Origin of the sequence: Paenarthrobacter sp. TAF1 (assembly GCF_052113825.1) — a bacterium.
GTDB lineage: Bacteria > Actinomycetota > Actinomycetes > Actinomycetales > Micrococcaceae > Arthrobacter > Arthrobacter nicotinovorans.
Genome location: NZ_JBFRDO010000005.1, coordinates 55,389 through 286,074, shown reverse-complemented (window position 1 = coordinate 286,074; position 230,686 = coordinate 55,389). Strand labels below are relative to the sequence as shown.

The window sequence follows — 230,686 nt, the reverse complement described above, 5'->3', positions numbered from 1 at the left end:
GTGCGCCGCTTACCTCCCGTCTACGACTCAGTGATGTCCTGGTATTGGGCGTTCATGGCCTTAAGGCCCACCCTATGCGCATCGTTCTCTCCTCGCTGGGCATCGCAATTGGCATCGCTGCGATGGTAGCTGTTATCGGCATCTCCTCATCAAGCCAAGCCTTGGTTCAACGCGAACTGGCTTCTTTGGGCACGAACCTTTTGACAGTGACAAGCGGCGAGGACGCCTTTGGCAAAGAGACCTCACTTCCAAGTAACTCGGTAGCGGCCGTCCGCCGTATCGAGGGCGTCGACTCTGCGAGTTCGACGTCGACGATAAAGAACGTCCCCCTTCTGCGCAATGCAGAGGTACCGAAGAGCCACTCCGGCGGATTCACGGTAGTTGCCGCGGACGTCAACCTACTCGAAGCTACGAGTGCTACCTTGCTGAGCGGTACGTGGTTGAATTCAGCGACCATCGAGCTTCCGGCCGTAGTTTTGGGGTTCGATACCGCACAACGTCTGGGCCTCAACGCGCCGGGGGCGTTGGTTGATGTTGGCGGCAACACCTTTTCCGTCGTCGGAATCCTGAATCGTTCACCGCTGGCTCCTGAACTGGACATGTCAGCGCTGATCGGCGAGCCTGTTGCCGCATCGATGTTCGGCTATGACGGCGCCCCTACCACCATCTACCAACGTTCCGCCGATTCCGAAGTCAATCGCATTCGTCAATTGGTCCCCGCCACCATCAACCCTGAAGCACCAAATGAAGTGCTGGTCAGCCGACCGTCGGATGCGCTCGCGGCGAAGAACACCGTCGATCTAGCTTTCACGGGGCTGCTCGTAGGCGTCGGTTCAATCGCACTGTTGGTCGGGGGCATCGGGGTGGCTAACACTATGGTCATCTCCGTACTGGAACGACGCCGTGAGATCGGCCTTCGACGCGCCCTTGGTGCAACCCGCCGGCACATCAAAGCACAATTCCTCGTTGAAGCCATGCTGCTCGCCGCCTACGGCGGGATTGCGGGCGTCACTCTCGGGTGGTTCATTACCGCGATCGTTTCCCGCAGCAACGGATGGCTCACCGACATACCTGGTGAAGTGCTCGTGGCTGGAGTTGGCGCCACGGTGGCCATAGGCGCCGTGGCAGGTGTTGTCCCCGCAGTTCGGGCCGCGAGAACACCGCCTACTGCCGCGTTGAACAGTTGACGGGCACCGGTACGGCCGTCGACGGCTCCCCCTGCCACAGGAAGCAGGGGGAGCACATTCCCTCTTCAGTGAAAATTCCCAGTGACCTCGTAGATTCCCCACAGGCAACGAGTGTTATAGGGATGTGACCTGAATCACTTATGTTCGCCGATCAATTGCACTAGTTTGAGTCTTAATCAGGAACACCTGAGTAATCGCATCAAAGGCAGTTCGCACCTTTCGATCGAGGAGACAACGAATGTTTGATCTTTCCCCAGCGGCGCCCCGAGCCGCCAAGCTAACAGCGCTTGGCATTGGGGTCGCCCTTTTGGCCACAGCTTGTGGCGGGTCTTCGACGCCGACACAGACTGGGTCTTCCTCCGCTTCCGCGGCGGCAGGCATCTCCTGCCCGGCACCGAGCGGCGGAGCGGGAGCCGGCAACAGCCAGGCTGCCACCAACACGGGACCTGTACCCCCCTCGACCACTACAACGTCCACACCGCTCAAGATTGGTTCGCTCCTGCCGACAACGGGGTCGCTGGCGTTCCTCGGCCCACCCGAAATCGCTGGTGTGAACCTTGGTATCAAGGAAGTCAATGATGCCGGCGGCGTCCTTGGCGCTCCGGTTTCCGTAGTTCACCGTGATTCCGGCGACACCAAGACCGACATCGCGACGCAGTCCACCACTGCACTGCTGGGCCAGGGGGTCAGCGCGGTTATCGGTGCGGCGTCTTCGGGTGTTTCCAAGACTGTCATCAACCAGATCACGGGTGCCGGCGTCATCCAGTTCTCGCCCGCGAACACCTCGCCCGACTTCACCACCTGGGATGACAAGGGTCTGTACTGGCGTACTGCACCGTCAGACGTCCTGCAGGGCAAGGTCCTTGGTAACTACATGGCTACCTGTGGCGCCCAGACCGTTGGCATGATCGTTCTCAACGACGCTTACGGCACCGGCCTTCAGAAGAACGTCAAGGAGGCCTTCGAGGCGGCCGGCGGCAAGGTTGTAGCTGAGGAACTCTTCAACGAAGGCGACTCGCAGTTCAGCAGCCAGGTTGACAAGGTCCTGGCCGCAAAGCCGGATGCCATTGCCCTGATCACCTTTGACCAGGCCAAGAGCATCGTCCCCCTGATCACCGGCAAGGGCATCAAGCCCACGCAGCTGTTCATGGTCGACGGCAACACCTCGGACTACAGCAAGGACTTCCAGGCAGGCACCTTGAAGGGTGCACAGGGAACGATTCCCGGTACGTTCGCCAAGGACGACTTCAAGAAGAAGCTCCTGGCCATCGATCCCGCGCTGAAGGACTACAGCTACGCAGGTGAATCCTACGACGCCGTGAACCTGATCGCGCTGGCTTCCGAAGCCGCAAAGAGCACCAAGGGCACGGATATCGCAGCCAAGCTGAAGGAAGTCTCCGAAGGTGGCGAGAAGTGCACCAGCTACCCCGCCTGCGTCACTCTGCTCCGCGAGGGCAAGGACATCGACTATGACGGCCAGTCGGGTCCGGTGACGTTCTCCGACGCCGGTGACCCCACCGAGGCGTACATCGGTATCTACGAGTACCAGGACGACAACACCTACAAGCCGGTCCGTGAGGAGTTCGGCAAGCTCTAAGCCGAACACCGACAGACCACGGTCTGCAACAGGCCCCCTTCCACAYCAGGAAGGGGGCCTGTTCCGCGTCAACCCGGATTTGCTGCGTCAACCGGGATAGGGTTCGAAACCGTCAAGCACTCTTTCCACCATCCGGACGCCCTGTTGTTCAAAGTCCCGATCTCCCACGTGGTGTGCCCAGACCACTGTTCCGACCGCCTGGTTGAGGTTCTCCAGCCGCCACGACTGCCATTCCTCTTCTGTGTCCACAAGCCTGCCCAAACCCTCATGGAAGGGCGCTGACAGCCCGGGTTGCTCCAGGAACTGCTGATGGCCGAGACGAACCAGGTCATGGACCCAAGGGCGCAGCTCGGCTCGCCCGAAGTCGATGACGCGTATGGTCCCGGCATCGTGGAGCCAGTTCCGGGGCTGATAGTCGCCATGGGTGGTCACCACCTCGACGGGAAGATGTTCGACGGCGGCAATCGCCGAAGCCAGGGCGCGCAGCACGGGCCGCGCCAATAGCCCGTGCGCCTTGTCCAGCATCGAGCTGGTTCTGATGCTGAGTGACCGCAGATAGCTGCCCGACGTTCCTGCCGGCTGATGCAAAAGGCGCAGGAGTTCCCCGGCCTGCCGATAGGTCTGCGCATCGTCCTCTGCCGGCGTACCTGCCACCACCGCCCCCGGAAGGTAGCGCGTGACCAGGAGACCGGCGCCAGGGGCGGCGTGGAGCATGACAGGGACGTTGCCATCGAGCCCGGGTAATCCACGGGAGTAGGCTGCAATCTCGCGGCGGATATGGTGGCTGGTCTCACTCGCCTTGATGATGACCTGGTCTCCGTAGGCGGTTTCCAACTGCAGCACGGTGGTGTCCTGGAGTGGCCAGGAATGATCCCGCACCACCCGGTAGTGGCCCAGCCAGGACTCCAGCAAGGCGCGCTGTTCTTCAGTGAGGCCTTCAGTCATCCGTCCAGCATGCCAGCAACAACAAAGCGGGGTCACTTCCGGCCCGTTGGGAGACCCAACATGGGCAGGAAGTGACCCCGCTTTGCTTTTCGCTAGACCTCGTCAGCCAAGGTTCCCAAGTAGAGCTGGATGACTTTGGGGTCCTTCATGAGCTCCCGGCCGGTGCCTGTGTAGGCGTCCTTGCCCTGGTCCAGGACGTAGCCGCGGTCGCAGATCTGGAGACAGCGGCGGGCGTTCTGCTCCACCATGATCACGGACACTCCGGCCCGGTTGATTTCGTGGACCCGAAGGAAGGTCTCGTCCTGTTTGACGGGGGAGAGGCCAGCCGATGGCTCGTCCAGGAGCAGCACTGCGGGATCCATCATCAGTGCCCGGCCCATGGCCACCATCTGGCGTTCACCTCCGGAAAGTGACCCTGCACGCTGGGCGCGCCGCTTGGCCAGCTCCGGGAAGAGGCTGGTGACGAAGTCAAAGCGTTCGGCGAACACCTTGGGCCGCTGGAACATACCCATCTGAAGGTTTTCCTCGATGGTCAGCGTGGCAAAAACGTTGTTGGTCTGCGGTACGAAACCAACGCCCTGGGTGACCAGCTTGTTGGCCTTCAACCCGGTGAGGTCCTGTCCTCGCACCACAACGGTGCCCGAGTGGACCTTGACCAAACCGAACATGGCTTTCAGCAGCGTGGACTTGCCGGCGCCGTTGGGGCCAATGATGCCGATGAGTTCACCTTTGCGGGCTTCGATGCTGCAGCCGTTCAGGATGTTGACGCCCGGGATGTAACCTGCAACGAGGTTGGTGACCTTCACCACTGAATCGCCTGTGGGGGCCGGAGCCGGAGCCGGCATGGCGCTGGTGCTGCTCATTTCCCCTCCTCATTCCTGGGTTCAACATGATTGGGTTCAACCTGTTTCGGTTCAGCGTGGCTGGGTTCAGCGTGTTTCGGTTCAACGATCCTGGGTTCGACGATGTCCGACAGAATGCCGGCGTCTTCCGTGCCGACCACCGACTCGTCGTCGGCCTCCAGCTCGGCCTCGAGTTCCTTGATGCCTTCAGCGTCGCCAAGATCGACGTCGTGGTGGGCGCCAAGGTAGGCATCGATGACGGCAGGGTTCTTCATCACTTCGCCAGGAGGTCCCTCGGCCACTACCTTGCCTTCGGCCATGACCACCACCCAGTCAGCGATGTGGCGGACCATGTTCATGTCGTGCTCGACGAAGAGAACGGTCATGCCCTCGGCCTTAAGGTTCTTGATGTGGTCCAGCAGCGACTGCGTCAGTGCCGGGTTCACGCCTGCCATCGGCTCATCGAGCATCACCAGTTTGGGCTTGACCATCAAGGAGCGGGCCATCTCCAGGAGCTTGCGCTGGCCGCCGGAAAGCGACGCAGCATAATCGTCCTTCTTGGCATCCAGCTTGAACTTCTCCAGCAGGATGTTGGCCTGGGCGGTGATCTCCTTTTCACGGCCGCCCCACATGCCCTTGAACAGAGCCCTGGAGAGCCGCTCGCCCGGTTGGTCTGCTGCCCCCAGACGCATGTTTTCCATAACCGTCAGCTTGCCCATGACCTTGGTGAGCTGGAAGGTCCGGACCATGCCCATGCGTGCCACTTTGTAGGAGGAAACACCGGCAAGGCTGTTGCCTTCGAACTGCCACTTCCCGGAGTTGGGAGTGTCAAAGCCCGTCAGCAGGTTGAACAGGGTGGTTTTGCCCGCACCGTTGGGTCCGATCAATGCGGTGATCTTGTGGCGGGGAATTTCGAGGTACTCGACATCCACAGCATTGATGCCGCCAAAGGAGCGGGTCACGTCCTCTGCCACCACGATCGGATCGCGTTTCTTGCAACCGGGTGTGTTTTCCCCAACTGCGATCGGGCGCGAATCTGTCATGTAATCAATATTTTCGCTGTTGCCGATATTGCTGTCGTTGGTCTCACTCATGCGAAAGCAAGCTCCTTCTTATTGCCGAACACGCCTTGTGGGCGGAAGATCATCAGGAGCATCAGCGCCACGCCCACAAGGATGTAGCGCAGCTGGCCCGCCTGGACCGTTGTCAGCCAGGTGACCGCCCCTGATTCGATGAGGCCATAGAGCAGGCTCTGGGTCAGGGAGAGGACAACCCAGAAGATCATTGCTCCGATAACGGGCCCCAGTACGGTGGCCATGCCGCCGAGCAGGAGGCATGTCCAGAGGAAGAACGTCAGTTCTGTTCCGTAGTTGGACGGCTGGACAGCACCGCGGGGGAGCGTGAAGATCATGCCAGCCAGGGCGCCAAGGACACCACCGATGACGAGTGCCTGCATCTTGTAGGCGTAAACGTTCTTGCCCAGGGACCTGACAGCGTTCTCATCCTCACGAATGCCCTTCAGGACGCGGCCCCACGGGCTGCGCATCAGCAGCCACACCAGGACACAGCAGACGATAACCAGGCCCCAGCCCACGACGCGGATGAAGAAATCGCGGTTGTTCATACCCATGTAGGACCCTTCGGGGAAGGGATTCATGGCGTAGAACGTGTTCTCGAAGGCAGCCAGGCCGTTGGCGGAACCGGTGACTTTGGTGAGCTGGTTGGTGGTGACCACGTAGCGGACAATTTCCGCGGCTGCGATGGTGACGATTGCCAGGTAGTCGGCTCGAAGCCGCAGCGTTGGGATACCCAGAATGAAGGCGAAGATGACCGAACAAATGACCGAAACGAGCAGGGCTACAAAGAACGGGGCATCGAAGGTGAGAGTGGAGATGGCGAAACCGTAGGCGCCGACAGCCATGAAGCCTGCCTGGCCGAAGTTCAGGAGGCCCGAGTAGCCGAAGTGCACGGCAAGGCCCAAAGCGGCAAGCGCGTAGGCCGCCGTCGTCGGGCTGAACAATTCACCAAGGGCGCTGGAGAAAATAAATCCGAAATCCATGGCCCGCTCCTAACCCACACGCTCACGCCGGCCGAGGATACCCTGCGGTCGGAACAGAAGAACAACGATCATGATGAAAAGGGCACCGACGTATTTGAGGTCGGCGGGAAGGCCGAAGACTGTTGTCAGTTCCACGAAGATGCCTACGACGATCGAACCGATCAGCGCACCGAATACTGTGCCCAATCCACCGAGCGTCACGCCCGCAAAGATGAGCAGCAGGATCTGCGAACCCATATCGAAGGTGACACCCGGGCGGTAGTAGGCCCAGAGGATGCCGCCCAGGGAGGCCAGGACGCCGCCGACGATCCACACGATCCGGATGACGGAGTCGACGTCGATGCCGGAGGCTGCTGCCAGCGCCGGGTTGTCGGCGACCGCGCGGGTCGCCTTGCCCAGCCGGGTCTTCAACAGAATGAACCCGATCAAGGCGATCACCACGGCACTGATGAGCAACGACCACAGGTTGTTGGGGGAGATGGACACGGGGCCGATCTGGATCTCAGCGCTCTGTGCTCCCGGCAGCTGCTGTGTAGCACCGCCAAAGAAGAACTGGATGACGTACCGGATGGCAAGGGCGAGGCCGATGCTGACGATCATCATGGGGACCAGTCCGGAACCGCGCCGCCTCAGGGGACGCCAAAGTCCTGCGTCCTGGACGTAGCCGAAGAGCCCACCGCCTACGAGGGCCAGCAGGATCGCCAGCCAGAAGGGGAGGCCGAAGCCGTTGAACATGAAGACGAGGACTGCGCCGAGGGTCACCATCTCGCCGTGGGCGAAGTTGGTGAGGCCGGTGGTTCCGAAGATCAGCGAAAGTCCCACTGCAGCCAATGCGAGGAGGAGGCCGAAGCTCAAACCCGCCACCAGGCGGTTCAAGAGGTTCTGGCCGAAGTCCTGTTGCTGGACCACGATGCCTTTGCCGAAGGCGAAGATCACCGACAAGTTGGATGTCTGGCTGAAGGTGACATCCCTGGGGTTGTCCTGGCCATCGGCGAGCTTGATGCCATCGGGCAAGGTCGAGGTATCGAGCTCAACGGTATAGGTGCCTTGGACTGGTACGCCGATGCTCCACGCACCGTTGGCTCCGGAGGTGGCTTCACCTTCGAATCCGTTGCCCGAGGCTTTGATCTTGACGCCGGGTATGGGGGCCCGGGCGTCATCGCGGAGGAACCCGCTGATGTTGTTTTGGAAATTGGTGGGTGATGGCGAAGGCGAGGGGGTGGTTGCCTGTGCCGAAGGGGCGGCGATCAACAGAGTTGCGATCAGGGCTGCGAACAGTGCCCCCACGACTCTCTGCAGTCCCTTGGACCGTCTCTTGGACGGGTCGCGCAGTGTGCTTCTCAAAATGGAAACCTCCACAGTGGGGGTGGTCCCGACTGCGCCATTGCAGCCGGTGCGAACGGGTCATGGGGCTTGTGAACAGTTCTTGCCTAGCTGCCTCGATTGTGATCTAAGTCACCCATGTGTGGCCTATGTTACCGCTCGACGGACCGAATGAATGCCCAGTTCGGGGGTGCGAAGATCGCGATCAGATAACAACTGTGAAGCTATAGGCAACTATTAATGCAGGATTCCTAAACAAAAAATTTGTTGTGTGGCAGTGTCACTTAAGTTTCGCGGGCCGAAACGCGTCCCGGATTCGTCCCCTGCCGTGTCACGGTTGCGTTTCGTCTCGGTGAGCAGGGGAACTTTCCCTGCCGCGCACGCGTGGTAATTGGTACCGTGAACTATCACTTAGCCCTTTTTCAGGAGGACACCCGTAATGGCACTTGGCGGAAACCCAGTCTTCAACGGAAAGAATTTCCGTGGAGCAAAGCAGGCCCCGCCTGTACCGCAAAATCCGTACGGCCAGCAGTTTAACCAGGCTGGCCGGGCGCCCGGACAGGTCATGGACGGCCAGGCCGCATGGTCAGCCCAGCAGCAGGGCATGACCAACGAACAACTGCAGCAGATGTACAACCAGCCGGCGGCAGGCCCCGCTGACACCGGCCGCATGACTTATGACGATGTCATCATGAAGACCGTTGCCTGCCTGGTGGTCCTCGTGATCGGCGCAGCCGTGACGCTGTTTGTGGCACCTGGCCTGTCCAGCCTGCTGATGATCGTTGGCGCCTTGGGCGGATTCGTCCTGGCCCTGGTCAACACCTTCAAGAAGCAGCCTTCACCGGCCCTGATCCTGGCCTATGCCGGCCTCGAGGGCCTGTTCCTCGGTGGCCTGACCCGGATCCTCGATGGCATGTACCCGGGCGTCGGCCTGCAGGCCGTCATCGGTACCCTTGCAGTCTTCGGTGTGACACTCGTGCTGTTCAAGAGCGGCAAGGTTCGCGCTACGCCGAAGATGGTGCGCTTCTTCATGATCGCGACCATCGGCTATGCGGTCTTCGCGCTGATCAACCTGGTCATGATGTGGACGGGTGCCGTGCAGGAGCCCTTCGGCCTTCGCACCAGCATCACCATTGCCGGCATCCCGCTGGGTGTCTTCATCGGTATCCTGGCCATCGGCCTGGCAGCGTTCTCGCTCATCATGGACTTCACCAGCATCGAAGAAGGCGTCCGCGCCGGTGCCCCGGAGCGTTACTCCTGGGTTGCAGCATTCGGCCTGACAGTCACGCTGGTCTGGCTCTACGTCGAGATCATTCGACTGCTCGCCATCCTGCGAGGCGACGACTAGCTACAAAGCAAAAAGCCCCGAAGATTCGTCTTCGGGGCTTTTTCGTGTCTTCGAGGGGCGAGGTTTCGGGGGAAAGGGTGCGTCAAAGGGGTGGGATCCAACCCCTCGCGTCAGCTCAGGCGTTCGAACACCACAGCCATGCCCTGGCCGCCACCCACGCAGAGTGTTGCCAGCCCCAGTGTCCCGTCCCGTTCCTTCAACCCGTTCAGCAGCGTGCTGGTCATGCGTGCGCCAGTCATGCCGAATGGATGGCCCAGGGCGATGGCGCCGCCGTGAACGTTGAGTTTTGCAGGATCGATGTCCAACTCCCTGGCACTTGCCACCACCTGCACGGCGAAGGCCTCGTTAAGCTCCACGAGATCGATGTCGTCCATGGTCAGGCCAGCGAGGGAAAGTGCCCGCCGGGTGGACTCCACCGGCCCCATGCCCATCAGTTCGGGTGAGAGTGCGCTGACGCCTGTTGATACCACCCGCGCCAAGGGTTCCAGGCCGAGTTCGCGTGCCCGGGTATCGCTCATGACCACCACGGCCGCCGCGCCGTCGTTGAGGGGACAGGCATTACCTGCCGTCACAGTGCCCCCTGGGCGGAACACGGGCTGCAGTGCCGACACCGCCTCCAGTGTCACCCCCGGCCGGGGAGAGTCGTCACGGTCAACCACCACTCCGTCCTTACGCGTGAAGGGTGTGATGTCCCGGGCGTAGAACCCGGAGGCAATTGCCGCCTCGGCACGGTTCTGGCTCAGGACGCCCCATTCGTCCTGCTCGGCGCGGCTGATGCCGTAGCTCGTGGCGACGTTCTCCGCGGTCTGGCCCATGGAGATGTAGATGTCCGGCAAGCGGCCGCCAAAACGGGGGTCCGTCCACGGGATGTTGGAAGCGGCGCGGGCTGCGGTGCGCTGGGCGGCTGCTTCGAAGCGCGGATTGTGGTCGGCGGTGTCGGTTTCGCCGGCGCCCACCCAGTTCCGGTAGCGGGAAACGCTCTCCACCCCGGCGGAAACCACCGCGTGGGCCTCCCCGGATTTGATGGCATGGAAGGCCATCCTCAGGGTTTGGAGGCTCGATGCGCAGAAGCGGTTGATGGTGGCTGCCGGAACCTGGTCCAATCCGGCCAGCACCGCCACGACGCGGGCCATGTTCGAGCCTGCTTCGCCGCTGGGCTCCGCGCAGCCCAGGAGGATGTCGTCCAGGCCGCGCCCGTCCTCCGAGCCCGGGTCGAAGCCAGGAACCTTGGCCAGTGCCGCCTGCACCATGGCAGTGGCGAGGTCGTCGGGTCGTTCATCCTTCAAGGACCCTTTGAAGGCGCGCCCGATCGGGCTTCTGGCAGTGGAAACAATGACAGCCTCAGTCATGGCCCCAGCTTACGCCCGGCACCGCTGTGCTTACCGGGCGCAGGCCGGGCGCGTCAGACCAGGCGGAAGGCGCCTGCAGCGGGGGTGACAGTGAAGATGTCCGGTGCGGTGAAGCCCGCCTCCGCAAAGGAACGCACGACGGCGTCCCTCACCTGCTGTTCCTGGCCCACCGGCGTCAGGGCGATGGCAGAACCACCGAAACCGCCGCCGGTCATTCGCGCACCGATTGCGCCGCTGGCACGGGAGGTATCCACGGCCAGATCGAGCTCCGGGCAGGAGATCTCGAAGTCGTCGCGCATGGACACGTGGCTGGCGTCCAGCAGGGCTCCAATGCTCGCAGGTCCCCGGGTGCCAAGTATCTCGACGGTTTGGAGAACGCGGTCGTTTTCGGTGACCACGTGACGCACCCGCCGAAGTGTGGTCTCATCCAACAGCCCGGAAGCTTCCTCCAAATCCTCGACGCCGACGTCGCGCAGTGCTTTAACGCCGAGGATTTCGGCTCCCAGCTCGCAGGACGCGCGGCGCGAGGCATATCCGCCGTCGGCGTGTGAGTGTGAGACCTTGGTGTCGATAACCAGCAGGACCAGGCCCGAGGCCTCGGCGTCGAACGGGACCAACTCAACGTGTTGGTCGCGGCAATCGAGGAAGACAGCGTGTCCTTTGGCGCCACGCAGGGATGCCGACTGGTCCATGATTCCCGTGGGAGCCCCGACAAAGATGTTTTCGGCGCGCTGGGTGGCCAGGACAAGCTCCTCCGCCGCAAAGCCGGCACCCGTGAGTTCGTTGAGTGCGGAGATGACGGCGCACTCGATGGCGTGGGAGGAAGACAGCCCGGCGCCCGAGGGGACATCGGAATCGAGCAGCAGGTCAGAGCCGGGTACGGTGATGCCGCGCTCCTGCAAAGCCCAGGCGACTCCCAGGGGATAACGGGACCAGCCTTCGCCCGAGCCGGGTTCCAGCTCCACGAGACTGGCTTCCACCATCCCGTGGCCGCCGAACGTGGACAGCATGCGCACCGTCGAATCGTCGCGGACGCGCAGGGCCACCTTCGCCGTCCTGTCGATGGCGAAGGGAAGCACAAAGCCTTCGTTGTAATCGGTATGTTCGCCGATCAGGTTGACGCGTCCCGGTGCCTGCCACACGCCGTCGGGAGCTGCTCCGAACGTTTCCTGGAAACGGGCGGTGAGGACGCTGGCGTCCGTGGTGGTGGTCATGCTCGGATGCCTTCCATGGTTTTGTCGGTGGCCGGTGCAGCGGCGACGTTGCGGAGCCGCTCGGCCACGGCTTCGGGGGTGGTGTCGTTGATGAACGCTCCCATGGCCGCTTCCGATCCGGCCAGGTACTTGAGCTTATCGGCCGCGCGCCGGGGGGAGGTGAGCTGCAGGTGCAGTTGCCCCGCCGGACGAAGCGAGGGATCCAGCGGGGCCTGGTGCCACGCGGAGATGTACGGCATGGGAGTGGGGTACAGGGCGTCGAGGCGCTTGAGCAGGTCCAGGTAGACGTGCGAGAGCTCGTCCCGCTCGGCCCCTGTGAGCGCCGCAAGGTCAGGCACGCTGCGGTGGGGCACCAGGTGGATTTCCAAGGGCCAGCGCGCAGCGAAGGGAACATAGGCGCTGAAGTGCTCGGCCTCCAGGACCATGCGGCTGCCGTCTTCACGTTCCGCCTTCAGGAGCGAGGCCCCGAGCGTTTCCTTCGCGTCGACGTCGTCGTAATACTTGCGGGCTACGGCGCCGAGTTGGGCGGCCCGCGGCGTCACGTACGGGTAGGCGTAGATCTGGCCGTGCGGGTGGTGCAGGGTGACGCCGATGTCGGCGCCGCGGTTCTCGAAGGGGAAGACCTGCTTGATGCCGGGCAGGGCGCTCAGCGCCTCGGTCCGCTGTGCCCACGCTTCGATCACTGTCCGGGCGCGGGTCTCGCCCAACCCTGCGAAGGAGCCAGTATGCTGCGGCGTGAAAGCCACGACCTCACAGCGGCCAAAAGCGGGACCTGTGATGCCGTGGGCGTTCTGTCCCGCTGCAGGCAGCGGAGGGATGTCGCCCAGGGCCGGTCCCAGGGACGGGAAGCGGTTTTCAAACACCACGACGTCGTAGTCCGGCGCCGGAATCTCCGAGGGGTTTGCGGCAGTGGTGGGGCAGATGGGGCACTGATCGGCCGGAGGGAGATGCGTCCGCGTTTGCCGGTGGGCTGCCACAGCCACCCAGTCTCCTGACAATGCGTCGTACCTGACTTCGCCGGGCTCCCCCCGTGCGGGGAGCCGGCGATGGTCAACCAGTGATTCCGGTGACCGTTCCGGCGTTCCGGGGTCGTCAAAGTAGATCAGCTCCCGGCTGTCCGCCAGGCGGGTTGTGGTGATGCGGCTCATGACTTCATTGTTCCACAAATGACCAAAAGCGCATAGTTTCTAACAAAAGCAAACATTGCCGGGTCCGGTCCGACCTCCCGGATGCAGTACGGTAATGCCATGCCTGCCTCTTCGATGCCAGCCGACAGCGCCCACCACCCCGAATCCCGCCGTTTCGCCACGGGTCGGCAGTTCGAGCTGCGACGGGACAACGCCGTTGCTGTCGTGACGGAACTGGCTGCGGGACTGCGGCTGTACTCCCGCGGCGGCGTCCAGCTGACCGAGAGCTACGGCGACGCTGAAATCTCTCCAGGGGCCACCGGCATCACCCTTGCGCCGTGGGCCAACCGGGTTGAAGACGGAATCTGGTACCTCGACGGCAAGAAGCAGCAGCTCGACATCACGGAAGTTTCACGCAACAACGCCAGCCACGGACTATTGCGCAACACCGGATATGCGCTGGTGGATGAGTCCGAATTCTCCGTCACCCTGGAAGCCACTGTTTTTCCCCAGCACGGCTACCCGTTTCTGGTGCTTCACCGGGTGCGCTACGAACTCGACGACGCCCTGGACCTCCGTGTTTCCCAGACCTTGATCAACCAAGCGCAGAGCCCGGCTCCTTTTGTCCTTGGCGCCCACCCTTACTTGCGCTTGGGCGACACTGCCCCCGAAGACCTCATCCTTACCGTCAACGCCCGGACCCGGCTTGTGGCGGATGAGCGCCTGATCCCGCGCAGCACGGCCCCGGCGGACGGGCCGTACGACTTTTCATCAGGCATCCCGGTTGGCCCGTCATTGGTGGACGTCGCGTTAACGGACCTGGAGTTCGACGGCGGCGCGGCCCGCCATACGCTCACCGCACCTGATGGCCGCAGTGTAAGCCTGGAGCAGGACACGAACTGCCAGTATGTCCATGTCTTCATCACTGACACCTTTCCTGGACGTTCCAGGGCAGTGGCCATCGAACCGATGACTGGCCCGGCGAACGCCTTCAACAGTGGTGACGGCCTCCGCTGGTTGGCGCCGGGGGAGGCGTTCACCATGAACTGGGGCATTACTGCATCCCTTTAGTCCGCGGCGCTGCCTGCGGGTCGGTTTCCCATACGGAGCGGGCTACGGAATTATGGGTTCATGACGCCAACACCGGACGCCAAGCCCCGTTCTGACCGCCAAATCGCCGAGGACATCCCCTATGGGGTGCGCATTGCTGCAGCCTGGTCGTGGCGGGCAGGTCTGATACTGCTCATGATCGGTGCTCTGGTGTGGCTCCTGGGGAAGGTCAGCTTCCTCATCATCCCCGTCATGGTGGCAGCGCTGCTGGCCGGTCTGCTCTATCCGGTGGTGGCCTGGTTGCGGAGCCGCAAACTTCCCAATGGCGCTGCCGTCGCTATTACCGTAGTCGGGTTCATCGGCGTCATTGCCGGCGCCCTGGCTCTTGTGGGCCGGCAGTTGGTGTCCGGCTTCGGCGCACTGTGGCAGGAAGCCCTCGCCGGAATCCAGCAGATCCAGACCTGGCTGGCCGACGGCCCCCTCCATCTCACCGCCGACCAGATCGACCAGTACATCGCCGATGGTGCCAACGCCCTGCAGAACAACAGCAGCAGCATCCTCAGCGGTGCCTTGTCCTTTGGCAGTACCGCAGGACACTTCGCGGCCGGCCTGGTGCTGGCGCTGTTCATCCTGATCTTCTTCCTGCTGGAGGGAAGCCGGATCTGGGCCTTCCTGGTACGCCTTCTGCCTAAAACGGCGCGGAGGGCAACTGACGGTGCAGGCCGGCGGGGTTGGACCTCGATGGTCAGCTACGTCCGTATCCAGATGTTTGTTGCCTTCGTGGACGCCGTAGGCATTGGTGTCGGTGCTGCGATCATCCAGGTCCCCTTGGCACTGCCCCTCGCCGTCCTTGTTTTCATCGGCTCGTTCATCCCTGTTGTGGGCGCGCTGGTCACCGGTGCCATCGCGGTGCTGCTGGCCCTCGTCGCCAATGGGCCCGTCAATGCCCTGATCATGCTGGCCATCGTCCTGCTGGTGCAGCAGCTTGAGAGTCACATCCTGCAGCCGCTGGTCATGGGCAAGGCTGTTGCCCTGCACCCGGTGGCCGTCATCCTCTCGGTGGCTGCAGGCTCTTATCTGGCAGGCATCCCGGGAGCCCTGTTCGCAGTTCCCCTGCTCGCCGTAGTAAACACGGCAGTTCGCTACATTGCCGGCCGGACGTGGGAACATGATGAAGGATTGGGTGGCGCCGGACTCCAACCGGCGGCCGCTTCCGCGGGTTCCGGCGACGCCAACTTCAAGGAAGTGCACCTTCCAAAGTCCGAATCCCGTCTCGCCAGGGGCGGCGCCGGCACGACCAAGGCTCCGGGGAGCACCTCTGCTGAGGGCCCCGAGGCCGACACCAACAAAGGAGAATAGTCAGTGAATACCCTCGATACCCTGCCCGTCACCCTGGACGATGTCCTCAAGGCGCAGGAGCTGCTCGAGGGCATTATTACCAAGACTCCGGTGGAGTCGTCCCGGGCGCTGGGCCACCTTGTGGGCGGAAATGTCTTCTTCAAGTGTGAGAACCTGCAGCGCGCCGGCTCGTTCAAAGTCCGTGGTGCCTATGTACGCATGGCCCGCCTCACTGCCGACGAAAAGAAGCGCGGTGTAGTGGCGGCCTCCGCCGGCAACCACGCCCAAGGTGTCGCAGTGGCCGCCAAGAGCCTGGGCATCAACGCCCGGATCTACATGCCGCTGGGCGTCGCCCTCCCCAAACTCGCCGCCACGCGCAGCCACGGGGCAGAGGTCATCCTTCACGGCCACAATGTGGACGAGGCACTGGCCGAAGCGCAACGCTACGCCAACGAAACCGGTGCCGTGTTCGTGCACCCCTTTGACAACGTGGATGTCGTAGCGGGTCAAGGCACCATCGGTCTGGAGATCCTGGAACAGATCCCCAATGTGGACACCATCCTTATGGGCGTCGGCGGCGGTGGACTGCTGGCCGGCGTGGCTGTGGCCATCAAAGCCCGCGCCAAGGAGCTTGGCCGTGAGATCAGGGTCATTGGCGTGCAGGCAGAAAACGCCGCGGCGTACCCGCCCTCCCTGGCTGCCGATGCCCTGGTGCCGCTCAAGAAGGTATCCACGATGGCTGACGGCATCGCAGTGGGACGACCGGGACAGCTGCCGTTCAGCATCATCCGCGAGCTTGTGGACGACGTTGTCACCGTCAGCGAAGACTCATTGGCCCGTGCGCTCATTTTCCTGCTGGAACGCGCAAAGATGGTCGTTGAGCCCGCCGGCGCGGTGGGAGTAGCCGCACTGATGGACGGCAAGATCGAAAACCCAGGGAACACCGCCGTCGTGCTTTCCGGCGGCAACATCGATCCCATGCTGATGCTGAAGGTCATCCAGCGCGGTTTGTCGGCTGCAGGCCGCTTCATGACGGTCCGTATGATGCTCGATGACCGTCCCGGCTCATTGGCTACGATCGCCCGGATCATCGCAGAGAACGATGCCAACGTGACCGGCCTGGACCACACGCGCCTGGGCGGTTCCATCAGCATGGGCGATGTCTCCATCACCATCAACCTGGAAACGAAGGGCCACGAACACGGCGAACAGGTCCTTGGCGCCTTGCGGGCCGAGGGCTTCCAGCCGATCGTGGTGCACTGACGGGAGGAGCGCCCATGGTGCTTGGAACGCCTGAAGGATCAAGAGCCGAAGCCGAGGAATCGCTGGCCGGACGGGCGAAGGGCGGCCTGCTCTTCATGGGCGGGTTCGTGGTCCTGCTCTACGTCATCGAGATTCTCAATACGCTGATGCGGCACGCCCTGAACGCCACTTTCGGACTCCGCCCCCGCTCCATGGACGGTGTCCTGGACATCCTCACCTTTCCTTTGCTTCACGCAAACTTCAACCACCTGATCTCGAACACCTTGCCGCTGATCATCTTCGGTTTCCTGGTGTTCCTGTCCGGCATCCGCGTGTTCATCACCGCCCTGGCGTTCAGTTGGCTGGGCTCGGGGCTGACTGTGTGGCTCATCGGCGGGGGAGGGGTGACGGTTGGGGCCTCCGGGTTGGTGTTCGGCTTCTTCGCGTTCCTGCTGGTCCGGGGTTTCTTCAACCGGAGCTGGTGGCAGATCCTGCTGTCCGTGGTGCTGTTCATGGCCTACGGCAGCATCCTCTTCGGGGTGTTGCCTACGGTGATGGGCTACATCTCCTGGCAGGCCCACCTGGGTGGCGCCATCGGTGGCATCATCGCGGCCCTCTTGCTACGGCCCAAGCCCGCCATCACCCCCTGACCCAACGGGGACAGTAAGTCCCAAAGCTGGGCCGGGCACAAAAAACGCCGGCCCCCTCCACGAAGGAGGGGGCCGGCGTCGTGCTTGTGGTGCCCGGGCTGATACCTAGGCGACGTACGGCTTGGCGGAGACGATCTCTACCGCGATTTCCTTGCCGTTGGGAGCGACGTAGCTGAGGCTGTCGCCTTCCTTGTGGCCGATGATGGCTGCACCGAGGGGCGACTTCTCGCTGAAGACATCCAGATCGGAATCTCCGGCGATTTCGCGCGAGCCCAGCAGGAACGTCTCTTCGTCACCGGCGATGCGGGCAACAACCAGCATGCCGGGCTCGACGATTCCGTCGTCGGCCGGGGCCTCGCCCACATGCGCATCGCGCAGAAGGGCGGTCAGCTGGCGGATACGGGCTTCGATCTTGCCCTGCTCCTCCTTGGCTGCGTGGTAGCCGCCGTTTTCCTTGAGGTCGCCTTCCTGGCGGGCAGCTTCGATCTTCTGGACGATTTCCGCCCGGCCAGCGCCGGAAAGGTGGTCCAGCTCAGCCTTCAAGCGGTCGAAAGCTTCCTGGGTAAGCCAAGCCGCAGTGGCGCTGTTGGTGGTAGACACGGATTTCTCCTCTAGATCTGACAATGCAAAAGACCCCGCCGAGGTGGCCACTCGTAAAACTCAGTAACCAACTTAACGGGGTGAAGGTTTCATCCATTGTAGTAAATCCTCTGGACGAACCCAAACCGGTTGAGCCGTAGGTCACACGTTTGTTATTTGCCGCTGTCCACAATCCAGCAGTTATCCACGACGCCGGAGACGGACGGGGACTCGGTCCTCAGGGTGGTCCGCTGGACAGTGGTCCTCCCGCCGTCGGGGTCGTCCTGGGGCTCGTTGGCGCCGATCTCGACCACCTTCCAACCCACTACTGCGAACTTCGAGTCCAGGGCCTTGATGGCGCATTTCGCGGTGGCGCGAGGGGACTTGGTGACTTGGTAATCGACCTCGGCCTGGGTGTCGTCCACCGTGCTGTAGCCAATGTCCTTGAACGTGACGGGAGCCTGCGCGGACCCTGTCGCGACATACCCGGCCAAGCCAATGGCGACCACCAGCGCGGCGATGATGATGTTCCGCTTGGTTTTGCCTGTCATGGCGCGCTTTTGACCGCCGTAGCGATTGGCTAGGCTGGTGCTTGCCGGTACTTGGGTGGCCGAAAGGTCCTCTGAAGTCACCCATCCAGTTTAGTGCCGATCCCGGTGGCACTTTGCCGCCCCTGAAGCAGATCCATGAAAGAGGAGCCGTCACGTGACAGCGTCCAGCAGTTCCGACCAGCAGCTGCGGCTGCTCGCCGTCCACGCCCACCCGGATGATGAGTCCAGCAAGGGTGCAGCAACCATGGCGATGTACGCCGCCGCAGGCGTGGACGTCATGGTCGCCACGTGCACGGACGGATCACGTGGAGACATCCAGAACCCCGCCATGGAGGATGCCCCGCATCCCAAGCGGGACATGGCCGGTGCGCGCCGGCTGGAAATGGCCAACGCGGCAGCGGTGCTGGGAATCAAACAGCGCTGGCTCGGATTCGTGGACTCAGGCCTGCCGGAAGGAGATCCCCTCCCGCCGCTGCCGCCGGGATGCTTCGCGTTGCAGCCGCTGGAACGGGCTTCAGCTCCACTGGTGCGCCTGGTTCGTCAGTTCAAGCCGCACGTCATCCTCAGCTACGACGAAAACGGCGGTTATCCGCATCCGGACCACATCATGGCCCATAAGGTGGCGGTTGAAGCCTATGAAGCCGCGGGCGATCCCGAACGCTATCCCGGCATGGGCGAGCCGTGGGCCCCGGACAAGCTCTACTACGACCGTGCTTTCAGCCCCGCACGTTTCCGTGCCCTCCATTTCGCGTTGGAGGAAGCAGGGCTGCAGTCTCCGTACGCCGAGCGGCTGGCGGCGTGGTTGGAGGCCGACGCCGAGGGACACACGCCACCCGCCGGCGGTCACCAGACCACAACCCAGATCGACTGCGGCGACTACTTCGAGGTCCGCGACGACGCCCTGCGGGCCCACCGCACCCAGATCGACCCTTTGGGCTTCTTCTTTGCCGTATCGCCGGAACTGCAGCGGACCACGTGGCCTTGGGAGGACTACACCCTGATCAAGTCCCGTGTGCCTTCCGAGCTGCCCGAAAAGGATCTCTTCGCAGGGATAAGATAAGAACGCCGGTAGTTTCTATCGTTCGTAGAAATTACCGGATGGCCCATCAGCATCCCGGTTACGCTTTGCCGGCCGGCGCGCACCAGTTCCCATAGAAGGTTTGACCGTGCACCACTTGATTCTCGCCCTGACCGTCACTCCGTCGCCCGATCCCACGGGCACGCTGCGGCCCGGCCTGTCCGAGGATCAGGTGACGCCGGGCACGTGGGGCTTCGTCCTCACGGCCTTCATCGTGATCCTCACTACCTTCCTGATCGTGGACATGGTCCGGAGGATCCGACGCGTCCGCTATCGCGCACAGGTAGAGGAAGCCCGTCTGGCTGCTGAAGCGGGTGAGCCGTCCGCGGACGGGAATCCGGCACAAAGCGGCGGTCCCACTGACGAGATCGGCAATGGCGGCCCCGGAGCCCGCTAAAACGGGCGGAACCGGCTGTCCCGGGGCAAGCGATGCCTTGGGTTCGGAACCCTCTGCCTATCTCCGGCAACACGCGGGCAATCCCGTCCACTGCCGTCCGTTCGGGGATGACGGCTTGGCGTTTGCCGCTGCCGGGTTGCGGCCGCCGTCGCCGGTCCTGGCTCGCGGCATCGCCGCGAACTGTGCGGCGCGTTGCTGACGTCGCCCGCCCAGGGGTGGTGGTCGCCCATCAAACGTACGACGACGCGTCCCCGGCCCCCGGAGTGACGTCCCGTTGCTGCCTCCATGGCTGGGGCGCGGCTGGCCGCCATGGCTGTGGGCGGTGAACCCGTCTTTCCGGGCTAGCTCAGGACGGCCATCATGATGGCGATGAAGTGCGCGGCGAAGGCCAGCACGGTGAAGGCGTGGAACAGTTCGTGGAAACCAAAGTTCCGGGCGCTGAAGTTTGGCTTCTTGAGGGCGTAGAACACTGCGCCGGCAATGTACAGGGCGCCGCCGACGCATATGAGGATGGCTGCGGCGGCATTCGCGGCGAAAAACTGCGGCAGGTAGAACAGGGCCCCGCAACCGAGGGCGATGTAAACCGGGACATAGAGCCAGCGCGGAGCATGGGTCCACAGAATCCGGAACAAGACGCCGACGATCGCCCCGGACCACACAAGCCATAGCAAGGTGACAGCTTCAGAGCGTTCCAGCAGGGACCATGCCAGGGGCGTGTAGCTCCCGGCGATCACCAGCATGATGTTGGTATGGTCCAGCCGTTTGAGGAGCATGCGGACCTTGGGGGACCAGTTTCCCCGGTGGTACACGGCGCTGACGCCAAACAGCAGGAAACCGGTCAGGGCATAGATGGTGGACGTGACTTTGCGGTCCGGAGTGGGAGCAACCGTCACCAGGACTATCCCTGCTGCAAGTGCAAAAGGAGCGGCAACTGCGTGGATCCATCCACGCCAGAGGGGCTTGGTTTCGAGGAGCTCAGCCATGCTCCAAGAATAACCTACGTTTCGGTAAGTTACTTCTGGGTAACAAGTGTTGGGCGGTTTTTGACTGTCCACTGCACCGCCCCGGCAGCTCGGGAAGGTAGCCTTGGATGTGCGTCGTCGTACAAGCAAGGAAGTCAGGTGAGAGTCCGGTGGAGCTGCCCGGTTTCCTCTATGGCTTCTACGAGCGCAAACTCCTGCGCTCACTCAAGCAGGACCAGATCCCACGGCACATCGGCGTCATGGTGGACGGCAACCGGCGCTGGGCGCGCCAGTTCAATGCCCCCACCAGCCAAGGACACCAGGCCGGCGCAGACAAAATCCACGAATTTCTGGGATGGTGCCAGGAACTGGGCGTCAAGGTCGTCACGCTCTACATGCTCTCCACGGACAACATGAACCGCTCCGGTGAGGAGCTGGACCTGCTCATGGGCATCATCGCCAACACCATGGACCGGCTCGACGAAGACGAAGACGTGTCTGTCCACGCCATGGGAGCACCGGAACTTTTGCCGGACTACCTGGCTGACCGGCTGAACAAACTCACGTCCCGGACGCCGGTCCACGAAAAGATCCACGTCAACGTCGCAGTCGGCTACGGTGGCCGCCGCGAAATTGTCGACGCCGTCAGGGAACTCCTGCACGATGCCGCCTCCAAAGGACGCACCATGTCCGAGGTGGCAGATGAACTTTCAGTGGACGACATCTCCCGGTTCCTCTACACCAGGGGCCAGCCCGATCCGGACCTGGTGATCCGCACTTCAGGCGAGCAGCGGCTCTCCGGATTTCTCATGTGGCAAAGCGCTTACAGCGAGTTCTACTTCTGCGAAGCCCTGTGGCCCGCCTTCCGCAAGGTCGATTTCCTCCGTGCGCTCAGGGATTATGCCGGGCGGCAGCGCCGCTACGGAACCTAGCCCGGGCGCGGTTCACCGAAAATTAACGAGCCCGACATGCGACTTGCCGACGACGGATTGCGGAAATGAATGTGTCGGGGATTACGTTAATCCCATCAGCAGGCAAAACCGCCCGCTGATCGGGGAGGCCAGTATATGGAGCGGAACATCGCACCAGTTACATGGGAGGCCACGCCCGGCCTTCCGGCCGAGCCGCTTCACCATTAGGCCGGGCGACCGCCCGGGGCTGGAGTCGATGTGGCTATTTCTGAGCAACTGCCCGCAATGGTTTCCGACGGGGAAAGTGCAGCTACCTCTCGCGCCAAGCGGGTCCCACAAAAAGCGCGGGCAACAGCGTCCGCCACGGGCCGCAGCTATGTGATCGATACATCCGTCCTGCTTTCCGATCCCCACGCACTCCTGCGGTTCGCAGAACATGAGGTCATCGTTCCCATCGTGGTCATCAGTGAACTCGAGGGAAAGCGCCACGATCCGGAACTTGGCTACTTCGCCAGGAAAGCCCTGCGTCTCCTCGACGACCTCAGGATTGAACACGGCGGACTGGACCGGGCCATTCCCCTGGGGAACGACGGCGGGCTGCTCAGGGTGGAAATGAACCACATTTCCCCGGACGTGCTTCCTGCGGGCTTCCGCGGTGGCGACAACGACAGCCGGATCCTGGCCGTGGCCAAGAACCTGGCCAACGAGGGCCACAACGTCACGGTGGTCTCCAAAGACCTCCCGATGCGGGTCAAGGCGTCTGCCATGGGACTCCAGGCGGACGAGTACCGCAACGAACTCGTCAAGGACTCCGGCTGGACCGGCATGGCGGAATTAGAAGCCAACGACGACGAAATCACCACGCTCTACGGCCATGAACCTGTCTTCATTCCCGCAGCCGCCGAACTCCCCGTGAACACCGGACTGGTGCTTCTGTCGAACAGGGGATCCGCTCTGGGGCGCGTGGGAGCCGACAAGCAGGTCCGTCTGGTCAAGGGCGACCGCGACGTCTTTGGCCTCCACGGACGCTCCGCCGAACAGCGGCTGGCCATCGACATGCTCATGGACCCTTCCGTGGGCATCGTGTCCATCGGCGGACGGGCAGGCACAGGCAAGTCCGCGCTCGCCCTCTGCGCAGGCCTTGAAGCCGTACTGGAGCGCCGTGAGCACCGGAAGGTGGTTGTTTTCCGGCCCCTGTACGCAGTGGGCGGCCAGGAGCTCGGCTACCTTCCCGGATCCGAGTCCGAAAAAATGAACCCGTGGGCCCAGGCCGTGTTCGATACCCTCGGCGCGTTGGTCAGCCAGGAAGTCGTGGAAGAAGTCATGGACCGCGGCATGCTGGAAGTCCTGCCCCTGACCCACATCCGCGGGCGTTCGCTGCACGACGCCTTCGTCATCGTGGATGAAGCCCAGTCGCTCGAAAAGAACGTCCTGCTGACCGTCATGAGCCGCATCGGTCAAAACTCCAAGATCGTCCTCACCCACGATGTTGCCCAGCGCGACAACCTGCGCGTGGGACGCCACGACGGCGTTGCCGCCGTCGTGGAGACCCTCAAGGGACATCCGCTGTTCGGGCACATCACGCTGACCCGGTCCGAGCGTTCGCCGATTGCTGCCCTTGTTACGGAATTGCTGGAGGGGGCTGAGATCTAAGCATCTCCTTGGAACGTGGTGTCCAGGGCCGTGGTCCGGTTCGCCGGGCCACGGCCCTTCGCCGTCGCTTAGACACGACGCAGGTGCAGGTGCAGTTACAGCTTCAGGTAGTTCTTTAGTTCTTCGTGGCCCTGGACTTTGAGGGTCCAGTCGGGGCGTTTGAAGGTGGTGGGGGTGAGACGGACTCTTTGGACTTCTTCGATTTTTTCTCCCCAGCCGTCCCGGGAGATGCCGTTGAGTTCGTAGCCGAGGCTGGTGGAGACGCCCAGGGATTGTTGGTTCCACGACGCTGCTTCGGATTCGGCCACTTCGGCGCCAAGGTAATCGAAGGCGTAGCTGACGACGGCGGCGCGCATCTCCTTGCCGACGCCCTGGCCCTGCGCGGACTGCTTGAGCCAGGAACCCGTGCTTACTGTTTTGAGCGTCGCGAAGTTCTTGGCACCGAGGTCCTGTACGCCTAGGAATTCGTCGTCGCGCCAGACCGCCAGGAGGAGGGTCCAGGAATCCTTGGTGAAGTTTCCGCGGCACCGCCAGTACCACTGGGCCATGTTCGGTGCCAGCTCGTCCGCCGGCCTTTCAGCCCAGGGCGTGCTGAAGGGGCACTTGCCGGGTTCGTGGATACCTGAGCGGGCCGCGTCCACGGCGGCGGGGATGTCGTCGTCGAGAATCGGACGGACGGTCAGCCTCGGGGTGGTGAGAATGAGTCCGAACGGGGGCCAGATGTCTGCCAGCGATGTCATCGCCGTAGCTTAGCCCGAAAAGGCGGCGCGGTCAGGCGGCCGGGCCGATGTCCCACGGAATGTGCCGCCGGACGTCCGTGAGGTTCATGGACTCCGCCAGGAACAGGTCATCGAGCATGTACTCGTCGACACCCAGGATCTTCAGCCAATGGCCCGTACCGGAGGTGTCGCCGTCCAGGCTCTGGCTGGCCACGCAGACCCCTGTTCCGGTGTCGATCCTGATCAGCGTCCGGCCGGGATGGACCAAGGGCTGGGCGGGATCGGAAGGAACGTAGGTCCGGCTGGGCGTGACGATGGTTTCCAGGGCGGGACGGCCCTCGTGGTCCACTTCCCTGGGGGGTTCGAAGAAGACGCGGTTGGTGTCCGGGAATTCGATGGGAACCGGCGCGTTGCCGGCCAACTCCACTGGATCCAAGGCTGCAGCCAGGCGGCCATTGCCGAAGGACGGCTCACCGTACGCCGCCTCGGGACGCCTGCGCACCAGCCCGGCGTCGTCGTAGACGGGCGTCACCAGATGCGCCGGCAGCAGCCAGGACCGTCGCGTGGAGCTGACGTACAGGTCATCCCGGGAGTCGTTGATGCCGGTGGTGCTGTGGAGCAGTTGACCCTCAGCCGTCTCAAGGCGGAGGGCGCCCGGGCGTCGCAGCCAGGCACGGACAATATTGGCGCCACTGCCGGGCCGCTCAAGATATTCAAATCGCAGGGTGGTCCATTTCCATGGCGAAGAACGGCATAGATTCCGGAATGTGGAGGACAAGTCAAAGCCCGGTTCGTCTGCACTGTAGCGCCCCATATCCACAGTTTACCCAAGCGTTCAAACGGGTCGGACGAGCAAAACGGGGTAGCATCCGAGGGTGATCCGACGACTCTCCGAGCTCTGGACAGCCAGCCCGCTGGGTTTTTGGCTGGTGGCGGCAGCCTGCCTGTATTTCGTGGTGATGGYTGTCCGGCTCACGGTCATCGACGTCCGCAGCCACTTGCTGCCCAACCGGATTGTGCTTCCGTCCTACGGTGTGGCCGGAGTGCTGTTGCTCGCTGCCGCGATCGCGGCGTCGCTCCCCGGTACCCCTACGCAAGGGGCAGCATCCGCCACTCTGTTGGGGGTGCCAGGGCTGGCGGTTCTTGCCGGCGGCGCGGCCCTCTGGTTCTTCTATTTCGTGCTGCGATTCATCCATCCACCAGGGATGGGCTTTGGCGACGTGAAGCTGGCCGGGGTGCTGGGCCTCTACCTGGGCTATTTKGGCTGGAGCCACATCTTTGCCGGAACCTTTGCGGCCTTCCTCCTGGGAGGGCTGTGGAGCTTGTTCATCCTTGCCGCACGGCGGGGAACGCTGCGGTCGGCCATTCCGTTCGGTCCTTTCATGCTGGCCGGAGCAGCTGTTGCGATGGTGCTGCTGCCCGCATGAGGCTAGCCTGTCTGCAAGGCTGCAAACCGCGCCGGGACCGACCATTCTTGTGAGGAACGCTGAACCATGGGTGCCCCGGATTTTGTGCTCAGACTGCGGGAGAAGATCGGCCATGACCCCCTCTGGCTGCCGGCCGTCAGGGGAGTGGTCTTCGACGACGAAGGCAGGGTGCTGCTGGGCCAGCGGGCCGACAACGGGCACTGGGCCCTCATCACCGGAATGCTCGAACCGGGCGAACACCCCGCCCCCGGGCTGGTGCGCGAGATCTTCGAGGAGACTGCGGTGGTGGCGGAAACGGAACGGATTGTCGGCGTCGGCGTTGTAGGTCCCGTGACCTTCCCGAACGGCGACGTGTGCGACTTCCTGGACATCACCTTCCGGTGCAGGTATGTCTCGGGAGACGCCAGGGTCAATGACGACGAATCACTGGCCGTGGGCTGGTTCGCCTTGGATGATCTTCCGGAGATGAGCGCCGGCAACCTTGAAGCCATCAGGCTTGCCACGGAGCCCGAGGGCCCCGTGGCTTACCAAATGGAGGATTAGTGCTGTTGGCTTCCGGCGTCGGCTGTCGGGCGATCCGTCCTGAGGTCGTCCTCGTCCGGCGCCGTCTGCGTGGTTTCACGGCGCTCAGCCTCAAGCCTGTCAGCCTCCGCGCCCCCGATTGCTTCACCACGGGCCACCATGCCGGCGGTGTCGGAGAGTGGGATCTGCTTCAGCGTGATGGCCAAAACCAGGGCGATGGCGATGAACGGCACCAGGTACCAGAACACTGGAGCCAGGGAATTGGCGTACGCGTTCACAATCGCATCCCGCAACTGCTCAGGCAGCTGCGCCAGGGCTTGGGGATCAAGCGTGCTGGTGGACTGCGAAGCCTGCTCCGCAGAAGCGCCGGCACCGGTGAATGCCTCCCTGAGTGATTCAGCCAGGCGGTTGGTGAAGATGGAACCGAACACGGCGACACCCAGTGATGCACCGACCTCGCGGAAGTAGTTATTGGTGCTGGTTGCCGTGCCGATCTGGTCCGCCGGAACGGAGTTCTGCACCACCAGGACGATGACCTGCATGATCAGCCCCAGGCCGGCACCGAAGATGAACAGCTGCACGCAGATGACCCAGATCGGGGTTGCTGCCGTCAGGGTGGTCAGCCACAGCATGGCCGCAATGGTCAACGCCGCACCCAGGATCGGGAACATCTTGTACTTGCCGGTCTTGGAAATACGGATACCGGAGTAGATGGACGTGCCCATCAGGCCAACCATCATCGGCAGCATGAGCAGCCCGGATTCGGCTGCTGAAGTACCGGAGGACATCTGCAGGAAGGTGGGAACGAACGCGATGGCAGCGAACATGCCCAGGCCGAGCGTGAAGCCGATGGCGGTCGCGTTGATGAAGATCGGGTTCTTGAACAGGCTCAGCGGAATGATGGGGTCCTCGGCGCGCCGTTCAACCATGACGAAGGCAAAGGCGGCCAGCACCATGCCGGCGCCAAAGGCCCAGGTGAGGGGCGAATCCCAGCCTTCGTCCTTCTTGCCGCCGAAGTCGGTGAAGAAGATAAGGCAGGTGGTGGCGGCAGAGAGGAAGATGACTCCCAGGATGTCGATCTTCTTTTCGGCCTTTTTGTTGGGAAGCGTCAAGGTGAACCATGCGGTGATAAAGGCCGCGATTCCGATGGGGATGTTGATGTAGAACGCCCATTCCCACGTGAGATGGTCCACGAAGAAGCCGCCCAGCAGCGGTCCGGCGACGGCGGAGAGACCGAAGATGGCGCCCAGCGGACCCATGTACTTGCCGCGCTCCTTGGCGGGAACGATGTCGGCGATGATGGCCTGCGAGAGGATCATCAGGCCGCCGCCGCCCAGACCCTGGATGGCGCGGAAGATCACGAAGCCCCAGAAGTCGGTGGCGAAAGCGCAGCCCACCGAAGCGAGGGTAAACAGGGCGATGGCAACCAGGAACAGGTTGCGCCGGCCCAGGATGTCACCGAACTTGCCGTAGATGGGCATGACGATCGTGGTGGCCAGGAGATAGGCCGTGGTGATCCAGGCCTGGTGCTCGACACCGCCGAGCTTTCCCACGATGGTGGGCATGGCGGTGGAAACGATGGTTTGGTCGAGGCTGGACAGGAGCATGCCTGCGATCAGCGCCGAGAAGATGATCCAGATCCGTTTCTGGGTCAGCAGCAGTGGTTCTGCCGCCTTCGAGAGTGTACTCATGCGGGGTCCTTCGGTGTCTGTGCAGGAGTGGTGTCCAGCGGTTGCGATAAGAGTTTCCGGGCTGCGGCAAGGTTCTGGTCCAGGAGCTCGCGGTAAGGCCGCGTGTTGTCCTCCGAGAAGAACTGATGGGATGTCTTCTTGGAAACAGCGCCGAACACGGCTGAGGCCATGATGATCTCCGGATGTCCGGGGGAGAGGCCCTCACGGGCGGCGATCAGTTCCATGAACTGCCGCTCCCTGGCCTCGCCTTCAAGGGTCATGCGGCCCAGGAGCTGGGGCTCGGCCTTGATGGCAGCAATCAGTTGCTGGATCTCGGTACGGCTGATGGTGGAACGCTCCACGATGTCCACGGTGAGGTGGTACAGGGCAGCGAGCAACGTGGCGGAGATGCCGTCCGGCAGCCGTTCAGGATCCCGGTTGARGTTATCCAGCGAATCCTGGGGCAGGTCATCGGAGAATGCTCCGATGACTGCGTCTTCCTTGGAGTGGAAGTAGTTGAAGAAGGTCCGGCGGGAGATGCCCGCCTCTTCGCACACCTCTTCCACGGTGTAGCCATTCAGGCCGCGTTCGGCGGTCAGGGTTCGTGCGACTGCCGTGATGGCCAGCCGCGTGGCGGCGCGCTTGCGCTCGCGGAGGCCGCCGTCGATATTTGCACTATTGCTCACAAAGTAAAGTTTTGCACTTTTCGCCGTAGGGTGCAAAATATCGCCCGGAGGTTTTGTACACCTGATGCCGCTAAGGAGGTTTCTTGAGGGCACCTGGTGTACAAAAACTCCCGGGTACGACGACGGCCGGTACCTCTCGTGCGAAAGGTACCGGCCGTCGTCGTGCTTTGGGTTTAAGCCAAGAATCAGGCCTTGTGGGTCGGCGACGTCATGGTGGTGACGTCCAAAGCCTTATCGAGGTCGGCCTCGGAGACCTTGCCTTCGCCTTCGCCAACGAAGCCGAGCTGCTCGGTAGCCTGGCGGATGGTCAGGCCCTCCTTGACGGCGGTTTTGGCGATCTTGGCGGCGTTTTCGTAGCCGATGTACTTGTTCAGCGGCGTCACGATCGAGGGGGAGGCCTCGGCCAGGAACCGGGCGCGCTCGACGTTGGCGGTGATGCCGTCGATCATCTTGTCGGCCATGACGCGGCTGGTGTTGGCCAGCAGGCGGATGGACTCGAGGAGGTTGGCGGCCATGACGGGGATGCCGACGTTGAGTTCGAAGGCGCCGTTGGTGCCGGACCAGGCGATGGCGGTGTCGTTGCCGATGACCTGGGCGCACACCATGATGGACGCTTCGCAGATGACCGGGTTGACCTTGCCGGGCATGATCGAGGAGCCGGGCTGGAGGTCCGGAAGGGCGATTTCGCCCAGGCCCGTGTTGGGGCCCGAGCCCATCCAGCGGAGGTCGTTGTTGATCTTCATGAAGGAGATCGCGATGTTGCGCAGCTGGCTGGAGCCCTCGATCAGGCCGTCGCGGTTCGCCTGTGCCTCAAAGTGGTCGCGGGCTTCGGTCAGCGGGAGGCCGGTGTCGGCTGCGAGGAGTTCGATGACGCGCTCCGGGAAGCCTGCCGGGGTGTTGATGCCGGTACCAACAGCGGTACCGCCCAGGGGGACCTCGGCTACGCGGGGGAGAGCGGCGTTGATGCGCTCGATGCCGTAGCGCACCTGCGCTGCGTAACCGCCGAATTCCTGGCCAAGCATGACCGGGGTCGCATCCATGAGGTGCGTACGGCCGGACTTGACGACGTCCTTGAACTCCACGGCCTTGCGGTCCAGGGAAGCTGCCAGGTACTCGAGGGCCGGGATCAGGTCATTGATCAGGGCCGAGGTGGCGGCGACGTGGACGGAAGTCGGGAAGACGTCGTTGGAGGACTGGGAAGCGTTGACGTGGTCGTTGGGGTGGACCACCTTGTCGCTGCCGGCGGCCGAGAGGGCGCGGGAAGCCAGTTCCGCGATGACCTCGTTGGTGTTCATGTTGGACGAGGTACCCGAGCCGGTCTGGAAAACGTCGATCGGGAAGTCGCCGTCGTACTTGCCCGTTGCAACCTCATCGGCAGCTGCGGCGATGGCCTCGGCGAGCTCGCCATCGAGCACCCCCAGTTCGGCGTTCGCCAGTGCGGCGGCCTTCTTGACCCGGGCAAGGGCTTCAATGTGTGTGCGCTCGAGCGTTTTGCCGGAGATGGGGAAGTTCTCCACAGCACGCTGCGTCTGGGCGCGGTACAGGGCGTTCACGGGGACGCGAACTTCGCCCATCGTGTCATGTTCAATACGGAACTCAGTGGTGGAAGTCATGGGGCTAGCTTATGGCGATCCGACGCCTCACAGAAAACCCGGAGGAGAGTGCTACGTGCTCCGGCGTTGCCGCCGGAGCACGTCCCCTTAGAGCTTGCCGATCCCGGAAACGAGGGCCGCGCGGCCCTCATCAAGCTTGTACGACAGGCCGATGACGGCGACGCGGCCGTCGTCGATGGCGTCGGAAATCACACGGGAGCTGTCAGCCAGGCGTGCGGCGGTCTGCTTCACGTGCTCCACCACCATGTCGTTGACGTCTTCCTGCTCGTTGCGCTTGGCAGTCAGGACGGAGGGGGTGATGCGTTCGACGAGGTCCCGGATAAAGCCCGCAGGCATCTCACCGGTCTCGACAGCTGCCTTGGTGGCCTTCACCGCACCACAGCTGTCGTGGCCGAGGATGACGATCAAGGGAACCCGGAGTTGGCTGATGCTGTATTCCAGGGAACCGAGGACGGCGTCGTCAATCACCTGGCCGGCGGTCCGCACAACAAAAGCATCACCAAGGCCGAGGTCGAAAATGATCTCTGCAGCGAGCCGGGAATCGGAACAACCGAAGATGACGGCGAAGGGGTTTTGGTCCTCGATGAGGGACGAGCGACGGGCGGCATCCTGGTTGGGGTGCAGGGATTCGCCGGAGACAAAGCGTTCGTTGCCCTCGCGGAGACGGCGCCACGCCAGGGCTGGAGTCAGGTAAGTAGGCACGAACCTTACTTTACGACGCAGAGGCAGCAGTCAGTGAAACTGTTGCGCGCCAACCCGTCAGGCGGACGGGGCGGCTGAGGCCGAAGGTGCGGTGCCCTGGTCCGCTGACTTGACGACGGCGGTGGCCAACGTCGCGAACTCCTCGAGGCTTGCCGTGCCGCTCAGGATGATGGTGGTGCCCTTGTAGTCCAGGACCATACTGCGCTTTTCCTTGCCCGAATCGCGCAGTTCCCACTCCTGCCCGCCGGCGTTGCGCGTGCCGGTGACCGGGAGGTTGCCCGTCTGCTGCAATACCCAGGTGGGATTGGCCTTATTGGTCTGGGTGAGGCCGATGAAAGCTTCCTTGGGAGTCAGGAAACCGACCTCCCAAGTGGGCACGCCTGTCCCGCTGCCCGATTCCCACCGCGCGTAATTCGGGGTAAATGTGTCGCCGGTATCGGGAGTGACAGGTGTGAATCCCGCCACACCTTCGGCGTTCCTGGCGATGGAGGAGACATCGATGGGAGGCCTGAAGCCGTCGCCCTTCGGAGCCGGATTCATCAGGACGATGGGGAGGAAAGCCAGCACGCAGACCAAAAGGGCAATGACCATGCCAATCACGGACGCGTTGGCCCGTTTGGCAGCTTTCGCCGCGATGACGGGCTTGAAGGGGGCATCCGGGGCACTGGTTGGCTCAGCCGCGGCAGCATCCGGTTGGTTGCCGGCAGCGGGCTTGTCCTGCGTTTCACTCACCCTTCCATGATCCCTTATCGGGGCAGGGAACACACATCGGGCAACCTCACCGCCGGTATTGCGGCCGGTGGTCATTCAACCACCCGGAGTGGACGTGGCGACTATGATCGTTGGTAGAGGAACCCCGGGTTGCCCCGCGCAACCATGTCCGGTCCCGTGAATCGTCACTCGAAGAAGAGGTTCAAGTGTCTCCTGCACCAATGACCCAGCAGTATTCCACGATTTCGCCGTCGCTCGCCGTCGGCATCGACGAACCCGACCGCAACCTTGCGCTTGAACTCGTCCGCGTCACCGAAGCCGCGGCAATTGCCGGCGGCCACTGGGTAGGTTTCGGCGACAAGAACAAAGCCGACGGTGCCGCCGTCGACGCCATGCGTTCGTTCCTTCACACCGTCCACTTCAACGGCGTCGTGGTGATTGGTGAAGGCGAAAAAGACGAAGCCCCCATGCTGTTCAACGGCGAGCAGGTTGGTGACGGCACCGGTCCCGAGTGCGACGTCGCCGTCGATCCCATCGACGGAACCCGCCTCACCGCCCTGGGCATCAACAACGCCCTCGCAGTGCTGGCTGTCGCTGAGCGCGGCTCCATGTTCGACCCCTCCGCTGTTTTCTACATGGAGAAGCTCGTCACGGGTCCCGAGGCCGCCGACATGGTGGATCTGCGCCTGCCCGTCAAGCAGAACCTGCACCTCATCGCCAAGGCCAAGGGCGTCAAGGTCAACCAGCTCAACGTCATGATCCTTGACCGTGACCGCCACCGCCCTCTGGTTGAAGAGATCCGCGAAGCCGGCGCGCGCACCAAGTTCATCATGGACGGCGACGTCGCAGGCGCCATTGCAGCAGCCCGTACCGGCACCGGCGTCGACGCCCTCATGGGCATCGGCGGCACCCCGGAAGGCATCGTTGCAGCCTGCGCCATCAAGTCCCTCGGCGGCGTCATCCAGGGCCGCCTCTGGCCGACGTCGGACGACGAGAAGCAGAAGGCCATCGACGCCGGACACGACCTCGACCGCGTCCTGTCCACCAACGACCTCGTCACCTCGGACAACTGCTACTTCGCAGCCACCGGCATCACCGACGGCGACCTCCTGCACGGCGTCCGCTACCAGAAGGACCGCGTCCTGACCCAGTCCATCGTGATGCGCTCGAAGTCCGGCACCGTCCGCTTCGTTGATGCTGAGCACCACGCATCCAAGTGGGAGACGTACGCGCGCAAGGCGTAACCCCTCCACTGCAGTCGCGTCTTTGACGCGAAAAGCGCCCCATCGCTCTGCGGCTATCTCCTCGTACCTCGTCGATTTGATGCCGCTCCCGCGATGGGGCGCTTTTCGCTGTTTGGATGCGTTGGTGCCGGGGCTTCCGGCTTCGCGCGATTTTTGGGTAGGGGTAGGTCGGGCGCGGGAAAGGCTTAGCGGAGTTTGTTGCGGAGCTTCCTGGCCAGCTGGTAGGCGCCGTAGCGGAGTTTGTTGACCGGGAGGTCCCAGGTGCCGGGGTAGGAGACTTCGCGGCCTCCGAAGGATTTCTTGAACGCCGTGAAGCCCGCCCACTTGTGGTCCGGCTGGTCCTCGGGTGCGACGCCCCAGAGGTCCACGTGCTTGAGACCCTTTTCCTTGGCGTCTGCCATGAGGGTGACCAGGAGGGGGATGCCTGCGCTGAGCTTGCGGTGCGTGTCATCGAGTGCCGCGTGCGCGTAGACCCGGGTATCTGCCGAATCGTAGGCGAAGGCGGCCGCGATGGGCTCACCTTCCAGTTCGGCGATGAACAAGGTTCCGGCCCCTGCAGGCAGCAATGACGCCGCCACCTGGGTCAGGTATTCATCGCTCTGCGGCTTGAAGCCATTCCGCGCCGCCGTCAGGTGGAGGAAGTGCAGCAGGATGGAGATGTCAGCCGGGTCCTGGGAGGTCCGGAACGTCACTCCCTTTTTGTGGATGTTCCGGTACAAGTTCCGGTTTGTTGGCTTCATGCCCGCGAGGACGTCCTTGAAATCCCCGTCCAGATCCACAATCCAGCTCAGTTCCGGCTGCTGGTTGACCGGCGCGGGCCGTAAGCCCCGCGCGCGGAGCAGGGGACCGGCGTCGGACGCCGTAAAACCTGCCGCAGCAGGTTCCATCCGGACGAAGACGGCGTGCTCCGCCTTGGCCAGCGCCACCAAAGCCGCCGTGGCGGCGTCGAATGCTTCGACGGAATCAGCCATAGGCCCATAGGGCGCGTAGATGACTTTGCCCGCGGGGTTCTTCTCCTCAATAGCGAGGAAACTCCATCCGGGGCCGGATTTTTCGTGGACGCGGCGCCCCAGGGAACGCTGGACTGCCGCCCATGCGGGCGTTTGGAGGAAGAATTCCACGGTTCAGTTCCCCAAGCCTGTCGTGACTGCGAAGGCAATGCTGGTGTCCGTCGCGCCCTGGACCGGGTGGACGTTGACCGGGGCTTCGACGTCGGGGATGAACGCTGCAGCGCCACGTCCAAGCTGGAGGTCGCTCTTGGGCGAGTCGAGAAGCACGGAGCCGGAAACAACCACGACGACGGCGGGCCCGGTCTGCGCCAGCGGCACCGGTGCTGCGTCAGGGCCGAGCTCGATGCGCTGGAGCTGGAACTCCTTGAACGGCGGGCGGTACAGCTCCTGTCCGAACTCCGTCCCGCTGGCCTCGACGCGCGGAACCCCGAGGGATTCGAAACGTACGGTCTTCAACAGTTCCGGAACGTCCACGTGCTTGGGCGTGAGTCCACCGCGAAGGACATTGTCCGAGGACGCCATGACCTCGACGCCCAGGCCGTGCAGATAGGCGTGGATGTTCCCCGCAGGGAGGTAGACCACTTCACCGGGTTCGAGGGACAAATGGTTCAGGAGCAGGGAGATGAGGACGCCGGGGTCTCCGGGGAAGGCTTCATTGATGTCCAGCATTGCGGTCAGCGCTTCCCGGTGCGGCTCCAGCGGTGCCCCGGCAGAAAGTACCGCGACTACCTCGTTAATGGCATCGGAGACGTCACTGCCGCCCTGGATGAGCCGGCTGAAGGCAGCCTTCAGCGCAGCGGAAGCATCAGCTTGCGCAAGGTCGGTGACGACGTCCGCGATAACGGCGGGAACGTCGATGGCGGCGGAGTCAAGGACGTGCGCCAGGTGTTCAAAGATGCCGCGGGAGTCAGCAGGGGAGCGGAAGCCGCACAACGCCTTGAAGGGCGTGAGGGCGAAGATCATTTCCGGCTTGTGGTTGTCATCGCGGTAGTTGCGTTCAGCGGCGTCGGGGGCGATCCCGGCGGCGTTCTCGCGGGCAAATCCTTCACGGGCCTGCTCCAGGCTCGGATGGACCTGGAGGGAAAGCGGCTTTTCGGCCGCCAGGAGCTTGGTGAGGAAGGGCAGGCGGGGACCAAATCCGGCGAGGCTTTCGGAGCCAAGGAAGCGCTGCGGATCCGAAGCGATCAAGGCATCCAGGGGCTGGGTGACACCGTTGGGGTGAATGGCTGTCGAAGGGGAGTCCGGGTGGGCCCCGATCCACATTTCAGCCTCTGGGCCGCCCGAGGCCTGCCGGCCCAGCAGTCCGGCGATGGCCGTCGTCGAACCCCACGCATAGGGCCGCAAAACATTCTCAATCTGGTACACGAAAGAAAGTCCTTATCGTTGCGCTGGACGTGGGATGGAGCTCAAAGGGGGAATTTACAGTGGTGCGCACTGGCCGTTGGTGGCCACGAGGTCGCGGATGCCTTGCTCATCGCCCTGGGCTTTGAGGCCGTTCAACAACTCAATGGTGATCGGCGTGCCGTCGGGGGTTGTGGTCACCGGAGTGAAGTCCGCAGAGGGTGAAGGCAGTTGGCTTGCGGGCAGCAGGCCAGTAACCGGACCGGCGGCCATGACGGGCCCGGCGCCCGGACGGTCATGGGTCACGACGGCGTCACTTGCCTTGGGGCTGTTGGACGAGGCGAGGACTTCCTGGACCTTGGAGTGGATCAGGTCAAAGTCAGGCACCGTGGAGAAGGATGCGTCGAAGTCCGGTGGCCCGATGGTGAGCCGTTTGACGGGCTGGTTCTTGGACTTCAAGGCGAGGTCCACAAAGCTGCCCAGCTGGTTGGACGAGATGTTGGAATCGACCACCTTGGTCCCGGCGTTGGCGATGTCCTCGAACTTGGTCAGGAGAGTGGCGGGGTCCAGCTGCTTGAGCATGGCCTGCTGCACGCATTGCTGGCGTGCAATGCGAGCGTAGTCGTCCACGAATTCGCGGGAGCGGCCGTACCAGAGGGCGTGGAAGCCGTCCAGATGCTGGTCTCCGGCAGGGATCCAGCCGTCGGGCATGCCGTGGATTCCGTTGGCCTCATCGGTGACGGGGCCGCTGATGGGTACCCAACCGCCGGCCTTGATGCGGATGCCGCCCATGGCGTCGATGAGTTTGGCGAACCCATCCATGTCCACCAGGACATAGGCCTGGACCGTGATTCCGAGGGTTCCGGACACAGCTTCCAGGGTTGCCTGTGCGCCCGGATCCTGAACGCCCGGATACAGGTCCTGGTACTTGTTGGTGACCTCGGTGTTGACGGCGTTGATGAGGCACTCGTCGCCGCAGTTGTAACCCTCGGGGTAGATCTTCCGCATGGGCGAACTCTCGCTGAACTGTGCGTTCTGGAGGTTGCGGGGGACTGAAATGATGGCGCTTTCGCCGGTTTTCGCATCGACGCTGATCACGGACAGGCTATCGGGACGGCGTCCCGTCCTGTCGTCGCCGGCGTCGCCACCCATCATCAGGAAGTTGTAACGCCCGTCCACGGGATCGATCGCGGGACCGGCGTCGAAAATACTGCCGATTGCGTTGCGGCTGACGTTCAGGACATAGGCAATGTAGCCCAGCGATCCGCTCGCCAGCACGGTGGAGATGGCCACCACGACGGCAATGATGGGACGCATGCCGGGTGCCAGGAGTGTCGGCCTGATGATCCGCAGGGTGTTGAGGAACAGGTAGGCCCATCCCAGGGCCAGCGCCACGAGGACCACGATAATGAACAGCGACCCCACGGGGTGGGTGACAATGCTCAGCAGCATGGTCCGGTTGGTGACTGCGATGACGATGGTTATCAGCGCCAGCGCCCACACCGTGAGCGTAACGCGCAGCGCGATGCGGCCAAGTTTGCGGTCGCCCGCAACGATTTGTGCGCTGCCGGGGACCAGGAGCGTGAGGAGGACCAGCACGAAGGCGCGTTTGGTCCGCACCGGCGCACTGGCGCCGGATGGATAGCGGACAGGATCAGTCAGGGCGGAACCGGGCTGATTCGTGTTCTTGTGCATGGTAGTCATCCGCTGCCTTCCTAGCGGGGGCTCCGGGCTGACGGGTTGGCAGGGGAGAAGACTTCCTCAACCTTGTGGCGAAGGTTCTCCCCTTTTTTGGTGGCCACATCGTTGAGTTCCTGGGCGAAAGCCAGGAGGTCGCCACGAAGCTTGGCGGCAAGTTCATCAGTACCGGAGGCCAGCATCCGCACGGCCAGGAGTCCGGCGTTGCGGGCCCCTGCAATCGACACCGTGGCGACGGGGACGCCGGCCGGCATCTGCACGATCGACAGCAAGGAGTCCATGCCGTCCAGTGTCTTGAGCGGAACCGGAACGCCGATTACCGGAAGGGGGGTCACCGAGGCCAGCATGCCCGGAAGGTGGGCCGCGCCGCCGGCTCCGGCAATGATGACGCGGAGACCGCGCTGGTGGGCGTTCTGTCCGTAGCTGATCATTTCCGTGGGCATACGGTGGGCCGAAACGACATCCGCTTCAAAAGGTATGCCGAACTCGGCCAGGGCATCGGCCGCGGCCTCCATGACGGGCCAGTCGGAGTCCGAGCCCATGACGAGTCCTACCAGCGGGGCCTGCGGTGTTGTCGTCATAGGGTCTCCTCCAGAGTGGGCTGCTCAGGCTTGCGGCCGTCGCGGATGATGTTGGCCACGGTGGTCGCGCGCTGGCGCACCGAGTCGACGTCGGAGGCAGAGGTGCCCACGAGGTTGACGTGACCGATCTTGCGGCCAGGGCGGACGGACTTGCCGTAGGAATGCACCTTGGCCGCGGGCTCATAGGCCAGCGCCTGCGGGAAGGCCTTGAAGAGGTCCTGGTTTTCGCCCCCGAGGAAGTTTTTCATCACCACTACCGGAGCGAGCGCATCGGTGGCGCCCAGCGGCAGGTCCAGAACTGCACGCAAGTGCTGTTCGAACTGGCTGGTGATGGAACCATCCTGGGTCCAGTGGCCGGTGTTGTGCGGACGCATGGCAAGTTCATTGATCAGGAAGCCCGCGCCGACGCCGGGAGTTTCGAACAGCTCTGCCGCCATCACGCCTGTGACGCCGAGCTCATTGGCGATGCGGAGCGCAGCTTCCTCGGCAGCGGCAGCTACTTCCACGGGAATGTTCTGTGCCGGGGCTATGACTTCGTCGCAGACTCCGTCCACCTGGATGGTGTGGACCACCGGCCAGGCCCGGGACTCGCCGCTGGGCGTGCGCGCCACCAGGGCTGAGAGTTCACGGCTGAACTCCACCTTCGCTTCGGCCAGCAGGGGGCTCATGGCCTGGAACCAATCGTTGGTCTCCAGGGCCTCCTGGGCGGAGTCGACAATTCTGACGCCCTTGCCGTCGTAGCCGCCACGAGGTGTCTTCAGCACTACGGGCCAGCCGATCCTGTCACCGAAGGCGACCAGTTCGTCAACCGTGTGCACGGCAGACCATTCGGGGTTGGGCAGGCCCAGGCGGTCAATGGCGGCCCGCATCACGAGCTTGTCCTGGGCGTTGACCAGGGCATCGGGGCCGGGCTGGACATTGACGCCTGCGTCCAACAGCGCCCTCAGGTGCCCGGTGGGGACGTGTTCGTGATCGAACGTCAGTACGTCTAGGCCTTTTGAGAACTCAAGGAGGGCCTCGAGGTCCTTGTAGTCGCCAATGGGGGCCGTGGCTACGGCAGCCACAGCCGAAACGTCCTCGCCTTCGGCCAAAACGCGGAGTTCAAAGCCCAGTGCGGTAGCGGGCGGAGCCATCATTCGTGCGAGTTGGCCGCCGCCAACAACGCCAATTACTGGAAAAGTCACAAGGTTCAGCCTACCGAACCGGCAGGGGGATCACTGATTCTGCCGCCCTTTTGGCGCCATTTATCGTCAGTTCCGGCCACTGTATTGGCGTTCTCACAGCGTACTCCCGGGCAGCGCTTGGAAATCGGCGCTAAAATGGTCGAGGCCCATCGGCCCACTTTCAACGGCCATGGAGGGTCATGATCACCACACTCGCAGATCGCATCCGCGGACTTGCTTCGCTTTTTTGGCGCGAAGTAGCCAAGTTCGGCGCTGTTGGTGGTGTTGCGTTCGTTATCGACAACGGCCTCACGTACTACCTGATGCATGGCCCCATGACCGACAGCCCGTCCAAGGCACGTTTTGTCGGTGCCGTGGTGGCGACGATCTTCTCGTGGATTGCCAACCGGTTCTGGACCTTCCGGCACCGCCGGCAGGACAACGTTGTGCGCGAGTTCGTGATGTTCGTCATCATCAACGGTATCGGCATCGGTATCTCCACCGGCTTCACGTTCATTGCCAACTACTGGTTGAACATCACTGACAAGAACATGCTTTTCGCGGCCGGCGTGGTCGGCATCCTGGTGGCGACAGTGGTCCGCTTCTTTGCCTACCGCTTCCTGGTCTTCAACAAGGAACTCGACCAGGAACCCGAGTTCTCGCACGACCACGAACTTCTGGACATGCATCCCAAGGCCAAGGCGGGGGCGGAAGCCGGCGCCGGCAACCCGTCGACCGGCGAGTTTCCTTCGGTCAAGAAGCCCTGACAAACGCTAAGGCCGGCACAAACGCTAAGGCCGGCACAAACGCTAAGGCCGGCTGACGCGCTCGTTGTCCAGAAGATGCGCGGTGACCTCGACATCTTCGTGCACCAGCACTACGGAGCCGTCTTCTTTCCATGCTCCCAGGGCGGCCGAGAGGCATGATTCCAAGCCATCGCCGGCGCGGACCAGGAGGCGGACACCCGGTTCCTGCGCAGCCGCGAATCCCTCGAGGAGAGCCGAGTGCGCGTATCCGGCCGTGCCACGTACCGCGGAGTTTTCCGCCCCGGGTTCGTCATGCGCCATGAACACGTCGCCGTGGGAGCGGACTTCCGCCGCGTAATCCACGACGCCGGACGGCAGCTCGCCCGGCCAGCGCATCGCAAGCGCTGCGAGCGGCACGGCGACGACCGCGTCGAAGCCCGCCCCGGCGCCGTCGTCGGGCTTGTCGGTTATCAGCAGCTCCGCCGAGGTGCCGTCAAGCACGACTTCCATGCCCAGTTGCCAGGCGGCAAGGGCCCATACAAAGGACTTCCAGTGCGCGGGGAGGTCCAGCCGGACGGCCATTCCCGGCTCGGCATCGAGTTCGTCCTGCAGCAGGTTGCCAGTCTTGGCCACCCAGTTGTCGAAGACCCGTCCGGAGAGTTCAACACGCTCGGAACCGGGGCCGTACCAGGTGAGCCTGGGCGAGGTGGAATTCCCGGACCTCAGGGCGGTCATCAAGTTCACTGCCGGAATGCTCATGGATCAATCTTGCCACGCAGGTCCCGCACCACTCCGGGCAGCAACCCCTTGGATGTGAATTGCGACACATCAATGTTTGTCCATTCGCTGGGCTTCGGGAGGGTGCCGCTGCTATTTCCGCGGAAATTCAACGAAAGTTAACCTCAACCGATCCTGTGCTTCCATTTCCCGCGGCAATCCGCGGAAGCCGCGGCCTGGATGTTGGGCGTGGCGCATCCCACTTTTCCACAGCTTCTTGATTATTATCCCGGCGCGGCTTGACTGGCGGGTAGTTACACGCGTGTAATTAGTAATCAACGCCGCTGCGCAGACAACCGGGACACCGGGAATCGGAAACACATCCAAGCAGCAGCTGCAAACTCAGGAGGGACGCCATGGGGCAAGCGTTGCGTATCCAGGAAGATGCAGTCGTCGCAGAACATGCGTCGGTGAAATACCGTTCGCGGGAGGTGCCGGGAGACTGGTACGTAGATCCTGCGGATCCGGAAGCGGCAGACCGATACAACCAGAATGTGCAGCAGTCTTTGGAGGATCAGGCGACAGCCCTCCTCGCAGCACATGAGGCATTGATTGGCGACCTGCCGGCTGGTCCGGAAGAAGACCTCGACGATCCTCCCATGGAGCTGCGCCGTCCGCTTGAGACGCCCGGACAGCCTGTGTGGATCGGTCTCCCCGGCCAAGGGGATTTCGATGACGAAGGTGAACTTGGCTGGCAGACGGACGCGCTGTGCGCGCAGACCGATCCTGAAGCGTTTTTCCCTGAAAAGGGCGGATCGACCCGGGATGCCAAGAAAGTGTGCGGAGCGTGCAACGTTCGCTCGCAGTGCTTGGAGTATGCCCTCGCCAATGACGAGCGGTTCGGTATTTGGGGCGGGCTTTCCGAGCGGGAGCGCCGTCGGCTAAGGAAGCGAGCGGTCTAATTCTCAAGGAAGTGCACGTTACCGCCGTCGTGGTTTCCCACGACGGCGGCAACTATCTGCCCAGGACATTGGCGGCATTGTCGGACCAGACGCGTTCGGCAGATGCCGCCATTGGCGTTGATACAGGTTCCACGGACAACTCCCTGGGCCTGCTCCGGGAGGCCTTTGGCCAAGGCAATGCCACCACCTTCCACCAAGCCAAGTCAGGCTTTGGCGCGGCTGTCCGTGCGGGGTTGCAGGAGCTCGCTCCCGCCGCTGCTGCGACCGATGACAGCCGGACCGTGGAGTGGATCTGGCTCCTGCACGATGATGCGGCGCCCGCGCCTGACGCGTTGGCGGAGCTGCTCCATGCCGTTGAGCGCGCGCCGTCGGTAACCGTCGCTGGTTGCAAGCAGCTCGGCTGGGACAACGACCGGCACTTGGTGGATGTGGGCCTCTCAACGAGCCGCTGGGCTGAGCGACTCACCCTGATTGACGCCGACGAAGTCGACCAAGGGCAGTACGACGCCCGCTCCGACACGTTCGCGGTCAATTCGGCGGGCATGCTGATCCGACGCGATGTCTGGGAACAGTTGGACGGGTTCGACCCCGCGCTGCCCGGCAGCGGCGACGACGTCGATTTTTGCTGGCGGAACTGGCTCGCCGGGAACCGCGTGGTGGTTGTGCCCAGCGCCCGGATGTTCCACGTTGAGCACCGTCCCCATGGCCTGGGAACGTCCTCGGCAGCGCGCAAGGCCCAGATCCACCTGCGCCTGAAGCACACGCCCTGGTGGAACGTTCCCTTCCAGGCTTTGGGAGCACTTTTTGGCGCGGTTGTCCGCCTGGTGCTGAACATCCTGGTGAAGGAGCCAGGCTATGGCTTCTCCCAGTTCACTGCCACACTTGCCGCTTTGATGCGTCCTGTCGCAATCGCGAGGGGGCGCCGCACAGCTGCGAAAACGCGACGGGTCCATCGTTCCGTCGTCCGGGGCCTCCAGACACCAACACGCGAGGTCCGGGCCAACCGGCGGTCCTTGCTGGAAGCCATCCGGCCTGCCGATGACGCCGCGCCCGTGAGCGACCTGCTGGCTCCCGAACCAAGTGGCGACGCCGCCGACGACTTCGCCGCCCTGGCCACGAACGAACGTGGCTGGGTGGGAACGGGTGCTGTTGCCGCCGCATGCGTTGCCCTGGCAGCGGCCCTCGTGGGTTTGCTGGGTCTGCTCCGTTCCGGCGCGATCACCGGTGGTGGGCTTCTCCCGCTTTCCGCGACACCGGCCGGGATCTGGGCCAACGCCTCCACGTGGTGGATTTCCCTGGGCGCCGGACTTCCGGGCCACGGTGATCCTTTTGGCTACGTCTTATGGGTGCTGTCGCTCCTCGGTGGCGGGGATGCGAATGCATCCATGGCGTGGCTCCTCGTCCTGGCCATGCCTTTGTCCGCGGTCGGAGCGTGGTTCGCGTCGGGTGCCTTGACCACCAAGCGCCGGTTCCGGACCGTGGCAGCCCTGCTGTGGGCCGGTGCGCCGAGTCTCCTGATCGCCATCAACGAAGGCCGCGTCGGTGCCCTCGTGGCGCACATCATGATGCCGTTGCTGCTCCTGGCCCTGGTGCGGGCGTCCGGATCTGCCATCGGTCAAACGAGCACGGCACAATCAAGCACGGCGGGCGCGCAGCGAAGCGCGTCAGCCGTTGCGGGCCGGTTCCCGGCCCCTCTTCGCGGTAAGCCCGGCATCAACGGGACACCCTCCTGGACGGCCGCAGCGGCCGCCGGCCTGGTGATGGCCGTCGTCACCGCCTCAGCACCATCGTTGCTGGGCCCCATTGCCGTTGCAGTGATCCTCGCTGCCGTAGTTCTGGGACAGCGCGGCAAAACCATGTGGTGGTCGTTGCTGCCGACTCTTGCCTTGTTCCTTCCGTACGGCATTTCAGTCCTCGACAGGCCCCGGTCCCTGCTGGCTGATCCTGGACTTCCCCTTGCTTTTGATGCGGCTCCCTTGTGGCAGCAGCTACTCGGCCAACCGCTGGCTTTCAGTATCGACGGCGGCCTGACAGGACTGTCGGTGTTCGGTCCCGGTGCTGTTCCGTGGGCTTTGATCCTGGCTTTGCTGATTGGTGCTCCGGTGTTGCTGCTTGCGGTGGCCTCGCTGTTCCTCCCCGGCAAACGCACAGCATTGGCCAGGGTGTTCTGGTTGGCTGCGCTGGCCACCTTGGCCAGCGCATGGTTGGTGGGGCATGTAGCCACCGGCGTCAACAACAACGTCATTGTCGGGCCGTTTACCGGTCCGGCGGTTTCAGCATCAGGCATGTTGCTGCTCGGTGCTGCCCTGCTCGGAGCGGAGAAGCTCTTTTCGGCGAGCCGGCGGGCATCCGATCCTGCCCGCCGGAAGTTCCAGGTGCGTCGCGTCGCGTCCGGTGTGGTGGTTGCTCTCCTCGTTGCCGGGCCCGTGGCCGGAATGGGTGCCTGGGCTGCGCAGAACGTCCTGCAGCCCTCGACGTCGACGGATTCACCGGCTGCCCCGGCAGCCCGGCAAGCGGCCTCGTCATTGGGTAGCCCGCGTCAGGTCCGGCCGATGGAATCAGGCACGCTGCCTGCTACCGCCGTCGACCGCGGCCAGGGACCCGAGCGGACGCGGACATTGGTGATCACCAGCGGCGAGCAAGGTGCGTTTACCTCCTCGCTCATGCGAGGGGCCGGAACAACCCTGGACAGCTTGTCCACCATCGCCTCGGCGGGGACCATCATTGGCGCTCCCGGACGCGAGGAAATCACGAGCGATGACGCCGCTACAGCGTCTCTGCGGCGGGCAGTGGCCACTATCGTGGCGAGCACCGGCGTTGACCCGCGTCCCGACCTCGAGCAACTCGGTGCCGGTTTCGTGGTCCTCAAGGCCGCGGACAATGCTGCCCAACTGACGGCCAGCAGAATCGACGCCGTCCCAGGGTTGGTGGCTGTGGGCCAGACCGACGCCGGGTGGTTGTGGCGCGTAACTCCGCGGAACCAGCCCTCGGCGGGCGCCGCAGAAACGGCGCATCGTGTCCGTATCATCGACGCCCAAGGAAGCACTGTGGGCACCTTGCCTTCGGAGGATGTGAACGTCAACGCCAGCGTCCCATCCGGTGATGAGGGCAGGAAAGTGGTCGTGGCTGAGCGATCGGATCCCGGTTGGACGGCCACCTTGGACGGTAAGCAGCTGCAGGCAACAACATCCGGGTGGTCACAGGCGTTCGACCTGCCGGCCGGTGGCGGACAGTTGGAGATCCGCTACACGAACCCGTGGGCCCTGTGGCTCGGGATCCTGCAGGCCGTAGTGATCGCCTTGACGGTCCTGCTGGCGATCCCGATGCCTGCCCGCCGGTCCCGTACCGGCATGTCGAGGGACGAAGTCTCCCTCCGTAAGGAGTACAGCAGTGTCTGACGAGCAGAAGAAAAACGCCGACGACGCACCGCAGACGGCCGGCGAAACGCCGGTCGAGGACAAGCCAACGTCCAAAGGAAAGTCTCGCCGCGGCGAACAGTCCTCCCGCGGCGAACAGTCTTCCCACAACGAACAGTCTTCCCGCAGCCTGCGGGGGTCCCGAAGCTCCAGCAAAGGCATGGTCACCGGTGTTCTGTCGGCAGTGGTCATCCTGGCTGCCGGGGGAGGCGCTGTGGCTGCCAGCTCGATGGTTCCGGGTCCCTCCGGCGGCACGAGCACCGACGTGCAGCAGGCGGATGTTCCCGCCGGCAGGGCCTTGGGCGTCTGCCCGGAACCGGCCCGCCTGGTCAATGGGACAGTGGTGGGCACGGATGCTGACTTCAGCCCCGTGTCGACGACGGCTACCAGCGCGCTCAACGCTGTGGTGCTGAGCAATCCGGCCGGCACCGTTCCCGGCAGCAAGGTCACTTCCCTTGGAGGCGGGAACGTCGCGGAAATCGCCAAGACTCCCACGAGCACTCCTACGCCGACGGCGGGTCCCCCTGTGCTTGCTGCGGGCGTGGCTTCCATCAGTCCGGTAACCTCGCCCACGGTGGTGGAAGCCGGGCCCATCGGAAACGAGCAAGCATCCTTGGCAGCCCACCTCAGTTACTCGGCAACCGACGGCGACCTCCGTGGCCTCGCTTCCGCACAATGCCAGCCGCCGAGCAACGATGCGTGGGTGCTGGGCGCGAACACGGCTGTCGGCCGCACAGCTGTCCTCAATCTCAGCAATTCATCAGAGACGCCCGCCACGGTGAGCCTTGATCTCTACGGGTACGAAGGTCAGATTCAGGCTCCGGGTGCCAGGGGGCTTCTGGTGGCGCCGGGAACCACCCGCTCCGTGAACCTCGCCGGGCTCGCTCCGGGCCAATCCCAGCTGGGCATCCGCGTGCGCAGCACTGGCGGTCCGGTGGCCGGGACCATCCAGCAGAGCGTACTGCGCGGGCTGGCTCCCGGGGGAGTCGAATACCTCTCACCGGGCGAAGGACCGTCGAACCTCCAGGTGATGTCCGGCGTCGACATCCAGGACTCGGAAGGCATCAAGGCACTCGCCGCCAAGTCAGGATTCGCGGACGCTGTGCCGGCCCTCCAGATCGCTGTTCCGGGCTCAACGGACGCCGTGGTCCAGGTCAAGTTGTATGGTGCGAACGGCGAGCGAAAGCTTCCCAACGGGGGAGTGGTGACGGTCAAGGGTGGATCCGTTGCCTCGCTGAGCCTCGATGGAGTTCCGGCCGGTAGTTACACAATCCGTGCCAGCTCGGACGTTTCCTTCGTGGCATCGGCCAGGGTCACCCGCGGCTCAAAGGCCGAAGAGGCCACCGATTTCGCCTGGTCTCCAGCATCGGCCCGGCTTGGCAGTCAGCACCTGGTGGCCGTTCCCCGCGATGGCCTGCGTTCCCTGCGCTTCGGGGTGCCCGAAGGCCGCGCTACCGTCAGCTACGCCCCGGTCACGGCCGACGGCAAAGTAGGCAAGGCTGTTGACATGGACCTTGCCGGTGGAACCACGTCAGTCATTGAACTCCCTGCAAAGGCCGGGGACGCGGTCATAGCGGGATACGTTGTTTCCGCATCCGGCGATCCCGTCTACGGCGCGCTGGTCCTTGGAAAACAGGGCCGCAACGATGTGTCTGTTGTCGCGATCCAGGATGCTGCGGCGGGACTTGAAAAGGTTCCCGTTTCCGTCGGCTACTAGCGGCGGTTCGGTCCGCTACAGGCCTCACCGGCCAGCCGGGTGACCGGCGTCGTCCTATTGGTACCGGCGCCGGTACACCGGGTCCAGTGTCTCCGGCGGTACGCCCAACATTTCCGCGGTGTATTCCACCACGACGTCATGGACGAGATCCTGCAACTCTTCCCTGGTGTTGGAGCCCTGCTCCACCACCCGGCGGTAGACCGTGATCATCGGCGGTTCTCCACGGCCGCCGGGAGTGTAGGACCCCATGGGTGCAGGGTTGCCGGTGGCAACGAGCTGTTCCAGGTTCGGCGGGATCTCATCAACGGCGAAGAGAACGCCGTCCAATTGTTTGCCCCACATGTCCTGGAGGCGTTCGGCGGAGTCAAGCACCATGTCGTCGAAACGCTCGGAACGCGTCCGGAAACCCGGAAGATTGGGCAGCATCAGCTCGCCACGCAGTCCCCTGCCATGACGGTTGCGGCGGCGTTTCCGGAATCCCCGCACGCCCGGTACGGCGTGTTCCTCTGTCTGATCGCCATCGGCGTCAGTCCACCGGACGGTAAACCCGGGAACATGTGGCTGTGACTGCATATATCGACTTTAGTCCTGAGGAACCGCCAGCGCGACATCATCGTGCGCACCGCGCCGGAGCTGCCGATACCAGCTCCTCCCGGGCAGCCACGGACGCTCAATGCGCGCTACGGGAGCCAAGTGGCGCTAATCTGGGATGTTGTGGGTGCTATTCGTCAGTGTTCAAGATCAGCCTGCCGCCAGTCTGCGGTGGCCACTTTGACGTACGTGTACGCCGATTCAACGGCCGTCCTGGGTCCCCTAGCCACGTACGCCGAACCGCACGCCTACGACCTCTGCACGCAGCACGCCGAGAGCCTCACCGTTCCCCGGGGTTGGGAAGTGCTGCGCCTGGCCATGCCCAGCACGCCACCGCAGCCCGGACCCGACGATCTGCTCGCTCTGGCCAACGCCGTCCGTGAGGCTGCCTCCGCGGCACCCGAAACGCCGGCCCGCCACAACCACACGCAGATGGAGCCGCCCGCAAGCGTCGAAGGTACCCGCCGGGGACACCTGCGGATCCTCCGCGAACCGTCCTAAGCCACCGAAGGTGACTGCACCGGCGTCGTGACTCAAAGCGGCGTCGTGACTCAAAGCGGCGTCGTGATCAAAACCCTGCGATCTTGCGCGGTAGTCTGGAATCTGCAGATAAATCCGCCAGCGGCGCCAGGCCGGCGCCACCCAGGGAGCATCATTCATGCCAAAGGTCAGTCCTGAACTGTTGTCCATCCTGCGCTGCCCCGTGACGGGTTCACCGCTGGTCCAGGAGGGCGAGGAGCTGGTATCAACAGCTGCCGCCGCGGACGGCGAAAAGCTCCGCTACTCGATCGAAGACGGCATTCCGCTGCTCCTGCCGCCGGAACTCCTGGCAGCGGCCAACGCGGCCGGCTCCAGCCAGCATGATGCCAAGGCCTAGCAGCCCCTTTTTCTCAACACCCGCACGGTACCCCTAAGGACTTCCATGACTTTCGACTACAAAGTGGCTGATATTTCCCTCGCCGAGGCAGGCCGCCACCAGATCCGCCTTGCCGAGCACGAAATGCCCGGCCTCATGTCGCTTCGGGCCGAGTTCGGTGCTTCGCAGCCGCTCAGGGGTGCACGGATCGCGGGTTCGCTGCACATGACGGTCCAGACCGCCGTTCTCATCGAGACCCTCACCGCGTYGGGCGCAGAGGTGCGTTGGGCCTCCTGCAACATCTTCTCCACCCAGGACGAAGCCGCGGCTGCCGTCGTTGTGGGCAAGGGCACCCCGGAAGATCCCCAGGGTGTTCCGGTTTTCGCCTGGAAGGGCGAAACCCTTGAAGAGTACTGGTGGACTGCCGAGCAGATCCTTACCTGGCCCGGCGCTGAGACCAACCCCGAGCTGGGTCCCAACATGATCCTCGACGACGGCGGAGACGCAACACTGCTGCTGCACAAGGGCGTGGACTTCGAGGCAGCCGGCGCAGTTCCTGCCGCCACCGAGGACGATCCCGAAGAGTACGTCCACATCCTGAACCTCCTCCGGAGGACCCTCGCAGCCGACCCGCAGAAGTGGACCCGCCTGGCAGCACGCATCGAGGGTGTCACCGAGGAAACCACCACCGGTGTCCACCGCCTGTACCAGCTCGCCGAGCAGGGCAAGCTGCTGTTCCCGGCCATCAACGTCAACGACTCCGTCACCAAGAGCAAGTTCGACAACAAGTACGGCATCCGCCACTCGCTCCCGGACGGCATCAACAGGGCCACGGACGTGCTGATGGGCGGCAAGGTCGCCGTCGTCTGCGGTTATGGCGACGTCGGCAAGGGCGCCGCCGAGGCGTTGCGTGGCCAGGGTTCGCGGGTCATCGTTACTGAGATCGACCCCATCTGCGCCCTCCAGGCAGCAATGGACGGCTACCAGGTGGCCAGGCTTGAGACGGTGCTGGCGCAGGGCGACATCTTCATCACCACCACCGGCAACAAGGACGTCATCATGGCCGAGCACATGCTTGGCATGAAGAACAAAGCAATCGTGGGCAACATCGGCCACTTCGACAACGAGATCGACATCGCAGGTCTTGCCAAGGTTGCCGGCGTCAAGAAGGTCGAGATCAAGCCGCAGGTCCACGAGTGGGTCTTCGACTCCGGGACAGCCTCCGAGCGGTCCATCATCGTCCTGTCCGAAGGCCGCCTGCTGAACCTGGGCAACGCCACGGGCCACCCGTCCTTCGTGATGAGCAACTCGTTCGCCAACCAGACGATCGCGCAGATCGAACTCTGGACCAAGAAGGACCAGCCAGCCGGGGAGCGCGAGTACCAGAAGCAGGTTTACGTTCTGCCGAAGATTCTGGACGAGAAGGTGGCGCGCCTGCACCTGGACGCCCTGGGAGTGGAATTGACCGAGCTGAGCAAGGACCAGGCAGACTACCTCGACCTGGACGTTGCGGGTCCGTACAAGCCGGAGCACTACCGCTACTAGCAGCCCTCCGCAAAGAACATTCGATGGCGAAAGGCCGGACACGCGAACAGCGTGGCCGGCCTTTCGGCTAGAATTGGGTGTTCGGTATAGCTTGCCGGGGGACAGGATGACGGGAACCATGACACAGGCCGCCAAACGGAAAACGGGCAAGGTCCTTGCCATCATAGGGATTTGCGCCGCCATTGTGGCAGGCGGAATCGGCGTGGCCACCGTACCCGGATTGCTCCCCGGTTCTACGCAGAACAACGCTGCTGCACCTTCCCCGACTCCCACCATCGAGGCCAAGCCCGTGGAACTGGGCATCACTCCGCTGGATGGGGCTGTTGAATGGAATCCCGTGGTGGGTCCCCAGATCAAGGCGGTCAACGGCAAGGTCAAGGATGTCGTTTTGACCCCTGCCGGTGGCGGGGCGCCCGTGGTGGGCAAGATCAGTCCTGACGGCTCTACCTGGACTACCCAGGAAGTCCTGAAGTTCAAGACGCAGTACAACTACTCCTTCACCGTCGTGGACACCGCCGGCAAGGAAACCAAGAAGACCCAGACCTTCACCACGGTTTCCGCCGCGTACGAGGCAGACGCGTCCATCTACCCCCGCAACGGCACCACGGCAGGCTCAGGCCAGCCCATCGAAATCAACTTCAGCGAACCCGTCGTGGACAAGGTGGCCATGGAGAAGCGGGTGGCCATCACTGTGTCGTCCGGCCAACCTGTGGCATGGCACTGGTACTCCGACAAGAAAGTGCGGATCCGGCCCGAGGCATTCTGGGCCTCCGGCACTACTGTCACAGTGGACATGAAGCTGCTTGGTGTGGATTTCGGCAACAACATGATCGGTAATGGGGACGTTGTCTCCACCTTTACGACGGGTCCGCAGCGGATTGCCGTGGTGGATGACACCACCAAGACCATGAACGTGTACTCCGATGGCCAACTGCTCCACACCGCGCCCGTGTCTCTCGGCGGCGAAGACTGGCTCTCGCCCACCGGTTACGCAGTGATCCTGGAGCAGGAACGCAAATCCAATTTCAACGCCGGCAGCATCGGCCTGAAGCCCGGCGACAAGGGCTACTACGCCCCAATGGTGGTGGACTACGCCAACCGCCTCACGTGGTCCGGAGTCTATGTCCACCAGGCGCTGGAATCAGCGTGGGGAGCCATCGGCCGCGTCAACGTCTCGCACGGCTGTGTCGGCCTGCTGCCGGATGATGCCGCTTGGTTCTTCAACAACATGAAGACCGGCGACGTGGTGCAGATCCTGAACACGGGAGCCCCGGCTGTCGAGCCACTGGAGGGTTTCGGCGACTGGAACATTCCCTGGGCCAGCTACGCCCAACGGTAGACCTGCTGTTAAGATGGCCGCAGTGATTATTTCCTGCGCGCTTTGACCCGGACTTCGCTTTGACCCGGACTATTTGTGCCGACCATGTGTTGGCCTCCACTTTGTGCTGCCCTCTGGTGATCACGGGTGTCCCTCAGGGGAACCCGCTGACGGGTTCCCCGCCTCCTTACCCCGGACCCTCTTCATCATTTGGAGCACCGCATGACCATCACACCAATTCTTCGCCCTGACTGCAGCAACTGCTTTGCGCTGTGCTGCACCGCACTGGGATTTACCCGCTCAGCGGACTTTGCCATCGACAAGCCTGCCGCCTCGGCGTGCCCAAACCTGGCCGGGGACTTTTCCTGTGCCATCCACCAACGGCTGCGCCCCCGCGGTTTCCGTGGCTGCACAGTTTTCGATTGCTTCGGCGCCGGCCAGCTCGTTTCCCAGCACACTTTCGGCGGAAACAGCTGGCGGGACAACCCTGCCTCCGCGTCCTCGATGTTCGACGTTTTCAAAAGGGTCAGGCAACTCCACGAGATGCTCTGGTACCTGAACGAGGCCCGGCAACGGACGTTCGACCCCGAGCTCGCCTCTGCAGCCGCCCACCTTGCGGAACAGCTGGCGACCACCGCCGTGGGTGACGCAGCCACGGTCCTGGGTGCCGACGTCGAAACCTACCACGGGCAGGTGCGGGCCCTCCTGATGGAGGTCAGCGAAGAAGTCCGCGCGTCCTACGGCGCGGAAGACCGGCAAAGTCGCGACGGCGGCCTCCAGCCTGGTGCCGACCTGATGGGCGCAGACCTGGGGAACCAGCGCCTCTGTGGAGCAGATCTGCGGGGTTCGTACCTGATAGGGGCCAACCTGGCAGGCAGCGACCTGGCTGCCGTGGATCTTCTGGGGGCGGATCTTCGTGGTGCAGAGCTGGCGGGGGCGGACCTGTCCAGGGCCCTCTACCTGACTCAACCGCAGGTCAATGCTGCCGAAGGCGATGCACGGACGCTCCTGCCCACGGAACTCACCAGACCGGATCACTGGCTCCGGCAGCCCGGAACTAGGGCTCCTGGGTAAACGGCAGCTTGCGCAAGCGGGCGCCCACCGTGGCGTTCCGCTGTTCGGCCTGACGCAGGCGCGCCAGCTCCCGGTTGCGTCGTTCCCCGAGGACTGCGCCGATGTAGTCCTCGGGGATCGTGCCGGGCGGCGGTGGCGGTGCGACATAGCGTGTGAGTTCCGTGGCCAGGGACATCGCCATGGCCAGGCGTGAGGCGGGAGCCATCAGGTAAGCCTGCTGTACAAACGTCCCTGCCCGGCGGGCGGTGGCGTCCGGGACCCTGCCGATGTCCGCCATGGCAATCCACCCCTGCAGATAGTGCGGTGCGTTGGGCACGATACGGGGTTTCGAGGGAACGCGCAGGCGGAGCGAATACGTGCCGGCAACGATATCGCCCAGCCGCTTCGATTTCTCGTTGAACAGCGCCACTCCGATGGCCAGTCCGCCGAAGGTCAGGTAGATTTCCAGGAAACCGAGGAGCCCGCGGATAAGGGCGTGCCGGAAACGGATGGAACCGCCGTCGTCACGGACGATCCGCAAACCCGTGGCGAGCTTACCCAGCGACCGGCCGCGGGTGAGGGTTTCCACAGTGACAGGGACGACCACCACAGAGAAAACGACGCTGCTGAGGACCAGAGCCCGGATGGCCGACTCGTCCAGGTCCGAAGAAGCCATCAGGACCAGGATGATCAGGAGTATCGCGAGGACCACCTGCGAGATGACGTCGAGGATCAGGCCCAGCCCCCGGGCCGCAAAAGACGCTGAGCGCAGCTCGAGGACCACTGCCTCGCCTGTGATGATCGAACTCAAGCCAGCCCCCACGCCTTCCGGACAATGCGGCGCCCAGCAGCGCCTGCACAACGAGTCTAGCGGCGTGACAGGCCAAAACGACGCCGATCAGGCGCTCGCGCGGGCCTCAGGCATTAGGGTGGTGCCGTGGACATCGATGCCTTCTCGGCCGTACATGGGGACAAATGGTCGCGGCTTCATTTCCTGGCGCACAAGCGCCGGTTGACGGGAGACGAGGCGGATGAACTGCTGCGCTTGTACCAAACAGTTTCCGGGCACCTGTCCCTGATCCGTTCGGTGGCTCCTGAAACCGGTCTGTCGTCGTCGTTGTCCGCCGCGTTGGCGCAGGCGCGCACCAGGTTTACCGGTGCCCGCTCGAACTTCATGGAAGACCTGGCCCGCTTCTTCGTCATCTCGTTGCCGGCCGCCTTCTACCGGATCAGGTGGCTGACCCTTTGGTGCGGGCTTGCCTTCACGGTTGTCGGTGCCGCCTATGCCTTCTGGATAGGTACCTCCCCGGATGCGCTTCGAGCCGTCTTCGGCAGCGACGAGAGGGTGCGCAGGTACGTCGAGGAAGACTTCATCGATTACTACTCCGAGAATCCGGCGGCTTCCTTCGCCGGCGCCGTGTGGACCAACAACGCCTGGATTTCCGCCCAAGCCGTGGCCTTCGGCATCACAGGATTCTGGGTGCCCTACATTCTTTTCATGAATGCCCAGGGCGTGGGAGTTGCCGCCGGTGTCTTCCTGGCAACGGGCAAGATCGACGTCTTCTTCAGCTACATCCTGCCCCACGGCCTGATGGAACTCACGGCTGTGTTCATTGCATGCGCCGCAGGGCTCAGGATTTTCTGGGCTATGGTGCGGCCCGGCCCCAGGACCCGGATGCAGGCTGTTGCGGATGAAGGGCGGTCATTGATCACCATCGCACTGGGCCTGGTGCTGGTCCTCCTGGTTTCCGGCATCGTTGAAGGATTCGTCACTCCGAGCCAGCTGCCCGTCTGGGCCAAGATCACCATCGGCGCGCTGGTGCTGGCCGGCTATTGGACGTACACGCTGCTTGTTGGCGGCCGGGCTGTCCGTGCGGGGGAGACAGGTGACTTGGACGCCAACGATGGCGGTTACAGAAGCATCGCCGCGTAGACCTTACAGTTGCGTTTCAATCTGCTCCAAGGCGGGGTAGTTCCTCGTGTCGGCGCAAAGCCGGGCGGTAGGCTCGAAGGCAGACAAGAGAGCCGGCAGCACGCAATCGCCGGTGGATGCCTACGGAAGTGAACCCCCGCTGTGAGCGACAAGAGCCCAAAACCACAAGAACCGGACACGGACGTCCACGAGGACCCCAACGAACCGGCCTTCGACTGGATGAAGCCAAAGACGTCCAGTGGTGCCTCATCCGCGGCCTCAACCGCCGCGCCTGCACCGGCGTCTGGAGCGCCTGAAAAAGCGTCAGCTGCGCCCGGAACGGCCCAGCCGGAGAGCCGCGCAGACCGCAAGGCTGCAGAAGCCGCCGACGCCGACACGGAGCCGCCGCTGTTCGCTGACACACTTGCGAATGCCTCTTCCGGCAAGCAGCCGTCGCACTATTCCGAACCGCTGCCGACGTCGGCCCTCCAGGTCCGGCCGCCGGAAGATGAGGTGGCCAGGCGCAATGCTGAACGGGAGCAGGCGGCAAAGGTCAAGCCTGTAGGGCCCCGGGTTTTCCAAGTGCTGTTGGCTGTCTTCTACCCCGTGATCCTCCTGGTTCTGGCAGTCAGGGCGGTCACGAGTCCACTGTTCCTGTGGGTGGAGTACAACCGTCCCGGTTTCCCCGGTGACGGCTATGGCTTCAACACTGACGACCGTATGACCTATGGCTCCTATGCCGTTGACTACCTCAGCAACTGGGCGGGTCCCCGGTACCTGGGAGGCTTGGTCAACCAAGACGGCGCCAAGCTGTTCAAGGACAGCGAAGTGGCGCACATGGCGGACGTCAAGATGGTGATTCTGTCCTCATTCGGCGCGGGAGTCCTGCTCATCATCCTCAGCATTATCGCCATTGTGTACCTGCGAAAGCGCAGCAATGGCGGGATCCGCCGCGGCTTGTTCGCCGGCTCCATTGTCACGCTTGTCATCATCATCGGCCTTGCGGTTCTGGCAGCTTTGAGCTGGCAGCAGTTCTTCACCGAATTCCACCGGATCTTCTTTGCCAATGGCACATGGACGTTCTCCTTGGAGGACACCCTGATCCGGCTCTTCCCGGGACAGTTCTGGGTTGACGCGGGCATCGTGATCGGTGCTTTGGTGTTCATCGCGGCGACGTTGACGTTCATCTTCACGTGGCCCACGAAGCGGCGCCGCGGCGTTGCCGTTTCCCAGGAGAAGCTCGATGACGAGGATTCTGATGGTGCGGTTGACGGCGCAGCCGATGACGATGATGCCCTTTCCAAGGAAACGACGAGCTCAAAGCGCTAGCCCTACTGTCCCGGAGGGTGACTTCCGGTCAGAACACCAATGAGCTGTTCAGGGCGGTCCGTGCTGGCGATAACGGCCTTGCCGCTTTTCATCTTGATATGGATCTCGCGACCGCCGACGAGGTAACCGACCATCCCGGGCCCCAGATAGCGGAGTTGTTGAGGACGATCAGCCCGAACAGCACCGGGCTTAGCGTAATCATGGTGAAACCCATGATTCGCGGTACCAACGTAGACCGGACACGCGAATAGTAGAGCGCGGGTGTTGGTATGCGTGATGGACTTGTCATGAGGTCCCGTTTGAACGTTGGTTCGTGAAGGAAACGCTACGGGGGCACCAGGACCACCTAGGCAGAGATTGGCCCGGTTAGGTGGTGATTGGGCAAAATTAGGTGCTGGAAGCCGCAGAAATAGGTGGTCGCAAAAAGCGACTAGGTGGTGGGCCTACTTGGCGTACAGCTTTTCGACAACCGACGCGAAGTCTCCCACCACAGCCGCCCGCTTGAGCTTGAGTGACGGAGTCAGGTGTCCGGACTCGACGCTGAGCTCCGCCGTGATGAAAGCGAACTTCCTGATGGATTCGGCGGCCGAGACGAGCTTGTTGGCCTCATCAACAGCAGACTGCACGGCCGCCTTGACGCGGTCGTCGCGGACTGCTTCTTCGAGGGACAGGGCACCGGTTTTATTCTCCGAGCACCAATCCGCAAGGCCCTCGGGGTCGAGACTGATCAAGGCCGCCACAAAAGGACGCCCGTCTCCGACCACCACGGCCTGACCCACCAACGGATGCTCGCGCAACTTTTCTTCCAGGGGGCCGGGAGCGACGTTCTTGCCGCCGGCCGTCACCAGGAGATCCTTCTTGCGGCCGGTGATGGTCAGGAAGCCGTCGGAGTCGAGCTCGCCCAGATCCCCGGTGCGGAAGAACCCGTCCACAAAGGCGGCCTCCGTGGCCTCCGGGTTTCCGTGGTAGCCCTTGAACACTCCGATGCCCTTGACCAGCACCTCACCGTCATCGGCCACGCGGATGGTGGTGCCCGGCAACGGGATGCCCACCGTTCCGATCCGGGACATGGTGGGGGTGTTCACTGTGCAGGGCGCCGTGGTCTCGGTCAGCCCGTAGCCCTCCAGGACGGGAACCCCGGCACCGTGGAAGAAGTGGTTGTCCCGTGGGCTCAGGGGACTGGCGCCGGACACCGTGTAGCCGACATCGCCGCCAAAGACTTCCCGCACCCTGGGATACAGGAGTTTGTCGAAGGCCCTGTGCTTGGTTCTCAGCAGCCAACCCGGACCCGGCCCCTCACCGCGGGAGGCCAGGTCCACCGCCGTCGAATATTCCACCGCTGTTGAAGAAGCCGCCGAGAAGAGGGCGGACTTGCCTGACATTGCGGCTTTGTGGCTGGCCCCGGCGTAGACCTTCTCGAAGATCCGGGGAACCGCAAGCAGGAACGTCGGCTTGAACGAACCCAGGTCCGCCATCAGCCCGCTGGCACCGGCGCTGTGCCCCAGGGTGATACCGGCAGTGAGGCAAACAACCTGCACAGCCCTGGCCAGGACATGGGCAAGCGGAAGGAACATGAGGGTCCGCGCGCCGGGCTGCATCAAAAGCTCCGGGAGGAACGGAATAACGTTCCTGGCCACCAGCACAAAGTTGCCGTGGGTGATTTCGCACCCTTTGGGTTTGCCTGTGGTGCCTGAGGTGTAAACGATGGAGGCGATGTCGGCCAGTTTTGCCGTGCTGCGTTGCCGCTCCAGCTCAGCGTCCATGACGCCGATGCCGACGGCGGACACACTGGTCAGGTTGGGTGCGTCACCGTCGTGCTCCATCCGGATGATGGCGACGGGGTCCTCGCCGAGGAGGCCTGACTTTTCCACGACGGAATGGACGAGCGCGGCCTTCGCGGCGTCCTCCACGAAGATGGGGCGGGCTCCGGAATCAGCCAGGATCCATTCGATCTGGCTGGCAGAGGAGGTCTCGTAGATGGGCACCGTGACTCCGCCCGCCATCCAGATGGCGAAGTCCACCAAGGTCCATTCGAAGCTCGAACGTGACAGCACCGCCACAGGGTCACCTGGGGTGAGGCCGCCTGCGATGAGGCCCTTGGCCAGGGCGGTGACGTCCGCCAGGAACCTGGCAGCTGACACGTTCAGCCACCCGTTGGGGGTGTTGTGCGCGTACAGGACGCCGAACGGATCCTTGGCGCACCGCTCCAGAAGGAGATCGGTGACGTTGGAGTCCGTGTCGGCTTCGAAGAGGAGCTCCGTGCTTGCTTCCCTCACTGCTTGCCTCCTAGATCCACGATGGCATCCACATTCTCATGCGCCATTCCTGGTAACTGATGACTTCTGCCGTGAGCACCGGATAGAAGAAAGCCGTTGCGAGGACAGCCAGCACCAGGACCACGGCCACGACGTAGAGTCCTGACCGTCGCCGCCACGGCGGATCGCTGCTGCGGCCCAGCACCAATCCCAACACGTACGTCAGGCCAAGCACGAGGAAGGGCTCAAAGGAGACCGCATAGAAGATGAACATGGTGCGTTCGGGGTACATGAACCAGGGCAGGTAGCCGGCAGCAACACCGGCGAGGATGGCACCGGCCCGCCAGTCGCGACGTCCCGCCCACCAGAACAAGAGGATGACCAGGGCAATGGTTCCGCCCCACCAGACCACGGGATTTCCCACGGGCAGGATCGCCGAGGAGCAGGTCTCCACGAGGCAACCCGAGGTTCCCTGTTTGGGGGACTGGTAATAGAACGACGTGGGACGGCCCATGACCAGCCACGTCCACGGGCTGGATTCATAGGGGTGGTCTGAGCTGAGCCCCTGGTGGAATTTGTAGGCTTCCAGGTGGTAGTGGGCCAGGGACCTTACCGGGTCAGGCAGCCAGTCCCAGCCAGGTGCCGGGTTGGTGGCGGCCCATTGCCTGTAGTAGGCGTCCTTGGACAGGAACCAGCCGGTCCAGCTGGCGATATAGGTGACAACGGCAACCGGAATGATGGTGAAGAACGCCGGGATCCCGTCCTTGATGATGCCTGCGCTGAACCAATTCCGGATCCCGGCAATCCGGCGGGCGTTCAGATCCCAGAGCACAGTCATCACGCCGAAGGCAGCCACGAAGAACAGCGCCGACCATTTGGTGCCCACAGCGAGTCCGAGGCAGATGCCGGCAACGAGGCGCCACCAGCGCATGCCCAGCCAAGGACCTGCCACCAGCTGGCTGGTCAACGGGATGCCGCTTGGTGAAGCAGCCGCCTGCGCGGCGAGCCGGGAAGCCAGACGACGGCGGCCGTCGTCGCGGTCCAACAGCAGGGCACCGAAGGCGGCGAAGATCCAGAACGCGAGGAAGACATCCAGCAGGGCTGTCCGGGAGAGCACCAGGTGGTGTCCGTCAACGGCGAGCAGCAGGCCCGCAACCGCCCCGAGCGTGTGGGAGCGGAAAAGCTTCATGGCGATGAGCGCCACGAGGAATACCGTCAGTGTGCCGGTCAGTGCCGCGCTGAAGCGCCAGCCAAAGGGGTTGTCTCCGCCGAACAGCCACATTCCGAAAGCGATCATCCATTTGCCCACCGGTGGATGGACCACATACTCGGGGGTGTTCAGGAGGACATCGGGATTGCCGGCATTGAAGGAGTCGTTGGCGTTGGAGGGCCAGCTTCGTTCATAGCCGCTCACCAAGTAGGAGTACGCGTCCTTGACGTAGTAGGTTTCGTCAAAAACCAGGCTGTGCGGGGCGTCGAGTCGGAAGAAGCGGAGAATTCCGCCCAGGACGGCCGTGATGGTGGGAATCAGCCAAAACCACAACCGCAGGGACGCAGGGTAGTCGCGCCAGCTCTGGATTCCGCCGATCAGGCGGGTGCGCAGGGCCTCCACGCTGAAAGCCTCTGCGGGCCGCTCTATCCAACGGTGGCGTTCAAGGCCCCGGCCCGGCAGGTATCCGGTGCCGGCCTGCCTCGTGCCGCCGCGCACTGCGTTATGTGCTTTCGCGGCGTCGTCGAGGTGGTCGGCTGGACGTTGGACTGCGGGCTCATCCGTTTCGGCTACGGCGGACGACGCCACAGGAGTGCCGGAAGCGGCGGCAGGAACGGGCGACTGGTTCACCCGCCCATGCTACCTTTCCATGCTTGCCGCAGCGTTGAGGTGAGGCGTTGCAGGCATCGCGGCATTAGGCTTGGCAGGTGGACGAACAGCGCAATACCCCGGACGAGGCCCGCTTCAGCGACGACGAGGACGGGGCGCTTCCTCCGCTAGCCCCGGGTTCCGGTGCGGCACCGGGGGTCGGCAGGATCGTCCTGGCGGCGACTCCCATAGGGAACGTCGGCGATGCGTCCACCCGGTTGGTGGAGCTCCTGGCGACGTCCGACATCGTGGCGGCAGAGGACACCCGCCGCCTGCACCGTCTGGTGACAGCACTGGGCGTGGAGGTTTCCGGACGCGTCATCAGCTACCACGAGCACAATGAAGTAGCCAAGACAGGCGAACTCCTGGACCACGTCCGTGCCGGAAAAACCATCCTGATGGTCAGCGACGCCGGCATGCCGGCAGTCTCGGACCCCGGGTTCCGCTTGGTGGAAGGTGCCGTTGCAGCCGGTTTGACGGTCACTGCGGTCCCTGGTCCTTCGGCCGTTCTGACCGCCCTTGCCCTGTCCGGGCTACCCACGGACCGCTTCTGCTTTGAAGGCTTCCTGCCCCGAAAGTCGGGAGAGCGGAACTCGCGCCTGGCCGACCTCGCTGATGAACGCCGCACCATGGTCTTCTTCGAGGCTCCGCACCGGCTTGAGGTCATGCTGCGCGCGTTGCACGAGCGTTTCGGCGCCGAACGCCGGGTTGCTGTCTGCCGGGAACTCACCAAGACCTACGAGGAAGTCATCCGCGGAACCCTCCGTGAGCTGCTGGAGTGGGCCGAGAACAACGAAGTCCGCGGCGAAATAGCAGTGGTAGTCGGTGGTGCGCCTGAACAGGAGCCCGGCAAACCCGAAGACCACGTTGCGGCAGTCAACGAGCTCATATCGCAGGGGATCCGCCTCAAGGAAGCGGTTGCGGCAGTAGCCGAGGACGCCCGGGTCAGCAAACGGGAGCTGTACTCGGCGGTCCTTGCTGCCCGCTGACATGGCTGTGCATCTGCACAAATTGGCATCCGTATGGCAGTGCGTCAAGGCGTAGACACTGCTTCCGGCCGGGCAGTACCGTGGCAGTAATTCAAGCCACTTCTGGCAAGGAACCCCCAGTGGTGCAAATCTCCAAAGCACCCTAGACGAAGGAGTCGCCATGACTGTCACGGTTGAACGCGAAAGCGAACTGCTGGCTTCCGTTCCCACCGGCCTGCTGATCAACGGTCAGTGGCGTCCGGCCGGATCGGGAAAAACTTTCGATGTTGAGGACCCGGCCACCGGCAAGGTCCTGCTCAGCATCTCCGACGCCGGTGCTGAGGACGGCGCCGCCGCACTCGACGCCGCTGCTGCCGCCCAGGCTGACTGGGCCCGCACGGCCCCGCGCGAACGCGGCGAGATCCTGCGCCGCGCCTTCGAGCTGGTGACTGAGCGCGCCGAGGACTTCGCCCTCCTCATGACCCTGGAAATGGGCAAGCCGTTGGCCGAGGCACGTGGTGAGGTGACCTATGGTGCCGAGTTCCTGCGCTGGTTCTCCGAAGAAGCGGTGCGTGTTTCCGGCCGCTATTCCGCAGCCCCGGACGGCAAGAACCGCCTGCTCGTGCAGAAGAAGCCGGTTGGTCCCTGCCTGCTGATCACCCCGTGGAACTTCCCGCTGGCCATGGCCACCCGCAAGGTTGCCCCCGCCGTCGCCGCCGGTTGCACCATGGTGCTCAAGCCCGCCAACCTGACCCCGCTGACCAGCCTGTTGTTCGCCCAGGTCATGCAGGAAGCAGGCCTCCCGGCCGGCGTCCTGAACGTCATCCAGACCTCCACGGCCGGTGCCGTGACGGGTCCGCTGATCAAGGACGACCGCCTCCGCAAGATCTCCTTCACCGGCTCCACCCCGGTGGGCCAGGCCCTCATCCGTGAAGCTGCGGACAAGGTCCTGCGTACCTCCATGGAACTCGGCGGCAACGCCCCGTTCGTTGTCTTCGAGGACGCGGACCTGGACAAAGCCGTTGAAGGCGCCATCGCCGCGAAGATGCGCAACATGGGCGAGGCATGCACGGCGGCCAACCGCTTCATCGTGCACGAGTCCATCGCGGATTCCTTCGCTGAGAAGTTCGCCGCGAAGATCGGTTCGCTGACCACCGCCCGTGGTACCGAGCCTGAGTCCAAGGTTGGTCCGCTGATTGACGGCAAGGCCCGCGACGGCGTCCACGCCCTCGTCACCGAAGCTGTCGAAGGTGGCGCCACGGCGGTTACCGGTGGTGCGCACGTGGATGGTCCCGGCTACTTCTACAAGCCCACGGTGCTGAAGAACGTTGCTGCTGATGCCCGCATCCTGCAGGAAGAGATCTTCGGACCGGTAGCCCCGATCATCACCTTCTCCACGGAAGACGATGCCGTCCGCCTGGCCAACAACACCGAATATGGCCTGGTGGCCTACGTCTTCACCAAGGACCTGAACCGTGGCCTGCGGATCAGCGAACGCCTCGAGACCGGCATGCTTGGCCTCAACGCCGGCGTGATCTCCAATGCCGCCGCACCGTTCGGTGGCGTCAAGCAGTCCGGCCTGGGCCGCGAAGGCGGCTCCGAAGGCATCGAAGAGTACCTCTACACCCAGTACGTAGGTATCGCGGACCCGTACGCCGACTAGACTGCGCAGGGATCCCGTCCACCGCTCTCGCAACAAGACGGTTGACGATTGAAGGGCCCGGCAGCGGAACCACAAGTTCCGCTGCCGGGCCCTTTGACGTTCAGTGACGTAGACCGCCGGCGCTGCGTCAGCGCCGCTGGGGGAGGACCCCGCGCAGGGACCGCCAGCCGCGGACGGCTGCCCAAGCCACAGCCTTGCCCAGCGCAGCCACGGCCCGGAACGGCGCACCGAGTGCCCGGGCCCAGCGCCGCATCATCGACGGCGGGAGCCACTCCGCGCGGAACCGGACCAGCCAGCGTGCATTGTTCCGCAACGACTCACGCACGACGGCGATGCGGGGCGCGGCCGCCGGGGCCGCCACCGTAAGGCGGCCGTAGCGTTGCCGTTCAAAGTCCGAGGTGAGGGACGCAACGGCCTGGTGCGCGGCGTCGTCGAGCCCTCCCGACTCGCCCAAAGCGGCGCTGGAACGCAATTTGCTGGAGAAGTGCCGGGGCGTCTCGCTGGAGGTCGAAGGAACCCCGTAGTCGCTGGCAAGATCCTGCAGTTCAGCCCATGCCAGTTCCGGGGCGGGATCCTTGAATCCTGGCGGCAGAATGTCCGAGTCAGCCCTGGGTTTGATGCTCAACCGGCGTCGTCGAAGGGCAATCCTGCTGAGCCTCGGCGAGCACAGGAAAGCGAGCAGCAACAACACCCCTGCCGTCGCGGCTGCGATCGCAGGGAAGGGATTGACGCCGGGGGACCCTGCTGCGGGTGTGCCCACCTCCGGGATAGGGACGGGAGCGGTAGCCACCGGGGCGGGAGTGGTGAGGGTTTCTTTCTCGTCAGTGTTGGTGCTGAGGTTGCCGGCAACGGAGCTTTCCGTTGCGTAGTCGGGTACCACGCCGCGCGAGGGTGTGGGCTCGAACGGGACCCAGCCAAGACCTTCAAAGTAGAGTTCAGGCCATGCGTGGGCGTCCCTGGCGTCCACCTCATATTCAGGGAACGAACCCTGTCCCACCAGGGCAACCGATTCTCCCGTAAGGCGGCCGGGAGCGTAGCCAACCGCGATGCGGCTCGGGATGCCTTCGGCGCGCGCCATGACGGCCATGGCTGAGGAGAAGTGGACGCAATAGCCGCTCTTGACCGTGAGGAAATCGGCCAGGACAGAGAGGCCGTTGCCGTCGTAGCCGTTCTGGACAGGTGCTTGCAGTGAATAGGTGAACGCGCCCGACCTCAGGTACTTCTGGATGGCCAACGCCTTGGCGTAATTGTTGTTGCCCGCGGGCGCCGTAACGGAGTCTGCGGTTTGCCGGACGATGTCCGGCAGGTTGCCGGGAACCCGGAGGAAATCATCGGAGATGGAGCGGGGTGGCGCGGTAGCTTGGGCCAGGGCCGCTGCCGTGACTTTGGGTGCGGCCGAGAAAACCACGTAGCGCTGTGCTCGCGTCGTGGTTTCCGTACTCATGATACTCAGGGTGTCAGGGTCCCAGGTCCATCGACCGTTGAGGCCGTTGACGGAGGCAGGGGCGAACGGTGCGGGGAGGTAGGGGCTGGTGAACTGGCCGGCGCTGACGGAAGTAACGGCATTAACGATTTCACCCTGGACTGCATAGCCCGTTTCGATCCTGTCCGCACCTGCCCGGCGCTGCGCCGTGCGGTCATCCGGCGCCCAGGTTTCGCCGTCGAAGTGGTCAATGGTGACCGAGCGCAGGTAAAGCGGTGCGCTGGAGCTGGTTGAGTAAGTGATCCGGCCTGATCCGGTGGGGCTCCGAAGGCTGTTGCCCAAGGTGATCATCGGGTTTAGTCCGTTGGAAGCACCCCAGGGACTCAGCCGCGAACCCTCAGGAAACGTTCCCGTTTCGAATCCCGGAATCGCCAGGGGCACCACCATGGTCAAGGCCAGCGCCAGGCCGCCGGTCACCAACGACCGCCGGAACTGCCCGGCGCCCCGCCCCGCCCCGGACTGCAGGCGGGCATCGGGTGCGAACCAGTGGCTGCACCCGAGAATCAGCAGGTATCCCACGGCGGCACCCAGGAAACCGGCAACGCCCACGCTCTGGGGTTTGATGGTCGCCGGGACCACCATCACCGCCAGGATCCCGATGCCACTGGCAGCAGGCATGGACAAAGGAACCGCCAAAGCGTCAATGAGGATCACCAGGAGCCCCAGGCACGCGCACATGACAAATACGATCCCGGCGTTCGGTGCCACCGGCGCGCTCTCCGAGACCACCGTCTCGGCCGCTCGTTTGATCAGGCGCCCGACGGCGGTAAAGGTACTGGTAGTGGGGATAAAGCCGGCCGGGCTGTCCTGGCGGCAGAAAGTGAAGGTGAGCACGGCTGCCAGGGAGACAAAGGATCCAAGCGTGGCCAGCAAGGGCTGGGCGCGGAGGGCTCGAAGGACGGCCAGGGTCAGGGAAACCACCAGGACAGTGGTGATCAGCGGCAGGAACCAGGCCCAGCCCCTGAGGACACCGTTCAGCGACAACGCGGCGCCCAGGACGGCTACGGAAATGGCAGCGGCCATGACCCATGGGTAGGGTCCCGGACCCGCAGTCCTTGGGCGGGACGGTGGTGTTGGCTGTTTCTGGCCTGGCGTTCCGTTCGCCGGGTTTGAGGCCGGGGAGTTCCGGTGGGAAGTAGTCGTCATCGGGGCACCGCCGCTCCACGCCTGACATCCATGGCAGCCCCTGCGGCGGCGACTATTCCACCTTCATCGAAGGAGGACCAGGCAGACGCCAACTGGGTCTTCGAGGTCACGGCGGCAACCCGCCAGCCCGCCTGGCGCAGGATCTCCAGGRCATCCTCGCTGCTTCGCGAAGAATCGCTGACCACCAGGGCGAAGGCGTTGGCGCCATAGGCGGCCGCAGGGGCCAGCGCCCTGGCTTCCGCGGGTGTCAGCGCACCCAACAACGCCAGAAGCGGTCCCCGCAAACGGTGTGCCGCCAGCTTGTCCATAAGCCTGTCGTCGAAGACTGAATCTGCAGCGTCGGCCGGTGCCTGGCCCGTCCTGACGTCGCGTTGCCCTGGTGCCGGATGTTCGGTGCGTGCAGGCCGGGGCCTCGGGCGACCGGAACCGTTCTCCGGCCGGTGATGCTCCGCCCTGGCGTGCCGGGGACCGCTGAGCTCGATGGCCGCCAACCCTTCCGCGATGGCCTGGAGGCCGCCAACACCGGAGAATTCCTCCGCGTCGGGATCCGGTGCCGAGCGGGAACGGAGGAATGCCGGTGCGCCGAACACATCCAGAATCCGCAGCGAATAGTTCCGCTCCGACAGATGCGCTGCGATCGATACGGCAGCGGTCACCATCCATTCAAAATCCGGGCCAGTCACCAGGTCGGAGTCTTCGTCATGGCCGCCAAAAACGGAACCAGCGCCGGCAGCGAAGGCCGAGAAGCGCTGATCCAGGACAATGGTGGCTTCCGGGGTGGTCACGGATTCCTCTTGGCGGACCATGAGCTGGCCGTGACGTGCCGTGGCAGCCCAATGGACGCGGCGCATGGGGTCGCCGTGCCGGTATTCGCGGGTCATGATGTCGTCGTCGCTGGGGTTGGCGCGGATCCGCGTCGCCGTCACGCCGTCGTTCCCGCGGGCCCCGGCGAGTCCGGTGACCGGAAGCTCGACGGCGGCCGGCGTCACGGTGAGGAGGTCGCCGTCGTCGATTGAGTGCCGCCGCAAGGAAAGGCCGAAGGGATCGCTGAACTCTGCGGTGACCGGACCGATCCGGAACTGTCCGCGCTTACCGGATCGGAGGTGGTACTCGTATCGGCTTGTGCCTCCCGAAGCGGAGCGGGCGGGGAAACGGAAGGCAGGCGGCTGGCCGAAACGGGGCGGCAATTGTTCCTCCATGATCACATGCCCCGTGGAATAGGACGTCCGCGCTACAGCCAGGCGGACTGTGGTGGTGCTGGATGTTTCCACCGTGGACGGATTGAACTCCCTGTACACCTGGAACTTGGGCTTGAGGACCCGTACTCCGGCAAGGGCAACCAGGGGGAGCAGGAGCAGAAGTACCGAAAGGGTCAGAAGATCGCGCCGGCCCATCACGTAGGCGGCCCCAAGGGAGATTGCGCCCGCGGCCAGCAGACCCCAGCCCCGGGAAGTGAACAGGTGTTTGGGAAGCCGGTCCATGAGTGCCATTGCGGGTACCTCCTAAACGGCGTGGCGGTCCCTGCGCCACGCACCGGGCGGGTCCTGGGCCACCGGCAGCGACCCCAGGATTCCACGAAGGACGCTCTGCGGCGTATCACCGGAACTGGCCGCCTTGCGGTCCAGGATGATCCGGTGGGCGAGCACTGATTCAGCGACATCCACCACGTCATCCGGAAGGACGAAATCCCGGCCATCCAGAGCGGCTGTGGCCTTCGCCGCGCGCAGCAGCTGCAACAGGGACCGCGGACTGGCACCCAGGCGAAGGCGGGCACTGTCCCGGGTGGCCCTGCCGATTGCCACCGTATATTCCTTGATCGCAGTGGAGACATGGACCTGTTGGACTGTGGCGATCATTGCCGCGACGTCGCTGGCCGTGACCACCGGGGTCACTTTGGCCAGGGGAGAAGTGGCCTGGTGCGTTTCCAGCATCTCGATTTCTGCGTCCTTGTCCGGATACCCCATCGAGATTCTGGCCATGAACCTGTCGCGCTGGGCCTCGGGCAACGGATAGGTGCCCTCCATCTCGATCGGATTCTGGGTTGCCACCACCATGAACGGCAAACCCAGCTGGTACGAATGGCCGTCCACAGTGACTTGGTGCTCTTCCATGCATTCCAGCAGAGCAGACTGGGTTTTGGCCGATGCCCGGTTGATTTCGTCGCCGATCACGATGTTCGCGAACACCGCTCCGGGACGGAACTCGAACTGCCGTGACGACTGGTTGTAGATGGAAACGCCGGTCACATCCGAGGGCAACAGGTCCGGGGTGAACTGGATACGGGAGACGGTGCAGTCCACGGTGCGGGCCAGCGTCTTCGCCAGCAGGGTCTTTCCGACGCCGGGTACGTCCTCCAGCAGCAGATGGCCTTGGGCGAGCAGGACAGTGAGCGCGAGCTTGGCGGCATCGGCCTTGCCGTCGATGACTTTGTTAATGGATCCAAGGATGCGCTCGCTGGCATCATGGAACCTGTCCTGGTCCAGGACCTGCGGCCTGTGCCCGTTCAGTCCTGCGCCATCACGGGGCAGCGAACTGTAATCCTCGCCCTGAAGAGGCGAGGATTCAACGGTGGCTTGTCGCTTTGACTCCATGGAATGCCCTTCAGCCTTCGCCGCGGCACCGCCGGTGCTGGCCGCCTGTCCGTTCCAGACTACCCAGACTTTGGCCGTCCCTGACATAGTGCTCCCGGAATTTATGTGCCAACTGGAATTTATCCGGACTGCAGGAGGACCGCAGTCCGATTAAGGTGGGAGCATGTGCGATTCCCTTGCTCCTGCCCCTTACCGCGCGTCACCGGGCGCTGACGAAAAGCCGGACGCCCGCCGGGAATACCCGCCCGCGCCCGAACCCCTGCCCGTACCGGTGATGGACAACCACACACATCTGGACTTCCGGCACGGATTGATCGAGGTATCGGTCCGGGATGCCATGGACTCCGCAGAGGCAGTTGGCGTGCAGGGAGCTGTGCAGGTTGGCTGCGACCTTGAGTCTTCGCGCTTCACTGTGCAGGCCGTGGACGCTGATCCGCGGCTGCTGGGGGCAGTGGCAATCCACCCCAACGATGCTCCCGTTTATGCGGGCCGCGGTGAATTGGATGCCGCGCTCGCGGAAATTGAGGAACTGGCAGCACATCCCCGTGTCCGGGCCATCGGCGAGACCGGTTTGGACTTTTTCCGCACCCACGGTGAGGGGCTGGCCCACCAGCGGTATTCCTTCCGTCGCCACATCGACATCGCCAAGCGCCTGGGACTGACCTTGCAGATCCATGACCGCGACGCGCACGACGACGTGGTGCAGGTACTGCGGGAAGAAGGAGCGCCGGAACGCGTGGTGTTCCATTGCTTCTCGGGGGACGAGGGACTCGCACGGATCTGCAATGACAACGGTTGGTACATGTCCTTCGCCGGCACCATGACCTTCAAGAATGCCGGAAACCTGCGATCGGCGCTGGCCATCGCCGAGCCAAGCCGGATATTGGTTGAAACCGACTCGCCCTTCCTGACGCCCCACCCGCACCGCGGCCGTCCGAACGCGAGCTACATGGTCCCGTACACCGTCCGGTCCATGGCCGAGGTGACAGAAAGTGACTTGGCCGAACTCTGTTCGCGCTTGGCCGAAAATACCTTGGAAGCGTACGGTTCCTGGGCCTGACACAGTAGTGATTTGCGCGCAGCGGGCGTTCGGGAATGGATACCCGGTATGCAGAAGTCTTGGTTCGTTTATAACAGATCGGTTACTGTGTTAAACAAGTAGCCGGGGTCGGGGAAGGCCTTCGGACAACTGGTCCAGTTGATTCCGGACCGTTCAGTTGAATGTTTTTGGCGGCACAGATGCCGGCAGCAAGAGTGGGACCAGGCAGTTTTGCCTGGCCCCTCGGTTTTGCGGCTGGCATTATTTCTGTGCTTTTCCCCGTGCCCGGATGGTCTGAGAGTTATGGGCAATCGTGATCAAGTTCTTCACAACGGATGGCAAGTTCAGCTTCCTCAAAGTAGGTGCCCAGTTGCTGGTAGTTGCAGCACTGGTGGTCGGTGTGGTCGCCTTCGTCGGCAACAACAAGACCGTCACCCTCAACGTTGACGGAAAGGTAAGCTCCATCCAGACCTTTGGCGGCACTGTTGACGAAGTAGTCAAGGCAGCCAAGGTCGAGCTGAAGGACGCAGACCGCGTTTCACCGGCCCTGGACGCGCGTGTCGATAACGGCTCCGTGGTGAACATCAACCTGGCCAAGGCGGTCTCCATTGAACTGGACGGCGCCCGCAAGACGGTCAACACCACCGCCTCCGACGTCGCCGGACTGGTCAGTGAACTTGGTGTAGCCAGCTCCTCGCAGGTTTCCCAGCCGAAGGAAGCTGCCCTGGAAGTTACGGGCTCCTTCGTCTCCATTTCCACCCCCAAGACCATCAGCGTGGTTGCCGACGGCAAGAGCACCAGCACCACCACCACAGCTGCTGACGTTGCCACCGTCCTCAAGGACGCCGGTGTCACGGTAGGCGCCAACGACCGCCTGTCCCAGCCCGGCAACGCCCCCGTCATCCAGGACATGGTCATCAAGGTTTCCCGCGTGGACACCAGCAAGACGGCCGAGGCCACTGAAGAAGTGCCGTTCGACAGCGTCAAGACCGAAAGCGCCGATCTCTTCAAGGGTGAGGAAAAAGTCACCCAGGAAGGCGTCGCCGGTTCCCTGGTCAAGACCTTCAAGCTGGTTCTCGTGGATGGACGCGAAGCGTCGCGAACCCTGGTCTCCAGCAACGTGTCCACCCCGCCGGTCGCAGAAAAGATCAGCGTAGGCACCAAGGCCCGCCCCGTGGCAGCACCCGCAGCCGCTGCTGCTGCAGCAGCCCCTGTATCAAGCGGTCCCACCGGTGCTCCGAACGAGGCCATGTGGGACAGGATCGCCCAGTGCGAGTCCGGTGGAAACTGGGCCATCAACACCGGTAACGGCTACTACGGTGGACTCCAGTTCTCCGGCCCCACCTGGCTTGCCAACGGTGGTGGCGCCTACGCTCCGACCGCAAACCTCGCCACCAAGGCCCAGCAAATCGAGATCGCCAACCGCCTGTACGCCAAGAACGGCCTCAGCGACTGGGGCTGCGCGCACGCAGCCTGACCCCGGACAGGCGATACGATACCTAGGTGACTGAACCGAATTCCGAACCCGCCGCCGTCGCGCCTTTGATGGGCGCAACCGACATCCGACGGCTCGCCGAGGAAATCGGTGTACGCCCCACGAAAACACTGGGGCAGAACTTTGTGATCGATGGAAACACCATCCGCAGGATCGTGACAGCGGCCGCTATCGATGCCGACGAGACCGTACTGGAAGTGGGACCCGGACTGGGTTCCCTGACGCTCGGACTCCTCGATGCGGCCAAGAATGTCGTGGCCGTGGAGATCGACCCCGTCCTGGCAGGAAAACTGCCCGAGACGGTGCGGGAATGGCGCCCCGAGGCCCAGGACAATTTCCACCTGGTCCTCTCCGACGCCATGAAGGTCACGGAGCTGCCCGTCGATCCGACGGCGTTGGTGGCCAACCTCCCGTACAACGTGGCCGTTCCCGTGGTCCTGCACCTCCTCCAGCATTTCCCCACCCTGCAACACGGACTGGTCATGGTGCAGGACGAAGTGGCCGACCGCCTTGCTGCAAGCCCGGGCTCCAAGATCTACGGCGTTCCGTCGGTCAAGGCAGCCTGGTACGGGCACATGCGCAAGGCCGGCGTTATCGGGATGAACGTGTTTTGGCCCGCACCGAAAATCCACTCCGGACTGGTCGCCTTCACCCGGCACGAACCTCCCGTTACGCACGCCACCCGCGAGCAGGTCTTCGCCGTCATCGACGCTGCCTTCGCCCAGCGCAGGAAGACCCTGCGCGCCGCCTTGGCGGGATGGGCCGGAAGCGCCGCAGAGGCTGAACGCTGCCTCGTGGCGGCCGGCGTCGACCCCACAGCACGCGGCGAAGTCCTGGATATCTCCGCCTATGTCAGGATTGCCGAAGCCCGCCACCCCGTGGGCGCATGAATCCGGGAACCAGCAGACCGGGCGGTCTCCCATTCGCGGGAGACCGCTTCCACGCCCGGACAGTCCGCGTCAAGGCACCCGGCAAGGTCAACGTCTCCCTAAGCGTTGGTCCGCTCAGGCCAGACGGCTACCACTCCGTGGCGAGCGTCTACCTGGCCGTATCCCTGTACGAAGAAGTTGCGGCCACCAGCACCGAAGGCCCTGGAATCACCGTCAGCATCAGTCCGGATAGCACGCTGGACCTGGACGGCGTGGATATTCCCCTGGACGAACGAAACCTCGCCTACAAGGCTGCAGCAATCATGGCCGAGGTCTCCGAAAAGCCCACGGGTGTGCACCTTGAGATCACCAAGCGGGTCCCGGTCGCCGGCGGCATGGGCGGCGGTTCCGCGGACGCGGCGGCCACGCTCCTGGCCTGCGATGCGCTGTGGAACAGCGGCCTTTCCCGCGAGGAACTCGCGCATCTGGCGGCTGAACTGGGCGCAGACGTGCCGTTTTCGCTCCTTGGCGGCACCGCCGTCGGGCTCGGCGTGGGCGACAAACTGTCGCCGGCTCTGGCCAAGGCCCAAATGGACTGGGTGCTCGTCTTCGCCGATTACGGGCTCTCCACCCCGGACGTCTTCCGTACCCTGGATGGCTTGCGTGACTCCGAAGGTGCGGACATTCCCGAGCCGGTTGCCGTGGATCCCACCATTTTGCAGGCCCTGCGCAACGGGGATCCCGAAACCCTGAGCCGTGTCCTCATCAACGATCTCCAGCGGGCTTCGATCGCCCTTGCGCCGCAACTGCGCGACACCATCGGCTTGGGCGAAGCACGCGGCGCCCTCGCCGGCATGGTCTCCGGTTCCGGCCCTACCATCGCCCTGTTGGCCCGGGACTCCGTCTCCGCCAGCGTCCTCGCCGAGGAGCTGACCCACCGCGGGCACACCGCGGTGGCCGTCCACGGCCCCGTTCCCGGAGCCCGGATCATCTCCGATACCCTCCTTTAGTACCTCTCCGCATTCCCGGCAGTAGAAAGTAGTACCCATTGGCCCACCTGCTTGGCGGCGAAAACCTCACCGTTTCGTTCGCGACCCGCACTGTCCTTGACGGCGTCACCCTCGGTTTGGAGGATGGCGACCGGATCGGCATGGTGGGCCGCAACGGCGACGGCAAGTCCACGCTCATGCGGCTTCTGGCCCTGCGATCCACCCCGGATTCCGGCCGCGTCACCAAGCGCGGTGACGTCACTGTGGGCTACCTGGACCAGGGAGACGTGCTCGACGGCGACCTGACGGTAGGCGCTGCGATTGTCGGCGACCGCGCAGATCACGAATGGGCGGCCAACGCCAAGATCCGCGAAGTCATGGGCGGCCTGGTGGGGGACGTCGACTGGCATGCCAACGTCCACGCCCTCTCCGGTGGCCAGAAGCGCCGTGTGGCCCTGGCCAAGCTCCTCATTGAAGACCACGACGTCATCATGCTGGACGAGCCCACCAACCACCTCGACGTCGAAGGGGTCGCCTGGCTGGCCCGGCACCTGAAGACGCGGTGGCGTGCCAACCAGGGCGCCTTCCTGGTGGTAACCCACGACCGTTGGTTCCTGGATGAAGTCTGCAACTACACCTGGGAAGTCCACGACGCCATGGTGGACATGTTCGACGGCGGTTACGCCGCCTACGTTCTGGCGCGCGCCGAGCGCGACCGCATGGCCGCCGTCGTCGAAGGTAAACGCCAGCAGCTCGTCAAAAAGGAACTTGCCTGGCTGCGCCGCGGTGCGCCCGCCCGGACGGCGAAACCGAAGTTCCGCATCGAAGCTGCCAACGACCTCATCGCCGACGTGCCGGACCCCCGCGACTCCGTGGCGCTCAGCAAGATGGCAACAGCCCGCTTGGGCAAGGACGTGCTGGACCTTGAAAACGTCACCCTGGACTTCGAGGGTGGCCAGAGTGGTCAAAAACTGTTTGACAACATCACCCTCCGGCTCGCACCGGGCGAACGGCTCGGCCTGGTCGGTGTCAACGGAGCCGGCAAGTCCACACTCCTGAAACTGCTCAACGGCGAGATCCAGCCGACTTCCGGCAAGGTCAAACGCGGCAAAACCGTAGTGACGGCAGTGCTGACCCAGGACGTCAAAGAGCTCGATGACGTGTCGGACTTGCGTGTGATCGAAGTCATCGAACGCGAAAAGCGGTCATTCAGTGTTGGCGGCAAGGAGTTTACCGCCGGACAGTTGGTCGAGCAGTTGGGGTTCACGAAGGAGAAGCAGTGGACGCCCGTGAGCGACCTCTCCGGTGGCGAACGGCGGCGGCTCCAACTCCTGCGCCTGCTGGTAGGGGAGCCCAACGTCCTCATGCTCGACGAACCCACCAACGACCTCGATACCGACACCCTTGCCGCCGTCGAAGATGTTCTTGATGGCTGGCCGGGCACCCTGGTGGTCGTCAGCCACGACCGCTACCTCCTGGAACGCGTCACCGACAACCAGATGGCATTGCTGGGTGACGGCAAACTCCGTGGTCTGCCCGGTGGGGTGGACCAGTACCTCGAACTGCGTGAAGCCGCCCTGGCGTCGGGCGCTGTTGGTGGGGGATCCGGTGCGCCGACTTCTGCCAGCGGGTCTTCTTCGCCCGCAGCCGCTCCGTCCGGTGCCAGTGAAGCCGAGAAGCGTGAAGCCCGCAAGGACCTCAACAGGATCGACCGGCAGCTCGGCAAGATCGCGCAGCAGGAAGAGAAACTCCACGCCCAGATGGCGGCGAAGTCCGAATCCGGTGACTTCGACGCCCTGGGAGAACTCAATACCAAGCTCCGTGAGTTGCTCGACGAAAAAGAGGGCCTGGAACTGGAGTGGCTCGAGGCCGCTGAGATCCTGGGCGAGTAGTCCGCGCCTTGGTGCGTCCGGCGGCAATCTCGTCGGCTGCGGGCGGCGGGGTCCGCCGTCGTGTGTTGCGTCCGGCGGGGTCCCGCCGTCGCTTGGCCACGACGCTCCCTCACATCCCTAGGGTTTGAGCGTGACGCTTGCTCACGTTCCTGGGGTTTGGGCGTGGCGCTTGCTCACATCACGGCGTGGGTTCGTAGCCAATCAGCCAGTGCAAACCATAACGGTCGATGACTTGACCATCCGAAGCTCCCCACGGTTTCTTGGCCAGGGGGTCCACGATGCGGCCGCCGTCGGCGAGCTTGTCGAACCACTCGTGGAGGATCCGAGGCTCCGCCGTGCCCAGCAGCGAGAGCATGGCGCCTTCGATCCGGACAGGCATTTGGTCCGCGGCTGCATCGGCTCCGTATAGGGCAACGACGCCGGTGAGGACTCCGTGGGCGACGGCGTCGGCGGGACCGTCGGTGCGCGAAAAGTCCCCATAGGAGTGAAGAGTAAGTTCTCCACCGAACACTCCTGCGTAGAAACCCAGAGCTTCGCGTGCTGTGCCGGGAAAGCTGAGATAGAGCTGGGGTGCTGTCATGCGCACATCCTACTCATGCCGCGGAGGGATGGGGTGAAGCTTGAGGGGTGTGAGGGAGGGTTGGGGTGAAGCTTGAGGGGTGTGAGGGAGGGGTGGGGTGAAGCTTGAGGGATGTGAGGGAGGGTCAGTCCTCGGAGCGCAGTCCGGGTTCCTTCTGGAGCCCCGTCAACCCGTTCCAGGCAAGGTTCACCAAGTGGGCTGCAACGGCGCGTTTATCGGGCTCGCGGCTGTCGAGCCACCACTGGCCGGTCATCGCTACCATCCCCACCAGCATCTGGGCGTACATTGCTCCATCGGCTGCGCTGAAGCCACGGCGGGCGAACTCGTCGGAGAGCAGGTGCTCCACCCGTGCGGTGACATGCGATAGCAGAGTGGAGAAAGCTCCCTCGGGCTGCGACGGCGGGGCGTCGCGCATCAGGATCCGGAAGCCGTCCGTGCGGTCCTCGATGTAACCGAGGAGAGCCAAAGCGGCCCGCTCAACCAGCACGCGGGGCTTGGCTTCGGTGCTGAGGGCCTCGGTGATGGAGTCCAGGAGGATCCGGAACTCGGTCTCGACGACTTGCCGGTACAGCCCTTCCTTGGAGCCAAAATGTTCATAGATCACGGGCTTGGAAACACCGGCAGAAGCGGCAATTTCCTCGATGGTGGTGCCGTCCAGGCCCCGGCTGGCAAACAGCGCACGGCCGATGCCGATCAACTGCGACTTGCGCTGTTGGCCCGTCATCCTGACGCGCACTGGCTGGCCTTCGGACGCTTGGTCGAGCGGGGCAGAGGTGCCCACAGGCCGGGAAAGATCAGTGCGCTTGCTCACGTGACCATCATGCCCCAGATGGCCGGTGGTGCGGGTGAACGCACCGTGCAATGGTGCGTCGCGAAGCGTTTGCCGAGGGGTCAAGTCGCGAAGCATGCAAAGGTCATGGCAAACTAGTTTCTTGTGTGTGGAACCCGGTGAGCCGGGAGACCTTACGGGCCGCTGGTCCGAAGGATGAACCATGCACGGTCCGCTCTGGTGTAACGGCAGCACCCCGGCCTTTGGAGCCGTGGAGTATAGGTTCGAATCCTATGGGCGGAACGGTCGGAAAACGCGCTCCTTCTCTGTACCTGCGACGGCTCTAACGGTGCCTGGGTCCATTGTTGGATGGCAGCATTCCGAAGCCGGGTTACCCGGGACATACCGAGCAAGGAGAGCCAGTACGTGAGCCCCGAAACCAACGGTCCCGCAGCGGTGATCGTCTTGGCCGCAGGCGCCGGAACGCGCATGAAGTCGCGCACTCCCAAGATCCTCCACGAAATCGGCGGCCGCTCAATGGTTGGCCACGCCCTCCTCGCAGCCCGGGCCATTAACCCTTTGAAGCTCGCTCTGGTTGTCCGGCACGAGCGGGACCGGGTAGCCGAGCACGTCTCTGCACTGGACCCCGAGGCCCTCATTGTTGACCAGGACGAGGTTCCCGGCACAGGCCGTGCAGTGGAAGTCGCGCTGAACGCCCTGGATACCGAAGGCGAACTCACGGGCACCGTGGTGGTCACTTACGGCGATGTTCCCCTCCTGACCGGCGAGCTCCTGGCCGAACTGGTCACCACTCACGAGTCCGAAGCCAACGCCGTCACCGTTCTCACTGCAGTCCTGGATGACGCCACCGGTTACGGCCGCATTCTTCGCGCCGATGACGGCACCGTTACGGGCATCCGCGAACACAAGGACGCCAGCGATGCTGAGCGCAGCATCCGCGAGGTGAACTCCGGTATCTACGCTTTCGACGCTGCAGTGCTCCGGACCGCCTTGGCCAAGGTGACCACTGACAACGCCCAAGGCGAGATGTACCTGACCGATGTCCTCGGTTTGGCGCGCGACGCCGGCGGCCGGGTTGCCGCCGTCGTGACCGAAGACCGTTGGCAGGTGGAGGGTGCCAACGACCGCATCCAGCTTTCGGCGCTCGGCGCCGAGCACAACCGCCGCATCATCGAAGCCTGGATGCGCGCCGGAGTGACCGTGGTGGACCCCGCTACCACGTGGATCGACTCCACTGTCACCCTCGACGAAGACGTCCGTTTGCTGCCCAACACGCAACTGCACGGTTCCACCACCGTGGCGCGCGACGCCGTCGTGGGTCCTGACACGACGCTCACCGATGTGAACGTGGGGGAGGGTGCCAAGGTGACCCGAACGCACGGTTCCGGTTCCACGATCGGCGCCAAGGCAAGCGTGGGACCTTTCACGTACCTCCGCCCGGGCACCGTGCTGGGCGAGACCGGCAAGATCGGCGCGTTCTACGAAACCAAGAACGTGACCATCGGCCGCGGTTCCAAGCTTTCCCACCTGGGCTACGCAGGCGACGCCGAAATCGGTGAGGATACCAACATCGGGTGCGGCAACATCACCGCAAACTACGACGGCGAGAAGAAGCACCGCACGGTGATCGGCTCGGGCGTCCGCACCGGTTCCAACACCGTCTTCGTCGCCCCTGTCACCGTTGGTGACGGCGCCTACAGCGGTGCCGGGGCAGTCATCCGCAAGGACGTGCCGGCAGGCGCCCTGGCCGTCAGCCTGGCCGCCCAGCGCAACGCTGAAGGCTGGGTCATCGCGAACCGTCCCGGCAGCGGCTCCGCAAAGCTGGCCGAGGCCGCGCAAGAGAAGACCTCCTCCATTCCCTCACAATCCCCGGCAACCACAGAAGAAGGCAATCAGGCATGAGCGAAATTACCGCACACGGTGAGAAGAAACTGATTCTCGCCGCCGGAAGGGCGCATCCGGAGCTGGCGCAGGAAATCGCGAAGGAGCTGGAGACCGAGCTCCTGCCCATCGACGCCTACGACTTCGCCAACGGTGAAATCTATGTCCGTTCGGCCGAGAGCGTGCGAGGCACCGATGCCTTCGTCATCCAGGCGCACCCGGCACCGCTGAACAACTGGCTCATGGAGCAGTTGATCATGATCGATTCCCTCAAGCGCGCCTCTGCCAAGAGGATCACGGTTGTCTCGCCGTTCTACCCGTACTCCCGCCAGGACAAGAAGGGCCGCGGTCGCGAGCCGATCTCGGCCCGCCTCGTCGCGGACCTGTACAAGACGGCCGGCGCGGACCGCATCATGTCCGTGGACCTGCACACCTCGCAGATCCAGGGCTTCTTCGATGGCCCCGTTGACCACTTGATGGCCATCCCGCTGCTGGCTGATTACATCCGGACCAAGGTTGAAGCCGACAACATCACTGTTGTTTCCCCCGACACCGGACGTGTCCGCGTTGCCGAGCAGTGGGCTGAACGCCTGGGCGGCGCCCCGCTCGCGTTCGTTCACAAGAGCCGCGATCTCACGGTGCCCAACCAGGCTGTCTCCAAGACCGTTGTGGGCCAGGTCGAGGGCCGCACCTGTGTCCTGATCGACGACATGATCGACACTGGTGGAACCATCTCGGGCGCTGTCCAGGTGCTGAAGAATGCCGGCGCCAAGGATGTCATCATCGCCTGCACCCACGCTGTTTTCTCCGATCCCGCAGCGCAGCGGCTGGCCGACTCCGGCGCCCGCGAAGTTGTGGTCACCAACACCCTGCCCATCCCGGCTGAGAAGCGATTCCCGTCGCTCACGGTTCTGTCGATCGCACCCTTGATTGCACGCGCCATCCGTGAAGTGTTCGACGACGGTTCGGTCACCAGCCTGTTCGACGGCAAAGCTTAGGCCTGAAGCCAGCTGACTGAACGGGCCATCCGCCGCCTCCGGGCGAGTGGGTGGCCCGTTTTTTCATGCCCGTTTTCAGAAAGCGGACGTTCCGCTGCTAAACTCTTGGGGATACCTTGGCGAGGGAGAGCACATCCGGTCCGCAGTTCGTGGACCAGATTGCGGGTCTCCGTTATCGACTGGGTCTGCATCTCCTTCAACACAGGCAGAACGGCTGCTCCGCGGCCGGCTTCAGCCGGGCGTAGAAGGTCTCCAGACCTCCGCCCTTGCTGAAATACCAGCCCGGATCCTTCCGGGCGCCACAGTAATCAAGGAGTACACATGTCTGAGCAGAAGCTCACCGCAGAACTGCGCACCGAATTCGGCAAGGGTTTCGCCCGCCGTGCACGCATGGCCGGCCAGATCCCGGCTGTCATCTACGGCCACGGCGCAGAGCCGATCCACATCAACCTGCCGGGCCGCGCCACCACCCTGGCCGTGCGCGTTTCCAACGCCCTCCTCGCAATCGACGTCGACGGCGAGCAGCACCTGACGCTCGTGAAGGACATCCAGCGCGATCCCGTAAAGCAGATCATCGAGCACGTTGACCTCCAGACCGTGAAGGCCGGCGAGAAGGTTACCGTCGACATCGCCATCCACGTCTCCGGTGAAGTTGCTCCGGGTGCTGTTGCCAGCCTCGAAGCCACCACGGTTTCCCTCGAAGCCGAGGCAACCCACGTGCCCACCGCCGTCGAGGTCAACATCGAAGGCCGCAAGGCCGGCGAGAACATCCACGCTTCGGACCTCGAACTGCCGAAGGGTTCCACCCTCCTCACCGAAGGTGACACCCTGGTGGTCCGCGTTGCTGAAGAGGCAAGCACCGAAGAAGAAGAGACCACGGAAGCAGCTGCCGAGTAGTCTTTTGACCGCTTGAGGCTGACGCCGTTCAGTGGCCGGGTCCCTTTGGGTCCCGGCCACTTTCCTTTGCTCCAGCCCTCCACATCTCCGCTCCTCCCAACTACGTTCCCTAGGATGAGACCCATGACTGACACCTGGCTGATCGTCGGCCTCGGCAACCCCGGCAGTGAGTACAGCAACAACCGGCACAATGTTGGCCAGATGGTGCTGGACGAACTGGCTTCCCGCATGGGTGGAAAGTTCAAGGTCCACAAGGCCCGCGCACAGGTAGTGGAGGGACGCCTGGGCATCGGCGGTCCCCGCGTGGTGCTGGCCAAACCGATGACTTACATGAACGTTTCCGGGGGTCCTGTGGCGGGGCTGTGCAAGTTCTTCGACATCGCCCCGGACCATGTGATTGCTGTCCATGATGAGATTGACATCCCTTTTAACACAGTCAAGTTAAAAATTGGCGGAGGCGAGGGAGGCCACAACGGTCTCCGGGACATTTCGAAGGCCCTGGCTACAAAGGACTATCTGCGTGTTCGAGTGGGCGTCGGAAGGCCTCCTGGACGGATGGATACGGCCGACTACGTGCTTCGGGATTTCGCCACCGCGGAGAAGAAAGAGCTGCCCTTCCTCCTCGACGAGTCAGCTGACGCTGTGGAGTTGCTTATCAGCCAGGGCCTGTTGGCGGCCCAGCAGAAGCACCACCCGGCCAAAGCTTGAGCAAATCTTGAGTAAAGCCTGATCAAAGACTGACGGTCCGGAGGACCTTAAGGCCTACAAACTGTCGGCGCCCGAAGGTAGTGTGCATGGTACGCAGATGAGCGGTGGGGGACTATCGCGAATGTGTTAGCTAAGGATGCGGATGTCGTCGGAGTTGCTAAACAGGAGCGGTGGAGGCGCAGCGAGGGCTGCGGCTCCCGATCTTGTGGGCGGACCCAGCGATCGCCAGACCTGGTCGCTTCTGGCCCGCAGCCACGACCTGTCCAAGGCCATCAAGTACCTTGAATCGCCCCTGACCTTCGGAGTGGTCCTCACCGGCGAACGGGGGATCGGCAAATCGGGGCTGGCCAGGGCAGTGGTGTCATCACTCGGCCCCATGGTCCACAGCCTGCAGCTCCGCAATACCGTTGCGAACGGCCAAACCCCCTATGGATGCCTGGGTTTCCTGCTGGCCCGTTTGCCCTCGGAAGCCGTGGGTTCCCCGACAGGCATCCTGCACGCGGTCACCAACCTGATCAGGACCGAAGCCGCCGGACGTGACACGGTCTTCATCGTTGACAACGCGGGCGGCATGGATCCGATGAGTACCGGCGTGCTGTTGAACCTCATGGCCACGGGCACGGCCAAAGTGGTGGCCACGGTGCAGCGGGCCAGCGATCTCCCAGCGGATTTCCACCGCATGGTCCTGGACGGTGAACTGGGCGAGGTTCACTTGAACACGCTCAGCGAAGAACAGGCAAAGCAGGTGCTTGGTTCGGTTTTGGGCCACTACGTATCAACAACCCTGGCGGGGTCGCTGCACGCGGCCGTAGGCGGCAACCCCATGCTGCTGCATGCGCTCCTGGAGGATCAGCGCCACAGGGGCAACCTGGTTCTCAACGACTCCGTGTGGACCCTCCGTGACCGGATCACGCTGGAGGGAGCCACGGTGGTGGAGGACTTCGTCCGTTCCAGATTGGCGCGCGAACCGCAGGCCAGCAGGACGGTCGTCGAAGTCCTGGCTTGCGCGCATCGCGCTACTCTGGTGGATCTTGCGGCCATCTTTGGGACACAGGTCCTGGTGGAGATGGAAGAATCCGGGCTGCTCACCGTCCAGAGGAACGGTGAACACTGGGTCTCCTTGCGGGATCCCTACGTGGGCGAGGTAGTGCGTAGCTGGCTGAGCACGCGCCGCACCAAGGAACTCAAGACGATGCTGTACGGCCCCAAAGAGCCGGAGCTCAGCGGACTGGCTCCACAGGACCTGTTGAGCTATGCCGCATGGATGCATGCCTGCGAGGACGAACCGCAGCCTTCCCCGGCGTTGGCCCTTGCGGCAGGCCGCGCCGCGTTGAACGATTACGACCCCAACTTCGCCATCCAGTGCATCGCATCCCTGGACCCCAAGGACAGTGAATGGGTCCGTGGCCAGCGGCTCAAAGCCGCTGCCTACCTGATGCTGGACCTGCCGCTGCACGCTGCCCAGGCGTTGGATGAAATCTCCGAGTCCCACCTCGCCGGGCTGGACCCATTGGAGTTCGCCGAGGTCACGGCAGCACAATGCCAGGCCATGACCTGTATTGACGGCCGGTCCGGGATGGTTCCGAGTGTCATCGCAGGTGCCTTCGAAACGCTCGAGGCGAAGTCCGCCGATTATCCGGCAGAAGAACTGTCAAAGGCCCGTAACCGTCTGCAGCTGTGCAGCTACGAGTACAAGACGTTCATGGGCGAGTACGCGTCCATGATCGAGGACCTGGAACGGGAACTGGCCAAGGACCCCTGCGAGGACCGTGAGCACTGGCTGAGGTCCTCGTTCTTCCTCATGGAAGCGCGGTGCATTCTGGGAAGGGAGCTGGAAGCGCAGGAGCTCGCCCGACGTGTTTCACGGCATCTGGGGGACACGGACAGGCCCGCCCAACTGGAGGAGGCGTTCGCCAAACACGCTTTCCTGGTTCTCCTGCTGTCCGGCCAGTGGCGCAAATGCATCGAACTGATGCGGCGCACACCGTCAAGGCCGTCCCGCCTCCAGTACCGCGGAGCACTTACTGAGCTGGGCGTTGGTTTGGCGTACGCCTACGCCGGCAAGCCCGCCAGCGCGATCGAACCGCTGCGTTCCGCTGTTGCCCAGCTCGAGCTCCGACCCGCCATGAACATGAACAAGGTGGCCTACGCTGCCACCGCGTTCGCTTACGCCCAACTGGGCAATTCCGCCGAAGCAGGCCGCTACCTGGACCTGTACAGGACCTGYCGGGGCATGGGGATGTACTTCTCCGAGTCCGTGGCGGAGTTTTGCGCCGAGATGGCGGGCAGGTGGATGGGCGACTCCGACGTCAAGGAAAGGCTCCTTGCCAGGGTCCACGACGACATCGGGCAACAGCGGTACACGACGGCGGGCATCTGCCTTTTCGGCGCCACGGTGGAAGGCTCCGATGAGGAGTACAGGCTGCTTGAGGACATTGCCGGCCGCCGCCAAGGGCCGCTCGCGAAAATCTCCGGCGACCTTGCCCGTGGCTCGTTGAGCAAGAGCTCACGGTCCCTGTTGGCAGCCGCCGACGCCGCCGCTTCCTTGGATTTGCTGGTAGTCGAAGCACGGTGCGTGGCCATGGCATTGGACTTCGCCCGCGATGCCGGCGAGACGACAACAGCGCGGACGGCCCAGTTGAGGCTGGAACGCCTGGAGCATTCCGTCTCCGCTCTTCCCATCCAGCCAAGAAGCGACGCGCCGGTATTGACCGAGCGGGAACGCCAAATTGCTAAACTCGCCGGAAAGGGTGTCAGTAACCGCGAAATCGCGATGGATATTGGGGTGTCTGTGCGAACAGTAGAAGGCCATTTGTACCAGGTATTCACCAAGCTCGGTGTGTCGTCTCGGGGCGAGCTAAATGGGCTCCTGTGAGGTAGGACGGGCAGTATCCGCAACTCCGGCACGGGCTGCACATGCAGGCTGAGCACCTTGTTGGCCGGGACTCCGAAATGGAGCTGGCCCTGGAGATATTGCGTCAGGAAGGTGCCGGGGCCGTTCTGGTCGTGGCAGATCCCGGCATCGGTAAAACCGCCCTTTCCGATGAGATAGCCGCCCGCCTGGCATCGGAAATGGTGGTGATGCGGGTCCATGGCAGCCCTGCGCTGTCCGCCGTTCCCTATGGTGTCCTGGCGCCCTATTTGCTGGACCTTCCGGTAGAGCAGGCCACATCGCCGGTGGCCATCCTCCGTGAATTCTGGTCGCAGTTCGAGAAGCGGCGTGGCGGCGAAGGTGCGCGCCTTCTGCTCATCGTTGACGACGCCCACGAGCTCGACGAAGGCAGCACGCAGATCCTGGCTGAACTGGTTACTGCAGGCTGGGCCCGGCTGGTTGCAACCAGCAGGCCCAGGCCTGGCCTTCCGGCGGCACTGCTCCAACTTTGGTACGACGGTTTGGCCGAGCGCTTGGAGCTGCATCCCCTGGACAAGGAAACAGCCACGGAACTTGTGGAGAAGACCCTGGGCGGGACGGTCATGGCAAGCGCGGTGGATGTGCTGCATGGGTTGTCCGAGGGCAATCCGCTGCTGTTGCGCTGCCTCCTGGATGACACCAGGGCGGACGGGAACCTGGTGCGGCGAAACGGCGTCTGGCTCCTGACACAGGAACCCTCGGGCAGTGGCGAAAACCTGGCCGAGGTTGTCCGGAACAGGGTGCTGCGAACCAGTGAGGCCGAACGGGAGGCGATGTTCGTCATTGCCTTGTCCGAGCCCGTCCCTGCCGCTTTGCTGGACGCGGAGGTCGGCAGGGACACTGTTCGGGCTTTGATGGACAACAGGCTCGTGATCCCCACGAACGGCCCCGGCAGCCCATTGAAGATGTGGCATCCGATGTACAGCGAGGCCCTGCGCCAGATCGTTTCGCCTGCCCGCAGCCTCCAGATCCGCCAGCGGATGGTGCAGCATCTTGCGGTGGAACCGGCCACGGCTGAGGGGCTGCTCCGCATGGTGAGCTGGGCGCTTGACTGTGGTGCCGACGTCGCCGATGAACAGCTGCTGCAGGCAGCTTTCCTTGCGGCCAAACTCCTGCAGAATCCTTTGGCGGTTGCCGCCGCCAGCAGAGTCCGCTCAGAGGCGCTGCGGCCGCGGGCTCGCGCTGTGATGGCCATGGTCAGCTATAACGACGGCGATTACAGCAGTGCCGTGCGTCTGCTGGAGGAGGGAAACGGGTTCCTGGACGCCGATCCGCTGGGACCGACGGGCGCAGGCTTGTTGTGGGCTGCCGCCCGCTCGGCCAAAGGCGATTCGGCGTCCAGCATCGCAGCGGACGCCCGCAACGCCGCCAAATCCCTGACGGACGGGTCAGCGTCGTCGGACCCCATGGCCGCGCAGGTCAACAGGCATGCCTCGGCCCTGGAACTGGCCGCACTGGCCCACGAAGGCCGTTACGGTGAACTTCGCGAGGGGCTGGAGCTGTTTGCCGAAGGACTCCGGACCGACGAGCCGGACAGCGTGATGAACCGGATTTTCCTCCTGGCCATGAAATGCGAGCTCCTCACCGTTGAGGGCCAGCCCGAGCAAGCCTTCGACGCCGGACGCGAAGCCATGGTCCTCGTGGATGAACACAGCGACAACCTGCTCTACTTCGGCGACTTCGTCCTGGTCCGATACGCGTTGGCGGCCTTGGAATCGGGGGACTGGGGTGCAGCCGATGCTGCCCTGGACCGGTATGCGGCAAGCTCAGCCATGGGGCTCATCACCTTCGGCGGAGACATCCAGGCGCTCAAGGGGTTGGCCCTGCTGCGGCAAGGACGCACGGAGCAGGCCACGGAACTCCTGACCCCCGCAGTCGAAGCCCTCCGGGTGAAGGACCCGCAACTGCTCAGGAGCCTGGGGAACGCCCTGGCGTTCTACGCGGCCGGCAAAACCGGAAACACTGCGCTCGCACAACGGCTGGCAAGCGAACAGGTCCCTGGCAGGGGGAGCAACTACGTTGAGGCGCTTGCCGGGCTGTTCACGCTGGCCGGCCAAGAACTCCTCAGCAAAGGATCCGGACTTCCAAAACTGCGGGACCTGCCGGAGACCGGCCGTTTGCACACGTTGCCGGGCCTGCACCTGCAGAACCTCATCCTGAGGACTGAACTCGGGGACGTCGCTGCAGTGGAGTCCATCGAGGAGACCGCATCCCTGATGACGGGCGCCTGGGCGGCCGGATGGCAATCGCTCGCCGCAGCCCAATTGAAGGGTGGCGGCCAGGCCTTCGTGAACGCAGGAAACCTGCTGTCCGCGGCCGGGATGCCGGGGCCTGCTGCAGCAGCGTTCGACAAGGCGGCGGCAACCTTCGACGCCGAAGGCAAGCGTCCGGAAGCGCGGCAGGCCGCCGTCATGCGGGACGTCAACCAAGCCAGCCTGGGCGACTCCGTGGTCCATGACCCCAACACCGAGACCGATCACGCCGTGCCCCTGACCCGGCGTGAGCAGGACATTGTGGCGCTGGCCGTATCAGGTCTCACGGATCGCCAGATCGCCGAAAAACTCATGGTCTCGGTTCGCACCGTGGAAGGCCACTTGTACCGCAGCTACGCGAAGCTGGGCATCCGTCGTCGTGAAGATCTTGGCGCTGCTGTCCGTCACTGACGCGGAGCGCGATCGAGTACCCGAAAACTCCCTTTAGCGCTCTGACGCGGAATCCTGCCCTATTTAACTAATCAATGGAGTAATTCGCGGGTTTTTCGTGTCGGAACCAAGTAGTGCCCCTTCCCCGTACTGAGTACAACACAGTATCCAGCCCTGAAAAGCCCCCCAGTAATCGAGTACCGATTACTGGTGTTTGGCTTTTGCGCCCCCGGCAGTATTGATCTTGGAAGAACGGTTCAGCCCCAAGCATCACCGGGATTCCGAAAGTCGCATCAACCGCATCGGTGGTCTCTTCAGCCGATGCCCCGGCCACCGAAGGGTGGTCCGGCCCTGAACGAAGCCGGCGGCGACAGAGTCTTCTGAGACCGAGACTCTCCCCCCAGCCGCCGCCGGCTTCTAAGCCAGGGACCCCGCGAATCGCGGACATCAAAACTTCCCGGACATGGGACTGCTGCTATTGGAGTGTGCATGCTGCCGGACCCTTGGCTGGACGAAGACACCGTCGCAGCCAGGCTGGGATCTCCGACACTGCCCGATAGGGCGCAATTGCTGGAACTCGTCTTTTCCGCCGTACGGTCATCTTCCAAGAGCGGCATCCTGGTGGCAGGGGAGAAGGGCTCGGGCAAGAGCCACATGTTGCTCTCCCTCAAAGCCGGACTTCCCGGGACCATGGATGTCAGGACCTTCGCCGGAAGCCTGGACCTGACGGCGACCCAATACGGTGTCCTGGGTGCCTCAACAGGCGTCCTGGGTGGCGCCGCGCGTGTCCTGGGGGCCAGCACCGGGGGGACCGGCACCGAGGGGACCGGCACCGAGGGGACCGGCACCGAGGGGACCGGCGAGGGCTTGCTCCCGGGGCTCCATGTCCTGCGCGCCCTGACCAGCACACTCGGACCGGCCAGCTACCTGTATTCGCCTCCCGTCGCGCGGCGAGGCAACAAACGCCGGAACCACCAGGCCCGTCCCCAGCTGGTGCTGCTGGTGGACGACATCCACTACGTGGATCCTGCCTCCCTGGGTGTGCTGCTCCAGCTCATTCCTGGATTCGGTGCCAAACTCGTTGCCACGGCTGACAGCCGGAGCCCGCTGCCGCAGGATCTCTATCAGCTCTGGGAAGACGGCTTCATGGAGCAGTACCTTCTTCCCCCTTTCACCTTCACGGAGGCGCACGCCCTGTGTGTTTCCCTCCTTGGCGGAAAGGTCCAACGCCGGGCCAGCAGCCTTCTGGCAGTCATCAGCGGCTTCAACGTGGGCATCCTGTGCCTCGCCGTGGAGGACGCACGCCGCGCCGGGCTCCTGGTGCAGAGGGAAGGGTATTGGACGATCAACACCCGGGCGCATTGCCAGTGGCCTGGCGTCGTGGATCGCGTCCAGGCGGAATACGCTGCCCGGCTGCCTGAAGAGCGGCTGGCACTGGAGCTGACAGCGCTGGCCGAGCCGGTCGCCGTCGAGGTTTTGGAGCGCCATTGCGGTCACAAAGCCGTAGAGAACCTACTGTCCGAAGGCCAGATCAGGCTGTTGCCCGGCAGGTCTCCGATGGTCCGGATGGGCTCGTGGTTGCGGGGGGAGGGCCTCCGGCTTGCAGTTCCGAGGTCCCGGAGCCTTGCCCTTCATCAACGGATCGAGGACCCCGGGCTCACGCTCGAGACGGCACCGAGCATGTTGCGGTGGATGACCTGGACCCTGGACTGCGGGCTGGGCCTGCCGGATGAGCTCCTGCTGGCGGCGGCGCCGGCAGCCGACCGGCCCGTAACCGCCGAACTTGCCCTCCAGGCTGCCTCGGCTGTGAAGTCTCCGGGCCACCGGGACGAAGCAGGAATGCTCAGGGCGAGGGCATTGATTGCCGAAGGCCAACTGGCTGAGGCCGCACCTGTCCTCCGTCACTTGGCCACGGCGGCGAGCTCGGCGGAGGTGAAGGCCGACGCCGGTGGGCGGCTCATGGCGCTGGAGCTGCTCGGCGCAGCGCACGGCGGGCTGACTGCAGGGGACACGGTTGCCGACCCCGCCGCGCGGATCGCAGGAAAGGTGCGGGAGGCCGAACGCTTGCTCCTGTCCGGTGCGGCCGCCGAGGCCCTGGAAAAGACCACTGAGGCAATGAAAGTCGTCGGTGGTGATCCGTCCATGGCGACGTTCCGTGCGGGCGCGGCACTTCGGCACGTGATCTGCCTGCGGCACAATCTGGGGTGGAGTGCCATGGTCCCGCTCTTGGAGTACTCCGCCTACGGGGTGCCCAGCCACCTGGCCGCATGTTCAGAAACAGCACGGGCCTACGCCCAGCTCGGCCAGGGATTCCCCGGGGCGGCGCGCGGCACGCTTGAGGCGGTACTGGCAGAACTGTCCGACGCCGGACTGCCGCCGGTGCGGTCCTTGGCTGCGGCCATGATGGCCTACTGCGAGGCGCTCAGCGGAAACCCGGGTGAGGCACTGGAACTGGCCGCACTAAGCACCTCGGGAGCCGAGACAGGGTTGGCTGGGGGGTCGCCTGACGATCTCCTGTCCCGGATCAGTGCCCTCTACTGTGCCGCGGCCAGGGACGTTTCGTCCGGTACCTACACCCACCTGATGGCGCTCGCGGACGAAGCCCAATCCTCGGGAAGTGTCTTGTTGGAGGTTGAGGCGCTGTCCCTCCTGGCGCTCAACGCAGGCCGTGCCGGCGTCGTGGATCCGGCCATCCTGCCGCGGCTGGCCGCCGCGGCTTCCGGCGTCGAAGGTACCGGTGGTGCGGCGTTGCGGACTTTTGCGGCCGCCATGGTGGAAGACGACCCCAAGTCGCTGGAGGCGGCCGGCCGCTCACTGTCAGCAGACCGGCAATTCGCCCACGCAGCACTTTGCTACGCACGTGCGGCTGCCGGTTACCAGGCGAAGGTCCGCACTGCGGCGGCCCGGCGGGTATCGGTCCTCGTTGAGCGGCTCCGCGGTGTCACGGAGAGCGAGGCCGTGCCACCCCTGGGTTGGGTTCCGGGGAGGGCCGGGAACTGACGTGCTGTACGGCACACCGCCCGATCCGGGCCCACGTGGGATAATGAGGAGTCCCTGAAGGATTCCCAAGGAGCGCCCCTTGACTGCCGTATCAACTCCAGCCTCACTGCAACAGTCCATGCATGCCATGGACAACGCGGAGGTGTTGCGGATCCGGAACGACTTCCCGGTGCTGGACCAACTGGTCAACGGTAAACCGCTGATCTACCTTGATTCCGGTGCCACCTCGCAGAATCCGCTCAGCGTCATCGAAGCCGAGCAGGAGTTCTACGAGCAACGCAATGCTGCCGTACACCGTGGCGCCCACCACCTGGCTGTCGAAGCGACCGAAGCCTTTGAAGACGCACGCCAGACCGTGGCGGACTTCATCGGTGCCCGCTACGAGGAAACCGTATGGACCTCCAACGCCACCGAGGGTCTGAACCTCATCAGCTATGCCCTGTCCAACGCGGCGCTGTGGGCAGCCCAGGGCCGCGGCAGCTCCGCCTTGAAGGAACTGGCCATCGGTCCCGGCGACGAAATCGTGGTCACGGAGATGGAACACCACGCCAATCTCATTCCCTGGCAGGAACTCGCCTTCCGCGCCGGTGCCACGCTCAAGCACATCCCCATTACCGACGACGGCGCGCTTCGCCTTGATGCCGCCGGAGAGATCATCGGGAACCGGACCCGGCTCCTTGCTTTCACCCACGCCTCGAACGTCCTGGGCACCATCAATCCCGTTGCCGATCTTGTGGCCATGGCACGCCGTGTCGGGGCGCTCGTAGTGCTGGACGCTTGCCAGTCGGTTCCCCACATGGCGGTGGACGTGAAGAAGCTCGACGTCGACTTCGCAGTGTTCTCCGGGCACAAGATGCTGGCTCCCACCGGAGTCGGGGTGCTGTATGGAAAGCAGGAGCTCCTGGACGTGCTGCCGCCTTTCCTCACGGGTGGCTCCATGATCACCACAGTCACCATGGAACGTGCGGAATACCTGCCCGCGCCGCAGCGGTTCGAAGCCGGAACGCAGCGCATCTCCCAGGCTGTGGCGTTGGCAACAGCCGTCAATTACCTTTCCGAAACGGGAATCGACCGCATCCATGCCTGGGAGGCCACCCTGGGCCAGCGCCTGGTCAAGGGACTCGAGAGCATCGAGGGTATCCGCGTCGTTGGTCCTGCGTCCGGCGCTGAGCGGATCGGTTTGGCAGCCTTCGACGTCGCCGGTGTCCACGCCCACGACGTCGGGCAGTTCCTCGACGACCGCGGCATCGCTGTTCGCGTCGGCCATCACTGCGCCCAGCCGCTCCACCGGCGCCTCGGCCTAACGGCCACCACCCGGGCCAGCACCTACCTCTACAACACCACGGACGACGTCGATGCTTTCCTCGACGCCGTCTCGGGCGTGCGGGCCTACTTCCAGGCCTGATCACACTGACTTTGCAAAGAAACGGGCATCAGCACCATGAGTCTTGACCAGCTTTACCAGCAGATCATCCTGGACCATTCCAAGCAGCGGCACGGCAGCGGGCTCGCCGAAACACTAGCCCCTGCGGGTGCCTCCCCCGGTCAGTCGCACCAGCTGAACCCCGTGTGCGGGGACGAAGTGACGTTGCGGCTCGCCGTCGCGGACGGAACAGTCCAGCAGATCAGTTGGGACGGTGCCGGCTGTTCCATTTCCATGGCCTCGGCCTCCGTGCTCAGCGAGATGGGTGAGGGGATGTCCGTGGCGGAACTGCATTCCGTGATCGACAACTTCCGGGAGGTCCTGCGTTCCCGCGGGAAGGTGCAGGCAGACCCGGAGATCCTGGGCGACGCCGCAGCGTTCGAGGGAGTAGCCCGCTACGCAGCCAGGGTCAAGTGCGCCATGATCTCGTGGGTGGCTGCCGAGGACGCCCTCAACCAGGCAACGGCCTAGCTCCGAGGCACCCCCGCCTCAGCTGCGGGCAAAGACATCAGGTACGCCGTCGCCGTCGTCGTCCCGTTCTTCGTCCGCCTGCACCTGCCGGTACCGCCGGTTACGGGCCTTAAGGACGACGGCGGCCAGCAGCGCCGAGATCAAGGAACCCGCCAGGATGGCCACCTTGGCGTGGTCGTTGTGGGCTGAACCTGCACCGAAGCTCAGCTCCCCGATGAGCAGCGAGACGGTGAAGCCGATACCGGCCAGAAGCGCCAGCCCGAAAAGGTCGATCCATGCGATGCCGGAATCCAGGCTGGCGCGCGTGGTCTTGGTGACCAGGAACGTCGTGCCGAAGACGCCCACAGCCTTGCCGAGCACCAACGCGGCCACGATGCCCAGCGCCACGGGATCCCGCAACGCCGCGCCCATGCCGTCCAGCCCGCCCAGGGCCACACCGGCGGAGAAGAACGCGAACACCGGAACGGCAAAACCTGCCGAGAACGGGCGCAGGCGGTGCTCAAAGTGCTCGGCGAGGCCCTCGGCGGGCTCACCCTTCTTCCCACTGGCAAACACAGGGACGGCGAAGCCCAGCAACACCCCTGCCACGGTGGCGTGGATGCCGGATGCGTGAACGAACCCCCATGTCGCCAGGGCCAGCGGCACCAGGAGGTACCAGCTGCGGATCCGCTTCTGTACCAGGAACGTGAAGAGCGCCAACGGGACGAGCGCGGCCAGCAGCATGAGCGGCTGGAGCCCAGTGGAGTAGAAGAAGGCGATGATGCCGATGGCGATGAGGTCGTCCACCACGGCAAGCGTCAGCAGGAACGTCCGGAGCGCGGCGGGAAGGTGCGTGTTGATCACAGCCAGGACCGCCAGTGCGAAGGCAATGTCCGTCGCCGTGGGAATGGCCCAGCCCTTGAGGGTTTCAGGGGAACCGAGGTTGAAGAGAACAAAAATCAGCGCAGGGACTGCGACGCCGCCGATCGCTGCAGCCACAGGAACAACAGCCCGGGCTGGTTTGCGGAGTTCCCCGGCCACGAATTCGCGTTTGAGCTCCAGTCCCGCCAGGAAGAAGAACCCCGCCAGCAGTCCGTCGGAGGCCCAGTGGCCCAGGCTGAGCTCAAGGTGCCAGGGTTCGTAGCCTATCTTGACGTCGCGGAGTGCGAAGTAGCCGTCGGCTGCGGGGGAGTTTGCCCAGATGAGGGCTATCACTGTTGCGGCCAGGAGAAGTGCTCCGCCCACGGTTTCCGTACGCAGGATCGAGAGGATCCTGCGATACTCCGGGTAGCTGGAGCGGGTGAAGACTTTGCTGGAGGGGGTTTTGGGCGGGACGGGAGGCAGCTGGGCCACTGAGGGCTCCTAACAGTGGGCGGTCATAGGGCGGGTACAGCAAATACACGCCGACCAGACTTCCCGGCACACCAATATCCATCTTACCCAACTCCACTGAGGGCTCAGTGGAGCGTTTGCCGTCCCCGGTCGGGTGGGACGAGGCTCAGGCGACGAGGCCCGCGATTCCGATGACCGCCGTCGCCAGTCCCAGCACCATGGAGATGGTGACCAGGACGACGTGGACCGTCAGGAACTTTGTGGCCTTGCCTGCGGCGTCGCGGGCCCGGGGATCCTTCATGACGCGCTTGAGGAACTGCGGCCACACAGCCAGCGACCACACGCCGGCCACAATCAGGACCACCGCAAGGATTGCGGGAATCTGCATGCTAGTGGCTTTCGAGCCAGGCCTGGGCCTGCTGCGACTGGATGCCCAAGGCCTTGCCCACCATGGGCTCGGCAGCGTCAGCGATCTTTCCACCCAGGAACGGAACCGAGGACGTCACATTGCCTTCGAGTTCGATCCGGGTGCTGCCGCCCTCGGCCACGAGCCGTTGGACCGCGGTGACATCCAACGGTGCGCCGGCGATCTTCAGCGCGATGGTGCTGGCGCGCGAGCCGTCGGCAGCCGGGGCTTCCCACTGCTCGGTCTGGGTGACCTTCAAGGTTTCGCCGACGAACTTGCGGGCGATCTCCGGCAGGCGGGTGGTGGGCAACGTGCGGACGGTGGTGGTGGTGAAAGCGCCGGCAGTGTCGCCGTCAACGGTGAACGATTCCAGCGAGCCGCCCACGTATTCGCTCGTGTGGCGCAGGAAATCCTCGTCGACAAAGACGGCCGCTACGCGGTCAACGCTGTGGGGCAGGGTGGTGGATGCACTCAGGGCCATGGGTCCTCCGTGGATGGTGGTGGTGAAGCTTTTTAGCTCCCAACATCCTACGGGGTCCGGGTGGACACACTTGAACCCGATTCCTCCTGAAGGGTGGTCGCGGCTGCCGAAATGTTGCGGGCCATGGACGGAAAGATGAAGCCGTGGAACGGATACACGCCCAACCAATACAGCCGTCCGGCCAAGCCGCGGGGGAAGAAAATCGCGCGCTGCTTATAGAGGCTCCCGTCGCCGTCGGGCTCCACCGACAACTCAAGCCAGGCACCACCCGGGGCGCGCATTTCGGCGCGCAACCGCAGCAGGTGGCCGCGGTCGATGGCTTCAACCCGCCACCAGTCCACCACTTCGCCGGTGTTCAGCGTCTTGGGGTGCCTGCGGCCGCGGAGCAGCCCCGCGCCGCCCTGCAGCTTGTCCAGCCAGCCGCGCACCCGCCACGCCAAAGGCAGCGAGTACCAGCCGTTCTTGCCGCCGATGCCCTCGATGATGGTCCACACATGCTCCGGCTTGGCTTCGCTATGGAAGGTCCGCTCGTCCAGGAACACTTTGTAGCCGGCCCAATCGGGGTCGCTGGGCAGGGGATCGGCGTCGATACCGGCGTTGGCCCAGGTGGTCTCCACCTGACCGTCCCGTTCCTTGCCCAGCGCCAAGGCTACGGCTCGCCGGTAGGAGGTCAGGCCGCCGTCGGGCTGCTTGATGTAACGGTCGACGTCGTGCTCCCGCGATACGGCGTCGTGCTGCAGTGACTGCACCAGCGGCAGCGACATGGACAGCGGAATCGGTGTTACCAAGGCGACCCACAGTCCGGCGAGTTTCGGCGCGGGAACGGGAAGCGCGATGACCAGCCGGCGAGGCAGGCCACGTTCCACGGCGTACTCGTTCATCATCTCCTTGTACTTCAGGACCTCCCGTGAGCCGATGTCGAACGAGCGGTTCAGCTTGTCCGGCAGGGCCGCCGCCGCCACGAGATAGTGCAGGACGTCGCGCACCGCGATCGCCTCAATCCGGTTGTTGACCCAGCTCGGCGCGGGCATGACCGGGAGGGTGTCGGCCAGGTGCCGGATCATTTCGAAGGATGCGGAGCCGGAACCAATCACCACGCCCGCCTGGAACACGATCGAGTCCACGGGTGATTCGAGGAAGACTTTGCCCACGGTTTCGCGGGAACGCATATGTGTGGACAGTTCCGTGTTCTCCGGGTGCAGTCCGCCGAGGTACACGATCCTGTCCACTCCGGCCTCCGCAGCTGCCCCGGCGACGAGGCGGGCCATGGCTTCTTCCTTGGCCTCGAAACCGCTGCCCGACGCCATGGAATGGACCAGGTAGTACAGGACGTCCACGCCGTTGAGCGCCTCGGAGAGGCCGTCGGCGTCGGACAGGCTGTTCTCAATGATGTCGACGTCGTCATGCCACGGAACGTCTGCGATTTTTTGGGGCGTGCGGACCAGGACTTTGACCTTGTGGCCGGCTTCGAGGAGCCGGGGGACCAGCCGACCGCCGATGTAGCCGGTGGCGCCGGTCACCAGCACTGTCCTGGTGTCCTGCGTGGTGTTGGAATGCGTAGCTTCCGAAGGCTGCAAAGGAACTCCTGTGGCTGGGGGTGGAGGTAGGCTGGAATGACCCGGCATTCATCTGAATTTCCGGGCATTTGTGTTGCCTGCCCTTGGACCCACCCTAGGAGTTTCTGCCATGAGCCTCAACGGTCTGCGCCGCGCACTGGCGGAGGACAAGACTTTCGCGCGCGTTCGTACCGAGGCGGAGCGGTCCTTCAGCGACCGGAACGCCGACTACCAGATCAGCGCCCCCACGGGGATGCGTGCGGTGTTGCTCGCCGAAATGGCCGATGCCCTGGCGGACACCGGCGCCGATGACGCGGCAGCCCCGGTGGTCCTGGCCGTGACCGCCACCGGCCGTGAAGCCGAAGACCTCACCGCGGCGCTCTGCTCCTACCTCCCCGCGGACTCTGTGGCCACCTTCCCCAGCTGGGAAACCCTCCCGCACGAGCGCCTTTCGCCGCGGTCGGACACCGTGGGACGCCGCCTGTCCGTTCTGCGCCGCCTGACCCATCCGGAAACCTCGACGGCGGCCCCGTTGCGTGTGGTGGTGGCTCCGGTCCGCGCTGTGGTCCAGCCGATCGTGGCCGGCTTGGGTGACCTGGTGCCGGTCACCCTGCAAGTAGGCCAGGAACGCTCCTTCACCGACGTTGTCCGGGCCCTCTCCGACGCCGCCTACGCGCGCGTCGACATGGTGACGCACCGCGGCGAATTCGCCGTCCGTGGCGGAATCCTCGATGTCTTCCCACCCACCGAGGACCACCCGATCCGGGTGGAGTTCTTCGGCGACGAGGTGGATCAGATGCGCTGGTTCGCCGTGGCCGACCAGCGTTCCTTGAGTGCACCCGGGATCCACCACCCCACGGAACTGCATGCCCCTCCGTGCCGGGAAATCCTGATCACACCCTCGGTAATGTCCCGTGCGGCGAAGCTGAAGGCAGACATGCCCGCGGCGGCCGACATGCTGGAGAAGATCGCAGGGGGCATCGCCGTGGAGGGCATGGAATCCCTGGCCCCGGTGCTGGTGGATGCCATGGTTCCGTTCGTGGACCAGCTCCCGGCCGGCTCCCTGTCCGTTGTGATCGAACCCGAGAAGGTGCGCACGCGCGCGCACGACCTCGCGGCGACCAACGAAGAGTTCCTGGAAGCGGCCTGGTCCACGGCGTCCGACGGCGGTGCGGCGCCCCTTGATTTGTCGTCACAGGCCTCCACTGACTTGCACGCCGCCAGTTTCCGCTCACTGACCGATACCCGCTCGGCAGCGCTGGAACACGGCGTGTCCTGGTGGTCCATCACCTCCCTCGCCTCTGACGAGGACCTGGTCCTGGACATCGATGTCCTCAACATGCGTGCCCGCGAACCGCGTGGCTACCAGGGAGATGTGGCCGAGATGCTGGAGTTCATCGGCTCCCGTGTCCGCGAGCAGTGGCGCGTCGTAGTGGTTACGGACGGCCCGGGTCCCGCGCAGCGCCTGGCTGAACTGTTCCACGACGCAGAGATTCCCTGTTCCCGCGTCGACTCTCTGGATCAGGAACCCCAACCGGGCATCATCGAGGTGACCACTGCCGCCGTCGGACGCGGTTTTGTCCTGGACGGCCTCAAACTGGGGCTGCTGACCGAAGCCGACCTGCTGGGACGGGCGACAGCGAGCTCCACCAAAGACATGCGGCGCATGCCGTCCAAACGGCGAAACGCCGTGGATCCTTTGCAGCTGCACGCGGGTGACTTCGTGGTCCACGAACAGCACGGAATCGGCCGGTTTGTGGAGCTGATCCAGCGCAAGGTGACCGGGACGTCGTCGTCCGACGCCGGGCTGCGCGAGTATCTGGTGCTGGAGTACGCGCCGTCCAAGCGCGGTGCCCCTGGCGACCGGCTGTTCGTACCGACGGACCAGCTGGACCAGGTGACCCGCTACGTGGGCGGGGACACGCCTGCGCTGAGCAAAATGGGCGGCGCGGACTGGGCCAGCACCAAGTCCAGGGCACGCAAGGCCGTCAAGGAAATCGCCGGGGAACTGATCCGGCTGTACTCTGCCCGCATGGCATCCCGCGGCCACGCTTTTGCACCGGACACACCGTGGCAGCGCGAGCTCGAAGAAGCGTTCCCCTACGTGGAAACACCCGACCAGTTGACCACCATCAACGAGGTCAAAGCCGACATGGAGCGGGAAATCCCCATGGACCGGTTGGTATCGGGTGACGTCGGCTACGGCAAGACCGAAATCGCCGTCCGCGCCGCCTTCAAGGCTGTCCAGGACGGCAAGCAGGTGGCGGTGCTCGTGCCAACCACCCTGTTGGCGCAGCAGCACTACGAAACCTTCACTGAACGCTTCTCCGGCTTCCCGCTGCGCGTGAAGCCGCTGTCCCGGTTCCAGACCAGCAAGGAAGCCAAGGAAACGGCCGAGGGCGTCAAGAGCGGCGCTGTCGACGTCGTGATCGGTACCCACCGGCTGCTGTCCAAGGACTTCGAGTTCAAGGACCTCGGCCTGGTGATCGTGGACGAAGAGCAGCGCTTCGGCGTGGAACACAAGGAAGCGCTGAAGAAGATGCGCACCAACGTGGACGTCCTGGCGATGAGTGCCACGCCCATTCCGCGAACACTGGAGATGTCCCTGACGGGAATCCGCGAAACGTCCACACTGGCCACACCGCCGGAGGAACGCCACCCGGTGCTGACCTATGTAGGTCCGTACACCAACAAGCAAACCTCCGCCGCGATCCGCCGTGAACTCATGCGCGAAGGGCAGGTGTTCTTCGTCCACAACCGGGTGTCCTCGATTGAACGCATTGCCGCGCAGATCCGTGAACTGGTTCCCGAAGCCCGGGTGGAAGTTGCCCACGGCCAGATGTCCGAGAGCCGCCTGGAAAAAATCATCGTGGACTTCTGGGAAAAACGCTTCGACGTCCTGGTGTGCACCACCATCATCGAAACCGGCCTGGACATCTCCAACGCCAACACCTTGATTGTGGACGGGGCCGACAAGTACGGCCTCTCGCAGCTGCACCAGCTCCGAGGCCGCGTAGGCCGTGGCCGTGAGCGCGCCTACGCCTACTTCCTCTACCCTTCCGAGAAGCCCTTGGGTGAGGTGGCGCTGGAACGGCTCAAGGCAGTGGCGGCACACAACGAGCTCGGCGCCGGCATGCAACTGGCCATGAAGGACCTGGAAATCCGCGGCGCAGGCAACCTGCTCGGCGGAGAACAGTCCGGCCACATCCAAGGTGTCGGCTTCGACCTCTACATCCGGCTTGTGGGCGAGGCCGTGGCCGAGTACCGCGGTGAGGCTGAAGAGAAGGCCGCCGAGATGAAGATCGAGCTGCCGGTCAACGCGCACCTGCCCCATGACTATGTTCCCGGGGAGAGGCTGCGTCTTGAGGCGTATCGGAAGCTCGCTGCCGCCATCACATATGAGGCCATTGATGAAGTCCTGGCCGAACTCGTGGACCGTTACGGTGAGCCGCCGCTGCCGGCCCAAAACCTCATTGCCGTGGCGCGCTTCCGGGTGGGTGCCCGCGAAGCCGGCCTGTCCGACGTCGCGCTCCAAGGCAACTTCATCCGCTTCTCGCCGGCGCAACTGCCCGAATCCAAAACCATGCGCCTGAACCGCATGTACCCGGGCTCCCAGGTCAAGCCTGCGCTCGACGCCGTGCTGATCCCCAAGCCCAAGACGGCCCGGATCGGCGGACGTGACCTCCAGGACGCCGAGATCCTGCAGTGGGCCAACAACGTCATTGAAGCGATCTTCGCCGAAGCCCCCGTGAAGGCAGGCTAGGCGAATGATGGGAGGACACCACGCCGCGTCGGGAGCCGCGGCGTGGATAGCTATTGCCTCAACCGGCCCCTACGCGCTCGGCTGGTACCCGCTGGATGCCACTGGAATCCTGATTGGCGCCATGGCGACGGCGGGAACGGCCTTGGTATGCGACTGGGACCACCGGCACAGCACCATCGCCAACTCGCTGCCGCCACTGTCCAACGTGATTGCCGTGGGCATCGAGAAAGCCAGCGGTGGGCACCGGCAAGGAACGCACTCACTGCTCGGCGCCTCGGCCTTCGTGGTGCTGGCCGCCATGGCGGCGCAATTCCAGATGGTGACGCCGGTGGGAAAACTGTCGGTGGGTGCCGGACTCTTGTGCATGTTCATGATCAACCTGGCCGCCAAGGCGCTGAACCTGTTCCCCAAATCCGGGTGGATCACCAACTGGCTGTTCGCCCTGCTCATGGCCGGCCTAGTGACGTGGTTCGCCCCGGCCCAATGGGGTTGGCTCCCGTTGTCCATGCTGACGGGCGTGGTGGTCCACATTGTGGGGGACATGATCACCGTTGGCGGGGTGCCGCTCTTGTGGCCGATCGTCATCAAACCACCGAAATTTTTGCGGAAATCCGTTGTCAGTGGAATCTGGCGGGCGAACGGGGCTTTCTCCCTGCCGCTGTTGGGCAGGGCGGGGTCACGGCGGGAATGGTTGGTGCTGATTCCTGTGAGCGGCTACGCCATGGTGGGGATGGGGGCCGCTGCCTGGACACTGGCGAAGCTGCACTGGCCCGCGTTCCTTGCCGCGCTCGCGCTTTAAAAGCCAAACGCGGTGTGACTTACGGCCCATGGTCCCCTTCGGGATGGGCCGTAAGTCACACCGCGTTGCTGTTTGAGGTTTAGCTTTCGCCGGCGGAGTCCGACCGGCCGAGAATGGTCTGGGGGATCCAGAAAGCCAGGGCGAAGAGGCCAAGGCACACGGCCATCGGCCACGGGTTGTCCAGGCTCAGGAAGGAGAGCGAGTAGATGGCGCCCAGGAAGAGCACGATCATGACCAGGAACAAGACAATGCTCGTGCCGAGATTGTTCTCTTTTTCAATGGGGGCACTTGTGGTGTTCTTGGACATTCATTCCTCCTCGGCCCCGCAGGGCTCAAAAATCTCTGGCGGTAGCGGAAGCCTTAGTAGGCAGATGAACCCTGTTCACCTTTGACGATGGCAATTCCGGAACTCGCTCCGATACGTGTTGCACCAGCAGCAATCATAGCCTGTGCGTCGGCCAGGGAGCGCACGCCACCGGAGGCCTTGACGCCGAGGCCGGGCCCAACGGTCTTGCGCATCAGGGCAACGTCTTCAACCGTGGCACCACCGCCGTTGAATCCCGTGGACGTTTTGACGAAGTCCGCGCCTGCCTCCGCTGCTGCCTCGCAGGCGATGACCTTCTGCTCGTCATTGAGCATGGATGTTTCAATGATCACCTTAAGGATGGCTTCGCCTGCGTGGACCGTTTCGGCCACAGCTCGGATGTCGTCCACCAACGCGCCCTTGTCATTGGCGCGGGCCGAAGCCATGTTGATCACCATGTCGATTTCGTTGGCACCATCGAGCACGGCACCACGGGCCTCAAAAACCTTGACGTCGGTGGGCGTGGCACCCAGCGGGAACCCGATCACCGAACAGGTCAGGACTCCTGAGCCCTTGAGCGCTTTGGTGACGGACTTGACCCACACGGGGTTCACGCAGACAGATTTGAACCGGTACTCCACGGCCTCCGCGCACACCTTGAGGATGTCTGCCTCGCTGGCCTCGGGCTTCAACAGCGTGTGGTCGATGTAGGAGGCGATGTTTGCAGGGGCGACGGCTTCGTTGCTCATGGGATCCTTCCGTGCAGGGCGTGGCCGGCCCGGTGGCCGCAGGGTTGTCACTGCCCGTCAAAGGACCATCTTGCCACATCCGGCGGGGCTCCCCGCGGCCCCGTGGGGGTCGCTGGTGGGTGGGGCGCGGGGATTTCCGCGGGTGCTGGAGCGGGGTTTTCCACATAGGGGGCTCGGTGTCTTTTGGCTGTTGGTGGTGGCTGGAAGGGTTGCGGTATGGAGTGGATTCGGGAGGGGCGGGAGCCGGTGGAAGGACAGTCGGCGGCGGGGCCGGTTGGTTCTGCTGGGGCGTCGGTGGTTGAGAGTGATCCCGGGCCGGCTGTTCCCGGTTCGGGTGTTGAGGGCCCTGGGTCCCTAAGTGGTGACTTGATTGGGCAGTTGCGGGTGTTGGAGGAGATGAAGTCGGCGATTTGCGGATTGCAGGCCAGGGTTGCGGCGGCGTTTGAGGCAGCCCGGTCTGCTGAGCGGGCCGCTGCCGGGGTGCCGGTGTCCGAACGCGGCGATGATGTGGGAGCCGAGATCGCGTTGGCGCGGCGGGAATCCCCGAACCGGGGAGCGCGGCTTCTGGGGCTGGCGAAGGCGCTGGTGTTCGAGATGCCGCGCACGATGGCGGCCTTGGACTCGGGGATGTTGAATGAGTGGCGGGCGACGTTGTTGGTGAAGGAAACAGCGTGCTTGTCAGTGGAGGACCGGGCTGGGGTAGATGCGGAATTGGCCGCGGATACCGGGACTTTTGAAGGCGTGGGGGATAAGGGCGTGATCGCGGCTGCCAGGGCTGCTGCGTATCAGCGTGATCCTCGCTCGGTTGCCCAGCGTGCGGCCCGTGCAGCCGCGGACCGAACGGTGACGTTGCGACCGGCGCCGGAGACAATGACGGTTTTGACTGCCCTGCTGCCGGCGGCCCAGGGGGTTGCAGCTTACGCGGCGTTGTCTCGTGCTGCGGATTCGGTCCGGGCCCGCGGGGGTGCTGGCTCAGGGGCTGCGGAACGGGGCCGGGGCCAGGTCATGGCAGATACCTTGGTTGAACGTCTCACGGGCAAGGCCGGCGGGATCAGCGGGGTTGAAGTCCAGCTCGTCATGACCGATCGGGCCCTTTTCCAAGGCGATAGTGAACCCGCCCGGTTACAGGGCTATGGCGTCGTCCCGGCACAATGGGCGCGCGAACTTGCAAACCCGGAGGCGGCGGGGAACACAACCGCTGACGCTGGACAGGCCGGGATTTCAGGACGCAGAACCGGTGGCATGGGTCGGGCAGGAACGCTTTCCCAAACCCTAGCGCCGGTTCGGGATTCCGAGTACGGACTCTGGCTTCGGCGGCTCTACACCGCCCCGACCTCCGGGGAACTGCTCACCACGGACTCCAAATCCAGGCTGTTCCCGCCGCGGCTCCGGCGTTTCATCGAAACCCGTGACTACACCTGCCGAACCCCTTACTGCGACGCGCCCATCAGGCACATCGATCACGTGGTGCCCTGGCAGCACGGCGGACCTACCACTGTGGACAACGGCGCCGGGCTCTGCGAAGCATGCAACCACACCAAAGAACATCCTGGCTGGACCGCAGCAACCACGGAGGCCGGAACCACCCAGCCCATAACAACCGAGGCCGCAAACACCAGGCCCGGTAACCCCACCCCGGCAAATCCCGGCACGAGAACCCGCCACACCCTCAAACTCCGAACACCCAGCGGGCACAACTACGAATCCAAAGCCCCACCGCTGCCAGGGGGCTCGGACAGAATCAGGTCGACCAAGGATGGCCGGGATTAGTTATCGCTGGCGGCCGTGAGTGAAGTTTCCCAGGTGTCAAGGCCGTGAGTTGCACGCGTCGCGCCTGAAGACTGCTTGCGTAGGAAATCGTCACCTGCTGTTCCCTGATGCCCGACACCCGGCGGGAGCTACGGAGTCGGCGAATCACGCCGCCATGGCTGGCTGGGGTTCGCTGCTCACGGCTCCCAGCAGCATGCCGGAAGCGCAGAGCATCGCGGAAGATTCTGCGGACAGGAGCAGGCCCAGGCGAAGGCCGTCGCAGGAAGCGGCATCACCGATCGCCCAGATGCCAGGGACGGACGTGGCGAGGTCGCGCCCCACGGCGATCCCGCCGTCGGACGCGATCCGGAGGCCGGCACTTTCGGCGAGGCCATTGCGTGCGGTGCGTTCCTCGGCCAGGACCACGAGGTCGCCCTTCATGCTGCTGCCGTCCTCAAAGACGATTCCCGTGGGGGACAGGGCTTGCCCGGGGATGGCCGAATCAGCAATAGAGGCAACCACAGCTGTGGGGCGGAGGGTGGTTCGGACGGGACGGACGCCGCGTGCCCGGAGAACCGCTTCGGCCTGGCCCGCTGCTGGACCGTTGCCGACGAGTATTCCCAGCGGACGGCGGCCGACAGAACGGGTGACGTCCTTGACGGCTTCGCCAATGGAGGCGGCATCGTCGATGGTGGAGTAGCTCAGGACCGCCTCGGCACCGTCTACCGGGGGAAGGAGGGGGGCCGAACCCGTGGCGATGACCAGTTGGTCGTAGGCGAACTCCATGCCGTCCACCGTGGTGACTACCTTGGCCTCAGCGTCGATGAAACTGGCGGCCTGGCCGAAGCGCACGGAAACCTGGGGCAGTTCGGCAAGTTCGAGGAGGGCGTCCGGGCAGTCGTCGCGATTGCTGAGCACTGTGATGGTGCCGGCGAAGGGCCGCTGACGGGTGTCGGTCCTGCCAGCCAATCGCCGCACCAGTGCCTGGGCTGCCGGGCCTGCGCCGGCGATGACGATGTGAAGGGAAGTAGAGGACATGGTGGGCCCTTTCGCTGATGACCTGTTTGGTGCTGTTGTTCATCAGCGTAGGATGCCGGTTTTTCGCGGGTGTTTCACCGCTGTTGCCATCTTTGGCGCATTCGTAGCGTGCCGTTTACCCGCCGGTAATAACGTGCATCACATTGAAGCCGGGACGCGGTTAGTATCGGCGCAACAGCTCCCGGAATCCGTTGGCTGTGAAGCGGGCTATTGCTTGTGCCCGCCCGGCCAGGCCGTGTACGCCCACGGGTTCAACAGAAGCCAGGAGGCCGGCCGTATCGATCAGGCTCATAGTGAGATCCACCACCTGTTCGCCCAGGTGGAGCCGGGCGTTCCGGCTGTCTGACCACGCATCTGCTCCGGGATCGTCGTGCAGGGTCCGGATGACGGCCGCATCCCGCCACCCACCGTTCAGCCGCAAACGAAAGCGATAGGCCATGTCATCCCCCACGGTCTCCACATGACCGCCGGCAAGGAAGACGCGCCCCCACGGCGGGTAGTCAAGGTGTCCGCTGAGCTGCGCCAGTCCTTCTCCGGGCTCGGAGGGCGTCACGACGGCGGCCCGGAATGTCAGCGGTTGACCGTCCAGTTCGCCGTGCAGGACATCGATGAAACGGACACCAGGCGACGGCTCGGTCATCGCCGTGCAGAGGGGGTCTTTGGCGAGTCCGGTCGGCGACATCGTCCGCATATATGCCCTGGCGTCGCGGTACCCCATGCCGATCAGTGTGTCGGCGTCGATCCGGCCCAGGTAAAACTCCGGATCCAGCGGCAACGGGTGCTCGGGCCGGATCACATGCAGCACAAACTCGCGCCCCGCGGCGGCGGCAGCTTCGAAGTCGGCCAGGAGGGCACCCATGGCACTCATCTCGATCATGTGAACGTACTGTTCCAGCGGCCCGTCCCCCCAGTACGGCGAGTTGCCGATGCACCAAATCAACCAGATTTCCTCGGCCCCCCGGCGTAAGGCTTCGCCGATGTTGGCATCCCTGACCCACACGGCGTCCGTCCAGATTTTCCCGTCCCGGCGCAGCGGCTTGAGGAAGATGGGCAACGACATTCCGGCCGCCATCAGTTCGGCGTCAATGTGCGCGGCATCGATGGCGTGGCATTGTTTCGAAGTGAACTCCACTACGTTGAAGGAGCCTTCGACAGCGTCCGGCCCGGCCGCGCGGTCACGGATGCTTTTTGCGTTGATGCCGAGGGCCGGGAAGATCTTGCCCAGGATGCCGTCGGCGTCTCCCAGCGCGGGGAGGGACCACGGCCCTTTGACGTAATCAGCAAAGGGCAGGGCGGAGCTGAAGTCTTTGACGTCCACGCCGGACCAGCGGCGGCACATTTCCTCGGCGGGAATTCCGGAGAGCATCATTCCGGCCGTGAGGATGCCGCCGGAGGTGCCATCGATGTGCTGGAATTCCAAACCCTCCTCGGCGAGCGCCTTGACCACGCCTGCCTGCCACGCCACCCGCATCCCTCCGCCGGCAAGGACCAGGGAGCGTTTCACGGTGTTCTTCCTCCGGCCAGCCCAGAGCTGGCTGCAGCGAAGCGGATCCTGCGCCAGTAGACGAACAGGAGTCCCGCCGTCGCGAGGTCAAAGAACGCGACCCAGAGTGCAAGGGGAGAAAAGACCCCGTTCAGCACCCCGATGCCCACCGCGCTGAAGGCTCCGGCCTTCTGCAGTCCTGACCAAAGGACTACGTCGGGTGAGGGGGCGCCGCTGAGGAGTGTGTGGAGGAGCAGCCCGCCCACCACTACCATGAACATGCCCACTGTCCCGAACAGTTGGCGGGTCGTTGCAGTGTCCTCGGAGCCCAGCAATTGAAGGATTGGACCGCCGAAGGGCAATTGCGCGGCGCCGGTGAGGACGGTGATGGCGGCAATGACCGCGAGAACGGCACGGAGGGGATCAGTCATGTGAAGGACTCCAGCAGCCGGCCACGGTCAACGAGCAGCCACACCATCGAGGCCCAGGTCAGGGTGGAGACGTAGAAACGGATGTCGTTGAGCATCATCCACCGTTTGAGCAGGGACCGGAGTTCGGTGTCATCTGCGAAGTCGCCGCCGCGGATCCTCACGTTGATGGGGATGATGAGGCCTTGCCCGACAACTGTCAGTGCAATGATTCCTGCCAGGCAGATGATGGCGAAGACGACGCGGGTGGTTCCCCATTCGGACCACACCAGGATGCCTCCGGAGATGAACATGACAGGCACCACGACGGTAAAGAACTTCGTGGCGGCGCGGGTGGGGATGCCGAAATGCATGTCCACGTTGTCCCGTGCCAGCGAGTGCCAGGTGGGGTAGAGGAAGAACTTGAGAACCCACATGGTGCCGACATACATGGTGGCGCCGAAGAGAAAGTAGAGGGCGTTGATCAGGAGGAGCCAGTTCACGGTGTGCCGCCGGCATGAGGGTTGGAAACGGCGCCCGGTACCCTGCTGCGGTCCGGGGGCGCGAGCCATTCCTGGCTTTGGCCGAGGTCCGTGACGCTGTCCAGCATGTCGCCCCCTTGAAGGGCCGCTGCTTCCAATGGGGTGGGGGCGGTGAGGAACCAGGCTTCGTAGTGGTCGTCCAGGATGCCGTGGGCCTGGGGCAGCCAGGCTGTGAAGACGGGTTTGGTCTCCACTTGCAGTTCCTTTAAGGGTTCGACGCCGGGAACGTCGCCGAGGATGAGGCGCGCCTTGGCTTGTGCTCCCAGGGCGATGTCTCCGATGGCTTCGAAGTAGATATCGGACTTCCACAGCATGTTCCGGAAGACGCAGTAGTTGGATGCGGCGAGTTTCAGGGGCAGCGCCAGTGGACTTGGAGCGGCGGGCCGCTCTATTTCGATGTAACAGCCCAGCTTCCCGTCTTGCTCGTAGAGCGCTGAGACGGTTGAGTCTGTGACGACGAAGTCGAGGTTGGCCTGGTGCTTGGGCATGCCCCAGATTCCCTTGCCGCCCTTGACCGAAACTTCCGTGCTGACTGGCAGGTCCACCACGAACTGGCCCAGCTTGAACGTCCTCTGGAACAGCAACGGCAGGATGGGCGGCGCCGGCCGGCTGCCATGGGTGATGGCAATGGCCAGGGAGTATTCGATGTACTTGCCGATGTCCGTGGATTTGTAATTGACCACTGTGACTACCAGCAGCCCTTTGCCGCCCAGGCTGAAGGGGCGCATTTCAGTCCCGGGGAGAACCGCTGCGGCCGCGCGTTTGTTGATGGAAAAGGCTGCCATCAGCACTGGTGAGTCATCGGAATTGACCGGCATCACATATTTGATTCCGTCGGCGAAAGCATGCTGGCCGCGAAGGCGTTCCTGTCTGCGGGGAACCGGTGAGGGCATGAGCTTGAGCAGGGGAGTGACCAGTTGGGTGAGGGTTTTCATGTGTTCGGCTCCTTGGTTCCGTTCAGCTCCTGGAGGATGACGGGGAATGTGTCCCGCCAGGCATGGTCGCCAAAGAAGACATCAAGGTGGCCATATCCGGGGATGAGATGGAGCGAATCTTTGCCGGGACGGTGGTGCTGGAAGAAGTTGTAGGTACGTTGCTGGCTTTCGGGAAGGAAGCAGCGGTTGTCCAGGCCGGCTATGAAGGCGAATCGGGCATCCGTTTGCGGGGCTTCCGCCACAAGGTTGTCGGGGAGTTCGGCGTGGTCGCCGGCAGCCACCATATGCCCGGCCTTGATGCTTCGGCCCATCTCTTCGAAGAAAGTCACGGGCACCTCTGCGAACTCGCCGCTGAGCCACTGGTGGGTGGCGTCGTCGAGGTTTTCGTGGGACCAGAGGGCCGGGCGTCCGCTGCCGTAGGTAAAGCTGACCATTTTGCAAACGGTGTTGTCGCACTCGTGGTGGGTCGCTTTGACCAGACCGCGGATGGCCCGGGTGAAGTAGCCCTGGGATTTGTATCCCCAAGCGGGCGAGAGATACGGGGTGAAGACTTTCACCACCGGCGTGAGGTAGTCGATCTTGAGGCGGGAGAAAGGTGGCACTACCGGGTGGAGCGAGACGGCGTTGGAGACGATCGTGTCCACCTGGGGCAGCAGCCCGGCGACGGCGGACATGGTGAACGACGTCGAGCCTTGGCAGTGGATGACGGCCTTCATCGTTTCGGCTCCGGTCGCGTTCAGGACGTGTTCGACGGCGGCAGGGTGGTCGTACACGGCGGCGTCGGCGAGCGTCCAGGACAGGGGGTCGAGGTCGATGGAGGCCCTCCAGTTCAGCATCCACACGTCCCAGCCGTCCTCGAGGAGTACATCGACAATGGTGGTCCTGACCGGTGGCCTGAACAGTTCTGCCCTGACGCCGGATCCGTGGACCAGCAGCACCGGCCCTTTGGTGGTTTCCGCCGGCGAAGTCACGTGGACCAGGCTGAGCGGAGTGTTGTCCCGGGCACGGAACGGGATGACCTCGGTCCGGTGTCCGGCACGGGTGATGATCATGATGCGGGTCCCTCCTGTGCGATGGTGATGGGCTGTTCAAGCAGCCGGACGGCAGGAAGGCCGGCCTCGGGAAGCAGCCGCGCGCCGTCGTCGTTTCCGGTCAGCTGCCAGTCGCGGCAGATGGTGTCCACGGCCAGGGGGTAGACGGTCAATGAGCCGTCCGCGTCCAGGTGGAGGCGGAGGAAGCCTTTGTGGTCCTCGATGGATTGTCCTGACATTTTCCAGGTGGACACTTCCCCGCTTGGGGTAGCCAGGATGTAGAGTGCGAAGGCTTCGCTGCCCAGCACCCACCCGCCAACGTGGACCAATGCCAGCGCCAGGAGCACCACCACCACGTCCGGCCAATTGCCGGGCCACGGAACAAGGATGACGACGCCGGCACTCACCGCGAGCGCCGCGAGTTGGAAGAGCGCTCCCCGGGCGAAGACAACAATGCCGGAACTGGCGATACGGAAGGTCCGGGCCGCCAGGGTGGTCACGCCCAGCAGCACAGGGACGACAAGGACCAGCACGGCAAGAAGGAGAACGGTGTTTCCGCGCGTGAGCCCATGGAGCCCGTCCACGAACGATTCACCGCGGAAAGCACTGAACACCGTCCATGCCGTGAGAGCGGCAACCACATGGAGCAGGCCAATGGACAATCCGAAGCCCGGGTTGCGCACCGGTAGCCATGAAGGGGACAAGGGGTTGGCCAGGCGTGGTCCCAGGAGGTGTGAGTCGGACTGGTCAGGATAGATGGTGGAGCTTCTGGTGAATCGGCGTCCCGCTGCCGGGTGGCTCCCGGCGGCGGGCACACTGAACGGGTCTCCCGGGACGGCGTGTGCAGGCAGGAGGAGTTCATCCGGCAGCCAGTGGGCGTCCGACAGGTACGCCCCACCCAGCCCGCACGTGATGAGCTGTGTCTTCCCTGCATCGGCGCCGGAAGTGTCCTGTTCATAGCGGGAGTAGTGATGGAGGTCCCCGGTGAGCCAGAGCCGGACGTTGGCCCCTGTGTCCTCGAACAGCTGCGTGGCCGGATTGAAGCGGCGGCGCAGATAGTCCTGCTCAAAGAAGCTCACTTGCTGGAATTCAGTGGTTCCTTTGACCCAGAAGGGGGCGGCTACGCAGAGGATGATGGCGTCTCCAGGCTGCAGCTGGGACGTGACGCTGCGGTAGAAGTATTCCAGTTGTGGTTCGTCGATGTACTGGCCCAGTTGGCTGTCCAGGCCCAGCAGCCACCAGCCCGGAACGCCGTGATGGCCGGGCCGTGGTGGTTGTCCGGTGAGCCGCAGGCCGAAGTAGCTGCGGGTCTGGATGGTCCGCCATCCGCCGATGCTTCGTTGCCGCGTGAATACCCGGATGAAGGAGGTCAGGCCGTCGTACCAATCGTGGTTTCCGGGGAGGGCCAGCATGATCGGCGCCCGGTTCGGTGGCATGCCGGGAGATGGCGCCTGGTTTCGTGGCAACGCCATCCGGTACGGCCCGACCATCCGGTCCTTATATCCGGCCGGGGACGCCACGGGGTAGACCTCGTCGCCGCCCAGGACCAGGACGTGGCCCCTCGGGAGGACCAGACCCCCGACGCTGAGGGCATCCTGGGCCAGCAGGGAGGCAACCGTGTACGTGGCATCGAATCCGTCGCCGAGGTCCGCCGCGAAGTCGAGCCACAGTTCGGCGGGTTGATCCGGGCTGCCTGGATCCTGGCCAGCGGGATCCGGCAGGCCGCGCTCGCTGACCACCGGTTGCGCAGGCTGGCCAGCGTCGGGCAGCTTGTCCAGGCTCAGCGGATCGTCCGGGAAGCTGCCCTCCAACTCTCGTTTGTCGCCAAAATCGGCGAAGACGGTGGCGGCCATGACCTTCAGGGCGGTACGCGCCAGCGACATGGGCGAGAGCCAGCGGACCGCGGTCCGTGGAGTGAAACCCAAGACGGCGTGGTGTTGCGCGAGCTCCCGGATCTTCATTGCTTCGGCGTGAATGGAAAGGATATGCGTCGGGGTGTTCGCCCGTAAACCTGCCAGAGTTCGCCCCCGAACAGCTTCCCGAACGTCAGCAGTCCAGCGGCCGGCTCAGCGCCCTCGGCCCGGAAGGTGGTCAGTTGCCGGGCGAAGTCCAAAGGCCGGATGTAGAGGATGCCGGCGCCCACAGTGCCCTCCTGCCGCACCCTTGGGGGTTCAGCAGGGACCTCAGGTGGCGCGTCCCTTTCAGATGGCGGGACATGGCCCCGGGCGATCGTTGCGTAGAGAGTGGTCGTGTCCGGCCAGAGATCGAATCCCGCTTCATTGTGGATGAGCTTGTGACCCGTGAACGTGAACGGCGTACCGCCGGGGTCGCGCAGCCACAACCTGTACAGCATGCGCCTGGCCGGCCCGCCGTCGTCGGAGGTGTCCGCGACGAACAGGTTGAACCATCCGCGCTCCACCGGCATCCGGCCGCCGAAATAATCAGCCAGCACATACCCTTCGGCCTTGGCCGGATGCTCAGGATCCGCAGCGAACTGATCGATGTCTTCGGCAGTAATCGTGAGCTCGAACATGATCCGCCGGGACCGGTCCCTGCCCAGGCTGCGCCCCTTCTCCGGATCACTGACTCCTGGACTGAACCACCCATGCATCTGCTCGGTGAACCGAACGGAGGTCGCTTCCTTCCTTGAGCTCCCGGGCATTGCCAGGCCACGGGTGCCGGGCCCCTCCGGACGCTGCGCTGTGCCCGGGGCGACGGCGCTCGCAGGCCGTTCCGGGAGCGCGGACTTGCCCTTGGTGGCGTCGGGGGCCAAAGCGCGCGGAGCCACACTTCCGACGTCGACGACGGCGCCCGCCGCCTCCTGCTGAACGGTCACCGCATCGCTGGGGCTGATGCCCCTGTGGCGGGCTTTATCACTGGTCTCGACGAGGTGGGCGCACGTGCGCTCAGCGAAGGCGGCGATGGTCAGCGAGGGGTTGGCGCCTACCGGTCCGGGCATTGCGGCGCCATCCACTACGAACAGCCCGGGGTAGCCGAAAACTTCACCGTAGGAGTCGCACACTGCCTCGCCCGGGTGCCGCCCGGCGGGGGCTCCGCCAATGGGGTGGACGGTGATGACGCGTTTGGCCCACCAGAGCGGGTTGTCGATGAAGTTGCCGTCGAGGTCCTTGGCAATATCCGACATCGTTCGGCGGACACGGTCGAAATACGCGGTGGACGTCGCCATGGTCCAGGCGATGGCGAGGCGTCCGTCGCGCAGTGTCATGACGCCGTCGGGTATGTCGCGCCCCATGCCGAGCAAGGGGACGGAACTGGATGACAGGCGCCCGTCTCCCAGGGCAGCGGCGAGGTCTGCCGAGACGTTGGAGCGACCGGCGTCGAACAGTCGGTCCTTGAACAACTGACCCGCCACCTTCGCCGTGCGTTTCACCGCCGTCTTCAGCTGGGCCGTCTCGATGAGCCAGTTCATGAAGGCCGGGTACCCGGCGTCCTCCACGTAGTAGCCGCGGCCGTCGCCGCCGTCGTCGTTCCCATCCGGGACCCTGACCGCCGTGGTGATCACCGGCCCCTTGCTCCCGGAGAGTGCCCTGACTCCTGGCCGCGAGCCGTTGGTTGCGGGTGTCTTGGCATCCATGATGAACGTCAGGAGGTCACCGTTGCCGCTGAAGCGGGTGCCCAAGGCGTCGCTGAGCGCGGGCAGGGAGCCGTGGTTGCGAAGCAGGAGGAAGTTGGTGCCGAAGGTGCCCGCTCCCAGGATGAGCCGGCGGCAATGGATGATGCGTTCGGTGAGCAATCCGCCCCCACGATACGGTTCGTGGATGACGTAACGGAGTTCGTAGCCGCCGCTGTCCCGGTCCAGGGGCCGGATGCCGCGGACGTCGTGGAAGGTACGGATATCGGCGCCTTTGAAGGCAGCCGCCGAGAGGTAGTTGTGGTCGAGGGTGTTCTTGGCGCCGGCGTTGCAGCCGATGTCGCATTCGCCGCTGAGCGTGCAGGTGGTCCGCACCGTATCGGGGCCGTGGATGCTGCCGTAGTGGGGGAGCGGGAGCGCCTGGTTGGTCCGGGGTGCCGCTCCTGGCTCAGCGGAGAAGGTGACCGCAATGGGTGGCCGGGTGATGGACAGTCCCAGGTTTGCTGCCGTCTTTTCCATGGCCGTGGTCTTGGCGGTGTCCTGGTAGGGGTAGGGAACGGGTCGAAGCATGGCTTCGGCGGCGTCGTAGTAGGGGTCCAGGTCGGCCCGGGTAAACGGCCAATTCTCGTAGCCGCCGCCCGGGATGGGGGATTCGTTGACGAACCACTTCTCGTCCTTGCGCAAGAGCACGTTGGCGTAGATGAGGGAGCCGCCGCCGAGTCCGCTGGATACCAGCCCCTCTGTCCCGCGGAAGGTCCAGGCGTCGAAGAGGCCGTACAGCCCACGGTCGGGGTCCCAGAAGTTCTTGCCCATCTCCGACGGCGTACGGGCGAAATTTCCGGGCGGGTACGGTTTGCCGCGTTCCATGAGCACCACGGACTGTCCGGCTTCGGCGAGCCGCAGGGCTGCTACCGAGCCGCCGAACCCCGATCCGACAACCACCGCGTCCACCTTTTCGATGCGGTCCAGGCTGTGGCGTCGGGGATCATCAGCGGGTTCGGGACCCGCATCCCCACTGTTCCCGGTCCCCAGACGACCCATGGCCGTTCCTCTCAGAGGAGAGCTGACTACATGGCAGCGGCAGAGGATGCCGGGCGTGGCCGGGCGTTGCCTCCGCGGACTATGGGCCTTATGTTCCCACCGGGCAAGGGATCTGTAAATGAGGTGGAGTAATGCTGTTGGTGCATAGGGTTCAATGAATCCGCGAGTAAACCATGTCGAAGTCGTGCTCCAGTGGGCCTCCCGGATAGGTGCCGCGCTCCAGGCGGGCGGTGATGGTGTCGCCGTCCGGGCTGATGTGGCCAACAAAGCGCTGCGGCCAGTCCGGTCCGTCCCTGAAAAGCGTCCAGACATTGTCGCTGAGCGTCATGTCGTAGATGCGGGCAACGCCGCGTGAGTCGAAGTAGTGCTGTTGGAATGCCCGGTCCGAGCCCGTTGCACCGATGACGCTGACTGCGTTGGGGTATTCGGGCCTTGCCACGGTGGAACGCTGGATGAGGAAGCCGCCACCTTCCAGCCATTCAAAAGTGGTCCGTCCCTGTGTTCCGGCACTGGGGATGGTGGTCTCCCACGAGCCCACGAGGATGTTCAGTTGCTCAAGCGTGGGTCCTGGTTTCCGTGCCATGGCCGCCTTCTTTCCGCGGTGCTGATTCGTGGGTGCTAAGAGGTCCAGCGTAGAACCCGCCGGGGCCGCGGCATAGGGTCAAGGGATGACGTTGGAAAAAGAAACCAAGGTTGCCGTTGTCACAGGCGTAGGCAGGCGCCGCTCCATCGGGGCAGCACTGGCCAGGGGCCTGGCAGCCGACGGCTGGTCCCTTGTCCTGAACCACTGGAAGCCCTACGACGACCGGCTTGGCCTCGAATCGTCACCTGGCGATGCCGCCGCCATAGCCGCCGGGTGCCGCGCGGAGGGTGTCGCCGTCGAACTCGTATCCGGGGACCTCAGCGACCCTGGTGTACCGGCGGCGCTCGTTGCAGCGGGACGGAAACTGGGCCCCGTGACCGGGCTGGTGGTCTCGCACTGCGAATCTGTGGACAGCAGTATCCTCACTACTTCGGTGGAAAGCTGGGACCGCCATTTTGCCGTCAATGCCAGGGCCCCATGGCTGCTCATCAAGGCGTTTGCAGAGCAGCTGCCCGCCGTACCTCCCGGCGAAGTGGCCGGCAGGATCGTGGCGTTGACCAGCGACCACACCGTCCATAACCTGCCATATGGTGCGAGCAAGGGTGCCCTGGACCGGATCGTAACGGCGGCCGCCGTCGAACTCGGGGACAAAGGGGTGCGGGCCAACGTGATCAATCCCGGGCCGATTGACACCGGCTGGATGGACGACGACGTACGCGGCTGGACGACCCGGGCGACCCCGACCGGACGCCTGGGTACACCCACGGACACCGCGAACCTGGTGCGGTTCCTGTTCTCGGACGCGGGTTCCTGGATCAACGGCCAGGTCCTGCACAGCAATGGCGGATTCAACGTCTCCTGAGGCCGGCGTGCTCTGGTGGCCCCGGTGCGCCGATGGCAGGATGGGCGCATGACCCTCGTTACGTGTGACCTCACCGTGTCCCTTGATGGCTTTGTTGCCGGACCGAACCAGAGTATGGAACAACCGCTCGGCGAAGTGGGAGAGAAGCTGCACCGTTGGCAGTTCAAGGAACGGGATACCAACGCCGCCGAGGTCGCCGGGATCCTCGAAGCCGGCGCCTACATCATGGGCCGGAACATGTTCGCCGGGCCGGGCGAGCACTTGTGGCCGGAGCAGTGGCGTGGCTGGTGGGGCGAAGAACCCCCGTATCACGCGCCGGTGTTCGTTCTCAGCTCGCACCCGCACGAACCCATGGTGATGGAGGGCGGCACCACTTTCCATTTCGTCAATGACGACATCGGCTCAGTGCTCTCGCGCGCCAAGGAAGCTGCGGGCGGGAAGAACGTTGCCATCGCCGGTGGAGCCTCAACCGCCAGACAATTCCTGTCCGCTGGCCTCATTGACGAGTTGCGGCTCCATATCGCGCCGATCGTCCTGGGCGCAGGTGAGCGTTTGCTGGACGGTGTAGACGAGCTGAAGCTTGAACCCCTTGAGGTCCGTGGTACCAGCCTGGTCTCGCATCTGCGGTACAAGGTGGGCTGAACCCGTCCCTTCCTGGATCAGCCCCGGACCAGGCCGCTGATGATCATCGCAACGCCGGCGAAGGCCGCCACAAACGCCCAGTACTGCATGGGCAGGAAGAACAGGCTGTGCCGGTTGAAGTACCCGCGCCGGGCGGACTCGGCCTCGTATTTCAGTTGCTCATCCGCGAGGGCACGTGCCTCCTCGAAGGATTGAGGAGCGGGAAGGCCGGGGTGCTGGTAGGCGCCGACCTCTACCATTCTGGACAATTCCTGGCTTCTGGCGTTGACCGCTGCCTCGTAGCCCGCTGTGGGCCTGGTGCGGTTGAACCAGTTTCCGAGAGACCAGATCCCGGCTGCACCGGCCAGGAAGCCTACACCTACTGCGATCGGATTGCCGTGCGACAAGCCGCCCGCCAAACCACCGCAAATACCGAACACGACGAGGACCAAAATTCCCCAACCACGCCAAATAATCATTTCATTAGAGTAATTCATCCACGACGTGAATGTCCGCAGTTCGCTGTACACTCAGTTATCGAACATATATTCGAATAAAGGTGTGTTGTGGGCGTGATAGTCGGCCCCCGCGTGATAGACGCGGGCTTGTCCTTGATGTCGGTGCTGCTGGCTCCCGTGTCCGTGGCGGCGGGGTATCCCTCGCCGGCGCAGGATTACTTCGATGGCCGCATCGACCTCAATGAGCACCTGATCAAGGACGTCACCAGCACGTTCGTCGTCCGGGTGACCGGCCAATCGATGGAGGCCGCCGGCATCAGCGACGGAGACGAGCTGATTGTCAACCGGGCGCTGGAACCCAAGGATGGGTCCGTCGTCGTGGCTGTCCTGGATGGTGAGCTGACCATCAAACGCTTGCGCATCACCCCGACGGGCGTGGTGCTGCAGGCGGACAACCCTGCATTCCCGGACATCAGGGTGGCTGCCTTGTCGGAGCTGACTATTTGGGGCGTCGCAACCACGTGCCTGCATCACGTCTGAAGAGGCGGCGGTGCTGTTGAGTTGCGGACCACCAGCTCAGGCGTGAGCCTTTCGTCGGCGATGGGGCCCTCCGGGTTTCCGAGCCGTTCCAGCGCTATCGCGCCCGCCCTTTGGCCCAACACTGCGGCATGGAGGTCCACTGTCGTGAGGTCAACGCCGTGAAGCTTGGCGATCCGCGAATTGTCATAGCCCACCAGCGACAGGTCCTGCGGGATGGACAAACCCAGGGAATAGGCGGCTTCGCGGGCGCCCAGGGCCAGTTGGTCGTTGTGCGTGAAAATCGCCGTCGGGCGCTCGGGTTGTTTGAGGAGGAGCATGGTGGCGCGTTCCCCGGCTTCCTGCGTGAAGTCCTCGGCCGCCAGCGTTTGGGGCTTCAGCCCGGCGTCGCGCATGGTTTGTTGGTAGCTCCGCCTGCGGACGGTGTGTCCGTCGTACACGGGTCCCGCCAGGTGGGCGATGCGCCGGTGCCCGAGGGTGAGGAGATGTTCAGTCGCGGCCCTGGCCCCGACGACGTCATCCGAATAGACGCTGTCCACGCCCGGTACCGGCCGTGTGACGCTGACCAGCGGCACGATCTGCGCCAGTTCCTGCACGCGTTCGTCCGGATCCAGGAGCGTGGCGGCGATGATGATCCCGGCCCGGGCCTCTATGAGCGACTCCAGCGCGCCCCGGTCAACACCATCAACCGAGCGGGATACGCTCAGGATGAGCCGGTTGCCGTCCTGCGGGAGGGCCACGCGGACGCCGCTGAGAATGTCGGCATAGACCTCGTTGCGGATATCCATCAGGTAAAGCCCGACGGCGGAGCGGTGCTTGCGTGCCAGGTCGGCGGCTACGGCGTTGGGTCGGTATCCGAGACGCCGGGCGGCTTCGAAAATGGCTTCTTTGGTTTCGGCGCTGACTCCAGGAGCGCCCCGGAAGGCGAAAGACACCAATGTTCGGGAAACGCCTACTTCCCGGGCGACATCACTTTGCGTAGCTGGGCGGAGTGGGCGGTCGGGGGCCATGTCCTCCATCTTCCCACGTCACAGAAAGGGTTAATTCGGGTGTTTGTTAGTTTGACCTTACATTTAAGCCTTTCGCGCGTTAGTCTGTACTCAGAGCGGATGAGTATGACCCGCAACACACTGACAAAGGAGTCCTGATGTCTGCAACGCAAATGCAGCGGGAAGGCGCCCAAGCGGCCGCCGTTCCTCCGCTGACCAACGGCCCGCACAGAAAGCGCCTTGGCCTCGTAGCCCTGGTTGCAACCTTCGGCGGACTGCTGTTCGGCTATGACACTGGTGTCATCAACGGTGCCCTGAGGCCCATGACGGCCGATCTCGGCCTGACGCCCCTGACGGAAGGGATCGTGACCAGCTCCCTGTTGTTCGGTGCGGCAGCCGGAGCCGTGGGAGGTGGCCGCCTGTCCGATTCGTGGGGCCGCCGCAAGTCCATCCTCCTGCTCGCGGTGCTGTTCCTGGCCGGCACCATCGCCTGCGTCTTCGCGCCCAACTTTGAAGTGATGGTGCTCGGACGCGTTGTTCTCGGCCTTGCCGTCGGCGGAGCGTCCACCGTGGTGCCTGTCTTCCTTGCCGAACTGGCGCCCTACGAGATCCGGGGCTCGCTGGCCGGCCGGAATGAGCTCATGATCGTTATCGGCCAGCTGGCGGCGTTTGTCGTCAATGCCATCATCGGTAACGTCTGGGGAGAGTTCGGGGGAGTATGGCGCCTCATGCTCGCCGTTGCCGCACTGCCTGCCATCGCCTTGTTCTTCGGCATGCTCCGGATGCCCGAATCGCCGCGCTGGCTGATATCCAAGGGCCGTTGGGAAGAAGCCCTCGTTGTCCTCAAGACCATCCGGTCAGTGGAACGCGCAGAGGCCGAAATGGCCGACGTCAAGCACCTCGCCGACGAAGAGCGGGCGTCGAAGGCGACGTCGTGGGGCGCGCTCAAAGACAAGTGGATCCTTCGCATCATCCTGGTCGGCATCGGCTTGGGTGTGGCCCAGCAGCTGACCGGCATCAACTCGATCATGTACTACGGTCAGTCGGTGCTGGTCGAGGCTGGATTCGACTCCAACGCAGCCCTGATCGCCAACATCGCTCCCGGCGTGATCGCGGTGGTCGGGGGCGTCATTGCCCTGACGTTGATGCAGCGCGTCAACCGCCGCACCACCCTGCTCCTGGGCTTCACCTTGACCACGGCATGCCACTTCCTGATCGGCATCGCCTCCGTCCTCCTTCCCGTAGGAAACGAGGCCCGTCCATTCGTGATCCTGTTCCTGGTGGTGGCGTTCGTCGGCTCGATGCAGACGTTCCTGAATATCGCCGTCTGGGTCATGCTGTCGGAGATCTTCCCGCTTCACGTCCGTGGTTTCGCCATCGGCCTGTCGGTATTCTGCCTGTGGATCGCCAACGCGCTGCTGGGCCTGTTCTTCCCGACCCTGGTGGCCGGCGTCGGGATCACCGGAACCTTTTTCCTGTTCGGCGGCGTGGGCATCGCGGCCCTCATCTTCATCTACACCCAGGTCCCTGAGACCCGTGGGCGCACCCTGGAAGCGCTTGAAGAGGACGTCACTACCGGGGCCATCTATCTGGTGCACAAGAAGGACGCCGCCGCCCGCGCGTAGCCGGGCTCATGGTGTGAATCTCATAGCGCGAATCATCCCGCTCTTCGGACTTTTCCGCAGTCCGGAGGGCGGGATGTTTCGTAACGTGCGCAATAAGGCCTGCGCAAACAGCCCCGGCTCCTCGTTGGCTCCGCTGGCCAAAGCTCCACGATGACGTCAAAAGCGTGGTTGGATGGCGGTGTGCAGAAACGGTTGCCGGGCGATGATCTAACGGTGACCCGGTTGGGCGCTTCACGGATGGGGGCGGAGGTTTCCGCGGAAACGGACTCGGCGCGATCTACCGCAGCGCGGCGGCGCCTCAAGTGGGGCATCGTGTTGGCCCTCGTCTCGGTGCTGCTGGGAGTAGCAGCCCAAGCTTCCGCAGCGTGGGTCAGTGATTCATGGCCTGAGGTTCTGGTCTACTTCGTCATGCCGGGGTGGGCGCTCATTCTCTGTTGTCACCTTCTGAGCGGGGCTGCCGCCTTGGCAGCGCTGGTTCTGCTGGTACCGGCGCTGGTCGCGCGGATTCCACGCGGCCGGATCCGTCGGCTGACTGCCGTTCTTGCAGTTCTGGCCAGTGCCACGGCGGCTCTGCCGTGGTCTATTTATGCTGCCGGCATGGGGCTAGCCGCCGCGGCGGCAACATACGCCCAAGTGACGGCAAGCAGCGGAGACAGTGTCGTCGTCGAACAATCAGGTTTCGATCCACAAACCTATTCCGTTTATTCACAAAAATCGTGGGGGCTCTGGCAACGAACTGTCCCGTGGCTGTCCGCCACAGAGGTCTTCGACCCCAAGGACTGCATACTGACGGGCGGAAGCAGCGATCTCGTGCTCCACTGCGGAGTCGATGACGTCATCGTGCCGCGCCTAGGGGACTAGCCAAGCCCTTTCCTCCTGCAGCGGGCTCAATTGGTCAGGGAAGTTTCGTTGTCGGTGGGTGGCGGTACAGTTGACTTATTCGAACATATCTTCGAATCAGCGGCGTGTCCTCCCATTTTCCGAGGTCGCGCATGTTAATGACCAATCGAGGAGGAGCATGTCCAGGCCGGCCCTTATGCACACGATGCAGGAGATCGCCCACGTGGACATCAATTGTTTCTATGCCTCAGCAGAACGGGCCTTCAATCCCGCGTTGGAGGGCAAACCCCTGATCGTGCTCTCCAACAATGACGGTTGCGCCGTGACGAGGTCGCCGGAGGCGAAGCAGCTTGGCATCGGGCTGGGCGACCCATGGTTCAAGCTGGCTCCACGGGCCAAGGAATGGGGGCTCATTGCGCTGTCCAGCAACTACGAACTATACGGAGACATCAGCTCGCGCGTCATGGAGCTATTGCGGCGCTACTCGGCGTGGCAAGAGGTCTATTCGATCGACGAAGCGTTCCTGGGCGTCAAGGGCCGGCCGGAGGAGTTGCTGCAGCTGGGGCGAACCATCAAGGATGCTTGCCGCAGGAACGTTGGAGTTCCGGTGTGCGTCGGAATCGCCCGCACCAAAACGCTTGCCAAGCTGGCCAACAAATGGGCCAAACACAATCCGGCTTTCAACGGCGTGTGCCGTTGGGATTCGGTTCCTGAAGCCCGGCGCGAAGCGCTCATGGCCCGGCTGTCCGTTATCGAGATCTGGGGCGTGGCTACCAGGCTCACCAAGCGGCTGAACGCGATGGGCATCTTTTCAATCCTGGACCTGGTTCGGGCAGATCCCGTGGCCCTCCGGGACAAGTTCTCCATCGTCATGATGCGCACCGTCCTGGAACTGCAGGGAACGCCGTGCATCCCCATGGAAGAGGAAAGGATCGGACGGGACCAGCTGATCTTCTCGCGTTCGTTCTCGACGCCGATTACGACGGCGGCCCAGCTGCGGCAGGTGCTCAGCGTCTACGGGCAGATGGCCAGCGCCAGGCTGGCCAAGCACGACCTCCAAGCCAAGCTGCTGACGGCGTTCGCAGCAACGTCGGTGTACAACCCGAACGACAAATCGTTTCCTGCTGTGAACGTCAAGCTGCCCATGCCCACCGCCGATCCCGTGCTGCTCACCAAGGCTGCGCACGCCCTGGTCCCCAAAATCCAGGAGGGCGTCAGGTACGCCAAGGCCGGAATCATGGTCACCGACCTCCGTCCCAGCGGCAACCAGAAGCCCTTGGAGATCTTCGAGAACCGCCACGAGGAACGGGATATCGGAAGCTTGCTGGAGGAGGTCAGCAAACGCTATGGCCGCGGCTCCATCGGATTGGGGCATGCCGGCATCAAGGGCGGCCCGGACTGGTCAATGAAGAGGGATATGCTCAGCCCCCGCTACACCACCAACTGGGATGAACTGCCCTTGGTGAAAGCGGCGTAGCAGGGCCGCAACCCTAGGCCCGCAGCCGATATCCGCGTTTGACCACTGTTTCCACGAGCTTGCCGTCCGGGAGCGCGGACCGAAGCCGGCTGACCGTCATGTCCAAGGCGTGCACGGAACCGCGCAGATCCAACAGGTCCGAGAGCGCCTCACGCGACAAGACCGCGCCGCCGGCGCCGAGCAACGCCCGCAACAGCAGGAGGGGAGCGGGGGCCAGCTCCACCACTTCGCCGTTGATCCGCAGGCACCGTCCGCGCAGCTCGATGGTGGCACTCTTCGTCTCCAGGCGGCGGACATGGTTCAAAGACAAGTGCTCGGTCACAAGCCGAATAAGCGCACCCATGCGGTAACGGTCGGGTATCAGGGGCGTCAGCCCGGCGTCGACCAGGGGCTGGGCAGTCACCGGCCCGACCGCGGCCACCGTCACCGGGCCCTTGAGCGCTTCAATGAGCTGTCGGTAGAGGCCCATCTCATGCGCCGTGCTCCACATGGCATCCACTGCCGGGGCGCTGGTGAAGGTCAGGACGTCCAGGTTCCCATTGACCACAGCCTCGATCAGGCGCGGCAACTTGTCCTCACCATCGGGCTTCACCCAGCGGTAGGGAGTTACCGTCAGCACGGTCGCGCCGGACATGCGGAGTCGCTCGAGCTGGCGAACGTCCGTGTACCCGTGCAACTGCACAGCCACGGTCTTGCCGCGAACTCCCTCCACCAGCAGCATGTCCACCAAGGTGGCGGTGGTCTCGTCGCTGCTGATTCCGACGTCGGCAAGCCCGGCCGCGCGGACTGCACCGCGGGCCTTGGGTCCCCTGACGAACATGCGGCAGGCGGACAAGGTCTCCAGGAGCTGCTCGCCGATGCCAAAAGAATCGGCCGCCTCGCACCAGCGGCGCATGCCGTAGGCGGTGGTGGCGATGCAAATATCCGGCTTCGCTTCGATGATGGTCCGGGTGTCCTCTACGAGGATCATGTCCTCCAGGACCGGGGCGATCTTCAGGGCAGGGGCGTGCAGGACACTGGCGCCCCGCCTCTCCAGGGCCTCGATGAGGTCACGGGAACGGCGGTGCGAGGTGACGCCGATGCGGAATCCGTCCAAGGGCGCCTCGGGCGCCTCGGAAGTGTCCGGAGCGGCATTGGGGTCCAGGCTTTCGATGGCACGTGCAACAGTCATGTGTTCTTACCTTCAGGCTTCAAGAAGCGAAGCCGCGAGTCGGCTCAGTTCAGCGGATGCTTCGGCGTGATTCCGGTTGGCCTCGGCCACCCGGACCACCTCGCCGATCACCAGCACGGCAGGGTTGCTGCAGCCGGTCGCTGCTGTTTCGATACTACCGAGGTCGGCAATTGTGGTGCGTTGGCCGGGCCGATACCCACGTTCCACCACAGCCATCGGCATTTCACGATCCATCCCTGCCCGACGCAGTCCGGCGGCCAACTGGGGGAGAGTACCGATGCCCATGAGGACGATGATCGTCCCGCCGAGTCCGGCAAGGTGGGTGTGCTCCTTTTCCGTCAGGGGCGCGTGCCCTGACACTACCGTGAACATGTGGCTCACTTCGCGGTGCGTCACCGGAATGCCCGCGGCAGCAGGCACGGAGATGGCGCTGGTGACACCGGAAATCACCCGGACCGGAACACCGGCCGCAACACAAGCGGCTACCTCTTCCCCGCCCCGACCGAAGACGTAGGGGTCACCGCCCTTGAGCCTGACCACGTTCTTGCCCAGCAGCGCCGCTTCCACCATGAGCTTCTCAATGTCGCGCTGCGTCACCTTGTGCAGGCCGGGCTGCTTCCCCACATCCACGAGGTCAGCGGAGGTCAGGCCCGCCAGCTCCTGGTAGGGGGCCAGACGGTCGAAGAAGACGACGTCGGCATCCCGCAAAGCAGCGACAGCGCCCACGGTAAGCAGCTCAAGGCTTCCGGGACCTCCGCCCACCAATGTCACGTGGCCTTCGGCGCCCGGCTGCGGCTCGAACGCAACAGGGATGCCGGCCTCACGGCACCGGTCCACCAGCGCACCCCAGCCGTCGTCGCCGTCGTCTACTACCGCCACCAGGAACGGACGCTCGGGGAGCTGGCCGTCGGCCGGTGCACCGTCGGGCGTGCTCAGCCGGTAGACGTTGGCTCCGGCGCTCCGATAGCGGCGGACGGCCTGGCGGGCGGTTTTGTCGGATCCTGTGACCAGGACATCACGGTCGGTCAGGTCAATGGTGAGCTGCATGGGGACCCCTTGTTATTCGCTGCGGACCGGGATGGTGGAGGCGATGAGCACGCCGCCCTTTTCTTCGTTCGTGGCAGGGCGGATCTGGCCGCGCTCCGGAACGAAGGAGATGGACTCGTCCTTTTGGTTGGGGGCGTTGACGAAGGAACGGAAACGGCGGAGGCGCTCGGGATCCTTCAACGTCTCGGCCCACTCGTCCTCGTAGGTGTCGATGTGCTTGGCCATGGCGGCCTCGAGCTCAGCGGCAATGCCCAGGGAGTCGTGGACCACCACGTCCTCGACGTGCTTGATGTCGCCGTCGAGTTCTTCCTGCCAGCGGGCAGTGCGCTGCAGGCGGTCGGCGGTCCGGATGTAGTACATCAGGTAACGGTCGATGTACTTCAGCAGCGTTTCGTCGTCCAGGTCCTTGGCAAGCAGTTTGGCGTGCGCCGGAGTGGCACCGCCGTTGCCGCCAACGTAAAGGTTCCAGCCGTCCGCGGTGGCGATCACGCCGACGTCCTTGCCCCGGGCTTCGGCGCACTCGCGGGCGCAACCGGAAACACCCATCTTGAGCTTGTGCGGGCTGCGCAGGCCCCGGTAGCGCAGTTCCAGTGCGATGGCCATGGCCACGGAATCCTGGACGCCGAAGCGGCACCACGTGGATCCAACACAGGACTTCACCGTGCGCAGGCTCTTGCCGTAAGCCTGGCCGGACTCGAAGCCGGCGTCCACCAGTTCCTTCCAGATATCCGGCAGTTGCTCAAGGCGGGCACCGAACATATCGATGCGCTGGCCGCCGGTGATCTTGGTGTACAGGTTGTACTTCTCAGCCACCGCTGCGATGACACCTAGCCCCTTGGGCGTAATCTCGCCGCCGGCGATGCGGGGAACCACGGAGTAGGTGCCGTCCTTCTGCATGTTCGCAAGGGCGCGGTCGTTGGTGTCCTGCAGGGAACCACGCCCGGCGTCCAGGACATAGGCGGAGTGCTGGCTGGCCAGGATGGAAGCGATGGTCGGCTTGCAGATGTCGCAACCGGCGCCGGTGCCGTACTTGGCCATGATGTCTTCGAAGGACGTGAGCTCCAGGACACGGATGGCATCGAAGAGTTCCTGACGGGAAAGGCTGATGTGCTCGCAGAGGGCCTTGGAGACCTCGATGCCGGACTTGGTGAGTTCGCCTTCCAGGAGCTTCTTCAGCATCGGAACGCAGGAACCGCACTGGGTGCCGGCACGGGTGCAGCCCTTGAGTTCGCTGAGTTCCTGCACCGGGGCGTTGCCTTCACAGGAGCCGCAGCCGTTGATGGTGTCACGGATGGTTCCGGCGGCCACGTTGTTGCACGAGCACAGGATCGCGTCATCGGGAAGTTCAGTCTCCGGAGCCTCGCCACCACCGGCGGCGCTCAGGTAGGCACCCGGTTCGGCGGACAGCTCGCGGCCCAGGAGCGGGCGAAGGCTCATGTAGGGCGAAGCGTCGCCCACGAAGATGCCGCCCAGGAGGGTCTTTGCGTCGTCGGTAGTAACGATCTTCTGGTAAACGCCGCGAGCGGGGTCGGCGTAGACGATTTCAAGTGCGTGTTCGGTCCTGGCGAAGGCATCGCCGAAGCTGGCAACGTCCACACCGGACAACTTCAGCTTGGTGGCAGTGTCAAAACCGGGGAATGTCGCCTCACCGCCGTGCAGCCGGTCCGCCACGATCTCGGCCATGGTGTTGGCGGGAGCCACGAGGCCCAGGCACATGCCCTCGAAGTTGGCCACTTCGCCGATGGCCCAGATGCCCTCCACTTCGGTGGCGCAGAAATCGTTGATGACCACGCCGCCGCGCTGGCCCAGGCTGAAGAGCTGCTCTTCGCCTTCGGCTGCGCGGAACAGTTCGTCGCGGGGCCTGACACCGATGGCCACAATCACGAGGTCGGCGTCGATGGTGCGTCCGTCAGCCATCAGGACTCCGGTGACCTGGCCGTCGTCGTCCGTTTTCACTTCGGAGGGGAAGACACCGCCGTGCACTTCGAACCCCTTGGCCGCGATCAAGCGGCCCAAAGCCTGGCCGGCGCCTTCGTCCAATTGGGTGTTCATCAGCCACGGCGAGCCGTTGATGACCACAGGCGTCGCCCCGAGTTGCTCCGTGCCGGCAGCCGATTCGAGTCCCAGGAGGCCGCCGCCGATGGTGACCGCGTTGACCTTCCGGCCGAGTTTCGCGGTCAATTCCTCGATGGCCTTGTTGATGGACCAAACGTCCTCGAGCGTGCGGTAAACGTGGGTGTGCTCGGACCCGGGAATGGGGAGCCGGGCGGCATCGGAACCCGTAGCGACCACCAAATGGTCATATCCGTAAACGTTGCCCGCCGCGGTCACCACGTTCCGGGCAACGGGATCAATCCTGACCGCGCGCTCGCCGGTCTTCAATTCCACCGCCTGGTGCTCCCACATGGAGGCCTCGCCCAAGGTGAGGTCGACGTCGGTTTCGGTGAGGGCCTTGCTCAATGCAACGCGGTCGTAGGGGAGGTGTGCCTCCTCGGTCAGTACCGTGAGCTGCCAGCCTTCAAGACCGCGATTGACCATGGCGTCGGTGAAACGGTGGGCAGCAGGTCCGCCGCCGATAACGACGACGCGGCGTGGAGTCACTGTGCTTGAAGTGTGTCCGGTCACTGGTGGGCCTTTCGCAGATGTTGCAGACGGATCTCCGCAACTTGTGATCCCAGCCTAGGGACGGGCAGTTTCGCTTCAGTTTCCCTTTTGTTTCGTGGTCTTAACTTCTGCATCACGAACGCGTTTCAGCTCGTGTGAGGTGTCTTTTACCCGCCGGACACAAACGAGCACCCCGGCTGAAACACCCCGGTCCTAGCGTGGAGGAGTGGCCGCAAGCGTGGCCCGGTCCGGGGAGTGATGACCGAATATGCCAGCACCCGGACACAGTGAGAGGGGCTGAAATGACCGTAATTCTGGACCGTGCCGAGACTCTTGACAGTGCCGGGGGCCCGGCCGCAGCCGCCACCTGGCACCGTGTGTGCCCGCTGGACGAACTTGAGCCCGCCTGGGGAGAAGCAGCACTGATCGAAGGCCGGCAGGTTGCGCTGTTCCGCACCGGGCCTTCGGAAGTCTTCGCCGTAGCCCAGCAGGACCCGGCGACACTCGCCAACGTCATGGCGCGCGGCATCATCGGGTCCCGCGGAAGCCGGCCCACCATCGCCTCGCCGCTTCACAAAGAGGTTTACGACCTTGAAACGGGTGAGTGCTTCACCAATCCCGAGCTCCGCCTTGACGCCTTCGCTACACGCTTGGTGGACGGCTTCGTTGAGGTCGGGCTCTAGGAAGTTACTGTCCCAGTGCTTCGCGGACATCCCTGAGGACATCGTCCAGGGAGGTCCGCGCGGCTTGGCGTGCTTCCGCGAGTTCCGCCGCGGATTCCACGGGGCGGATCACTTCGAGGTAGCACTTGAGCTTCGGTTCGGTGCCGCTGGGCCGGATGATGACACGGCTCTGGTCGCGAGTGATGTACAGCAGCCCATCCGTCGGAGGAAGGTTGTCGCTGCCTTCGGCCAGGTCAACGGAAACCTCCACCGTGGACCCTCCGAACGCTTCCGGCGGGTTAACCCGGAGCCGGTTCATCATGGCGTCGAGAAGACCCAGGTCAGCAACCCGGATGCTCAATTGATCGCTCGCGTGAAGGCCGTGCACGAGGTACAGGTCGTCCAGGGTGTCGAAGATCGTCCTGCCTTCAGCTTTGGCGGCTGCCGCCAGCTCGGCGATCAGCACAGCGGCTGAAATACCGTCCTTGTCCCTGACCAGCTCCGGTGCCACACAGTAGCCCAGGGCTTCCTCGTAACCGTAGGTGAGGCCCGGCACGCGGGAAATCCACTTGAAACCCGTGAGTGTTTCTTCGTGGGCGTAGCCCGCGGCGGCCGCAATCCGCGAGAGCAGCCGTGAAGAAACGATCGAGTTGGCGAATACGCCGGCATGCGGCTCGTCGGGTGCGGCAGCGGCCAAACGCGCCACAATGTGCGCTCCCAGGAGGGCTCCGACTTCATCGCCACGCAGCATGCGCCAGGCATTGGTCGTGGGGTCCAAGGCAGCGACGGCGGCGCGGTCGGCGTCGGGATCATTGGCCAGCACGATGTCCGCGCCGGCAGCAGCCGCCGCAGCGAGTGCCAAGTCCAACGCCCCGGGTTCTTCCGGGTTCGGAAAAGCGACGGTGGGGAAGTCGGGGTCCGGTTCGGCCTGCTCGGCCACCAGGGTGACGTCGCTGAACCCTGCCCCATTCAGGACGGAGACGGCCGTCCCGCCGCCCACCCCGTGCATCGGAGTCAGGACAATCTTCAGCTCCCGCGCCGGGAAGTGTTCACGGTCGACCAGCCCGGCCATTGCGGATTCGTAGTCCGAGGCGATGGACGTCGGCAGTACTGACCAGCCGGAATCGGCCAACTCGATGGACTCCAAGGCACCGACGGCCTCGATCTTCGCCGCGATTTTGGCGTCGTACGGTGCGACGATCTGGGCACCCCGGCCGCTCTCGGACACCGCATGGCGGCCCAAGTAGACCTTGTAGCCGTTGTCCTGCGGCGGGTTGTGGCTGGCAGTGACCATCACGCCGCCGTCGCAGTCGAGCTTCCTGACCGCGTAGGCGAGCAACGGCGTTGGAAGCGCGGCCGGCATGAGGAACGTTTCGATGCCCGCGGCTGTGAATATGGCGGCCGTTTCTTCCGCGAAGATGTCCGAGTTGTGGCGGGCGTCGAAACCGACGACGGCGCGTGGCCGGGTTCCCGGGGCCGCCGCGGCGACGGTTTCGGTGAGGAAGGCCGCCAGGCCCGCTGCTGCCCGGCGGACGACCACGCGGTTCATGCGGTTCGGACCTGGACCGAGGGCTGCGCGGAGGCCTGCCGTGCCGAACTGGAGGGTGCCGTTGAAGCTGTCGCCCAGCTCCTGGGCAGCTCCCGCATCGCCCGCGCCGGCGAGGTCGGCGAGCTCCAGGAGCGCCGCCGTCGTCGTCGGGTCCGGGTCTTGGGAAGCCCAGTGGCGGGCGTCGGTGATCAGCTGTTCAAATGCGGCATCGCTGGATGTCATAGGGTCAAAACTATCCTCATTGCGCACAGCAAGGGCAACGCGGGGTCGGGTATGGCCCATAAACAGGGTCGTAATGGGCCATATCCGACCCCGCGTTGCCTTTAGAGGGGACGGGATTGCACCGAGATGGTGGATTCGCCGTCCACGCTGAACACTGATGATCCCGTAGCGTCCCAATCCGGGAAGAACGTGTCCGATATGACGGCCACGCCATCCTGGGCGAAGACTTCCACGGACGAGGCATCGAGGAGGATGGTGAGCCGGACTTTCCCGTCGCTCCCGGCAGAAGGAAGCGGGACTTGGTGGTACGGGCTGAATTTCTCGGAGAAGTTGGTGGTTCCCGCCTGCGAACGGTCGACCTTCAGGGTCCGGGTTTCCTTGGTGTAGGAGACGCGCAAGCCGGAGGTGCCGTCGGAGGATTGGCGCAGGGTGACCCCGGCCTCCTTGGACGATCCAAGGTCCAGCTCCAGTTCGATCAGCTGGCTGCGTCCCGTGAAGTCCGCTCCCAGGTCCTGGACTGAGGAGCCGATGGTGAGGTTTTTCCTTCTGACCTCACCGCTGCGGCGTTCCAGGGCCTCCCGGGCTGCGGTGGCGATGGCCGAGCGCAGCTCGTAACGGTGCCCGCCCCGGACCAGGGTCAGCTCCCTGGGAATCGCCATGGAACCCCGCCAGGGTGTCGTGGGAACGTGCTGGGCGTAGTCCCAGTTGCCCATCCAGCCCAGCAGCACGGGCTTTTCCCCTGGCGCGCCGGTAATGGAGTTCGCCGCGTAGTAGTCCGCGCCGTGGTCGAGCCATTGTGAGTCGCTGAGGGGTGCGTCCGGGGCTGCCGCGTTCTCTGCCGTGAAGTGCGTGCCGTCGAATTCGCCCACGAAGTACTGCATGCCCGAACCTCCAGCGATGCCGCCGGGGTTGATGCTCAGCAGCATGACCCACTTCTTGGCGGTTGAGCCTTCCACGTTCATCCTGACAAGCTCGGGCACTTCCCAGAGTCCTCCTTGCGCACCCGCGCCGGAGAAATCGCTGAGGTAGTCCCAGTGGAGCAGGTCGGTGGACTTGAAGAGCTTGACCACCTGGGCGTCTGCCACCACCGTGGTCATCACCCAGTACTGGCCCGGCTCGTACCAGAAGACCTTGGGGTCCCGGAAGTTGTTGTTGGTAGGCGTGAGGTTGAGGACTGGATTGCCCTGGTATTTCTGCCATTTGGTGCCGCCGTCAAGGCTGTAGGCGACGGACTGGGCCTGGGCGCCTTGGGGGAGCGCGCCGTTCTTGCCGTAAGCGCTGGTGTAAAGGGCAACCATGGGCGGGTTTTCCGCCGAACCGAGGCCCGAGGCGTTCTTGGTGTCCATCACCATGCAGCCGGAGAAGATCTCTTCCTCGCCGCTCGCCTCCATGGCCAGAGGCTGCTGCTCCCAGTGCACCAGGTCGGTGCTGGTGGAGTGGCCCCAGGACATGTTGCCCCACGAGTTCGCACGCGGGTTGTACTGGTAGAACGCGTGGTAGGTGCCGTCGTGGTAGACCAGTCCGTTGGGGTCGTTGAGCCAGTTCTTTTCGGCTGTCAGGTGCGCCACGGGACGCCACGGGTCTGAAGGCGTAGGCGTCCGGCCCGCCGGGGTGGGGGACGGCGTCGGGCCGGCTGTGCAGGAGGCAGCAGCGAAAGAGACCACGACGGCGGCACTTGCGGCCAGCATCCGGCGGCGGGACAGGAGGGGGTTGGGGTAAGTCATGGGGAGAAATCCTGAAGGGTTGGGGGTGGCAGGGGTGCCGGCTCTTCTGGAACCGGCACCCCTGCCGTGGCCTGACGGCCGGGGTGTGCCGGCCTACTTGTAGAGGCCTTCACCGCCAACGCGGACGTTGGTGGGCAGGTAGCCGAACGGACCGAGGCCGTTCTGGCCGAAGCTGCGGTCAACCTGGGTCACGCCGCCCTTGAAGTTCATCTTCACGGTGGGTGACAGGGAGCCGCCGCGGACGCCGTCGACGTTGTCGATGAACGACTGGACGAGGCCGCCGGGCTGCACGTAGTGCGAGTAGGCCTGGAACTGCCGCCCGTTCTGGCGGGGGTCGGGACCCTCCGGTGCGTTGGCCGGCATGTTCAGGTCCGTGGGCGAGCCCAGGGCCAGCCCGCTGTTGTTCACCGGCTGGTAGTCGGAGCGGACGCCGTCGCCTACGAAGCCGTAGACGCCGTCGGGGCCACGCATGCCGTCGGCATAGGTGAACTGGTGGCTGATGGTGAACAGGTAGTACTTGTTCTTGCCGTTCTCGTTCTGGATGAAGATCTGCGGACGCTCAGTCTGGTCGTTGACGCAGTTCGCTGACAGGATCGGGGGAAGGAAGGTCCACTTTGTGARGTCCTTGTTGTCCGCTACTGCCAGGCCCACGTTGGCGGTCTGGTACCAGGCGCCGGTGGTGCTGTTGACCTGGTCGACGGTCTCGGCGTGGGGATCGCCGGGCCGGTAGCCCAGGTCTTCCTGCTTGCACTTGTAGGAGCCGCGGGTGCCGCCGGTGTTGCCTTCGAACACCATGTAGGTTTTGCCCGGGTGCGCAGGGTCGCTGAAGGTGTACGGATCACGGAACGCGAAGCCCGGGTTCTGGGCCTTGTTCTGGTAGAGCTTTCCGTCCGGTTCCAGCAGCTTGGTGTGCTGGAAGCCGTCGAAGGTCACGCCGTTCTTGGTGGCGTGGATGTTGCCCAGGGCTTTGGCGATCGCAGCGTCGGGAGCGATCCCGCCACCGCCTGCGTTCCGTTCGGCGACGTCGTAGAACGTGGTGGCCGTGTAGAACACATTGATCTTGTTGCCCTGCATAAGGCGGGTGGAACCGGACCATTCGGTGTTGCCGATGGAGGTGTTGTCCAGGAACAGGTGTCCGCCGTAGTTCCACTTGTCCTTGGCGGGATCGGCGTTGGTCTTCCGGAAGAAGTAGCCGATCCGGGCGTTCCAGTGGCGTTGGTCGAAGCCGTAGCCGGCGTGCCGGTCGGCAACCAGGGCGAAGATGACATCCCAGCCCTTGTAGCTGATCTGGTTGGCGTTCTCGTCAGTCAATGACCAGGTGTCCCAAACCCAGACGTCGTCGTTCATGGCGGGGAAGTCCTTGGGGATTTCCGGCATGGTGACGTTGGGGCTCATGGAGTTCTGGCCGGGTGTCACATTGGTGTTGCTCTGGGCCATGATCTGTTTGGCGTCGGCGCGCGTCCATTTGGACGTGAAGTCCGCGGCCGGGTCATAGGCCTGCTGGGTGTGCTGGCTCGGCAGCGGGAAGCCGGGCGTGGGCGCCGGCATGGTGCTCGACGGCGGATCGGCCGGCAGGTTTGCCTGTGCCGCCGGCGTGACCAGCAGGATGCTGCCCGCCACGCTGGCTGCTGCTGCGACGGCTACTGCCCGTCGCAGACGGCGCCGCGGCCGTTGAGGGGTTGAGTGCGTGTTCATGCTTGCTCTTCTCGCGGAGTGTTGGACTTCGTGGAGTGGGGCGCATGCCCTGTTCCCCGGTTGGGGATCTCTACTCCGGCGTCCCTCGATCCGCTGGTGGCGTCTTCGAGGGACGCCATCGTTTCGAGGTGGCGGTGAGCCCGTCAGGGCGCTCGCCGCACATGGCTCCGGCACGTCGACTTACCGGAGCACACTCCACGCTAGACACGTGTTAGGCCGCAAATCAAAGGGTGTTTCGTGGGTCGTCCGGGCTACCCGCCGGTAGATGCGCAAGCGCTTACATTGCCAACGGGCGCGCGTGCCACAGGCCAGCGTCAGGAATCAAATGTTGCGCAATAAATCTTATTTAATCTGGGAATTTACTGTGCGTTTACTTTCGGCCGTGCCTGTTAGCGTGCACACTCCATTGACGGTTAAACAACAATGCGCGGGCACCCAGGCGGTGGCCGCGCATTGTTGCTGGTGGATCAGAGCTTGGCGATGATTTCCGCCAGGAGCTTGGAGATACGCTTTCCGGCCGCCTGTCCCGCTTCCAGTACCTCGGCGTGGCTGAGGGGAACCGGGCTGATGCCTGCAGCGAGGTTGGTAACCAAGGAGATACCGAAGACTTCCATGCCCGCGTGCCGGCCGGCAATTGCCTCCAGCGCGGTGGACATTCCTACCAGGTCCGCTCCGATCCGCTTGGCGTACTGCACCTCGGCGGGTGTCTCGTAGTGCGGACCGGTGAACTGCGCGTACACGCCCTCCTGCAGGGAGGAATCAACCTCACGGGCCAGCGTACGGATGCGCGAGGAGTAGAGGTCCGTGAGGTCCACGAACGTGGCGCCCTCCAGCGGCGATGTTGCTGTGAGGTTGATGTGGTCGCTGATGAGTACCGGAGTGCCCGGGGTCCAATCCTCGTTGAGTCCGCCGCAGCCGTTGGTCAGTACCAGCGTCTTGCATCCGGCGGCTGCCGCAGTGCGTACGCCGTGCACGACAGAGCGGACGCCGCGGCCTTCGTAGTAGTGCGTCCTGGCGCCAAGGACCAAGGCTCGCTTGCCCTCCTTGGTGAGGACGGAGCGGATGGTGCCGACGTGCCCCACCACGGCTGGTTTGTGGAAGCCCGGGACCTCCGAGGCGTTCAGTGTGGCCGTCGTTTCGCCGATCAGATCGGCGGCTTCGGCCCAGCCGGATCCGAGCACCAGCGCTACGTCGTGGGACTCGACGCCGGTCTCCGCGGCTATGAAGTCTGCGGCGGCCTGTGCGGCTTCGAAAGGGTCTGTGTTCATCAGCTCAGTGTTACTCACTGGTACAAGCTACCTTGCCGCCAGCTGAATCAGGTAGGGGCGGAGGTGAGGGTGGGCTGACTGGCAGCCACGGAGGCAATGAGCGAGAATTGAGGATTGTGACCACCCAAGTTGACTTCAGTGCCCCCCGTATCGCGATCCTGGGAGGTGGTCCCGGCGGATACGAAGCTGCCATGGTAGCCGCCTCGCTCGGCGCCCACGTCACCATCATTGAGCGTGCCGGCCTCGGCGGATCCGCCGTGCTGACCGACGTCGTGCCTTCCAAGACCCTGATCGCCACCGCCGACCTCATGACCCGCGTGGGTGAGGCGGACGAGCTTGGAGTCAAGTTCGACGGCGACGGCACGGCCTCCAAGCCCCGCGCCGACCTCAAGCACATCAACGACCGCGTCCTGAACCTCGCCCACGGCCAGTCCAACGACATCCGCGCCGGCCTCGAGCGCCTGGGCGTGGAAATCGTCATTGGCTCCGGCCGGCTGCTGGACAACAACACCATTGAGGTCCTGACCCTCGAAGGAACCCGGACCATCGACGCCGACGCCATCCTCCTGGCCGTCGGCGCCCACCCGCGCGAACTTCCCACTGCAAAGCCCGACGGCGAGCGCATCCTCAACTGGGCCCAGATCTACAACCTGGACGAACTGCCCGAGGAACTGATCGTGGTGGGTTCGGGTGTGACCGGCGCCGAATTCGCCTCCGCCTACAACGGCCTGGGCTCCAAGGTCACCCTCATCTCCAGCCGCGACCAGGTCCTCCCCGGCGAGGACACCGACGCCGCCAAACTGCTGGAAGGCGTCTTCGAGCGCCGCGGCGTGCGCGTTTTGTCCAAGTCGCGGGCCAACGCGGTAGAGCGGACGGACGACGGCGTGAAGGTCACCTTGGGTGACGGTTCCGTCGTCACGGGCTCACACTGCCTGGTATGTGTCGGATCCATCCCGAACACGGCCGGCGTCGGACTCGAGGAAGCCGGCGTGACGCTGACCGAATCCGGGCACATCAAGGTTGACGGCGTTTCCCGCACCACGGCCCCCAACATCTACGCTGCCGGCGACTGCACGGGTGTTTTCGCGTTGGCTTCCGTTGCTGCCATGCAGGGCCGCATCGCGATTGCACACTTCATGGGCGACGGCGTGAAGCCGCTCAAGCTCAACCAGGTGGCGTCCAACATCTTCACGTCCCCGGAGATCGCCTCCGTGGGCGTTTCGGAGGCCGACCTCGCATCCGGTAAGTACCAGGGCGATGTCGTGATGCTGTCCCTGCTCAGCAACGCCCGTGCCAAGATGCGCAACACCAAGGACGGCTTCGTCAAGATCATCGCCCGCAAGGGATCCGGCACCGTCATTGGTGGCGTGGTGGTGGGGCCGAACGCTTCGGAACTGATCTTCCCGATCTCCGTGGCCGTGACCCAGAAACTGCATGTTGACGACGTCGCGAGCGCTTTCACCGTGTACCCGTCGCTGACAGGATCCATCTCGGAAGCTGCACGCCGCCTTCACGTGCACATGTAGTTCCAGCGCAGACGCCCGTTTCGGGGCTTCGCTGCGGGCCATGCCGTACGCGCGGCATGATCCGCAGCGAGCCATCGAAACGGGTTTTGCGTTCCTAGGAGTGCAGTTGGTTCACCGCTTCGGCCACGGGCAGGTGCAGCGCGGGTCCGTGCCCCGGGAGGATCACGCGTGCTTGGACTTCCTCCAGCCGGCGGGTTGCTTCGAGGGCGGCCGCAGGATCGTGGTGGAACATCCTGTGCAGCATCTGCGGGCCTTGCCTGCTGCTGATCGGATGCCCGCTGACAAATGTGTCTCCTACGGCAATCGCTCCCGCATCCGGCAGCAGGATCGCTACGTTGCCCGGAGTGTGGCCCGGCACTGCAATCGGCGTGGGTTTGCCCGGAAGACCGGCGAGCCTGTCCTGGGTCCAGGCTTCTGCATGCGTGGCCGGCTCTGCCTGCAGGGCCTTTGCCTTGATGACGTGGAGCATCCAGCGGAACACCTTCGGACGCCACACCCGGGCCAGGACCTGGCCCAGGGTGACCTGGTGCTTCTCCTTGCCTTGGACGTGGGCAAGTTCTTCGGGGGAGCACAGGATGGCTGTGCCGAAAGTCCTTGAGAAGTAGGCGGCCGATCCCGTGTGGTCCACGTGTCCATGGGTGATGAGCATGGCTTTGGCATCGGCAGGGTCCAGGCCGAGTTCGCGGACAGACTGCAGCACCAGGTCGCGGTCGGCGGGGTAGCCGCCGTCGATCAGGATGAAGCCGGAGTCGCCCGTTGGGGCCGGTGCACTACGGACGATGAGCCAGTTGGATGCGGGTCCTTCGACGAAGTGGACGCCGGGCGCGGGTTCGGAGATGTTCACTCCGGAAGTTTAGACCGTCTGTTTCGATGCCTCGCTGCTCACGATGCCGAAGGCGCGGCACTGTGAGCAGCGCGGCCCCGAAATGGCGGATTCAGGCGGTTGCGGCCTGGAAGTGCTTTTCGATGATCCCCTTGATGTCCTCATGGCATCCTCCGCAGCCGGTCCCTGCGCGGGTGGCCTTGGAGACCTCGCCTACGGTGCCGCAGCCAGCCAGCACGGAATCCTCAATGCTGGCCGCATTCACGCCAGCACAACGGCACACGGTCCGCTGGGGATCGTTGCTGGAGGCGCCGGCGTCGAGTTGGTCGGGCCCGTCCAGCCGGAGCAGCAGGGAGCGGTCCGCGGGCAGCTCCGAGGAGCGTTCGAAGAGCATCACCAGTTCAGCGGCGGTGCGGGGCATTCCCACAGCCACCAGGCCCTCCAGCACTCCGCCGCGCGTGGTCATCTTGACGTAGCGGCCGTGCTCGGGGTCGGCCCATTGGGAGATCTGGCGTCGTGCACGTCCAGCCGCAGCACCGGCTTCCAGGACTTCTTCGTCCCAGGGATCGGCTTGGTTGTCGCCTGCCATGGCCAGGTTGATGCCGCGGGCCTTCAGGACCACAACGCCGGGCTTTTCCGAGGGCAGGGGTTCCAGGGAGTCCGCGGCCAACTGGCCATCGCGGGCCAGGACCAACAGGTACTCCGCCAGCCATTCCGCCTGTCGCCAGCCCGGCCCCACCAGTCCTGAAGGGCCGCCCGCGGTCCGGCACTCCTTGCAGGAAGGATCGGCGCAATGGACTTCGGCGCAGTCACCGATCGCGAACATGTGAGGCTCGTGATGGGTCCGGAGGTGGTGGTCCACCAGGATGCCGGACGCCACGGGAAGCCCGCAGCCCTCGGCGAGTTCAAGGCGAGGGCGGACACCACAGGACAACACCAGCAGATCGCCGTCAATCGCGGATCCGTCATCGAGCAGCAGGGCCGAGAATGAGCCACCAGGACCTGCAGTCTCTACCCCGGTGGAGCGGGCATTGCCGGCCATCCGGACGCCACTTGCACGCAGGCTGTTGCTAAGGACGGAGCCGCTGCCTCGGTCGATGCTGCGGGCCAAGGGGAAGGGGCCGTTGTGGACCACGGTGGCCTTGGCGCCCTCCTCCGAGGCTGCCAGTGCTGTTTCCAGGCCGAGGACGCCTCCGCCCAGGACGACAACCCGCTTCTGCTGCCTAACCGCCGCGCGAAGCACAGCGGCGTCCTGAAGATCGCGAAGCGTGATGACGCCGGGAGGAAGGACGGGACCGGAAGGATCCGGGTTGAGCCCCGTGAGGTTGGGAATGACGGGTCGTGACCCGGTAGCGAACACCAGGCGGTCATAGTGCTCCGTGGTGCCGTCGGCGAGGACCACGTGCTGCCGGGCACGGTCGATCCTCTTGACCTTGACGCCCAGGCGGAGCTGCACGCCGTCGGCCTCCAGCCCGGGAACATCAGCCATGGCCAGTGCTTCGGCGCTTGTCCGCCCGACACCTAGTTCTGCCACCATCACGCGGTTGTACGCAGCGTCGCTTTCCTGACCGACCACCAGCAACTGCACGAGACCGGTCCGGACAGCGGGGAGAAGCTCCTCAACGAGCCGGGCAGCCACTGGCCCGAATCCTACGACGACAATGCGCTCGCTCATGAAGCCTCCTTGATGTGCAGTGGAATTCCCGCTCCGGCAGGAACGCCATCCAGGGTTCGTGAAGAGACCGCGCGCCGGACCCACACCCTGCTGGTCTTGAACTCCGGCATGCCGGAGATGGGATCTGTGGCCGACTCCGTCAGGCGATTGGCATTTTCCTGGCCGGGGAAGTGGAAGGGCAGGAAGACGGTGTCGGGGCGGACCGAGGTGCTCAGCTCGGCCCGGCACAGGACTTCTCCCCGCTCATTGGTCACTGTGGCGTAATCGCCGTCGGAAATCCCGCGTGCTGCCGCGGTTCCGGGATGGATGAGAAGCCGTGCCTGGGGTTGCGCCGCCAGCAGCTCGGCAACCCGGCGGGTCTGGGCGCCGGACTGGTAGTGCTCCAGGAGACGACCCGTAGCGAGCGCCAGGGAGTCGTCCGCAAATGAACGCGCAGCCCGTTTCGACGGCGTCACGGGAACCATCACGGCCCGGCCATCAGCGTGGGCAAAGCCGTCACCGAAGAGCCTCGGAGTGCCGGTGCTGCCGGTTGGATATGGCCAATAGGCTGCCTCGCCACGGTCCAGCATGGCGTAGTCGATGCCCGAGTAGTCCGCCAAGCCGCCGGCCGAGGCCAGGCGCAGCTCTTCGAAAACGGTCTCAGGGTCATCGCTGAACGTAGAAGGGGCTTCGAGCATCTCGGCGAGCCGGGCCATAAGCCACAACTCGCTGCGCACGCCCGGGGGAGGAGTGAGTGCCTTGCGACGGCGGATCACCCGGCCCTCCAGGTTGGTCAGGGTTCCTTCTTCCTCGGCCCACTGCGTGACAGGCAGGACCAGGTCCGCTTCGGCGGCCGTCTCGGACATGAAGAAGTCGCACACCACCAGGAAATCCAGGCTGCGCAAGCCCTGTGTCACGGCGTTGGTGTCCGGTGCGGAAACCACCACGTTGGCGCCGTGCACGAAAAGGCAGCGGACGCCGTCGGGCTGTCCCAGCGACTTGAGCAGTTCGACGGCGGGCAGGCCGGGTCCGGGGATCAGCGACTCGTCAACGCCCCAGACGCTGGCCACATGGGCACGCGCGGCGGGATCGGTGATCTTGCGGTAGCCGGGCAGCTGGTCGGCTTTCTGTCCGTGTTCCCGGCCGCCTTGTCCGTTGCCCTGGCCGGTGAGGGTGCCGTAGCCGCTGCGGGCCGAGCCGGGCAGTCCGAGGAGGAGACTTAGATTAATGGCTGCGGTGGCGGTATCGGTGCCGTCCACGTGCTGCTCCACGCCACGGCCGCTAAGGATGTAGCTGCCGCCCGCGCGGGCACCCTGGGCCAGGCGCCGGGCCGTTTCGCGGATGAGGTTGGCAGGGACGCCGGTGATGGACTGGACCCGCTCCGGCCAGAACGCGTTGAGGCTGCGCACCAGGGCTGAATATCCGCTGGTGCGTTCGGCGATGTATTCAGCGTCCACGAGCCCTTCGTGGACCACCACGTGCGAGATGCCCAACAGCAGTGCCAAATCGGTGCCGGGCGTCGGCTGCAGGTGGAGGCCGCCGCCGTCGGACGTGAACGCGGCGGTAGCCGAACGGCGGGGGTCCACCACGATCAGCCCGCCGGCGTCGCGGGCGCCCTGGAGGTGCTGGACGAACGGGGGCATGGTCTCGGCGACGTTGGATCCGAGCATAAGGATGACCGACGCCGAATCGAGGTCGGTCACGGGGAAGGGGAGCCCGCGGTCCACTCCGAACGCCCGGTTGCCGGCGGCCGCGGCCGAGGACATGCAGAACCGGCCGTTGTAGTCGATGCGGGACGTGCGCAGTGCCAGGCGGGCGAATTTACCCAGCAGGTACGCCTTCTCGTTGGTGAGGCCGCCGCCGCCGAAGACCCCAACAGCGTCGTTCCCGTATTGCTGCTGGGTGTCTTTGACGGCTGCGGCGATCAGCATGAGGGCCTGGTCCCAGGAGATGGGCTGGTGGACGCCGTCGGATCCTTTGAGCATCGGCTCCGTGACCCGGCCGCTATGGCGCAACAACGACGCCGATGTCCAGCCTTTGCGGCACAGCCCGCCCCGGTTTGTGGGGAAGTCGCGCCCTGAAACCTCGAGCGGGACGGCGGGGGTGGCCGGTTCTGCGGCGGGCGCTGCCGCTGTCCCTTGGACTGCGGGTGCAGCCGGGGTCAGCGTCATGGCGCACTGGAGCGCGCAGTAGGGGCAGTGGGTATCGGCGCCGTTGGGCATCTAGATGTGTCCGATCGTGTTGCGCTTCCGGGCGGGGCGGATGTAGCAGACCCAGCAGACGGTGAGCATCAGGACGTAGGCTCCGACAAAGCCGTAGAAGGCCGGGGTGTAGGAGCCGCTGGCTGTGTTGGATGCGTTGAGCACCTGCGGGATGACGAAGCCGCCATAGGCGCCGATCGCCGAGATCAGGCCGAGTGACGATGCTGCGAGGCGTGCTGTGGCGGCGCTGCTGGCGCCGGAGCGGGCAGCGCGGCTGGACGTTGCGAAGATGACCGGGATCATGCGGTACGTCGCGCCGTTTCCGAAGCCGCTGGCCAGGAAGAGCAGCAGGAACAGGCTGAGGAAGAGCCAGAAGTTCTTCAGCGGCAGCGTCCAGATCATGGTCAACGTGATGACGGCCATGGAAGCGAACGAGGCGATGGTCATGCGTGCCCCGCCCATGCGGTCGGCCATGCGTCCGCCGTAGGGTCGGGCCAGGGAACCGACCAGTGGGCCGAGGAAAGCCAGGGACAAGGCCACAGCGCCAACGTGGATCGAGGAGAAGTCCGGGAAGTAGTCCTTGATCAGTTTGGGGAAGACGCCCGCGAAGCCGATGAACGAGCCAAAAGTTCCGATGTACAGGAACGCCATGATCCATAGGTGAGGTTCCTTGAGGGCGGCCAGTGAGCCGGCCACATCACCTTTGGCGCTGGTGAGGTTGTTCATGTATTTGTACGCGCCGAAGGCGGCGATGATGATCAGCGGTATCCAGATGATGCCCGCCATGGGCAGGTTGACGGTTCCGGCGGCCAGCAGGGTGATGGCGATGGGGACAACAAGCTGTGCGACGGCGGCACCGAGGTTGCCGCCGGCGGCGTTCAGGCCCAGCGCCCAACCCTTTTCGCGCGCCGGGTAGAAGAAGGTGATGTTCGCCATCGAGCTGGCGAAGTTGCCGCCGCCGAAGCCTGCGAGGGCGGCGATGAGGAGCATGACACCGAAGGGTGTTTCGGGGTTCGACACGCAGATCGCCAGCCCGGTGGTGGGGATCAGGAGCAGGAGGGCCGAGACGATGGTCCAGTTCCGGCCACCGAACTTCGGAACCATGAAGGTGTAGGGAATGCGGAGTGTGGCGCCCACGAGGCTGGGGATGGAGATGAGCCAGAAGATCTGGTTGGAATCGAAGGTGAAGCCTGCCGCGGGGAGCTGGACCACCACGATGGACCACAGCTGCCAGACGACGAAGCCGAGGAATTCGGCAAAGATGGACCAGTACAGATTCCGCTTGGCGATGGACCGGCCTTCGGCTTCCCACTGGCCCTTGTCCTCGGCATCCCAGTTGGCAATCCAGCGGCCGGGGCGGTGCTCAAGGGCGGGGGTGGCAGCAGTGGTGGACTGGATGGGGGCCAGTGCATCTGCGGTGCTATCAACAGTCACGGAGTGCCTCCTTGGTGGGGGACGTTGTTCTTCCAAGGTAGGTTTGGCGCATTTCACGGACGGTCGCTGTTTGTAAACGCCCTGTGACATTTCCCTATCGGCGGGGTCACCAGCGCGTGAGACGGCGGTGAGGTAATGTGGCGCAGACCGCATGGTGGGATTTTCTCGTTCGTCCGCATATTGGACTTGGTTGTCCAGTCAATGGACAGCGGGAACTATTATTGAACTCTCAAATAATCCTTCGCCGGGCAAGCTCCGAGGGGCATCGGCCGGTATGAACGAAAGCTGCAACTACATGTCTTCCACCGCACCATCCAAGGAAGGCGAGTCCACTAAACCAGTGAACTCGCGGGGCAAGGTGATCTTCGCGAGCCTGATCGGCACGACGATCGAGTTCTACGACTTCTACGCCTATGCCACCGCGTCGGTACTCGTCTTCCCCAAGCTCTTCTTCCCGGACGCCACCGACATCAACGCGCTGCTCAGCGCCTTCGCCATCTTCGGTGTAGCCTTCTTCGCGCGTCCCATCGGCGCAGTGGTCTTCGGACACTTTGGTGACAAGATCGGCCGCAAGGGCACCCTGGTTGCCTCACTGCTGACCATGGGTATTGCAACCTTCCTCATCGGCCTCCTGCCCACCGCCTCCATGCCGGGTTGGGCCATCCTCGCGCCGATCATGCTGGTCGTGCTTCGCTTCTTCCAAGGCCTCGCCCTGGGTGGCGAGTGGTCCGGTGCTGCCTTGCTCGCAACGGAGAACGCGCCTGAAGGCAAGCGCGCAATTTACGGTACGTTCCCGCAGCTGGGTGCGCCGATCGGTTTCATCATCGCCAACGTGATCTTCATCTGGATGAACGTGGCGCTCAGTGCTGATGAGTTCCTTGCCTGGGGTTGGCGCGTGCCGTTCATCCTCAGCGCCGTGCTGGTCATCGTCGGTCTCTACGTCCGCCTGAAGCTGGTGGAGAGCGTGTCCTTCACCAAGGTCATCGAGCAGGAGAAGGTCCAGAAGCTGCCCCTCGCTGCAACGCTCAAGAGCCACTGGCGCCCGGTCCTCGCTGGTACGTTCATCATGTTCGCCACGTACGTGCTCTTCTACATCATGACCACGTTCACGCTGTCCTACGGCACCAAGCCAACGTTGGCCGGCGCCCAGGCCGCAGCCGAAAAGGCCGGCAAGCCGATGACGGCCGAGCAGGTCGCCGCGTTCGTCCCCGGGCTGGGCATCACCCGCTCTGACTTCCTCTGGATGCTGATCATCGGCGTCGTCTTCTTCGGCATCTTCACTGTGGTTTCGGGCCCGCTGGCCGAGAAGTGGGGCCGCCGGAAGTTCCTGCTGGGCGTCACGGCCGGAATCTTCGTTTTCGGTGCCCTCTGGTTCACCATGTTTGGACCCGGCCAGGCCGCAGCCATGGTGGGCCTGATCGTGGGCTTCACCCTCATGGGCCTGACGTTCGGCCCGATGGCGGCGATCCTGCCGGAGCTCTTCCCGGCGAACGTGCGTTACACCGGCTCGGCTGTCGCCTACAACCTGTCGTCCATGATCGGAGCGGCCCCTGCGTCCTTCGTGGCCATCGCCCTGTGGTCGGCGGCAAACGGCAGCACTTGGTTGGTGGGCGTCTACATGGCCGCCGCTGCCGTGGTCACCTTCATTGCCTTGCTCCTCACCCGGGAGACCAAGGACACGGACTACGAGAACAACGTCGCCTAAGAACCTTAAGAACAAGCTGCCCAATAACGACGCCGGCCCCGCACCGAAAGGTGCGGGGCCGGCGTCGTTAAGCGTCGGTTCCTAGTCCTCGATGGTCGCGATGACCGCACCGGCGGCCACGGTTTCCCCGGCGCTGGCAGACAGGCCCCGGACGGTGCCCGACTTGTGGGCGGTGAGGGGCTGTTCCATCTTCATGGCTTCGAGGACCACGATCAGATCGCCCTCGGCCACCACGTCACCTTCGGAGGCCGCCACCTTGACGATGGTGCCCTGCATGGGCGAGGTCAGTGCATCGCCGCCGGCAGCGGCAGCCGCAGCACCTGCCGAGCGGGAACGCTTCTTGGACTTGCCGGACTTCGTACCCGTCCCGGCGGAGGCGGTGGCGACGCCGGCACCCAGGCCGGACGGCAGGACCACTTCAAGGCGCTTGCCGCCAACCTCGACGACAACGCGCTGGCGCTCACCGGCGTCGGGCGTTCCGGCGTCTGCGCCCGCAGCAGACCAGGCCGGGATGCTGTTGACGAACTCGGTTTCGATCCAGCGGGTGTGGACCGAGAAGGGGCCCTCCGCGGGAGCGAAAGCAGGGTCGGTGACCACTGCGAGGTCGAACGGGATGACGGTGGGGATACCCTCCACCACCATTTCTTCCAGTGCGCGGCGTGAACGCTGGAGTGCTTGCTCGCGGGAAGCGCCGGTGACGACCAGCTTGGACAGCATGGAGTCGAAGTTGCCGCTGATGACGTCGCCCTGCTCGATGCCGGAATCCACGCGGACACCCGGGCCCGTGGGGTTCTTCAGGGTGGTGACCGTACCGGGCGCGGGCATGAAGTTCCGGCCCGGGTCTTCGCCGGTGATGCGGAACTCGAAGGAGTGGCCGCGGACCTCGGGGTCCTCGTAGCCAAGTGCCTCGCCGCGGGCAATGCGGAACTGCTCGCGGACAAGGTCAATGCCGGTGACCTCTTCGGAAACACAGTGCTCCACCTGGAGGCGCGTGTTGACCTCGAGGAAGGAAATGGTGCCGTCCTGGCCCACCAGGAACTCACAGGTTCCGGCACCCAGGTAGTTGGCTTCCTTGAGGATGGCCTTGGAGGATTCGTAGAGGCGCTTGTTCTGCTCTTCGCTCAGGTACGGGGCAGGGGCTTCTTCCACGAGCTTCTGGTTGCGGCGCTGCAACGAGCAGTCGCGGGTGGAGACCACTACCACGTTGCCGTAGGCGTCGGCCAGGCACTGGGTTTCGACGTGGCGGGGGGCGTCCAGGAACCGCTCGATGAAGCATTCGCCGCGGCCGAAGGCTGCAGTGGCTTCGCGGACGGCGGATTCGTAAAGCTCCGGAATTTCCTCCATGGTGCGCGCAACTTTGATGCCGCGCCCGCCGCCGCCAAACGCAGCCTTGATGGCAACCGGAAGGCCGAATTCTTCGRCAAACTTGAGGATTTCGTCCGCGGATTCCACGGGATCAGCCGTGCCGGGGACCAAGGGTGCGCCCACCTTTTCGGCAATGTGGCGGGCCTGGACCTTGTCGCCCAAAGCCGAAATGGCCTCAGGTGACGGGCCGATCCAGTTGATGCCGGCGTCGATGACTTTGGCGGCGAACTCGGCGTTCTCGGCCAGGAAGCCGTAGCCGGGGTGGATGGCATCCGCGCCCGACTGCTTGGCGACGTCGATGATCTTGTCCATCACCAGGTACGACTCAGCGGCCGTGTTCCCACCCAGGGCGTACGCTTCGTCGGCGAGGCGGACGTGGAGGGCGTCGCGGTCCGGGTCTGCGTAGACGGCTACGGAGGCAATGCCTTCGTCCCGGGCGGCTCGGATGATGCGGACCGCGATTTCGCCGCGGTTGGCAATCAAGACCTTGGTAAGAGGGCTGGAAATGGGCTGCGCCGGGTTAGCTGACAAGTTGTTGACTCCTTCTGTCCTTCAGGGAGCCTAGCGCGATTGTGAGGGTTCCGCCCATATTGATGGGGGATTCCGTGTGTGAGGCGATGTTCCTTTGTAGGGTTGCTACAAATTGCCCTACTGGCTGTCCGCGCCCCACAGTTCGGTGATACCCACCTTGGCATGCACCAGCAAGTCGCGGAGGGTGGAGATGGAAAGACCGACGACGGCGTGCGGGTCCCCGTCCACCTTGCGGATGAAGGCCCCGCCCAATCCGTCGATGGTGAACGAGCCAGCGCAGTGGAGCGGTTCACCGGTGGCGATGTAGGCGTTGATCTCGTTCTCGCTCATCGATGCGAAGTGCACCTCGGCGCTCGACACCGCTCCCACCGTAGCGCCCGTGCCTTCGGCGGGTTCATCGTTTTCCACGTTGGCGGCAGTGTCCCGGCAGTCAACCAGCCAGTGTCCGGTGTGCAGCACGCCTTGTGAGCCGCTCATGCGCAGCATCCGCTCGCGGGCAACCTCCGCGGTGTAGGGCTTGCCGTGGGACTCGCCGTCGAACTCGAACACGGAGTCGCAGCCGATCACCAGGGCACCTTCGGCCTCAGGCAGGGCAGCGACGGCCTCCGCCTTGGCCCTGGCAAGCAGGAGCGCGGTGTCGTGGGCGTCGGTCACGCCGTACTTTGCCTGTACTGCGTCCTCGTCCACGTCCGAAACCAGGACCTCGTGCCTGATCCCCGCCTCGGCGAGGAGTTTGGTACGGGCGGGGGACTGGGAGGCAAGGATCAATCGGGTCACGCTCCCCAGCCTAATATGACCCTCCCTCACATCCCGCGTGCTTCCCGTGGACCCTCCCTCACATCCTGCGTGCTTGCCGTAGACCCTCCCTCACATCCCGGCCTTAAATACCGGACGCTCCCTCACTGGCGAGAAGCAAGTGAGGGAGCGTCCGTGGTTATCAGTGGTGATGTGAGGAAGGGTTAGTGCACCAGTTCCTCGGCGCCGTCCTTTGAGCGGTCGCTGCGGTTTAGCTTTGCGCCCTCAACATCAACGTCCGGCAGGATCCGGCCAAGCCACTTGGGGAGCCACCAGGCCTTTTCGCCGAGCAGGTACATGATGGCCGGGACGATTGTCATGCGCACAACGAACGCATCGATCAGCACGCCAAATGCCAACGCGAAGCCGAGCGGCCGGACCATGGTCAAGTGGCTGAAGATGAAGCCGGAGAACACACTGACCATGATGATGGCGGCCGCGGTCACCACCGCGGCGGCGTGGCTGAAGCCGGAGCGGACGGCGTGCTTGGCTGACTCACCGTGCATGAAGGACTCCCGCATGCCGGACGTAATGAACACCTGGTAGTCCATGGCCAGGCCGAACAGCACGCCGATCAAGATGATGGGCAGGAAGCTCAGGACGGCACCCGGATTGGCGACGTCGAAGATTCCTCCCAGCCAGCCCCACTGGTAAACGGCGACCACTGCGCCGAAGGCGGCGGCGAGGGAGAGCAGGAATCCACCCGTGGCCAGCAGCGGCACCACGATGGAGCGGAACACCAGGAGCAGCAGGATCAGGGAGAGTCCCACCACGATCGCGAGGTACGGCGGCAGGGCCGCGCCGAGCTTGGCGGAGACGTCGATGTTGCCTGCCGTCTGGCCTGTCAGGCCGATGGTCACGCCGAGGTCGTCGTGGATGGCCGTGCCCTTGGCCCGCAGATCAGAGACAACCTGGACGGTCCCGGCGCTGGCAGGTCCTTCTTTGGGGATGACCTGAAAGACTGCGGTACGGTGGTCGTCGCTCAGGGCAACCGGAACGGCCGCAACCACGTTGTCGACGCTCCGGAGCTGGTCGGAGACGTCGTACTGCTTGTTCTTGGCGTCGTTGTCGCTCAATCCCTCGGGGAATTCGCCCACCACGATGATCGGGCCGGTCATGCCTTCGCCGAAGCTGCTGCGGGTGAGGTCGTAGGCCTTGTATGCCTGCGAATCGACGGGTTCCGATCCGCCGTCGGGCAGGGCCAGGCGGAGCTGCGAAGCCGGCAGGGCCAAAGCGCCCAACAGCACGACGCTTGCGATCAAGGAAACCCATGGGTGGCGCGTCACCAGGCCGCCCCAACCGCCGCTGCTCCGCTTCTCTTCGAGTTCGCGGTCGGCAGCTTCGTGGCCGGGTTCGGCGTTGTGCTTGGCGGCCTTGGCCCAGGCGCGCTTGGAGATGAGCCTGCGGCCGATCAGGCCGAGGACGGCGGGCGTCAGGGTCAAAGCCACGACGACGGCGACAGCAACTGTCGCTGCGGCGGCAACACCCATGACAGCAAGGAACGGCAGGCCCGGAACCACGAGGGCCGCCAAGGCGATGATCACGGTAAGGCCCGCGAAGAGCACCGCGTTGCCGGATGTGCCGGTAGCCAGTGCGGCCGATTCTTCTCCGTCCATGCCGGCGAGGAGTTGGGTGCGGTGACGGTTGACGATGAAGAGGGAGTAGTCGATGCCCACTGCGAGGCCGAGCATCAGCGCGAGCATGGGGGAGATGGAGCTCATGTCGATGACGCCGGTGAGTGCGAACGTTCCACCCACACCCACTGCCACGCCAATCAGGGCCATGAGCAACGGCAGGCCGGCGGCGATAAGGGTGCCGAGCATGAGGATCAGGACGAGGGCCGCGACGGCGACGCCGACGATTTCAGCGATGCCGAAGATTTCCGAGACGTCCTCGGTGATCTCCTTGCTGGCGTAGGCTGTGACGCCTGCCGAGGAAACGCCGTGCACGATCTCCTGGACTTCTTCGCGAACAGCGGGATCGACGGCATTGATGGAGGTCTTGAACTGGACCTGCGCGACGGCGGCCTTGTTGTCGTTGGAGACGAAACGCAGCCCCTCGGAGGCTTCAGCCTGCCGTTTGCCGAGCGCCAATGCCGCGGCGCCGTCGGCGGCTTCCTTCGCCCCGGCGTCGAGCTTTTCCTTGGTTGCGGCAAGTTCAGCGCGCTGCGGAGCCAGTTGCGCTTCGATCTGGGCGGGCGTAAGGCCGGATGCTGCAAGCTGCTGCTCCACGCCGGCAAGCTGTGCTTCGCCTGCGGTCAGCTGCGCGCGGCCCGCGTCCAAGTGGGCCTTGCCTTCGGCGGCTTTGGCTTCGCCGGCGGCGATGTCGCCGGGTGCCTTGTCCAGCTGCTCCTGCGTGGTGAAGGGGTTGACCGTTCCCTGGACGTCCGGCAGGCTCTTGAGCTTCTCAAGGGCTGCGGACACTGCGTCCTTCTTGGCCTGGTCGAATCCGGCATCCCCGGCGTCGAAGACCACGGAGGCTGACCCGCCGGAAGCGTCAGGCAGTGCTTCTTTGAGCTTGTCGGCCATCCGTTGGGTTTCGGTGCCCGGGATGGTGAAGTTGTTGGACATGGTGCCGTGGAAGGCTGCGGCCGAGCCGCCCACTGCCACCAGGACGGCCAGCCATATCGAGATGACCAGCCAGCGGCGGCGGTATGAAAACTTGCCGAGACGGTAGAGGAACGAAGCCATGTCAGAACCGATCTGTGGTGGTTGCGGCGGAGGTGGGGACGGGATGGCGGGAGGCGCCCGACGGCGGCGCGAAGCCGGCGCCGAGGAGGCCCATCGCATCGATGAGGTGCTGGCGCAGGGCCGCCAGTGATTCGGAGGAGAGGTCCGGTCCGCGTTCGGCGAACCAGACATTCATGGCGGCTTTGCCGCAGGAGATGACCGAGCCCGCCAGTGCGTGGAGGTACAGCTCGCTGACGCCGGAACCCAATCTGGTGCGGGCGGCGTCGATGATCTGCTCCGTGCAGTGGTCCCAGGCTTCAAGCTCGGAGCGGGCCAGCGAACGGTTGTCCTGGGTGAGGCTGAACAACTCGGCCATGGGGGCAACGGACATCGGGTCAGCGAGGGCCATCAGTGCGGCCTGTGCTGATTCGAGGATGGACTCGTCCGCCGGGCGCAGCCGGAACTGCTCCAATGCGTGGTCCATGAAGCCGTCCGCCACGGAGGCGAGGGCGGCTTCGAGGGTGGGGAAGTAGTTGAAGAATGTGCGCCGGGATACACCTGCGGCGGCAGCGATGTCTTCGACGGTGAAGTTGCCGGACCCCTGGCTGCGCAGAAGGTCCAGGGCTGCGGCCGCGATGGAGCTGCGGGTGGCCGCTTTGTTCAGCTCGCGCCGTGATGGGGTGCCGGCGCCGGAAAGGGCAGGGGAATCCGCGGCGGGATCGTGGGTGTTGCTTTGGGTCACGTAATTACACTAAGTGCAAGTTTGCACTCTGCGCAATTTGAAGGTGGTGAATGTGGAAAGTCCCGCCCTCGTTCGAACGAGGGCGGGACTATCGGAGCTTCAGATCAGAACTGCTGAGGCGGGGCTGGCGGAGTCGGCTGCTGCGGCGGAGTCGGCTGCTGCGGCGGGGCCGCGGGGGCTGGCTGCTGCTGGGAGGCGGTCTTTGTCAGGTACACCGACTGTCCCGTGGCGCCGGGCTCGCCCTCGCCCAGGGGCAGGACGTAGACGGCCGTGCCGTAGGCGCAGACTTCGGTCCAGTTGGTGCCCATTTCGGAGGTGTCAAAGCGCATGGCAACGATGGCGTTGGCGCCGCGCTGCTGTGCCTCGTTGACCATGCGCGCCATGACTTCCTGGCGGCTTTCGTAGAGTGCCTTGGTCATTTCGGGCAGCTCGCCGCCGCCGAGGGAACGGAAACCGGCAAGCATCTGGGAACCGATGTCCCGCGAGCGGACGGTGAGGCCCATGACTTCGCCGAAAACGGCGTCGATCCGGTGGCCCGGGATTTCATTGGAGGTGACGATCAACATGGTCAGAGCCTATCCAGCTTTCGGTCCTTTAACGGGGAAATCCCCCGGGGAGATCTCCCCGGGGGATTTCCGTCAGTCCGCACTGGCGCTGAGGACGGCAGGCGTTAGGCCTTGGAACCGGCCAGTTCACGCTCGTCGGCTTCAGCTGCTGCCTTGTCTGCCGCGTACTCATCGGCGAAGGCGGCACCGTTGCGCGGCGCGTTGTACAGCGACTCGTCCAGGATGCCCTGGCGCTTGGCCACGATGGCGGGGATCAAGGCCTGGCCTGCCACGTTGACGGCCGTGCGGCCCATGTCCAGGATGGGGTCGATGGCCAACAGGAGGCCGACGCCGGCCAGCGGCAGTCCCAGCGTGGACAGGGTCAGCGTCAGCATGACGACGGCGCCGGTGGTACCTGCCGTAGCGGCGGAACCGAGGACGGAGACCAGCACGATGAGCAGGTACTGGGTGAAGTCCAGGTTGATGCCGAAGAACTGCGCTACGAAGATTGCGGCAACGGCCGGGTAGATGGCAGCGCAACCGTCCATCTTGGTGGTGGCGCCCAGGGGCACTGCGAAGGAAGCGTAACCGGAGGGCACGCCTAGGTTCCGTTCAGTGACGCGCTGCGTGAGCGGCAGCGTGCCGATGGAGGAGCGGGAGACGAACGCCAGTTGCACTGCCGGCCAGACGCCGGAGAAGTACTGCTTGATGGAGAGTCCGTGAGCCCGTACCAGGATGGGGTAAAGGACGAACAGCACCAGGGCCAGGCCGATGTAGATGGCGGCGGTGAACTTGCCCAGCGAGCCGATGGTGTCCCAGCCGTAGATTGCAACTGCGTTGCCGATCAGGCCGATGGTGCCCAGCGGGGCGATGCGGATGATCCACCACAGGACCTTCTGGATGACGGCCAGTGCGGAAGCGTTGAAGGTCAGGAAGGCCTCAGCCTGCTTGCCCACCTTGAGGGCTGCGATGCCGACGGCGATCGCGACCACCAGGATCTGGAGGACGTTGAAGCTGACGGAAGTGCTCACCGTGGTGGCTGCGTTGGCGCTTTCCGTGACGGTGGAGCTCGCACCAAGGCCCAGGAAGTTCTTCGGGAATAGGCCGATCAGGAAGGCCCACCAGTCACCGGTCTTGCCGGCGTATTCGGCTTTCTGGGTGATGCCCGTGGCGGCGCCAGGCTGCAGGAGCACGCCCAGGCCGATGCCGATGAGCACCGAAACCAGCGAGGTGATGGCGAACCACAGCAGCGTGTTCCATGCGAGGCGCGCGGCGTTGGAGACCTGGCGCAGGTTCGCGATGGAGCTCACCACGGCGGTGAAAATCAAGGGAACGACGGCGGTCTGCAGCAACGAGACGTAGCTGGAGCCGATCGTCTGGAGGGTTGCGCCGAGACCGTTGGGGGCTGTCTTGGTGCTGCCCGTGTACTTGGCGATCAGGCCGAGAACGAGGCCGATGATGAGGGCTGCGATGATCTGGACGCCGAAGGATCCGGCCCACTTGGGGAGCCGGAAGCCGGATTTTCCAGCTGAAGGGGAGGTGTTGGTTGAGGTGCTCACCGGAACACGGTAGGTGCACCTCAAATAACATAGCGAACGGACGTTGAGAAATGTTACGTGCGTGTAAGTTATTCCCGCCCGGGACGTGGCGTGCGTCTCGCCGGACGCCCGTCCCGGGCGGGTTTTGGCTAACCCAGCAATGCCCGGCGCAGGACGTCCAGCCCCACCGAGCCGATGTTCAATGCTTTGCTGTGGAACGATTTCAGGTCAAAATCCTCCTGCGACTCGAGTTCAGCGCGGATCTGTTCCCAGWGGCGCTGCCCCACCTTGTATGACGGAGCCTGTCCGGGCCAGCCGAGGTAGCGCGCGAATTCGAACTGGAGTTGGCCTTCGCTGATATCGAGGTTGGCCTTGAGGAAGTCGAAGCCCTTCTCCGGGGTCCAGGTTCCGGTGCCCCAGCGTTCGGGGACGGGCAATTCCAGGTGGACGCCGATGTCGAACACCACGCGGGCTGCACGCATGCGCTGGCCATCGAGCATGCCCATGTGGTCGCCCGGGTCTTTGAGGTAGCCCAGTTCCAGCATGAGCTGCTCGGCGTAGAGTGCCCAGCCCTCGCCGTGCCCGGAGACCCAGCACACGTTGCGGCGCCAGTTGTTCAGGAGTTCGCGCCGGTACGTTGCCGTCGCTACCTGGAGGTGGTGGCCGGGGACGCCCTCGTGGAACACCGTGGTGGTTTCGGACCAGGTAGTGAAAGTGTCTTCGCCGGCCGGTACGGACCACCACATGCGGCCGGGCCGGGAGAAATCATCGGACGGGCCGGTGTAGTAGATGCCGCCTTCATCGGTAGGGGCGATCATGCACTCAAGCGTCTTCATGACGTCGGGGATGTCGAAATGGACGTCGGCGAGTTCCGAGACGGCGCGATCGGAGAGCTCCTGCATCCAGGCCTTGAGAGCGTCGGTGCCCTTGATCTGGCGGGCAGGATCGTTGTTGAGGATGTTCTTGGCTTCCTCGATCGACGCGCCGGGCTTGATCTGTCCGGCTACCTTCTCCTGCTCGCCGATGAGCCTCTCAAGCTCCTGGACACCCCACGCGTAGGTTTCTTCGAGATCCACTTCGGCGCCGATGAAGGACCGGGATGCGAGGGCGTAGCGTTCGCGTCCCACTGCGTCCTTTTCCGGGGCTGCGGGGAGCAGTTCGTCCCGCAGGAAAGCACCCAATGAGCTGTAGGCAGCGCGTGCCGCGGCGGTGCCGGCGTCGAGCTTGTCCTGGACCCCGGCGGGCAGAGGCGCGCCATCAATGGCCGCGTTGGCAAGCATCTTGGCGAAGAATCCGTCCCCGGCGGCGTACCGGCCGGTCTGCTCGATGACAATCCGGACCTGGCGGGCTGCGGCCACCTTGCCGTCTTCCTTGGCCGCGCGCAGGGACGAAATGTAGCCCTCGATGGCCCCGGGAACATTGGCCGCGCGGCCGGCGATGTGTTCCCACTGCTCCGCAGTGTCCGTGGGCATGAGGTCGAAAACGGCGCGGATGTCCTGGGCGGGAGAGGCGATGTTGTTCAGGTCCGCGGCATCCCAGCCGGACTCGTGGATCTCAAGATCCAGGCCCAGCCGCTCGCGCATGGCGTCGAGGGTGACGGCGTCCACATCATCGGAAGGCTCAAGGCCTGCCAGGGCGTCCAAGGCCAACCTTGTGGCCTCCGCATGGGCTGCGGCCCCGGCAGGCGAGTAGTCCTGGTACTCCGTTTCGTGCCCTGGCAAGCCCAGTGTGGTGGCGAAACCGGGATTGAGTTCGATCAGCTTTTCTGTGTACGCGTCAGCGACGGCATCAATGGCGGACTTTGGGCGTACGGGGGTGTTTGCAGTAGTCACCCACAGAGCCTAACCGCGTCCGCGTCTACGTGAAAGGGTTGTTGAACTCTTGGGCGGTAGGAAAACTACCCCCGGCTGCGCCGCCACGCGCCGGGACCCGGGCTGGGGTCCAGGCGCAGTTGTTGGCGACGGACCCAGTGCCGGACGTTCGGCTTGGTTGGAGCCGCTTCCTGCGGAGCGTTGAGGGAAACCACGACGGCGGCAATCGCCGCGAGTTCCTCGGCCGTCGGTTCGCCCTTGACCACTGAGAACAGGGGCTCGGCGGCTGCTTCGGCGGGCAACTGGTCCGGCGCGGAATCGGCGCGGTGCTTGGGTGCGGTCACAGCGGGATGTTTCCGTGCTTCTTGGTGGGCAGGCTGGCGCGCTTGTCGCGGAGGGCCCGCAGGCCGCGGATGATCTGCAGGCGGGTGTCCGAGGGGGCGATCACTGCGTCAACGTAGCCCAGCTGTGCAGCCTGGTAAGGATTGAGGAGTTCTTCCTCGTAGCCCTGGATGATCTCGGCGCGCTTGGCCTCTACGTCTCCACCGGCCTCGGCGACGGCAGCGAGATCGCGGCGGTAGAGGATGTTGACGGCACCCTGGGCGCCCATGACGCCGATCTGTGCCGTGGGCCAGGCAAGGTTGAGGTCGGCTCCGAGCTTCTTGGAACCCATCACGATGTAGGCGCCACCGTAGGCCTTGCGGGTGATGACGGTGAGCTTGGGGACCGTGGCTTCGGCGTAGGCGTAGAGGAGCTTGGCGCCGCGGCGGATGATGCCCTGGAATTCCTGGTCCTTGCCGGGCAGGAAGCCGGGGACGTCAACCAGCGTGATGATGGGGACGTTGAAGGCGTCGCAATGGCGGACGAACCGTGCCGCCTTTTCCGAGGCCGAGATGTCCAGCGTGCCGGCGAACTGCATCGGCTGGTTGGCGACGATGCCCACGGTATGTCCCTCGACGCGGCCGTAGCCAATGATCACGTTGGGCGCGTAGAGCGACTGCATCTCCAAGAAGTGGGCATCGTCCACGATCTGCTCAATGACCTTGCGCATGTCGTAGGGCTGGTTGGCGGAGTCCGGAATCAGCGAGTCCAGGGCGAGGTCGTCGTCGTTGAGTTCCAGTTCCTGGTCGTGCTCAACAACCGGGGCCTCGGAGAGGTTGTTGGACGGAAGGAAGTCCAGGAGTTCGCGCACGAATTCGATCGCGTCGGCCTCGTCGGATGCCAAGTAGGTGGAGGTACCGGTGGTGGCGTTGTGCTGCCGTGCGCCACCCAGGGTTTCCATGTCCACGTCTTCACCGGTGACGGTCTTGATGACGTCGGGGCCGGTGATGAACATGTGCGAGGTCTTGTCCACCATCACCACGTAGTCGGTCAGGGCGGGGGAGTAGGCTGCGCCGCCGGCGCAAGGGCCCATGATGAGGGAGATCTGGGGGACCACGCCGGAGGCATGGACGTTGTTGCGGAAGATGTCCGCGAACATGGCCAGTGAGGCCACGCCTTCCTGGATGCGCGCGCCGCCGCCGTCGTTGATGCCGACAACCGGGCAGCCGTTGCGGAGGGCGAATTCCTGGACCTTGACGATTTTCTCGCCGTTGACCTGGCTCAGCGAGCCGCCGTAGACGCTGAAGTCCTGGCTGTAGATGGCCACCAGGCGGCCATCTACGGTTCCGTAACCGGAGACCACGCCATCACCGAGCGGCTTCTTCTTTTCCATGCCGAAGGCTGTGGAACGGTGGACCGCAAGGGCGTCGAACTCAACGAAGGAATCCGGGTCAACCAGGAGGTCGATGCGCTCACGGGCGGTGTTCTTGCCGCGTGCGTGCTGCTTCTCAACCGCTTCCGGGCCGGAAGGCTGCTCTGCCCGTGCCTGGCGGTCGCGGAAGTCGGCAATCTTTCCCGCTGTCGTTGTCAGATCGTGGCTCATCAAGTGTCTCCGGCTCTGTAGCTGATATTCGCTGGCGCAGTCCTGGGTGCGGACAGAAGCTCACTTAAGTAGCTTCCGTACAAAGAACAGGCCCCGCAGGCCAGTCTAGTGACGCCTTTGCCGCGAACCGCTGTAGAAACCCTACAATTTTCCGCGTCGTAGCCAAATCCTTCACTATGTTACCCGTCGGTAACATAGTTGGGTTAGAGTGTCCCCATGAGTTCAAGCAACGACGCTTCCAGCACACTTTCCCCGAGTGGCAGCCCCTACGTCGCCACGGGTTCGCTCAAGGACCGGACCATCCTGATGTCAGGCGGAAGCCGTGGCATCGGGCTGGCCATCGCCACCCGCGCGGCCCGCGACGGCGCAAACATCGTCCTGATGGCCAAGACCGGCGATCCCCACCCGAAACTGGAGGGTACGGTCTTTACGGCTGCGGAGCAGTTGGTCGCTGCCGGCGGCCAGGCCCTGCCGCTGGTGGGGGACGTCCGCAATGACGACGACGTCGCCGCGGCAGTCACAGCCGCCGTCGAGCGTTTCGGAGGCATCGACGTCGTGGTCAACAACGCCTCGGCCATCGACCTGTCCCGCACCGACGCTGTCGACATGAAGCGGTACGACCTCATGCAGGACATCAACGTCCGTGGAACATTCCTGTTGTCCAAGCTGGCGCTGCCTGCCCTACGGGAATCCAGTCACGGCCACATCCTCACGTTGTCCCCGCCACTGAACCTCGACCCGAAGTGGGCAGGGATGCACCTGGCCTACACCATGGCCAAGTACGGGATGAGCCTGACGACCCTGGGCCTCGCGGAAGAATTGAAGGACGACGGCGTATCGGTCAACTCGTTGTGGCCATGCACCCTGATCGACACCGCCGCGATCCGCAACATGCCCGGTGGGCGTCAAATGGTACAGGCAGCCCGTGGCCCCGAAATCATGGCCGACGCAGCGCATGCAGTGCTGACGGGGTCCGGAGCCACAGGCAACTTCTATACGGATGAGCAGGTCCTGCGAGCGGCCGGCGTATCCGACTTTTCCCCCTACAGCCTCGGTGCGCCGGAAGACCGCCTGGTGCCGGACATCTTCCTCTAAGCGTTTTCACGGGTTCTTTTCAGGGCCGCCGGCATTCCTGGACGGCACAACTGGATAGGATTCAGCTATGGATGCCGAACAGCCAGACAGCAGCGAAGCAGTTGACCCGCCCAGCGGCATGGAGCGGCCCGCACTGGACCGCGCGGCGCTGCTGGATCCGGACTTCCTGTCCTCCGCCGGCATCTCGCAACTGAAGATTGTGGACTCCACAGGGTCCACGAACGCGGACCTGGTTCGGGCCGTGACGGTAGAGCCGGGCAAGTGGGCCGATCTCGCGGTGCTGACGGCCGAACACCAGACGGCCGCACGCGGACGCCTGGACCGGCACTGGGAAGCCCCGGAGCGCTCTGCGGTCTCAGTCTCGATCGTGCTGCGGCCCGTGACGTCCCAAGGAATGCCCGTTCCGACCCAAAGCTACTCGTGGCTGTCACTTCTCGCAGCCGTTGCCCTGCGCGAAGCCCTGCAGGAAACGGCCGGGCTGCCGGCCGACATCAAATGGCCGAATGATGTCCTTGTTAACGGGCGGAAGATCGCCGGCATCCTTGCCCAGATGACGCCTCTCGGGGACGGATCTGTCCCAGCGGTGATCCTCGGGGTGGGACTGAATGTCTCTCTCGCCGAGGACGAGCTCCCCGTACCTTCTGCGACATCGCTCGCCGTCGAAGGAGCCACGACGACGGACCGCACCACGCTGCTGAAAAGCTACCTGTCGCGTTTCGCCCGGCTTTACCGCAGCTTCTGCAACTCCGAGGGTGACCCTTCGGCCGGTTTGGCCGGGGGAGCGTCCTTGCATAAGCGGGTCGAATCGGCCATGGTCACCTTGGGCCGGGAGGTGCGCGCGCATCTGCCGGGCGACCTCGAGCTGGTCGGCCACGCGTCCCGCCTGGATGAGCATGGTTCGTTGCTGGTGGTGGACCACAGTGGCCGGGAACACGTCATAACTGCCGGCGATGTGGTGCACCTCCGCGCCACAGAAAGCGGTTATGCGTAAAGAGTTGCTTCCGGGGGAGCAGGTCATCACCATCACGCGTCAACAGGCCCGCTCGCTCTTCTTTCCAGTGCTGGCCTTCATTGTGGTTCCTGCCGTCGCTGCCTATGCCTGTGCCTGGGTCATCAAGGGCAACGCCCAGCGGCTGGTGCCCTTCATATCAACGGAGTGGACACCGTGGCTCGTGGGTGCGTGCGTGGTGCTGGCGGCGTGGTTCCTGCTGGCCTACAGCATCAAGCGGGTACTGAAATGGCGATCCATCAGATACACCCTCACCAGTCGACGCATACTTGCCAGATACGGAATGTTCAGGCGCAACGACTGGCAGATTTCCCTGGCGGCCATCCGCCATGTGGAAGTCCATCAGAGCCTGCTCCAACGGACATTGCACTCAGGGAATATATCCTTGGATACCGGGCATTCCGGAACAGCGCTGCTGGCAGATGTCCCGGAGGTGGGGAAATTCAGGGGCTTCATCCTTGACGCGTTGGACGAACTCCCGCAAGGTGAGGTTTTTGAGGGTGAACTGCTGGGGGACTATGAAGAATTGCCGTGGGAATTGAGAGAAGGTGGATGAGATGAGCGTTGAGGATCAGCAGTCCGGCGAGGACCTGGACCAGGAGTTCGACGCCGTACCCGAGCCTTCAGTGGACGACGACACGGAAGAAGACGACACGGACGACGACGACACAGCCGCCGGGTCCTCCCAGGCTCCCGTGCCTACAGGCCCGCCCACTGGCGTGATGTCGGCAGAGCGGCTGGCGATCAAGGCCCTGGAGGCAAAGCTTCTTGGCGGCGAACGGAAGCTGCGTCGTCGTGAAGTGGCCGCTGGCGCGGGCGTTTCCATTTTGTCTGCCCGTAAGGTGTGGCGCGCGCTGGGTTTCCCGAACTTCAATGACGAGGACGTGGCGTTCACCGAGCGCGACCAGGCTGCACTGTCCAGCATCCTGGACCTGGTGCGCGCCGGCATCCTGACCGAAGAAGCCGCGATCTCCGTGACCCGATCCATCGGCCAGATGACAGACCGCATGGTGGTCTGGCAGATCGAAGCGTTGGTCGAGGACATGGTGTCCGAACAGGGTATTCCGGATGCCGTTGCGCGGAAGCAACTGGTGGGACGCTTGCCGTCACTGGTGGATTCCTTGGAAGAGATCCTCGTCTATTCGTACCGACGCCAGCTCAACGCCGGCGTCCAACGGCTCGCTGTCCGGGCCGAAGCCGGTTTGCAGGCCAGCGAGGAAGGCCGCGAAGGGGACGAGGACGACTCCCCGTTGCCCTTGGCGCGCGCAGTGGGCTTCGCGGACCTCGTCTCCTACACCAGCCTTTCCCGGCGGATGAACGAGAAGACGCTGGCCCAGTTGGTGCAGCGCTTCGAGAACAAATGCGCCGAAATCATCTCCGTTGGCGGTGGTCGACTGGTCAAGACTGTCGGCGACGAAGTGCTGTACATTGCCGAGACCCCGGCCGCCGGGGCCGAGATCTCGCTTGCTTTGGCGCAGGCCTTTACCGAGGACGAGATCCTGCCCCAATGCCGGGTTTCCATGGTGTGGGGACGCATTCTTTCGCGGCTCGGGGACATTTATGGTCCCACCGTGAACCTGGCCGCGCGCCTCACGACGCTCGCCCAGCCCGGGACGGTGCTGGTGGACGCCATGACCGCAGCTGCCCTCGGCCAGGACGACCGCTTCGTGCTGGTGCCCCAGAAGTCGGAGAACGTCCGTGGCTTTGGCGAGATCCATCCGGTCATGCTGGCCCGCGGCCGTGGCAAGGGCCTGGTTCTCGACTAGGACTGCTCGTTCCCGGGCAATGCCCGACGTTCCCCGCCCATCGCTGGGCGGGCCCCACGGACTGTTGCGTTCCTGGCAGCCCATGTTGCGCACTCTTGGCTAATCGATGGATTAACCCGGTACTCTTAGCTTGTTTGTGTTGTGATGGCCCGGGGTTCGGTGCTGGCTGCCTAAAAGTGGGGAATTTGGATGACTCTGACCAATGGGTCCGGGAATCGTCGTGGCAAGATCCGGCGGCGGAGGGTTATCACGGCTACCGCCTTCACAGCCGCCGCAGCAGTGCTCGTGACGGGTGCCATTCTTTACCCCGGGTTCAAGACCACTGAAGTGGACCTGAACGACGGCGGTGTCTGGGTAGTCAGCAAGTCCAAGAATGCCGCCGGCCGGCTCAACTATCCGTCCAAGTCCCTGGATGGTGCCGTCACTCCGGCCAGCAAGGACTTCGACATCCTTCAACAGGCCAGTGACGTGTTCATTGATGATGCCGACGGCGCCACCATCAATCCCGTCAGCGCCGCCAACATGCGCCTGGGCGGAGACCAAAAGCTCCCGGGGTCGGCAGCTGTAAGCTTCGGCAACAAGGTCCTGGCCGTCACCGATCCCTCCAAGGGCAAAGTCTGGGCGCTCACAGCCGGTTCGGTCGGCGGATTCAGTGACGAGGCCGAGCCCGTCCTGGAACAGTCCACCGGCATCGTGTCCGTCGTTGGCACCGATGACACCATCCACACCGTGGATCCGGAGACCGGCAGCCTGACGGCCACCAAAGTCGACGCCAACGGCCAGTCGGTGGATTCCCAGGTTCGCAAGGATGATGCGCTGAAGGGCGCCGGCGACCTCCAGCTGACCGCGGTGGGGGACAAAGCTGTGGTCCTCAACGAGGCCACAGGAAACATCGTCCTGCCGGGCGGAGCCACCGTCCACTTGGACGACGCCCGCGACGCCAAGCTCCAACAGAGCGGGACTGCCGCGGACTTCGTGGCCATCGCCACCAAGAAGGCACTGTTGCTGCAGCCCCTGGACGGCGGCACAGCCAAAACCATCCGAGCTGACGGCGAAGGCGTGCCCGCAGCGCCTGTCCACCTGGGCTCCTGCACCTACGCGGCCTGGTCCGGGGCCAACAAGTACCTGCGCGAGTGCACGAACGAGGCTGACAACCGCCGCGCTGACGTCCCCAAGGCGAGTGCGTCGCCGTCGTACGTTTTCCGGGTCAACCGGGACCTCGTGGTACTGAACGACGTCAACTCCGGCAACGTCTGGATGGTCAACCAGAACATGCAGCTGGTCAACAACTGGGACGACGTCATCCCACCCCAGCAAACATCTGACGACGCCGACAAGGACTCCGCGGACGAAGTCCAGCAGACAGTCCTTCCGGACCGCAGCAAACCGAACACTCCACCTGTCGCGAAGCCGGACGCTTTTGGCGTGCGGGCGGGTAAGACAACGCTCCTGCCCGTGCTTGACAACGACGCCGACTCCGACGGCGATGTCCTGACCGTCTCGGCCGACCAGGTGCTCAAATCAGGGGCGTTGGCCCCCGTCTACGGCGGCACGGGATTCCAGATCACGGTTCCTGCCGATCAGTCCGGGAGCGAATCGTTCAAGTACTCCGTGGATGACGGCCGAGGAGGGACTGCCTCGACCACCGTGGATCTGAGGATCGTTCCCCCCGGTGAGAACGCCGCACCGCAGCAGAAGCCCAACCGGAACAACGCCTTGGTGGTGCAGGCGGGAAAGATCGCCAACCAGTACATCCTCAGTGACTGGATCGACCCCGACGGCGATGACCTGTTCGCCGTGGCGGCCAGCAGCAGCGATCCCGCGGACCAGGTGCGGATCAGGCCCGACGGGCTTTTGACGTTCCAGGACTCGGGGGCCGGTCCGGGGAAGAAGACGATTTCCGTGACGGTCTCCGATGGCACGTTGAGCTCCGAGGGGCGGATCAGCGTGGATGTCCGTGCGCCGGGAGCCCTGCCACCCATTGCCGACGCAGACCACGTGGTGGCCGTCGCCGGCCAGGACACGGTTATTGCACCCCTCAAGAACGACTCCGATCCACAGGGAGGCACGCTCCGCCTGGCTCAGGCGCAGGCGGATGACCAGGCGACGGCCGTGATAGGTCCGGACCAGCAGACCTTCTCGTTCAACTCCACGAGTGTCGGTCCGCACTACGTCACCTACATGGTCACCAACGGACCTGCCAGCGCGCAGCAGCTGGTGCGCGTCGACGTCGTGTCCGGCAGCAACGACGGCGCGCCCGTGGCGGTGCGCGATATCGCCCTTCTTCCCAGCGGCGGCAGCACAGTGGTGGACGTGCTTGGCAACGACTCGGACCCGGCCGGCGGCGTGCTGGTTGTCCAGTCCGTGACAGCCGCGGACGGCCTGCCAGTCACGGTGGCGGTGCTGGACCACTCGGTGGTCAAGATCACCGATATCCATGCCACGGGGCAACTTTCCCTCAAGTACACGATTTCGAATGGCAAGGCCTCCGCCACCGGAGACATCTCGGTCCAGGTGGTCCCCGCCCCCAGCAAGCTGCAGGCACCGCAGGCGAAGCCCGACGAAGTTTCAGTACGGGTTGGCGATGTGGTCACGATCCCCGTCCTGGAGAACGATTCCGACCCCAACGGCGGTGAGCTGACCCTCGATCCAGTCCTGGCGCAGCAGCCGGACGCGGCCGACGGACGGATGTTCATCGCGGGCAATTACCTGCGCTTCATTGCGGGCGACGTCCCCAAGACGGTGTATGCGATCTACAAGGTCAGCAACTCCTCGGGGCAGACCGATTCGCAGCAGGTGACCATACGCATCCGCGCCAGGGATGACGCCACCAACACCCGCCCTGAGCCCCGGAACCTGACCGCACGGGTCGTCGCCGGGATGACCGTCAAGATCCCGGTCCCGCTGGACGGCATTGACGCCGACGGCGACTCCGTCCAGCTCATCGGCGTGGACAAAGCACCCGCGATGGGCACCGCTGTGGTGCGGGACGGCTACATGGAGTTCACCGCCGGCGGCAAGTCTGCCGGGACGGATACCTTCAGCTACCGCGTGCGGGACCGCATCGGCGCCGAAAACACAGGCACCGTCATTGTGGGGATCGCTCCGGCAGAGGCCAACAACCAAAAGCCGATCGCCGTCGATGACGCCATTGATGTCCGGCCGGGGCGCCGCATTGCGGTGGACGCCCTCAAGAACGACTCCGATCCGGACGGCGACCCCATCGGCCTGGTCAATTCATTCGAAGCCAATCCTGATCTCCAGGTGGAAGCTGCCTCCGGCAAGATCCTGCTGACGGCACCCGGCGTTGCCGGAACCGAGAGCATCAGTTACCGGATCCAGGACGACAAAAAGGCCGAAGCCAGCGCGGTGGTCAGGGTCCAGACAAGTCCAACGGCGGCCCTTCACGTTCCTGTGGCTGTGGACGACCGCGTCACACTGGCTGAGACGTTGGGCAAGACCGCCGTCGACGTTCCGGTATTGAAGAACGACTCCGACCCCGACGGCGTTGCCGAGGACCTCACCATTTCACTGCCGGATGGAAATCCAAACGCACGGGTAGGTACCGCCGGCAACGTGGTAGTGACCCTCGTCCCGCAAGAGCAACTGATCCCGTACACCGTCACGGACATGGACGGTCAGTCAGCCACCGCCGTGATGTGGATTCCAGGCCAGGGCCTCCAGTACCCGACCCTGGCAAAAACAGAACCTGTGGAAGTGATGTCCGGCAAGGACGTCACGCTGGCGCTGCAGGAATATGTCCGCGTCCGGGAAGGCCGCCAGGCCCGCATCACCGTGGCGGACAAGATCCGCGTTCAAGGCGGGGACCCCTCAAACGTCATCTCCGGTGATGGAAACGCGCTGCGGTACGTAGCCCAAGCCGACTACGTTGGCCCCGGATCCATCACCTTCGAGGTAACTGACGGCTCCGGCCCGGACGACTCCCAAGGGTTGAAATCCACGTTGACCATCATTACCAAGGTCATTCCGGACCCCAACGCCAACCACCCGCCGACCTTCAGTGGAGCATCCGTGGAAGCTCCCAAGGGTGAGACTACGGACGTTGAACTGGCCAACCTGGCCAAGGACGTCGACGAAAGGGACCAGGGCAACCTGAAGTTCGAGCTCGACGGCCAGCAAGCGGCAGGTTTCCAGGCCAAAGTGGAAGGTACCGTCCTTAAGATCACCCCGGACCTCTCGCTCAATCCAGGGGCCGTAGGCTCGTTCCCGCTCAAGGTCACAGATGGCCGCTCCGACGCGGTGCGCGCAACTGTCACCGCCACCGTCGTCTCGTCGAACCGGCCGCGGCCGGTTGCCAACGACGACGCCGTTGAGAAGGCCAACGCGGGCCGTTCGGAAACAGTGAACGTCCTCGCCAACGACTTCAATCCTTTCAACGACGCACCATTGACGATCGAGAACGCCGCAGTGGAGACCGGGTCCGCCGCCGGCCAGCCGACGGTGTCAGGAGAATCGATCACCGTCACCCCCTCCGATGGTTTCAAGGGTGTCATGGTGGTCCGGTACACGGTGCTGGACAAGACCAAGGACCCTTCCAGGCAAGCAACCGGCCGTGTCCGCATCACAGTGCGGGACAAGCCCGATGCTCCGTCCGCCCCCGTAGCGACCGACGTCAGGAGCCGGACTGCCGTCCTCAAGTGGACGCCGCCGTCGGACAATGGCGCAGCCATCACCAAGTACACCGTGAAGGCGGCAGGTTTCGAGCAGGTATGCCCGACCACCACCTGCACGCTGTCCGGACTGACCAATAACGTGAAGTACGTTTTCACCGTTTACGCCACGAACGAGGTAGGCGACTCGCCGGCATCCACGGCGTCCAACGAAATCCGGCCCGACGAGAAGCCCTCGCCCCCGGATGCCCCCACGGTCAAGGCCGGGGACAAGAACATGGCAATCACCTGGACCCCCGCCAAGACGGAGGGGTCGCCGGTGAAGCACTACAACCTGGAAATCTCACCGCCTCCGGCCAACGGCATTGCCGTGAAGAACGAGGTCACAGGACTCACATACACCTGGCCGGGACTGACCAACGGTGTGAAGTACAAGGTGCGTGCCCAAGCGGTCAATGAGCTCGGGCCCTCCGATTGGGGCATGTATTCCGTTGAGGACAACCCCGCAGGCCTCCCGGGGGCACCGGCGGCTCCCACTACCGCTGTGGTGCAGTCCGTGGGAGCCCAAAACCAGATCCGCGCCGATTGGACTGAACCGGATGTCAATGGTGATCCCATCAAGGCGTACTACGTCACCATGAGTGGTGGCAATGGGGTGCCCCAGACGCAAACGATCCCAGGCAACGTCCGCTCCGCAGTCTTCACCGCACAGAACGACGAAAAGGGCTACACATTCACTGTTCAAGCGGAGAACAAGGCCGGAAAGGGAAGCGTTAGTGCGCCTTCCGCTCCCCGGCGTGCCACGGGCATGCTCGGCACCGTCAACAACGTGTCGGCAACCCCGGCCAACACCGGGGGAGCAGGTCGTGCGGTGACCATCAACTTCACCGTTCTCGACCAAAGTCAACGCAATGGGTCCAGCCAAAGCGAAGTGAGCTACCGCTACGTCGCCAGTACCGGACAGTCGGGTCCCATCAGCCCAGGGCAGACGGTCAGCGGCTTCACCAATGGGCAGGCCACCACCATCACGGTCAATGCCGTTTCCACGGTAGCCCCAAGCTCCAATCCCAGTGCACCCGCCACCACCACACCGTATGGTTCGCCTGGCACCCCCTCGGCGTCCGGTGCCAACGGTGGCCAGAACCAAACCACGCTGACCCTTAACTGGTCCTCGCCTTCCACGGGCAGCAACGACGTCGCCGCGACCAAGATCAGGATCACCGGCGGGGGAACGGACACCGGGTGGATCAACGAATCCGCCTCCGGCAGCCGGGTTGTGAACACGGGCGGCTACAACCAGACCCGGACCATTGAGGTCCAGACCTTCAACTCGGTGGGCCAAGGTGGAGCCGTGGCTTCGGCCAGTGCCCAGAGCGGTCCGCAGAAGACGTCGTGGGATGCCACCTTGCCTCCCGGCAGTTACCGCACGTGCACCGATACAGCGGCATCGGGACAGACGTCCTGGGACCCGAACACGCCGGGCCACCGCTGTGACGGCGTGGTCTACGGCACCCCGTGGCAGTACGAGTCAAACGGTTCCTTTACGGTCAATTGCTACATCAACCGCAGCACCCCGTACCTGAACTACGCGGCGTGGTACCGGCTGACCAGCGGTCCCAATGCCGGACGCTTCATTGCGCAGGGCAACACCACCCTGGGCGATCCCGGACCCCACCAGATACCGCAATGTTGAGGCCATCAGCACCGCGGCGCGGGGCAGTTGTCCCCATCGCGCTTCACGGCTCCAAGACAGTACGCTGTCAAAGCCAATGGATAGCCCGGTCTCGGGTTTCCTTGGCTGGCCGTGGGGCGCGTGGGATAGTCTTAGGGACTGAAAATTCCGCCGCCGTTCGGGGGTACTGCGGATTGTACGGCTGCCGGCACCTGCCGGATGGCTTGGAAGCCACTGGGGGGCGGCTGCAAACAAAGGGAATTCTGGGGCTGTGACAACTTTCTTCGGCAAGCTGGGGCTGAAAAAGCGTCAAAACAAGAAATTCATAGCGGGCACCGCTGCCACTGCAGCAGGGGCTTTGCTGGTCGCGGGTGCCGTTCTGTACCCGGGCTTCAAGACCACTGAGGTGGACTTGAACGACGGCGGCGTGTGGGTTGTGAGCAAAACCAAGAACGCTGTGGGGCGGCTGAACTACCCGTCCCGCGTCCTCGATGGTGCCGTAACGCCTGCCACCACCACGTTCGACGTCCTGCAGCACGACGGCAACGTCTTCGTCGATGACGAATCCGGTTCCACCATCAACCAGGTGTCCGCCGCCAACCTGAAGCTTGGCGGCGATAAGCAGCTGCCGTCGTCGTCGCAAGTCAGCTATGGTTCCACGGTCCTGTCCGTGACCGATCCTGCCCGTGGCAAGGTGTGGGCACTTTCTCCGTCCACGGTCAACGGCTTCGACGAGGAAGGCACCGAACCCGTCCTGACCGGCGATCAAGGCATCGTCTCCGCAGTCGGCGCGGATAACCGCATCTACACCGCAGACCCCGGCAAGGGCGAGATCACGGCCATCACCGTGGACGCGGACGGCCAGCGGACCAACTCCGAAGTCACCAAGGTGGACGAGCTCAAGGGCGCAGGCGATCTTCAAATCTCGGTGGTGGGAGACAAACCCGTTGTCCTCGATGCCGCCTCCGGAAACCTTTTCCTTCCCGGTGGCCGCAAGCTCCAACTCCAGGATGCCCGCGAAGCCAAACTCCAGCAGACCAGCGGGGAGAGCAGCTACGTCGCCATCGCGACCCGCAAAGCCCTCCTGAAGCAGCCCCTGGACGGATCCACGGCCGCAACAGTCAACGCCGACGGCGAGGGAGTTCCGGCTGCCCCCGTCCAGGTCAGCAAGTGTGTCCACGCGGCCTGGTCAGGGGCCAACAAGTACGTTCGCGACTGCGAGAACGACGCCGATGACAAGAAGAACGACGTCCCCAAAGCCAGCGCTTCCCCGAGCTACGTGTTCCGCGTTAACCGCGACCTCGTGGTGCTTAACGACGTGAACTCCGGCAGCGTATGGCTGGTCAACCAGAACATGCAGCTGGTCAACAACTGGGACGACGTTGTCCCGCCCAAGAACCAGTCCGATGACCAGGACCAGGAGTCCGCGGACAACAACACCATCAACGTCCTCCCGGACCGCACCAAGCCAAACCGACCGCCGGAGACCAAGCCGGACGAATTCGGCGTCAGGCCGGGCCGGACCTCCATTTTGAGCGTGCTGGACAACGATTCAGACCCCGACGGCGACGTCCTCACCGCTTCGGTGGGTCCCAACGGCCCCAAGATGGGGACGCTGGAAAACATCTACGGAGGCTCCGCTTTCCAGATCAAAGTTCCCGCGGATGCCAAACCGGGAACGGAAGTCTTCGACTACAACGCCGCAGACGGACGGAGTTTGTCGGCCGGTGGCAAGGTCACCCTCCATGTGGTGGCTCCCGAAGAGAACAAGCCTCCCTTCTTCAAGCGGGGCGAGCCCACCACCATGCTCGTGGAGCAGGGAAAGTCCGTCAGCCAGAACATCCTCACCGATTGGATGGATCCCGACGGTGACGACCTCGTCCTGCTCGATGCCAAGACGGACAACGACCAGGACCAGGTGAAGGTTCGCCGCGATGGCCTGCTCACCTACCAGGATTCCGGCGCAGCACCGGGCAAGAAGAACGTCACCATCACCGTGTGGGATGGCAGGGCCACCACCACGGGCCGTATCGTCGTCAACGTACAGCCCCCGGGCGCGCTGGCACCCGTGGTCAACGCCGACCACGTGACAGCCGTTGTGGGGCAAGACCTCGTCATTGCGCCGTTGAAGAACGACGTCGATCCCAACGGCGGCGCATTGCGCGTTGCCCACGTTGAGGCGGCCGGACCCGCTGAGCTGGGACCGGTGACCGACGGCGGCACTTTCACCTTCCGGAGCACCACGCCGGGTCCGATCTACCTGACGTACATCGCCAGCAACGGGCCGCAGAGCAGCCAGGGCCTCATCCGCGTCGATGTCGAGTCCGGCAAGGACGCAGGAGCTCCCGTTGCCGTCCATGACGTTGCCTTGCTTCCCGTTGGAGGCAGCGTCCTGGTAGACCCCTTGGCCAACGACTCCGATCCTTCCGGGGGAGTACTGGTCCTGCAGTCAGTGACGGTTCCGGACGGCTCGTCCGCCTCGGTCAGCGTCATTGACCACAGTGTCCTGCGTGTCACCGATGTCCTCGGTGCCAAGGACCCCTTCGTCTTCAGCTACACCATGTCCAACGGACGCACCTCAGCGACCGGAACGGTGGGCGTCGTCCCGGTGCCGGCTCCCGCCGTCGTCGAAGCTCCCCAGCCGAAACCGGACGAAGTGAACGTGCGGGTGAACGACGTCGTCACCATTCCGGTCCTGGACAACGACACGCACCCGCAGGGCGAAGAGCTCTCCGTGGACCCCGTCCTGGCCCAGGGCATTCCCGAAGAAGACGGCAAGGCCTTCATTTCCGAGAAGACCCTGCGCTTCATCGCCGGACCCACGCCGAAAACGGTGCGCGCCATCTATAACGCAGTGGACCCGCAGGGCCAGAAGAGTGCTGCCGCGGTAACCATCCACATCCTTCCCCTGGAAGGCACCCAGAACTCGCGCCCGCAGCCGCAGAACCTGACCGCTCGCGTCGTGGCCGGAGGCAGCGTCCGGATCCCGGTGCCGCTGGACGGCATCGATCCCGACGGCGACTCGGTGCAGCTCACCGGCATCGACAGCACACCCACCATGGGAACCGCGACGGCGGGAAGCAGCTTCATCGATTTCGTCGCCGCTGGTGACGGTGCAGGAACGGACACGTTCCGGTACAAAGTGATTGACCGCCAGGGTGCGGTCAACACCGGAACCGTCACGGTCGGCGTCGCGCCCCGGGGGGAGAACAACCAGAAACCGGCTCCCGTCGATGACGAGGTCAAGGTTCGCCCCGGTCGGCAGATCGCCGTTGATGCCACTGCCAACGACACCGATCCCGACGGTGACATCATCCGTATCCTCACGGACAGCATTGAAGCCGATGCGGGCCTCGACGCCCATGTCAGCAAGACCAGCGGCCGCATACTGGTTACCGCGCCCGCCGCTGAAGGTACCGTCAACGTCCGCTACTCCGTGGCCGATGACCGTGACGCAGTGGGACAAGCCAGCATCCGCGTGGTGGTGAAGAACGACATCCCGCTCCAGGCACCGATCGCCCGCGATGACCGGGTGACGTCTGCACAGACACTGGGCAAGACCGCCGTGGATGTTCCGGTCCTGAAGAACGACGAAGACCCCGACGGCGTGGGGGAGAACCTGAAGATCAGCACCGACGTGACAACCGCGCGCCCGGGTCCCGAGGGCAATGTGATCGTCGAACTCACCGAGCAGCCGCAGTTGGTGCCCTACACCGTGGAGGACGTCGACGGACAGAAATCCACGGCCATCATCTGGGTTCCCGGCATCGGCCAGCAGGTTCCGACGCTCGCCAAGGACGAGGTCATTGAACTCGTTTCGGGCCAGTCGGTGACCGTTGACCTGGCCGAATGGGTGAAGGTCCGTGAGGGCCGCTCGCCACGGCTGACGCAGACTGACCGCATCAAGCTCATCGGCGCCGACGGCGCTGATCCCGTGGCCAACGGTGGTACCGGCCTGAAATACACTGCTGGAGCCGAATACGTGGGTCCTGGCTCCATCAGCTTCGAAGTTACAGACGGAACCGGGCCGGACGACCCCAATGGCTTGAAGTCCACCCTGAGCATCCGCACCAAGGTCCTGCCTGATCCCAACAAGAACAACCCGCCTGTCCTCCTGGGCAGCGATGTGGAAGTTCCCAAGGGTGATTCCGCAAGCCTGGATCTTGGGAAGCTGACATCGGATCCTGACTCCGACGATGTCCAGAACATGAAGTACGAGCTCACTGGTTCTGCCACGAGTGGCTTCAAGGTGTCGGTGGACGGCAAAACCCTGAAGGTCTCCGCGGATGACTCCGTGCAGATCGGGCAGTCCGGCACTGTCCAGGTGAAGGCCAAGGACCCCCGTGGCCTGGAAGCTGTTGCTACCTACAAGCTCGCGCTCTCGGCGTCCAACCGTCCCAAGCCTGTTGCCAACGATGACGCTGAACCGGATGCACAGTCCGGGAAGCCTGTCACCGTGAACGTGCTGGCCAATGATTCGAATCCGTTCCCGGACACCCCGCTGAAGATAGTCTCGGCGGTCACGGAGACGGGGCAGGGAACTGCCGAGGCCGGCGGCGACAGTGTGACCGTGACGCCTGCCGGCGGCTTCACAGGGACCATGGTGGTTGCCTACACGGTGCAGGACAAGACGGGCGAAATTTCCCGCTACGCCACAGCGCGTATCCGCTTGACCGTCAAGGACAAACCAGCGGCGCCCACCACACCCTTGGCTCAAAGCGTCGGTGACCAGACAGCGTTGCTCACGTGGAACGCCCCTGCAGACCGCGGCTCACCCATCACCAAATACACGGTCTATGGCGAGAACGGCTTCAAACAGGATTGCCCGGCCAACACGTGCACCTTGACCGGCCTGACCAACAACGTGAAATACCACTTTGCGGTCACTGCCACGAACGCCATCAACGAATCCGAACGCTCCCCGGTGTCGGCCGAGGTCCGGCCGGACGTGAAACCGGACACGCCGGTTGCTCCAACGCTGAAGTTCGGCGACAAGCAATTGTCGGTTGCCTGGGTTCCCCCCGGCAGCAAGGGTTCGCCCATCAAGTCGTACGACCTTGAGATTTCCCCGGCCCCGGCAGGACAGAATCCCCAGATCCAGAACCTGACGGGCAACAGCCACGTCTGGACGGGCCTGACCAACGGCGTGGCCTACAAGGTCCGGGTCCTGGCCCGCAACGACGCCAAGGAGCCTTCCGAGTGGAGTACCTACTCTGCTGCGGAGACCCCGGCCGGTGTCCCCGCCACACCTGCCGCTCCGTCGGTGGCCGGCGCAGGATCGGTCGGCAACCAGAGCCAGTTGCAGGTCAGCTGGGCAGCGCCGAACAACAACGGCGACGCCGTGTCCAGCTACACCTTGACCACGTACCGTGGTGGCGCCGTCGTGGGTTCCCAGGCTGTAGCAGCGACTTCCCAGAACGTGACCGTTGACAACTCCGAAGCCGACTATTCGTTCACTGTCTCGGCCACGAACAAGGCAGGCGTCAGTGGCGTGAGCCAGCAGTCCAATGCCATCCGTGCTGCAGGCAAGCCCGGAATGGTGGGCGCGCCGTCGGCGGCGCTGGTGGAAACCAACGCCGACGGCGGCAAGATCCGCGTCGCGTTCAACCCGCTCTCCGCGTCAGAACGCAACGGTGCCAACGCCAACGAGATCAGTTACCGATATGCGCTGACCTCAGGCGGCGGCAGCGGTGCGATCCCGGCCGGTGGCGGAGTTGTGGCAGCCCCCAACGGCGCCGACACAGCGGTGGTCGTGTGGGCCATCTCCTCCCGCAACCCCACGCCCGGTGATCGCAGCCCGGCGTCGAACACTGTGAATCCTTACGGCCTTGCCTACGCTCCGACCGTTACCGGCAGCAAGAGCAGCGGCGTGGGGGACAAGACAGTGTCTTGGACCTGGAACGCCCCCAACGGCAACGGCCGGCCGGTTACCGGCTACCAGTACAGCCTCGACGGCGGTGCCTGGCAGGACACGGGCCAGCGGAGCTTCTCCACGAGTGTCGGCTACAACCAGACGGTGACCCTGCGGGTCCGTGCCGTCAGCGGCGGGCAGGCAGGACGGGTTGGCAGCGACACCTCGCGCAGTGGCGATGCGCCGCCGCCCCCGCAGCCTCCGGCAGGCGAGATCAGGGCCCACAACAACACGTGCCCCGGTAAGCCCGGACAGGCCGATACCTACAACCCGAGCGGCCCGAGCTGCGGCGTTGGCTGGGTCTCCAACTCCGAAGGGTGGTTGAACGTCAACTGCACCAAGGACATCTACAACAACGGCACTCCCTGGTACCGCGTCACCCAGGGCAGCCACCCCGGCTGGTTCGTGAAGTCCACCACCGTGGATCTGCGCGGAACCAAGCCCGGCGGTTGCTAGCCACGTCCGGCCGGCCGGCACCAACAACAACTTCATCCCAACACCCCAACACAAGGAACAGGATCAACCGATGACCATGACAAACGAGCAGGCCGCGTGGTTTGCAGAAACGTTCGAGAAGCTCGTTGCCAACGTGGGCCAAGCCGTCCTGGGCAAGGAACACGTCATCCGGCTGACGTTCACTGCGATGCTGGCTGAGGGGCATGTCCTCTTTGAAGATGCACCCGGCACGGGCAAGACCTCCCTGGCCCGTGCTTTGGCTGCCACGGTGCAAGGTTCACACAACCGCATCCAGTTCACCCCCGACCTCCTGCCCTCGGATGTCACGGGTGTGACCATCTACGACCAGAAGACGCAGAAGTTCGAGTTCCACAAGGGACCGGTCTTCAACAACATCGTTCTCGCCGACGAAATCAACCGTGCTTCCCCGAAGACGCAGTCTGCGCTGCTGGAAGTCATGGAGGAGTCCCGGGTGACCGTGGATGGCACCACCTACGAGGCAGGCCGCCCGTTCATGGTCCTGGCCACCCAGAACCCCATCGAGCAAGCTGGTACCTACCGGCTTCCGGAAGCCCAGCTGGACCGCTTCCTTATCAAGACCTCCATTGGCTACCCGGACCACGCCTCCACCGTCCGGCTGCTGGGCGGGGCCAACCTGAAGGACCGGTCGAAGGATCTGACGCCGTTGATCACGACGCAGGCCGTGGCCGACATGGCGGATCTCGCCGCCACCACGCACGTGGATACCGCAGTGCTTGAGTACATTTCCCGGCTGTGCGAGGAGACCCGTAACGCCTCCGAAACCCGCCTCGGCGTTTCGGTGCGTGGAGCCCTGGCCATGGTTCGTGCGGCCAAGGTATGGGCAGCGGGACAGGGCCGGAACTTTGTGCTTCCGGACGACATCAAGGAGCTCGCTCCAGTGGTGTGGACGCACCGTTTGGTGATGGATCCTGAGGCAGAGTTCTCTGGCGCCACGCCGGACGTCGTGCTCACGCGCGTCCTGGCCGAAGTGGCCGCCCCGCAGCAACGCGCCACCGCCTAAGCCAGCGCAGTTCCCTTCTCGCACCGTTCGAACAAAGGCCCCTACATGTCCTCCAGCAAACCCCTGACCAGGGCTGCTGATTCGCTTAAGCGCGCCACGTCAGCAGTTGGCGGCACGATGCGCTCCCTGCGTGGCTCCGGCAAAGAAGCGGGCAACCGCCCTGGCAGCCGAAGCACGTCCGGAAAAACCAGGAAACTGCACCCCGCCGCTGTGTGGGCCGAGGCTGCTGGCACGGCAGGGGAGTTCCTCGCGCCGGCCTGGGAGAAAGTCCGTGCCCTATGGCTGCGCTTTGTCTGGCCGGCACTCTCCGTTGTCAGCCTGCTCGGCTGGGTGGTGCTCGCAGCGGCGATCGGGCTCTGGTGGGCAGGCCAGTCCTGGGGCTGGCAGGAAGCCAAGTCCGCAGCCTTGGTGGCCTTCCTGCTCTTCGTGCTGGCCGTTGGCTTCATTGTGGGCCGCTCGGCGTACGGCGTGGTCCTGGACCTTGCCCGCACCCGTGTCGCGGTGGGTGACGACGCCGTGGGGAGCATTGCCGTTTCCAATGTCTCCACACGCCCGTTGCTGCCTGCCGCGCTGGAACTTCCCGTGGGAGCCAACACGGCCGTCTTCCACCTGCCGCGGATGAAGCCGGCCCAGGTCCACGAGGACCTCTTCACTATTCCCACGGCCCGCCGTGCGGTGATCGTGGTCGGACCGGTGCGCTCCGTTCGCGCCGACCCTCTCCACCTGCTGCGCCGCCGCGTGCTCTGGACCGAACCGGTTGATCTGTTCGTGCACCCGAGGACCGTGGCGCTCGGGGGTTCCGCTGCCGGGTTCATCCGCGACCTCGAAGGCATGCCCACCACGGAACTTTCCAGCGCCGACGTCTCCTTCCATGCCCTGCGTGACTACGTTCCAGGCGATGACCGGAGACACATCCACTGGAAGACCACGGCCCGCACCAACAAACTCATGGTCCGCCAGTTCGAGGAGACGCGCCGGGCACACCTGGCCATTTCCCTGTCCATCAACACCGACGAGTACGACACCGAAGCGGAATTCGAAATGGCCATTTCGGTGGCGGCCTCCATCGGCCGCCAAGCCATCAGTGAACAGCGGGACCTGGACGTCCTGACCCAGAAGGGGCCGCTCCGCTGCGAAACCGGCCGCAACCTCCTGGACGACATGACCAGGATTGTCGGTGCACCGATGCGGAAGACCGCCGTCGATCTTGCCCGGACCCTCTCCGATACCGTCCCGAATGCTTCCGTGGTGTTCTTCGTGGTCGGCAGCCATGTCACGGCCACGCAATTGCGTTCGGCCTCAGCGTCCGTCCCACCGGGAGTCCGCAGCCTTGCCGTCCGCGTCCAACCCGGCGCCGCGCCGTCGAGGGCCAACATCGCGGACTTGACGGTCCTCACTGTGGGCGACCTGGACGATCTCGCCATTGTCCTTCGAAAGGCGGCAGCATGAGCACCGCGCCCAACCTCCGCGTCCGTCCGCGTGCGGAAAAGCAGGCTAAGTCCGGTGCCCGGGCCAAGGCACGAGCCGCAGGCGGATCTGTCTTTGCCGACGACCGGCCATTGTGGCACTTCTTCGTGGACTGCGGCGCCCTGACAGTGCTGCTGTTCCTCGGCGTTCTTGGCTTCACGCTGAGCTTCGGTGGGGACGCACGCTTCCTCGTCGCTGGTTTGGGCGGGGTGATCCTCGGGCTCGGCGTTGCCGTCCTGAATGCCCATCTCCGGCTAGGTCTCCTCATCACAACAGCTTTGGCCTTTGGCGCCTACATGGTGTTCGGTTCGGCGCTTGCCGTGCCGGATTCCGCGGTTCTCGGATTCCTGCCAAGCTTCGATTCCCTGCGAACGCTCCTGTTGGGCATTGTGTTCTCGTGGAAGGACATGCTCACGGTCGGCGTTCCGGTCGGAACAGCCAACGGCACGTTGATCGTGCCGTTCCTGAGCTCGCTGCTCATGGCCCTGGCGGCAGGGCTGCTGACCTGGCGGTTGAAAAGCCCCTACTGGCCGTTGCTGCCGGTTCTGGTCCTGTTCGTCACGGGCATCGCCTTCAGCACCAGCTCGGGCTTCCTGAACGTGGAGCGCGGCGTGTCCTTGACCATAGTTTCGATCGTCTGGGCGACGTTCCGCCGCGATGTCCTCCGCCAGCGCAGTACCCGGACCGTCTCAGCCAACAGGCCGGATTCCGACGCCGGTGCGGCCCGCCGCGGCCAGCTCCGCCGCCTGGGGACTGCAGCCGCGGTCATCGCCGTGGCCGTGGGCGTAACGGCCATCGCATCACCCCTGGTGACCGCCAGCGACGACCGCAAGGTGCTGCGGAACACGATCGTCCCGCCGTTCGACCCCCGTGATTACATCACTCCACTGGCGAGCTTCCGGAGCTTCGTCAAGGACGAAAAGGACACCACGCTCTTCACGGTCAAGGGCTTGCCCAAGGACGCCCGTGTACGGCTAGCAGCGCTGGATGCGTTCAACGGCCTGAACTACACCATGGATCCGAACAGTTCCGGCAACTTCAGCAAAGTTGGCGACGCCAAGTCGCTGAACACGCTGGCTGATTCCGGGAGCCCGGTGGAAGGCACCAACTACACTCTGGACATCACGGTGGAGGACTACCAGGGTTACTTTGTCCCTGGCGGCCGCCACACCACCGGGATGAGCTTCGCGGACACCTCCGGCGCGGCATCGGGGCTCTACTTCAATGCGGGCACTGATACTGCGGTGACCACCAAGGGACTGGGCAAGGGCGAGAATTACACGGTCCAGGTTTCCGATCCCGGCACTTTGGAGCATGGACAGCTCACCCAGTACGACTTTGCGAAGCTCACGTTGCCCGACGCTGAGGAAGTTCCCCCGATCGTTGCCTCGCAGGCAAACGAACTGTCCGCGGATGCACCCACCGCGATCGACCGTGTCCGGCAGATCGAGGCCCACTTCCAGAAGAGTGGTGCCTTCAGCAACGGCCTGGTGGCAGAGGGGCAGCTGCCCAGCCTTCCGGGCCACAGCGCGGCCCGCATCCGCAACATGCTCTCCGCCAAGCAGATGCTGGGCGATGACGAGCAGTACGCAGTATCCATGTCCCTCATGCTCCGCCATTTGGGCATTCCTTCGCGCGTTGTGATGGGTTTCTACCCGGATCCCAAGAGCCCCGAAAACGGCGCCGGCGATGTCAAGATCACGGGCAAGGATGTCCACGCCTGGGTAGAGGTGGCCTTTGACCGCGTTGGCTGGGTCTCCTTCGATCCCACACCGCCCAAGGACAACGTGCCCATCCCGCCGGATCCGCAGAACAAGTCAAAGCCGAAGCCCCAGGTACTGCAGCCGCCACCGCCGCCGCAGGAGCCCGCGGACTTGCCGCCGGACTCCACTCCCGACGCCCTGGACGCGGACGAGAAGAAGAACAACCCCTGGTTGTTCTGGGGACCCCTGCTGGCTGCGATCGGTGTTGCCCTGATTCCTTTGGGGATCCTGGCTATCCCGCTGCTGTTGATCCTCCTGTTGAAGTCTCGACGCCGGAAGGCACGTTTCCGTGATGGCCACCCGGCCCAGCGGGTTGGCGCAGGATGGAGCGAGGTATTGAGCCTTGTCACCGACATGGGTGCATCGATCGACACCAAGTCCACCAGGCGCGAGTCTGCCTCGGTGATTGCGGACGCTTTCCCCACAGCCGGCAACACCACTACCGTGCTTGCGCACCGCGCCGACGCCGCGGTGTTCGGTGCCGGCCAGCCGAGCGAGTCGGAGGTCAAGGAGTACTGGGAGATCGTCGACTCGTCCCTGACCGATATCACTGGAAGCGTCGGATTCTGGAAGCGGCAGCAGGCACGGTTCTCTCCGCGCTCGTTGTTGTCCGACGGCAGGGCGGCCCTCCGCCGTCGGAAACAAGACCCTTCCAATCCCGGCGGGCGGCGTTTGAAACTGCCATTCACGAAGGACACCACGGATGAGCAGTGACGTTGAACTGTGCCCGGCCTGCCGTCACGCTGTCCGTCCGGGGGCGGCGTTCTGCAACCAATGCGGATCGCCGCTGAACAACCGGGGCGCCCGTAAAGAAGGCAACATCAACCATGCCCAAAGGGCGGCCCTGGAGTCCGCCGCCCGGCAGGGCGTGGCCGATCCCGGTAGTATCTCCGTAGTGTCGGCGCCAGTATCGCCGGTGCTTCCGGGGACAAGTGCCGAACCGGACAGACTGCAGGGGCCAGGGGGAGGGACCACCATGACCACCAAGCTCGACCTCGTACCCGCTTCCGCCGGGAAACGGATGGGCGCGGCAGCCTTGGACTGGTTGGGTCCCGTCGCCGTCCTGGCCACGACATTTGCCATCGGCATCGCCGGCATCACCCAGACGCGCCGGAATGGCTTTATTGTCTACGACACCGGCCTGCTGGTTCTTCTTGGCAGCATCGGCCTCGCAGTCACCGTGATCTACACGTTCGTTCTGCTGGGGGTGGAGGCAAAGTCGGGCAACACCATCGGCAACCAGCTCATGGGCATCCGCAGCGCCGACGCGGACGGCTACGCACCGGGTGCTGGGGCGGTTTTCGTTCGCGGCATCGTGACTGGTGGCCTTCTCGTTGTGGGGTCCTTGGCTGCAGTCATCCTGTCGGCCCTCGGCCTGCTGGGGCTTGTCGCGTGGATCGCGCTCCCGCTGATGGTGCTCGGTGTTGTATGGGCCATCCTGGTGGTGGTCTCCAACGCCTGGGACAAAAACGGCAAGTTGCGCGGCTGGCATGACAAAGCGGCAAAGTCCTTGGTGTTCGATGTCAACGCCGGCCGGAATCCGGTAATCTCGGGCGGCATCCAAGGTCCCTACAGCTTCGCTCCCATGGACCTTCCCCCGGTCCAACCGGTTGCTTCCCCCGTGCCGTCCGGGCGGGCCCCGGCCCCGGCGCAGGCTCACCCAACCCAGGCGACCGCGCCGGTGACCCCGACCGCCCAGGCCGCTCCGGCGTCGTCCGTTGCACCGGCCGTGCAGCCCTCGCATGATCCCAACCAGTGGCGTCCACCGACCCCGCCTCGCCAGGTTCCTGTCACGCCACAGGTGCAGCTTGCCCCCCAGCAGGCCGCCGCGTCCCATGCGGCTCCGGTCGTTCCGCAGCCGGCTGCGGCCGCCCACCCCGACGACGACGTCGAACGCACCCAGATGCGTCCCGGCACAGCCCGCGCCCAGGCAGTCCTGCGGATACGGGTGGATGACGGCCAGGATGTCCAGCTCGGCGGAACTGTCCTGCTGGGCCGCAATCCCGCTGCCCAGCCCGGGGAAAACGTTGAGCAGCTCCTGCCGGTGTCCGATCCCGGCAGGTCCATCTCCAAAACCCATCTTCATCTCCGGGTGGACGGCGACGGCGTGTGGGTAACGGACCGCRATTCAACCAACGGCAGTGCCGTCACCACCCCCGACGGCATCCAAACCAGGCTCCAACCGGGCGAAGCTGTCTTCGTCCGCCCCGGTTCCACAGTCCACTTCGGGGACCGCTCCTTCCACCTAGGACAAGCATGAATTCACAGCCGGCCACTCCCGCCAACGCCGACGCCGGCCCAGCCGCAGGCGGTACCTCATTCCGTCTTAGCTACGGATACGGAACCGACCGCGGACTTCGTCGCGAGCTGAATGAGGATTCGTTCATCGCCGCGGACCCGGTCTTCGCCGTCGCGGACGGAATGGGCGGGCACGAGGCAGGCGAGATAGCCAGTGGCATGTGCGTGCGCACCCTGGGCAGCGCTCCCGAGTTGGCTTCCGGGGTCCGCACGGCGTCAGCGGCGGATCTGCAGGCTTGCCTGTTGAAGGCCGACGCCGCCATCCGCGACGCCACGGGTGCCCGCGCCGGCACCACGCTTTCGGGTGTGGTTGTGGTGGAGCAGATGGGCCTTCCGTACTGGCTGGTCATGAATATCGGTGATTCCCGGACCTACAGGCTCAGCCAGGGCGAATTCGCCCAGATCAGCGTGGACCACTCGGAAGTCCAGGAGCTTGTGGACTCGGGCGATATCACCTCCGAGCAGGCGGCCGTTCATCCCCGCCGGCACGTTGTGACGCGCGCACTGGGAACCGGCGATGAGACGGAGGCCGACTTCTGGTTGCTACCCATCCAGGAGGGCGACCGGATCATGGTCTGCTCGGACGGACTCAACGGCGAACTCAGCGATGACCACATGTTCCGCATCCTCAGCACCGTCGCCCACCCCCAGGACGCGGTTGACGCGCTCATCCAGGCTGCACTGCGGAGCGGTGGACGGGACAACGTCACAGTGATTGTGGTTGACGCCAAGAACGTCCTGAACGACGCCGGTATCGCCATTACGGCGCCCCGCCCGGAAGTCGGGTCCGAGGTGGAGGAGGACACCCTTCCCAAGGCCTGGGTAAACGGCACCGGCCAAAACGACCAAGAGGAAGGCAGCGATGGCAAGCAGTAATCTCCTCTCCCACACGCGGTACCAGCAGGGTGAATGGTTTGGTGTTGTTCGCAATGGAACCGTTGTCCTTCTTGGGCCGGAAACACCCCATGCCTTGATCGACACCGTCTGGGAGCTGCTGGAATCCTCACCCGAGGCCCATGAAGTACTGAACGAAGTCACCGGGGCTTTTGGTGTCTCGCTCAGCCGTATCCCGCCGTTCGGCATCATTGATTCCAAGGACGCGCTGCGGGTGTTCCTCCGTGGCGACCTCGAATTGGCAGTGCATCTGGACGGGCGCCAGGAACATCTCACAGGCCGTGACGTCACCACCTGGACGGAGCGCCGCATTGTCGGTGCGTCCTCCTTCAACGTCTACATCGGTGCGCCGGCTGCCGCCGGGATGGACCGGCCGCTTTTGGATTCCCTCCCCGTCAAGGACGGCGTGGTGCTGTTGGCTTCCCTGGAAGCCGCCGGTTCGGCCCCTTCAGCGGCGGATCCCGTGCCGGAAAGCGACATAGCGCCGGAACAAGACACAGCGCTGGAACAAGACACAGCTCCTGAACAAAACATGGCGCCCGAAACCTCCGTGATGCCGAACGCGCACGTCGCGTCTGTTTCCGACGAAACCATGGTCGGCTACCAGGAAGCCGACCTCGGGCTGACGATTGCACCAGGCCAAGCCCACGCCATCGAGGGCCCTGTCCCGGCCGCACCTGAAACGAAGGCCGTCGAGGACGGGGACAGCGGACAGGAAGACACGGAGCAGGCCGGGCTCGCAGTGGGGGAGCCTGAAGTGGGGGAGCCCGCTGGACAGGAAGAGCCTGCGGGGTACATTGCTGCTGAAGCCCAAGAGGCTGAAGTCCTTTCCGGCGATGAGGAGCTCCCCGCTCCGGACCGGTCCGGCGAAGACGGTGCCGTGGACGATTCGGAAGTCCCGGTCCACACCAGCACGACTGATCCCGTGGGTCCCTCGCTGGAGAACACCACGAACTATGACCATTTGTGGGACAAGACGGTGATGCGCACCATCGAAGACGCCGCAGTCCGTCTGCAGAGCGACTCTGATGACCACGACACTCCTGCGGGCCAGGCACTTGGCCCGCAACCGCCGTCGGCTCCGCAACCGCCGTCGGAGCCGGAAGGAACCGTCCCGGACCCGGCTGGCCCCGAACCGCTTTCACCTCAACCGCTTTCACCTCAACCGTTGGTCATCCCGCCAGTGCAGGCAACTGCGCCGGTGGCCGGTCAGTCCGCCGCCGCAGCGCCGGCAGGTGGACTAATTGATTCGGTGCCGTGGCTGCGCAGCGCTACGTCGGCGCCGGTGGCTGCTCCCGCCCCACAGGTGCCTGCAGCCTGGACACCCGCGCCTACCAGCGGCCCGGTGGACGAGGACTCGGACCACGACGGTCAGACAATCATGAAGAGCAGCCTGCCCGCGGCCGATGACGGGGAAGCTGCAGCCGCACCCGGCGGGACGCCGGCTGTCAACGGTCCCAGCGTCTTGGCGAGGGTCTGCTCCCAAGGACATGCCAACCCGCCCACCTATCCGCTGTGCTCGGTGTGCGGAGTTCCCGTCTCCGGGGATGCTGTCCATGTCCCGCGGCCCCGTCTGGGACGCATGCGGCTTTCCACCGGGGAACTGATCGACCTCGATCAGTCGCTCATCATCGGCCGCCAACCCTCGGTTTCGCGTGTCCAGGGCGGCACCATGCCACGGCTGGTCCAGGTGGAGAGCCCCGGCGGGGACATTTCGCGATCCCACGTCGAGGTCCGCCTTGAAGGCTGGCACGTGATGCTGTGCGACCTGAAGGCGACCAACGGCACCGTGCTTATCCGCGAGGGCCAAGCGCCCCGACGGCTTGCCCAAAACGAGATGGCCATCCTGCTGGATGGCGATATCGCCGAACTCGGCGACGACATTTCATTGCGTTTCGAGGAGATTCTTTGAGTTCCAAGAGGCCCCCCGCGCCGCCTCCGCCCATCCCGGGGTTCAAGTACATCAGCTTGCTTGGCTCCGGTGGCTTTTCCGATGTTTACCTTTACGAGCAGGACAGGCCGCGCCGTAAGGTGGCGGTCAAGGTGCTGTTGTCAGACCTCAAGACGGAAGGGGCGCGCCGCCGCTTCGAGTCCGAGGCGAACCTGATGGCGCAGCTGTCCTCGCACCCCTACATCGTGACGATTTTCGAAGCGGAGATCACTGAGAGCGGCCATTCCTACCTGGCCATGGAGTACTGCTCCCGGCCCAGCCTTGACGTGCGCTACCGGCGTCAGCGCTTCAGCGTGGACGAGGTCCTTGCCGTCGGCATCCAGGTGGCGTCCGCCGTCGAGACCGCCCACAGGGCCGGAATCGTGCACCGTGACATCAAGCCGGCCAACATCCTGGTCACCGACTACAACCGTCCGGCCCTCACGGACTTCGGCATCTCAGGCACCATCGGTGCCGATGCCGAGGACGACGCCGGCATGTCCATTCCATGGTCGCCGCCCGAGCAGTTCCGTGGTGGTGCCGTGGAGGGCGTTCCCGTGGACATCTGGGCTCTCGGGGCTACGCTCTACACGTTGCTGGCGGGCCGGTCACCCTTCGTGCTTCCGGGACAGGACAACTCGCAGCGGGAACTGATCTCGCGCATCACCAACGCGCCCCTTCCCAGGCTGGGCCGCGCCGACGTTCCGGAATCGTTGGAACTTGTGCTGGCCACCGCCATGGCGAAGTCCCCAGGCTCCCGCTACTCCTCAGCGCACGCCTTCGCTTTGGCGTTGCAGCGGATCCAGACCGAGCTGAACCTGTCCGTGACGCCCTTCGAAGTGCTCGAAGAACCAGGTCACGGCGATGAGCAGCACCCGGATGACAACTTCGAGGAAACCCGGGTCCGGAGCATCGCGTCGATCGACCCGGACGCGTCAGGCACAGCCACGACAGGCTCTGCGCCCACTTTTCCGGCGCGAACGTTTCCTTCGACTGTTCCCGGGAACAACCCGCCGCAAACAGCCCCGCAACCGGCAGCACGGCCGACCCTGTCCCAAGGCTCTGCCCAGCAGGCAGCAGCTGCTGCCCAACAGACAGCGCAGCCGCGATTCCACACGGCCCAGCCGGTCTTGGACGAGCCCGATTCTTCGGAGTCCACCGTCCTTCGCGGCTGGCAACCCTCGGGCAGGCAGGACATCGTTGACGATACTGTCAGTCGCTCCGCGTCGCAGGCATCCCAGGTCACCGGCAATGAAGCGCCGGCTGCGGACCACAGCAAACGAAACTTGTGGCTTGCTGCAACGGGCGCGGCGGTGCTGGTTGTGGCGATCGTGGTCGGAGTGGTGCTGGGCGCCCAGGCGCAGCCGAAGGTGGCACCCACAGAGGCGGCCAGCAAGCCGCCGGCGGACCCGATAGGCGATGGTGGGGTTCCCGAGGTTACGGACATCACTTACGAGATCCAAAGCGGGGGCACCTCAACGACGCCCTTGGTGGTTTTTCGCTGGGACAGCCCTGACTGGAAGGTGACGGACACTTTCAAGTGGCGACTCAAATCCGCGAAGTCCGAGGGCACCTACGAATCGACGTCGGAACTTTACGCCATCATCACGGGCCACGCCGAGCGGCCCCTCTGCATCCAGGTCATCATGGTCCGGGCGGATGGTTCGGCATCGCCGGGCGGCCCTGAGTCCATTGCCTGTGTGGAGAAATAGACGGCTCATGACAGAAACACGTTGTCCAGCAAGGAGGCACAGATCATGGGGGATCTAGCAATAGATTTCTGTGGGGAATGGTACGAACCATCCGACGAGGACGTCTTTGACATCGGCCGCGAAGGTGACCTGGAAGTAGACGACAACCCGTACCTGCATCGCCGCTTCCTGCAGATTGCCCGTTACGACGGAATCTGGTGGCTGAGCAACGTTGGCAGCATGCTGTCGGCCACGATCGCGGATGGCTCCGGAGGCATGCAGGCATGGCTGGCACCGGGTGCCAGGATCCCGTTGGTGTTCAGCCACACCAACGTCATTTTCACCGCGGGCCCCACCACCTACGAGTTTGCGGTACACCTGAAGACGCCGTCTTTCCGGCACGAGGCACGCGAGGAAGACCAAGCCGGGGACACCACCATTGGCCCCGTGGTCTTCACCGATTCACAAAAAGCACTCATCGTGGCCCTCGCCGAGCCGATGCTTCGCCGGGAGGGTACCGGTTTCAGCGCCATACCGTCTTCTGCTGAGGCCGCCAAACGCCTGGGGTGGGCCCTGACCCGTTTCAACCGCAAGCTGGACAATGTGTGCGACAAGCTCGACCGCGTTGGCGTCGTGGGTCTTCGCGGCGGAGCCGGCAAATTGGCCACCAACCGCCGGGCGCGCCTGGTGGAGCATGCCGTGACGTCCCACCTGGTGACGCCGGCTGACCTGCATCTTCTTGAGAAAATGAGTGAGGTCGACGAAGGATGAAGTTCCGCCTGACATTGCGGCGTGACCCTGCGGAAGCAAAGGACCTCGCCGTAACCGTGGACGGCCGCGCCACCGTGGCCGACATCGCCACCGAGCTGTGGGCTGCCGACCCCGCACGCAAGGGCACCGAACCGCCGTCGAACCTGTCCATCAGCGTGGACGAAGCGTTCGTCGGCGGTGGCTTGTCCGGTCATGTCCTCAGGCCCACGGAGAACCTCCTGGAATCGGGCCTTCGCCCGGGTTCCAAGGTTTCGCTGGCGCACGTCAGTGAGGAATTCGCCTCCAACGGCCACGGCACCAACAGGGGACCCGCCGCGGCGACGTTGCGCGTCATGTCAGGGCCCGACGTCGGACGCGAATTTTCGCTGCCGTTCGGCACCAGCTACATCGGCCGGGACCGGGACGCCGACATCCGGCTCTCCGACCCGCTCACCTCCAAGCGCCATGCGCGCATCACCGTGGGGGAGACGGTGGAGATCGTGGACACGAACTCCGCCAACGGTCTCCTCATGGACGGCCTGCCGGTAACGCGGGCCACGCTCGCTTCATCGGACACCGTGACGCTGGGCGACACTACGGTGGGCGTCGTCTCCCTCTCCCGGAACCACGGTGGCGGCCCGTCGTCGCCATTGGTGGATTTCAATCGCTCGCCGCGGGTGCTGCCTCGGTTTGAATCGCCCAAGCGGGTTCCACCAGCTGGTCCGAAACGGCCTGAACACCAGCCGTTCCCGTACATCATGCTCGTTGCCCCGCTGCTGATGGGCGGCGTGCTCTTCGCGGTAACCCAAAACCTCCTGTCCGTGCTCTTCATGGCCATGATGCCGCTGTTCATTGTGGGCCACTACGTGGATCACAAGATGCAGGGCAAGCGCCAGGCGAAGGAAGGCCACAAGCAGTTCAAGGCCGCCATGCTGGCATTCCGCGAGGACATCGACAAGCAACAGAACATTGAGCGCGCCGTCCGGCTCCAGGAAGCGCCCTCGGTGAGCGATACCGTGGACGCGATCTACAAGCTCGGGCCCTTGCTGTGGACCAACCGTCCCGAGCACCAGCACTTCCTGGGCGTCCGTTTCGGTTTGGGCTCTGCGCCTTCGCGCATTCCCTTCGATGAGCCTGCCGCCAACGAGACAGAGCCGCAGTACATGCGCGAAATCCAGGAGTGCCTGCAGCAGGTGCGCGTCATCGAGGGCGTGCCGATCGTGTCACAGCTGCGCACTTCCGGTTCCTTCGGCGTTGCGGGGGACCGCAGTGTGGTTGATGACGTAGCCCGGGGTATGGTGCTCCAGTTGGTGGCCCTCCATTCGCCTGCCGAGGTGGTCCTGACCGCTTTGACGTCGCCGCGTTCGCGTGAGCGCTGGGATTGGTTGCAGTGGCTCCCGCATGTCGGTTCAGGCCACAGTCCCCTTTCGGGTGATCACCTTGCGGCCGGCCCTGGCGCGGGCGCTGCCCTGTTGTCCCGTCTGGAAAACCTCGTGGAAGAGCGCGAGTCCCTGTCCAAGGAACCGGGCCCCCAGCCGCGTCCGGGCCTCAAGGACGAGAACCAGGAAATCCCGTCTCCTGTAGTGCCCGCCGTGCTGGTGATCGTGGAGGATGACGCTCCCGTGGACCGCGGCCGCCTGACCAGGCTGGTTGAACGGGGTCCGGACTACGGTGTGCACGTCATGTGGGTGGCGGCAAATGTGCAGTCCCTTCCGGCCGCGTGCCGCGACTTCCTGTCCGTCGACGGCGACCACGGCACCACTACGGGCCAGGTTCGCCTGGGCCGGCACACCTACCCGGTGAGCTGTGAAAGCCTCGACGCCGATCTCGCCACGCAACTGGCGCGCATGATGTCGCCGCTGGTGGACGTGGGCAACCCGCTTGAGGACGACTCCGACCTCCCGCGTGCAGTCTCCTACGCCACGTTGATCGGCAAGGAGCTGATGGACAACCCGCAGGCCGTCGCCGAGCGGTGGCAGGAAAACAACTCAGTGCACGCCACGGCCGTTCCCAACCGCAAGGACAACGGAAGCCTCCGTGCCCTCGTGGGATCCAAGGGCGTGGAACCGTTCTACCTGGACCTGAAGAACGAGGGCCCGCACGCCCTGGTGGGTGGAACCACCGGTGCCGGCAAGTCCGAGTTCCTGCAGTCATGGGTCATGGGCATGGCGGCCGCGTACAGCCCGGACCGCGTCAGCTTCCTCTTCGTCGACTACAAGGGCGGTGCGGCTTTCGCCGACTGCCTGCACTTGCCCCACACGGTGGGCCTGGTAACGGACTTGTCCCCGCACCTGGTTCGCCGGGCACTGACTTCCTTGCGGGCCGAGCTGCATTACCGGGAACGTCTCCTGAACCGCAAGAAGGCCAAGGACCTGCTGGCTCTGCAACGCGAGGCCGATCCGGAGGCTCCGCCGTATCTGATCATCATTGTCGATGAGTTCGCGGCCCTCGCCACCGAAGTTCCCGAGTTCGTTGACGGGGTGGTGGATGTGGCGGCCCGTGGACGGTCCCTGGGCCTGCACCTCATCCTTGCTACGCAGCGCCCCGCCGGTGTCATCAAGGACAACCTGCGTGCCAACACCAACCTCCGTGTCGCGCTGCGCATGGCTGACGAAGTGGACGCCGTGGACATTCTGGGCGTCCCCACGGCCGCGTACTTTGATCCGTCCATTCCCGGCCGTGGTGCCGCGAAGACGGGACCGGGGCGCATTCAGGGGTTCCAGACCGGATATGCCGGTGGCTGGACCACCGAGAAACCGCAGCGTCCCAGGATCGACATCGTGGAGATGGCCTTCGGGTCCGGACCTGTGTGGGAGCCGCCGCTGGAAGCCCAGGTGGAAGAAGAACCCGCCGGCCCGAACGACATCGCGCGGATGACGGGAAACATCATCCGGGCAGCCGATGTCCTGTCCATTGCCCCGCCACGGAAACCGTGGCTCAACGAGCTCGCCACAACCTACGATTTCTCCAAGCTCCCCAATCCGCGCACCGATGAGCGGCTCCTGTTGGGCGTTGCCGATGACCCCGCGCACCAGGACCAGCCCACCGTGTTCTACGAACCGGACAAGGACGGCAACATGGCCGTCTACGGTACGGGTGGATCCGGCAAGTCGGCAGCGTTGCGGGGTATCGCGATTGCGGCAGCGGTAACTCCCCGTGGCGGACCGGTACACGTCTATGGGATCGACTGTGGCTCCTCGGGCCTGAAAATGCTCGACGGCCTTCCCCACGTTGGCGAGATCATCAATGGTGACGACGTCGAGCGTGTAGGGCGCCTCTTGCGGTGGCTCAAGGAAGTAGCCGACGACCGGGCAGCGAGGTTCGCCGAAGTCAGGGCCTCCACCATTGTTGAATACCGCCAACTGGCGAACCGGCCGGAGGAGAAGCGCATCTTCATCCTGGTGGACGGTATGTCCTCTTTCCGGGAAAGCTATGAGTACAGCAACCTCTCCGCGCTGTGGGATATCTTCCTGACCCTGGCAACCGATGGCCGTCCCCTGGGCATCCACCTCGTCGTCAGCGGTGACCGCACCAATTCCGTTCCGGCGTCGTTGCTTGCCTCCATCCAGAAGCGACTGGTGCTGCGGCTCAGTTCTGAAGACGACTACATGACCTTGGACGTCCCCAAGGATGTCCTGAACGCTGCCTCACCTCCGGGCCGCGGACTGCTGGACGGCCTCGAAGTCCAGCTCGCCGTGTTGGGCGGCAACTCGAACCTGGCTCTGCAGGCCCGTGAAGTGTCCAAACTGAGCCAGGCAATGGTTCGCCAGGGCCTCGAGCAGGCACCCCAGATCCAGCGCCTACCGGAGCTTGTGGATCTGGATATCCTGCCCATCGGCGCTCCGGACAACCCCGTTATTGGTGTCGACGACGAAACGCTGGGTTCAGCGGCCATCGCCGCCAAGGGTTCGCTCCTGCTGGCAGGCCCTCCCGGCTCGGGCCGGACGGTCGCGCTGGTCACGTTGGCCTACGCCCTGCGGCGCTCCAACCCACGCACCGACCTTATCTACATCGGCTCGCGCCGCTCGGCGGTGGCATCGTTGAACATCTGGAGCCGGTCGCTGGTAGGAGCCGATGAGGTCTCCGACGTCATCGACGACCTCGTTGACAAGGCTTCCGACAACCCGGGCAGCATGGCCATCTTCATTGAGGGCCTGACCGAGTTCACGGACACATTGGCCGAATCCGGGGTTGGCCGGCTGGTCACCGCTGCCATCAAGGCAGACCAATGGGTGGTTGGCGAGTCCGAAACATCCACCTGGTCCCAAGCCTGGTCTTTGGCGCAGCCATTCAAGTCCGGACGCAGGGGCCTCCTGCTCAACCCGGGGGACGTGGAAGGGGACACGCTCCTGAACACTTCCCTGGGCCGCATCAGCAAGGATTTCATCCCGGGCCGCGGGTACATCGTGGGTCGAGGAAAGGTCCGCAAGCTGCAGATTGCCATGCCACCGGAAAACCGCAGCTAGGAGGCCGTTGGGCTTGAATGTCGGTGGCTTGCGGCAAGATAGACCTGTGAGCACACCAGAAACTGCGAATCCGGTAGAAACCACAGGTGACCACTCCCCGGCTGTTGCCGTGGAGGGGGAGGGAGCACCGCCCGCGGAGTCCTTGCGGGACGAGCATGAGCAATTGGCAGACCTCGTCCGCAAGTACCGGTATGCGTATTACCAGGAGGACTCGCCCACGGTTTCCGATGCGGAGTTCGACGAACTCTACCGTCGCCTCGAGGAACTCGAAGCTCTCCACCCGGAACTCGTCACCAATGATTCCCCCACCCAGGAAGTGGGCGGGGAAGTCTCCTCGGCGTTCGCTGCCGTGGAACACCTGCAGCGCATGTACAGCTTGGATGACGTCTTCTCCTTGGAAGAACTTGAGGCCTGGGTCCGGAAGGCCGAGGCTTCCGTGGCGAAACTCGGGGAAAGCGTTCCACCCATTGCGTGGCTGACGGAGTTGAAGATCGACGGGCTCGCCGTGAACCTCCTGTACCGGGACGGCAAACTGGTCCGTGCCGCTACACGTGGCGATGGCACCACCGGTGAAGACATCACCCATAACGTGCTCACCATCAAGGAGATCCCGCGGGAACTCAGTGGCTCCGGATTCCCCTCGGAAGTGGAAATCCGTGGGGAGGTGTTCATTCCCTCCAAAGCGTTCGTGGAGTTCAACGAGACACTCGTGGCCGCGGGCAAGGCGCCCCTCGCCAATCCGCGCAACGCCGCGGCCGGTTCATTGCGCCAGAAGGACCCGGCCGAGACAGCCAAGCGACCCCTGAGCATGTACGTGCACGGCATCGGTGCGCGCGAAGGTCTGGAAGCGAAGAGCCAGTCCGGGACCTACAAGCTGCTGGAGCAGTGGGGTCTCCCGGTCAGCCCCTACCTCAAAGTGCTCGGCTCATTTGAGGAAGTGCTTGAGTTCATCGCCCATTACGGAACTCACCGTCACGACCTTCAGCATGAGATCGACGGCATTGTGGTCAAGATCGACGACTTCGCCACCCAGCGCGCCCTCGGGTACACCTCCCGAGTCCCCAGATGGGCCGCAGCGTACAAGTACCCGCCGGAGGAAGTGCACACCAAGCTCCTGGACATTGCGGTCAACGTTGGGCGCACAGGACGCGTGACTCCTTTTGGATTGATGGAACCCGTAAAAGTGGCCGGCTCCACAGTGGGGATGGCCACCCTGCACAACCAGGATGTGGTCAGGGCCAAGGGCGTCATGATCGGCGACATCGTGATCCTCCGCAAAGCCGGCGATGTCATCCCGGAAATCGTGGGGCCCGTGCTGGCACTGCGCGACAAGCAGGATCCTCCGGTGCGCGAATTCGTGATGCCCACCGAGTGCCCGTCCTGTGGCACTCCGTTGGCACCGGCGAAGGAAAGCGACGTGGACATCCGTTGCCCCAACGCCAAGTCCTGCCCTTCCCAACTCCGTGAGCGCGTGTTCCACCTGGCCGGCCGCGGTGCTTTCGACATCGAAGCCCTGGGCTGGGAAGCCGCCATCGCACTCACCCAGCCGGCAGAGCCCGAGACCCCGCCCCTGACGAGCGAGGCCGGCTTGTTCAGCCTGACCCGTGAAGCCCTGGCGGACGTGAAGATCCGTCGTGAAAAGCGTTCCAAGGGTGTGGGAACCGGTGAATACGAGCTCGTTCCGTACTTCTACACAAAGGGAACAGCCAAGTCGCCGTCGAAGCCCACAGCCACCACGGAGAAGCTCTTCGCTGAGCTGGAGAAGGCCAAGAAGCAGCCACTGTGGCGCGTGCTGGTGGCTCTGTCCATCAGGCACGTAGGTCCTACGGCATCCCGGGCCCTGGCCACCGCCTTTGGCAGCATGGACGCCATCCGCAGCGCCACTGAAGAGCAGATTGCCCATGTTGACGGCGTAGGCCCTACCATCGCGGCGGCACTCAAGGAATGGTTCGCTGTGGACTGGCACAACGACATCGTGGACAGCTGGGCTGCAGCCGGAGTGCGGATGGAGGACGAGCGGGATACCTCAATGCCGCGGACCCTTGATGGACTCACTGTCGTCGTCACCGGAACCCTGCCCAATTTCAGCCGGGATGAGGCCAAGGAAGCCATCATTATCCGCGGCGGCAAGGCCTCCGGATCCGTTTCCAAAAACACCAGCTACCTGGTGGCCGGCGAGAGTGCCGGCACCAAACTGGACAAGGCCGAGCAACTGGGTATTCCGGTGTTGGATGAGGACGGATTCCGTGAGCTGCTGGCCAACGGACCGGCCAAGACCGAAGCAGAGCCCGAAGCCGAAGCAGACCCTGAAGCCACAGCGGCGGAGGCTGAAACAGAATGACGGACACCACAGAGTTACTGGCCGTTGCCAAGCGCGCCGCAGCCGCAGGGGCTGCCGTGCTGGCCGGGCGCTCGGTCAGCGGTACGGCAGGCCACGGCCTGGAGACCACCAACAAGGGCGAGGCCGGCGACTGGGTCACCGCCTTTGACGAGGCGGCGGAGAATGCGGTCCGCGAGGCGATCCTGTCCGAACGGCCCGATGACACCATCACGGGGGAGGAGCACGGAACCACGCGTCCCGCGGAGCCTTCCCGCTACCGATGGTCCATCGACCCGCTGGACGGGACCACCAACTTCATCCGGAACATTGTCTACTACGCCACCTCGGTTGCCGTGGCGGATTCCGACGGCGTATGGCTGGCCGGCGTCGTTCACGCACCTGCCTTGGGACGCGTGTACTCAGCAGCCCGGGGCCAGGGAGCGGAACTGGAAACCGGAGGGCAAACCATCTCCTTGTCGGGGCCCGTGCCGGGCCGGACAGGGCTGATCCTGGCCACCGGTTTCAGCTACGATCCCCTGACCAGGGCCGATCAGTCGGCAGGTCTGGCTGAGCTCATGGAGGGGTTCGCGGATGTGCGCCGCCTGGGCTCCGCGGCGTTGGATCTTTGCCTGGTGGCAGACGGGACCTTCGATGCCTACGGTGAGCGTGGCTTGAACGAACACGACTTTGCCGCGGGTGCGTTGATCGCAGAAGAAGCGGGGTGCTGGGTTCGCCGGCCCAGACTGAGGAGTCCGCTGGATGGAGGGCCCAGCACGGAGGATCGCCTGGCGGCGTGGATGTGTGCTGGTGCCTTGGAACTTTCCGGCAAATTCCCCTTGTGACGGAATTTCGCCGTGACCCGGGTTTCCCTGTGATCCGACTTCCCCGGAGGAAAACCGTTCCGTGATCAAGACACTCGCCATCGCCAACTACCGCTCCATCCGGGATCTGGCCATCGAGCTTCACGGCCTGGATGTCGTGACCGGGGCCAACGGCAGCGGCAAGTCGTCGCTGTACCGGGCCCTGCGGTTGTTGGCCGAATGCGCCGGGGGAGACTCCGGAAACGTGGTGGGCTCCCTGGCCAGGGATGGCGGTTTGTCATCGACACTCTGGGCAGGGCCGGAGAACATCAGCGACGCCATGCGCCGGGGTGAAGTTCCTGTCCAAGGCACTGTCCGCCGGGAGTCCGTGAACCTGAAACTGGGCTATTCCGGGGACGAATTCGGCTATCTGGTGGATCTTGGCATGCCGGTGCCCGGCGGCATCGGATTTGACCAGGAAACCGGTCGCCCGAGGCCTTCGGCGTTCGGACTCGATCCCGAAATCAAGCGGGAGCAGATATTCTCAGGGCCGGTCGCCAGGCCTGGCTCCTTGTTGGTGGACCGTAAAGGAAGCCTGGCCAGGCTCCGTGACGCCGAGGGCCAATGGACCGAGCTGTCGCGCCGCCTGGATACCTTCCAAAGCATGCTCACGGAAGTGTCGGACCAGGACCGGGCACCGGAGGTACTGCGGGTTCGGGACTCGGTCCGTTCATGGCGCTTCTATGATCATTTTCGGACCGACACGGACGCACCGGCCCGCCAAGCCCAGATCGGGACCCGTACCCCTGTGCTGCACCACAGCGGCAAGGACCTCGCGGCCGCGCTCCAGACCCTCCGCGAGGTGGGTTTCGAGCAGAAACTGGACGCCGCCGTGCACCATGCCTTTCCCGGAAGCCGGCTGGAGATTGCGGTCAATGACGGCAGGTTCAGTGTGGAGCTGAAACAGCCCGGAATGCTCCGGCCCATGAAAGCCGCGGAGCTCTCCGACGGAACCCTGCGTTTCCTTCTGCTCACTGCCGCTTTGCTGACTCCCCGGCCTCCGGAACTCATGGTGCTCAATGAACCGGAGACCAGTCTCCACGTTGACCTGATGCCGGCGCTGGCCGGACTGATTGTCCAAGCCAGCGCCTACAGCCAGGTGATCGTGGTGACGCACTCCGAAGCCCTGCTCACGGCACTCCGGGCCAGCGGGTCGGCACACGAGCACGAACTCTACAAGGACATGGGCGAGACCAGGATCAAGGGCCTCGGCGCGCTTGAGGGCCCATCGTGGAGCTGGCCAAAGCGGTGATCACCGCAGCGGATGGACTGGACTAGATGGACTGGACTAGAAGGCCGAACCGATGGAGGTCAGCTCCTGCGCTGCCGTTCCGGCGTAGCGGTTGACGGGCCGTTCCAGACCGTAATGTCCGCGCAGCGTGGAGGCCGTGTACTCGGTGCGGAACAGACCGCGCTCCTGCAGGATCGGCACCACCTGGTCAACAAAAACTTCCAGGCCGGAAGGCAGGACCGGAGGCATGATGTTGAAACCGTCAGCCGCGCCGGCATGGAACCACTCCTGGATGGCATCCGCAACCTGTTCCGGCGTGCCGGTGAACGTCCTGTGGCCCCGGCCGCCACCGAGCCGGGCAATCAACTGCCTGACGGTCAGTTGCTCCCGGCGGGCCAGTTCGACGATCAGTGTGTACCGGCTCTTGGCTCCTTCGATGTCGTCCTCCGACGGCAGGTCGGCCGGCAGTGGCCGGTCCAAGGGAAGGTCCTCGGGTGAAAGCCGCAGTGTCCGGGCAAGCTGCTCGCGCGCGTACTCGGGCTTGATCAGGTGATCAAGCTCCCGCTCCAGCTTGAGGGCCTCGGCTTCGGTGGAACCGATCACCGGGACGATGCCGGGCAGGATCTTGATCCCTTTCGGATCGCGTTCCGTAGCCGCGGTGCGTGCCTTCAAGTCCGAGTAGAAGTCCTGGGCATCTGCCAGCGTCTGATGTGCTGTGAAGACGGCTTCGGCATACTGCGCCGCCAGGTTCTTTCCGTTTTCGGAGGATCCTGCCTGGACAATCAGTGGGTGCCCCTGCGGTGACCGGGGGACGTTAAGGGGTCCACGGACCCGGAAGTGCTTGCCTTCGTGGTCAATGACGCGGATCTTCTTATCGTCGCCCCACACTCCGTCGGCCTTGTCGGCAAGAATGGCGTCGTCGTCCCAGCTGTCCCAGAGCTTTTGCGCCACTTCGATGAACTCGGCTGCCCGTTCGTAGCGGACTGCGTGTGCGGGCTGGTCGTCCACTCCGAAGTTCCGTGCCGCGTCAGGGCCGGCCGTGGTCACCACGTTCCACCCTGCGCGTCCGCCGCTGACCCAGTCCACGGAGGCGAAACGGCGTGCGAGGTTAAAGGGGTCGTTGTAGGTGGTGGAGGCTGTAGCGATGAGGCCGATCTTTTCCGTGGCCGTGGCGATGGCTGTCAGGAGCACTGTCGGTTCGAGTTTTCCGGCCGGCCGCCGGCCTACCTCGCCGAAGAGGACGGGCGAGTCGGCGAAGAAGATGGAGTCCAGCTTCCCCCGTTCCGCGGTACGGGCAAGGTGCTGGTAGTGCTCTATTTTGGTCGAGGCAAAGGGGTCSCTTTCCGGAAGGCGCCATGAGGCCTCATGGTGTCCGGTGCTCATGAGGAAGGCGTTGAGGTGCAGTTGGCGGTCTGGCGGGGTCATGGTTTCTCCTCGGTTCAGGACGGTGTGGGGGCGGGTGTGTGGCAACATAAGCACGTCCGCGAAGAGCACCGCCAGCAGCCCGACATGTGCCCGCAACAGCGCGAAACCGGGGTTCACCGGGCGCAACGGAACGGCATTGAACGCCACGGGAGGCAACAGAAAGGCGCCGCGGGAGGTTCCGCCACACGGCTGCGCAAGTCGGCCATCCGGCGTCGTGCTGTGACCAGAGGTGATAGTTCCATCACGGAAAGCCGCCTTTGGTGACCTGGATGGGTGGGGCGCGACTACCATTGGTAGGTGCTTTCGCCGATTACCGTCCGTCCCGCCCTGCCCGAAGACTACGACGCCGTTGCCCGGATTACGCAGGACTCTTACGTCACCGCGGGGTACTACGGCGATGCCGACCACCCGTACCTGCAGAAGCTTCAGGACGTGGCCGGCCGCGCAGAGCACGCAGATATCCTGGTGGCTGAGCGCAACGGCGAGGTCATCGGCTCCGTCACGGCTGCTCCGGCCGGCGGGGGTTTTTCGGACATTGGCCTTGAGGACGAGTTGGAACTGCGCACCCTTGTGGTGGATCCGGCTGTCCAGCGCTCCGGCGCGGGGCGCGCCTTGGTACAGGCCGTCGTCGACCAAGCCAAAGCCATGGACGGTATCAACGCCGTGTCCTTGACCACGGGCGCCACCTGGGAGAGCGCCAACGCGTTGTACGCCCGCACCGGCTTTGACCGCGCACCGCATCGCGACTGGTTCGTGCCCGGCACCGACATAAAACTGTTCGTTTACAGGCTCGAGCTCGGGCAGTCATAAAGTTTCCTTCGAAGCGCCGGTCACCGGGCCGGGCGCAACGACAGGAAGGCGCGGCATGCGCAAGACATTCGGTACGGGTTCGGTCTGGGAGCAGACCCTTGGCTACTCCCGCGCAGTCCAGGTGGACAACACCCTCTTCATTTCGGCGACGGCTGCCAGCGGGACCGTGGACGGCAAACCGGCGATTGTGGGCGACGGTTTCTACTCCCAGACCAAGTACATCCTCGAAAAGCTGGGGACGGTCCTGGAAGACGCCGGTTTCTCCTACGAAGACGTGGTGCAGTCCAAGCTGTACCTGACGGACATCAGCAAGTGGGAAGATGCCGGCCGCGCGCACGGCGAGGTCTTCGGCGAGATCCGCCCGACGCTCTCACTGGTCCACGTACTGCCGTTCCTGGATCCGGAAATGCTCGTGGAGATCGAGCTGGTGGCCCAGAAGTCCGCGTAGCAGCGCGGCAAACCGGATTTGTGGGCTGCCGGGTCAGCCCGGAATGCCGTAGCGGTGTTCCGGGCGGCCGGTGGTTCCGTAGCGCAGTTGGATCTCGACGGCGCCGTCGTCCGCGAGCGAAGACAGGTACCTTTGCGCTGTGGCCCGGGAAACGCCAACCCGTTCCGCGACCTCCGCGGCGGAATACTGTTCGCCGGGGAGCAGGGATTCCAGGACTGCAGCCTCGGTGGCGGACCGCGGTTTAGCAGCAGGAGCGACGTCGCCGGGAATCAGGGAACGCTTGGCCCGCTCAATGGTGGTCTGGTCGATGGCGGTCTGCTGTCCCAGGATCCGGCGATAGCGGGCATAGGACCTGAGCTGCTGCGATAAGGACTCTGCAGTAAATGGCTTGAGCAGGTACCCCAAAGCGCCCCTGCGGAAGGCCACTTTGATGGACTGGGCATCAGAAGCGGCGGTGAGCATCACGGCGTCCACGTCCAGTTGGCCCAGGAGATCCAGCCCGGATCCGTCGGGCAGGTAGACATCCAGCAGCACTAGGTCCGGCCGCAGGCTGTGGATCGCCTGGAGTGCCTGGGACACAGATCCGGCCGGAGCCAGGGCCATGAAACCCGCCACTGAATCCACGTATGCAGCGTGGAGCCGTGCCACGTGGAAGTCGTCATCCACGATCAGCACCCTCAGGTCCTCAGCCACCGTTGTCCTCCCTCATCGTTGAGTCGGATCCGGTGGTTCCGGATCCGGCGCCGTCCATCACTCCGGGGATGGTGGCCATGAACACTGCACCGGGCCCTCCTGCGGTTCCCGGTTCCAGGACGCGGACATCGCCGCCGCGCCGACGCGCCAGCTGCCGTACCAGCGCAAGCCCCAAACCCTGTCCGGCCCCCGGACGTGACGGTTGCTCCGCCGTCGTGAAGCCCTCCGCGAAAACCTCTTCGGGTTCCAGGCCACCCAAGCCGTCGCCGGAGTCCGCCACCACGATGTGCAGCGCGCCGCCGCCGGGGCTTTGCTCGTCCAGCAGTTCTATGTCCACCCAGCGCTCCGCGGCAGACCCGGCGACGGCGGCGCTCACTGCGTTGTCGATCAGGTTGCCGAGCACGGTGGTGACGTCCTGGGGGTCTGCCACGTGCCCGCGCACCAGGGTTTCGGGGCCGATCCGCAGGGCGACGCCGCGTTCGGAAGCTTCCACGCCCTTGGCGCCGACGAAGGCCTGGAGGTAGGGATCCTGCAACAGTTCGGCTTGCTCCACCGGGAATTTCAATGGCCCGGTGGCTGAAATCCTGGCCAGGTACTCCTTGGCGGAGTCGTACTGGCCGATGCTCATGAATCCGGCGATGGTGTGCAGCTGGTTGGCGAATTCGTGGCGCTGGGCACGGAGCGCGGTGGACATGGTGCCTACAGCATCCAGTTGCCGGGTCAGCTGCTGCAATTCGGTGCGGTCGCGCAGCATGACCACCCAGCCGAGGTCTTCCTTCCGGTGCCACGCCTTGCGTGCGCTTGCCACGAGGACCCGTTCGCCGGCCACGATTTCAACGGCTTCGGCGTCCCGCGCTGCCGGCCGCGTGAGCTGCTTGAGTTGTTCCGGGACGTTGGCCGAGGTCCAGTCCTGGCCGGTCGCATCAGGGATGTCCAGGAGCCTGGCAGCGGCTGCATTGAATACCGAGATCCGGCCGTCGGCCGCGATGCCGATCACGCCATCATCCACGCCCTGGAGCACAGCAACCTGGTCATGGACCAGGGTGCTGATCTCTTCAGGTTCCAAGCCGAGGGTGAGCCGCTGGAGCCGGCGGCGGAGCAGGAACGAGGCAAGGACACCGGCGAGCAGGGCGCCGCCGGCGGTGAGGGCGATGGGCGCGATGTCCCGCACCAGGCTCTTTGTCAGGGACTCCACGGAGTATCCCACGCTGACTTCGCCCACGATTGTGCCCGGGGCGTCGGGGGAGTAGACGGGCACTTTGGCACCGGCGGAAGGCCCCAGTGTGCCGGTATTGCGTGTGGTGATTTCTTCGCCGGCGAGGGCCACTGAGGGATCGGTGCTGACCCGTTCACCGAGGCGTGCGGTGTCCGGGTGCGCGAGCCGCAGCCCGGTTTCGTCCGTGATGACGACGAACAGCGCGCCGGTCCGGACCCTGGCTGCTTCCGCCGCGTTCTGGAGGGGGCCGGCGGCGAGGACGTCGGGCGGCGGGGTGCCCTCTTCTTTGCTGATGGCCTGGACGTCCGCGCGGATGTCGGGATCGGCGGCAACTGTCCTTGCCAGGGTCAGGGCCTGGTTTTCTGCTTCGTCACCGATCCGTTCATACACCAGCCAGGCGTGGACGATGCCGCTGAGCAGGACTACCAGCAGTACCACCCCGAGCTGGAGGAGGAGGGTCTGGGTGGAAAAGCGCATGCTGGTTCTGTTGTTGCGGGGCACCGTCACTCCTTTCCTCCAGATCCATTGAAGCATTGAGCATAATGCGCAAAACGTTCGCAACGAGCAGTATTCCCAACAATTCCCGGAAACCCCTGCCGGTGACGGACGCCACCCTAATGTCTGTAGTGCGCATCACACCGACGTGGCGCCATTCACAGTAGTAAGGAGCCGGCCGTGCTGGTTTTGCTTGGATTCGCAATGATTGCGGTATTCATGGTCCTGATCATGACCAAAAAATTGACGCCCGTCCTGGCGCTGATCATCGTCCCCACCGTCTTCGGCCTTTTCGCCGGGGCAGGCCTCGGTATCGGTCCCATGGTCATGGATTCCATGAAGTCCATGACGTCCACGGCGGCGCTGCTGATGTTCGCCATCATCTACTTCGGCCTCATGATCGACGTCGGACTCTTTGACCCCCTGGTGAAGTTCATCCTCCGCAAGCTGGGCAACGACCCCGCCAAGGTTGTCCTCGGCACCGCCATCCTTGCCGCCGCAGTGTCCCTCGATGGGGACGGCTCCACCACCTTCATCCTTACTACCGCCGCCATGCTCCCCGTGTACCTGCGCCTCAAGATGAGCCCCGTGGTCCTGACCTGTGTGGCAGGCCTGGCCAACGGCACCATGAACATCCTGCCTTGGGGCGGCCCCACCGCACGTGCTGCCACAGCCCTGAAGCTCGACGTCAACGACGTCTTCGTCCCCATGGTTCCGTCCCTGATCGTCGGCCTGATCGTTGTATTGGTCTTCTCCTGGTTGCTCGGTTTGCAGGAACGCAACCGCCTCCGCACCACTGCTCCCGAAATCTGGGGCGACGTCGCTGATCCGTCCGAAGCGTTCGACGGCGGCACTTCACGCGGTGGCGCACTCGCCGCAGCTTCCGGCACGGGCTCCGCATCGGGTTCGGGCAAGGGCCGCTTCGGCTTCGGCCGCACGGCAGGCAAGCCCGGCACCGGCGGAGGTTCCGGCGTCGCCGTTCTTGAGCGTCCCGAAACCCTGGTGGACGACCACGACACCGCCATGGCCGACACGGCCCTGGACCCCAACCGCACCACGCTGCGTCCCAAGCTGTTCTGGTTCAACCTGGGCCTCACGGTTGCCGTCATGGTGACCCTGGTTGCCAACATCGTTCCGCTGCCCTTCGTCTTCATGGTCGGCTCAGCCATCGCCCTGCTGGTGAACTTCCCCAAGGTCAAGGACCAGGGCGCGCAGCTGATTGCGCACGCGCCGTCAATCGTCGCCGTGGTCAGCATGGTCATGGCAGCCGCTGTCCTGACCGGTGTGCTGAACGGCACGGGCATGGTCAAGGCAATGTCCGAATGGCTGGTCCAGGTCATCCCCGCGGACATGGGCCCGTTCATGGCAGTCATCACCGGCCTGCTGAGCATCCCGATGACCTTCTTCATGAGCAACGACGCCTTCTACTTCGGAGTCCTGCCGGTCCTGAGCGAAACCGCAGCCCACTACGGAGTCGGCGCCGCCGACATGGCGCGTGCTTCCATCACGGGCCAGCCGTTCCACCTGCAGAGCCCCCTGGTTCCGGCCATCCTCCTGCTGGTATCACTGGCCAAGGTCGACCTGGGCGACCACCACAAGAAGGTGCTCTGGCGCACCGCTGTCATCTCGATCGTCATGCTGGCCGTAGGTGTCCTGACCGGAGCGATCGGCATCGGCTGACCGCCCGCAGGTGCCGCGAGCTTCGACTACAAGCTGCGGCACCGCCGAATACGCCGCTGTAAATGATCAGCCTGCCGGGTTTGTTGCCTGGCAGGTCTGGTCATTTGCCGTTTGGCTCGGAATGCTTCCCTCCGCCGGGGCCGGGACCGGCTTGTCGCCCGAGGCAAAGTCCTCGCCTGCGTAGAGCTGGACGCCCTCAATGCCGGCGGCCTGCTGGACGCTGGTAGCCGGAAGTCCGAACATGGCGGCGATGTCGGTTGCGACGTCGTCGAAACCGGCCTGGTAGTAAATCATCGTTTGGGTTTGTGGCTGGGCCTGCAGCCGGGTTGTCCTGGTGTAGCCGGCGGCGGCCAGCGTCGCGGCGATGGCATTGCTCCGGCCCGTCACGGAAGTGCCGTTGGCAACGGAAACCGGCTGGAGTGCTTTGTCGAAGGAAGGTTTGGCGGGCGGGCTGGAAGGCTCAGCCGTAGGGGCCGCACCCTGGCTGAGGTCGGCGCTCTGCCGGAGGGCGGAGAAAAGTTGCGACGCCGCCGGCTCCGCCAAGGCCAGCCGGTTGGGGTCGGACGGCGCGGGCACAGTAGGTACGGTGATGAAGTTGACCTTTGCGGGGTCGATGTTCTTCAGCCGGTCCGCGATGGTCAGCAGTGCCGGAACGGAGGACAAACCGGTGTCCACTGTGAGGTTGCTGGTCATCGTGTCAGCGATATCCAGCACTTTTTGCGGGTTGGTCAGCGTGCCTTCGGATTTGAGCTTGCGCACCAGTGAGCCGAGGAAGGCCTGCTGGGCCTGGATGCGGCCCAAGTCCCCGCCGTCGGCGAAAGCATGCCGGGTGCGCAGGAACGCCAGGGCCTGGTCGCCTTCCACCTGGGAAGTTCCCTTGGGAAGCCGCAGTCCGGAATCGGGATCGTAGACATCCGCATTGACGCAGACATCCACGCCTCCCACCTTGGTGGAGAGTTCCTTGACGGCATTGAAGTCCGCCATCATGAAGTGGTCGATTTCCAGGCCCGTTAGTTTGTTGACGGTATCCACGGCGCAGCCAATGCCGGCTTCGGCCATGGCGCTGTTGATCATCGCGTCCTCACGGGCAGCGTGCTGCTGCTTGGTGGCCTGGTCCTGGCATTCAGGAACATCCACCATGAGGTCGCGGRGAAAGCTGATGACATTGACGTTGTTGTTGTCTGCCGAAATATCCACCAGCATCATGACGTCCGATTGACCGTAGCCCGAAGACTGGTCCGCCGTACCGTACTGGCTGTTCTTGCCGCTGCGGGTGTCGCTGCCCAGGACCAGGATCTGGAGCCGGTCCTTGCGGTCATCAACCGGGCCCTCGGTGCGGGCGCCTCCGGCTCCCAGCGCACTCGTGGAGATGTTGGACTGCAACCGCCACAACCAATAGCCGCCGAAGCACAGCACACCGAGGAGGACTGCGGCTATCACCAGGACGCCGAGCCGCAGCCAGCGGCGACGTTTACGGGTGGGCGAACCGAGGCTGCCGTCAACCAGGTTTCCCTGCCCGGGGTAGGCAGCAAGAGCTGGGTCGGAGCGGTTGGGGTCGGGACTTTCGTGACGACCTTGCACAGGGCCGGCCTTTCCTTGGGGGTCAGAAGCGGCTCATATTACTGAGCCATTCTGGGAATTTCCCCCATCGGCCAACTGCTCAGGCGGTGGGAATATCATGGGCTGGTGCCGCCACTTGAACTCCTTGGCAGTGCCTGGCGAATCGACTGGGCAGCCGTCGCAATGATCAGCACGTTTGGCGTGCTCTACGGCCTGGGGATCAGGGCCGCCACCAGGAACGGCCATAGATGGCCCCTCTGGCGGGCGGCTGCGTTCTACGGTCCCGGCCTGGGATCCATGGCTGTCCTTTGCTGCGGATTCACCGGGGTCCACAGTGCCGATCTTCGCTGGGCATTTACCCTCAAAGTCTCCTTGCTCCTTTTTGGCGTCCCACTGTTGCTGGGGCTGGGCCGGCCGATCACGCTGGCCCGTGCGGCACTGCCAGACACCGGCACAGCGGTGCTGAACGCAGTGCTGGCCCACCGCGTTGTGCGCTTCTTCAGCAACTCGCTGGCCGCCCCGCTGATCGGATTGGCGCTTTTCTCCACCTTCCTGACACCGGCCTTCCATGCGCTGCGTGCCGATCCGTTGGCCGAAACCCTGCTGACCGTCTGCATTCCCTTGCTGGGCCTCCTGATGGCCCTGCCCATCATCGAAGAAGCGGATTTCCAGCGCTCCAGCGCGTACATCACCCTGGAGTTCGTGTTCGTTTTCATTGAGCTTCTGGCAGATGCCGTGCCGGGTATCCTGCTGCGTCTCAACGGCCAGGTCCTGGACCACGTCATGACAACCCAGGCCATGGCGGGGTGGTTCCCGGACCCGCTACGCGACCAGCAACTGGCGGGGGATGTCCTGTGGTTCATCTGCGAAATCGTCGATCTGCCACTTATCATCCTCATGTTCATCCGTTTCTCCAGGAGCGACAAACGTGAGGCGCGCGGTTTCGATGAACTGACGGACGCGCAACTGGAGGAGCTGAACGCGCAGCACCTGAACCGGCGCTGAAGCCGGTGCACAGCCAAGTAGACTGGTTCGGAAAACCATTTGAACTTTGCAGGGGAGATCCATGGCTGCGATCAACCGTGACGACGTCGCGCATCTTGCGCGTCTGGCTCACATTGAAATGAGTGCCGAAGAACTGGACAGGATGGCTGTTGAGCTTGCTGTCATCGTGGATTCGGTAAAGAGCGTGAGCGAGGCTGCCGGGGACGATGTTCCGGCGACATCGCACCCGATTCCGTTGACCAACGTGTTCCGTGAGGACGTCGTGGGTCACACATTCACGGCCGAACAGGCGCTGTCCGGCGCTCCGGATGCTTTCGAGAACCGTTTCAAGGTCCCGGCAATCCTGGATGAGGACTAATCACTATGACTGAGCTGAAGAACGAACTCATCCGCCACTCCGCTGCCGACCTCGCAGCCAAGCTGGCCGCCCGCGAAGTTTCCGCCGTCGAGGTGACGCAGGCGCACCTCGACCGCATTGCCGACGTCGATGGTCAGGTTAATGCGTTCCTGCACGTTAACAGCGAAGAGGCTTTGGCCGTTGCCGCCGACGTCGACGCTGCCCGCGCTGCCGGCGGTGCCGCTGCCGAGGAACTGCACGCCCTTGCCGGCGTGCCGATCGCGGTCAAGGACCTCATTGTCACCATTGGCCAGCCGACCACCGCTGGTTCGAAGATCCTTGAGGGCTGGCACAGCCCGTATGACGCCACTGTGGTGAAGAAGCTTCGCGCGGCCAGGATGCCCATCCTGGGCAAGACCAACCTGGATGAGTTCGCCATGGGTTCCTCCACGGAGCACTCTGCGTTCGGGCCCACCCGCAACCCGTGGGACCTGGACCGCATCCCCGGCGGTTCGGGCGGTGGCTCCGCGGCCGCCGTCGCCGCTTTCGAAGCGCCCCTGGCGCTCGGCACGGACACCGGTGGTTCCATCCGCCAGCCCGGTGCCGTCACTGGAACCGTCGGCGTCAAGCCCACCTACGGCGCTGTTTCCCGCTACGGTGCCATCGCCATGGCGTCCTCGCTGGACCAGATCGGCCCGGTGTCCCGTACCGTGCTTGACTCGGCCCTGCTCCAGGAAGTCATTGGCGGTCACGACCCCTTCGACTCAACGTCCCTGACCGATCCCTTCAACAACCTGGTTGCCGCCGCCCGCGTGGGCAACGTCGCCGGGATGAGGATCGGCATCGTCAAAGAGCTGCACGGCGAGGGCTACCAGGCCGGCGTCGAGAACCGTTTCAACGAGTCGCTCCAGATCCTCAAGGACGCCGGTGCGGAAATCGTCGAGGTTTCCTGCCCCAACCTGAAGTACGCCCTGGGTGCCTACTACCTGATCATGCCGTCCGAGGTCTCCAGCAACCTGGCCAAGTTCGACGGCGTCCGCTTCGGCTTGCGAGTCCTGCCCAAGGACGGTCCGATGACCATCGAACGCGTGATGGGTGCCACCAGGGCTGCCGGCTTCGGCGATGAGGTCAAGCGCCGCATCATCCTGGGAACCTATGCGCTGAGCGCCGGTTACTACGACGCCTACTACGGTTCCGCGCAGAAGGTCCGCACCCTGATCCAGCGTGACTTCGACGCCGCTTTTGCCCAAGCCGATGTCCTGATCTCCCCGACGGCGCCCACCACGGCGTTCAAGCTGGGGGAGAAGCTTGATGATCCCTTGGCCATGTACCTGAACGACGTCGCCACGATTCCCGCGAACCTCGCCGGTATCCCCGGCCTGTCCCTGCCGGGTGGCCTGGCTGATGAGGACGGCCTGCCCGTCGGCATCCAGCTGCTGGCTCCGGCCCGCGAAGATGCCCGTCTGTACCGCGTGGGTGCGGTCCTCGAGTCCATCCTTGAAGAGAAGTGGGGCGGCCCGATTCTGGCGCAGGCGCCGGAACTGAAAAGTGCTGCCCTTGGCGCAACGTCCAACACCGCCGGAGGTTCCAACTAATGTCCGTCGACGCAACCCTGAGCTTCGAAGAAGCCATGGAGAAGTACGATCCCGTCCTGGGGTTCGAGGTCCACGTGGAACTCAACACCAGGACCAAGATGTTCTCCTCGGCACCCAACGTCTTCGGTGACGAGCCGAACACCAACGTCAACGAAGTTGACCTCGGCATGCCCGGCGTTCTTCCGGTGGTCAACAAGGCCGCTGTGGAGTCCTCCATCAAAATCGGGCTGGCTCTGAACTGCAAGATCGCCGAGTCCTGCCGCTTCGCCCGGAAGAACTACTTCTACCCGGACACCCCCAAGAACTTCCAGACCTCGCAGTACGATGAGCCGATCGCCTATGACGGTTACCTCGACATCGAGCTGGAGGACGGCACGGTCTTCCGCGTGGAGATCGAACGCGCCCACATGGAAGAGGACGCCGGCAAGCTGACCCACATGGGTGGCGCTGCGGGCCGTATCCAGGGCGCCGATTACTCCCTGGTGGACTACAACCGCTCCGGTGTGCCGCTGGTGGAAATCGTCACCAAGCCGATCGAGGGTGCCGGCAGCCGCGCCCCTGAACTCGCCAAGGCCTACGTCGCGGCCGTCCGCGAGATCGTGAAGAACCTCGGCGTCTCCGATGCCAAGATGGAGCGCGGCAACGTCCGTTGCGATGCCAACGTCTCGCTGCGGCCGCATGGCCGTGAACGCTTCGGCATCCGTTCGGAAACCAAGAACGTCAACTCCCTGCGCGCCGTCGAGCACGCCGTACGTTATGAAATCCAGCGCCACGCCGCGGTCCTTGAGTCCGGTGAACCGGTCATCCAGGAGACGCGCCACTGGCACGAGGACACGCGTTCGACGACGTCGGGCCGGCCCAAGTCCGACGCTGACGATTACCGCTACTTCCCGGAGCCGGACCTGGTTCCCGTCGTCGCTTCCCGCGAGTGGGTTGAGGAATTGCGCGCCACCCTTCCCGAGCCGCCTGCTGAGCGTCGCAAGCGCCTCAAGGAAGCCTGGGGCTACTCGGATCTGGAGTTCCGCGATGTCGTGAACGCCGGGGTCATGGACTCGATCGAGGAAACCATTGCCGCCGGCGCATCTGCCGATGTTGCCCGCAAGTGGTGGATGGGTGAGATCGTCGGCCGCGCCAAGGTGGCCGACGTCGATCCTTCCGAGCTCGGCGTCACGCCGCAGGTCATCGTCGAGCTGAACAAGCTCGTCGAGGGCGGCAAGATCAACAACAAGATGGCCACGCAGGTCCTGGACGGCGTCCTCGCCGGCGAAGGAACTCCGGCGGAGATCGTTGAAAAGCGCGGCCTGGCGGTCGTGTCCGACGACGGTCCCCTCCTGGAAGCCATCGACGCCGCCCTGGCGGCACAGCCTGACGTCGCGGAGAAGATCCGTGGCGGCAAGATCCAGGCCATCGGCGCGATTGTTGGCGGCGTCATGAAGGCCACCCGTGGCCAGGCAGACGCAGGCCGTGTCCGCGAGCTCATCCTGGAGAAGCTCGGCGTCGAGGGCTAGACGCCTGTATTTCCCTACAAAGCAGGCCGCAGTTGATGCTGCGGCCTGCTTTGTTTTGGGCGCACAATGGATGCATGGCCACTCTCAAACCGGGCCTTCGGAAGGCCCTTCTTGCCGGCGGAATCGCTGTCACCTTGACCTGCGCCGGAGGCGCTGCCGTGTGGGCCGGCACTCAGAGCCCTTCAGGGACGCAGGGACCTTCAGCCACGCCAAGTTCCTCTGCTTCCGCCAAGCCATCCCAGGCGGCCCCATCCCAGGCGGCCCGGGGCCAGGCCATTCATGGCGAACACGTCGTCAAGCAGCCGGACGGGAGCTACCGGACCGTCCTCACCCAGGCCGGAACCATTGATTCGGTGAGTGGCTCCGACATCACGGTGAAGAGCGAAGACGGCTTCACCCAGGGGTATGCGATCAACACCGACACAAGGATCGCCAGGATTCCCGCTGACGTGTCGCAGCTCCGCAACGGCAATGGCAACGGCAAGAGCAAGCCTGCATTGCCGTCGGTGACGGCTGCCGAGCTGAAAGCCGGTGACAAGGTCCACATCAGCGGCATCAAGGACGGCGGCACCGTGACCGCAACAAAGATCGTCGCCGGTGAGCTGCCGGCCGGCATCAAGGGTGGGCACGGTCTCATGGGTGGGCACGGTCTCATGGGCGGGCACCGCGGGCACGGACCCAGGCAGGCTACAGAGCTACGGTCCTGAAGCCGAGGTTCGCGCTGGCCGACTCCGGTGTGTTTGAGCTTCGCGCGGCCAGGCGGTAGCGGTTGCAATAGGAGTCGTGGCAGAGGTACGAGCCGCCCCGCATCACCTTGCCCCGGCCGATGGTAGGCCCTTGCGGGTTCTCCACCGTTCCTTGTGCCAAGCACGTTTTGTAGTACTTGGGCAAGAACCAGTCGCTGCACCACTCCCACACGTTCCCGCTGGTTTGGTAGAGACCGTAGCCGTTGGGGGCAAAGGACCGCGCGGGGGCTGTGGTGAGATAGCCGTCGTCGAGGTCGTTGCGGGCCGGGAAGTCGCCTTGCCAGATGTTGCAATGGTGGGCCGCCTGTCCCGGCGCGTCACTGTGCAGTTCGTTGCCCCAGGGGTAGCGCTGCCCGGACAGTCCTCCGCGGGCCGCGTACTCCCATTCGGCTTCGGTGGGCAACCGGCGGCCGGCCCATCCGCAGTAGGCAAGGGCATCGTTGTGTGACACATGGGTCACCGGGTGGTCCGCTGCTTCGCTCCAGTGGGAAAGCGGACCGGCAGGGTGGGCCCAGTCGGCTCCGCGGACATTCAGCCACCACGGGACGTTTCCGACGCTGTTGAGTATGTCCTTCCTGTCCGCTTTGACAGCCAAGTGGAACACGGCCGATGTCCCGAAGATCTCCGACTCGGTGCGGTATCCGGTGGCATCGATGAATGCCGCGAATTCCTGGTTGGTGACGGTTGTGGCGCTGATCCTGAAAGCCGGCATCCGAACCTGGTGCACCGGGGACTCGCCGTCCGCCGCATAGCCTTCTCCGAACGGGTCGCCCATGGCGAAAGTCCCCTCCGGAACCCGGACGTCGCCGTCCGTGGCCGCGGGGGTGGAAGGCTTCCCATGCCCGGATATCCCGACGCCGGTGTCCGCGCCGGTGGCGCCACTCACCTGGGACAGGGGCAAAGACAGCTTGGGCGTCGAATGATCCCTGGCACCCGGGCCCGGGGCACAACAATCTGCCACACCGATCTCCTTTGTTCCACGCGGCTTTGTTCCACGCGGCGCGGGCTTCCCACCGGGCGCCCCGTTCAACACATCCTACTGGCACCTGCCCGCCGTCGAAAATGATGAAAGCTGATTTCTGCGAGCAGTTTCGATCATGATCTTGCAAAAAGAGACCAGCGTCACTTATGGTTTGTTAAACGGTTAACGAGCGTGGGTTGAATCACATTGATGGCTTTCGCTCAACACTTGAGGAGACAGCATGAACCCGACGACGGAACAGGCTCCGGCATTGCCCGAAGCTCGCCGAGTCCCCGCCCGGGCAGGTGGAAAGACCGCCGGAGCCGGTGCGAAGAAGCGGAAGAGGAACAAGGTCCCGCAGCAGAGCTTCCGGTCCCGGCTGAGGCGGGACAAACAGATGCTGCTCATGATGGTCCCGGGAGTGCTCTTCCTTCTGCTCTTCTTCTACATCCCCATCCTTGGCAACGTCATCGCCTTCCAGGACTACCAGCCATACCTCGGCATCGGTGACAGCCTCTGGGTCGGCTGGCAGAACTTCGTGGACCTGTTCGGCAACCCCGACTTCATCCACGCCTTCTGGAACACCCTGTACCTGGCGGCCTGGCAGTTGGTCTTCCTCTTCCCGGTGCCGCTGGTACTGGCCCTGATTGTGGATTCGCTCGTCAGCACGCGGGTCCGGAAGGTTTTCCAAAGCATCGCGTACCTCCCGCACTTCCTGTCCTGGGTACTGGTTATCGCGTTCTTCCAGCAGATGCTGGGCGGGGCCGGCTTCGTCAACAACCTGCTCCGTGACTGGGGCATGGAGCCCATTCCCTTCATGACCAACCCGGAGACCTTCCCCGTGATGGTCGTGGTCCAGATGATCTGGAAGGACGCCGGCTGGGCAATGATCATCTTCCTCGCAGCCCTGGCCAGCATCGATGCCTCGCTGTATGAAGCCGCCGCCGCCGACGGTGCCGGCAGGTGGCGGAGGATGTGGCACATTACCCTCCCCGGCCTGCGCCCCGTGATCGTGCTGCTCCTCATCCTGCGCATCGGCGACATCCTCTCGGTCGGATTCGAGCAGTTCATCCTGCAACGGGACGCCGTCGGAGCCGGCGCGGCCGAGGTCCTGGACACCTTCACCTACTACACCGGCGTAGTGGGTGGCGGGTGGAGCTCGGGTGCTGCTGCCGGCTTGGCCAAGGGCGTTGTCAGTGCCCTGCTGATCTACGGAGCCAACAAACTTGCCCACCGCTTTGGCGAAGACGGAATCTTCGCAAAACAAGCGCGCTGAAAGTCATGCCAGCCCGCGGGGCTGCCGCACAAGGAGAATTTCATGGCAACACCATTGTTTAGCAAGAAACCCAGGGAACTGACGTACAACCCCAAGCGCCCGGTGTGGAAAGAAAAGCCATCTGCGCTGTACCAAACGGTCAAGGCAGTGGTCCTGGTCGTGTTCAGCTTGTCCATCCTCACTCCCATCCTGCTGGTGGTCTCAACGTCCCTGGCCGATACGGAGCAGTTGGTCAAGGCAGGAGGCTTCGTCTTGTGGCCTGAACGCCCCACGCTGGAGGCCTACGCCACCATCTTCAAGGGCCCCATGGTCCTGCAATCCCTTGGGGTCAGCGTGCTGATCACCGCGGTCGGCACCATTCTGGCGCTGTTCGTGACCATCACCATGGCCTATGCCACCAGCCGTTCGGTCCTCTTCGGCAGGCCCGTCATCCTGGCAGTGCTCTTCACGCTGCTCTTCGCACCGGGACTGATCCCGTCGTTCCTGATGATCCGTCAACTCGGCCTGCTGGACTCCCTGTGGTCGCTGATCCTTCCGGGCATCTTTGGAGCCTTCAACTTTGTGGTGATGCGCTCGTTCTTCATGAACATTCCGGGCGAACTGATCGAAAGTGCCAGGATCGATGGCGCCAACGACTGGCAAATCCTGTGGCGCATCGTGATGCCGCTCTCCAAAGCCGTGATCGCCGTCGTCGGCCTCTTCTACGCGGTGGGCTTCTGGAACTCATTCTTCAACGCACTCCTCTACATCAACGACCACAGCAAATGGCCCATCCAGCTGTTGCTCCGCAACTTCGTGGTCCAGGGGAGCGGCGCGGCCGACCAGCTCGGCATCACTACAACCCCTCCGCCGCAGTCCATCCAAATGGCAGTGGTGGTCGTAGCCCTGGTCCCCATCCTGATGGTCTACCCGTTCCTCCAAAAGCACTTTGCCAAGGGCGTCATCACCGGCGCCGTCAAGGGCTAACCCGCACCCGCGGAGCCCGAAAGAACTGAAACCCACACCATGAAGCAAATAACCAGAAAGGGTTATGCCATGACGAGCACTTCCTCACAGGCTGGATTCAGCCGCCGCGGTTTCCTTGGCCTCGCGGGCCTGGCCGTGACCGCTGCCGGATTGTCCGCCTGCGGTGGCGGCGGAGCCGGCGGCAACGGAGGCGCCGCTGCCTCCGCTTCGGTCAAGTTGCCCACCTACAAGGAATTCACCGGCGTCACCCCGGACATCGCCGGCAACGCCAAGGGCCTGCAGTCCGGTTACTTCAAGCTGCCCACAGCCGTGCAGTCCGTGAAGACGCCGCCGCTCAAGGGCAAGGTCACCGGCTTGACCGAAACCTTCGACACCATGAGCCCCGGCCTGAAGGACAATCCTTTCTGGCAGCGGCTCAACACCAAGCTCGGCGGCGACCTGGAACTGCAGATCGCCGAAGATATCGGAGACGGCTACCCTGCGAAGTTCGCTACCGTCCTGGCCAGCAACGATCTCCCGGACATGATGTGGGTTCCGCCGAACCAGGGCATTCCCAACGTCGGTCCCATGCTTGAAGCCAAGTTCCAGGACCTGACGCCGTACCTCTCCGGCGACGCCGTCCTTGAGTACCCCAACCTGGCCGCACTGAAGCCCGATTCCTGGAAGACCGCCGTCGTGAACGGCAAGATCTGGGGAGCCCCCATCCCGAGCACCCCGTTCGGACAGGTATACGTAGGCAATCACGATGTCTGGTCGAAAGTGGGCGGCTTTGAAGCGGCCAATGCCGATGAATTCCTGGACAAAGCCAAGGAATTGACGCGTCCGGGGGACCAGCAATACGCCCTGGAACCGGCTTACATCAACGCCCTGCACATGGTGACTGAGTGGTTCGGCGCCCCGAACAGCTGGGCGGTCAACAAGGACCGCACCCTGACGCACCTGTACGAGACCGACGAATACCTGGCCGGCGTCGAGTTCACCGCCAAAATGTTCGCAGCAGGTGTCTTCTACCCGGACTCCAAGGCCACTGATATCCGTTCCCGCGTGGCCAACGGCAGCGTGGCGGCGCAGGTTGTCGTGGGTCCACACGACATCCGCAGCTACCGTGCGCTGAACAAGGACGTACAGTTCGACATCCTGATCCCCTTCAGCGCCGACGGCAAGGTCAAGCCTGTCTATGACATGGGCTACGGCACGGTTGGATTCACCCCGTTCAAGAAGGCCGACGAAGGCAGGATCCGCGAACTGCTGGCACTCATCAACTACCTGTCGGCACCCTTCGGAACCGTCGAGTACATGCAGAAGAACTTCGGCGAGCTCGGCCAGGACTACACCATCGATGCCGCCGGCAACCCGGTCCGCACGGAAACAGGGACCACCAACGCACCCGGCTTGGTGTCGGCGTTGAACATCATGTCCAGCCCGGAGAACGTCATCTTCAACCCCGGATTCGACGACGACACCCGCTACGTCAGCCAGCAGGAGGAGAAACTCCTCGAGTTCGCCTGGCGCAATCCCACCAACGGTTCCTACTCGGACACCAACGCCAAGGTGGGTGCCAAGATCACCAAGCAGCTGCGCGACAAAGTGGTGGACATCATCACAGGCCGGGCGAAGATCGACGAGCTCAAGGACGCGGTCAAGCGCTGGAAGAGCGAAGGCGGGGACAAGATGCGCGATGAGTACCAGGCCGCGTTGGACCCCAACGCGCCAGTCTTCCGAAGCTAGGCCGTTTCAGGAGCTAGCCTCGACACAGAATGGCGTGACCAGAGATCAGCGAACAAGCAGGGGGAACCATGGCAAAAGCGAGCAGCACCGGAGTAAGGCCCACCATTCGAATGGTGGCCGAACTGGCCGGCGTCTCCACCGCCACGGTGTCCTATGTGTTGTCAGGGCGGCGCGGTGATGGCGGACCAGGCGTTTCGGATCCGACGGCGGAAAAGGTCAAGGCTGCTGCCGAGCGGCTCGGCTACCGCCCCAACCAGGCGGCCCGGGCCATCCGGACGGGCCGCACGAACACCGTGATCCTGTCGCTGACCATGCTCTCCGATCCTTGGTCGTTGTCCGTCATCGAAGCCGTGCAGAAGGCCGCGGTCCCGCTGGGAATCACGCCGATGATCCTCGGCGATGCTGACTGGGTCAAAGTACTCGGCACACACAACGCAGACGCGGTGTTCGTCGATGCTGTCCGCGAGAACCAGCGCGATGACCTGCGCAAACTCGCGGAACGCGGGACCACCCTGGTGGTTTTCGACGAGGTCCTGGAAGCGGACGGCTTCGATGTCATCCGTTCCATTGCCGGCCCCGGCTGCCGGATGGCCGTGGAGCACCTGCTCCACGGCCACCGGCAGATCGCTTGCCTGACTCCGGCAACGGCGACGGGCACCTCCGGCGGATCGCGGTACCGGGCCTACTCGGAAGCCTTGGCCTCGGCCGGCATCCCGGAGCGGCAGGACTATGTGGGGCTCTTCGATGGGACCACAGCCAGTGCCTATGCCGCTGCCACCCGGCTCCTCAGCCTGGCGGACCGTCCCACCGCCATCTACGCCACCACGGACTACGCGGCGGTCAGTGCCATCAATGCAGCACAGCGCCTGGGGCTCGGGGTCGGCGTGGATGTGGACATCATCGGTGTCGGCAACACAGTGGAGGGTGAGCGGATGTCGCCCTCGCTCAGCACCGTAGGTCCCGTGGACTTCTTCGACAAGCTCGCCCGGCGGCTCTTGAAGCGTGCTGCCAGCCACGGCGAACACGACGAGCCCGCCGTCCTCGACTTCCCCTGGCATCTGTTCGTGCGCGAATCGGCGCCCCACCGCAGCACCGCCACCAGACTTTACTAAGAAACAGCAGAAGGAAATTGCACACCATGGATAAGGATTTGAAGGTCGGAATCGTAGGATTCGGCCTGCGTTCGGGGTTGTGGAAGCACGCCCACAGGCCCGGCAACGGCTCCGAGGTCACCATCATCTGCGACCTCAGTGAACGCGGCAGGGCCGATGCTGCCCAGCGCATTCCCACAGCCCGCATCACTGCCGACCTCGATGAACTGCTGGCCAGCGGCCTGGACGCCGTACTGGTCCTGACCCCCGATAGCCAGCACGCCGCCGTCGCGGTCCGGACGCTCAAGGCGGGCATCCCCACCTTCTGCGAAAAGCCGCTCGACATCACGGTTGAGGCCGCGGACCTGATCCTCAGCACGGCTTTCGAAACCGGCACACGCCTGTACGTGGGCCACAACATGCGCCACATGCCGGTGGTAGTACAGATGCGCCAACTCATCGAGGAAGGCAGGATCGGGGACGTCAAAGCGGTCTGGTGCCGCCACTTCGTCGGCCACGGCGGGGACTACTACTTCAAGGACTGGCACGCCCAGCGCGCCAACGTCACGTCCCTCCTGCTTCAAAAGGGCGCCCACGACATCGACGTCATCCACTGGCTCGCCGGTGGCTACACCAAGCGGGTTGCCGCCGTCGGAGATCTGGCTGTCTATGGTGATGTCGCCAACCGTGCCGACAACACCGGCAAACGCATGGGGGACTGGTTCTCCCTGGACAATTGGCCGCCGACGGAGCAGAAGGACCTGGCGGAAGTGATCGACGTCGAGGACATTTCCATGATGAACATGGTCCTGGACAACGGTGTGCTGGCCTCCTACCAGCAGTGCCACTTCACCCCGGATTACTGGCGCAACTACACGATCATCGGAACCAAGGGCCGGATCGAGAACCTGGGCGATGGACCGGGGGAAACCATCAATGTGTGGACTTCCCGGACGTCGGGATATGCGGCACCGGATGAGGTCATCACCATCCAGGACGGCGAGGGCGGCCACGGCGGCGCCGACCCGCGCCTGATCGAGGAGTTCCTCCGCTTCGCGTCGGAGGGCGGGCAGACGCAAACCAGCCCCATTGCTGCGCGGCAGGCGGTGGTTGCCGGCATCCTCGCGGCAGAATCGCTGCGGGGCGACGGCTCAGCGCGAGAGGTCCCGGAACTCCCGGCCGAACTGGTGGCCTACTTCGACGCCGGCCAGCCCGCTTTGGTCCGCGACTGACCTAGCGGGGTGAGGAAAGCCCGGTCATGACGGTTTGAAGTGACTCGCAAACCGTCATGACCGATTTCCGTTTAAGCGTCTCCGGACGGGCCAGGATGTCGATTTTGCGCACCGAGTTCACGCCGGACAACGGGCGCAGCACCACGCCGGCGTCCAGGACACGCCGGGCCGTGAAGCGCGGGAGCAGCCCGATCGCGCCGCCGGCCGAGACGAGCGCGGCCACGGTTGAGTAGTCGTTGATGCGGTGCAGGACCTCCGCAGGCCTCCCGCTCACGGCAACGACGGCGGCGAGGACGTCCGCGGGGGAGTAACCGTCGCGGCTGGTCACCCAGGGTTCATCCACGACGTCGGAAGGCTCCAGTTCGCGGCGGGATGCGAGTGGGTGATCCGCCGGAAGCGCGATGTCCAGCGGCTCGTCGGCCAGTGGGATCACCGCGACTTTGTCCTCCGGCCATTGCGGGCTGTTGTCCATGCGATGCGCCAAAACCAGGTCGTACCGTGCTGCCAACCCCGGGAAATCCTCCTGCGCCACGTCCTCGTCGGCGAGGCGGAGGCGAGGCGAGTTCCCGCCGTCGGACGCCAACAGCGCTGCCAGCGGCGCGAACAGCGCCTGCCCTGCGCTGTGGAAGGCGCTCACGCTGACCGGCGCGTCGGGAGCATCGTGATACGCGCCGATCGCTGCCCGCGCGTCTGCCATGGCATTTACGACGGCGGCACCCGCCTCGGCCAGCACGCGGCCCGCGTCGGTCAGGACCAGGGCGCGGCCCTCCTTCCGTGTCAACGGCACGTCCACGGACCTTTGGAGCAGGGCGAGCTGTTGCGACACAGCCGAAGGAGTGACCATGAGTGTCTCTGCTACCGCCTTGACGCTGCCCAGGTCGCCGAGCTCGCGGAGCATCTGCAGCTGATGAATTTCCATTAGCAAATCCTAAATCGTTGATTGAGAAGAATCTAGTTGTGCTAAATCGTTGCCGGGGCTTCAATGGACTCAGCAGCAGTGAAGCAGCCCCAGCAGTGAGGAATCCCATGAAGGCTCTCTACAAATCCGGACCCCACGCCGGTTTCGAACTCGTCGACCGTCCGGAACCTGAAGCGGGCGCAGGCGACGTCAAGATCCGCGTGATGACCACCGGAATCTGCGGCACGGACCTCCACATCCAGAGCTGGGACGCCTGGGCGCAGAGCATCATCGAAACCCCCTTGATCGCAGGCCACGAGTTCTACGGTGAAGTGGTTGAAGTCGGCGAGGACGTCCGCGACGTCAAGGTCGGCGACCGCGTCTCCGGCGAAGGGCACGTAGTATGCGGAATCTGCCGCAACTGCCGCGCCGGACGCCGCCAGATGTGCATCCACACGGTCTCCGTGGGCGTGCAGCGCGATGGCGCGTTCGCCGAATACGTCGTGATCCCGGAGACGAACGTCTGGGTCCACCATGACGAATCCGTCACCCCTGAGCTCGGCGCCATTTTCGACCCCTTCGGCAATGCCGTCCACACCGCCTTGAGCTTCCCGCTGGTCGGCGAAGACGTGCTCATCACCGGCGCCGGCCCGATCGGGCTGATGGCCATCGCGGTGGCCCGGCACGCCGGTGCACGCAAGATCGCCATCACCGACGTCTCCGCACCGCGCCTGGAACTCGCGCGGCAGATGGGCGTGGACCTCGCCGTCGACGTTTCCAAGATGCGCGTCCGCGAGGCACAGCAGGAACTGGGCATGCGCGAAGGCTTTGATATCGGTCTTGAAATGTCGGGACACCCCACGGCACTGCCTGAGATGATCGACAACATGAACCACGGCGGACGCATCGCCATGCTCGGCCTTCCCAGCCAGTCCATCGACATCGACTGGGGCAAGGTTGTCACCCACATGCTCACGCTCAAGGGTATTTACGGTCGCGAGATGTTCGAGACCTGGTACGCCATGAGCGCCATGCTGTCCTCCAACCCCGTGCTCCACCGCAGCATCTCCGCCGTCGTCACCGACAAGCTGTCCGCAGCCGACTGGGAAAAGGGCTTCGAAATCGCCCGCAACGGCACCGGCGGCAAAGTGGTCCTTGACTGGACCGAACTGTAAACCGGACCGAACCGCCACCCGGACCGCCAAAGACTTAGGAGCACCCATGTACTCAGCCATCAAAGACCAGCTGCAGGGCGAACTCGACGAGATCCGCACTGCCGGCCTCTTCAAGACCGAACGCCACATCGATTCCCCGCAGGCTAGCCACATCGCCGCCGGCCAGCTCGGCCAGCCCGCCAACCAGGTACTGAATTTCTGCGCCAACAACTACCTGGGCCTGGCCGACCACCCGGACATCATTGCCGCCGCCAAGTCCGCCATGGACGAGCGTGGCTTCGGCATGGCTTCCGTTCGGTTCATCTGCGGCACCCAGGACCTCCACCTGGAACTTGAGGCACGTGTATCGAAGTTCCTCGGCACGGAGGACACCATCCTGTTCTCCAGCTGCTTCGACGCGAACGGCGGTGTCTTTGAGTCCCTGTTCGGCCCCGAGGACGCCATCATCTCGGACTCGCTGAACCATGCGTCCATCATTGACGGCATCCGCCTGAGCAAGGCCAAGCGGTTCCGCTACGCCAACCAGGACATGGCGGACCTTGAAGCCAAGCTGGTCGAAGCCGAGGGCTCACGCCGCAAGATCATCGTCACCGATGGCGTGTTCTCCATGGACGGGTACCTCGCTCCGCTGGAAGCCATCTGCGATCTCGCCGAGAAGCACGACGCCCTGGTCATGGTTGACGACTCCCACGCCGTCGGTTTCATGGGCCCCACCGGCGCCGGCACGCCGGAGCACGCCGGAGTCTCCGAGCGCGTCGACATCTACACGGGAACCTTCGGCAAGGCCCTCGGCGGGGCTTCGGGCGGATACGTTTCCGGCCGCGGCGAAATTGTCGCCATGCTGCGCCAGAAAGCCCGCCCTTACCTGTTCTCCAACTCCCTCGCCCCGGCCATTGTTGCGGCCACCATCAAGGCGATCGAGCTCGTCCAGGAATCCGGAGAATTGCGCACCCGCCTCTTCGAGAACGCCGCGCTGTTCCGCCGCCGCATGAGCGAGGAAGGTTTCGAACTCCTCGACGGCGAACACGCCATCATCCCCGTCATGTTTGGCGATGCCGTGGTGGCCGCCAAGATCGCTGACGAGATGCTCAACAATGGTGTCTTCGTCACCGCCTTCAGCTTCCCCGTAGTGCCGAAGGGCGTGGCACGGATCCGGGTGCAGCTTTCGGCCGCGCACAGTGCTGACGACGTCGAAGCGTGCGTCCAAGCGTTCGTCAAGAGCCGCGCCGCCGTCGCCTAACAGCGCTCGCTCACATCCCGCGTGCTTGATCCCGACGCTTCCTCACGTCCCGCGTGCTTGATCCCGACGCTTCCTCACGTCCCGCGTGCTTGATCCCGACGCTCACTCACGTCCCGCGTGCTTGATCCCGACGCTTCTTCACGTCCCGCGTGCTTGATCCCGACGCTTCCTCACGTCCCGCGTGCTTGGTTCCGACGCTTCCTCACGTCCCGCGTGCTTGGTTCCGACGCTCACTCACGTCCCGCGTGCTTGGTTCCGACGCTCACTCACTTCCTTCTAACAAGTGAGTGAGCGTTGGGGTTTAACGGCCTGTTTCGTGAGTAAGCGTTGGTAGTTGGTGCTGCCCGGACAGGCGACGTCGACGGCGGTGCGTGCGTTCGGGTCGTCGTCAACAGTCGCGCCGCGGTCACCCCTCCGAACGCTTCCTCACATCCCTACGGTTTCCTGCCGTCGCTTCCTCACGTCCCGCGTGCTTGCCCGCGACGCTCGCTCACTTCCTTCTAACAAGTGAGTAAGCGTTGGGTTTTAAGGGGCTGTTATGTGAGTGAGCGTTGGGGTTTAACGGCCTGTTTCGTGAGTAAGCGTTGGTAGTTGGTGCTGCCCGGACAGGCGACGTCGACGGCGGTGCGTGCGTTCGGGTCGTCGTCAACAGTCGCGCCGCGGTCACCCCTCCAAACCCTTCCTCACGTCCCGCGTGCTTGCCCGCGTCGCTTGCTCACATCCCTCGGGTTTCCAGGCGTCCCTCCATCGCTTTTCCCAAGAAAGTGAGCGAGCGATCCCGGGAAGCCCGTGGGATGTGAGCGAGGATCGGTGGCGGTTCGGCGGGCTTCTGACAGGATGGATCCATGGCTTCGAATTATGACGTGGTAATCGTTGGTGGCGGTATCGCCGGGCTGTCCTTGGCGGCGGCATTGGCGGGCAAATGCACAGTAGCTCTGGTGGAAGCTGAGCAATCGCTGGCCTTCCACACTTCTTCACGCTCGGCCCGTCAACTGATCCCCAGCTACGGGCCGCCGGTGGTGCAGGAGCTGACTCTCCGGACCTTGGAATTGCTGGCCGCCCGCGACACCCGGGCAACGGAGCCGATCCTCACTCCGCGAGGCTTCATGCTGGTGGGGGATGAGGAGACGGTGAGTGCCGAGGCCAGTGGCAACATGCACCGGATCACCCACGCTGAGGCAATGGACCTGTGCCCTGTCCTCGCCCCGGATTCCTTCACTGCCGCAGGACTCGACAACGGCTCGTTCGGATGTAATGCTCCACTGCTGCTCGACGAACACCGGCGCACCGCAGAGGCCGCAGGCGTGGACATCATCACCGGTGCCAAGGTCCATTCGGCCCAGCGCTTGGGGAGTGGCTGGCAGGTGGGCGCCGGCACCGAAGGGTTCCAGTCCGGCGTCGTGGTGAATGCGGCCGGTGCCTGGGCAGATGAGCTGGCAGTCATCAGCGGCGTGGAGAAGCTGGGGCTTCAGCCGTTCCGGCGGACCGCCGCAATCGTGAACGTCCGGAATCCGCTGACGCTTGAAACGCCCATGGTGTGCGCGGCGGATGATTCCTTCTACTTCCGGCCTGAAGGCAAGCAAGTGTTGATCTCGCCGTCAGAGCACGTTCCCAGCGGTCCGGAAGACGCGAAACCACAGCCCGGGGACGTTGAAAGCCTCATCTCCAGGCTCAACAGCGTGACAACGTTGGGCATCCAGTCCGTGGACCGCGCTTGGACCGGCCTGCGGACCGAGGCCGCCGACGGCATCCCGGCGGTGGGATTCGACGCCGAAGCACCCGGCTTCTTCTGGCTGGCCGGACAGGGCGGCTACGGTTTCCAGACGTCCTCTGCCATCGCTGAACTGGCTGCGGCCCTCATCCTTGGCACCGTCGAGGCGGAGAGTCCGGAATCCCGGACAGCGGAGCAACTCGCGGCCACCCGTTGGTCCATCCGGCGCTGAACAATAGGCATATGAGCGGAACCACACCAGCCAGCACACTCATTACCAACATCGGCGAGCTGATGACCCAGGACCTGGAGCACCGGGTCCTCACGGATGCGGCCATCGTCTTTGAAGGCGAACGGATTTCCTGGATCGGGTCCCGCCAGGACGCTCCGGCCGCCGATGAAAAAGTCGACGCCGAAGGCCGCGCCGTCCTGCCTGGCTGGGTCGATTCGCATTCCCATCTTGTCTTCGCGGGGGACCGCACCGCCGAGTTCGAGGCCCGCATGGCCGGGCAGAGCTACAGCGCGGGCGGCATCGCCGTGACCACGGGAGCTACGCGCAGTGTCAGCGACGACGAACTCAGCCGCCTCGTGCGGGACCGGGTCAAAGAGGCGGTCTCCCAGGGGACCACCTACTTGGAGAGCAAGACGGGCTACGGGCTGGACGTGGACAACGAAGCCCGCAGCGCCAGGATCGCCGCGGCCGAGGTCGACGAGGTCACGTACCTCGGCGCGCACCTGGTCCCCGCCGGTTCGGACCCTGAGGAGTACACGGACCTGGTCTGCGGTGCCATGCTCGACGCCGTCCTCCCGCACGTCCGCTGGGCAGACGTCTTCTGCGAGCGCGGCGCTTTCACCGAAGACCAGTCCCGTCGCGTCCTGACGGCGGCCCGCAACGCAGGTCTCGGCCTGCGGGTCCACGGCAACCAGCTCGGCGAGGGGCCGGGTGTGGCGCTGGCCGTGGAGTTCGCGGCTGCGAGTGTGGACCACGTGAACTATCTCTCGGACAAGGACATCGCCGCCCTCGCGGAAACCTGGACCGGCTGGGACGCCGCTACAGGCAACGGAGCACGGGGCACGGTTGCCACCTGCCTTCCGGCTTGCGATCTCTCCACCCGCCAGCCTTTGGCGCCTGGGCGTGAATTGATCGACGCCGGCGTGCAGATCGCGCTGGCGGCCAACTGCAACCCTGGAACGTCGTACACCACGTCCATGGCTTTCTGCGTCACCACAGCGGTTCTCCAGATGCACTTGAGCGTCCACGAGGCCGTCCGCGCGGCGACGTACGGCGGCGCCTTGGCGTTGGGCCGGGAGTCCGGGAACGACGTCGACGGCGAACGGGCGGTGGGTTCGCTAGCCGTCGGCCACCGGGCTGACCTGCACATGCTGAAGGCACCGTCGGCGACCCATCTGGCGTACCGTCCGGGAGTCCCGTTGACGCACTCGGTGTGGCGGGCGGGCGTGCGCGCGTTCCAGGACAACAGTAAAGGCGCCACAGCAAAGAGATGACGGCAAAGGGATAACAGTAAAGGAGGGCGGTGTTCCGGTAGGAACACCGCCCTCCTTTGCTGTTGCGTGGAAAGACTGTTGCGCGGAGGGACTATGCGCAGCTGAACTTCGCGTCCGCCCAATCACCCCAGTCGTCGCCGGCGTCGTCACCGTTCCTGTCGGCGATCAGTTCGACGTTCTGGACTCCCGTGATGTCCACGTTGAGGGGAAGTGCTGCAGAGTCGGCGCTGAGAACGGGAGTCCGCAGCAGTTCCCGTCCGTCTCCCTTCACGATGAAGACCACCGAGCCGTGCAGGCCCTTGTTCAGCTTCGCGTCGTCCACTCCCGCCACGGCGGTGAAGGCGGTGCACTTTGCTTCGGTGGCGATGCTGATCTTCGAGTCGGCGTGGACGCCGATTCCCTTGGGGTAGACGACGCCGTCAAGCCGCAATGCGGGTCCGTCACCGGCGTTCTGCTCACCGTTGGCCCGGTCCCTTTCCGCTGGACCCCAACCGTTGATGCTGCCGATCCAGGGCAAGTCGGAGGCGAACACGGTGCCGTGCAGGACGGGTGCGGGCGGTTCCTGGGACGTGGACGAGCACGTGAACCTAGCGTCGGCCCAGTCGGCGTGGTCGTTGCCGTTGGAGTCGCCGGCGTCGTCAGCCACGAGTTCCACGTACTGGGCGCCGGTGACATCAACGGTGAGCGGCAGGGGAGCGCTGGTGGCTCCCAGGACGGGGGTTGTTACCTTGGTTGTCCCGTCAGCCACCACGGAGAACTTCACGCTGCCCCGCGTCGGCTGGGCGTCATCAATGCCTACTGTTGCGGTAAAGGCGGTGCAGTAGCCGCCAAGGTAGTAGCGGATGTTGCCGTTTGCGTGTGCGCCGAGACCCTTCGCGTAGACGGTGCCGTTCAGCGTTAGCGGGGTGCCGTCGCCGGCCCCGGTTCCGCCGTTGGACTGGTCCTTTTCAACTGGGCCCCAGCCGTTGGTGGCGCTGACCCATGGGTGGTCGCTGGCGAACACTGTGGCCTGCGGCGGTTTGGGCAGTGTCCGGACAATGGTGGTGGTGCTGATGGTCCGGCCGCCTGCCGGGTTGTTGCCCGATGCTGCGGCGGTGTAACTGGCCTTGGCCGTGATGGGGTAGTCGCCGTCCGCGGACGCGGGTGCCGTGATCTTCCAGGTGGTGGTGAGGGTGCCACCGGCGGGCAGGGTTGCTGCCGTGGCCGGCGTGGACGGTGTCGCGGTCCATCCCTCGGGGAGCTCAAGCGCAACGGCGAGGCCGCTGATGGCTGCCGGTTCGTCGGAGATAAACGTGGTGACGAAGTCCTGTGCCTTGCCCTGCTGGACCACGTCGCCTTGAAGCCCGGCGGTGAGTTGCGCACACGCCGGGACGGCTTCCGAGGCACCGAGGTCCTCCACCAGGAAGTTGTCCAGCGTGAAGTCCGATCCGTTGGCGCTGCCGGTACGCTGCAAGCCCACGAAGTAGTCACCGCAGAAGCCGGTGTCGAGGATCTGCTCGAACCGCGTGGTGGTGGTTTTCGCGTCGATGGCCTGGCTGCCCGTCACTGCGGGGCCCGCCTGCGAGTCGTAGCCGGAAACCCAGGCGTATTGCCCGGCCTTGGAGTTCTGGTAGTCGAAGGACACCTTGTACTTGCGGCCGGCCTGGAACGGAACGCCCGCCTCGGTGGTGCGGTACACCATGCCCGGTCCGCCGTCAGGGGCGGTGTTTTCGTCGTGCGCGATCAGGGACCATGTGCCGTCCAGGACTTCGTCGATCACATTGGTGTCCCAGCCCTTCTGGGTGAACGGCTCGTTGCGCTCGGTGATGTGAGTCCGGGGGTCCGTTGAGCCGCCGGCGTTGCCCTTCACGAAKGGTCCCCAGCCTTGGTCCACGTTCTCGAAGTCTTCGCTGAGCACGCCGGTGGTGGCAACCCGGGCGGTCTTCACCGCCCTGAAGTCGTCGACGCGGACTGTAGCGTCGCCGTCGGCGGCTTTGACGGAAACAGTGGCCTTCGTGTTGTTCCGCGGCACGTCCACCAGTACCCGCACGCGCTGGAACGAGGTCCCGTGCTTCTCGTCGCCGGCCACGTAGTTTTCCGCGTTGGATGAATCGATGGTGGTGCTTTCGGTCTTGCCGTTGATCTCGACAGAGAGGGTGGTGGGCCGGACCTTGCCGGGTTGGATTTCAACCCAGGCGCTGACGGATTGGGTTCCGGCGTCCAGCTTGACGTCCTGGCTGATCGACGACGGCGTTGCCCCCATCTCGGCGAAGCGGCGGCCCTTGTCGTCGCGCACCTGGGTGACGTTGCCCGTGGGGTTCCAGGGGGAGAGGTCGGCGCCGTTGAAACCGGGATCGTTGAAGGCTGTGCCTTCGCCGAAGTCCGCCTTCTTGGGGAGCGCGTTGTTCTTGCTCGTGAGGACGTAGGGCTGCTTCGGGTCCGCGGTGACGGTGACCTGGCCGTTGATTACCGGTACATCAGCGACCTTCACGCGTCCGTTGTCGGTCAGCTTGAACATTTCCAGCGATGTTGACTTGGCGAATTCCTCCGTGAGCGTCCAGGTGCTGGCGCCACCGGCGGGGTTGTAGTGGTAGAGCTTGTCGGCCTTGCCGTTTTCCTTGGAGGACCACGGCAGCAGGTAGCTTCCGCCTTGCAGCACGGAGGTTCCGGCGACGGTGATGTTGCGTTCTTCCGCGGTGTTTCCGGTGACGGCCACGGCATCGGCGAGGTCGATCCGGTCTGGTGTCCATTTGGTGATCTGGTGGTGCTGCAGGAACTTCGCCGGGAGGTTGGCTGTCCAGACGTTCTCACTGAAGGCGTTGAAGTCGTTCTGCCCGGTCCAGCCTTCGAACTCCACGATGTGGCTCACGCCGAGCTTGGGGTCCGGGTTCCACACGTCTGATTGGGTGTTGTTGATGAAGCGCAGGATCTGCGAGTTGACGCCTTTGTTGGTGGAGCCACCGTACTTCTCATCGTTGGCCCAGTGGGACCACGTGTTGTTGCGGGACAGATGGTCGGCCCACTCCGAGCCGACACGGAAGCCGTTCTTGACCAGTTCCTGCTGCAGCTTCTCGGCAAGCCAGCCGAACTCGTAGTAGACGTCCACGTACACGAAGTCCAGGTTTTTGTCCGTGGCCTCGCGGAGTTCTTTGATGCGCTGGGCCAGCTTGCCGGAGTTGATGTCCTGGCGCTGGTTGATGTAGTACGACTGGTCCAGCCAGTTCCAGCCGAGTCCCTTGTCGGCGCGCAACAGGTCTTCGCTGAAGGACTTCGCTTCGGGGTAGATCTCTGTGGCGTTAATGTGGACGCCGAAGCTGGCGTTCCAGTCTTTGCCCTCCTTCACCAAAGTGTTGAGGTCCTCCAGGCCGCCTGCACGGGTGTTGAAGTTGTTTCCGTAGTCGGTGTTGGCCGAGTCGTGGCCTTCGCTGGTGTAGCCCTTGAGCATGGCCACCTGGCCCAGTCCGTCCGTTGCCAGGGAGATGCGTTTGACGTCGTCCAGGGTGCGGAGGAACGGGTGGGTTGCTTGTGAGGCGAAGTTGAAGGGGATGTGGGTGACCACGTTGTCCGGGGTCTGTTCGCCCTTGTTGGCGGACACCTGGATGGATCTCATGGCGATGGCCGCATCCTGCCAGTCCACGCCGCCATCGGCATTCGCATCGGTGGTGATGGCAACCCGGGTCCAGGGAAGTTCCTCCGTAGTGGTGGAACCATCGGCACGGTACAGCCACTGGCCGCTGGCGATGCCCATGGCCACCCCGCCGGCGCCGTCGCTGACGGCCTGGCGCCAGAAGCGTCCCTTGTCTTTCGCTCCCGGGCCGGAGGAAGTGTCGTAGAGGGCGTTTGATTCGACGGCGGCACCCAGTGCGGCGGTGTTGGCCAGCGCGTACGCGGAGCTTTTGGGTGCAGTATCCAGGGGCGTAGCTGCAGTAACGGGCGTGAATTCGTCTCCGCTGACGCTTCGGTCGACGGACAGATTGGCTGTGGAGACCTGGGCCCCGGCCTGGGTGGAACCTACAGTGACCAGGTTCAGCCGGGGGAGTTGAAGGGTCTTCACGAGGTGGTCCGCGGAGTCCTTGATTTCCGTGACGTTGAAGGACACCACATTCTTCTTGACGGAGAGCCGCACCTTGATCACGGTGTTGCCGAAATCGGGCACGGTGAGGACGTAATCCCGGGCATCCTTTCCGGAGGCCGTGGACGTTCCGCTGACATTGAACTCCACTCCGTTGAGGGTGATGGTGTTCAACCGGGCCGGGGTGCCGTCGAGGCGGGCCTTGGTGGCGGTGTCGGTGTAGCCGAGGACTTGGGGGAAGGTGGTGGCGATGTCCACGGCGAGGCTGCCGGAGGTGATGGTGGCGGCTTCGGCGGCGCCGACGAGCTCGGCGGGCAGGACCAGGGGGCTTGCGGTGGCGGGCTGGATGGCCATCAAGCCCAGCGATGATGAGGCGACGACACAGGCCAAACTCAACGAGGCGAGGCGTCTTGGGGAGGATAAGCGGGGCATGATGCTCCTTATTGATTATTCCGAGTGAGTAATAATCACTTTCTTGCGGACTCATCCAAGCCTGCTGCACGAACAAGAACATGACAAGAGTTAACAGGTAGTTAACTTAAAAGCACACGCAAGAACATGATTGCGACGTGGGCGGGACCTCTTCCGTCATGAGCGGCAAATGAGCAGTCTTCTCCAGTAGATGATCCTTGTGAGATCGAAAATGATCGTTTAGTGTTTCTATAGATCAAAAAACGTCATTACTTGAGCGGGAGCGAAACACACGATGAGCGAGAACATACTGGGTGCCTTCATGGAGGAAGAGCTGGTTTCCCAGCCTGTCGTATGGCAGCGCGCCGTTGAGCAGGCCCGCAGCGAAGACCTGCTTCCCGCAGATGGAAAACGCATCGCCGTCATTGGCTGCGGCACGTCATGGTTCATGGCCCAAAGCTACGCAGCTGCCCGCGAATCCGCAGGCAAAGGGGTCACGGACGCCTTTGCGGCCTCCGAGGCTTTCCTTAACAGCAACAGTGCGGACCGTCAGTACGACGCCGTCGTGGCCATCACGCGCTCCGGGACCACCACCGAAGTGCTGGAGATCCTCGCCGCGCTGAAGGGCATCGTCCCCACCGTCGCGATCATCGGAGACACCACCTCGCCCATCATCGAACTGGCCGACACCGTGATCGGCCTCCAGTATGCCGACGAGCGCTCCGTGGTGCAGACCCGTTTCGCCACCACCGCGCTGGTGTACATGCTGACCAGCCTCGACATCGACGTGCAGCAGGCCATCGCCGATGCCCGCGACGCCGTCTCCGCTCCGGTCCCGCAGGAGCTCCTGGACGCCGAGCAATTCACTTTCCTCGGCACGGGATGGACGGTAGGACTGGCCCACGAGGCCGGCCTCAAAATGCGCGAAGCCGTCCAAGGCTGGACCGAGTCCTACCCGGCCATGGAATACCGCCACGGTCCGATCTCCATCGCCGCTCCCGGCAGGGTTACCTGGTTGTTCGGCACCCAGCCCGAAGGACTGGACCAGGACATGGCCGCCACCGGCGCCCTCTACCTCCACACGGACAAGCACCCCCTGGCCGAGCTCGCCCGGGTCCATAAGGTCACCCTCGAGCGTGCACGGGTCCGTGGCTTGAACCCGGACCTGCCGCGCAACCTGACCCGCTCGGTCATTCTCGACGCCTCCGCCTAGGTACACGTCATGGTTCTCGGAGCCGCAGAATCACCGGTGCTGTCATTCGATGTTGGCGGGACCGACATCAAAGCCGGTTTGGTGGATGCCAAGGGCGTGGTGTTGGGCATGCGCCGCGTCCCCACGCCACTGGACCCGGCACGTCCTGGCGAAGCCGTCGTTGAGCGGCTGGCAGAGCTCGCCGCCGAGCTGGCTGCCGAGTTCCCGGGCACCCCTGCCAAAGCCGCCGGAATCATCGTCCCCGGCATTGTCGACTCGGTGGCAGGGGTGGGCGTTTACTCGGCCAACCTCGGATGGCGGAACTTTCCCTTCACGGCCGAAGCCGAAAGGCGTCTCGGGATTCCGGTGGCCTTCGACCACGACGTCCGCTCCGCCGCTGCCGTTGAGCACGCGCTGGGGGGCTCCAGGGAGTTCAGCGACGTTGTCGTCATGGTGGTGGGCACCGGCATCGCGGCCGCAGTCTTCTCCGGAGGCAAAGCCGTTACTGCCGGGGGTTTCGCCGGCGAACTCGGCCACGCGCAGGTTCCGGATCCCGACGTCGGCCCTGGCGGCACCGCGGCCACCATCCTGGAAGCCGTCGGTTCAGCCGGGGCCATCGCAAAGCGCTACCACCTGAAGTCGGGAAACAAGGTCAACGGCGCCCGCAGCGTGCTGCTCAGGGCCAAGTCCGGCGACGCCCTGGCGGAACGCGTATGGGCAGAGGCGATGGACGCGCTCGCCTTCACCATCTGCCAATGCGTCAACATCATCGGCACCGAAGCGGTGGTGATCGGTGGAGGCCTCGCCGAGGCCGGTGAGGACCTCCTGCAGCCCCTGCGCGCCCGGGTTGACCAGACCCTGGATTTCCAACGCCGCCCCCATCTGATCCGTGCCCAGCTGGGTCAGGACGCAGGCCTGCTCGGTGCCGCCCACAACGCACGCAAGCTGCTGGGAGCCGGACAATGAAGCGAGCCAAAGTGAACCGCATCATCACAGTCACGCCGAACCCTGCCATCGACATGACGTATACCGTCCATGGCATCACTGAAGGCGCCAGCCACCGCGTCCCCACTCCCATCAGCCGTGCCGGGGGCAAAGGCATCAACGTTGCCCGTGTGACGCACCAACTCGGATACCCGGTGCTGGCCATAGCGCCCACAGGCGGTGCCGCGGGCCAGACCCTGGCGGCCGAACTCTGGACCAGCGGAGTGCCGCACATCCTGGTGGGGGTCGCTGCAGAGACGCGCCGCAGCATTGCCCTGGTGGACACCGTGGGCGGCGAAACGTCCATCTTCAACGAGGAAGGCCAGGCGCTGCTTCCCGATGAGTGGCGCTCCCTGCGCACCGCCGTCGCCGAAGCCGTCACCGGAAACCGCAACCTCCCCGCCTCAGTACTGGTCGGTTCCGGCAGCCTGCCTCCCGGCGCTCCCGCTGACTTCTACCCGGAGCTGGTCCGTCTGGCTCACGACGCCGGCATTCCCGCCATCATCGATACCTCCGGTCCCGGGATCATCGCCGCAGCCAAGGCCGGCGCGGACATCCTCAAGCCGAACCACCATGAACTCGCCGAAGCCACGGGGGAGTCCAGCCTCCAGGCAGCGGCCCTCTCTTTGATCGACATGGGCGCCCGCACTGTGCTGGTGAGCGCCGGAGCGGACGGCATGCTCGCCTTCGACCACGCCGCCCCCGGCGGTTATTGGAGTGCGCGCTTGCCTGAGTCGCTCAGCGGCAACCCCACAGGGGCGGGCGACGCCGGTGTGGCGGCTGCCGCCGTCGCGCTCGCCGAAGGCATCACCGAGCCGCGCGAGATTCTTCGCCGTGCCACCGCCTGGTCCGCAGCAGCCGTGCTCATGCCGGCAGCAGGCGAGATCTCGCCGCGGTACCAGGAACTGCAGGACCAACTGATCGTGACATGGAAGGAGACCCGGTGACCCTGGTCAACACGCGGGAACTGATGGACAAGGCAGCTGCCGCCGGCACCGGCCAAGGCGCGTTCAATGTCATCCACATTGAAACTGCGGAGGGCCTGGTGGGAGGTGCCGAGGCCGCCGGCGTTCCGCTGATTCTCCAAATCTCCGAGAACTGCGCCAAGTACCACGGCGGCCTGGAACCCATCGCGTCCGCAGCGCTCGCGATCGCGCGTTCGGCCTCTGTACCCGTCGCCCTCCACCTCGACCACGCCGAGTCCGAAGACCTGGCGCTCGCCGCCGTCGACCTCGGGTTCGGTTCCGTGATGTACGACGGCGCCCACTTGCCTTATGAGTGGAACGTTGAGGTCACGCGCCGCGTCGCCAAATACGCGCACGAGCGCGGTGTATACGTTGAGGCCGAGCTCGGAAAAGTTGGAGGCAAGGACGGAGCCCACGCACCGGGTGTCAGGACCGACCCGTCCGAGGCCCGGGATTTCGTTGAGGCCACGGAAGTGGACGCACTCGCTGTGGCCGTCGGTTCGTCCCACGCCATGACGGAGCGCAGCGCAGCGCTGGACCTGCACCTGATCACCCGCCTGAAGTCCGCCGTTGGAAAACCACTGGTTCTTCATGGCTCATCCGGTGTCACAGATGAGATGCTCGTATCCGCTATCGGCGCTGGTATGACTAAGATCAACGTATCCACACATTTGAACGGGTTCTTCACCCGCGCCGTCCGTGAGTACCTCGCTGCCAACCCCGCAGTGGTGGATTCCCGGAAGTACATCAAGGCCGGCCGGGAGGCCCTGGTGCTGGAGTCGGCACGTATGCTGACGCTGTTCGCCAAAGCGAAATAGCCGGAAACCGCGAAAGGCTTGTCATGACCCGCACCGATCGGCTGACCGCCATCCTCGATCTCTTGGCCGAATCCGGCCACGTGGAAGTCGAGGACATCGTGACGCGTCTAGGCGTGTCACCTGCCACGGCCCGCAGGGATCTGGACAGCCTCGCCAAGCAGCGGCTGCTGAGCCGCACCAGGGGAGGCGCCACGACGGGATCGGTGGCATACGACCTTCCCGGACGATACAACCGTGACGACCACGCCGAGGCCAAGCAGGAAATTGCGCTCGCGGCCTCCGCGCTGATCCGTCCCGGAGCGGTCATAGGGCTGAGCGGCGGAACCACCAACACCGCCTTGGCCCAGCTCCTGTCCACCCGCGAAGACCTCAACGCACCCTCGAACAGGCCCACGCTTACCGTGGTGACCAATGCAATCAACATCGCATCCCAACTGGCGGTGCGCCCCAACATCAAGATCATGGTCACCGGCGGCATCCTGAACCCGCGGTCCTATGAGCTGGTGGGACCGTACACAGACGTGATCATGCAAAAGGTCGCCTTGGACATCGCCTTCATTGGCGTCAACGGCGTGGACCCGGACCTCGGCCCCACCATCACTGATGAGGGCGAAGCCATGGTGAACACCGTGATGGCACGCCGAGCCACGGAATCCTATGTGGTGGCCGATTCCTCAAAGGTGCGCCGGCGCTCTTTCGCCGCCATGGCCGGCTACGACTTCAGGCACCTCATCACCGATTCCGGGATCAGCCCCGACGACAAAGCGGCGTTCGAAGCCAACGGCACGGAAGTCATCGTCGCACCGGCAGGCTGACGGACCCCTAGAACCGCATCCTTGGGGCGTGGAGCACCGAATCGTCCACTTCCCTGGGCACCCACTGGCTGAACGGCAGATCCAGGCTGTATTGGTCGTCGTCGTTCTTGAGCAGCGTGCGCAGCTCAGCGTTGCCCGGATTGTTGAGCGACTCAAAGTACTCCACCGTCCAGTGGAACCAGCGCATGCAGAACAGCCGCATCGTCAGCCCGTGCGTCACCAACAGGGTGTTCGGTGCGTACGTGGGCTTCTGCCAGTGCCGGTAAAGCGTCTCCATGAAGGACGACACCCGGTCGTAGACGTCCGAGCCTGATTCGCCTTCGCGGAAGCGGTAGAAGAAGTGGCCGTAGAGGTTCCTGAGTTCCTTCTGGTCCTCAATGTCCCCGGCGATCTGGAAATTGGCCCAGTCCTGCTCACGGAGCCGCGGCTCCTCGATGACACGCTCAATCAGGGACCCCAAGTTGAGGGCTTCCAGCGTCTGGTAGGCGCGCAAATAGGGGGAAACATAGACGCAGACCTGCTGCCCGTCGAGTTTGCGCCGCAGGTCCTCGCCGGCCAACCGCGCCTCCTCGACGCCCTGGTCCGTCAGCGGAATCCGATAATCCGGCACGCGGTTGTAGATGGACGTGTCGGCGTTCGCGGCGGATTGTCCGTGCCGGATCATGAATATTCTCTCTGGGGCACCCATCCCACCAAGCATAGGGCGGCGGTTCCCGGCAAAGAGGCAGGAACTGCGGGCAAGATAGGTACATGTTCCTTGCTTCCCGTCGCCGGCTGCGCGCCGAAGTGCTCATTGTCCTGGGCCTTTCCCTGGGCCAGTCGGCTGTCTACTCCGTGGTGCAACTGCTCGACAAGATGACGCGGGCGCCGCTGGCTGATGCAACGTCCACGCTGAACAGGTCCCAGAGCACCCGCGAATATTTCGATCTCACGTACCAGCTTCTGGATATCCTGTTCGCCCTGGTGCCCGTGGCGCTGGTGTTCTACTTCCTGTCCACGCACGTCCAGGCCACCAGGGACGGTGAAGGTTCGGCGTTCGCCCGGCTCGGCTTCAACTTGGTCCGCCCCGGCAAGGATCTGCTTCAGGGCCTGGGCCTCGCGGCGCTTATCGGCATACCGTCCCTTGGCCTCTACGCGGCCGGCCGGGCGCTGGGAATCACCACTGCCATTGTGCCCAGCGGCCTGGATGCCTACTGGTGGACGGTTCCCGTGCTGATTCTCTCCGCCGTGCGACACGCCATTGTGGAAGAAGTGATTGTGGTGGGGTATCTCCTGGACCGCTTCGGCAAGTTCGGCTGGAGCGTTCCGGCGGGCATCGTCGTCAGCGCCCTCCTTCGCGGGAGTTACCACCTCTACCAGGGCTTTGGCCCGTTCATCGGCAATGTGGTGATGGGCCTGGTCTTTGGGTGGATCTACACCAAGACCAAGAGGGTGATGCCCTTGGTGATTGCCCATGCCCTGCTGGACATTGTGGCATTCGTTGGATTCAGCCTGTTCGGCAAAGCGGTGGGCCTGGGCTGAGCAGCCGTGAAAGCCGTTGCAGCCGTTAAATGTATCCGGCCGCCATCGGTGGGTGACGTCATTGGCACCCGCTGATGGCGGCCGAAGCATTGTTTGGACAGCGGTGTCCAGGGCCGGGACCAGCCCGGATCAGGGGAACGGTCAGATGGTGACGGCTCCGGAGGCGGTTTCGAAAGTGACGGCCATGATGCCCGGCGTGCCGCGTGGTGCTATCCACTGGACCGCGACGTCCTCGAGAGGCTTCTCCACTGGCTCGCCCAGCCATTCGGTCACGCGTTCGGCGGAGCCCGCGATCGTGAGGCTGGACATCTTCACATCGCTCTCGTACACCTTGGACGGGTGAAGTGAGGGGTCGCCCTCCCACTTGAGCAGGTACGGCACCTGGGGATCGGCGATCAAGCCGAGGATGCCGATCTGCTGCCACACCAGTTCGCGGCCGTCAGGGAACTTGCGGTTGCCCGGGACTGCTGCGCGACCGAGGCGTTCCTCAAACGGGGCGAGGTCGTCAACTGCCACGCACCAGCCCATCCAACCGCCGCCGGCGGCTGAGCGTGCACGGACAGCTTGGCCGAAGGGTGCTTTGTCGGAAGCAGGGTGGTCCAGGACCTCCACGACTTCCAGGTACTTGTTATCCGCAAGGGGAATGATCATGTTCCGGGTGCCGAAGCGCGGGTGCACTCCGCCCCGGACTGCGTCCACTCCCAGAGCCGCGGAAATTCGTTCGGTAGTGGCCAAGAGGCCATCTCGTTCACAGGCGTAAGAGACGTGATCCATGCGCATGGCTTCATCTTGGCACTTTGTGATCGGTGTCTCAGCTAAGCCAACCCTAACTAAGGTGGGATCTCGCGACGGGCGTCATGGAAGGTCGCAAAAGAGCCCATATATTCTGCTGGCGTCACAAAGCTGTCCAAGGACCCGGACACTTCCTAGACTGGCCGCAGCTTCCTTCCCGCAGCTATTCCGCCGACCACACGCGCCACGAACAGGAGAATTCCATGTCCCAAGGATGGTCTTTCGAAACCCGCCAGATCCACGCAGGCCAAGAGCCGGATGCCGCCACGGGCGCGCGTTCCCTGCCGATCTACCAGACAACGTCGTTCGTTTTCCCGAGTGCTGAAAGCGCGGCCAACCGCTTTGCCCTGGCCGAACTGGCTCCGATCTACACCCGGATAGGCAACCCCACGCAGGACGCCGTGGAACAGCGCGTCGCGAGCCTCGAAGGCGGTCTGGGTGCACTGCTGCTCAGTTCGGGCCAGGCAGCCGAGACCTTTGCCATCCTGAACATCGCCGAGGCCGGCGACCACGTCGTCGCGAGCCCCAGCCTCTACGGCGGCACGTACAACCTGCTGGCCCACACGCTGAAGAAGTTCGGCATCTCCGTGACTTTCGTCGAGGACCCGGACAACCTCGAGCAGTGGCGTGCGGCCGTCCAGTCGAACACCAAGCTGTTCTTTGGTGAAGTCGTCTCGAACCCACGCCAGGACGTGCTGGATATCGAAGGCGTCGCCGGTGTCGCGCACGAGGCAGGCGTGCCTCTCATCGTCGACAACACCCTCTCCACGCCGTTCCTCATCCGGCCCATCGAGTGGGGCGCGGACATTGTGGTCCACTCCGCAACCAAGTACCTCGGCGGACACGGTTCGGCGATCGCAGGCGTGATCGTGGACTCGGGCAACTTCGACTTCGGCAAGGACCCGGAGCGGTTCCCCGGCTTCAACACCCCGGACCCCAGTTACAACGGCTTGGTTTACGCCCGCGACCTGGGCAAGGACGGAGCGCTCGGAGCCAACCTTTCCTACATCCTGAAGGCCCGTGTCCAGCTCCTTCGCGACCTCGGCTCGGCCGTGTCGCCGTTCAACGCGTTCCTCATTGCCCAGGGCCTGGAAACCTTGAGCCTGCGGGTGGAGCGCCACGTCGCCAACGCCACCAAGGTGGCCGAGTGGCTGGAAGCGCATGACGACGTCGAATCGGTCGCCTATGCGGGCCTGCCGTCCAGCCCCTGGTACGAGCGGGGCCGCAAGTACGGACCCCAGGGCACGGGAGCCATCGTGGCCTTCAACATCAAGGGTGGCGTAGAGGCCGGCAAGCGCTTCGTGGACGGTTTGGAGCTGCACTCCCACGTCGCCAACATCGGTGACGTCCGCTCCCTGGTCATCCACCCGGCGTCGACCACGCACAGCCAGCTGACGGTCGAGCAGCAGGTAGCCGCCGGCGTCAACCCGGGCCTAGTCCGCTTGTCCGTGGGCATTGAGCACATCGATGACATCATTGCCGACCTCGAAGCCGGCTTCCGCGCGGCCAAGGGCGCCTGAACGGGCAGTCCACGCCTGCAGCTGACGCACCCGGCTGACGGACCCGGGGTGTCGTCCACATCGACGATTATTCGCCGGACGGCACCCCGGAGTGCTCTTTCGTGAATGAAGCTGCCCTTGAACGTCACACTGGTGTCACATTCTTCGCCATAACGGTGGTGTCTTTCCTAGACTCTACGTATTAGGTCATGAGTGCCAGCAGATAGCCCCGGCTTGCTGGCCGGCAACCCTCCTTCCGCGGTGGGGTGCCCCGGGTGAAGACCTGGCCTGTTCGCACGCAAGGCGACGGGCAAGCGCGAAGTTAGGTGTCAAAGGAATGACCATCACTGCTACAGCACTTCCCAAATCCGGAGAAGAAGACGGAACCGTCAAGTACGCGGGCATAGGGCCGCTGGCGCTCGAAGCCGGCGGTCACCTCCCCAACGTCGTGTTGGCGTACGAAACCTGGGGACGACTCAACGCCGACGCGTCCAATGCCGTGCTCATCCAGCATGCGCTGACGGGCAGCACCCACGTTGCCCGCGGAGCCACGGACGAGGAAGGGTGGTGGGAGCAGTTGGTGGGTCCGGGCGCCACCATCGACACCAACAGGTTCTTCGTTGTCTCCATCAATATCGTGGGCGGCTGCTATGGCAGCACCGGCCCGTCCTCCGATGCGCCGGACGGCAAGCCGTGGGGTTCCCGGTTCCCCCTGGTCACTCTTCGCGACAGCACGGTTGCTGAGGCCCGTTTGGCGGACCTCTTGGGGATTGAATCCTGGCACGCGGTCCTGGGCGGCTCGATGGGTGGGGCCAGGGCCCTCGAATGGGCTGTCACGTTCCCGGAGAGGGTCAACCGCTGCGCCGTCATTTCGGTGGGAGCCTACAGCACCGCCGAGCAGATTGCCTTTGCGCAGGCCCAAACCCTGGCCATCCGGCAGGACCCGCACTTCAACAATGGGGACTACTACGGCGGTCCGGCTCCGGAACACGGACTTGCCCTGGCCCGCCGGATTGCGCACATCACGTACCGTTCCGCCCTGGAACTGGATCTCCGCTTCGGCAGGGAAGCCCAACATCAGGAAACGCCGCTCTCCGCAGCAGTCCTGGGGGAGCGTGGTCGCTACCAGGTGGAAAGCTACCTGGACCACCAGGGGACAAAGCTTGTGCGGCGGTTCGATGCCAACAGCTATATCGCCATCACCGAAGCGTTGATGTCCCACGACATCAGGCGGGGACGGGGCACACTGCAGGAAGCACTTTCGCGTGCCACCGCCGAGTTCTTTGTTGCTGCTGTGGACACGGACAGGCTGTACTTCCCGGCCCAGTCCAAGGAACTGGCGGCAGCACTGCCGGGGAATGTTCCGGTCCACACCATCCAGGCGCCGATCGGCCACGATGGCTTCCTCACGGAAATCGGCCAATTGTCGGAGCAGCTTCGCGGGGCGTTCTTCGCCTGACCGTGAGGAGCCTGTTCGTAGAGTTGCCTGTTTGTGGACGT

At 64.3% G+C, this 230,686-nt stretch carries 174 protein-coding genes, 1 tRNA gene, 1 pseudogene and 1 riboswitch; of the genes and pseudogenes, 97 read left to right on the top strand and 79 right to left on the bottom strand.

From position 1 onward, the window contains the following. The first annotated feature begins 74 nt into the window (after positions 1-74). Entirely contained in the window at positions 75-1,187 is a 1,113-nt protein-coding gene (locus tag AB4Y81_RS09465; protein ID WP_227453702.1) for an ABC transporter permease, read from the top strand. Positions 1,188-1,425: 238 nt separating this feature from the next. Then, a complete protein-coding gene (locus AB4Y81_RS09460; RefSeq protein ID WP_018777277.1) occupies positions 1,426-2,784 on the top strand; it encodes an ABC transporter substrate-binding protein in 1,359 nt (452 codons plus the stop codon). 87 nt (positions 2,785-2,871) lie between these two features. On the opposite strand, the gene AB4Y81_RS09455 is transcribed toward AB4Y81_RS09460, so the two are convergent. The 5 genes from AB4Y81_RS09455 to AB4Y81_RS09435 all read right to left on the bottom strand — a co-directional run bounded on the left by AB4Y81_RS09455 (position 2,872) and on the right by AB4Y81_RS09435 (position 7,974). Further along, complete coding sequence (locus tag AB4Y81_RS09455; RefSeq protein ID WP_064721921.1) at positions 2,872-3,729, bottom strand: phosphotransferase family protein; 858 nt, start codon at positions 3,727-3,729, stop codon at positions 2,872-2,874. Between the two features lie 92 nt (positions 3,730-3,821). Next, entirely contained in the window at positions 3,822-4,592 is a 771-nt protein-coding gene (locus AB4Y81_RS09450; RefSeq protein WP_018777279.1) for an ABC transporter ATP-binding protein, read from the bottom strand. Continuing rightward, positions 4,589-5,665, bottom strand: a complete 1,077-nt coding sequence (locus tag AB4Y81_RS09445; protein ID WP_079581099.1) for an ABC transporter ATP-binding protein — start codon at positions 5,663-5,665, stop codon at positions 4,589-4,591. The genes AB4Y81_RS09450 and AB4Y81_RS09445 overlap by 4 nt, the downstream gene beginning before the upstream one ends. Further along, on the bottom strand, positions 5,662-6,630 hold the full coding sequence (locus tag AB4Y81_RS09440; RefSeq protein ID WP_018777281.1) for a branched-chain amino acid ABC transporter permease: 969 nt from the start codon (positions 6,628-6,630) through the stop codon (positions 5,662-5,664). The genes AB4Y81_RS09445 and AB4Y81_RS09440 overlap by 4 nt, the downstream gene beginning before the upstream one ends. Before the next feature lie 9 nt (positions 6,631-6,639). Further along, on the bottom strand, positions 6,640-7,974 hold the full coding sequence (locus tag AB4Y81_RS09435; RefSeq protein WP_227453511.1) for a branched-chain amino acid ABC transporter permease: 1,335 nt from the start codon (positions 7,972-7,974) through the stop codon (positions 6,640-6,642). Positions 7,975-8,392: 418 nt separating this feature from the next. Here AB4Y81_RS09435 and AB4Y81_RS09430 point away from each other — a divergent pair, with 418 nt between their 5' ends. Further along, positions 8,393-9,301, top strand: a complete 909-nt coding sequence (locus tag AB4Y81_RS09430; RefSeq protein ID WP_018777283.1) for a Bax inhibitor-1/YccA family protein — start codon at positions 8,393-8,395, stop codon at positions 9,299-9,301. 110 nt (positions 9,302-9,411) lie between these two features. Here the strand turns inward: AB4Y81_RS09430 and AB4Y81_RS09425 are convergent, their stop codons facing one another. From AB4Y81_RS09425 to galT, 3 genes are read right to left on the bottom strand one after another with little or no spacing between them, the layout of a single operon-like run. Then, entirely contained in the window at positions 9,412-10,650 is a 1,239-nt protein-coding gene (locus AB4Y81_RS09425) for an acetyl-CoA C-acetyltransferase (protein ID WP_189075898.1), read from the bottom strand. A gap of 53 nt (positions 10,651-10,703) precedes the next feature. Further along, a complete protein-coding gene (gene galK, locus AB4Y81_RS09420; RefSeq protein WP_441995719.1) occupies positions 10,704-11,864 on the bottom strand; it encodes a galactokinase in 1,161 nt (386 codons plus the stop codon). Continuing rightward, positions 11,861-13,012: a galactose-1-phosphate uridylyltransferase gene (gene galT / locus AB4Y81_RS09415; RefSeq protein ID WP_189075896.1), complete on the bottom strand. Its 1,152-nt coding sequence runs from the start codon at positions 13,010-13,012 to the stop codon at positions 11,861-11,863. The genes galK and galT overlap by 4 nt, the downstream gene beginning before the upstream one ends. Positions 13,013-13,111: 99 nt before the next feature. Between galT and AB4Y81_RS09410 the strand changes: the two genes are divergently transcribed. From AB4Y81_RS09410 to AB4Y81_RS09395, 4 genes are read left to right on the top strand one after another with little or no spacing between them, the layout of a single operon-like run. Then, positions 13,112-14,062 (top strand): aldose 1-epimerase family protein, encoded by a 951-nt coding sequence (locus AB4Y81_RS09410; RefSeq protein WP_229778607.1) that lies wholly within the window; start codon positions 13,112-13,114, stop codon positions 14,060-14,062. Between the two features lie 60 nt (positions 14,063-14,122). After that, positions 14,123-15,400 carry an AI-2E family transporter gene (locus AB4Y81_RS09405; RefSeq protein WP_018777288.1) on the top strand — a complete coding sequence of 426 codons (1,278 nt, stop codon included), beginning with the start codon at positions 14,123-14,125 and terminating at the stop codon, positions 15,398-15,400. A 3-nt stretch (positions 15,401-15,403) separates the two neighbouring features. Continuing rightward, entirely contained in the window at positions 15,404-16,642 is a 1,239-nt protein-coding gene (gene ilvA / locus AB4Y81_RS09400) for a threonine ammonia-lyase (protein ID WP_018777289.1), read from the top strand. A 14-nt stretch (positions 16,643-16,656) separates the two neighbouring features. Next, positions 16,657-17,271: a rhomboid family intramembrane serine protease gene (locus tag AB4Y81_RS09395; RefSeq protein WP_018777290.1), complete on the top strand. Its 615-nt coding sequence runs from the start codon at positions 16,657-16,659 to the stop codon at positions 17,269-17,271. 105 nt (positions 17,272-17,376) lie between these two features. On the opposite strand, the gene greA is transcribed toward AB4Y81_RS09395, so the two are convergent. Continuing rightward, entirely contained in the window at positions 17,377-17,871 is a 495-nt protein-coding gene (gene greA / locus AB4Y81_RS09390) for a transcription elongation factor GreA (protein WP_018777291.1), read from the bottom strand. 152 nt (positions 17,872-18,023) lie between these two features. Then, positions 18,024-18,482, bottom strand: a complete 459-nt coding sequence (locus tag AB4Y81_RS09385) for a DUF4307 domain-containing protein (protein WP_018777292.1) — start codon at positions 18,480-18,482, stop codon at positions 18,024-18,026. A gap of 73 nt (positions 18,483-18,555) precedes the next feature. Here AB4Y81_RS09385 and mca point away from each other — a divergent pair, with 73 nt between their 5' ends. Further along, on the top strand, positions 18,556-19,461 hold the full coding sequence (mca, locus tag AB4Y81_RS09380; RefSeq protein ID WP_039240309.1) for a mycothiol conjugate amidase Mca: 906 nt from the start codon (positions 18,556-18,558) through the stop codon (positions 19,459-19,461). A 106-nt stretch (positions 19,462-19,567) separates the two neighbouring features. Beyond that, positions 19,568-19,876, top strand: a complete 309-nt coding sequence (locus AB4Y81_RS09375) for a hypothetical protein (RefSeq protein ID WP_055975197.1) — start codon at positions 19,568-19,570, stop codon at positions 19,874-19,876. Between the two features lie 341 nt (positions 19,877-20,217). On the opposite strand, the gene trhA is transcribed toward AB4Y81_RS09375, so the two are convergent. Further along, entirely contained in the window at positions 20,218-20,859 is a 642-nt protein-coding gene (gene trhA / locus AB4Y81_RS09370) for a PAQR family membrane homeostasis protein TrhA (RefSeq protein WP_039240310.1), read from the bottom strand. 107 nt (positions 20,860-20,966) lie between these two features. Here trhA and AB4Y81_RS09365 point away from each other — a divergent pair, with 107 nt between their 5' ends. Both AB4Y81_RS09365 and AB4Y81_RS09360 read left to right on the top strand, forming a co-directional pair. Further along, positions 20,967-21,770: an isoprenyl transferase gene (locus AB4Y81_RS09365; RefSeq protein WP_052247135.1), complete on the top strand. Its 804-nt coding sequence runs from the start codon at positions 20,967-20,969 to the stop codon at positions 21,768-21,770. A 237-nt stretch (positions 21,771-22,007) separates the two neighbouring features. Continuing rightward, positions 22,008-23,402 carry a PhoH family protein gene (locus AB4Y81_RS09360; protein WP_189075894.1) on the top strand — a complete coding sequence of 465 codons (1,395 nt, stop codon included), beginning with the start codon at positions 22,008-22,010 and terminating at the stop codon, positions 23,400-23,402. Between the two features lie 95 nt (positions 23,403-23,497). Here AB4Y81_RS09360 and AB4Y81_RS09355 read toward each other — a convergent pair whose 3' ends face one another. Continuing rightward, complete coding sequence (locus AB4Y81_RS09355; protein ID WP_189075893.1) at positions 23,498-24,142, bottom strand: GNAT family N-acetyltransferase; 645 nt, start codon at positions 24,140-24,142, stop codon at positions 23,498-23,500. Positions 24,143-24,173: 31 nt separating this feature from the next. Further along, complete coding sequence (locus AB4Y81_RS09350; RefSeq protein ID WP_110504396.1) at positions 24,174-24,935, bottom strand: hypothetical protein; 762 nt, start codon at positions 24,933-24,935, stop codon at positions 24,174-24,176. Positions 24,936-24,996: 61 nt separating this feature from the next. Here AB4Y81_RS09350 and AB4Y81_RS09345 point away from each other — a divergent pair, with 61 nt between their 5' ends. Continuing rightward, on the top strand, positions 24,997-25,548 hold the full coding sequence (locus AB4Y81_RS09345) for a prepilin peptidase (RefSeq protein WP_441995718.1): 552 nt from the start codon (positions 24,997-24,999) through the stop codon (positions 25,546-25,548). 66 nt (positions 25,549-25,614) lie between these two features. Further along, the gene (locus AB4Y81_RS09340; protein ID WP_018777301.1) at positions 25,615-26,091 is read left to right on the top strand and encodes an NUDIX hydrolase; all 477 of its coding nucleotides are present in this window, start codon (positions 25,615-25,617) and stop codon (positions 26,089-26,091) included. Here the strand turns inward: AB4Y81_RS09340 and AB4Y81_RS09335 are convergent. From AB4Y81_RS09335 to AB4Y81_RS09315, 5 genes are all read right to left on the bottom strand, one after another. Next, positions 26,088-27,761 carry an MDR family MFS transporter gene (locus tag AB4Y81_RS09335; RefSeq protein WP_039240319.1) on the bottom strand — a complete coding sequence of 558 codons (1,674 nt, stop codon included), beginning with the start codon at positions 27,759-27,761 and terminating at the stop codon, positions 26,088-26,090. The two genes, AB4Y81_RS09340 and AB4Y81_RS09335, sit on opposite strands and share 4 nt — an antisense overlap. Beyond that, the gene (locus AB4Y81_RS09330) at positions 27,758-28,426 is read right to left on the bottom strand and encodes a TetR/AcrR family transcriptional regulator (protein WP_441995717.1); all 669 of its coding nucleotides are present in this window, start codon (positions 28,424-28,426) and stop codon (positions 27,758-27,760) included. The genes AB4Y81_RS09335 and AB4Y81_RS09330 overlap by 4 nt, the downstream gene beginning before the upstream one ends. 185 nt (positions 28,427-28,611) lie before the next feature. Then, entirely contained in the window at positions 28,612-30,039 is a 1,428-nt protein-coding gene (locus AB4Y81_RS09325; RefSeq protein WP_189075892.1) for a class II fumarate hydratase, read from the bottom strand. Positions 30,040-30,126: 87 nt separating this feature from the next. Further along, the gene (locus tag AB4Y81_RS09320; protein WP_018777305.1) at positions 30,127-30,741 is read right to left on the bottom strand and encodes a carbonic anhydrase; all 615 of its coding nucleotides are present in this window, start codon (positions 30,739-30,741) and stop codon (positions 30,127-30,129) included. A 57-nt stretch (positions 30,742-30,798) separates the two neighbouring features. Further along, a complete protein-coding gene (locus AB4Y81_RS09315) occupies positions 30,799-31,473 on the bottom strand; it encodes a DUF4245 domain-containing protein (protein WP_018777306.1) in 675 nt (224 codons plus the stop codon). 200 nt (positions 31,474-31,673) lie between these two features. Between AB4Y81_RS09315 and glpX the strand changes: the two genes are divergently transcribed. Then, positions 31,674-32,696 carry a class II fructose-bisphosphatase gene (gene glpX / locus AB4Y81_RS09310; RefSeq protein WP_018777307.1) on the top strand — a complete coding sequence of 341 codons (1,023 nt, stop codon included), beginning with the start codon at positions 31,674-31,676 and terminating at the stop codon, positions 32,694-32,696. 185 nt (positions 32,697-32,881) lie between these two features. Here the strand turns inward: glpX and AB4Y81_RS09305 are convergent, their stop codons facing one another. The 5 genes from AB4Y81_RS09305 to AB4Y81_RS09285 are packed head-to-tail and all read right to left on the bottom strand — an operon-like array spanning position 32,882 to position 38,510. Beyond that, on the bottom strand, positions 32,882-33,817 hold the full coding sequence (locus AB4Y81_RS09305) for a lipid II:glycine glycyltransferase FemX (protein ID WP_434328209.1): 936 nt from the start codon (positions 33,815-33,817) through the stop codon (positions 32,882-32,884). Between the two features lie 3 nt (positions 33,818-33,820). After that, a complete protein-coding gene (manA, locus tag AB4Y81_RS09300; protein ID WP_416429076.1) occupies positions 33,821-35,071 on the bottom strand; it encodes a mannose-6-phosphate isomerase, class I in 1,251 nt (416 codons plus the stop codon). A gap of 54 nt (positions 35,072-35,125) precedes the next feature. Further along, on the bottom strand, positions 35,126-36,751 hold the full coding sequence (locus AB4Y81_RS09295; RefSeq protein WP_079581091.1) for an LCP family protein: 1,626 nt from the start codon (positions 36,749-36,751) through the stop codon (positions 35,126-35,128). An 11-nt stretch (positions 36,752-36,762) separates the two neighbouring features. Next, positions 36,763-37,326 (bottom strand): 5-(carboxyamino)imidazole ribonucleotide mutase, encoded by a 564-nt coding sequence (purE, locus tag AB4Y81_RS09290; protein WP_018777311.1) that lies wholly within the window; start codon positions 37,324-37,326, stop codon positions 36,763-36,765. Further along, positions 37,323-38,510 carry a 5-(carboxyamino)imidazole ribonucleotide synthase gene (locus tag AB4Y81_RS09285; RefSeq protein WP_434328210.1) on the bottom strand — a complete coding sequence of 396 codons (1,188 nt, stop codon included), beginning with the start codon at positions 38,508-38,510 and terminating at the stop codon, positions 37,323-37,325. Before AB4Y81_RS09285 ends, purE begins: the two co-directional genes overlap by 4 nt. Positions 38,511-38,689: 179 nt before the next feature. Here AB4Y81_RS09285 and AB4Y81_RS09280 point away from each other — a divergent pair, with 179 nt between their 5' ends. Beyond that, complete coding sequence (locus AB4Y81_RS09280; RefSeq protein ID WP_018777313.1) at positions 38,690-39,256, top strand: GtrA family protein; 567 nt, start codon at positions 38,690-38,692, stop codon at positions 39,254-39,256. A 42-nt stretch (positions 39,257-39,298) separates the two neighbouring features. Here the strand turns inward: AB4Y81_RS09280 and AB4Y81_RS09275 are convergent, their stop codons facing one another. After that, positions 39,299-39,994 carry a TIGR03089 family protein gene (locus tag AB4Y81_RS09275; protein WP_193589598.1) on the bottom strand — a complete coding sequence of 232 codons (696 nt, stop codon included), beginning with the start codon at positions 39,992-39,994 and terminating at the stop codon, positions 39,299-39,301. A gap of 374 nt (positions 39,995-40,368) precedes the next feature. Between AB4Y81_RS09275 and AB4Y81_RS09270 the strand changes: the two genes are divergently transcribed. Genes AB4Y81_RS09270 through AB4Y81_RS09260 form a run of 3 tightly spaced genes read left to right on the top strand, consistent with a single transcriptional unit; the run spans position 40,369 to position 46,047 of the window. Further along, the gene (locus tag AB4Y81_RS09270; protein ID WP_018777315.1) at positions 40,369-40,914 is read left to right on the top strand and encodes a WhiB family transcriptional regulator; all 546 of its coding nucleotides are present in this window, start codon (positions 40,369-40,371) and stop codon (positions 40,912-40,914) included. Positions 40,915-40,925: 11 nt separating this feature from the next. Further along, on the top strand, positions 40,926-44,312 hold the full coding sequence (locus AB4Y81_RS09265) for a glycosyltransferase (protein ID WP_441995716.1): 3,387 nt from the start codon (positions 40,926-40,928) through the stop codon (positions 44,310-44,312). Beyond that, positions 44,305-46,047, top strand: coding sequence for a DUF5719 family protein (locus AB4Y81_RS09260; protein ID WP_441995715.1), 1,743 nt, complete (start codon positions 44,305-44,307; stop codon positions 46,045-46,047). Before AB4Y81_RS09265 ends, AB4Y81_RS09260 begins: the two co-directional genes overlap by 8 nt. 54 nt (positions 46,048-46,101) lie before the next feature. Here the strand turns inward: AB4Y81_RS09260 and AB4Y81_RS09255 are convergent, their stop codons facing one another. Next, positions 46,102-46,620, bottom strand: coding sequence for a metallopeptidase family protein (locus AB4Y81_RS09255; RefSeq protein ID WP_018777318.1), 519 nt, complete (start codon positions 46,618-46,620; stop codon positions 46,102-46,104). A 141-nt stretch (positions 46,621-46,761) separates the two neighbouring features. On the opposite strand from AB4Y81_RS09255, the gene AB4Y81_RS09250 reads away from it, so the two are divergent. The 5 genes from AB4Y81_RS09250 (at position 46,762) to AB4Y81_RS09230 (ending at position 51,431) form a co-directional block, all read left to right on the top strand. Further along, positions 46,762-47,139 carry a DUF3499 domain-containing protein gene (locus AB4Y81_RS09250; RefSeq protein ID WP_026267105.1) on the top strand — a complete coding sequence of 126 codons (378 nt, stop codon included), beginning with the start codon at positions 46,762-46,764 and terminating at the stop codon, positions 47,137-47,139. Between the two features lie 157 nt (positions 47,140-47,296). Next, positions 47,297-47,515 carry a Trm112 family protein gene (locus AB4Y81_RS09245; RefSeq protein WP_018777320.1) on the top strand — a complete coding sequence of 73 codons (219 nt, stop codon included), beginning with the start codon at positions 47,297-47,299 and terminating at the stop codon, positions 47,513-47,515. A 45-nt stretch (positions 47,516-47,560) separates the two neighbouring features. Further along, positions 47,561-49,039: an adenosylhomocysteinase gene (gene ahcY / locus AB4Y81_RS09240; protein ID WP_441995714.1), complete on the top strand. Its 1,479-nt coding sequence runs from the start codon at positions 47,561-47,563 to the stop codon at positions 49,037-49,039. A 106-nt stretch (positions 49,040-49,145) separates the two neighbouring features. Continuing rightward, entirely contained in the window at positions 49,146-50,378 is a 1,233-nt protein-coding gene (locus tag AB4Y81_RS09235) for a L,D-transpeptidase (protein ID WP_026267106.1), read from the top strand. A 201-nt stretch (positions 50,379-50,579) separates the two neighbouring features. Further along, a complete protein-coding gene (locus tag AB4Y81_RS09230; protein ID WP_189075886.1) occupies positions 50,580-51,431 on the top strand; it encodes a pentapeptide repeat-containing protein in 852 nt (283 codons plus the stop codon). On the opposite strand, the gene AB4Y81_RS09225 is transcribed toward AB4Y81_RS09230, so the two are convergent. Further along, positions 51,415-52,221 carry an RDD family protein gene (locus tag AB4Y81_RS09225; RefSeq protein ID WP_055975200.1) on the bottom strand — a complete coding sequence of 269 codons (807 nt, stop codon included), beginning with the start codon at positions 52,219-52,221 and terminating at the stop codon, positions 51,415-51,417. The two genes, AB4Y81_RS09230 and AB4Y81_RS09225, sit on opposite strands and share 17 nt — an antisense overlap. Positions 52,222-52,347: 126 nt before the next feature. On the opposite strand from AB4Y81_RS09225, the gene AB4Y81_RS09220 reads away from it, so the two are divergent. Further along, positions 52,348-53,343 carry a stage II sporulation protein M gene (locus AB4Y81_RS09220; protein WP_018777325.1) on the top strand — a complete coding sequence of 332 codons (996 nt, stop codon included), beginning with the start codon at positions 52,348-52,350 and terminating at the stop codon, positions 53,341-53,343. Between the two features lie 141 nt (positions 53,344-53,484). After that, entirely contained in the window at positions 53,485-54,651 is a 1,167-nt protein-coding gene (locus AB4Y81_RS09215; RefSeq protein WP_189075885.1) for a TIGR01906 family membrane protein, read from the top strand. 443 nt (positions 54,652-55,094) lie between these two features. Here AB4Y81_RS09215 and AB4Y81_RS09210 read toward each other — a convergent pair whose 3' ends face one another. Both AB4Y81_RS09210 and AB4Y81_RS09205 read right to left on the bottom strand, forming a co-directional pair. Beyond that, the gene (locus AB4Y81_RS09210; RefSeq protein ID WP_441995713.1) at positions 55,095-56,927 is read right to left on the bottom strand and encodes an AMP-dependent synthetase/ligase; all 1,833 of its coding nucleotides are present in this window, start codon (positions 56,925-56,927) and stop codon (positions 55,095-55,097) included. A 10-nt stretch (positions 56,928-56,937) separates the two neighbouring features. Beyond that, positions 56,938-58,614, bottom strand: coding sequence for a dolichyl-phosphate-mannose--protein mannosyltransferase (locus AB4Y81_RS09205; protein WP_413303296.1), 1,677 nt, complete (start codon positions 58,612-58,614; stop codon positions 56,938-56,940). 209 nt (positions 58,615-58,823) lie between these two features. Between AB4Y81_RS09205 and rsmI the strand changes: the two genes are divergently transcribed. Then, the gene (gene rsmI, locus AB4Y81_RS09200; RefSeq protein WP_018777330.1) at positions 58,824-59,753 is read left to right on the top strand and encodes a 16S rRNA (cytidine(1402)-2'-O)-methyltransferase; all 930 of its coding nucleotides are present in this window, start codon (positions 58,824-58,826) and stop codon (positions 59,751-59,753) included. 160 nt (positions 59,754-59,913) lie between these two features. Continuing rightward, positions 59,914-61,395, top strand: a complete 1,482-nt coding sequence (locus AB4Y81_RS09195) for an NAD-dependent succinate-semialdehyde dehydrogenase (protein ID WP_018777331.1) — start codon at positions 59,914-59,916, stop codon at positions 61,393-61,395. Between the two features lie 127 nt (positions 61,396-61,522). On the opposite strand, the gene AB4Y81_RS09190 is transcribed toward AB4Y81_RS09195, so the two are convergent. The 3 genes from AB4Y81_RS09190 to AB4Y81_RS09180 are packed head-to-tail and all read right to left on the bottom strand — an operon-like array spanning position 61,523 to position 66,615. Continuing rightward, entirely contained in the window at positions 61,523-64,024 is a 2,502-nt protein-coding gene (locus AB4Y81_RS09190) for a transglutaminase family protein (RefSeq protein WP_441995712.1), read from the bottom strand. After that, on the bottom strand, positions 64,021-65,514 hold the full coding sequence (locus AB4Y81_RS09185) for a DUF58 domain-containing protein (RefSeq protein WP_441995711.1): 1,494 nt from the start codon (positions 65,512-65,514) through the stop codon (positions 64,021-64,023). Before AB4Y81_RS09185 ends, AB4Y81_RS09190 begins: the two co-directional genes overlap by 4 nt. A 12-nt stretch (positions 65,515-65,526) precedes the next feature. Then, positions 65,527-66,615, bottom strand: coding sequence for an AAA family ATPase (locus tag AB4Y81_RS09180; RefSeq protein WP_039240530.1), 1,089 nt, complete (start codon positions 66,613-66,615; stop codon positions 65,527-65,529). Positions 66,616-66,778: 163 nt separating this feature from the next. Between AB4Y81_RS09180 and AB4Y81_RS09175 the strand changes: the two genes are divergently transcribed. The 5 genes from AB4Y81_RS09175 to AB4Y81_RS09155 all read left to right on the top strand — a co-directional run bounded on the left by AB4Y81_RS09175 (position 66,779) and on the right by AB4Y81_RS09155 (position 72,899). Continuing rightward, complete coding sequence (locus AB4Y81_RS09175; RefSeq protein WP_441995710.1) at positions 66,779-67,675, top strand: TatD family hydrolase; 897 nt, start codon at positions 66,779-66,781, stop codon at positions 67,673-67,675. Between the two features lie 292 nt (positions 67,676-67,967). Continuing rightward, positions 67,968-69,131, top strand: coding sequence for a transglycosylase family protein (locus AB4Y81_RS09170; protein ID WP_110504427.1), 1,164 nt, complete (start codon positions 67,968-67,970; stop codon positions 69,129-69,131). A 26-nt stretch (positions 69,132-69,157) separates the two neighbouring features. Continuing rightward, positions 69,158-70,039, top strand: a complete 882-nt coding sequence (gene rsmA / locus AB4Y81_RS09165; protein ID WP_039240344.1) for a 16S rRNA (adenine(1518)-N(6)/adenine(1519)-N(6))-dimethyltransferase RsmA — start codon at positions 69,158-69,160, stop codon at positions 70,037-70,039. After that, on the top strand, positions 70,036-71,028 hold the full coding sequence (locus AB4Y81_RS09160; RefSeq protein WP_064721898.1) for a 4-(cytidine 5'-diphospho)-2-C-methyl-D-erythritol kinase: 993 nt from the start codon (positions 70,036-70,038) through the stop codon (positions 71,026-71,028). The genes rsmA and AB4Y81_RS09160 overlap by 4 nt, the downstream gene beginning before the upstream one ends. 38 nt (positions 71,029-71,066) lie before the next feature. Then, a complete protein-coding gene (locus AB4Y81_RS09155) occupies positions 71,067-72,899 on the top strand; it encodes an ATP-binding cassette domain-containing protein (protein ID WP_018777339.1) in 1,833 nt (610 codons plus the stop codon). Between the two features lie 178 nt (positions 72,900-73,077). On the opposite strand, the gene AB4Y81_RS09150 is transcribed toward AB4Y81_RS09155, so the two are convergent. Next, positions 73,078-73,479: a VOC family protein gene (locus AB4Y81_RS09150; protein WP_055974922.1), complete on the bottom strand. Its 402-nt coding sequence runs from the start codon at positions 73,477-73,479 to the stop codon at positions 73,078-73,080. Positions 73,480-73,603: 124 nt separating this feature from the next. Further along, positions 73,604-74,203 (bottom strand): TetR/AcrR family transcriptional regulator, encoded by a 600-nt coding sequence (locus AB4Y81_RS09145; protein ID WP_026267111.1) that lies wholly within the window; start codon positions 74,201-74,203, stop codon positions 73,604-73,606. Positions 74,204-74,479: 276 nt separating this feature from the next. On the opposite strand from AB4Y81_RS09145, the gene AB4Y81_RS09140 reads away from it, so the two are divergent. From AB4Y81_RS09140 to sufU, 10 genes are all read left to right on the top strand, one after another. Continuing rightward, positions 74,480-74,551, top strand: a tRNA-Gln gene (locus tag AB4Y81_RS09140). A gap of 123 nt (positions 74,552-74,674) precedes the next feature. Next, entirely contained in the window at positions 74,675-76,171 is a 1,497-nt protein-coding gene (gene glmU, locus AB4Y81_RS09135) for a bifunctional UDP-N-acetylglucosamine diphosphorylase/glucosamine-1-phosphate N-acetyltransferase GlmU (RefSeq protein WP_441995709.1), read from the top strand. Further along, entirely contained in the window at positions 76,168-77,148 is a 981-nt protein-coding gene (locus AB4Y81_RS09130; protein WP_011774071.1) for a ribose-phosphate diphosphokinase, read from the top strand. The genes glmU and AB4Y81_RS09130 overlap by 4 nt, the downstream gene beginning before the upstream one ends. Before the next feature lie 321 nt (positions 77,149-77,469). Then, positions 77,470-78,045 carry a 50S ribosomal protein L25/general stress protein Ctc gene (locus AB4Y81_RS09125; protein WP_018777343.1) on the top strand — a complete coding sequence of 192 codons (576 nt, stop codon included), beginning with the start codon at positions 77,470-77,472 and terminating at the stop codon, positions 78,043-78,045. 123 nt (positions 78,046-78,168) lie between these two features. Further along, complete coding sequence (pth, locus tag AB4Y81_RS09120) at positions 78,169-78,753, top strand: aminoacyl-tRNA hydrolase (RefSeq protein ID WP_018777344.1); 585 nt, start codon at positions 78,169-78,171, stop codon at positions 78,751-78,753. A 142-nt stretch (positions 78,754-78,895) separates the two neighbouring features. Next, complete coding sequence (locus AB4Y81_RS09115; RefSeq protein WP_441995708.1) at positions 78,896-81,628, top strand: LuxR C-terminal-related transcriptional regulator; 2,733 nt, start codon at positions 78,896-78,898, stop codon at positions 81,626-81,628. Between the two features lie 41 nt (positions 81,629-81,669). After that, a complete protein-coding gene (locus tag AB4Y81_RS09110) occupies positions 81,670-84,327 on the top strand; it encodes an AAA family ATPase (RefSeq protein WP_441995707.1) in 2,658 nt (885 codons plus the stop codon). A 468-nt stretch (positions 84,328-84,795) separates the two neighbouring features. Continuing rightward, the gene (locus tag AB4Y81_RS09105) at positions 84,796-87,306 is read left to right on the top strand and encodes an ATP-binding protein (RefSeq protein WP_441995706.1); all 2,511 of its coding nucleotides are present in this window, start codon (positions 84,796-84,798) and stop codon (positions 87,304-87,306) included. Between the two features lie 79 nt (positions 87,307-87,385). Next, entirely contained in the window at positions 87,386-88,711 is a 1,326-nt protein-coding gene (locus AB4Y81_RS09100; RefSeq protein ID WP_441995705.1) for a SufS family cysteine desulfurase, read from the top strand. A 36-nt stretch (positions 88,712-88,747) separates the two neighbouring features. Continuing rightward, on the top strand, positions 88,748-89,200 hold the full coding sequence (sufU, locus tag AB4Y81_RS09095; RefSeq protein WP_441995704.1) for a Fe-S cluster assembly sulfur transfer protein SufU: 453 nt from the start codon (positions 88,748-88,750) through the stop codon (positions 89,198-89,200). Between the two features lie 18 nt (positions 89,201-89,218). On the opposite strand, the gene nhaA is transcribed toward sufU, so the two are convergent. The 4 genes from nhaA to AB4Y81_RS09075 form a co-directional block, all read right to left on the bottom strand. Next, on the bottom strand, positions 89,219-90,532 hold the full coding sequence (gene nhaA / locus AB4Y81_RS09090; protein ID WP_422758331.1) for a Na+/H+ antiporter NhaA: 1,314 nt from the start codon (positions 90,530-90,532) through the stop codon (positions 89,219-89,221). Between the two features lie 145 nt (positions 90,533-90,677). Continuing rightward, on the bottom strand, positions 90,678-90,899 hold the full coding sequence (locus tag AB4Y81_RS09085; protein WP_018777351.1) for an SCO4848 family membrane protein: 222 nt from the start codon (positions 90,897-90,899) through the stop codon (positions 90,678-90,680). A 1-nt stretch (position 90,900) separates the two neighbouring features. Next, positions 90,901-91,398 (bottom strand): DUF2505 domain-containing protein, encoded by a 498-nt coding sequence (locus AB4Y81_RS09080; protein ID WP_018777352.1) that lies wholly within the window; start codon positions 91,396-91,398, stop codon positions 90,901-90,903. 47 nt (positions 91,399-91,445) lie between these two features. Beyond that, on the bottom strand, positions 91,446-92,975 hold the full coding sequence (locus tag AB4Y81_RS09075) for an SDR family oxidoreductase (protein ID WP_018777353.1): 1,530 nt from the start codon (positions 92,973-92,975) through the stop codon (positions 91,446-91,448). A 109-nt stretch (positions 92,976-93,084) separates the two neighbouring features. On the opposite strand from AB4Y81_RS09075, the gene mfd reads away from it, so the two are divergent. Continuing rightward, positions 93,085-96,717 carry a transcription-repair coupling factor gene (mfd, locus tag AB4Y81_RS09070; RefSeq protein ID WP_055974947.1) on the top strand — a complete coding sequence of 1,211 codons (3,633 nt, stop codon included), beginning with the start codon at positions 93,085-93,087 and terminating at the stop codon, positions 96,715-96,717. Positions 96,718-96,721: 4 nt separating this feature from the next. Then, the gene (locus AB4Y81_RS09065) at positions 96,722-97,516 is read left to right on the top strand and encodes a metal-dependent hydrolase (RefSeq protein WP_079581068.1); all 795 of its coding nucleotides are present in this window, start codon (positions 96,722-96,724) and stop codon (positions 97,514-97,516) included. A 79-nt stretch (positions 97,517-97,595) separates the two neighbouring features. On the opposite strand, the gene AB4Y81_RS09060 is transcribed toward AB4Y81_RS09065, so the two are convergent. Together AB4Y81_RS09060 and deoC are read right to left on the bottom strand one after the other, a co-directional pair. Continuing rightward, positions 97,596-97,823, bottom strand: coding sequence for a hypothetical protein (locus AB4Y81_RS09060; protein ID WP_018777356.1), 228 nt, complete (start codon positions 97,821-97,823; stop codon positions 97,596-97,598). A gap of 53 nt (positions 97,824-97,876) precedes the next feature. Beyond that, complete coding sequence (gene deoC / locus AB4Y81_RS09055; RefSeq protein ID WP_018777357.1) at positions 97,877-98,569, bottom strand: deoxyribose-phosphate aldolase; 693 nt, start codon at positions 98,567-98,569, stop codon at positions 97,877-97,879. Between the two features lie 216 nt (positions 98,570-98,785). On the opposite strand from deoC, the gene AB4Y81_RS09050 reads away from it, so the two are divergent. Next, positions 98,786-100,339, top strand: a complete 1,554-nt coding sequence (locus AB4Y81_RS09050; RefSeq protein ID WP_081623337.1) for an HNH endonuclease — start codon at positions 98,786-98,788, stop codon at positions 100,337-100,339. 144 nt (positions 100,340-100,483) lie between these two features. On the opposite strand, the gene AB4Y81_RS09045 is transcribed toward AB4Y81_RS09050, so the two are convergent. The 9 genes from AB4Y81_RS09045 to AB4Y81_RS09005 form a co-directional block, all read right to left on the bottom strand. Beyond that, positions 100,484-101,356 (bottom strand): FAD-dependent oxidoreductase, encoded by an 873-nt coding sequence (locus tag AB4Y81_RS09045; RefSeq protein WP_018777359.1) that lies wholly within the window; start codon positions 101,354-101,356, stop codon positions 100,484-100,486. A gap of 160 nt (positions 101,357-101,516) precedes the next feature. Next, positions 101,517-102,860 (bottom strand): patatin-like phospholipase family protein, encoded by a 1,344-nt coding sequence (locus tag AB4Y81_RS09040; RefSeq protein WP_189075876.1) that lies wholly within the window; start codon positions 102,858-102,860, stop codon positions 101,517-101,519. Then, complete coding sequence (locus AB4Y81_RS09035; protein ID WP_431230336.1) at positions 102,857-103,270, bottom strand: hypothetical protein; 414 nt, start codon at positions 103,268-103,270, stop codon at positions 102,857-102,859. Before AB4Y81_RS09035 ends, AB4Y81_RS09040 begins: the two co-directional genes overlap by 4 nt. Further along, the gene (locus AB4Y81_RS09030; RefSeq protein WP_431230337.1) at positions 103,267-103,749 is read right to left on the bottom strand and encodes a hypothetical protein; all 483 of its coding nucleotides are present in this window, start codon (positions 103,747-103,749) and stop codon (positions 103,267-103,269) included. The genes AB4Y81_RS09035 and AB4Y81_RS09030 overlap by 4 nt, the downstream gene beginning before the upstream one ends. Beyond that, on the bottom strand, positions 103,746-104,723 hold the full coding sequence (locus AB4Y81_RS09025) for an acetoacetate decarboxylase family protein (protein WP_431230338.1): 978 nt from the start codon (positions 104,721-104,723) through the stop codon (positions 103,746-103,748). The genes AB4Y81_RS09030 and AB4Y81_RS09025 overlap by 4 nt, the downstream gene beginning before the upstream one ends. Continuing rightward, a complete protein-coding gene (locus tag AB4Y81_RS09020) occupies positions 104,720-105,775 on the bottom strand; it encodes an alpha/beta fold hydrolase (protein ID WP_110504452.1) in 1,056 nt (351 codons plus the stop codon). The genes AB4Y81_RS09025 and AB4Y81_RS09020 overlap by 4 nt, the downstream gene beginning before the upstream one ends. Next, a complete protein-coding gene (locus tag AB4Y81_RS09015) occupies positions 105,772-107,715 on the bottom strand; it encodes a hypothetical protein (RefSeq protein ID WP_431230339.1) in 1,944 nt (647 codons plus the stop codon). The genes AB4Y81_RS09020 and AB4Y81_RS09015 overlap by 4 nt, the downstream gene beginning before the upstream one ends. After that, the gene (locus AB4Y81_RS09010; protein ID WP_441995703.1) at positions 107,712-110,387 is read right to left on the bottom strand and encodes a GMC oxidoreductase; all 2,676 of its coding nucleotides are present in this window, start codon (positions 110,385-110,387) and stop codon (positions 107,712-107,714) included. The genes AB4Y81_RS09015 and AB4Y81_RS09010 overlap by 4 nt, the downstream gene beginning before the upstream one ends. A gap of 151 nt (positions 110,388-110,538) precedes the next feature. After that, positions 110,539-110,970 (bottom strand): hypothetical protein, encoded by a 432-nt coding sequence (locus AB4Y81_RS09005; RefSeq protein WP_434328217.1) that lies wholly within the window; start codon positions 110,968-110,970, stop codon positions 110,539-110,541. A gap of 85 nt (positions 110,971-111,055) precedes the next feature. Here AB4Y81_RS09005 and AB4Y81_RS09000 point away from each other — a divergent pair, with 85 nt between their 5' ends. Together AB4Y81_RS09000 and AB4Y81_RS08995 are read left to right on the top strand one after the other, a co-directional pair. Then, complete coding sequence (locus AB4Y81_RS09000) at positions 111,056-111,832, top strand: SDR family oxidoreductase (protein WP_018777368.1); 777 nt, start codon at positions 111,056-111,058, stop codon at positions 111,830-111,832. A gap of 48 nt (positions 111,833-111,880) precedes the next feature. After that, on the top strand, positions 111,881-112,474 hold the full coding sequence (locus tag AB4Y81_RS08995; protein ID WP_441995702.1) for a dihydrofolate reductase family protein: 594 nt from the start codon (positions 111,881-111,883) through the stop codon (positions 112,472-112,474). A 17-nt stretch (positions 112,475-112,491) separates the two neighbouring features. Here the strand turns inward: AB4Y81_RS08995 and AB4Y81_RS08990 are convergent, their stop codons facing one another. After that, positions 112,492-112,932, bottom strand: a complete 441-nt coding sequence (locus AB4Y81_RS08990) for a hypothetical protein (RefSeq protein ID WP_441995701.1) — start codon at positions 112,930-112,932, stop codon at positions 112,492-112,494. Between the two features lie 87 nt (positions 112,933-113,019). Here AB4Y81_RS08990 and AB4Y81_RS08985 point away from each other — a divergent pair, with 87 nt between their 5' ends. Then, positions 113,020-113,451 carry a LexA family protein gene (locus tag AB4Y81_RS08985; protein WP_018777371.1) on the top strand — a complete coding sequence of 144 codons (432 nt, stop codon included), beginning with the start codon at positions 113,020-113,022 and terminating at the stop codon, positions 113,449-113,451. Here the strand turns inward: AB4Y81_RS08985 and AB4Y81_RS08980 are convergent. Beyond that, positions 113,442-114,458, bottom strand: coding sequence for a LacI family DNA-binding transcriptional regulator (locus tag AB4Y81_RS08980; RefSeq protein WP_039240376.1), 1,017 nt, complete (start codon positions 114,456-114,458; stop codon positions 113,442-113,444). The two genes, AB4Y81_RS08985 and AB4Y81_RS08980, sit on opposite strands and share 10 nt — an antisense overlap. A gap of 137 nt (positions 114,459-114,595) precedes the next feature. On the opposite strand from AB4Y81_RS08980, the gene AB4Y81_RS08975 reads away from it, so the two are divergent. From AB4Y81_RS08975 to AB4Y81_RS08965, 3 genes are all read left to right on the top strand, one after another. Beyond that, positions 114,596-116,062, top strand: coding sequence for a sugar porter family MFS transporter (locus AB4Y81_RS08975; RefSeq protein ID WP_441995700.1), 1,467 nt, complete (start codon positions 114,596-114,598; stop codon positions 116,060-116,062). 150 nt (positions 116,063-116,212) lie between these two features. Next, positions 116,213-116,923, top strand: a complete 711-nt coding sequence (locus AB4Y81_RS08970) for a hypothetical protein (protein ID WP_441995699.1) — start codon at positions 116,213-116,215, stop codon at positions 116,921-116,923. Positions 116,924-117,080: 157 nt separating this feature from the next. Beyond that, entirely contained in the window at positions 117,081-118,379 is a 1,299-nt protein-coding gene (locus tag AB4Y81_RS08965; RefSeq protein ID WP_434328223.1) for a Y-family DNA polymerase, read from the top strand. A gap of 13 nt (positions 118,380-118,392) precedes the next feature. Here the strand turns inward: AB4Y81_RS08965 and AB4Y81_RS08960 are convergent, their stop codons facing one another. The 3 genes from AB4Y81_RS08960 to nirB are packed head-to-tail and all read right to left on the bottom strand — an operon-like array spanning position 118,393 to position 123,222. Next, positions 118,393-119,550, bottom strand: coding sequence for a uroporphyrinogen-III synthase (locus AB4Y81_RS08960; RefSeq protein ID WP_441995698.1), 1,158 nt, complete (start codon positions 119,548-119,550; stop codon positions 118,393-118,395). 12 nt (positions 119,551-119,562) lie between these two features. Continuing rightward, on the bottom strand, positions 119,563-120,597 hold the full coding sequence (cobA, locus tag AB4Y81_RS08955) for a uroporphyrinogen-III C-methyltransferase (protein ID WP_434328225.1): 1,035 nt from the start codon (positions 120,595-120,597) through the stop codon (positions 119,563-119,565). A gap of 12 nt (positions 120,598-120,609) precedes the next feature. After that, the gene (gene nirB, locus AB4Y81_RS08950) at positions 120,610-123,222 is read right to left on the bottom strand and encodes a nitrite reductase large subunit NirB (RefSeq protein ID WP_434328226.1); all 2,613 of its coding nucleotides are present in this window, start codon (positions 123,220-123,222) and stop codon (positions 120,610-120,612) included. A 281-nt stretch (positions 123,223-123,503) separates the two neighbouring features. Here nirB and nirD point away from each other — a divergent pair, with 281 nt between their 5' ends. Next, entirely contained in the window at positions 123,504-123,884 is a 381-nt protein-coding gene (nirD, locus tag AB4Y81_RS08945; protein ID WP_018777379.1) for a nitrite reductase small subunit NirD, read from the top strand. Between the two features lie 4 nt (positions 123,885-123,888). Here nirD and AB4Y81_RS08940 read toward each other — a convergent pair whose 3' ends face one another. The 4 genes from AB4Y81_RS08940 to AB4Y81_RS08925 form a co-directional block, all read right to left on the bottom strand. Beyond that, the gene (locus AB4Y81_RS08940) at positions 123,889-125,634 is read right to left on the bottom strand and encodes a phospho-sugar mutase (RefSeq protein WP_275778698.1); all 1,746 of its coding nucleotides are present in this window, start codon (positions 125,632-125,634) and stop codon (positions 123,889-123,891) included. A 101-nt stretch (positions 125,635-125,735) separates the two neighbouring features. After that, complete coding sequence (locus AB4Y81_RS08935) at positions 125,736-127,358, bottom strand: glycoside hydrolase family 32 protein (protein ID WP_275778700.1); 1,623 nt, start codon at positions 127,356-127,358, stop codon at positions 125,736-125,738. Between the two features lie 93 nt (positions 127,359-127,451). Further along, the gene (locus tag AB4Y81_RS08930) at positions 127,452-129,053 is read right to left on the bottom strand and encodes a glycoside hydrolase family 68 protein (protein WP_441995697.1); all 1,602 of its coding nucleotides are present in this window, start codon (positions 129,051-129,053) and stop codon (positions 127,452-127,454) included. Positions 129,054-129,520: 467 nt separating this feature from the next. After that, positions 129,521-130,321, bottom strand: a complete 801-nt coding sequence (locus AB4Y81_RS08925; RefSeq protein ID WP_018777383.1) for a purine-nucleoside phosphorylase — start codon at positions 130,319-130,321, stop codon at positions 129,521-129,523. 116 nt (positions 130,322-130,437) lie between these two features. Between AB4Y81_RS08925 and AB4Y81_RS08920 the strand changes: the two genes are divergently transcribed. Beyond that, complete coding sequence (locus tag AB4Y81_RS08920) at positions 130,438-131,847, top strand: NAD(P)H-quinone dehydrogenase (RefSeq protein WP_026267116.1); 1,410 nt, start codon at positions 130,438-130,440, stop codon at positions 131,845-131,847. A 94-nt stretch (positions 131,848-131,941) separates the two neighbouring features. Here the strand turns inward: AB4Y81_RS08920 and AB4Y81_RS08915 are convergent, their stop codons facing one another. The 4 genes from AB4Y81_RS08915 to AB4Y81_RS08900 all read right to left on the bottom strand — a co-directional run bounded on the left by AB4Y81_RS08915 (position 131,942) and on the right by AB4Y81_RS08900 (position 137,959). Further along, positions 131,942-132,691 carry an MBL fold metallo-hydrolase gene (locus AB4Y81_RS08915; protein WP_275778703.1) on the bottom strand — a complete coding sequence of 250 codons (750 nt, stop codon included), beginning with the start codon at positions 132,689-132,691 and terminating at the stop codon, positions 131,942-131,944. A gap of 91 nt (positions 132,692-132,782) precedes the next feature. Further along, entirely contained in the window at positions 132,783-134,345 is a 1,563-nt protein-coding gene (locus AB4Y81_RS08910; protein ID WP_441995696.1) for an FAD-dependent oxidoreductase, read from the bottom strand. After that, positions 134,342-136,546, bottom strand: coding sequence for a molybdopterin oxidoreductase family protein (locus AB4Y81_RS08905; protein ID WP_039240394.1), 2,205 nt, complete (start codon positions 136,544-136,546; stop codon positions 134,342-134,344). Before AB4Y81_RS08905 ends, AB4Y81_RS08910 begins: the two co-directional genes overlap by 4 nt. After that, positions 136,547-137,959: an MFS transporter gene (locus tag AB4Y81_RS08900; RefSeq protein ID WP_018777388.1), complete on the bottom strand. Its 1,413-nt coding sequence runs from the start codon at positions 137,957-137,959 to the stop codon at positions 136,547-136,549. A 295-nt stretch (positions 137,960-138,254) separates the two neighbouring features. Here AB4Y81_RS08900 and AB4Y81_RS08895 point away from each other — a divergent pair, with 295 nt between their 5' ends. Then, positions 138,255-139,664: an MFS transporter gene (locus tag AB4Y81_RS08895; protein ID WP_026267117.1), complete on the top strand. Its 1,410-nt coding sequence runs from the start codon at positions 138,255-138,257 to the stop codon at positions 139,662-139,664. 81 nt (positions 139,665-139,745) lie between these two features. Here AB4Y81_RS08895 and AB4Y81_RS08890 read toward each other — a convergent pair whose 3' ends face one another. The 9 genes from AB4Y81_RS08890 to AB4Y81_RS08850 form a co-directional block, all read right to left on the bottom strand. Then, complete coding sequence (locus AB4Y81_RS08890) at positions 139,746-141,560, bottom strand: acetyl/propionyl/methylcrotonyl-CoA carboxylase subunit alpha (protein ID WP_441995695.1); 1,815 nt, start codon at positions 141,558-141,560, stop codon at positions 139,746-139,748. A gap of 117 nt (positions 141,561-141,677) precedes the next feature. Beyond that, positions 141,678-142,337 carry a Maf family protein gene (locus AB4Y81_RS08885; RefSeq protein WP_026267118.1) on the bottom strand — a complete coding sequence of 220 codons (660 nt, stop codon included), beginning with the start codon at positions 142,335-142,337 and terminating at the stop codon, positions 141,678-141,680. Between the two features lie 182 nt (positions 142,338-142,519). Next, positions 142,520-145,045, bottom strand: a complete 2,526-nt coding sequence (locus AB4Y81_RS08880) for an MMPL family transporter (protein WP_441995694.1) — start codon at positions 145,043-145,045, stop codon at positions 142,520-142,522. Between the two features lies 1 nt (position 145,046). Further along, a complete protein-coding gene (locus tag AB4Y81_RS08875; RefSeq protein WP_231949088.1) occupies positions 145,047-145,766 on the bottom strand; it encodes a TetR family transcriptional regulator in 720 nt (239 codons plus the stop codon). Between the two features lie 104 nt (positions 145,767-145,870). Beyond that, the gene (locus AB4Y81_RS08870; protein ID WP_039240400.1) at positions 145,871-146,332 is read right to left on the bottom strand and encodes a YbjQ family protein; all 462 of its coding nucleotides are present in this window, start codon (positions 146,330-146,332) and stop codon (positions 145,871-145,873) included. Between the two features lie 104 nt (positions 146,333-146,436). After that, positions 146,437-147,870, bottom strand: coding sequence for a dicarboxylate/amino acid:cation symporter (locus AB4Y81_RS08865; RefSeq protein ID WP_018777395.1), 1,434 nt, complete (start codon positions 147,868-147,870; stop codon positions 146,437-146,439). Between the two features lie 128 nt (positions 147,871-147,998). Continuing rightward, entirely contained in the window at positions 147,999-149,681 is a 1,683-nt protein-coding gene (locus AB4Y81_RS08860; RefSeq protein ID WP_441995693.1) for a DUF885 domain-containing protein, read from the bottom strand. 65 nt (positions 149,682-149,746) lie between these two features. Next, complete coding sequence (locus AB4Y81_RS08855) at positions 149,747-150,004, bottom strand: acyl-CoA carboxylase subunit epsilon (protein ID WP_018777397.1); 258 nt, start codon at positions 150,002-150,004, stop codon at positions 149,747-149,749. Continuing rightward, the gene (locus AB4Y81_RS08850) at positions 150,001-151,584 is read right to left on the bottom strand and encodes an acyl-CoA carboxylase subunit beta (RefSeq protein ID WP_018777398.1); all 1,584 of its coding nucleotides are present in this window, start codon (positions 151,582-151,584) and stop codon (positions 150,001-150,003) included. Before AB4Y81_RS08850 ends, AB4Y81_RS08855 begins: the two co-directional genes overlap by 4 nt. Positions 151,585-151,800: 216 nt before the next feature. On the opposite strand from AB4Y81_RS08850, the gene AB4Y81_RS08845 reads away from it, so the two are divergent. The 18 genes from AB4Y81_RS08845 (at position 151,801) to AB4Y81_RS08760 (ending at position 188,857) form a co-directional block, all read left to right on the top strand. After that, complete coding sequence (locus AB4Y81_RS08845) at positions 151,801-152,679, top strand: SDR family oxidoreductase (protein WP_189075856.1); 879 nt, start codon at positions 151,801-151,803, stop codon at positions 152,677-152,679. A gap of 67 nt (positions 152,680-152,746) precedes the next feature. Continuing rightward, on the top strand, positions 152,747-153,670 hold the full coding sequence (locus AB4Y81_RS08840; RefSeq protein WP_441995692.1) for a biotin--[acetyl-CoA-carboxylase] ligase: 924 nt from the start codon (positions 152,747-152,749) through the stop codon (positions 153,668-153,670). Then, on the top strand, positions 153,663-154,244 hold the full coding sequence (locus AB4Y81_RS08835; protein WP_189075855.1) for a PH domain-containing protein: 582 nt from the start codon (positions 153,663-153,665) through the stop codon (positions 154,242-154,244). Before AB4Y81_RS08840 ends, AB4Y81_RS08835 begins: the two co-directional genes overlap by 8 nt. A 1-nt stretch (position 154,245) precedes the next feature. Next, positions 154,246-155,454 (top strand): adenylate/guanylate cyclase domain-containing protein, encoded by a 1,209-nt coding sequence (locus tag AB4Y81_RS08830; RefSeq protein WP_055975213.1) that lies wholly within the window; start codon positions 154,246-154,248, stop codon positions 155,452-155,454. 189 nt (positions 155,455-155,643) lie between these two features. Then, entirely contained in the window at positions 155,644-161,778 is a 6,135-nt protein-coding gene (locus tag AB4Y81_RS08825) for an Ig-like domain-containing protein (RefSeq protein WP_441995691.1), read from the top strand. Positions 161,779-162,028: 250 nt separating this feature from the next. After that, on the top strand, positions 162,029-168,124 hold the full coding sequence (locus AB4Y81_RS08820) for an Ig-like domain-containing protein (RefSeq protein WP_441995690.1): 6,096 nt from the start codon (positions 162,029-162,031) through the stop codon (positions 168,122-168,124). 70 nt (positions 168,125-168,194) lie between these two features. Continuing rightward, entirely contained in the window at positions 168,195-169,166 is a 972-nt protein-coding gene (locus AB4Y81_RS08815; RefSeq protein WP_018777405.1) for an AAA family ATPase, read from the top strand. Between the two features lie 45 nt (positions 169,167-169,211). Next, the gene (locus tag AB4Y81_RS08810; protein ID WP_018777406.1) at positions 169,212-170,615 is read left to right on the top strand and encodes a DUF58 domain-containing protein; all 1,404 of its coding nucleotides are present in this window, start codon (positions 169,212-169,214) and stop codon (positions 170,613-170,615) included. Continuing rightward, positions 170,612-173,110 (top strand): transglutaminase-like domain-containing protein, encoded by a 2,499-nt coding sequence (locus tag AB4Y81_RS08805; protein WP_039240413.1) that lies wholly within the window; start codon positions 170,612-170,614, stop codon positions 173,108-173,110. Before AB4Y81_RS08810 ends, AB4Y81_RS08805 begins: the two co-directional genes overlap by 4 nt. After that, positions 173,100-174,656 (top strand): RDD family protein, encoded by a 1,557-nt coding sequence (locus AB4Y81_RS08800; RefSeq protein WP_441995689.1) that lies wholly within the window; start codon positions 173,100-173,102, stop codon positions 174,654-174,656. The genes AB4Y81_RS08805 and AB4Y81_RS08800 overlap by 11 nt, the downstream gene beginning before the upstream one ends. After that, positions 174,653-175,570 carry a PP2C family protein-serine/threonine phosphatase gene (locus AB4Y81_RS08795; RefSeq protein ID WP_055975011.1) on the top strand — a complete coding sequence of 306 codons (918 nt, stop codon included), beginning with the start codon at positions 174,653-174,655 and terminating at the stop codon, positions 175,568-175,570. Before AB4Y81_RS08800 ends, AB4Y81_RS08795 begins: the two co-directional genes overlap by 4 nt. Further along, a complete protein-coding gene (locus tag AB4Y81_RS08790; protein WP_441995688.1) occupies positions 175,557-177,500 on the top strand; it encodes a hypothetical protein in 1,944 nt (647 codons plus the stop codon). Before AB4Y81_RS08795 ends, AB4Y81_RS08790 begins: the two co-directional genes overlap by 14 nt. Further along, positions 177,497-179,230 (top strand): serine/threonine-protein kinase, encoded by a 1,734-nt coding sequence (locus AB4Y81_RS08785; RefSeq protein ID WP_441995687.1) that lies wholly within the window; start codon positions 177,497-177,499, stop codon positions 179,228-179,230. The genes AB4Y81_RS08790 and AB4Y81_RS08785 overlap by 4 nt, the downstream gene beginning before the upstream one ends. Positions 179,231-179,275: 45 nt before the next feature. Then, positions 179,276-179,980 carry a hypothetical protein gene (locus tag AB4Y81_RS08780; RefSeq protein WP_018777412.1) on the top strand — a complete coding sequence of 235 codons (705 nt, stop codon included), beginning with the start codon at positions 179,276-179,278 and terminating at the stop codon, positions 179,978-179,980. Further along, positions 179,977-184,425, top strand: a complete 4,449-nt coding sequence (locus AB4Y81_RS08775) for an FtsK/SpoIIIE domain-containing protein (protein ID WP_018777413.1) — start codon at positions 179,977-179,979, stop codon at positions 184,423-184,425. Before AB4Y81_RS08780 ends, AB4Y81_RS08775 begins: the two co-directional genes overlap by 4 nt. Before the next feature lie 46 nt (positions 184,426-184,471). Continuing rightward, positions 184,472-186,766 (top strand): NAD-dependent DNA ligase LigA, encoded by a 2,295-nt coding sequence (gene ligA / locus AB4Y81_RS08770; RefSeq protein WP_441995686.1) that lies wholly within the window; start codon positions 184,472-184,474, stop codon positions 186,764-186,766. Continuing rightward, complete coding sequence (locus tag AB4Y81_RS08765) at positions 186,763-187,587, top strand: inositol monophosphatase family protein (RefSeq protein WP_441995685.1); 825 nt, start codon at positions 186,763-186,765, stop codon at positions 187,585-187,587. Before ligA ends, AB4Y81_RS08765 begins: the two co-directional genes overlap by 4 nt. A 61-nt stretch (positions 187,588-187,648) precedes the next feature. Continuing rightward, complete coding sequence (locus AB4Y81_RS08760) at positions 187,649-188,857, top strand: AAA family ATPase (protein WP_275778740.1); 1,209 nt, start codon at positions 187,649-187,651, stop codon at positions 188,855-188,857. A gap of 36 nt (positions 188,858-188,893) precedes the next feature. On the opposite strand, the gene AB4Y81_RS08755 is transcribed toward AB4Y81_RS08760, so the two are convergent. After that, positions 188,894-190,261: an LLM class flavin-dependent oxidoreductase gene (locus AB4Y81_RS08755; protein ID WP_441995684.1), complete on the bottom strand. Its 1,368-nt coding sequence runs from the start codon at positions 190,259-190,261 to the stop codon at positions 188,894-188,896. Positions 190,262-190,558: 297 nt separating this feature from the next. Here AB4Y81_RS08755 and AB4Y81_RS08750 point away from each other — a divergent pair, with 297 nt between their 5' ends. Together AB4Y81_RS08750 and AB4Y81_RS08745 are read left to right on the top strand one after the other, a co-directional pair. Further along, complete coding sequence (locus AB4Y81_RS08750) at positions 190,559-191,071, top strand: GNAT family N-acetyltransferase (RefSeq protein WP_055975024.1); 513 nt, start codon at positions 190,559-190,561, stop codon at positions 191,069-191,071. Between the two features lie 55 nt (positions 191,072-191,126). Further along, the gene (locus AB4Y81_RS08745) at positions 191,127-191,519 is read left to right on the top strand and encodes a RidA family protein (protein ID WP_018777419.1); all 393 of its coding nucleotides are present in this window, start codon (positions 191,127-191,129) and stop codon (positions 191,517-191,519) included. Between the two features lie 33 nt (positions 191,520-191,552). Here AB4Y81_RS08745 and AB4Y81_RS08740 read toward each other — a convergent pair whose 3' ends face one another. Then, positions 191,553-192,212, bottom strand: a complete 660-nt coding sequence (locus AB4Y81_RS08740; protein ID WP_018777420.1) for a response regulator — start codon at positions 192,210-192,212, stop codon at positions 191,553-191,555. Further along, entirely contained in the window at positions 192,205-193,905 is a 1,701-nt protein-coding gene (locus AB4Y81_RS08735) for an ATP-binding protein (protein WP_441995683.1), read from the bottom strand. Before AB4Y81_RS08735 ends, AB4Y81_RS08740 begins: the two co-directional genes overlap by 8 nt. Positions 193,906-194,103: 198 nt before the next feature. Between AB4Y81_RS08735 and AB4Y81_RS08730 the strand changes: the two genes are divergently transcribed. After that, positions 194,104-195,603 carry a CitMHS family transporter gene (locus AB4Y81_RS08730; RefSeq protein WP_441995682.1) on the top strand — a complete coding sequence of 500 codons (1,500 nt, stop codon included), beginning with the start codon at positions 194,104-194,106 and terminating at the stop codon, positions 195,601-195,603. A gap of 66 nt (positions 195,604-195,669) precedes the next feature. On the opposite strand, the gene AB4Y81_RS08725 is transcribed toward AB4Y81_RS08730, so the two are convergent. Next, on the bottom strand, positions 195,670-197,184 hold the full coding sequence (locus AB4Y81_RS08725) for an LCP family protein (RefSeq protein WP_441995681.1): 1,515 nt from the start codon (positions 197,182-197,184) through the stop codon (positions 195,670-195,672). Between the two features lie 105 nt (positions 197,185-197,289). Between AB4Y81_RS08725 and AB4Y81_RS08720 the strand changes: the two genes are divergently transcribed. The 5 genes from AB4Y81_RS08720 to AB4Y81_RS08700 all read left to right on the top strand — a co-directional run bounded on the left by AB4Y81_RS08720 (position 197,290) and on the right by AB4Y81_RS08700 (position 202,315). Then, positions 197,290-198,168, top strand: coding sequence for a cytochrome c oxidase assembly protein (locus tag AB4Y81_RS08720; RefSeq protein WP_441995680.1), 879 nt, complete (start codon positions 197,290-197,292; stop codon positions 198,166-198,168). Between the two features lie 61 nt (positions 198,169-198,229). Continuing rightward, the gene (gene gatC, locus AB4Y81_RS08715) at positions 198,230-198,526 is read left to right on the top strand and encodes an Asp-tRNA(Asn)/Glu-tRNA(Gln) amidotransferase subunit GatC (protein ID WP_018777425.1); all 297 of its coding nucleotides are present in this window, start codon (positions 198,230-198,232) and stop codon (positions 198,524-198,526) included. Positions 198,527-198,531: 5 nt separating this feature from the next. Next, positions 198,532-200,100, top strand: coding sequence for an Asp-tRNA(Asn)/Glu-tRNA(Gln) amidotransferase subunit GatA (gatA, locus tag AB4Y81_RS08710; RefSeq protein WP_064721852.1), 1,569 nt, complete (start codon positions 198,532-198,534; stop codon positions 200,098-200,100). Then, a complete protein-coding gene (gene gatB, locus AB4Y81_RS08705) occupies positions 200,100-201,608 on the top strand; it encodes an Asp-tRNA(Asn)/Glu-tRNA(Gln) amidotransferase subunit GatB (protein ID WP_441995679.1) in 1,509 nt (502 codons plus the stop codon). Before gatA ends, gatB begins: the two co-directional genes overlap by 1 nt. Positions 201,609-201,682: 74 nt before the next feature. Next, complete coding sequence (locus AB4Y81_RS08700) at positions 201,683-202,315, top strand: DUF5666 domain-containing protein (RefSeq protein WP_064721851.1); 633 nt, start codon at positions 201,683-201,685, stop codon at positions 202,313-202,315. Here AB4Y81_RS08700 and AB4Y81_RS08695 read toward each other — a convergent pair. Next, positions 202,296-203,315 (bottom strand): formylglycine-generating enzyme family protein, encoded by a 1,020-nt coding sequence (locus AB4Y81_RS08695; protein ID WP_441995678.1) that lies wholly within the window; start codon positions 203,313-203,315, stop codon positions 202,296-202,298. The genes AB4Y81_RS08700 and AB4Y81_RS08695 overlap by 20 nt on opposite strands. A 241-nt stretch (positions 203,316-203,556) precedes the next feature. On the opposite strand from AB4Y81_RS08695, the gene AB4Y81_RS08690 reads away from it, so the two are divergent. From AB4Y81_RS08690 to AB4Y81_RS08670, 5 genes are all read left to right on the top strand, one after another. Continuing rightward, a complete protein-coding gene (locus AB4Y81_RS08690) occupies positions 203,557-204,591 on the top strand; it encodes an ABC transporter permease (protein WP_441995677.1) in 1,035 nt (344 codons plus the stop codon). Between the two features lie 42 nt (positions 204,592-204,633). Beyond that, positions 204,634-205,557: a carbohydrate ABC transporter permease gene (locus AB4Y81_RS08685; protein ID WP_018777431.1), complete on the top strand. Its 924-nt coding sequence runs from the start codon at positions 204,634-204,636 to the stop codon at positions 205,555-205,557. Positions 205,558-205,626: 69 nt separating this feature from the next. Beyond that, positions 205,627-207,285 (top strand): hypothetical protein, encoded by a 1,659-nt coding sequence (locus tag AB4Y81_RS08680; RefSeq protein ID WP_055975045.1) that lies wholly within the window; start codon positions 205,627-205,629, stop codon positions 207,283-207,285. 68 nt (positions 207,286-207,353) lie between these two features. Beyond that, positions 207,354-208,397, top strand: a complete 1,044-nt coding sequence (locus AB4Y81_RS08675) for a LacI family DNA-binding transcriptional regulator (protein ID WP_441995676.1) — start codon at positions 207,354-207,356, stop codon at positions 208,395-208,397. Between the two features lie 26 nt (positions 208,398-208,423). Further along, a complete protein-coding gene (locus AB4Y81_RS08670) occupies positions 208,424-209,608 on the top strand; it encodes a Gfo/Idh/MocA family protein (RefSeq protein WP_441995675.1) in 1,185 nt (394 codons plus the stop codon). Position 209,609: 1 nt separating this feature from the next. Here the strand turns inward: AB4Y81_RS08670 and AB4Y81_RS08665 are convergent, their stop codons facing one another. After that, positions 209,610-210,527 carry a LysR family transcriptional regulator gene (locus tag AB4Y81_RS08665; protein WP_018777435.1) on the bottom strand — a complete coding sequence of 306 codons (918 nt, stop codon included), beginning with the start codon at positions 210,525-210,527 and terminating at the stop codon, positions 209,610-209,612. A gap of 107 nt (positions 210,528-210,634) precedes the next feature. On the opposite strand from AB4Y81_RS08665, the gene tdh reads away from it, so the two are divergent. The 4 genes from tdh (at position 210,635) to hutI (ending at position 216,138) form a co-directional block, all read left to right on the top strand. Continuing rightward, entirely contained in the window at positions 210,635-211,681 is a 1,047-nt protein-coding gene (gene tdh, locus AB4Y81_RS08660) for an L-threonine 3-dehydrogenase (protein ID WP_055975051.1), read from the top strand. Between the two features lie 46 nt (positions 211,682-211,727). Beyond that, on the top strand, positions 211,728-212,921 hold the full coding sequence (locus AB4Y81_RS08655; RefSeq protein WP_064721846.1) for a glycine C-acetyltransferase: 1,194 nt from the start codon (positions 211,728-211,730) through the stop codon (positions 212,919-212,921). Between the two features lie 845 nt (positions 212,922-213,766). After that, positions 213,767-214,864: an NAD(P)/FAD-dependent oxidoreductase gene (locus AB4Y81_RS08650; RefSeq protein WP_441995674.1), complete on the top strand. Its 1,098-nt coding sequence runs from the start codon at positions 213,767-213,769 to the stop codon at positions 214,862-214,864. Between the two features lie 11 nt (positions 214,865-214,875). After that, complete coding sequence (gene hutI / locus AB4Y81_RS08645; protein ID WP_441995673.1) at positions 214,876-216,138, top strand: imidazolonepropionase; 1,263 nt, start codon at positions 214,876-214,878, stop codon at positions 216,136-216,138. Positions 216,139-216,229: 91 nt separating this feature from the next. Here the strand turns inward: hutI and AB4Y81_RS08640 are convergent, their stop codons facing one another. Then, a complete protein-coding gene (locus AB4Y81_RS08640; RefSeq protein ID WP_441995672.1) occupies positions 216,230-220,621 on the bottom strand; it encodes an endo-alpha-N-acetylgalactosaminidase family protein in 4,392 nt (1,463 codons plus the stop codon). A 274-nt stretch (positions 220,622-220,895) separates the two neighbouring features. Here AB4Y81_RS08640 and AB4Y81_RS08635 point away from each other — a divergent pair, with 274 nt between their 5' ends. Genes AB4Y81_RS08635 through AB4Y81_RS08615 form a run of 5 tightly spaced genes read left to right on the top strand, consistent with a single transcriptional unit; the run spans position 220,896 to position 225,374 of the window. Beyond that, positions 220,896-221,813 (top strand): SIS domain-containing protein, encoded by a 918-nt coding sequence (locus AB4Y81_RS08635; RefSeq protein ID WP_018777441.1) that lies wholly within the window; start codon positions 220,896-220,898, stop codon positions 221,811-221,813. Positions 221,814-221,822: 9 nt separating this feature from the next. After that, on the top strand, positions 221,823-222,758 hold the full coding sequence (locus AB4Y81_RS08630) for an ROK family protein (RefSeq protein WP_441995671.1): 936 nt from the start codon (positions 221,823-221,825) through the stop codon (positions 222,756-222,758). Further along, on the top strand, positions 222,755-223,723 hold the full coding sequence (locus AB4Y81_RS08625; RefSeq protein ID WP_441995670.1) for a 1-phosphofructokinase family hexose kinase: 969 nt from the start codon (positions 222,755-222,757) through the stop codon (positions 223,721-223,723). The genes AB4Y81_RS08630 and AB4Y81_RS08625 overlap by 4 nt, the downstream gene beginning before the upstream one ends. Beyond that, a complete protein-coding gene (locus AB4Y81_RS08620; RefSeq protein WP_079581028.1) occupies positions 223,705-224,559 on the top strand; it encodes a class II fructose-bisphosphate aldolase in 855 nt (284 codons plus the stop codon). Before AB4Y81_RS08625 ends, AB4Y81_RS08620 begins: the two co-directional genes overlap by 19 nt. Positions 224,560-224,582: 23 nt before the next feature. Beyond that, the gene (locus tag AB4Y81_RS08615) at positions 224,583-225,374 is read left to right on the top strand and encodes a DeoR/GlpR family DNA-binding transcription regulator (RefSeq protein ID WP_018777445.1); all 792 of its coding nucleotides are present in this window, start codon (positions 224,583-224,585) and stop codon (positions 225,372-225,374) included. A 7-nt stretch (positions 225,375-225,381) separates the two neighbouring features. On the opposite strand, the gene AB4Y81_RS08610 is transcribed toward AB4Y81_RS08615, so the two are convergent. Continuing rightward, positions 225,382-226,038 (bottom strand): histidine phosphatase family protein, encoded by a 657-nt coding sequence (locus AB4Y81_RS08610; protein ID WP_441995669.1) that lies wholly within the window; start codon positions 226,036-226,038, stop codon positions 225,382-225,384. A gap of 86 nt (positions 226,039-226,124) precedes the next feature. On the opposite strand from AB4Y81_RS08610, the gene AB4Y81_RS08605 reads away from it, so the two are divergent. Next, a complete protein-coding gene (locus tag AB4Y81_RS08605; protein WP_189075831.1) occupies positions 226,125-226,895 on the top strand; it encodes a CPBP family intramembrane glutamic endopeptidase in 771 nt (256 codons plus the stop codon). A gap of 141 nt (positions 226,896-227,036) precedes the next feature. On the opposite strand, the gene AB4Y81_RS08600 is transcribed toward AB4Y81_RS08605, so the two are convergent. Beyond that, complete coding sequence (locus tag AB4Y81_RS08600; RefSeq protein WP_018777448.1) at positions 227,037-227,675, bottom strand: VOC family protein; 639 nt, start codon at positions 227,673-227,675, stop codon at positions 227,037-227,039. Positions 227,676-227,869: 194 nt separating this feature from the next. On the opposite strand from AB4Y81_RS08600, the pseudogene AB4Y81_RS08595 reads away from it, so the two are divergent. Both AB4Y81_RS08595 and metX read left to right on the top strand, forming a co-directional pair. Continuing rightward, positions 227,870-229,207: pseudogene (locus AB4Y81_RS08595) on the top strand (bifunctional o-acetylhomoserine/o-acetylserine sulfhydrylase); the annotation flags it as partial. 184 nt (positions 229,208-229,391) lie between these two features. Beyond that, positions 229,392-229,509: riboswitch (SAM riboswitch) on the top strand. A 14-nt stretch (positions 229,510-229,523) separates the two neighbouring features. Then, positions 229,524-230,645 carry a homoserine O-acetyltransferase MetX gene (gene metX / locus AB4Y81_RS08590; protein WP_039240446.1) on the top strand — a complete coding sequence of 374 codons (1,122 nt, stop codon included), beginning with the start codon at positions 229,524-229,526 and terminating at the stop codon, positions 230,643-230,645. The last annotated feature ends 41 nt before the right edge of the window (positions 230,646-230,686 follow it).

Excerpts from the sequence above, each read along its gene's own strand:
- AB4Y81_RS09465 (WP_227453702.1), top strand. The coding sequence starts at position 75 with ATGCGCATCGTTCTCTCCTCGCTGGGCATCGCAATTGGCATCGCTGCG.
- AB4Y81_RS09460 (WP_018777277.1), top strand. The coding sequence starts at position 1,426 with ATGTTTGATCTTTCCCCAGCGGCGCCCCGAGCCGCCAAGCTAACAGCG.
- AB4Y81_RS09455 (WP_064721921.1), bottom strand. The coding sequence starts at position 3,729 with ATGACTGAAGGCCTCACTGAAGAACAGCGCGCCTTGCTGGAGTCCTGG.
- AB4Y81_RS09450 (WP_018777279.1), bottom strand. The coding sequence starts at position 4,592 with ATGAGCAGCACCAGCGCCATGCCGGCTCCGGCTCCGGCCCCCACAGGC.
- AB4Y81_RS09445 (WP_079581099.1), bottom strand. The coding sequence starts at position 5,665 with ATGAGTGAGACCAACGACAGCAATATCGGCAACAGCGAAAATATTGAT.
- AB4Y81_RS09440 (WP_018777281.1), bottom strand. The coding sequence starts at position 6,630 with ATGGATTTCGGATTTATTTTCTCCAGCGCCCTTGGTGAATTGTTCAGC.
- AB4Y81_RS09430 (WP_018777283.1), top strand. The coding sequence starts at position 8,393 with ATGGCACTTGGCGGAAACCCAGTCTTCAACGGAAAGAATTTCCGTGGA.
- AB4Y81_RS09425 (WP_189075898.1), bottom strand. The coding sequence starts at position 10,650 with ATGACTGAGGCTGTCATTGTTTCCACTGCCAGAAGCCCGATCGGGCGC.
- galK (WP_441995719.1), bottom strand. The coding sequence starts at position 11,864 with ATGACCACCACCACGGACGCCAGCGTCCTCACCGCCCGTTTCCAGGAA.
- galT (WP_189075896.1), bottom strand. The coding sequence starts at position 13,012 with ATGAGCCGCATCACCACAACCCGCCTGGCGGACAGCCGGGAGCTGATC.
- AB4Y81_RS09410 (WP_229778607.1), top strand. The coding sequence starts at position 13,112 with ATGCCTGCCTCTTCGATGCCAGCCGACAGCGCCCACCACCCCGAATCC.
- AB4Y81_RS09405 (WP_018777288.1), top strand. The coding sequence starts at position 14,123 with ATGACGCCAACACCGGACGCCAAGCCCCGTTCTGACCGCCAAATCGCC.
- AB4Y81_RS09395 (WP_018777290.1), top strand. The coding sequence starts at position 16,657 with ATGGTGCTTGGAACGCCTGAAGGATCAAGAGCCGAAGCCGAGGAATCG.
- trhA (WP_039240310.1), bottom strand. The coding sequence starts at position 20,859 with ATGGCTGAGCTCCTCGAAACCAAGCCCCTCTGGCGTGGATGGATCCAC.
- AB4Y81_RS09365 (WP_052247135.1), top strand. The coding sequence starts at position 20,967 with ATGTGCGTCGTCGTACAAGCAAGGAAGTCAGGTGAGAGTCCGGTGGAG.
- AB4Y81_RS09355 (WP_189075893.1), bottom strand. The coding sequence starts at position 24,142 with ATGACATCGCTGGCAGACATCTGGCCCCCGTTCGGACTCATTCTCACC.
- AB4Y81_RS09350 (WP_110504396.1), bottom strand. The coding sequence starts at position 24,935 with ATGGGGCGCTACAGTGCAGACGAACCGGGCTTTGACTTGTCCTCCACA.
- AB4Y81_RS09340 (WP_018777301.1), top strand. The coding sequence starts at position 25,615 with ATGGGTGCCCCGGATTTTGTGCTCAGACTGCGGGAGAAGATCGGCCAT.
- AB4Y81_RS09335 (WP_039240319.1), bottom strand. The coding sequence starts at position 27,761 with ATGAGTACACTCTCGAAGGCGGCAGAACCACTGCTGCTGACCCAGAAA.
- AB4Y81_RS09325 (WP_189075892.1), bottom strand. The coding sequence starts at position 30,039 with ATGACTTCCACCACTGAGTTCCGTATTGAACATGACACGATGGGCGAA.
- glpX (WP_018777307.1), top strand. The coding sequence starts at position 31,674 with ATGACCCAGCAGTATTCCACGATTTCGCCGTCGCTCGCCGTCGGCATC.
- AB4Y81_RS09295 (WP_079581091.1), bottom strand. The coding sequence starts at position 36,751 with ATGACTACCATGCACAAGAACACGAATCAGCCCGGTTCCGCCCTGACT.
- purE (WP_018777311.1), bottom strand. The coding sequence starts at position 37,326 with ATGACGACAACACCGCAGGCCCCGCTGGTAGGACTCGTCATGGGCTCG.
- AB4Y81_RS09280 (WP_018777313.1), top strand. The coding sequence starts at position 38,690 with ATGATCACCACACTCGCAGATCGCATCCGCGGACTTGCTTCGCTTTTT.
- AB4Y81_RS09275 (WP_193589598.1), bottom strand. The coding sequence starts at position 39,994 with ATGAGCATTCCGGCAGTGAACTTGATGACCGCCCTGAGGTCCGGGAAT.
- AB4Y81_RS09270 (WP_018777315.1), top strand. The coding sequence starts at position 40,369 with ATGGGGCAAGCGTTGCGTATCCAGGAAGATGCAGTCGTCGCAGAACAT.
- AB4Y81_RS09255 (WP_018777318.1), bottom strand. The coding sequence starts at position 46,620 with ATGCAGTCACAGCCACATGTTCCCGGGTTTACCGTCCGGTGGACTGAC.
- AB4Y81_RS09245 (WP_018777320.1), top strand. The coding sequence starts at position 47,297 with ATGCCAAAGGTCAGTCCTGAACTGTTGTCCATCCTGCGCTGCCCCGTG.
- AB4Y81_RS09235 (WP_026267106.1), top strand. The coding sequence starts at position 49,146 with ATGACGGGAACCATGACACAGGCCGCCAAACGGAAAACGGGCAAGGTC.
- AB4Y81_RS09230 (WP_189075886.1), top strand. The coding sequence starts at position 50,580 with ATGACCATCACACCAATTCTTCGCCCTGACTGCAGCAACTGCTTTGCG.
- AB4Y81_RS09195 (WP_018777331.1), top strand. The coding sequence starts at position 59,914 with ATGACTGTCACGGTTGAACGCGAAAGCGAACTGCTGGCTTCCGTTCCC.
- AB4Y81_RS09190 (WP_441995712.1), bottom strand. The coding sequence starts at position 64,024 with ATGACGACTACTTCCCACCGGAACTCCCCGGCCTCAAACCCGGCGAAC.
- AB4Y81_RS09180 (WP_039240530.1), bottom strand. The coding sequence starts at position 66,615 with ATGGAGTCAAAGCGACAAGCCACCGTTGAATCCTCGCCTCTTCAGGGC.
- AB4Y81_RS09175 (WP_441995710.1), top strand. The coding sequence starts at position 66,779 with ATGTGCGATTCCCTTGCTCCTGCCCCTTACCGCGCGTCACCGGGCGCT.
- AB4Y81_RS09160 (WP_064721898.1), top strand. The coding sequence starts at position 70,036 with ATGAATCCGGGAACCAGCAGACCGGGCGGTCTCCCATTCGCGGGAGAC.
- AB4Y81_RS09150 (WP_055974922.1), bottom strand. The coding sequence starts at position 73,479 with ATGACAGCACCCCAGCTCTATCTCAGCTTTCCCGGCACAGCACGCGAA.
- AB4Y81_RS09145 (WP_026267111.1), bottom strand. The coding sequence starts at position 74,203 with ATGACGGGCCAACAGCGCAAGTCGCAGTTGATCGGCATCGGCCGTGCG.
- AB4Y81_RS09130 (WP_011774071.1), top strand. The coding sequence starts at position 76,168 with ATGAGCGAAATTACCGCACACGGTGAGAAGAAACTGATTCTCGCCGCC.
- AB4Y81_RS09125 (WP_018777343.1), top strand. The coding sequence starts at position 77,470 with ATGTCTGAGCAGAAGCTCACCGCAGAACTGCGCACCGAATTCGGCAAG.
- pth (WP_018777344.1), top strand. The coding sequence starts at position 78,169 with ATGACTGACACCTGGCTGATCGTCGGCCTCGGCAACCCCGGCAGTGAG.
- AB4Y81_RS09110 (WP_441995707.1), top strand. The coding sequence starts at position 81,670 with ATGCAGGCTGAGCACCTTGTTGGCCGGGACTCCGAAATGGAGCTGGCC.
- AB4Y81_RS09105 (WP_441995706.1), top strand. The coding sequence starts at position 84,796 with ATGCTGCCGGACCCTTGGCTGGACGAAGACACCGTCGCAGCCAGGCTG.
- sufU (WP_441995704.1), top strand. The coding sequence starts at position 88,748 with ATGAGTCTTGACCAGCTTTACCAGCAGATCATCCTGGACCATTCCAAG.
- AB4Y81_RS09085 (WP_018777351.1), bottom strand. The coding sequence starts at position 90,899 with ATGCAGATTCCCGCAATCCTTGCGGTGGTCCTGATTGTGGCCGGCGTG.
- AB4Y81_RS09080 (WP_018777352.1), bottom strand. The coding sequence starts at position 91,398 with ATGGCCCTGAGTGCATCCACCACCCTGCCCCACAGCGTTGACCGCGTA.
- mfd (WP_055974947.1), top strand. The coding sequence starts at position 93,085 with ATGAGCCTCAACGGTCTGCGCCGCGCACTGGCGGAGGACAAGACTTTC.
- AB4Y81_RS09065 (WP_079581068.1), top strand. The coding sequence starts at position 96,722 with ATGATGGGAGGACACCACGCCGCGTCGGGAGCCGCGGCGTGGATAGCT.
- AB4Y81_RS09060 (WP_018777356.1), bottom strand. The coding sequence starts at position 97,823 with ATGTCCAAGAACACCACAAGTGCCCCCATTGAAAAAGAGAACAATCTC.
- deoC (WP_018777357.1), bottom strand. The coding sequence starts at position 98,569 with ATGAGCAACGAAGCCGTCGCCCCTGCAAACATCGCCTCCTACATCGAC.
- AB4Y81_RS09050 (WP_081623337.1), top strand. The coding sequence starts at position 98,786 with ATGGAGTGGATTCGGGAGGGGCGGGAGCCGGTGGAAGGACAGTCGGCG.
- AB4Y81_RS09045 (WP_018777359.1), bottom strand. The coding sequence starts at position 101,356 with ATGTCCTCTACTTCCCTTCACATCGTCATCGCCGGCGCAGGCCCGGCA.
- AB4Y81_RS09035 (WP_431230336.1), bottom strand. The coding sequence starts at position 103,270 with ATGACTGATCCCCTCCGTGCCGTTCTCGCGGTCATTGCCGCCATCACC.
- AB4Y81_RS09025 (WP_431230338.1), bottom strand. The coding sequence starts at position 104,723 with ATGAAAACCCTCACCCAACTGGTCACTCCCCTGCTCAAGCTCATGCCC.
- AB4Y81_RS09020 (WP_110504452.1), bottom strand. The coding sequence starts at position 105,775 with ATGATCATCACCCGTGCCGGACACCGGACCGAGGTCATCCCGTTCCGT.
- AB4Y81_RS09015 (WP_431230339.1), bottom strand. The coding sequence starts at position 107,715 with ATGAAGATCCGGGAGCTCGCGCAACACCACGCCGTCTTGGGTTTCACT.
- AB4Y81_RS09010 (WP_441995703.1), bottom strand. The coding sequence starts at position 110,387 with ATGGGTCGTCTGGGGACCGGGAACAGTGGGGATGCGGGTCCCGAACCC.
- AB4Y81_RS09005 (WP_434328217.1), bottom strand. The coding sequence starts at position 110,970 with ATGGCACGGAAACCAGGACCCACGCTTGAGCAACTGAACATCCTCGTG.
- AB4Y81_RS09000 (WP_018777368.1), top strand. The coding sequence starts at position 111,056 with ATGACGTTGGAAAAAGAAACCAAGGTTGCCGTTGTCACAGGCGTAGGC.
- AB4Y81_RS08995 (WP_441995702.1), top strand. The coding sequence starts at position 111,881 with ATGACCCTCGTTACGTGTGACCTCACCGTGTCCCTTGATGGCTTTGTT.
- AB4Y81_RS08990 (WP_441995701.1), bottom strand. The coding sequence starts at position 112,932 with ATGATTATTTGGCGTGGTTGGGGAATTTTGGTCCTCGTCGTGTTCGGT.
- AB4Y81_RS08980 (WP_039240376.1), bottom strand. The coding sequence starts at position 114,458 with ATGGCCCCCGACCGCCCACTCCGCCCAGCTACGCAAAGTGATGTCGCC.
- AB4Y81_RS08975 (WP_441995700.1), top strand. The coding sequence starts at position 114,596 with ATGTCTGCAACGCAAATGCAGCGGGAAGGCGCCCAAGCGGCCGCCGTT.
- AB4Y81_RS08970 (WP_441995699.1), top strand. The coding sequence starts at position 116,213 with ATGACGTCAAAAGCGTGGTTGGATGGCGGTGTGCAGAAACGGTTGCCG.
- AB4Y81_RS08965 (WP_434328223.1), top strand. The coding sequence starts at position 117,081 with ATGTCCAGGCCGGCCCTTATGCACACGATGCAGGAGATCGCCCACGTG.
- AB4Y81_RS08960 (WP_441995698.1), bottom strand. The coding sequence starts at position 119,550 with ATGACTGTTGCACGTGCCATCGAAAGCCTGGACCCCAATGCCGCTCCG.
- cobA (WP_434328225.1), bottom strand. The coding sequence starts at position 120,597 with ATGCAGCTCACCATTGACCTGACCGACCGTGATGTCCTGGTCACAGGA.
- nirD (WP_018777379.1), top strand. The coding sequence starts at position 123,504 with ATGACCGTAATTCTGGACCGTGCCGAGACTCTTGACAGTGCCGGGGGC.
- AB4Y81_RS08940 (WP_275778698.1), bottom strand. The coding sequence starts at position 125,634 with ATGACATCCAGCGATGCCGCATTTGAACAGCTGATCACCGACGCCCGC.
- AB4Y81_RS08935 (WP_275778700.1), bottom strand. The coding sequence starts at position 127,358 with ATGACTTACCCCAACCCCCTCCTGTCCCGCCGCCGGATGCTGGCCGCA.
- AB4Y81_RS08925 (WP_018777383.1), bottom strand. The coding sequence starts at position 130,321 with ATGAACACAGACCCTTTCGAAGCCGCACAGGCCGCCGCAGACTTCATA.
- AB4Y81_RS08910 (WP_441995696.1), bottom strand. The coding sequence starts at position 134,345 with ATGAGCGAGCGCATTGTCGTCGTAGGATTCGGGCCAGTGGCTGCCCGG.
- AB4Y81_RS08905 (WP_039240394.1), bottom strand. The coding sequence starts at position 136,546 with ATGCCCAACGGCGCCGATACCCACTGCCCCTACTGCGCGCTCCAGTGC.
- AB4Y81_RS08895 (WP_026267117.1), top strand. The coding sequence starts at position 138,255 with ATGTCTTCCACCGCACCATCCAAGGAAGGCGAGTCCACTAAACCAGTG.
- AB4Y81_RS08880 (WP_441995694.1), bottom strand. The coding sequence starts at position 145,045 with ATGGCTTCGTTCCTCTACCGTCTCGGCAAGTTTTCATACCGCCGCCGC.
- AB4Y81_RS08870 (WP_039240400.1), bottom strand. The coding sequence starts at position 146,332 with ATGTTGATCGTCACCTCCAATGAAATCCCGGGCCACCGGATCGACGCC.
- AB4Y81_RS08850 (WP_018777398.1), bottom strand. The coding sequence starts at position 151,584 with ATGAGCCACGATCTGACAACGACAGCGGGAAAGATTGCCGACTTCCGC.
- AB4Y81_RS08845 (WP_189075856.1), top strand. The coding sequence starts at position 151,801 with ATGAGTTCAAGCAACGACGCTTCCAGCACACTTTCCCCGAGTGGCAGC.
- AB4Y81_RS08840 (WP_441995692.1), top strand. The coding sequence starts at position 152,747 with ATGGATGCCGAACAGCCAGACAGCAGCGAAGCAGTTGACCCGCCCAGC.
- AB4Y81_RS08835 (WP_189075855.1), top strand. The coding sequence starts at position 153,663 with ATGCGTAAAGAGTTGCTTCCGGGGGAGCAGGTCATCACCATCACGCGT.
- AB4Y81_RS08830 (WP_055975213.1), top strand. The coding sequence starts at position 154,246 with ATGAGCGTTGAGGATCAGCAGTCCGGCGAGGACCTGGACCAGGAGTTC.
- AB4Y81_RS08825 (WP_441995691.1), top strand. The coding sequence starts at position 155,644 with ATGACTCTGACCAATGGGTCCGGGAATCGTCGTGGCAAGATCCGGCGG.
- AB4Y81_RS08815 (WP_018777405.1), top strand. The coding sequence starts at position 168,195 with ATGACCATGACAAACGAGCAGGCCGCGTGGTTTGCAGAAACGTTCGAG.
- AB4Y81_RS08810 (WP_018777406.1), top strand. The coding sequence starts at position 169,212 with ATGTCCTCCAGCAAACCCCTGACCAGGGCTGCTGATTCGCTTAAGCGC.
- AB4Y81_RS08805 (WP_039240413.1), top strand. The coding sequence starts at position 170,612 with ATGAGCACCGCGCCCAACCTCCGCGTCCGTCCGCGTGCGGAAAAGCAG.
- AB4Y81_RS08795 (WP_055975011.1), top strand. The coding sequence starts at position 174,653 with ATGAATTCACAGCCGGCCACTCCCGCCAACGCCGACGCCGGCCCAGCC.
- AB4Y81_RS08790 (WP_441995688.1), top strand. The coding sequence starts at position 175,557 with ATGGCAAGCAGTAATCTCCTCTCCCACACGCGGTACCAGCAGGGTGAA.
- AB4Y81_RS08780 (WP_018777412.1), top strand. The coding sequence starts at position 179,276 with ATGGGGGATCTAGCAATAGATTTCTGTGGGGAATGGTACGAACCATCC.
- AB4Y81_RS08775 (WP_018777413.1), top strand. The coding sequence starts at position 179,977 with ATGAAGTTCCGCCTGACATTGCGGCGTGACCCTGCGGAAGCAAAGGAC.
- AB4Y81_RS08765 (WP_441995685.1), top strand. The coding sequence starts at position 186,763 with ATGACGGACACCACAGAGTTACTGGCCGTTGCCAAGCGCGCCGCAGCC.
- AB4Y81_RS08745 (WP_018777419.1), top strand. The coding sequence starts at position 191,127 with ATGCGCAAGACATTCGGTACGGGTTCGGTCTGGGAGCAGACCCTTGGC.
- AB4Y81_RS08735 (WP_441995683.1), bottom strand. The coding sequence starts at position 193,905 with ATGCGCTTTTCCACCCAGACCCTCCTCCTCCAGCTCGGGGTGGTACTG.
- gatC (WP_018777425.1), top strand. The coding sequence starts at position 198,230 with ATGGCTGCGATCAACCGTGACGACGTCGCGCATCTTGCGCGTCTGGCT.
- gatA (WP_064721852.1), top strand. The coding sequence starts at position 198,532 with ATGACTGAGCTGAAGAACGAACTCATCCGCCACTCCGCTGCCGACCTC.
- gatB (WP_441995679.1), top strand. The coding sequence starts at position 200,100 with ATGTCCGTCGACGCAACCCTGAGCTTCGAAGAAGCCATGGAGAAGTAC.
- AB4Y81_RS08700 (WP_064721851.1), top strand. The coding sequence starts at position 201,683 with ATGGCCACTCTCAAACCGGGCCTTCGGAAGGCCCTTCTTGCCGGCGGA.
- AB4Y81_RS08690 (WP_441995677.1), top strand. The coding sequence starts at position 203,557 with ATGAACCCGACGACGGAACAGGCTCCGGCATTGCCCGAAGCTCGCCGA.
- AB4Y81_RS08685 (WP_018777431.1), top strand. The coding sequence starts at position 204,634 with ATGGCAACACCATTGTTTAGCAAGAAACCCAGGGAACTGACGTACAAC.
- AB4Y81_RS08680 (WP_055975045.1), top strand. The coding sequence starts at position 205,627 with ATGACGAGCACTTCCTCACAGGCTGGATTCAGCCGCCGCGGTTTCCTT.
- AB4Y81_RS08675 (WP_441995676.1), top strand. The coding sequence starts at position 207,354 with ATGGCAAAAGCGAGCAGCACCGGAGTAAGGCCCACCATTCGAATGGTG.
- AB4Y81_RS08670 (WP_441995675.1), top strand. The coding sequence starts at position 208,424 with ATGGATAAGGATTTGAAGGTCGGAATCGTAGGATTCGGCCTGCGTTCG.
- AB4Y81_RS08665 (WP_018777435.1), bottom strand. The coding sequence starts at position 210,527 with ATGGAAATTCATCAGCTGCAGATGCTCCGCGAGCTCGGCGACCTGGGC.
- tdh (WP_055975051.1), top strand. The coding sequence starts at position 210,635 with ATGAAGGCTCTCTACAAATCCGGACCCCACGCCGGTTTCGAACTCGTC.
- AB4Y81_RS08655 (WP_064721846.1), top strand. The coding sequence starts at position 211,728 with ATGTACTCAGCCATCAAAGACCAGCTGCAGGGCGAACTCGACGAGATC.
- AB4Y81_RS08650 (WP_441995674.1), top strand. The coding sequence starts at position 213,767 with ATGGCTTCGAATTATGACGTGGTAATCGTTGGTGGCGGTATCGCCGGG.
- hutI (WP_441995673.1), top strand. The coding sequence starts at position 214,876 with ATGAGCGGAACCACACCAGCCAGCACACTCATTACCAACATCGGCGAG.
- AB4Y81_RS08635 (WP_018777441.1), top strand. The coding sequence starts at position 220,896 with ATGAGCGAGAACATACTGGGTGCCTTCATGGAGGAAGAGCTGGTTTCC.
- AB4Y81_RS08630 (WP_441995671.1), top strand. The coding sequence starts at position 221,823 with ATGGTTCTCGGAGCCGCAGAATCACCGGTGCTGTCATTCGATGTTGGC.
- AB4Y81_RS08625 (WP_441995670.1), top strand. The coding sequence starts at position 222,755 with ATGAAGCGAGCCAAAGTGAACCGCATCATCACAGTCACGCCGAACCCT.
- AB4Y81_RS08620 (WP_079581028.1), top strand. The coding sequence starts at position 223,705 with ATGGAAGGAGACCCGGTGACCCTGGTCAACACGCGGGAACTGATGGAC.
- AB4Y81_RS08615 (WP_018777445.1), top strand. The coding sequence starts at position 224,583 with ATGACCCGCACCGATCGGCTGACCGCCATCCTCGATCTCTTGGCCGAA.
- AB4Y81_RS08610 (WP_441995669.1), bottom strand. The coding sequence starts at position 226,038 with ATGATCCGGCACGGACAATCCGCCGCGAACGCCGACACGTCCATCTAC.
- AB4Y81_RS08605 (WP_189075831.1), top strand. The coding sequence starts at position 226,125 with ATGTTCCTTGCTTCCCGTCGCCGGCTGCGCGCCGAAGTGCTCATTGTC.
- AB4Y81_RS08600 (WP_018777448.1), bottom strand. The coding sequence starts at position 227,675 with ATGCGCATGGATCACGTCTCTTACGCCTGTGAACGAGATGGCCTCTTG.
- metX (WP_039240446.1), top strand. The coding sequence starts at position 229,524 with ATGACCATCACTGCTACAGCACTTCCCAAATCCGGAGAAGAAGACGGA.